Source organism: Bradyrhizobium cosmicum (genome assembly GCF_032290525.1).
GTDB classification, from domain to species: Bacteria; Pseudomonadota; Alphaproteobacteria; order Rhizobiales; family Xanthobacteraceae; genus Bradyrhizobium; species Bradyrhizobium cosmicum_A.
The window spans coordinates 1-230,686 of record NZ_JASXTA010000001.1 but is presented as its reverse complement, the minus strand read 5'-3'; the positions used below and the strand labels follow the sequence as shown (position 1 = coordinate 230,686).

The window sequence follows — 230,686 nt, the reverse complement described above, 5'->3', positions numbered from 1 at the left end:
CCTTCCTGAGCCTCGGCAACATCCTCAATGTGCTGAGACAGGCGAGCCTCACCTTCTTCATCGCGTCCGGCCTGACGCTGGTGGTGTTGACAGCGGGCCTCGATCTTTCCGTCGGCGCCAATGTCGCGCTGTCCGCCTGTATCGCCGGGACCGTGATCCACAAGACCGGCTCGCCGGCGCTCGGCATCCTCACCGGGCTTGCCTGCGGCGGTATCGTTGGCCTCCTCAACGGCGTGATGGTCACGGCGCTGCGCATCCCCTCCTTCATCGCCACCTACGGCATGCTCTGGGTCCTCAACGGCCTCACCTATTGGTACATGGCGGGCGAGACCCTTCACGGTTTCCCGGCAGGCTTCCGCCAGATCGGCAGCGGCTATCTCTTCGGCCTGCCGATCCCGGTCTATCTGCTGCTGGTGTTCCTCGGGATCGGAACGCTGTTCGCTCAGCGCACGATCTGGGGCCAGGAGATCTATGCGATCGGCGCCAATCCGGTCGCGGCGCGTCTCTCCGGCATTCCCGTCGCGCGGCGCTTGCTGCTGGTCTACGCCGTCTCCGGCACCATGGCGGGACTCGCCTCGATCATCTTCCTGTCGCGGCTCAATTCGGCCGAGGCCGACATCGGCGAAAGCCTGACACTGCCTGCGATCGCGGCCGTGCTGATCGGCGGCACCTCACTGTTCGGCGGCGTTGGCACCGTGTTCGGCACCTTCATCGGTGCGCTGATCCTGACGCTGGTGCTGAACGGCATGAACCTGTTGTCGGTCAGCGCCAACTGGCAGCCGCTCGTCACCGGCATCATCGTCATTCTTGCGGTCTGGCTCGACATGAAGACCCGCCGCCGAGCGCAATAGAAGTTCCAACAAGCAAAACGAGGGATGGAGGCAACATGAAACAGACAATGGGCTATTTGGCACTACCGCTTGTGATGGCGGCCGCGTTCACCACGCAAGCCCGCGCCGACGGCGAGACCATCGCCGTCTTCACCAAGAACCAGACCAATCCGTTCTTCCAGACGGTGCGGGTCGGCGCCGACAACATGGCCAAGACGCTGAACGCCAAGACGCTCCAGTATATCCCGACCAAGCCGGATTCGATCCCGGAGCAGCTCAGCCAGATCGAGGACGTCGTGGTGAAGAAGCCGAGCGCGATCGTGTTCACGCCGGTCGACTACAAGGCGATGGTGCCGGGCGTCGAGAAGATCAACGAGGCAAAAATCCCGGTCGTCAACATCACCGATCGCTCGGCCGGCGGAAAATTCCTCTCCTTCGTCGGCGCCGACGATTACAGCCTTGGGCTCGAGACCGCGCGCTTCCTGCTCAAGACGCTCGGCGGCAAGGGCAACATCGTCATCATCGAGGGCGTCAAGGGCTCGCTGACCAATGTCGACCGCGTTCGCGGCTTCAATGACGCGCTGAAGGAAAATTCGGGCGCCAAGCTGCTGGCCTCGCAGCCCGGCAATTACCAGCGGCTCCAGGCGCTCCAGGTGATGGAGAACCTGATGCAGTCGAACGCGCAGATCGACGGCGTGCTCGCCGCCAACGACGCCATGGCTGTCGGCGCGATCGAGGCGCTGGACGGTGCCAATCGCAAGGCGCAGGTGATCGGCATCAACGGCACCAAGGAGGCGATCGACGCGATCAAGTCCGGCAAGCTGCTGGCGAGCGGCGACTACAACGGATTTGCGCAAGGCTGCCTCGGCACCATGATGGCGATCCGCTCCTTGCGCAATCAACCCGTCATCGCCGAGATCGTGCTGAAACCGACCGTCATTACCAAGGACAATTACCAGCCGTTCGACGTGCCGCTGGAGCAGCGGACCTGCCCGACCTTCGAGGACGCCAGCAAGCTCGGCGCCAAGTAGGCAGGCCGATCACGTCGAGTCCGGACGGCCGCAGCTCGCGGCCGTCCCAAGAACGAAGCCAAGAAACGGAGACTATCATGCTGTTCGCCATTCATGCCTTGGACCGCACCGGCGCGCTGCCGACCCGGCTCGCCAATTACGACGCCCACAAGGCCTTCCTGAGCGACACCTCCCGCTTCGGCGTCAAGATCGTGATGTCGGGGCCGCTGGTCTCCGACGACGGTCAGACCATGATCGGCAGCCTGTTCCTGATCGAGGCGCCGGGCCGTAGCGAGGTCGAAGCCTTCAACCGCGCCGATCCGTTTGCCGCGGCCGGCATCTGGGAAAAGGTCACGGTCACGGGCTTCCTGCGCCGCCAGGGCTGAGCCTCACGCCCCCTCGTGCAGGTGACATGCCACCCACTGCTCGGGCCCGGCCGCGCGCAGCGTCGGCTCCTCGGTCCGGCAGCGGTCGAAGACGAGCGGACAACGGGTGTGGAAGCGGCATCCCCGCGGCGGATTGATCGGGCTCGGCACGTCGCCCTTGAGGATGATGGGATTGCGCGGGGCGCCGGGCTCGGGCACCGGGACCGCGGAGAGCAACGCCCTGGTATAGGGATGCTTCGGCGCCGCAAAGATCTCGCGGCGCGGCGCGACCTCGACGATCTTGCCGAGATACATCACCGCGACGCGGTGGGTCATGTGCTCGACGATCGCGAGGTCGTGACTGATGAACAGCAGGGCGAGGCCGAACTCGTTCTGGAGATCCTGGAGCAGGTTGACGATCTGCGCCTTGACCGAGACGTCGAGCGCGGAGACCGCCTCGTCGCAGACGATCAGCTCGGGCTCGGCGGCGAGCGCGCGCGCGATACCGATGCGCTGGCGCTGGCCGCCGGAGAATTCATGGGGCCGGCGGTTGAGCGCCTCGCGCGGCAGGCGCACTGTGTCCATCAGCGCCGTCACGCGGGTTTCGAGGTCCGCCGCCGACTTTGCGAGGCCGAAATTGCGGATCGGCTCGGCCAGGATATCGCGCACGCGCATGCGCGGATTGAGGCTCGAGAACGGATCCTGGAACACCACCTGCACGCGGCGGCGCATCTGGCGCATCGTGCTCGGATGTGCGTCGTCGATCCGCTGGCCGTCGAGGATGACCTGCCCTGCAGTGATGTCGAACAGTCGCAGGATGGCGCGGCCGACCGTCGACTTGCCGCAGCCGGACTCGCCGACCAGCGACAGCGTCTCGCCGCGCGCGACCTCGAACGAGACGCCGTCGACCGCATAGACCCATTCGGACTTGCGGCCGAACAGGCCCCTGTTGACCGGAAAATGCTTCTTGAGGTCGTTGACCTGAAGCAGCGGGGGACTCATGCCGCGACCGCTCCCTTGGCAGCGTAGTGACAGGCGGCGACGTGGCGCGGCCCCTTCTCTTCAAGGCCCGGCGCATACTGGCGACAGAGATCGGTCGCAAGCGCACAGCGGCCAGCAAAGACGCAGCCGATGATGGGCTTGCGCAGATCGGGCACCTGCCCGGGGATTTCGGCCAGACGCCGGGCGGTGCCCGTCAGTGACGAGCCGAGCCGCGGTACCGCGCCCAGGAGACCTTGCGTATAGGGATGCCGCGGCGAGCGGAACAGCTCGGCCACCGGCGCCTCCTCGACCTTGCGGCCGGCATACATCACCATGACGCGCTCGGCGATCTCGGCGACGACGCCGAGATCGTGGGTGATCAGGATGATGGCGGCGCCGACGCGGTGCTTCAGGTCCAGCATCAGCTTCAGGATCTGCGCCTGGATCGTCACGTCGAGCGCGGTCGTCGGCTCATCCGCGATCAGGAGTTTTGGGTTGCAGGCGAGCGCGATCGCGATCATCACGCGCTGGCGCATGCCGCCCGAGAGCTGGTGCGGATATTCGCGCACGCGCCGTGCCGGTTCGGGAATGCCGACGAGGGTCAGCATCTCGACCGCGTGCGCCTCAGCCGCCTGCTTGTCCAGGCCCTGATGGATCATCAGCGTCTCGCGGATCTGGCGGCCGACGGTCAGGACCGGGTTCAGGCTCGTCATCGGCTCCTGAAAGACCATCGAGATGTCGTTGCCCCGGATGGCGCGCATCTCGCGGTCGGAAAGTTGCAGAAGATCCCTGCCCGCGAAGCGGATCGCGCCCGCGATCTTGCCCGGCGGCTCCGGGATCAGCCGCATCAGCGACATCGAGGTCACCGACTTGCCGCAGCCGGACTCGCCGACGATGGCGAGCGTCTCGCCCTCGTTGACATGGAAGGACACGCCGTCGACCGCGCGGTTGATGCCGCTCGGCGTACGGAAGTGCGTCTGGAGGTTCTCGACTTCGAGCAGTGCCATCGCGATCAGCCTCGATACATCAAAGGCTCTTGGCCATGCGCGGGTCGAGCGCATCGCGAAGGCCGTCGCCGAGCAGGTTCACGGCGAGCACCGTGACGGAGAGGAACGCCGCCGGGAAGAACACGATGTAGGGCTTCACCTGCCACAGCGCGCGGCCCTCGGCCATGATGTTGCCCCAGGAGGGAATGGTCGGCGGCGTTCCGGCGCCGATGAAGGACAGGATCGCCTCCGTGATCATGGCGCTGGCGCAGATATAGGTCGCCTGCACCAGCATCGGCGCAAGCGTGTTGGGCAGGATATGGCGCAGGATGATCATCGGCGTGCGCGTGCCGCAGGCCACCGCCGCATCGACATAGGGCTGCTCGCGCAGCGAAAGCACGACGCTACGAACAAGGCGGGAAACCCGCGGGATTTCGGCAATGGTGATGGCGAGAATGACGTTGCCGACGCTGCCGCGCGTCAGAGCCATCAGCGCGATCGCCAGCAAAATCGGCGGGATCGACATCAAGCCGTCCATGAAGCGCATCAGAATGCCGTCGGCCCAGCGGATGAAGCCGGAGACGATGCCGATGGCAAGACCCACCGCGGACGCACATATCGCGACCGACAGCCCGACCGTGAGCGAGACCCGGGCGCCAAACAGCACGCGGGAATAGATGTCGCGGCCGAGCACGTCGGTGCCGAACCAGTAAAGCGCCGACGGCGCGCGGGTGCGCTTGGCCGGCGCGAGCGCGGTCGGATCGACCGTTCCGAGATAAGGCGCAAAGATCGCGATCAGGACCAGCATCAGCAACAGCGCTCCGCCGATCGAAACGGTGGGATGGCCGCGGAGCAGCCCGACGAAGCCCCGCCGGATCGTTACCGGCCGCAGGATCTCAGGCAGTTGCGGCGCCAGAACGAAGCCGGCCGGCAGCGCATGCGGGTTGACGGTCGTGTCGGTCAATAGCGGATCCTCGGGTCAACGAGCGTATAGATGACGTCGATCATCAGATTGACGAGGACGTAGACGAAGCTGAACAGCAGCACGATGCCCTGGATGACCGGATAGTCGCGGCGCAGGATCGCGTCGATCGTGAGCCGGCCGAGGCCGGGAATCGCGAACACGCTCTCCGTGACGACTGCGCCGCCGATCAGGAGCGCGATGCCGATCCCGATCACGGTGACGATCGGCACCGCCGCGTTCTTGAGCGCGTGGATGAACAGGATGCCGCCCTGCCCGAGGCCCTTGGCGCGCGCGGTGCGGATATAGTCCTGCTGCAAGACTTCAAGCATGGTGGCGCGGGTGATGCGCGCGATCAGCGCGATGTAGACGCAGCCGAGCGCGACCGCCGGCAGGATCAGGTTTTGCAGCCACGGCCAGAAGCCCTCCGTGAGCGGTGTATAGCCCTGCACGGGAAGCCATTCGAGCTCCAGCGCAAAGATGTAGGCGAGGACGTAGCCGACGACGAAGACGGGCAGCGAGAAGCCGAACACGGCGAACGCCATGATGGCGCGGTCGATGAAACTCCCCGCCTTCCATGCCGCCACCACGCCGAGCGGCACCGCAATCAGGATCGTGAGCAGAAGGGTGACGGTCATCAGCGACAGCGTCGGTCCGAGACGCTGTCCGATCATCGCCGAGACCGGCAGGTTGGTGAAGATTGAGGTGCCGAGATCGCCGTGCAGAATGCGCCAGACCCAGCTTCCAAACTGGATCAGGAAGGGCCGATCGAGGCCGAGACTCTGGCGAATGCGCTCCACATCCTCCGGGCTTGCCTGGTCGCCCGCAATCACCACGGCGGGATCACCCGGCGCGATGTAGAGCAGGCTGAACACGAACAGCGCGACGATCGCCATCACCGGCAAGGTCGAGACGATGCGACGGAGGATGTAGGAGAGCATCTTGGCTTCAGCGTACGATCATGCGGACTTGGACACGTTCCAGAACAAGGGGACCGGTCCCTTGGCAACGCCGGAGACGTTCTTGCGCCACGCGGTGTAGCCCAGGAAGAAACCGGTCGGGGCGTAGACGACGTCATTCATCGCCGCCGTGTTGAGACGACCGATGGCGGCCTTCTCCTCGTCGAGGTTCTTGGCTTCGAACCAGGACGTGACCTCCTTCTCGGTACCGGGGCTGGTGGGCCAGCCGAACCAGGCCTTGTCGCCATTGGCACGAATGGCGGTGTACGGCGCCGGATTGACGCAATCCGCGCCCGCATGCCAGGTGTGGAACATGTTCCAGCCGCCCTGTCCGGGCGGTGTCTTCTGCGCGCGGCGGGAGCCGACCGTGCCCCAATCCGTCGCCACGAAGTCGACGTTCATGCCGAGCCTCTTGAGGAGGTCCGCGGTCACGTCGCCCATCGACTTGGTGATCGGCTGATCCTGCGCGACAAGGCAGGTCACGGGCTGGCCGGAATAGCCGCTCTCGGCAAGCAGCTTCTTGGCCGCGTCGAGATCGCGCTTGCCCTTCAGGATATCGCCACCCACTTCGGTGTAAAGCGGCGTGTCCGGCGTAAAATAGCCCGGCAGCGGTTTCCATAGTGAATTGTCGTCGCCGACGATCGCACGCATGTAGTCTTCCTGGCTGAGCGCCATCAGCACCGCCCGCCGCGCCCGCACGTCGTTGAAGGGCGGATACAGGAAATTCATGCGGAACGAGCCAATATTGCCGAGGGGATCGCCGATATCGACACTGATATTCTTGTTCTTCTTCAGGACCGGGACCAGATCCGCGATCGGGTTCTCCCACCAGTCGATCTCGCCGTTCTGCAACGCGGCTGCCGCGGTTGCCGGATCGGGCATGATCACCCATTCGACGCGATCGATCATCACCTGCTTGCCGCCGGCGAGCCACGACGGTTTCTCCTGCCGCGGCACGTAGTCCGCGAATTTCTCGAACACGGCTTTTGCGCCGGGGACCCATTCGCCCTTGACGAACTTCAGCGGGCCGGAACCGATATAATCCGAGATCTGCTTGAACGGGTCGGTCTGCGCGATGCGCTCGGGCATGATGAAGGCGCATGGCGAGTTGTTCTTGCCCAGCGCGAACAGCATTTTCGGGAAGGGCTGCTTCAGCACCCATTTGAATGTACGGTCGTCGACGGCGGTGAGTTCCTGCTGGAGCGCCTTCAGCATCAGTCCCATCGGGTCGCGCGCCGACCAGCGCGTCAGACTCGCAACCACGTCCTTGCTCAGCACCGGCTCGCCGTCGTGGAATTTGAGTCCCGGCCGCAGCTTGAACGTCCAGGTCGTGCCGTCGTCACTGACTTGCTCGGATTCGACCATCTGCCGCTGCGGCTGGAACGAGGAATCGATGCCGTAGAGCGTGTCCCAGACCATCGCGGCCGCATTGCGCACGACGTATTGCGTACCCCAGATCGGGTCGAAATTGGCGAGGTTGGCTTGCGGCACGAAGCGCAGGGTGCGGGCCGAGGTGCCTTGCGACAGCGCAGGCGCCGAGAGGCCGCCCGACAATGCCAGGCCGCCCGCGCCGGCCAGTCCCTTCAATACGGTCCTGCGATCCATGAAATCCTCCCAGTAGTGCCGTGATGCCGGCCATCGTTGGCCAAGAGCAGGTGAAACCAGAGCCCATTAGCGTGCAAATGGTATGCCACTAACCGGGCCTTCGCCAGCGGGATCTCCGCACCATTTTGGGCCGGTCCACGCCTCAAAGCGCGACCGCCAACGCGGACCCGGTGTCGATATGGGGGACCGCCTCGACCAGCTTGCGCGTGTAGTCGGTCTTCGGATTGTCGAACAGCGCACGGCTTTCGCCCTGCTCCACGATGCCGCCATTGCGCAGCACGATGGTGCGGTCGCAGAGCATGCGCACCACATTGAGATCATGGCTGACGAACAGCAGCGCAATGTCGTTCTCGCGCCTGAGACGATCGAGCAGTTGCAGCACCACTGCCTGTACGGAGACGTCGAGCGCTGCGGTCGGCTCGTCCAACACTAAGAGCCGCGGCCGGCAGGCGATGGCGCGGGCGATGCCGACGCGGGCCTTCTGCCCGCCGGAGAGCTGGTGCGGAAAGCGCGGCAGCAGATCGAGCGGCAATCCCACCCGCTCCGCGCATTCCTCCACCCGCTTGCGCAGCGCGTCACCGGTACGCATGCCGTCGAGCCGCATCAGCGGATGGGCGATGCAGTCGAACGCGGTGAAGCGCGGGTTGAGGCTCTCGTTCGGGTCCTGGAACACCATCTGGATGTCTTTGCGAAAGCGCGAACGGTAAAAATCGCGCGATGCGACATGACCGATCGACTCGCCGTCGAACACGATGTCGCCTTCGCTGGGATCGATCAGGCGGCAGATCATCCGCGACGTCGTGCTCTTGCCGGAACCGGATTCGCCGACGAGCCCTACGCTCTCGCCGCCGGCCATTGTCATCGAGAAATCGGCGACCGCCGCCGAGCCCTGGTCGAAACGTTTTGCAAGTTTGCGCACCTCCAAAAGCGGCGGAGTACCGTGCGCAACCTCCAGCCTCGGTTTGCTGATGACGGCCGCGTAGCCCTCCCGCTCCTCCTCCGTCACGAGATCCTCGATCCGGGAGTTCGCCGTCGGCGATGCCGCGACCAGGCGTTTGGTGTAAGCATGCTGCGGTGCGCTGAAGAGCGTCTTGGGGCTGGCTTCCTCGACGATGCGGCCGCGCTCCATCACCGCGATGCGGCGGCAATAGCGCGCCGCCAGGCCGAGATCGTGCGTGATCAGGATCGTCGCCATGCCGCGTGCGGCGGCAATGTCCGCGAGCAGATCCATCACCACCTTCTGTGTGGTGACGTCGAGGCCGGTGGTCGGCTCATCCGCGATCAGAAGCGCAGGATTGCAGGAGATCGCGATCGCGATCATGACGCGCTGGCACATGCCGCCGGAAAGCTCGTGCGGATAGGCGTTCATCCGCGTCTCGGGGTCGCGGATCTGGACTGCGCGCAGCAGCTCCAGCGCCTCGGCACGCGCGGCGTCCTTCGATATCTTTTTATGCGTGAGGATCGCATCCGCGATCTGCAAGCCGATCGCGCGGATCGGGTTCAGCGCCGCCCGCGGATTCTGGAAGATCATCGACATCGCGGCGCCCTGGAGCTGACGGAGGTCATCGCCCCGGAGTTTCGTGACGTCCTGGCCGCGAAACAGGATTTTTCCGCCGGTCACGCGCCCGGCTGCATCCAGCAGCCGCGTCGTCGCAAAGCCTGTCACCGACTTGCCCGAGCCGCTCTCGCCGACGAGGCCGAGCATCTCGCCTTTTGCGGCCGAGAGCGTCACGCCGCGCACGGCCTCGACCATGCCGCGCCGCGTCGAGAATGCAACGTGAAGGTCGTCGATCTTGAGCAGGTCCTCGCTCATGTGCGCATGCGCGGATCGAGAATGTCCCGCATCCCGTCGCCGAGGAGATTGAAGCACAGCACGGCCATCATCAACGCCAGGCCGGGAAAGGCCACCAGCCACCAGCGTCCCGTGGAGATGAAGCGCGCGCCCTCCGCGACCATGATGCCCCATTCCGGCGTCGGCGGCTTGACCCCGAGGCCGATGAAGGACAGGCCGGCCGCATTGAGAATGGCCCAGCCGAGATTGAGCGAGATCTGCACCGCCATCGCCGGCAGGATGTTCGGCAGCAGGAAGCGCAGCACCACCGAGAAATGACTTTCGCCGCAGGCGCGCGCCGCCTCCACCCAACCGACATTGCGACGGACATTGACCTCGGCGCGCGCGAAGCGGATGTAGAACGGAAGATTGATGATCGCGGTTGCGATCACGATGTTCTCGATCCGGTTGCCGAGGGCGGCCACCATCGCCATTGCCAGCACGAACAGCGGAAAGGCCATCATGACGTCGACGAAGCGGCCGACGCCGCGATCGAGCTTGCCGCCGGCATAGCCGCAGAACGCGCCGACGACGGCGCCGATCACGAAGGAGATGCCGACCGCGGAGACGGCGATGGCAAGATCGAGCCGGGCCGCGATGACGAGGCGGCTGAAGACGTCGCGGCCGAGCTGATCCGTGCCCGCGAGATGCGCCGCGCTCGGCGGCTGCAAAGCCTCCGAAACGTTCGAGACCACGGGATCATAGGGCACGATCCAGGGGCCGAAGATCGCAACCAGGACGAACAGCGCGACACCGGCCGCGGCGACGGCGGTGAGCGGATTGCCGCGCAGGATCCAGACCGAATGACGGAGGGTTGCACTGGTCATCCGATCGACACCCTGGGATCGGCGATGCCGTAGCAGATATCGACCACGAGATTGACCAGCACGAAGATGCCAGCCATCAGCAGCACGAAACCCTGCACCGGCGCGTAGTCGGAGGAGAGCAGCGCATCGAGCGCGTAGGAGGCAACGCCCGGCCAGGAGAACACCTTCTCCACCAGCACATTGGCGCCCAGCATGGTCGAGAACACGATGCCGGCGATGGTGATGACGGGGAGGATCGCATTGCGCAGCGCATAGGTGACCACGACCTTGCGCCAGGACAATCCGACCGAACGCGCGGTACGCACGAAATCGCTGCCGAGCGAAACCAGCATCGAGGCCCGCGTGATCCGCGCCAGCGGTGCGATCACGAACAGCGCCATGCTCACCGCCGGCAGGATCAGCTGCTTGCAGGCGGTCCACCAGCCCTCGACATCGCCGGCGAGCAGGAAGTCGATCGACAGGAAGCCGGTGCGCTGCGGCGGCAGCGAGGTGAAGACATCGATCCGCCCCGTGGGATCTGGCGCAAGCCCGAGCAGATAGTAAAAGACGTAGATCAGCAGCAGGCCCGATACGAAGGTCGGCACGCAGACGCCGAGCGCGCAGAACAGCCGCACGCCGTGATCGACGAGAGACCCCGGCCTCAGCGCCGCCAACACGCCGAGCGGCACTGCCGCAATGAGCGCGATCAGCAGGGCGGTGAAGGTCAGCTCCAGCGAGGCCGGCAGCCGTTCGCGCAAGTCCTTCAGCACCGGCTGCCCGGTCATCATGGAGCGGCCGAGATTGCCGTGGCCGATGTCGGAGAGATAGAACACGAGCTGCTCCGGCACCGATTTGTTGAGCCCCATCTGCTTGCGGATCTGCTCGATCTCCTCCTTGCCGGCATTGGGCCCCGAGGCGAAGAACACCGCGGGGTCGCCGGGCAGGACACGCATCAGCAGAAAGGTGAAGACCAGCACACCGAACAGCGCCGGCAGCGACGACAGCAGCCGCTTGCCCGCCCGTACCAATGTTGCACCAAGACCGGTCGTCACCTTTCAGAGCCTCTCTCGTTCGCTTCGTTTGCCGCGATCACTTGCGGCTGACGTCGCGATAGTCGACCTGGCGGTGGAACTCGTAAGTGTAGCCCTCGATCGACGCCGCCATCACCGCGTCCTGGTTCGGCTGCCACAGCATGATCTGCGGCATCAGATCGAAATGCATCGCGTTGAGCTTGCGGCCGGCTTCCTCATACTTGGCCTTATCCGGCTCGAAGCGGGCCTCCTGCGCGATTGCGGCAAGGTCCGGGTTGTTGATCGAGCTGTAATTCCAGCGCTGACTGCCGGTGTAGAAATTGCGGTAGAAGTAATCCGTCGACGGCAGCCAGGCTACGATGCCCTCGGTGTAGAACGGAAGCTTCTTCTCGTTGATCTGCGTCGACATCTGCGCATCCGGGAGCTTCTGGATGTCGACCTTGATTCCGATCTTGCCGAGCGCCTCCTTCACCAGCGCCGCCATAGGCTCGGCGGTCGCGGCCTGACCGACGTTGAAGCTGAAGGTGGTAGAGAAGCCCTCGGAGAGCCCGGCGGCCTTGAGATATTCCCTGGCCTTGTCGAGATCGAGCTTCACCGGCTGCTGGAACGGATAGATGCCGCTCAGAGGCTTGCCGTCTGGCCAGCTCGCGCCGAACAGCGGCGAGCCGCGACCGAACAGAGCGGCCTTGAACATGTCATCATAGGGCAATGCGTAAGCGATGGCGCGGCGAACATTGACGTTGTCGAACGGCGGCATCTGGTTGTTCATCGAGACATAGGTGATCGCATTGTATTGCGGCGTCGAGACCACCTTGAGCTTGCCCTTGGCTTCGAGCGACTGCACGTCGCTGGCCTGGAGATCGACGACGAGGTCGGCATCGCCGCGCTCGACGAGGTTGGCGCGCGTCGCCGGCTCCGGCACCGACTGCACGATCACGCGCTTGAAGAACGCCGGCTTGTTGGCCGCGCCGCGATTCCAGGCCTCGTCGCGCTTGAGGATGACCTGCTCGCCGGGCTTGAAGGTCTCGACCACATAGGCGCCGCTGCCGGCGGTGTGCTCCTTCAACCATGCGGTCGCCCAAGGATCATCCGCGGTCGCGTGCTCCTTGGCGACCTTCGAATTGATGATCATGGGATAGACGGTCGCCAAATTCGGCAGCGCGAGCTTGTCGGGCTTGGGCAGCGTCACCTCGATGGTGAGGGGATCGATCACCTTGAACTGGTCGGCCGAGGTCAACGAGCCCGTCAGAAGTTGTGCCTTGCCGAGAATCGGCGCGGTGACGCAGCGATCGAGCGACCATTTCACGTCCTCGGCCGTCACCGGCGAGCCGTCCTGGAATTTGGCGTCCTTGCGCAGGTGGAAGGTCAGCTTCAGACCATCGGGGCTGACCTCGTAGGATTCGGCGAGCTCGCCGGTGATGGTGTCGAGATCGAACACCCATTTGCCGTTGAGCTGCTTGCGGCCGAACGCCACCAGCCGGTCGTACGTGCTCATGCTCAGCGCGAAGGATTCGCGCGTCGAGCCCGGGATGTTGGGATCGAGGGTGTTGACGGTCGAGCCGGTGACGTAGCGCAAGGTTTCCGCTCTCGTCTGCGCTTGCGAGGTCGCGGTAGCGATGAGCAATAGCGCAGTGGCGGCGAGGACCGAGGCCGCAGGCCTGAAAGACACAAAACGCATCGTTTTTTCCTTGAATTTCGACAAGAACGCCAGCAAAGGCAGGTTAAGAAAGAAGCAAGTTGCGCGCCAATCTCATGGGCAACTCCTGAGGGCACTTGGTCGCGGCGGCACATGGATGATCATCGCGCTTTCCCCACATTTCCCGCTGGCCGCGTGACCACGGCCTGAGGCACGTCGTAGGCGCTGAGCGAGGCCCAGTGCCGTTCGATATCGGCGCGGAACAGGCCGCGCGTCAGACCATTGACGAGCTTTGGCACAGCCGTCGTCATCGCGTTGATCGACGATCCCGACGGGCCAAAACTCATGGTGGAGGCGATGGCAAAGAGATGGATGTCGGAGATCCACGGCGTCGTCCCCGGCACACGCTCGGTGAACGCGTAGTCGTCGGCGAGATAGGGAAAGCGGCCGAGCCGCACGTTGCGCTCATCCTCCGGCGGCTGGTAGCGGTCGGCCCAGCTCGCGATATTGCCGGCGAATGCGCGCAGCTCGGAGCGGCCGGCGAAGTTCATGTCGATGCCGGTGCCGCAGATGACGAAATCCGCAATGACCGCCCCGCGCGGCGTTTGCAGTTGAATATCGCCATCGATCTGCCTGGCGCCCTCGACCGGCGCACCCTCGTGCAATATGAAATTGGCATGACGCGCGCAGCGGTCGTAGGTCGGCTGCGGAAAGCCTTCGCGCATTTCGAGGATGGTGCGCATGAAGCGCCAGCGCCAGGCATCGTCGAGATCGCTGAGATGGCGCAGAAAGCCGCGGAAGGTCAGCCAGCGATAGGGCTGGATCACCTGGATCTGCGCGCGGCGGCAAAGCAGATGCACCTGCGCCGCGCCCGCCTCCAGCGCGGTCGCCGCATTGTCGAACGCGGATGCGCCGGCGCCGATCACGGCGACGCGCTTGCCGCGGAGGCCTTCGAAGTCGATGTCGTCGGCGACGGTTGCGACCGCGCTCGCCGGCAGATCGCGCAACGGTTCCGGAATGATCCAGCCGCCCATGCCCTCCTGCCCCGTCGCCAGCACGATCTTGCGCGCATGGAGCGTCTCGATGCCACCGGCACGTTTCACGCGCGCCGCGAGCAGGCCGTCCGACGCAGGCGCGATCTCCAGGAGCTCGCAGCCGTTGCGCACCGGCAAGCCGATCGTGCGCCGCAGCCATAGCAGATATTCCGCCCAATGCTCTCTCAGGATCAGGTTCAGCGTCTGCCAGCTCTCCTTGCTGAAGCGGGCTTCGTGCCAGGACTGGTAGGTGAGACTCGGAATATCGAGGTCCGGGCCGGTATAGTCCTTCGGGCTGCGCAGCGTCGGCATGCGGGCATAGGTGAGCCACGGGCCCTCCTTCCCCTCCTCGGCCTTGTCGAGCAGCAGGATGTTGCTGACGCGGGAGCGCATCAGGCCGAAGCCGATGGCGATACCGGACTGGCCGGCGCCGACGATCAGCACGTCCAGCGCCAGCTTGCCGTCCGGCCCCCTCTTCGGTTCGAGCCATGCGGCGTGGGGATGCGCGATCCGGGCGAGATCGGCGCGAACGCTTGCTTCGAGCTCCGTCAGCGCGTCACTCATGCCGCGAGCCAGCCTCCATCGACCACCATCACGGTGCCGGTCGTGAACGAGGACGCATCGCTGGCGAGATGCAGCGCGGCCTGCGCGACTTCTTCCGCCTCGCCGAAGCGCTTCATGGCATGGCGGTTGCGCGAGGCATCGCGCACCTCGTCCGAATTGGCGTGACGGGCAAAGCTGCGGCGGAGCATCGGCGTATCGATCGCGCCCGGTGCGATCGCGTTGACGCGAATGCCGTCGGTGGCGAAATCCACCGCCATCGTCCGCGTCAGGCTGACGATCGCGCCCTTGGCGGCAATATAGGCGCTGTTGCCCTTGCCGCCGGCGATCGCAAGCTGCGATGCCAGCGTGATGATCGAGCCGCTGTTCTGCCGCTGCATGTGAGGCACGGCGGCCCGCGCCCACAGCCAGGTGCCGCCGACATTGGCGCGGAACACTGCGTCCCAGTCGTCCGGGCTGGTCGTCAGCACCGTGCCACCGCAGGAGAAGCCGGCGGCGGTCATCAGGATATCGAGCCGGCCGTGTCGCGTGATCGCCTCGCCGACAACGGTCTCGGCGAAACCGGCATCGCCGACGTCGCCGACATGCGTCGTTGCCTCCCCCACCAGGCTCAGCGTGTCCTGAAGGCCGGCGGCATCGCGGTCGACCAGAGCGAGATGTGCGCCTTCCTCAGCAAACAGCTTTGCGCTGGCTCGGCCGATGCCCGATGCTGCGCCCGTGATGATCGCCGTGCGTCCTTGCAGCCGCATGTCAGATCCACTCCTTGTGCTGGGCCAACCAGGCGCTCATGGCAGCCGCGGACTCGGCGCAGCCGAACCGGGCACGCCAGCCGAACTCATCCGCCATCCGCGCAACGGACAACGGCGCGCGATAGGGCCCATGCAGCTTGATGCCAGTCTTCTCTCCCGGCGCCGCGAGGCGGCACTCCAGGCCGGGATGCAACGCCGCAAAGGCCTCGCCCCATTGCAGCGCCGGCCATAGCGCACCACTGGAGATGTTGTAGAGTCGGTGGCGCGGCCGCTCGGCTTCAATCAGGATCGCCACGGCTTCCGCGGCATCCGGCGCGTAGATCCAGTCTCTCATACCCGTTTCAGGCATGATCGCCGGCTCGCCACGCGCGAATGCGGCCAGAACTTGGAACTGGAGACTTGGCGTGTCGCGTACTGAGCTGGGTCGCTCCCACGGACCAAACAAGGCGCTCAGCCGCACGTTCAGGAAGTCGCTGCTGAAGAGTTCGGCATGGCGCGCGACAGATCGCTCCGAGGTGAACTTGCTGATGGCGTAGAACGAGACGGGATCGCAAGGCGTGTCCTCGTGGAGAACATCGACCCGCGCGCCCGCGGCGCCATAGGCCGATGCCGACGACAAATTGACGACGCGGCGAACGCCATGACGGATCGCGGAGAGCAGGATCGGGATCTGCGCCATCACGTTGATTTCGAGAACGCGCGCGGTCGATGCTCGCTCCAGTTCTTCGCCGGCGGTGATCGCAGCGCCGAGCACGATCGCATCAACGCCGCCGGCGACGAGGACGTCGATGGCTTCTGCGTCGGTGATATCGCCCTGCACGGCCTTGAGCCGTGCGCCGTAGCTCGCAAGAGATCGCCGCGCCGATGGCGGCAACTCCGCGCGGTCAAACAGCGTCACGTCGTGGCCACGTGCGAGCAGCGCCTCCGCAACGTTAAGGCCGACAAACCCCATGCCGCCGAAGATGACGATCTTCATCGAGCGCGATCCACCGTCACAGCAGTTTTGCCCCGAAATTCCGTTCCGGATCCATATCGGCGACGAGCCGCCCCGTCGGCTTTGCCGCCTCGCCGCCGCTGCGCGCCAGGAATTTGCCGCTGCCGGCATCCGCGAGGCACTTGTTGCCGTCGATGATCACCCGGCCGCGCGACAGCACCGACACCGGCCAGCCCTTCAGCTTGCGGCCGGCGAACGGCGTGTAGCCGGCGAGATCGTGCATCATCTCGTCGGCGATTGTGACCTCGCGCTTGGGATCCCAGATCGCGATATCGGCATCGGCACCGACCGCGATCGAGCCCTTGCGCGGATGCAGGTTGTAGATTTTCGCCGGCGCGGTGGAGGTCAGGTCGACGAACTTTTCAAGGCCCAGCCGCCCCTTCGAGACCATCGCGTCGAACAGCAGCGGCAAGCGCAGCTCCAGTCCCGGCAGGCCGTTGGCGACCTGCTTGAAATTCGGGTTGGGGCCCGCGCGGAGCTTGCCGGTCTCGTCGTAGCGATACGGCGCGTGGTCCGACGAGATGGTCTGGAGATCGCCGAGCGACAGCGTCTGCCACAGCGCCTCCTGGTCGGAATGCGTGCGCGGCGGCGGGCTGCACATCCACTTGGCCCCCTCAGCGCCCGGTTTGTCGAGATCGTTGGCGGTGAGGAAGAGGTATTGCGGACAGGTCTCGGCAAACACCTTCAGCCCCTGCCCGCGCGAGTCGCGGATCACCTTGGCGCCCTCGGCGGTCGAGACATGGAAGATCATGATGGGCTGGTCGATCAGCGCCGCCATGCCGATCAGACGCGTGAAGGCCTCCGCCTCCGAGACGCGGGCGTGACTGACGGCATGATATTTCGGCATCGTGTAGCCGCGCGCGAGGAGGCGCTTCACCATCCAGGCGATGATGCCGTGATTTTCGGCATGGGCGCAGAGCATTGCACCGGACTGGCGCGCGGCGAGCAGGATGTCGAGCAGCGGCTCGTCGTCGACCTTGAGGCGGTCGTAGGTCATGAAGATCTTGATCGAGCCGTGCCCCTGCTTCACCAGCGCCGGAATGTGCTCCTCGACAGTCTCCTTGGTCGCGTCCGCGATGATCATGTGAAAGGCGTAGTCAATCACGGCGCCCTTCTTCGCGAGCGCGTGATAGTCCTCCACCACTTGCGGCAGCTTCATGCCGACATGCTGGGCGGCGAACGGAATCACCGTCGTGGTGCCGCCGAAAGCAGCAGAGACGGTCGCGCTCTCGAACGTGTCGGCGTTCATGATGCCGGCGGCGGACAGCTGCTCGATATGAGCGTGGCTGTCGACACCGCCCGGCAGCACCAGCTTGCCGCGTGCATCGATCTCGCGCTTTGCCGGCGGCAGCCCGCGGCCGATGGCTGCGATAGTCTCGCCGGCGATGGCGACATCGGCCTCGAACACATCGGTCGTGGTGGCGACGCGGCCGCCGCGGATGATCAGGTCGTATGTGGGTTCAGTCATGAGGCACTCCATGATAGCATAGAGCCAAGTGATCGCCATTTTTGGGGAAGACCACCATGGCTCGGCCGCGCATTCTCGTCATCAATCCGAACTCCAGTCCCGCGGTCACGCGAGGGCTGGAGGAAGCGTTGAAGCCGCTCGGTTTCGAGGGCGGCCCCGAGCTGGTCTGCCAGTCGCTGGCCGAAGGTCCGTTCGGCATTGAAAGCCAGGCCGACGTCGACGGCGTCGCGATGCCGCTGCGACGACTGGTCGAAGGCGACAACAGCTCGGCCGCCTTCGTCATCGCATGCTACAGCGATCCCGGGCTGCAGGTCTGCCGCGAAGGCACGGAACGGCCGGTGTTCGGCATCGCCGAGTGCGGCGTGCTGACGGCGCTCGCGCGGGCCGAGACGTTTGGTGTCATCGCGATCGCGCAGCGCTCGATCCCGCGCCACATGCGCTATCTCAGGCAGATGGGATTGACCGACCGCCTCGCCGGCGAGCGGCCGCTCAACATGAGCGTTGCGGAAACCGCCTCGGGCGAAGGCACGCTGGCAAAGATGATCGAGATCGGCCGCGCGCTGTGCGACGAGGACGGCGCCCGCGCCATCGTGATGGGCTGCGCCGGCATGGCACGGCACCGCCGTCCGCTCGAAGACGCGCTTCGTATTCCCGTGATCGACCCGACACAGGCGGCTGTCACCATGGCGCTGGGTACGGTGCAGTTCTCGGCTCACTAGGCGTCCTTCAGCTCTTTGTCATCCCGGCGTGCGCGCCATTGCGCGTGGCTCTCGCGGACAAGCGCAAACGTGTCCCGCTGCGTCGTGTAGAGATTGCCGAACATGCGGCCGATCGGCCGGTAGGCGTCGAGGTCGACATACATGTTGGCCTCGTCAACGAGGCCCTCGCGGGCATGCACCCGGAGCACCTCGCCGACCAATAGCTCGCGATCGGGCGAGAAGTTCAGCACGACATGGCGGCGGCATTCCAGCGCAAACGGCGCCGCGGCGAGGCGCGGCACCTTCACGTCCACGGAAGCTAGCGTCGCCAGCCCGGTCGCCGCGACCTCGCTGTCCCCGGAGGGGAAATCGACCGCGCAATCGTTCATCGCTCCTGATAAGGCCTCGTCGACCATGTGCACGACGAACTCACCATCGCGGTGGATGTTGCGGGTGGTGTCCTTCGGTGAGTGATCCGGCTTATGTTGCAGCCCGAGCACGATCAGCGCGGGACTCTCGGAAAACACGTTGAAGAAGCTGAAGGGCGCGGCGTTCACCGCGCCGTTCGCGTCCAGCGTCGTCACCAGTGCGATCGGACGCGGCACGACCACGCCGCAGAGCAGCTTATAGCGATCGCGCGGATCCAGCTCGCGCAGGGCTATACCCGATGTGCCCTTGCCAGCCATCGGCATCACTTCTCCGGCGGCGGCACGGCGCCGGTCTGGCTGGTGATCAGTCCGTAATGCTCGATGCGGCGATGCCGGGCGAAATCGAAGATCGTGGTCTTGCCGAAAATGGTGGCATCGAGATCGCAAGCGTGGACCAGAACCTCGTCGTCCTCCGTCTTGGCTTCGGCGACGATCTCGCCATTGGGATCGACGATGAGGCTGCCGCCAAACAGCGGATGGCCGTCCTCATTGCCGGCCTTGGCCACCGCGACCACCCAGGTCGAATTCTGGTAGGCGCCGGCCTGCACCGAGAGGCGATTGTGAAACAGCCGCTTCTCGACTCCCTCCTCGCTCTTCTCGGCGTTCACGGACGGCGTGTTGTAGCCGATCAGCACCATCTCGACGCCTTGCAAGCCCATGACGCGATAGGTCTCGGGCCAGCGGCGGTCGTTGCAGATCGCCATGCCGATGATGCCGCCGAGCTCGCGCCAGACCTTGAAGCCGAGATCGCCCGGCTCGAAATAGCGCTTCTCCAGATGCTGGTGCGAGCGCTTGGTGTCGTACTCCACATGGCCCGGCAAATGGACCTTGCGGTATTTGCCGACGATCTTGCCGGACCTGTCTGTCAGGATCGCGGTGTTGAAGTGGTGGCCGTCGGGCGTCAGCTCGGCATAGCCAAAGTTCATCGCCATCTGGTGCTGCGCCGCGCGCTCGAACAGCGGCTTGGTCGCGGCATTCGGCATCTCGCGCTCGAACCAGATGTCGAACTCGGCCCGGTCCTCCGCGTACCAGCGTGGAAAGAACGTCGTCAGCGCCAGCTCCGGATAGACGATCAGGTCGGCACCTTCTGCTTTCGCCTCGTCCATCAGCGCGATCATGCGCTTGACCACGGCCTCGCGGCTGTCGGCTTTCTGAATCGGACCCATCTGGGCGGCGGCAACATTGACGATACGCATCAGCGAGTTCCTGGTGATGTCCTGGTGATCTGTTTGGGGGAAGCCACAGCTTCAAGGATGTTCCGGCGTCCGCAGCATAACGCCACCTCGCGCCGTTTTTCCAGCCAAGCAGCTTTCATGCCGTCCGCCCCCATTCGGCATCCTGCAACAGCCGCCAGTTGATCTTGCTGCTCGCGGTGCGCGGCAGCTCATCGACAAAGACCACGGCGCGCGGCGCCTTGTAGCTCGCCATCGCGCCGCGCGCCCAACTTACGACGTCCTCCGGCGAGGTGGTTGCGCGCGCCGCCGCGTCCAGCACCACCAGGGCCTTTACGGTTTCGCCGCGGTAATCGTCCGGCGCCGACACGATGCAGCACTCGCGGATCGCGCGGTTCTGGTACATCGCCGCCTCGACCTCGGCCGGCCACACCTTGAAGCCGCTGACATTGATCATCCGCTTGAGGCGGTCGACCGCGAAGAAATAGCCGTCGGCATCGCGATAGCCGAGATCACCGGTGCGCAGAAATCGCTTGCCGGACAGCTCAATGAAGGACTCCGCGTTGGCCTGTGGCCTGTTCCAGTAGCCTTGCAGGACCTGCGGTCCGTGCACGACGATCTCGCCGACGATATTGTCGTCGAGTTCGATCAGGCTTTCCGGGTCGACGATCCTTGCATCGGTCTCGTGCACGGCAATGCCGAGGCACTGCCGCTTCGGCGCGGACATCGGATTGAGGTGGGTCGGCGACATCGTCTCGGTCATGCCGTAGCCCTCGACGAAATCGAGGCCGAAGCGCCCTTTCAGCCGCTCGGCCACGGCGGTCGGCATCGCCGCGCCGCCACCGGTCAGCACTTTCAGTTTCGCAAAGCAGCGGTCGCGGAATCTGGCGCTTGCGAGCACATCCACGATCATGGTCGGCGCCGCGTTCCAGAACGACACGCCATAGGTCTCGAACAAATCGGGCAGCAGGTCCTTGTCCCAGCGCGCCATCAACAACAAGGTCGCGCCGGTGACCAGCGCGGCGTTCATGGAGCCCTGCATGCCCGCGACATGGAACAGCGGCATGAAGCCCGTCATGACGTCACTGCCGTCGAGCCCGTACCAGCGTGCCTGCAGGACGGCGGTGAACAGCGCGCTGCGATGCGTATGCATGCAGGCCTTCGGCTTGCCCGTTGTCCCCGACGTGTAGGGCAGGATCATGAGATCGTCCGGCCCAGCTCTCATCGCATTGGGCCGCAGGCCCTGCGCGATCGCAGCCGACCAGGAATGCCAGGCGGGCGACGACGGCACCTCCGACGGCGCTTCGGTGATGCACGATGGCAGCGTATAGGGCGTGGCGGCCGGAACTTCGTCGCGATATCGCGCGACAATTGCGTGCACGATGGCCTCGCCGACCAGCGGAGCAAAGACCTCGATCAACTCGCTGCCGATGATCGCCACTCTGGCGCCGCTGTCCGCAGCGAGATATGCAATCTCAGCCGTCTTGTTCATGGGGTTGATTGGCACGATCACGGCATCCGCACGCATCACCGCATAATAGGCGACGACATATTGCGGCGAATTCTGAAGTGCGATCATGACGCGGTCGCCGCGCGCGACGCCGCACTCGCCTTGCAGGAAGCCGGCCATGGCATCGACGCGCTCGAGCAGCTCGGCATAGCTCAGGCTCGCCCCGTAAAAGACCGTTGCCGGATGCGACGGCCTATCATTCGCCGCCCGCACCAGCGCGTCGTAGAGCGTCCCCTCGGGCATCGCGAGATGCCAGGGCTCATCCGCCGGCCAGGCCGGCGATCGAGGGGACGCTGCGAGATCCGCGCTCACCCGTGCTCCTCGTCGGCGATATCGAGCCCGTGGTCGAGCGCATCCAGCAGCAATTCGGCCTCGCGCTCGGAGATGACGAGCGGAGGCGCCAGGAACAGCGAGGTCTGCTCACCGCTGGTGCCGATCACGGCACCGGCTTTCAGTGCGCGCTCCGCCACACGCGAGGCGATCGGCACTTCCGTTGTGTCGGCGCGCCAGGTCCGCCAATCCGGGCCGTGCAGCTCCACCGTCCAGTGCAACCCCTGCCCCGCCACGCGCTGCACGCTCGGATGCTTTTGCGCGATCGCAAGCAGGCGGCGGGTGAACAGCTTTTCGAGGCTCTTCACGTGCTCCAAAATCTTCTCTTCGCTGACGACCTTGAGGTAAGCGCTGACCGCGGCCATGCTGATCGGATGGCCACGCAACGTGCCGTAATTCTGCCAGCTCGTGCCCTTGAGCCGCTCAACGATGTCTTTCGACACCACGACGGCAGCAACCGCCGCCGCACCTCCGCCGAGCGACTTGCCGAGCGTTACGATGTCAGGACGGCTCGTCGCGCCCTGAAACGCGAACCAGCGTCCTGCACGACCTGCGCCGGTGACGACCTCGTCAGCGATCCAGTACGAGCCCGCCTGCCGTGCACACCGCGCAACTTCGTCCTGATAGGCGCCGTCGTAGTAGATGCCGCCCTGCGTGTAGTCGATGATTGTTGCTGCCGTGTCCGCGAGCAAACGTGGCGCATCCGCCAGATATTCGCTCGGCGGAGCATTGTTGGCCGGCGCCCCATAGATCGCACCATCAGGCGCGGGCAAAACGCGCACCGGCGCCATCGGCGCGGGCAGCTTCGAGCCGCCCGCGTGCATCATCCGTCGCTCTTCGCCGCAGCGCAATCCGGATTCTGCATTCTGCATACAATTTACGCGCTATGCCATTGTTTTCAGCGAGATACGTCGGTATTTTGGGCAAGCCAAAGGGCCTGAAACGGCTAAGATCAACACGAGAAGTGAGGCAAGCGTGCAGCCAAAATCGGAAGCGCCGAAGGGCCGAAAGTCGCCCAAACTCAAGCGGATGGGCTTGCATGAGCGTGCCGCTGCGCGGATGCGGACGATGATCATTCGCGGCGAGCTGCCGCCGGGCTCGCAGACCCAGGAGACCAGGCTGTCGAAGGAGCTCGGCGTGTCGCGCACGCCGCTGCGCGAGGCAATGAAGGTGCTCGCCGCCGAAGGATTGATCGAGCTCCGCCCCAACCGCAGCCCGCGCATCGCGGCCCTCGCGGTCGACGGCATCTCGGAATTGTTCGAGGCCCTGGCCGGCATCGAGCGGCTGGCCGCCGAACTCGCCGCCCAGCGCGCGACCGAACGCGATCTCGCCCGCCTGCGCACGCTGCAGACCCGCATGGAGGGCCATCATCGCAACGGCAAGCTCGACGATTACTTCGCCATCAATGGCGAGATCCACAACACCATCGTCCGCATGGCGCGCAACACGCCGCTACGCGAGGCGCACGAGACGCTGATCGCCCGCGCCGAACGCGCACGTTATCTCGCGCTCGGCGCCGACCGCCGCTGGAGCAATTCGGTCGACGAGCACGCCAATATCCTCGCGGCCCTGGAGGCGCGCGACGGCGAGGCCGCGGGCCGCCTGCTCGGGGCCCATGTCCGCCAGACCGGCACCGCGCTGCTCGAGACTCTCGCCCCCAAGCCCAAGCTGACGGCGGCGTGACCATGAAGCTGCTGCTGCTCAATCCCAACACCAGCATCGGGGTCACCCGGTTGATGACGGAGGTCGGGCAGCGTGCGGCTGCGCCCGGCACCGAGCTGATCCCCTGCACCGCGACCCGCGGCGTGCCCTATATCTCGACGCGGACCGAGGCACAGATCGGCGGCGCCATCGCGCTGGAGATGCTGGCCGAGCAACACAACAAGGTCGATGCCGCGATCATCGCCGCCTTCGGCGATCCCGGCCTGTTCGCCGCGCGCGAAACCTTCGACATTCCCGTGATTGGCCTTGCGGAAGCCGCGATGCTGACCGCCTGCATGGCCGGACGGCGCTTTGCCATCGTCACCTTCGCCCAGGCGCTGGGCCCCTGGTACGAGGAGTGCGTCCGCGCCCACGGACTGTGGGAGCGCTGCGCCGGCATCCGCATGCTCGATACGCCGTTCCAGGCGATCTCCGAGGTCGGCACCGAGAAGGAGGACATGCTCGTCGCGCTCGCCCAGCGCGCCATCGTCGAGGACGAGGCCGACGTGCTGATTTTTGCGGGTGCGCCGCTTTCGGGCTTGGCCGAGCGCGTCGCCGACCGCATCCCCGTTCCCGTGGTCGACCAGGTGGTCGCCGCCGTGAAGCAGGCGGAGGCGCTTCATGCACTACGCCTGCGCAAGGCGACGGCGGGCACGTTCCGCCGGCCCGCCGCCAAACCCACCCTTGGTCTTGCCGACGCGCTCGCCGCCCGGCTCGAGCATCGCGACAGCTGATCAGAGAGGCGGCCGGCGATGCGAAAAACCCAATTCGTTCTCGATCATACGGCCGAAGGCAAACAGGCGGGATTCGCATCCCGGTGGCGCGATGATCTGGATGCCGAACGGCAGTTCGCCGATCTCCTGGCGCGCCGGCACGGTCAGGACCGGAAAGCCGACAAGCGAGACAATGAACGTAACGGCGAGATAGTCGATCGGCGTCTTCAGCTGCACGCCGTCGATCGCAGTGACGTCGCTGATCTCATTCGGCCAGGAGAAGACGGACGCCGCCGGCGCAACCAGGAAATCAGCACGCGCGAACAGCTCGCGAAAGCTGCGGTAGATCGCGGTGCGGCGGCGCTCGGCGTTGAGGTAATCCTCGGCGGAGAGCTTTGCGCCCGCCTCGATGTTCCAGATCACGGTGGGTGTGAGCTCGGCACGACGCGTCCTGAGCAGCTCGCCATAGCTGTTGGCGATGTGCGCGGCGCGCAGCGTGCGGAAGGTTTCGATCGCGCCGCCGCAATCGGGCGCGGATGGTACGATATCGGCAACGCGCGCGAGTGCTTGGCAAGCCATCACAAAACGCGCACGCACATCGCGCGCAACCGGCGCCACGCCGAAATCGGGCGTGACTGCGATCCGCGCGCGTCCGATAAGGGGCCGATCGCCGCTAACGACGCTCAGCGACAACGGATCGCTCGCATCGCCTCCGGCACAGACCGACATCGCGAGTTCGAGGTCGTCAACGCTGCGGGCGAGGAAACCATGGGTGGCGAGCATGTCCCAGCCGAGCGGCCGGCGCGGCGACGGAATGCGGCCGGGCGTCGGCCGGATCGAGGCGACGTCGCAGAAGCTCGCGGGCATACGCACGGAGCCGCCGAAATCGGTGCCATGCGCCAGCGGCACCATGCCGGCCGCAACCGCAACGGCAGAGCCACCGGACGATCCGCCGGAGGTCAGCGCGGGATCGAACGGATTGCACGTCGGCCCGCACAATTTGTTGGTGCAGACCGCACCGAAGCCGAATTCAGGCGTGTTGGTCTTTCCCAGAACGATCGCGCCGGCGCGCCGCAATCGCGCGACCACGAGATCGTCCTCGGCCGGAACGTGATCGCGAAACAGAACCGAACCGTAAGTGGTCGCAAGCCCCGCGGTATCCGTGAGGTCCTTGATCCCAACGGGCACGCCATGCAGCGGGCCGATCGGCGCAGGCGCGGCATCGCAGATCTGCGCCGCACGGCGGGCGCCCTCGGCATCGACCGTCACGAACGCCGCCAATTGCGAATCCCGTTCCGCAATCCGCGCAAGATGCGCCTCGACGACGTCACGCGAGGACACTTCGCCCTTCGCGATGGCGCGCGCGAGGGACGTTGCGGTGAGATCGCAGATCGAAATCATCGCGCCACAATGCCAAACCTCGCATCGAAAGGCGAGCGCCGCGGGCACGAGACTTGCTTTCTTCCTCGGCAGAACGGGAGGCAACATCATGGCTGAAATGCAAGGCGGCCGTTCGCTCGTCGTCGACGCCGTCACCCACCGGTATCCGAGTGGCGCGCTTGCCGTCGAGAACATCAATCTCGACATCAAGGGCGGCGAGATCATCGCGCTGCTCGGCCCCTCCGGCTGCGGCAAGACCACGCTGCTGCGGATCATCGCCGGCTTCATCGCGCAGACGCAGGGGCGGATCATCATCGGCGACGACATCGTCGATGCGCTGCCCCCGAACCGCCGCGCCGTTGGCATCGTGTTCCAGAACTACGCGTTGTTTCCGCATCTGTCGATCAGCGAGAACGTCGGTTACGGTCTCGCCGCCCGCGGTATCGACAAGGCGACCCGCCGGCGCGAGGCGCAGCGCCTGCTTGAGCTGGTGCAATTGCCGGCGATGGCCGAACGGCTGCCGCGGCAGCTCTCCGGCGGCCAGCAGCAGCGCGTCGCGCTGGCCCGCGCGCTCGCGATCAAGCCGTCGATCCTTTTGCTCGACGAGCCCTTTGCCGCGCTCGACAAGAATTTGCGGCTCGACATGCAGATCGAGGTCAAGCGGCTGCAGCGCGTCTCCGGCATCACCACGGTGATCGTGACCCACGACCAGGAGGAGGCGCTGTCGATGGCCGACCGCGTCGCCGTGCTCAGCCACGGCAAGCTCGAGCAATTTGGATCGCCGTCCGACGTCTATGACCGGCCACAGACGCTGTTCGTGAACACGTTTGTCGGCTCCAGCAACCGCATGCCCGGCGTGGTCGTCTCGGCGGACCGTACCGCCGCCAAGGTTCGCCTTGATGCCGGCGCGGAGATCATCGCACGGCCCGCGAGCTCCCTCAGCGAAGGTGGCCGCGTCACCGTGTGCATTCGTCCCGAGCACCTGCAATTCGTCGGCGACGAGACCGGCTTTGCCGGCGTCGTCGGCATGTCGTTACCATTGGGGGCCACCGTCGTTCACGAGATCAAGACGGCCGATGGCTCCGGCGTCAAGGTTTCCCAGGCGCGCATCGGCGAGACGCGCGCGCTGGAGAGCGGCGCCGCGGTGCGTCTAGCCCCGCTCGCCCCATCGCTCGCCAACGCTTTTCCCGCAACGCTTTAGATCCAGTCCAGAGGGAGTTCGAACATGATCATGAACCGCCGCAGCCTGATGACGACGGCACTCACACTCGGCGCCATGAAGGCGTTTCCCGGACTGAGCTATGCCCAGGCCCGCCCGCTGGTGTTCGCGACTTTTACGGGAAGCTGGGAGGAGGCGCACAAGGCGGTGCTGGTGCCTGCATTCCGCAAGGCGAACGCCGATGCCGCGATGGTGCTCGACCCCATGCTCTCGGTCGACCAGATCGCAAAGGTCAATGCCGCCAAGGCCAATCCGCCGATCGACGTCATGCTGCACGATCCCGGCCCGGCCCTCGTCGCGATCGGCCAGGATCTCGTCGAGCCTTATCCTGTCGAGAAAAGCGCCTATTACAAGGACCTGATCGCCGAGGCGCAGGAGCCGATGGGCCCTGCCCCGTTCTTCCAGGTCGTCGGCCTCACCTACAATCCGGAAGCCGTCAAGACGCCCCCGACATCGTGGGCCGATCTGTGGAAGCCGGAGTTCAAGGGCCGCGTCGGCATCACCAACCTCAACTCGACGCTGGGCACCGGCTGGCTGGTCGAGATCGCCAAGATGCGCGGCGGCTCGGAAGCCAATGTCGATCCCGGCTTCAAGGCGATCGAGGAGCTGAAGCCCAACCTTGCAGCGGTCGCAGCCAATCCCGGCGCGCTCGCGACCCTGTTCCAGCAGGGCCAGATCGACATCTCGCCCGGCAATTTCAATGCCATCCAGATCCTGAAAGCCCGCGGCGTGCCGGTCGAATTCGTGGCGCCCAAGGAAGGCGCCATCGCCTTCAAGACCACGATCCACATCGTCAAGAACTCGCCGAACCGTGAGCTTGCCTTCAAGCTGATCGAGGCGGCGTTGACGCTGGAGGTGCAGACCACGCTGATGAACCCGCCCTATCTGATCGTGCCGACCAATTCCAAGGTGGTCATGGGTGGCGAGATCGCGCGCGTGCTCGCCAAGGATACCACTGAACTGAAGCAGAAATTCGTGTTCCAGGACTGGAAGAAGATCAACGAGCAGCGCTCGGCCTGGATCGAGCGTTTCAACCGCGAGATCAAGATCTAACGCTATGGGCGGAGCACCGGCCTCACGGGACGTCACCTCCTACGGGATGGGATTGGCAGCGCCGCTGGCGCTGTTCTTCCTGGTCTTCTTCGTCGCGCCGCTGCTGCAATTGCTCTGGCTCTCGCTGCACAACGACACGGCCGCGCTCCATTGGGGGCTCGGCCAGTACCTGCACTTCCTCACCGATCCCTTCAGCCTGAGCGTGCTCGGCTCGACGCTGCTGCTGGGGGCCAAGGTGACGGCCGTCTGCCTCGTGCTTGGTTTTCCCATCGCCTGGCTCTACCAGAGGGTCGGGCCGCGGCTTCAAACCGTCATCATCCTGATCGTGCTGCTGCCGCTCCTGACCAGCGTGGTGGTCCGCACCTTCGCCTGGATCGTCATCCTGGGACGCCAGGGCATCATCAATGCGACGCTGCAATCGCTCGGCATCATCGATACGCCGCTAAAGCTGCTCTACACCCAGTTCGGCGTCGTGCTCGCGCTGGCGCAAGTGCAGATGCCGCTGATGACGCTGCCGCTGATCACCGCGCTCGGCCGCATCGATCCCAATCTCGACGATGCCTCCTGCTCGCTCGGCGCGGGCAGCTGGCGCACCTTCTTCAGGATCGTGCTGCCGCTGTCGCTGCCCGGCGTGATTGCCGGCTGCACGCTGACCTATGCCGCCGCGATCACCGCCTTCATCACCCAGTCGCTGATCGGCGGCGGACAGATGCTGTTCATGCCGATGTATCTCTATCAGCAGGCCTCGACGCTCCAGAACTGGCCGTTTGCCTCCGCGATCTCGATCATCTTCCTGCTCGCCGTGCTCGCGGTCGTCTCCGTTTTCACCACGCTCGGCCGGCTGTCGCGCGGCTATGGAGGCGCATGATGAACGGTCGCAAGCGCACCCTGGAGGCCATCAGCTTCGAATTCGTCATGACGGCGATCGCGGTGATCGCGCTGGTCATCATCATCGCGCCCTCGCTGGTGGTGCTGATCGTCTCCTTCACCAGCGGCTTCTCGCTGCGCTTTCCCCCGCCGGGCTATTCGCTGCGCTGGTACGCCGAATTGTGGAATGCCTGGCAACTGCACTTCGCGGCCAAGAACAGCCTCATTGTCGCGTTCTGGGCGACCGGCCTGTCGGTCGTGCTCGGCGTCGCGGCCGCGCTGGCAATCTCGCGCTCGCCGCGGCTGTCCGCGCGGCTGCTCGATTCGCTCTTCATGTCGCCGCTGGTGCTGCCGGCGCTGGCCTTCGGCCTTGCCGCCTTGATGCTCTTCTCGCTGGTCGGCTTGCCGGTCTCGCCGCTGACGCTGGTGATCGGCCATACCGTGGTCTGCGTGCCCTATGTCGTGCGCAACACGGTCGCCGCGCTCGCCCAGCTCGAGCCGGCCCTGCTGGAAAGCTCGGCTGTGCTGGGCGCGAGCCGCCTCTACACGTTCCGCCGCATCGTGCTGCCGCTGATCCGGCCGGGCATCGTCGCGGGCGCCTTCATCGCCTTCATGTCGTCCTTCGACAACGTGCCGGTGTCCCTGTTCCTGCGCGATGCCGCGACCGATATGCTGCCGATCCGGATGTGGCAGGACCTCGAGGGAAAGCTCGACGTGACGATTGCCGCACTGTCGGGCGTGCTGATCATCGCCACCGTTGCGATGGTCGCGGTGATGGAGCGCGTTACCGGACTGTCACGACGGCTGACGAACTGATCAGGCGCCGCGAAACAGCGAATAACCCCAGCGCGTGAATTTCAGCGGCAGATGAAAATGCTCGTCGACGTTCTTGATACGGAAGCGGAACGGCGTCACGGTGAGGAAGCCGTCGCTGTCCGCAAAGAACTCGCCGAGATGAAACAGGACCTCGTACTCGCCTGCCGAGACGCCCTCGCCCTGCGCGATGGCATGATCGAGCACGCCATTGGCGCCGAGCCGCCCGTCGGCGATGCGCGAGGACTCCGGATCGATCCGCCAGATCTCGACGCGCAGCCCCTGCGCCGGCCGTCCGCTCGCCACATCGACCGCGTGAATGGAAATACCGCCTGCCACCATGTTCCTCCCGTGTGCGCGCCGCCATGGTAGACGCAAACACAGCCGTTCGGCCAGCGCCCGCGCTGCTGCCGGCCCTGGGCGCGATGACGTCGCTCCAGGCGCTGGTGGCGCTTGCCTTGTTCGCGCCCGGCGTCGTCGCGCCCCGCGCCCATATCGAGGTCTGGCAGCTCTCGCTGTTCTCGTGTGCGGTGTTCGCCGTCGGTATCCCCGCCTCGTTCTGGGGCGGCGGATTGATCACGCGTCTGGGCTCGCTCCGGATCGCGAGCCTCTGCGCAGCGGCCATCGCCGTCAGCATGGCGCTGGCCTCGTTCGGATCGACCACCGCGCTGTTCGCAGCGGGCCTCTGCCTCGGTCTTGCCATGGGGCCGGAGACGCCCGCAAGCGCAGCGCTGCTGGCACGGCTCGTCACCGCCGAGCGGCGCGCCTTCGTGTTCTCGGTGCGCCAGACCGGCAACCAGATCGGCGCCGTCTGCGGTTCGCTGGTCCTGCCCGCAATCGCAATCTCGCTCGGACCGGCCTGGTGCTATGGCGCCGTCGGCGCCTGCGCACTGCTGGCGATCGCGCTGTTCGAGCGGCTGCGGCCGGCCTATGCCGGCAAGGTCGTGCCGCCGCCGAAGCTCGACCTGCGCGCGCGGCTTGCGCTGGTGACGGCGGACCGGCGCATCGCGATGCTGGCGCTGGCCTCGATGCCGTTCAGCGCGATGCAGGTGTCGCTCAACACGGTCTTCGTCACGCTCGGCACGCGCGAGCTTGGCCTTAGCCATATCGAGGCCGGCCTGGCACTGGCCTGCGCGCAAGCCGGCGGCCTGATCGGCCGTCTCGGCTGGGGCTATGTCGCCATGCGCCTCGATGCCTCGCGCATGGTGCTCGTCGTCATCGGGATCGGCATGGCCTTCTGCGCAGCGCTGCTGGGCCTCGATGGCGCATCGCTCGGTCGCACCGGGCAGTTCGCGGTCGCAGCGCTGTTCGGCCTGACGGCATCAGGCTGGAACGGTGTCTTCATCGCCGAGATCGCGCGGCTCGCGCCGCAGGACAGGATCGGCGAGACCACCGGCGCGGTGCTGACGGCATCCTACGCCGGACTGCTGGCGGCGCCGGCGCTGGTGTCGATCATGGATGGAGCAGCCAGCCTCGGCGCAGCCTTCTTCGCCTTGGCGTGCCTCGCGCTCTGCGGCACATTGGCGCTGATCTGGGGAAGTCATGACAAAGCCGGTCAATAGTGCATGCCAGATCGCGGCCGACGTCACGGCCGGACGCACGAGCGCGGTGGAAACCGCCAGGGCCGCACTCGCGCGCATCGAGGCCGCCAGGGCGCTGAACGCGGTAGTGACGATCGATCCCACGCGCACGCTGGCCGGTGCCGCCGCTGTCGACGATCGCCGGCGCGCCGGCGAGATGATGCCGCTCGCCGGCGTCCCCATCATCGTCAAGGACAATATCTGGACCGGAGGCTGGCGCGTGACGCAGGGCTCGCGCCTGTTCGCCGATTTCATCGCGCCGCAGGATGCGATTGCGATCGAGCGGTTGCGCAGGGCCGGCGCGGTCGTCGTCGGCATCGGCGCGACGTCGGAATTCGCCAGCAAGGGCGTCACGACATCACCGCTGTACGGGCCCACGCTCCATCCGCTTGATCCCACGCTGACGCCGGGCGGCTCGTCGGGCGGACCTGCCACAGCGGTCGCAGCCGGCCTCGTGCCGCTCGCGATCGGCACCGATGCCGGCGGCTCCAGCCGCAGGCCGCCCGCCCATGTCGGCGTGACCGGCTTCAAGCCGTCCTACGGGGCGATCCCCTATGGGCCCGGCTTCGCCGAACCGTTCTTCGGCCTCTCCGTCATCGCGCCGATCGCCGACAATGTTGCCGATATCGCACTGGCATTCGAGGCCATGGCGGGCGTCGATCCGCGCGATCCGGACTCCGCCGTCATCGCGCCAGAGGCGGATGACATCGCCAGCTTGCGCATCGCATTTTCGCCGCGTCTCGGGCTCGACGTCGCAGTTGACGACGTCGTCGCCGATGGCATCACGTCTGCTGTCGAGCACCTCTCCGCCGCAGGCTTGCATATCGTGCAGCGCGATCCCGTCTGGCCGGCGGGCGCGACGGAAGAGGCTCTCATGCCGCTTCAGCATGCCGGCCTCGCCGCGCTGTATGGCGACACCTTCCGCATGGACCCGGCCGTTTTCGATCCCGATATCGCCAGGCAGATCGAGCGAGGGCTGTCCTGGTCGGGCACCGACGTCGCCGGCGCGCTGGTGGCGAGCGCCGCGATCGCCAATGCGTTCGCAGCCTTCTTCACCGATACCGATCTGCTGCTGGCGCCGACCGTGCCCTGCGTCGCCTGGCCATTCACGCAGCTTGGACCCGACATAATCGGCGGCCGCCCCGCCAGCCCGCGCGGGCATGCCGTGTTCACGCCCTTCGTCAATCACGCGCGCCTGCCCGCAATTTCAATTCCATGCGGAGTGGACGCGCACGGCCTTCCCTTCGGCCTCCAGATCATCGCCCGGCGCGGCCACGACCGTACGCTGCTGCGCGCCGCACGGCGTATCGAGGCGCAGCTTTGGCGGCGCGCGACGATTTCGGAATAGTAGCAATCTACCCCTGTTTTGCCCGACGGGTCAAATCGCGTTCACGCCTGCATAAGCCCTTGATTTCATTATCGCCGGCTACTGTGCATGGGGTTGTTTTCGCACTTTTTGTTTTGATCGGGTGTCCTAGCCGGCGAAAGACAGACGCAACCGCCGCCAGCCGATGACAGTTCCGGTGATCGAGAACACCAGCCCGAGCACGCAGAGGCCGACGATCAGGACATCGCGCCAGTGCGGGTGCGCCACCAGGAATGGAAAATCGAGCGTGTGCAGGGCGCCGTAGAGCCAGCGATAGGCCCGCCGTGAGGCATCAAGCCTCTGCACCACGCTGCCATCTGCGCTATCGATATCAAACCAGAGGTCGCCGCAACGGGAACGATAGACAGGTGCACCCGGGATGATGGACTGCGCGGGATAGTCATCATTGACCGCGACAACGGACGGCGCACCGCAGCCTTCCGCAAGGCGCCTCACCAAACTGGCGACCTCTTCCGCGCTGAGCGCTCCTGCCTCTCGGTCGTCCGGCCGAACCAGAATCTGCTTGTCGAAACCAGTCCGCTCGCGTCGATAGACCGCGCCGTTAAAGCCAAACCATTCGACTTCGCGGGCTGCGGACGATATCGGCGTCCGATCGAACGCGGCGGTTGACTTCCAATCCGGCGGGGCATTCATCACTCCAGCCTCCGCCGGGGTCAACTGCCCGCGCGAAAACAGCCGGCCATGGTCCATCGAGAGCCAGCCGCTGAAGATCCAGGTCAGCACGAACGTCGTCGCGATGAGACCAACGGCATGATGCAGGGCGTGCCAGCCGCGGTAGGGCGATGAGATTTGCCGTTCGCGAATTCTCAGCCCCACAACACCGAGCAATGCGCCCAGCACCGCCGCGACCAAGGCCAGCAGCGACAATGTCCAGACCACGCCGTCCCACAGCGCCCAGTTGCTTCTGAGAACCGTCGGATAGATCCAGTGCAAAACGCTGCCGGCGAGATTCCAGCCGCGTTCGCTTCGCGTCGTATCCAGCACGATCTCGCCGGTCAGGGACGAGACGTAAACCTCCGTTCCCGCGGCATCGCCAAGTGCGATACGGAAAAGCGGCCGGTGGCGATCAAACCCGTTCGGAACGCTCCATTGATCGTAGTCCGCATGTGCAACGACAGCCGCATGCGCAGCATCGAGTCCGCGCTGACGCACATGAGCCTGCGCGATGGCGAGTGCGATCTCGGGCGACGACACCGATGCGCTCTGGCCATCCGAAACGCGGACCGCACGAAGCCGCAATGGTCCCGACACGATGTAGACCGGTCCGTCGCTCCGCCGGATCAAGCGGACACGCGTGGCATCGGCAATGCCGCTCGCGGCCACCGCATCGGCAACCGCCGTGACCGTCTCTCCGCGATCCACCGGTGCAAGCCCGGCAAACCGCTCCGCTTCCGTCAACGACGGAAACGGAACGAAGTGCATCACGATCCCCGTCGCGAACCACATCGCGAACAGCAGGCAGAACGCGATCCCGAGCCAGCGATGCGAGAGGACGATCGCACTCATCATGTGGTCAACGCCCTACCATTTGAACGCCGCCGAGATCTCGTAGGTGCGCGGCGCGCCGAGCAGGATCTGATCCGGATAGAACGGATCGCCCCAGATCGCATAGCGCTTGTCGGCGATGTTGCGCACGCGGAAAGTCAGGCGGGCCTGGTCGACCGCATTGAACACGGTCTCTGGAATGTCGACGAAAGCGTAAACGTCGGCCACGGTATACGCCTTCATCGTCACCACATTGGCGTCGGTGTTGTAGCGATCACCGACATGGCGGCCGGTGATGCCGAGTTCCACCGGCCATGGCGTGAAGAACCGGTACGACGCACCGGCATTGGCGACAATGCGCGGCACGTTCGGCGGCGTATTGCCGGAGAAGGAGCCACCGACGAAATTGTAGTCGGCATAACGCGCATCGACATAGGCGATGTTGCCCCAGAGACGCAGCGGCTCGATCGGGCGGACGGATGCGGCCAGCTCAACGCCCTTGGACTCCTGCCGTCCGGCAATGTTGAGCGCCATGCCGCCGGCCGCCGCATAGACGTTCTTGCGCAGGATATCGTAAGCCGAGAACGACCACTCCGCCCGGTTGTCCCAGAACAGGTGCTTGACCCCGGTCTCATAGGTCCGCGCAGTGGTGAGATCGAGCGGCTGGGTCGGATTGAGCAGGAAGATGTTGTTGGCGGAGATATCCGCGCCGGTGGCGTATTGGCTGAAGAAGGTCAGGCCGGGAACGGCCTCCCAGGTATAGCCGATACGGCCCGTCACCGGCGCCCAGTCCTTCGTGAACGGAAAACCTGCGTTCACAAGCCCGGCGGAGTCGGTCGAATTGCGGTCGAGCCCGATATGCTCGACACGGAGACCACCGACCAGCGCGAAGCTGCGCGTCAGCTTCAGCCGGTCCTCGAACGACAGCGCCTCGTTGTCGATCCGCGCAGTCTGCTGCTTGGTCGTGAGCGTGCCGTAATAACCGCGCACGGGATCGACGAGCGGGACATTATCGAACGGGAAGTTAGCTGCGCCCGGCCTGACAAAATCGAGATAACTCGACGATAGCGTCGTGACCAGCCGGTTGTCGAAACCGGCGATATTCGTGTCCCAGATCAGGTCGGTGACGTTACCGACGAGGCGCTGACTGTGTGCGACATAGAAGCGCTCACGATCGACCAGATTGGTACCAGAGTTGAACGCCTCCACCTCGTTGTTGAACCAGGTGCGCTCTGCCCCATAGCCATAGGCCTGGCTCTTCAGCGTCAGGTCAGGCGCCAGCTTCAGCTCGAAGCCGCCGCGCAGCCACACCTCCTGTGCGACATTGCGGTTGTCCAAGACGTTGTAGTTGGTGTTGAAGGTGCGGTCGTCGATCGTGACCGCACCGAGATTCGTTTTGTTGTAGTTCGAGACGTAATTTCCTGAAACGATCCCCGTCGTGGCATGCGAGCCGCTGAAGGCGATCGGCACCAGCGGCGCGCCCCAATAGGCCTTCGAGCGGTCTTCGCGATACTCGATCGCGCCCCAGATCTTGAGACTGTCGGAGATGCGGTAGTTGAGCTGACCTGACAGGTCGAGCGTCTTGGTGTTGGTATCGTCGACAAAGCCGTTGAGGGAGGAACGGCCGACATCGAACCGGTAGTCGAGGCCCTGCACATTGGTGCTGCCGCCCGAGCCGTAATGGGCGCGGAACGAGTTCAGCGAGTCCCAGGAGAAATCCGCCTCGTTCCGGATCGGACCGGTGTGCGGCTGCTTGGTGACGAAGTTGATCGCGCCGCCGGCGGCGCCCTCACCCGACATCAGCGAGGCCGGACCCTTCAGGAATTCCACCGCCTCCAGATTGGCGGTGTCCGTGATCCGCGAGGTCATGTTCTGCGGACCGATCTTGATGCCGTTGTAGAGCGTGTTGATCTGGCTGTTGGTGAAGCCGCGCATCGAGAACGCCGCAGGCTCGGCCGGATTGTCGCCGGAGGTGACGCCGACCGCGCCCTGCGCGACCTCGGAGACGGTGCGATAGCCCTGCTCGCGCATGGTCTCGGCCGAGATCACCTCGACGGTCGCGGGCGTCTCCCGCACGGTCAGGCCGAGCCGCGAAGCGCTTTCGGCAACAGCGTTGCTGTTGAGCGGCGTCTGCGCCGTTGCCGCCGGCACGACGGGCTTGGGCGCGGCCGTTGCGGCCGCCGGCCGGCGCGCTGCCGCACGGCGTGGACCCTGCGCTTCCCGGCCCGCAGGCCTGGCCTGTTTGCGGGATTGCGGCGGCGAGACCTCGACGGGCGGCAGCGGTTCGCGGGCCTGCTGCGCGAGCGCGGCGGGCGGATCAAGAGCAGCAAAGGATGCGAGTGCGGCGGAGGCAAGCAGGAAGCGGCGCGGTGGTGCAATACGGATGGAAGACACGGTCTTGGACCTCGGTGTGACGTCAGTGGCACGTCACCGCGAACCAGGGTCCCATCGTCCGGCTTATAAGCCTTCCGATGAAGCCGAATGTCTGTACTCCCCGACCGACATCTTCGCGTGTGACCACGGCTGACGGCAGGTCTCCTGGCTCGCGGGTCGCTACCTTGCGTCGCCTTCCCGGGACCGAGATACCCAGTGGCTTGTGACGCAAGATTCGCCGCTTACAGTTGCGGGGGCAGCCACGGCATTGGGGACAATGTCCCCGCACCGCATTCCCTTTTCATCCCCTTTCGGGGAAACCGTCGAAGCCATCTAGGATTACGATCAAGACAGAGTCAATGTGGAAGCTGCGGCGTTATTGCCACAGCGACCAACTTCCTCGGAGACAAGCATGGAAGGCGAGACCTTCCTCTGGCTGGTACGGCATGCACCGGTCCACGGCGTCAAAGGGACGATCCATGCCGCCGACGCGCCGGCCGATCTCGGCGATCGTGCGCAACTGGAAGCGCTGCGGCGGCGTCTGCCGCGGGACGCCGCGACCTATGCCAGCCCGTCGCGCCGCACGGTCGAGACAGCGCGGGCGCTGCGGCTCGAGCCGATCGTGGTGGCTGAATTCAGCGAGCAGAATTTTGGCGACTGGACCGGCCGGAAGCACGACGAGATCGCCGCGACCGGTGGCGCGGCCTATGCGCAGTTCTGGAGCGATCCGGCAGGCGGACGGCCGCCGAGCGGCGAAAGCTTTCATGATCAGGTCGCGCGTGTGCGGCCCGGTCTGTCACAAATCGGCGCCGGCCCAGCAACGCTCGTCGTGCATTCCGGCACGATCCGCGCTGCGCTGTGCATCGCACTCGATCTGACGCCACAAGCGGCATTGCGCTTCGTGATCGACCCGCTGTCGCTGACCCGGATCGACCGGCTCGCCACAAGCTGGCGCGTTGTCTCTGTCAATCAGAGGATGACCTGAGCCGGATCAGCCAGGACGATCCGGCACATTGGCCTGCGCAAACGTCGCCATGCTGTTGTGGAGGCTGCAGGCGAGCCGCACCAGCGGCAGCGCGATCGCGGCGCCCGACCCCTCCCCGAGCCTGAGATCGAGACTGACCAGCGGCTGCACGTTCAGAGCGCGCAGCACCAGCCGGTGCCCCTGCTCCGCCGATTGATGCGACGGCAAGAGGAACGGCTGGCACGACGGATTGAGCCGCACCGCCGTCAGCGCCGCCACCGATACGATGAAGCCGTCGATCAGTACGGGAATGCGGCGATGTGCGGCCGCAATGATCGCGCCACAGATCGCCGCGATCTCAAGGCCGCCGACGGCGCACAGGATATTTTCGGGCGTCGCGCCCGCCGCGCCGTGACGCGCGATCGCGGCATCGATCACGCGCGCCTTGTGCGCTAGGCCGGCCGCGTCGACGCCAGTGCCATTGCCTGCGACTTCCTCGGCGCACATGCCAAGCAGGCTCGCCGCAATCGCAGCCGATGTCGTGGTGTTGCCGATGCCCATCTCGCCAAAGATCAGGAGATCGGGCTGCCGGGCTTCCACGCGCGCAACCGCGCGCCGGCCGGCTTCGAAAGCGAATGCCAACTCCGCGGGCGTGAGCGCAGCTTCGAGGCTGAAGTCGCGGGTCCCGCTGCGCGGCTTGTCGGTGACGACGCCCGCCATCCCCTCATCCGCCAGCGTACCGGCATCGACGACTTCGAGGTTTGAGCCAAGCTCGCGCGCCAGCACCGAGATCGCAGCGCCGCCGGACGCAAAGTTCGCCATCATCGCGATCGTCACGGCTTGCGGATAGGCCGAGACGCCCTGCGCGACGATGCCGTGGTCGCCGGCGAAAACAATGATCGGCACGCGCGTCGCGCGCGGCTGTTCGGTCGCTTGCAGGCCTGCAAGCTCGATCGCGAGCTGCTCGAGCCGGCCGAGCGCGCCGGCCGGCTTGGCAAGTTGCGCCTGTCGCGCGATCGCCGCCTTGCGGTGGACCGCGGAAACATCAGGGCATTTTTGATAGACCCATTCAGGGAGCATGCTGCCTCGCTTACGGCCTGCGCTTGAGAATGTAGCTGTCCATGATCCAGCCATGCCGCTCGCGCGCCTCCTGCCGCGCAGCAACGATGCGCGGGCCGATCTCGGCCAGAACGCCGGACATGATAATCTGATCGGGCATGCCGAGATAGGCGCCCCACCAGATCTGCAAACCTTCTGGATCGAGCGACTGGAATGCCGTGCCGTCGTCGAGCATCACGACTACGGTATCGACGCCTTGCGGCCAGCCACCCTCGCGCAAACGGCGTCCCGTCGTCACGAGAAAAGGCTCGCCGATGTCGTTGAGTGGGAGTGCGTGCGCCGCGCACAGCGCCTGCATCGAGGTGATGCCGGGCACGACCTCGATCTCAGGCAAGGGATTTAGTCGCCGCGCAATGCGCAGCGAAGAATCATAAAGCGACGGATCGCCCCAGATCAGCAGCGCGACCTTGCCTTCGCCCCCGAGGTTATCCGCAATGGTCTGCGACCAGGCCGCGGCCACAGCATCGTGCCAATCGTCGACGCCTTTGCGATAATCCGCCTCACCTGCGTCACGCACGGGGACGTCGAACTCGGCGATACGGGTCTTGTCGTTGGAGAGCACATCCGCACAGATCGTCCGCCTGAGATCGGCGAGATCGGACTTCGCCGTCCCCTTGCGCGGAATCAGGACCAGATCGGCGGCGTTGATGGCTTGAATGGCGGCACGCGTAAGCTGCTCGGGATCGCCGCAACCAATGCCTATCAGGGAGAGCGTGAGCATCTTGCCTGCGAAAGGGCGGCCGCTTCGGCCGCCCGCTCGCTTGTCTCTCAAGCCGCGTCGTGCAGACGCGGGGTGACCAAGCCAGGCGCCGTGACACCGCGCAGCGACTTCGCCAATGCCAGCACGGCGAGGTCGGCCAGCGGCTCAATCACGATGACGAGCGCGTAGGAGGCCGCAAACGTCGCGATGTTGACGAGGTTGGTCGCAGCAAATCCGGAGCCGTAGAGCGCCCAGAACGCCACCCAGGCGATGACGCCGGCCTGATACGTGGTCGAAAGCGCCAGCGCCTGACGATATTGCAGATCGACATAGGCGGTGGTGCGCGGAATGATCCGGGTGGCGATCGCCTGGATCGCGAACAGCGGCACCAGCAGCGTGGTGACATTCATGCCGTATTGCGGCAGATCCGGTGGCTCGAAGAACACGCCCTGGAATAGCAGTCCGAACGCAAGGCCGAAGGCCGCCGGCGCGGCGCCGAACAGCAGGAACAACGTCGAGCCGAGGATGAAGTGCACCTCGGACACGCCGACCGGGAAGTGCGGCAGGATCTCGAAGAAGACGAACACGAGGCCCGTGGTGGCGAGCGTCCGCGCCGCGAACGATGTAATGCCCTGCTCGCGCACGGTCTCGACCGCGAGCTTCAAGACAACGCCGCCGACGGCGATGCCTGTTGCGTAACTCAACACGAGCTTAGCGCCCGAGACGATACCGGGTTCGATATGCATGGTTCAGTTCCTTCCTGCCGTCACACCCGACGGCCTTGGCCTCAAAATACGCACGGCCGGTCTCCTGGCTCGCGGTTCGCTGGGTTCTCCGGCCTTCCCGAGCCTTGCGGCCAGTGGCTGATTGGAGTCCCTCACCGCTTACAGTCGCGGGGGCGGCTGGGGTTTTGGGCGCCGCCATTTGGTCCGCCCATCCCCATTCCCGATTGTGCTCCGGCGCTTTGCGCCGCGTCGAGCACCATGCCTCTCCTGTGTGCCCCTTTCGCCGGCCGAGCGTCAAGGGGCGACGAGCGGCCGGGGCGATCATGACCGATATTCTTCCGCCAGCGCGCCGAACAGGATGACGGCTGCCGTGGAAGCAGCGCCCCCGCGTCCAAGTTGCTCGGCGAGCTCGGCAATCGTGGTGCGCACCAGCCGTTCGTCGGACCGCCCGAGGGATTCGGCGAACAGCGCCGGGGTATCCGCGGCGAGGCCGTGCTCGGTCAATTTTGCGACGAGCGCCGGAAAGGTGCGCCGTCCCATATAGACCACGGTCGTCGCCTCAGGGTCGGCCAGCGCCGCCCAATTCAAATTCTGTGGCAACTCGCCGGTGACATCGGCCCCGGTCACGAACTGCACCCTGCGCGAGGTGTGGCGCCGGGTCAGGGGAATGCCGGCTTGCGCGGCGGCAACGCAGGCCGAGGTGACCCCTGGAATGATCTCGTAGCCGATGCCGGCTTGGCGCAGCGTCTCCAACTCCTCCTCGAGCCGGCCAAAGATGCCGGCATCGCCGGACTTCAGCCGCACCACGCGGGCGCCGGTGGCGGCGTAGTCGACCAGAAGGCGGTTGACGTGATGCTGCTTGGTCGAGGGCCGCCCTGCCCGCTTCCCGACTGCGACGAGATTGGCGCCGGGCTGGGCCAAGTCGAGGATCGCGCCGGAGGCAAGATCATCATAGAGCACGACGTCGGCCTCGCGCAGCCGCGCGGCGCCCTTGAGCGTGAGAAGCTCGGGGTCGCCGGGGCCGGCCGAGATGAAAGTGACGAAACCGCTCACCGGTCCTCCGCGATCAGATGGAAGAACGTGCCCGTGGCTTGTCCCCTCCGCGAGCCGGTCTCGGCAATGACCGCACCCGTTGCGTCATGCACGACCGCCAGCGCCGTATCGGGCTGCGCAAGGATGGTCGAATAGTGGAACTCGTGGCCGCGCAGGCGTGCACCGGGGCGATGTCCCGGCATTGGCGCTGCGAGTTCGGCGAGACGATAACCCAGATGCATGCGGCGTTTGGCAAAGCTGGTCTCCAGGCCGAGCAGGCCCATCATTCCATGGCGGACGCCGTCGGCGTCAGTCAACCCGGTTCCCAGCACCATATAGCCCCCGCATTCGCCGTGCACCGGCCGCGTCACGGCGAAGGCACGCAGGCCATCGCGGAAGCGCGCATTGGCCGCGATCTTCCCCGCGTGCAGCTCGGGATAACCGCCCGGCAGCCAGCACACATCGGCGCTCGCGTCAGGTGCTTCATCGGCGAGCGGCGAGAAGGACAAAATCTCGGCGCCCGCCGCGCGCCAGGCTTCCAGCATATGCGGATAGACGAAGGAGAACGCGGCATCGCGGGCAAGCGCAATGCGCTGGCCGGGCGGCGTCACGTTGAGCCTATTCACGGCAGGCTCCGGCGACCAGGCCGCGGCCGAGTGCAGCACCGTATCGAGATCGACATGCTCGGCGACGAAGCGCGCGGCCTCATCGATCAGCGCGCCGATCTCCGCCTGCTCCTCGGCCTGCACGAGGCCGAGATGCCGTTTCGGCAGGCTGATCTCGGCGTGGCGCGGCAGCGCACCGAACACGGCGATGCCGGCATCGTTCAGCGCACGCCGCACGAGATCTTCATGGCGCGGGCTGGCGACGCGATTGAGCACCACGCCCATGAGGCGCACGCCGGGGCGGTAGTCGCGTAAGCCGGCAGCAATCGCCGCCGCGGTCTGCGCCTGGCCAGAAGGATCTATCACCAGCAGCACCGGCCAGCCCAGCATCTCCGCAATATCGGCGGTCGCGCCGGTGCCGGAGACGCCGCGTGCGGCGACCCCGTCGAACAGGCCCATCGAGCCCTCGGCGAGCACGACATCGGCATCTACACCGCGGCTGACCAGATGTGCAATCGTCGCGCGATCCATCGCCCAGCTATCGACATTGACGGAGGCGCGCCCCGTCGCGGCGGCATGGAAGGCGGGGTCGATATAGTCAGGCCCGCTCTTGAAGCACTGCACATTCAAGCCGCGATGGCGCCAGGCACGCGCCAGCGCCAGCGTCAGCGTCGTCTTGCCGACACCGGATGCCGGCGCGGAGATGACGAGACCTGCCGCCATCACGTCGCCTCCGGAAAGCGCGGCTCGGCGCCGAACGGCCGATAGCGGCGGTCGTAGTCGGCGGCGTAGAGACGGCTCTCCTCAAAGTCCGCCGAGCCGAGCGTCTTGCCGACCAGGATCAGTGCGGTGCGTTCCATTTCGCTGCCGACGGCCGCATCGAGCGTTGCCAGCGTGGCGCGGACGATGCGCTGGTCCGGCCAGCTCGCGCGCCAGACGATCGCGACGGGGCAATCCGCGCCGTAATGCGGCGTGAGCTCGGCGATGACCTTGTCGAGCAGATGGATCGACAGATGGATTGCGAGCACCGCGCCGGTGGCGGCGAAGGCGGCAAGCTTCTCGCCTTCGGGCATCGCGCTGGCACGACCCGGGGTGCGCGTCAGCACCACCGTCTGGGCAAGGCCGGGCAGCGTCAGTTCGGCCTCCAGCGCAGCCGCCGCTGCCGAGAAAGATGGAACACCGGGCGTGACCGTATAGGGAATGCCGAGCGCGCGCAGGCGGCGGAGCTGCTCGCCCATCGCCGACCAGATCGACAGATCACCGGAATGCAGCCGAGCGACATCCTTGCCCTCAGCATGCGCAGCAGCGATCTCCGCGACGATCTCGTCGAGCGACAGCGGCGCGGTGTTGACGATGCGCGCGCCGGGCGGGCAATGCGCCAGCACGCCATCGGGCACCAGCGAGCCCGCATAGAGACAGACCGGACAGGCGGCGATCAAATCGCGGCCGCGCAACGTCAGCAAGTCTGGTGCGCCCGGCCCTGCGCCGATGAAATGCACCGTCATGCGCCGTCTCCTTCCGCAATCGCGGCCGTCGCGGTGCGATCCTGCGATACCGCCCGCGTCGCAATCAATCGCGCGCGAGGGCCGGCCGCTGCGAGAGCTGCGGCTTCGGCAACCGATCCGGTCCCGAACTTTTCCACGATGAGCTTCGATTGCGTCGGCGTCTCGATGCCGGCCAGCAAGTCCGCAGAAACGGCCTTGATCGGCACCCCGCATTCGCGCGCGAGCTGCTTCAGCGCCTCCGCGTCGGCCTTGTCGCTGACAGTTGCCACCGCCGCGAGGCCTTCGGCACCGCCGGCCGCCAGCAGCGCCTCGCGCAGCGAGGCGAGCGTCACGTCCCGCTTGAATCCGAGTCCAGCGACCTTCATCGGGCCGTACTCCACTGTACCACCGGCCGCGACGCCTCCCAGGATCGATAACGGCCGAGCGGGCCGGCATGCGCGATTTCGACCCGCATCAATTCGCCGTCGTGGCGCCGGTGCAGCTCGCCAAGCAGGGCTTCCGTTTCCAGCGTCACCGCATGCGCGACGAGCCGTGTGCCTGGCCCGATGCGCGACCAAATGGCGTCGAACATTGCGATGTCGAAACCGCCGCCGATGAAGACGGCGTCCGGCAGGTCCAGCGCAGCGAGAGCCTCGGGCGCCTTCCCCGTGATGATGGCGATCCGATGCGCCAATCCGAATGCTGCTGCGTTGCTGCGGATATTCGCGGCGCGGTCCTCGCGCGCCTCGATTGCGCTCGCCGTCCCGCCGCACAGCGCCCATTCGACCGAGATCGAGCCCGAGCCGGCGCCGATATCCCACAAATGCCCGCCAGGACACGGCCCGAGCGCCGATAGCGCCAAGGCGCGCACCGGCCGCTTGGTGATCTGGCCGTCGTGAGCGAACAGAGCATCCGGCAGCCCCGAACCGCGAGACAGGCCGTCCGCTCCCCTCGCCTCCAGCGCCACCGCAACCAGGTTTCCGGCTGAAGCGCGTGTATAGGTCTCCGCGCGATACTTACCGACGCGTTCATGTGGTCCACCGAGCGCAACGAGAGTCCAGAATGACGAGGCGCCCCATCCGCGCTCCGTCAGCCATCTCGCGAGATCGACGGCAGCTCTGCCGTCGCGCACGAGACAGACGATCCGCGCGCCAGCCGCGAGATGCGGCACGAGACGCTCGAACGGCGCGGCATGAAGTCCGAGGCAGGTGATAGATTCGAGCCGCCAGCCCAACCGCGCGGCGGCAAGCGAGAAGGTCGACGGCGCCGTATATGCAATCCACTCGTCGGCATTGAGCTTCTCGGCAAGACTTGCGCCGGCGCCGTACCAGAACGGATCGCCGGAGGCGAGCACTGCCGTCGGGCGGCCGCGGCAGCTCAGCACGATGCTCGCGTCGAACGGCACCGGCCACGGGCGGCCCCGACCACCAACATCAGCAAGCGCAAGATGACGCTCGCCGCCGAACACGGTTTCGGCGTTGCCAAGCGCCTTTCGGCTTGCTTCCGAGAGCCCGGCAAGGCCATCTTCGCCGATACCAATGATGGTCAGCCAGGGATCAGCCATGAACCGCGCCCTCATTCTGGGCGGAACTGCCGATGCGAGCCTGCTCGCAGCGGAGATCGCGCGCGCACACGTCGAGGCCGTCTATTCCTATGGCGGCCGCACCCGCGCGCCGTCCGATCAGCCGCTGCCGACCCGCATCGGCGGTTTTGGCGGCGTAAGCGGACTCGCAGACTACATCCGCCGTGAGGGCATCACGCATGTGATCGACGCGACCCATCCCTTCGCCGCCGAGATGAGCCGCAATGCGATTGAGGCGTGCGCCGAAGCCGGCACGCCACTGATTGCGCTGGAGCGCGCGCCCTGGACCAAAGCGCCCGGCGACAACTGGATTGAGGTCGCGGATGTCAACGCCGCCGTCGCGGCGCTGCCGGACGCCCCGGCAAAAGTATTCCTCGCGATCGGCCGCCAGCATATCGCGCCGTTCGCGAGCAAGCCGCAGCACACCTACACGCTGCGCTTCGTCGATCCGCCCGAGGCACCGCTGCCCTTCGCGGCGGAGGTGATCGTGTCGCGCGGACCGTTCACGCTCGAGGCTGAGCTCGATATGATGCGCATGCGCGGCATCGCGCGGATCGTCGCGCGCAATTCCGGTGGCGACGGCGCGCGCGCCAAGATCGATGCGGCCCGCGCGCTCAGCCTGCCCGTGATCATGATCTCGCGACCAAAATTGCCCGAACGGTTGCGGGTCGAGAGTGTGGCCGAGATCATGCAGTGGCTCGGTCATCGCACCTGCCTCGGTGCATAGACCCAGCGGCCCACGCGGCGCGTCTGCGAATTGCCGACGATCACGAGCGTTCGCATATCGGCCATCTCTGGCGTCGCTTCGTTCAGCGTCACCGTCCCGATCTTCTCGTCAGCCGCGCTGACCGCGCGCGCAAAGATCACGAGGCGGTCGCCGCAGCCGGCCTCTTTCAGCGCGGCAAGCGCGCGGCCAAATCCTTCCGGCCGGCTCACTGACCGGGGATTGTACATTGCAATGGCAAAATCGGCTTCCGCGGCCAGCCGCAGTCGCTTCTCGATCACCGCCCATGGCTTGAGATTGTCGGAGAGATTGATTGCGCAAAAATCATGGCCGAGCGGCGCACCGGCGCGCGCGGCTGCCGCCAGCATCGCGGTGATACCCGGCAGCACGCGGATGGGAAGCTCGTGCCATTGCGGCGCCTGTTCGAGTGCCTCGAACACCGCCGAAGCCATCGCGAACACACCGGGATCGCCGGAGGATACGACGACGACCTGCCCGCCTCCGGCTGCGAGCCGCAGGGCCTCGCTCGCCCGCTGCAGCTCCTCGCGATTGTCCGATGGATGCAGGTTGAGTCCCGGCCGCGGCACCACGCGCGCGACATAGGGCGCGTAGCCCAGAATGTCCGTCGCGGAGGCCAGCGCGGCGGAGACTTCGGGGGTCACAAGTGCATCGCTGCCCGGCCCAAGGCCCGCAATGGTCAGGGTGCCCGTCATTCGGCGGCGCCCGGATGCCGGCCCTTGCCGTGCACGAGCACGATCGCAAAGTAAGGACAATCGCCGGCATCGATCTCGCCGAGCCGCACCACGCGCTCGCCCGGCATGGTGCCGCGCTCGACCAGCCAGGCGTCGTCCAGCCTGCCGGCGGCAGCAAGCGCGCGGCGCACCTTCGCGAGGTTTCGGCCGGTCTTCATGATCACGAGCGCATCGGAATCGCGCATGCGCCGTTCGAGCTCGTCTTCAGTCAGCGTGCCCATCAGTACTGTCGTCACGTCGTCGCCGAGCGCGATCGGCCGGCCCACGCCATTCCAGCAGCCGACCATGCCGGGAATGCCCGCGATCACCTCGATCTCGACACGGCCTTGCAGACGCGCGTGCAGATGCATGAACGAGCCGTAGAAGTATGGATCGCCTTCGCAGAGCACGACGACATCGACGGCGCGCGCGAGCCGCGCCAGGCGCTCCGCCCATTCATCGTAGAAGGCGGCCAGCAACTTAATGTATTCCGGGCTGTCGAACGCGATCTCCGTGGTGACCGGATATTCCATTGCGTATTCGGTGACGTCGGCAGCCAGCATGCCCTCGACGATACGTCGCGCCTGGCCGGGCCGGCCCTTCTTGCGGAAGTAGGCGACATGCCTTGCGCCGCGCACCGTGCGGTCGGCGCGCACGCTCATCAGATCAGGGGCGCCGGGGCCGAGACCGCAGCAGATGATGCGTCCCATGGCTATTCGCTCCGGCTTGCCAGCGCATTGACGGCGGCGACCGTGATCGCGGAACCGCCGAGGCGTCCCTCGACCGTGAGCGCCGGCACCGGCGGATCCGCCATCAGCGCGGCCTTGGATTCGGCGGCGCCGACGAATCCGACCGGGCAGCCGATAATCGCCGCCGGCCGCGGGCAGCCGCGCCCCTCCAGCATGTTGAGGAGGTGAAACAGCGCGGTCGGCGCGTTGCCGATCGCGACGATTGCACCATCGAGATGCGGGCGCCACAGCTCCAGCGCCGCGGCGGAACGCGTGTTGCGCATGGACTGCGCCAGCGCGGGAACGGACTCGTCGCCGAGCGTGCAGATCACGGCATTGGCCGCGGGAAGCCGCGCGCGCGTAATCCCCTCGGAGACCATGCGCGCGTCGCACAGGATCGGCGCGCCGTTCTGCAGGGCTGCGCGCGCAGCGGCCGCCATGCCGGGCGTGAAGCGGATATGCGCTTCCAGGCCGACCATGCCGGCAGCATGGATCATCCGCACCACGACCTGCTCCTCATCGGGCGTGAAGCGGGCAAGATCCGCTTCAGCCCGGATGGTCGCGAAGGATTGCCGGTAGATCGCCGCGCCGTCGGTCTCGTAAGTGTGCGGCATCAGTGCCCTCCCATCAGGATGGAGGGATCACTGACGATGTCGTCGCGGTTCAGCCCGCGCAGGATCGGCTCATCGCGCGTGGACCCTCCGCGGACGAGATCGAAGCCTGCGCTGGTCGCGACCAGCGTGATGGCGGCCGCACCGGAATGGGCGCAGCCCTTGGCGCAGCCGGAAACATGAAGCCGCGAGGCCGCGCCGATGTTCGGAGCCAAGGCCGCAGCGAGGCCGCGGGTGTCGGCATGCGCCTCGCGACAGCGTGGCGCGCCGCTACAGGCGATGACGCGCAGCGCGGGATCGTAGGCCTCGGTGATCAAGCCGGTCGCGTTCGGCATCACGCGCTTGCCTTCGCTCAAAACCATCCGCCACGGCGTCATGCGCAGCGCATGTCCGCAACCGGCGAGCTGGCTGAGTGTCGCATGCGGCATCTGTCCGAAGGCCACCCCGACCATCGCACCTTGCGAATAAAGGCCGGGACGCGCAGCAGCCATGATCGGCGCCGGCTCGGCCTCGCCACGCAGTTCCGCCGGCAGGGCTGCTCCAGCGGCTAGGTACGCCGCCATCCGCCCTCGCCCGCCCCTTGCGCCGCCCGAGACAATGAACCAGCTGGCGAGCGCGAGCGCGGTGGCCACGGCCTCGCCGCGCGCGACCGGGCGGCCGAGCTTGTCGCCATCGGCCCGCACCAGCAATCCGCCGGAACGATCACGTTCGATCCGCACATCCGCCGAATCGCCCGCAAGCACGCGTGAGGTGCCGTCATCGACGGCGAAGCCGAACTTCGTCGGAAGCTCGAGTGCGCTATTCTCGAGCGCCTCCTCGAGTTCGGCGGCGATCGCCTGCGTCTCGTCGTCGGTGCGCCAGAACGGTGTCACGAGGATATTACGGCGGGATTCGGTGTCAGCGTCCGGGTCGAGCAACGCCAGTTGCGAAAGGCCGTCGAGCAGCAGCCGGTGGCTGGTGTCGCTGACACCCCTGATCTGGAGATTGGCTCGGCTGGTCACGTCAATCAGGCCGTTGCCATGGCGTTCGGCGAGGTGAGCCAGTCCGGAGATCTGTGCCGCATCGAGCCGCCCACCGAACGGCCGCACGCGAAGCACGAGGCCATCGCCCGATTGCATCGGGCGGAGCGCGCCGGGACACCAGCCCTTGACCCTCGCCGCGCTCATGACGCCTCCCGCAACGCAGCCGCAATCGAATTGCGGCGCGTTTGCCAGAGTGACGCCTCGTGCAGGCGCGCGAAGCAAGTTTCCATCGCGGCGAGCGCCGCCGGATTTTCGTGAGCCATGAAGCTGCGGACATCATCGTTACCAAGCGTCGCATCGAAATAAAGATCGAACAGATGCGGCGGCACGGCGTCGGCCAGATGCGCAAACGCCGCCATGTGCTCGAGCGTCGCGGTGATCTCGGCGGCACCACGAAAACCATGACGCATCATGCCGGAGATCCAGGCCGGATTGGCCGCGCGCGCCCGGACGACGCGGGAAATCTCCTCGGTCAGCGTGCGCGCATGCGGCTGCTCGGGGCGCGTCGTATCGAGATGATAGAGCGATGGTGCTGCCGCACCGAGCTGTGCCGCAGCCGCAGCAATGCCGGCTTCATGCGCGGCATAGTCGGCGGCGAGCAGAAGATCGGTCTCCGGCAGGTCCTGGACATGAACAAAGGCATCGGCCGATGCGAGCCGCTGCTCGATGCCGGCACGATCTTGCTTGATCTCGCCATCGGCGGAGAGCGCCCAGGACGACGCCGACAGCCAGGCCTCGCCGGCCGCCTCGCGCGTGAAGGCATCTGGAATCGCGGAAAGGCCAACGCCGTATTGCCCGGGTCGCGGCGCGAACACGCGGGACGCACGATGGCGATATGGATTTTCGTCGCCTTCTTCCTCGCGCGCCGCGAGCGCCTCGGACGCCGCCTCGAACAATTGCGCGAGACCGGAGAAGACATCGCGGAACAGGCCGGACACGCGTAGTGTGACGTCAACGCGGGGGCGGCCGAGCTCGGCCGGCGCGATGATGTCGTAACCGGTGACGCGGCCCGAGGCGTGATCCCAGCGCGGCGCAAGGCCGGCCAGATGCAGCGCCATGGCAAACTCTTCGCCGGCCGTGCGCATGGTCGCCGAGCCCCAGAGGTCGAGGACGAGACCCTTTGGCCAGTCGCCGTGATCCTGCAAGTGGCGGCGCAGCAGCTCTTCGGCGAGCTTGATGCCTTGCGCATGCGCCGACGGCGTCGGCACCGCGCGCGGATCGACGGCGAAGAGATTGCGCCCGGTCGGCAACACGTCCCGGCGCCCGCGATAGGGCGAGCCCGACGGGCCCGGCGCAATGCGTCGGCCCGCTAGCGCTGCACGCAGCGCATCCCGCTCCGCCTCGCCGCAAGTGCCGCGGCCGAACACGTGCAGGCCGGCGCCGTACTGGCTCTCCTTGAGATCGCAGACGAAACGATCGATCCGCGGAATGGCTTTCGCCGGTGCGGCCGACGCGTCGAGACCGAGATCGTCTTCGAGGCCGGCGGCCCGCGCCTCGTCGCGGATCGCGGCGATCAACCGCTGCCGGCGTGCGGGATCGAGGCCATCGGCGGTCGAATATTCGTCGAGGAGCCGTTCGAGCCGGCGGAGCCCTTCCGGCACCGTGGATTGCTCCAGCGGCGGCGGCAGATGGCCGATCGTGACGGCGCCGATGCGCCGCTTGGCCTGCGCGGCCTCGCCGGGGTCGTTGACGATGAAGGGATAGATCACGGGGAGATCGCCGATCAGAGCTTCCGGCCAGCAGGCTGGCGACAGCGCCACCGATTTCCCGGGCAGCCATTCCAGCGTGCCATGCGCGCCCATGTGCACGACAGCATCGCAGCCCTGCCCCCAGAGCCAGAGATAGAACGCGACGTAAGCGTGGCGCGGCGTGCGGGCGAGATCGTGATAGTCGGCGTCACGCGTGGGTGCATCGCCGCGCTCCGGCTGGACCGCGATGATCGAGCGGCCACATTGGATCGCGGCAAAATGGAACGCGCCGTCGCGGCAACTCGGATCGGTCTCCGGCACGCCCCAGGCTTGCGCGAGATCGTCCTGCAAGACTTGCGGAAGGCGCGAGAGCGCTGCGCGGTAATCGGCGATGTTCCAGGTCAGTCGCTGCCTCAGCAGCGTCTCGCCGAGCGCATGCACCGGCGCGACATCGAATCCGACCTCTGCTAGATCGGATACGACGGCCTCGACCGATGCCAGCGCATCGAGTCCAACCGCATGCGCGATCTGGTGCGGACGGCCCGGATAGTTCGAGAGCACGACCGCCAGCCGCTTCTGGGCGGCAGGCTTCTCCGCGAGAAGTCGCCATGCCGCGACGCGCGCCGCCACAGCCGTCACACGCTCTTCATAGGGCCTGTGCGCCAGATGCGAAAATTGCAGATCGGCATCGCGCATCGCGACTGACTTGAAACTCACCACCCCCGCGAACAGGCGGCCGTCGACCTCGGGCAGCACCACATGCATCGCGAGATCGCCGGGCGACAGGCCGCGCAGCGACTCGGTCCAGTCCTCGCGCCGCGCTGTGGAGAGTGCGACCTGGAACACCGGACAGGATGCGGCATCGAACGGCGTCGTGCCGTCATCGCCGATCGCCGAGAACGCCGTCGCGTTGACGATCGCGGCCGGAGGATTTTGTGCGAGATGCACCCGCAGCCAGTCCGCAACACCTGCAGCCTTCAGCGAGGTGACGAACACGCCATGCGCGTCAAATCCTCTCTCGCGCAGCGCGCCGATCAGGGCGTCGACCGGACCGGTGTCCGCTGCGGTGAGATAGGAACGATAGAACGTCACCAGCGCGCGCGGCCTGCCCCCGCCGTCCGCCGGCGCGGCAATGACACCGCGCGCGGGATCGTAAAAGCCCATCTCGGGAACGGTCATCTCGCCGACGACCGGGCCGGCATAGAGACCCGACGCCAGCGCGAGCTGCGCAATCGCCGCCTGCGCCGCGACCGGGCCGCCGGTGTCGCAGAGCACCTTGAGCCTGCGCAGCGTCGAGACCGGCAAGGTCGAGTATGCATCAAGCCGCTCATCATCGCGGCCATCGGCCGGCAGCACGGCGAGCACGATGCCGCGGTCCTTGGCGAGCTGCTGGAGAGCCGCGAGCCCATACGGCCAATAGGACTCGCCGCCGATCAGGCGCACCAGAATCCCGCGCGCCTGCAAGAGCGTGCGCTCGATATAGGTATCGACCGAAAGCGGATGGCGCAGTTCCGCAAGATTAGCGAGCCGCAGCGATGGCAGGCTGTTACGGCCACGCCGCCAGCCGGCCGCAAACGCGGCGAGATCGGAATCCGAATACGAGAGCACCACGAGATCGGCCGGGTCCTGGCCGATGTCCCTTGGTGTCGCGGTCTCCTCGAGACCGCGGCTCTCGCGGAAGACGACGTGCATCAGACACCAAGTCCCGCTTTGATCGCGGCCTCGTCGATATCGCCGTGCTCGCCGATGACGACGAGCTTCGACTGCCTGAGACCTGCGCCCCAGGGCTTGTCGAACTGGTGGCGCACGCGCTCGCCGACCCCCTGCAGCAAGAGACGCATCGGCTTGCCCGCGACCGCAATGTAACCCTTGACGCGCAGCACATTCTGCTCCCGCGAAAGACGCTGCACCGATGCGACCAGTGCATCGAGGTCGGTGACCTCCGGAAGATCAATCACGACGGAGGCGAAATCATCATGCTCGTGATCCTCCTCGCCGTCATGATGCGAGGGACGCGCGGCAAGATCATTCTCCGCGGCAGCGCCGAGGCCGAGAATCAAGCGGGCATCGATCGCGCCGTCGGTGACGGGAAGCATCGGCACGCGGCGCGTCATCTCGGCGGTGATCGCGGCCTTGGCGGCTTCGATGCCCGCGCTACCAGCAAGATCAGCCTTGGTCAGCAGGACGATATCAGCGCAGGCAATCTGGTCCTCGAACACTTCCGACAGTGGCGTCTCGTGATCGAGATTCTCGTCCGCCGCACGCTGCGCTTCCACCGCAGCCGGATCGGGCGCAAAACGGCCCGCGGCCACCGCTTCGGCATCGGCCAGCGCGATCACGCCGTCAACCGTGATGCGCGAGCGGATCTCCGGCCAGTCGAACGCCTTGAGCAGCGGCTTTGGCAGCGCCAGCCCTGACGTCTCGATCAGAATGTGGTCGGGCCTCACCGGCCGCGACAGCAGCTTCTCCATGGTCGGAATGAAATCGTCGGCCACTGTGCAGCAGATGCAGCCATTGGCGAGCTCGACGATGTTCTCTTCCGGGCAGTTGGCATCGGCGCAGGACTTCAGTATCTCGCCGTCGACGCCCTCGCTGCCGAACTCGTTGACGAGCACCGCGAGCTTCAGACCGTTGGGGTTTGCGAGCAAATGCTGGATCAGTGTGGTCTTGCCGGAACCAAGAAAGCCAGTGACCACCGTCACCGGGACTTTTGCGAGCGAGTTCATTCGGCGGCCTCCGGCAACGCGGCAATGGGTGGAATGCGCGCAAGCGACTGCTTGCGGAAGATCTCGGGCCGGCTGCGCCAGGGCACGAGGCCGTCGGGTGCGGCAGCATAGGCCGCGGCGCCCGCGACCACGTCCTGCGCGTTCGCATCCGACAGACGGCCATAGACATAGGACCAGCGGCCGGGTGCGCTGAGCGCGACCGAGCAGCCCTGGCTGCATGCAGAGAGGCATTCCACGGGAACCACCGCGACGCCATCTGGCACGCCCGCGTCGAGGATCGCACCATGCAAGCGCTTGCCCGGCGTGATCTCGCTATCGCCAGGCGTCTGGCCGGCACGGCAGGTAATGCAGACGTGAAGTGTAACGGTCATCGCCTCTTCCAGATAATCAGCGGGAGGCGAAGAGGCCCACGAACCGTTCTTGCGAGGGTCCGTTTCCCCGTCGCGGAACACCCCGTCCGCCGGTCCAAAATCGTCCGCGCTGGCAGGTCTCCCGGCTTGCGGAGCAGGGTTTCCCCTTCGATCCCCGCCTTCCCGATCCCGTGGGAATCAGTGGCTTCGGGCATCTCTCCGGTCACGGTCGCGGGGGCGGCTGCATTTTGGATCCAAATCTTGCCGATTCGGACCCTATCGCATTCCCTCTTCGCCTGTCATAGGACAGGAACCAACGCCGGGCCACCATTTGCCCCCGGCTGCCTCTTGTCAAGCCGAAGGACCAGGTACGATGACGCCTGAACCGGATACCCAGACGGGCGAGGAAACCGACGCCCGCCACGCCGCCAAAATGGCGAAGAAGAAGGCCGCCCGCGACAAGATCATGGCGACCAAGAGCGGTGAAAAGGGCCTCGTCATCGTCCACACCGGCGCCGGCAAGGGCAAGTCCTCCTCGGCCTTCGGCATGATCGTCCGCTGCGTCGCCCATGGCTTTCCCTGCGCCGTCGTGCAGTTCATCAAGGGCGCCTGGGATACCGGCGAACGTCGCCTGCTCACCGGCCATTTCGGCGACCTCTGCCAGTTCCACGCCATGGGCGAAGGCTTTACCTGGGAGACGCAGGACCGCGCCCGTGACATCGCCGCCGCACGCGCCGGCTGGGAGAAGGCCAAGGAGCTGATTCTCGATTCGAACCTGCGCATGGTCGTGCTCGACGAGATCAACATCGCGTTGCGCTACGACTATCTCGACATCGCCGAGGTCGTCGAGTTCCTGACGACGCAAAAGCCGCCGATGACGCATGTCGTGCTCACCGGACGCAATGCCAAGGACGAGCTGATCGAGATCGCCGATCTCGTCACCGAGATGACACTGGTCAAGCACCCCTTCCGCTCCGGCATCAAGGCGCAAGCCGGCGTCGAGTTCTAAAAGTCACGCGATGGCGCGCGCATTGATGATCCAGGGGGCCGGCTCGGACGTGGGCAAGTCGCTCATCGTCGCGGGCCTCGCGCGCGCCTTCACGCGCCGCGGCCTGCGCGTGCTCCCGTTCAAGCCGCAGAACATGTCCAACAACGCAGCCGTCACCGTCGACGGTGGAGAGATCGGCCGCGCCCAGGCGCTGCAAGCGCTCGCCGCCGGCGTCGAGCCGCACACCGACATGAACCCGGTGCTGCTCAAGCCTGAGACCGATGTCGGCGCACAGGTGATCGTCCACGGCAAACGAATCGCGACCGCGCGTGCGCGCGAGTATGCGGCGATGAAGCCGTCCCTGATGGGTGCGGTGCTCCAGAGCTTCGAGCGGCTGAAAGCGCGCGCCGATCTCGTTCTGGTGGAAGGCGCCGGCAGTCCGGCCGAGGTGAACCTGCGCAAGGCCGACATCGCCAATATGGGCTTTGCCCACAAGGCCGACGTGCCGGTCGTGCTGATCGGCGACATCGACCGTGGCGGCGTCATCGCCCAGCTCGTCGGCATCAAGACGGTGATCGACCCTGATGACGCCGCGATGATCCAGGGTTTTGTCGTCAACAAGTTCCGTGGCGACCCCACGCTATTCGACGACGGCTACAGGCTGATCGAGCAGAAAACGGCATGGCGCGGCCTTGGCGTGCTGCCCTGGTTCGCGCGCGCCGGCGAGCTGCCGGCCGAGGACGCGCTTGGCCTGAGTGATGCGCGCAAGCCCGGGCAATGCAAGATCGCGTGCCTCGCGCTGTCGCGGATCGCCAATTTCGACGATCTCGATCCGCTAAAACTGGAGCCCGGCGTCGATCTCGTCATGGTGCGTCCGGGCGACGCCATTCCGGGTGATGTCAGGCTCGTCATCATCCCGGGCTCGAAATCCACCCGCGGCGATCTCACCTTCCTGCGCGCGCAAGGCTGGGACATCGATCTCTTGGCACATCACCGCAGGGGCGGCCATGTGCTCGGCCTCTGCGGCGGCTATCAGATGCTGGGACACCGCGTCGCCGATCCTGACGGCATCGAAGGCTCTGGCGGCGACACGCCGGGCCTGGGGCTTCTGGACGTGGAGACAGTGATGAGCCCGCAGAAGACGCTGACGCGCGTTGCGGCCGTGCACGTCGCCACGGATCAATCGATCCAGGCTTACGAGATCCACATCGGCCGCACCGACGGGCCCGATCGCACGCGGCCGTTCGCAAGACTGAACGGCGAGCCGGAAGGCGCGATCTCCCGCGACGGCCGTGTGCAGGGCAGCTATCTGCACGGCCTGTTCGCCTCGGATGATTTCCGCAAGGCATTTTTGGCAAGGCTCGACATTCCCGCGGGCGGCGAGCCGTATCACGCGAGAGTCGAAGGCGCGCTCGATGCGCTCGCCGATCACATCGAAAAGCATCTCGATGTCGAAGGCCTGCTCGCGCTAGCGCGCTAGGACCTCGGCAAGGCGTGTCCATTCGGATTCACTGCCGGGAAGCCCGAGGCGAAGCCATCTCGGCCTTTGCGCGAACACGCGCGACCAGATCTGGCCGCACGCCAGCTTCTCCTGTGCGGCAAGCGCGTCAGGTGTTTCGTAGAGGCGAAACAACGGCGTGCCGCCGACAAGCGTCCAGCCTTGGGCTTGCGCCATGGCGTCCAGGCGAACACAGTCGCGGCCAAGTCGCGCTGACGTGGCCTCGGCCCAGGCATCGTCGCGTAATGCGCGGCAACCGACCGCGATCGCTGCTCCCGACACCGGCCATGGACCCGACATCGACGTGAGCTTGCCGATATCGGCCGCATTGCCGATCGCAAAGCCCAGCCGCAGGCCGGCAAGGCCATAGAATTTTCCGAACGAGCGCAGGATCAGCAGCGCCGGATGGTCCGCTTTCGGCGCAAGCGACAGCTGCGGAACAGCTTCGGCAAAACTCTCGTCCACGACGAGACGGCCGACGCGCGGCAGCAGCGCCAGCAAATCATTCGGCGCGAAACACCGGCCATCGGGGTTGTTGGGATTGACGACAATCGCGAGATCCGCGCCGGCCAGCTCGTCGATCTCGGCGACTTCCTGGAGATCCCAGCCAGCAGCCGACAGGACGCCGGCATATTCGTTGTAGGTCGGGGCGAGGATGCGCGCGCGGCCGCGCGGTGCCAGTTGCGGCAGCAATTGAATGGCGGCCTGCGCGCCGCCCATCGCGACGACCGCCGCGTTCGTGCGGTAGGCGTGCCGCGCCGCCTGATGCAAGCTCTCGATCTCGGCCCGCGACGGCAATGCGCCCCACGCGCGCGCGCTCACCTCACCCACGGGGTAAGGCAGCCGGTTGATCCCGGTCGACAGATCGATCCAGTCCTCCGCCCGTCCGCCAAAACGCTGCTGGGCGAGATCGAGATTTCCACCGTGCTCGCGCATGCCCCCTTCTTTCACGCGAAGGTCAGGACCGCAAGGATACCGGCGAGCAGCAGCATGGTACGGCGGTAGACTGTCAGTCCCTCGCCGATGTCGGCGGCGAGCGGATCGCGCGCGCCTTCGTTCAGCCAGGGCTCGTTGGTGGTGCTGCCGTGATAGATGCGGGGGCCGCTGAGCCGCACACCGAGTGCGCCGGCCATGGCTGCTTCCGGCCAGCCGGCGTTGGGCGATCGATGGCGGCGTGCATCCCGCGTCATGCACGACAGCGCCTCGAAGCGCCGCGGTGCGAGCAGCACGAACAAGACTCCGGTCAAGCGCGCTGGAATGAAGTTTGCGACATCGTCGATGCGCGCCGCGGCCCAGCCGAAGGCTTCGTGCCGTTCGGTGCGATGGCCGATCATGGAGTCCAGCGTGTTGATCGCCTTGTAGCCCAAAATTCCGGGCAGGCCGAACAGCGCGCCCCAGAACACCGGCGCCACGATGCCGTCGGAGGCATTTTCCGCCAGGCTCTCGATTGCCGCGCGCGCGATGCCGGCCTCGTCGAGCGCGGCCGGATCGCGGCCGACGATGCGCGAGACGGCGTGGCGCGCGGCGGCGACGTCGCCGCCCATCAAAGGGTGTGCGACGGCGGCGACATGATCATGCAGCGAGCGTAGTGCGAGCAGCGGCCAGGCCAGGACTCCCGCCAGCACGATCTGAACCCAGCCCGAGGCAAGCAGCGACTGAAGCGTCCAGCCGACCGTAACGGAGAGCGCGATCACCAGGAGCGCGCCGGCAAGACCAGCGGTGCGGCGAAATGCCGGCGACCCGGACGTGCGATTCCAGACGGTGTCGATGGCACCGATCAGCCGCCCGAGCCAGGTTACGGGATGGCCGATCCGGGCGAACAGCCATGACGGCCAGCCCAGCAGGGCATCCACCGCCATCGCTACTGCCATCGCACCCGCAAAACCCACACCCGCCTCCTGTCCCGCCCCTGTTGCGCAAAGCGAAGGCCGAACGCAAGCCCCGACCGCCTGATTTCGGCTTTGTCTTTGGCCGCGTTTGGTGATTAGTCAGACCCCACGGGAGACCCTTATGGCCATCATCTTGATCACGGGCGGAGCGCGATCGGGCAAGAGCGCCCATGCGGAAAAACGCGCACGCAGCTTTCCGGGCAGGCCCATCTACATCGCGACGGCCGAGGCGCTTGATGCCGAAATGGAGACGCGCATCGCCAAGCACCGCAACAAACGCAAGGCCGTCGACTGGATCGAACGGGAGGTGCCGCTCGATCTCCTGCAGGCTCTGATCGACACCGATGGCGGCGGCCCAAGGCTGGTGGACTGCCTGACCTTGTGGCTCTCCAACATGATGCATGCGGGGCGTGACTGGGAGCACGAGGTCATGAAACTCGCCACGTTCCTGCGCGGTTTCAAGAGCCCGATCGTCTTCGTCACCAACGAAGTCGGTCTCGGCATCGTGCCCGACAACGCGCTGGCGCGCAGCTATCGTGACGCCGCCGGAATCATGAACCAGATCATCGCGGCGGTCGCGAACGAGGTCGAGTTCATCGTCGCCGGCCTGCCGATGAAGCTGAAATGATGCCGAGCGCCGAGCTTCTCAAAGACGTCATCGCCGATCTGAGGATGGCGGCGACGTTCGTCACGATCCTCCCCCTGGCATCGTCGAAGCCGGCAGCCGACGGCGCTGTCACCCGTGCGACCTGGGCCCTGCCGGTCGCAGGACTGCTGGTCGGCCTTGCCGGCGCTCTGGTCTACAAGATTGCCAGCCGGTTCGGACTGACTGCGAACCTTGCCGCCCTGCTCGCACTGACCGCGACCGCCCTCATCACCGGCGCACTGCATGAGGACGGGCTTGCCGACACCGCCGACGGGCTCGGCGGCGGGCGGACGCGCGAGCGCAAGCTCGAGATCATGCGCGACAGCCGGATCGGCACTTACGGCGTCTGCGCGCTGATCCTGTCGTTCGGCCTGCGCTGGAGTGCGCTCACGGCGATCGCTGATCCGTGGCTGGTCGCACTTGCGCTGTGCGCTGCGCACACCGCGGCACGCGCGGGCGTCCCGGCCTTTATGTCTCTGGTGCCGCCGGCGCGACCCGACGGGCTTTCGGCCACCGCCGGATCGCCGCCAGGCCGCAGCGTCGCCATCGCCTTTGCACTTGGGACGCTCGCCCTCGCGCTCGCGCTCGGACCGGGCAAGGCGCTGGTCGGCCTGATCCTGCTATCGCTCGCCGGCTTGTTGCTGGCGCAGCTTGCCATCCGCCAGATCGGCGGACAGACGGGTGATATTCTCGGCGCGTTCGAGCAGACAGGTGAGATCCTGATCCTGCTGATTGCCGCCGCCTTCCAGATGGGACGCTGACCTCATGGTCGAGTTCGACGACACCTTTCGCCAGCACCTGCGCCAGCTGTTCGTGTGGCGCCGTGACGTGCGGCGCTTTCGCAGCGACCCGCTGCCGGAGGGCGCCATCGATCGCCTGATCGACACCGCCTGTCTCTCGCCCTCGGTCGGCCTCAGCCAGCCCTGGCGTTTCGTCACCGTCGATGATGCCGCACGCCGCCGCGCCGTGATCGACGACTTCAAGGCCTGCAACGCCGATGCGCTGAATGCTTATGCCGGCGAACGCGCGGCACGCTATGCCACGCTCAAACTGTCGGGTCTCGAACAGGCCCCTGGCCACCTCGCCGTATTCGCGGACAAGGCCAGCGACATCGGTCACGGCCTCGGCCGCGCCACCATGCCGGAGACGACGGAATATTCCGTGGTCGCGGCGATCACCGCGATGTGGCTGGCCGCACGCGCCGAAGGCATCGGGCTTGGCTGGGTATCGATCCTCCATCCGGATCGCATTCGCGCCAGTCTCGACGTGCCTGATACCTGGAAATTCATCGCCTATCTCTGCATCGGCTATCCCGAGATCGAATGCGAGCAGCCCGAGCTGGAGCAGGCGAAATGGGAACACCGGCGCAAGCCGGACGAGTTCACGCTGCGACGCTAGCCGTGCTGCGAAACCGCGACGACTTGCGCACGACCGCCGGCGCTGGCGCGGTGACCGGGCAACAATACGGTATCGGACTGCCGAATGCTGCGAATGAACATTCATAGGTGCAATTTTTCATCAATTGTGGACACCGCCCTTTCGCGTTAAGCATCCGGTTTGGGACGGACCATCGTGCAAAGAATTCCATGACCGAACGGCCTTCCGCGTTCACGGTCGATCGCCGCGGCTTCATTCGCCTCGCGGGTTCAACCGCCGCAGGATGGCTTGCGCTCGGCGCAACGTCGGATCGCATACGGATCGTTGCCTCGCTGACGGCACTGCCGCTCGACGACGAACTGACCAGGCGGAGCATGACGGACAGCCCGACGTCCCGCCTGGGCGGCCTCGTCGTCGGCTTGAGGCAGCGAGGCTGGGTCGAAGGCGTCAATTTCCGCCTCGAACTCCGCTCGACCTTCGGCGCACCGGACAGGCTGAAGACCGCGGTCCAGGAGTTGCTCGACCTCAAGCCGGACGTGATCCTGACCGGCTCGACGATCGAAACCGCGGCCGTCCTGGCAGCCACCCGGACCATCCCGATCGTGTTCGCGACCGCCAACGATCCCGTCGGCAACGGCTTCGTCGAAAGCCTTGCGCATCCCGGCGGCAACGTCACCGGCTTCACCAACAGCACCGCCGAGATGGGCGGCAAATGGCTGCAGCTGATCCGGGAAGCCGTGCCCGATATCGCCCGCGTCGGTGTCCTCTTCAACCCGGCGACCACCCCTCGCGGCGGTCGCTTCTTGCTCGACTCGATCGAGCAGGAGGCCGCGGCGGCCGGAGTGTCTGCGGTCCCCGCGCCCGTCAACGCGCCAACGGACATCGACGAAGCCATCAGGCGCTTTTCCGAGCCGCCCAAGGCGGCGATGGTTGCGCTGGTCGACAGCTTCCTCGTGGTCAACCGGCAGGCGGCCGTGGCGTCGGCGGCAAAATATCGCGTTCCCACGATTTATCCGTTCCACTATTTCATGGATGCGGGCGGGCTGATGAGCTACGGGCCGACGCTCGAAGTGCGTTCCGCCGACTATGTCGATCTCATCCTGCGCGGAACCAAGGCTGGCGATCTGCCGGTGCAGTCGCCGCGGAAATACGAGTTGCTGATCAATCGCACGGTCGCCCGCTCGCTTGGATTGACCATTCCCTTCACGCTCCTCGCGCGTGCCGACGAGATCCGCGAGTGAACGAGCAGGTCGACCAGGGACATTTGCGGACGCCTTCCGGCCGGCTGTTCAGAAAATATCTCTACTCGATCGTTGCGCTTGCCTTTGCCGCCCTCGCCATCAACACCGGATTCGACGTCTGGTTCTCCTATCGCGAGCAGAAGCAGCTTCTCGCAGCGACCCAACGCGAGCAGGCAGCAAGCGCGGCCATTCAGATCGGCCAGTTCATCGGCCAGATCGAAAACCAAATCAGATGGCTCTCGCGCCTGCCACCGGAGCTGTCGACGAACGAAGACGAGCGCCTGAACGCCATCCGTCTGCTGCGCCTTTCGCCCCCGATAGCGGAAATCGCCGAAATCGATGCGCAGGGCCGCGAGCAGGTGCGGGTGTCGCGCCGGGTCGCGGACAGGATGGGCAGCAACGCCGATCTCTCCGCTTCGCCCGCCTTCCGCGGCGCCAATGAAAGCCGGGCCTATTACGGTCCCGTCTACTTTTTCGGCGACACCGAGCCGTTCATGGCGCTTGCCACGCGCGCAACCGGCCGCGCTCCCAATGTGATCGTCGCCGAGGTCAATCTGCGTTTCATCTGGGATCTCGTTGCCGGGATCAGGGTCGGCAATACCGGCAAAGCCTATGTGGTCGACCGGATGGGGATATTGATCGCGCATCCCGATCTGTGGCGCGCGCTGCAACGCAGTGATCTCTCCGGGCAGCCCGACGTGCGTTCCGCGCTCGATGGTGTAGGCCCGCCCTCGGGCGGCCTGGTCAAGCAAGACCTGTCCGGTCAGCGCGTGCTGTCGACCTATGCGACGGTCCCCTCGCTCGGCTGGCTGGTCTTCGTCGAACTGCCGCTCAGCGAGGCCTACGCGCCGATCTATGCATCGGTCGGACGCTCGACGTTTCTGCTGGTCATTCTGCTGACCGGTGCGGTCCTGGTGTCTCTCTGGCTCAGCCGGCGCATGACCGTGCCGATCCAGATCCTGACGCAGGGCGCCCGGCGGATCGGCAGCGGCGATCTCGGCCTGCGGCTCGCGATCAGGACCGGCGACGAGCTGGAGGCGCTCGGCGACCAGTTCAACCGGATGGCCGCTCACTTGCGTGAATCCTACGCGACGCTCGAGCGCAAGGTCATCGAGCGGACTTCCGAGCTCGAGAAGACACGCGACCACGCCCTTGCCGAGCACGACGCGGCCGAGCGCGCGCGCAGCGCTGCGGTCGCCGCCAACGAGACCAAATCGCGCTTTCTCGCCGTGGTCAGCCACGAGCTGCGCACGCCGCTGAACGGCGTGATGGGCGTGCTGCAACTGCTCGACGACGGCAGCCTCAGCGAAGCGCAGCGGCGCCACCTTGCGACTGCGGCCGCGTCGGGGGAAATGCTGATCGCGCTGGTCGATGCGGTGCTCGAATATGCCCGCCTGGAGGCCAGCACCGAGACGCTGGAGACGCGCGACTTCCGTCTCGACCAGCTCATCGAGACGGCCACGGACCTGATGCGCCCGCAGGCCTTCGGCAAGGGCCTGACGTTCGACCTTGCCTGCGATCCGGCACTCAACACCTTCGTCCACGGCGATCCTGTCAGGCTCAATCGCATCCTGCTCAACCTGATCGGCAACGCGATCAAGTTCACCCCGCGCGGCGGGATCGGTTTGAATGCGACGGCTGCACAGGACGCGGAGCAGGTCCTGCTCCGCATCACGATTCGTGACACCGGCATCGGCATCGCGCCCGACATGCATGAGCGGATCTTCGAGGATTTCGTCCAGGCCGACGACAGCATCGCGCGGCGGTTCGGCGGCACCGGCCTTGGACTTGCGACCGCGCGGCGCCTCACCCGCCTGATGCGCGGCGAGCTGACGGTGGCGAGCACGCCGGGCGCTGGCAGCACGTTCACGCTTCAGGTGCCGCTCGGCTGCGCCGCGAGCGGTATCGCGCAGGGTGCGCCTCCGCCGCTGTCCCGGCAGCTGCGCGTGCTGCTGGTCGACGACGATCCCGTCAATTGCGAAGTCGGCGAAGCGATCCTGAACCGGCTCGGCCATCGCGCCACGATTGCCAGGAACGGCGCCTCGGCCGTCACTCTCGCCCGCGATCAGGCGTTCGACATCATTCTGATGGATCTGCACATGCCCGACATGGACGGCGTGGAGGCGGCCGCACACATTGGCAAGCTCGGTCTGCCGAAGATGCCGCGCATCATCGCGGTGACGGCCGACGTGTCCGGCCGTGCCCGCGAGCGGCTCGCCGGTGCCGGCATCGCCAAGATCGTCAGCAAGCCGATCCTGATCAATGCGCTGCGCGAGGCGATCGAGGATGATCCAGATGTCGAGCCCGCCGCAGCGCAGCTCGCGGCAGGCGCATTGATCGACCGGCATTTCCTCGACGACCAGAAAGGACTTTTGGGGCCGACGCGGATCGCAAAGCTGCATCATTTGCTGCAGGAGACCAGCGACAAACTGATCGCGGATATCACCAAAGCCGCCGCGGCCGGAGATCACATGCAGCTCGCCCGATCCGCGCACCAGCTCGGCAGCGCGGCAAGCGCGCTCGGCCTCGTCCGCCTGTCCGAGCGCTGCCGCGAGGTCGAGCTGACAGCGTCCTCGATGTCCCCGCCCGAATGCCAAAACGCCGCGCGCGAGCTCGTCGCGCTCCAGCAGGCCTCGATGAGCGCGCTGGACGAATTGCTCGCACCCGCCGAGCAGCGTCCGGTCAGTTAGCCGCAGCGGATTTGCGCGCGACGGCCCCGTCTTCGCGGCCAAACCGCTCGACCAGAAAATCGATGAACAGCCGCACCTTCACCGACAGATGCCGGGTCGGCGGATAGACGGCATAAAGCGCGAGCGGCGGGGCGGAATAATCGTCCAGCACGGTGCGCAGCTCGCCTTTCTTCAAGGCGTCGGCGGCGATGAACTCGGGTAGCAGCGCGAGCCCCCTGCCCTTGATCGCGACGTCGCGCAGCACCTCGGCGTTGTTGACGCAGAGCGACCAGGCCGGCTGGATCCAGTGATCGCCGTCGGCGCCTGTCAGCTTCCATTGATTGCCGGTGAGCAGGAAACCATAGGTCAGCGAAACATGCTCGCGTAGATCCTGCGGGTGCTTTGGCGTGCCGTGACGCGCCAGATAATCCGGCGAGGAGCAGATCATGCGCGCCACCGGCATGATTTTTCGCGCGATCAAGCTCGAGGACTCCAATTCCGCGATCCGCAGCGTCACGTCAAAACCGTCCTGGACGGGATCGAGCAGATCGTCGCTGAGCACGATCTGAAGCTGAAGCTCGCCATAGCGCGCCATGAAATCGGCTAGCACGGGTCCGAGCCGCATCGTTCCGAACGACATCGGCGCGTTGATGCGCAACAGTCCCCGCGGCGCCGACTGCGCCTGCGTCACGGCCTGGTCGGCCGCCTCGATCTCCGAGAGGATCACGACCGCGCGTTCGAAATAGCGCTGGCCGTTCTCGGTCGGGCTGGCGTGGCGGGTGGTCCGGTTCAGCAGCTGGACACCGAGGCTCTCCTCGAGGTCGGCGATGTATTTGCTGATCGCCGAGCGCGACAGCCGCAGCTGGCGGCCGGCTTCGGCAAAGCTGCCGCTCTCTACCACCTTCACGAAGGCCCGGAGGCTGGCGACCTTATCCAAGGCCCGCCCCGCCCGATTGGTTCCAAATCGTAGACATAGACGTCATATTTGCATGGATTGTCTCCAATCCAAAGCGGAACGATATTTCCAGCCAGAGAGCAAGACCGCTCAAATTCTGGAGGACGAAAATGTCTGGACTGCACCATGTCACCGCGATCGCCGGCGATCCCATCCGCAATTTCGGCTTTTATAGCCGCGATCTCGGCCTGCGCTTCGTCAAGAAGACGGTCAATTTCGACGATCCCGGCACCTATCACTTTTACTACGGCGACGAGACCGGTCGCCCCGGCACCATCCTGACTTTCTTCCCCTGGGCCGGCGTGCCGGCCGGGCGCCGCGGCGTCGGCGAGACCCATCAGACCGCGTTCCGCGTGCCGCAGCGCTCGCTCGGCTACTGGACCCAGCGCTTCACCGAGAAGGGCATCGCCTACGAGGCGCTGGAGAGGCGCTTCGGCGAATCCGTGCTGCCGTTCACCGATCCCGATGGCATGGCGCTGGCGCTGGTCGGGATATCAGGCGCCGAGAACGAGCCCGGCTGGAGCAATGGCGACGTCCCGCCAGAGCATGCGATCCGCGGCTTCCATGGCGTGACCTTGCTGCTCGACAGTGCGGCGAAGACGGCTGCCGTCCTCACCGACGTGTTCGGCTTCGAGGAGACGGCGCGCGAAGGCTCGGTGATCCGCTTCAAAGCGCCGGGCGACGCCGAAGGCAGCATCGTCGACATCTACGAGGCCAAGGGCTTTTTGCGCGGGCATCAGGGCGGCGGCTCCGTGCACCACATCGCCTTCCGCGCGGCCGACGACGCCGAGCAGGGCAAGATGGCCCAGAAGCTTGTCTCCAATCACGGCCTGCACCCGACCGAGCAGCGGGACCGCAATTACTTCCGCTCGATCTACTTCCGGGAGCCTGGCGGCGTGCTGTTCGAGATCGCGACAGACATCCCCGGCTTCGCTGTCGATGAACCCGTCGCGACGCTCGGACGTGACCTGAAGCTGCCGAGCTTCCTCGAGGCGCAGCGCAAGCAGATCGAGGGCGTGCTGCCGAACCTGGAAGAGAGCGTGTCATGACCGGGAGTGTATTCATCCATCGCTTCGAGCCCGCGACCAACGCGGGCTCCCCTCCGCTGCTGCTGCTGCACGGCACCGGCGGCGACGAGAACGATCTGCTCGGGCTCGGCAAGATGATCTCGCCCGGCGCTGCCCTGCTCTCGCCGCGCGGCCGCGTGCTGGAGCACGGCATGCCGCGCTTCTTCCGCCGCCTCGCCGAGGGCGTGTTCGACGAGGACGACGTGCGCCGTCGCGCGCTCGAACTCGGCGACTTCGTCGCTGAAGCGCAGCAGAAATATGGCATCGCCGCGCCGGTCGCGGTCGGCTTCTCCAACGGCGCCAACATCGCAGCCGCGCTGTTGCTGCTCAGGCCAGACGTGCTCGCAGGCGCGATCCTGCTGCGCGCCATGGTGCCGCTGTCGGATCCACCGAAGGCTCAGCTCGAAGGCAAGCCGATCCTGCTGTTGTCCGGACAGGCCGATCCGATCGTCCCGCCGAGCAATTCGGCACGGCTCGCATCGCTGCTTTCCGAGGCGGGCGCGCAGGTCGATCACAAGATCTTGCCGGCGGGCCATCAATTGTCGCAGGCCGACGTGACGCTGGCCCGCGACTGGATCGGCAACGTCGCCGCCGAAGTGGCCTGATTCCACAAGAAGCGGCGCAGCGCCGAACCGCGGTGCGCCGTCTTTGAAATTCCAACAAGCGACCTTCCGCCGCAGCTGCGCAATCGGGCGCCAGCCTGCGCGAAATTTCCGCTTGCCCGTTTCCGCGTCAGGCCTAGAATTTGGGACTAAGTTCCGAAATTTGGAACCTCTTGGACCAACCTGCATGAGCGCTCTCATCAACGCGATCGAGATCCTGCACTGCTTCTCCAGTGCGCGGCCCGATCTGTCGTTCGCGGACGTGATGACGTTGACCGGCAAGCCGAAGAGTTCGACCTCGCGATTGTTGCGGTCCTTGCGCGACTGCGGCCTGCTTGAGCAGGACCCGCACACGCGCCGCTACCGGCCGGGTCTGCTCACCTTCGAGCTCGGCCGGCTGCACCGCGCCCATGACGATCTCATCAGCATGGCCGAGCGCGAGCTGCGCGAGGTCTGCGCCCGCACCGGTCACACCGGCTACATCGCCGTGCTCGACGGCTACGAGCAGGTCGTGCTGAGAATCGTGCCGGGCTCCAATCCCCTGCGCGTCGTCAATCCGCCGGGCCAGCGCACGCTGGCGCTTACGACCTCGAACGGCCGCGCCATGCTGGCGCGCCTGTCGGACGAGGATATCCGCGCGCGGGTGCCCGCGACCTATCCAAAACTGCCGCGCAACTCTCCGCAGAACTTCAAGCAGCTGATGGCGCGCATGGACGAGATCCGCCGCACCGGCATTTCGGAAGCAGCGGACGAATCCATTGAGGGCGTCGGCTCACAAGGCTTTGCGCTGAAGAGCGGCGAAACCGGCGAGATGATCGGGATTGCGGTGTCCTATTCGGTGCAGGCGACCACCGTCGCCGAACGCGCCAATGTCCGCCGCGAGCTCGCGGCCATGGCCGCAAAGCTCAGGCGACTGACCGGTGATCCGCTCGATCAGGACACCGCACGCGTAAAGACGGGGACGCGATGAGCAGCATCGCCATCCAGCGCCCCAACGCCCTGGCGCTCTTCATTCTGCCGAGCGCGCTGCTGTTTGCCTTGTTCTTCTTCCTGCCGATCGGGCTGATGGCGACCATGAGCGTGCTCACCGGCAATCCGGTGGTGATGCCGAAGGTCGCCTTTACCACGCGTCACTACGCCCGCATGATCGGCGATCCCTTTTATCTCGAGGTGATCTGGACCACGATCCGGATCGGGCTCGTGACCACGCTGGTCGCGCTCACGATCGGCTATCCCCTGGCGCACTGGATGGCGCGCATCAGGAGCCGCACCGGGCACGCGCTGCTGATGATGGCGGTGCTGGCGCCGATGCTGACCGGCATCGTGGTGCGCACCTTCGCCTGGATGACGCTGCTGTCCGACAAGGGCGTGATCAACGAGACCCTGATCTCGTTCGGCCTGATCGGCCAGCCCCTGAAGCTGATGTACAGCGAGACAGGCATCGTGATCGGGCTCGTCCACATCTACGTCCCCTTCATGGTGCTGACGCTCACCGGCGTGATCGGCCGCATCGACGAGCGGCTGGAGCAGGCCGCGGAAAATCTCGGCGCCAGCCCCCTGCGCGCCTTCCTCGAGGTGACGCTGCCGCTCAGCCTGCCCGGCATCCTCGCCGGCTCGCTACTGGTGTTCGCGCTCGCGATCAGCGCCTACGTCACGCCGATCCTGCTCGGTGGCTTCCAGATCATGACGCTGCCGATCCTGATCTACCAGCAGATTTCCGCGAACTTCAACGTCGGCTTCGCCGCCGCGCTCGGCATTGTCCTGCTCGTGATCTCGCTCGGGCTCGTCATCGCCTACAACCGCGCGCTCGGTCTCGTCTCCGGCCAGCGCGAATTGCAGTGAGGCCGGCGATGAGCACCTCCACACCGCACAGCCCATCACTCGCGGCAGCCGAGCGAGCAGCGCGCCTGCGCACGGCCGCCGTCCCTCGGCATTACGGCCGCTATCTCTATCTCGCCGTCAACGCCGCCATCCTGGTCTTCCTGCTGGCACCGATCGCGATCGTCGTCGTGTTCGCCCTGAACCCGACGCCGTTCATCCAGTTTCCGCCGGTCGGCGTGTCCTTGCGCTGGTTCGAAAAGTTCTTCGCCTCACGCGACTTCATGCATGCGCTCTGGTTCAGCCTCGAAGTCGCGGCCCTCACCACGGTGTCTGCCACGATCCTCGGCGCCTCCGCGGCGCTGGCGCTCGCCCGCGGCAATCTGCCGGGCACGCGGCTGATCGTGGCGACCATGCTCTCGCCCTTGATGCTGCCGGCGATCCTGACCGGACTTGCACTGTTCCAGGCCTATGTGCTGCTCGACGTAGGACGGCCGACCTGGGGCCTCGTCGCCGGCCACACGCTGGTGACGCTGCCCTATGTGGTGCGCACGACCCTCGCAGTACTTCACAACTTCGACCTGCGCCTCGAGGAAGCCGCACAAAATCTCGGCGCCAGTCCCTTGCGTACCTTCTTCGAGGTGACGCTGCCGCTGATCAAGCCGGGCGTGCTGGCCGGCGCGATCTTCGCCTTCATCGTCTCGTTCGATCAGTTTCCGGTGTCGCTGTTCTTGGTCAGTCCGGGTAACGAGACGCTGCCGGTCACGCTGTTCAACTATCTCAAATTCGATCTCGACGGCACCATCGGCGCCGCCTCGGTGGTCTCGATCGTGCTCGCCTTTGTCGTCGTCATCGGGCTCGACCGCACGGTCGGCCTGCGCTCCTACGTCAAATTGTAACCGCTCATTGCCATAAGGAATCGAGACATGATGGAATCCTCACGGCTCAGCCGCCGCCGCTTTCTGACCGCGAGTGCTTCGCTCGGCATCGGCACGATCGCCGCGCCCTATGTCGCGCGCGCCGACGATCCGACGCTGCGCATCACCGGCTGGGGCGGCAAGTGGGGCGAGATCATGAAGGCCGAGATCGGCCCCGCCTTCGAGAGCGAGTTCAAGTGCAAGCTCCAGATCGATTCCGCCTTCCCGTACTTGCCGAAACTCCAGGCGAGCTCGCGCTCCGCGCCGATCTATGACGTGATGCACACCAATTCGAACGAGCAGTGGGCCGCGGCCGAAATGGGTCTGGTCGAGCCGAAGATCGATCCCAAGCTGGTGCCGAACCTCGCCGACGTCTATCCCTACGCGATCAGCGACAAGATCGTCGGCGTCTCGATCTTCACCAGCGCCATCGGCCTCGGCCTGCGGACCGACAAGGGCTATGGCTCCATCACCTCCTGGAAGGAATTGTGGGACGCGAAATACAACGGCGTGCGCGGCGGCTATGTCATCCCTGTCAACAGCCTCGGCCAGGCCTTCCTGATGATGTGCGGCACGCTGTTCGGCAAGGGCCAGCTCGATCTCGATGCGGCCTATGCGGCGCTGGAGAAGCTGAAGCCGATCAAGATCGTCGATTTCACCGGCGCGATGGAGAAGATGCTGCTGTCGGGCGAGGTCGGCCTCTGCGTCATCCACGATTCCGGCATCTACCGCTACGACGGACAGAACCAGCCGACCGACTTCGTCGCGCCGAGCGAAGGCGTCCTGTCGCTCGAGCAGGTGCTGACCATCACGCCCGGCAGCAAGATGAAGGAGCTCGCCAACGCCTACGTCAACTACATGCTCCGCCCCGAGGTACAGAAGCGGCTTGCGGAGACCGTGTGGTACTCGCCGGCCAACAGGAAGGTGAAGCTCGACGCCAAATACGACGCCAAGCTGCTCACCACGCCCGAGAAGGTCTCGAAGCTGATCCAGGTTGACTGGAAGTGGTACAACGAGCGCAAGGACGAGATCGACCAGCGCGTCAACCGGATCTTCCGCGCATGAGCGCATCGATCGAGATCGCCGGAGTCAGCAAGGTCTATGACGGCGGCGTGCGCGCGGTGGACGCGGTCGCGATGGACATCCGGCAGGGCGAATTCTTCTCCCTGCTCGGCCCGTCCGGCTGCGGCAAAACCACGACGCTGCGCATGATCGCCGGCTTCGAGACGCCGAGCGCGGGCGCGATCCGCGTCGACGGCGCCGACATCACCCACGTGCCCGCGCACAAGCGCGACATGGGTATGGTGTTCCAGAACTACGCCCTGTTCCCGCATCGCACCGTCGCCGAGAACGTCGCCTTCGGCCTGCGCATGCGCGGGCTGGACAAGGCAACCATTGCAGCCAAGGTGAAGGCGGCACTCGCCATGGTCGAGCTGTCCGGCCTCGAGGATCGCCGTCCCGCCCAGCTCTCCGGCGGCCAGCAGCAACGCGTCGCGCTTGCACGCGCCATCGTGATCGCGCCGCGCGTCCTGCTCTGCGACGAGCCGCTCGGCGCGCTCGACAAGAAGCTGCGCCAGCAAATGCAGTTCGAGCTCAAGCAGCTCCAGAAGAAGCTCGGCCTGACTCTGGTCTTCGTGACTCACGACCAGGAAGAGGCGCTGGCGATGTCCGACCGCATCGCCGTGATGAATGGCGGCCGGGTCGAGCAGGTCGGCACGCCGACGGAGATCTACAACAAGCCGACGACCCGCTTCGTCGCCGACTTCATCGGCGACACCAACATCTTTCGTGGCGAGCGCACGACGACGAGTACCACTGCCTCAGTGCTCGACGTCGGCAAGGGCCTGGTCCTGACGCTGCCGCCTGCCGAGGCGCAGGGCACCGGCGTTCTCTCGGTGGCGCTACGCCCGGAGAAGATTCGCCTCTCGCCACACAGCGACGTCACCGCAGCCGGCAGCTCCGCCCACGGCATCGTCGAGAACACCAACTTCCTCGGCGGCGCCGTGCTCTACCGCATCACGCTGGAGGGCGGCCATCGCGTCCTCGTGCAACAGCCCAACGCAGGCACGAGCCACCTGTTCGCTCCCGGCAATAGTGTCACGCTCGAATGGACGCCGGCCGATCTCGTCGTCTTGAAGGACTAGACATGAACATGCCACTGAAGCACCAGCGCATCGGGGTGGTCGTGATCGGCCAGAGCCCGCGCCCGACCGTCGCCTCCGAGATCGCCGCCGTGCTTTCGCCCGGTATTGAGATCGAGCTGCGCGGCGCGCTCGACGGCATGAGCCGCGCCGAGATCGACGCCATTCCGCCGATGGACGGCTACGACACGCTGTTCACGCTGCTGCCGAACGGCGACGGCGTCACCATCAGCAAGAAGGAGGTCGAGCGGCGCGCGAGCCAGCAGATCATTCGTTTCAAGCACGAGGGCGTCGGCGTGACGCTGATGGCGTGCACCGGCAAATTCCCCAATCTCGCGGCCGACGGCCTCGTCATCCTGCCCTCGGCCATCCTGCACAATCTCGTCGAGGCCGTGCTGCCGAAGGGCCGGCTCGGCGTGTTCTCGCCGCTTCCCGAGCAGACCGCGCTGATCGACAAGAAATGGCAGCGCGACGGCGTCGAGGTGGTCGGCATCACGTTGCGCCCCGGCTCGGACGATGCCGCGGTTGACGAAGCCGCGCGCACGATGGCCGACCTCGAGCCCGATCTCGTAGTGATGGACTGCATCAGCTACACCAGCGTCAACAAGGCGCGCGTGCGCACCGCCTATCCCGGTCCTGTCATCCTCGGCATCGCCGCCGCGGCCCGCATCGTCGAGGAGCTGGTGTCGTGAGCAAAATGGAATTGAAGACGATCAGCCTCGAGGAGATCGAGGCGCTCGCGGTCGGCGCCTGGATTCTCGGAACCGGCGGCGGCGGCAGCCCCTATCTCGGCCTGCTCAACCTGCGGCGGCTCTATGCCGAGGGCCATCGCGTACAACTGATGTCTCCGCTTGACCTCGGCGACGACGACTGGGTCGCCGTGGTCTCCAACATGGGTGCGCCGCTGGTCGGGCAGGAACGCCTCGCCGACAGCCGCAACATCGCGCGTGCGGTGCGGATGCAGGAAGAGATCAACGGCATCAAGTTCCGCGCCGTGATGTCGGTGGAGATCGGCGGCGGCAACGGCGTGCAGGCGCTGATGGCGGCCGCCCATCTCGGCATTCCCGTGGTGGACGCCGACTGCATGGGCCGCGCATTTCCCGAGGCGCAGATGACCTCGGTCGCGATCGGTGATTTGCGCCCCTATCCCTGCACGCTCTACGATCCCCGCGGTATCGAAGCCGTGGTCACGAAAGTGCCCACCTGGAAATGGATGGAGCGGGCGAGCCGCAAGATCTGCGTCGAGATGGGCTCGATCGCCTCCACCAGCAAGGCGCCGCGCACCGGGCGCGAGGTCAAGGACTGGGGCATCCACTTCACCACCAGCAAGGCGATCCGCATCGGCCGCGCCGTGCAGGAGGCGAACCGCCGTCACGAGGACCCGATCGCCGCGCTGCTTTCGACCGAAGGCGGCAAGAAACTATTCACCGGCAAGATCGTCGACGTCGCCCGGCGCACGACCGAAGGATTCTTGCGCGGAACCGCGATGGTCGACGGCAGCGATGCCGATCGCGGCACGAAGCTCAAGCTCTCATTCCAGAACGAATGGATCGTGGCCTGGCGCGACCAGCAGGCGATCGCGACGTCGCCGGACCTGATCTGCGTGCTCGACAGTGTCAACGGCCACGGCATCGGCACCGAAACTATTCGCTACGGTCAGCGGGTCACCGTCGTGGCGCTACCCGCGCCGCCGGTGCTGACGAGCCCCCGCGGCCTCGAATTCGTCGGCCCGCGCGCCTTCGGCTACGACCTCGATTTCCGTTCCCTCTTCTCGCCCGCTGCGGCCGGAGCTTAGGATCCCATGAAACGCATTGGCATCGACGTCGGCGGCACCAACACGGATGCGGTGCTGATCGTCGACGAGAAGGTCGTCCATTCCGTCAAGCGCCCGACCACGGCCGACGTGACCTCGGGCATCCTCGACGCGCTGAAAGCGCTGCGCGCCGAGCCGGCCGCCGCGTTGAAGGTCGACGCGGTCGTGATTGGCACCACGCATTTCATCAACGCGGTGGTGCAGCGCCGCCACGTCCAGAAGATCGCCGCGATCCGCATCGGCATGCCCGCGAGCGCCTCGCTGCCGCCGTTCTGCGATTGGCCGGCCGACCTCGCCTCGCTCGTCAACGGCGACATCTTCATGCTGGAGGGCGGCCACGACTACGACGGCCGCCCATTCATGCCGCTCGACACCGCCGGCCTCAAGGCCGCTGCGCGAAAAATCAAGGATGCGGGCCTGCGCTCGGTCGCGGTGTGCTCGAGCTTCTCCCCGCTCGATCCATCCTGCGAGACGACCGCCCGCGAAATCCTCGCCGAGATCTGTCCCGACGTCGCAGTCACGTTGTCGCACGATCTCGGCCGGATCGGCCTGCTCGAGCGCGAGAATGCCGCGCTGCTCAACGCCTCGCTGCATGATCTCGCCATCACCACGGTCGCCGCCTTCCGCAAGGCGATCGCCGACAGCGGCATCGATGCGCCGCTGTTCCTGACCCAGAACGACGGCACCGTGATGCAGGCCGAGATCGCCACCGCCTTCCCTGTGATGAGCTTTGCCTCGGGCGCGACCAATTCGATGCGCGGCGCCGCGCATCTGTCCGGCCTCGACGACGCCATGGTTGTCGATGTCGGCGGTACCACCTCCGACATCGGCCAGCTCAGGCACGGCTTTCCGCGCGAGGCCAATGCGGTGGTCGAAGTCGGCGGCGTCCGCACGCTGTTCCGGATGCCCGATCTCTTGTCGATCGGGCTCGGCGGCGGCAGTCATGTCGACGAGGACCCGGTCCGCGTCGGCCCGCTCAGCGTCGGCTACCGCCTGACGTCGGACGCACTGGTGTTCGGCGGTTCGCGCCTCACCGCCACCGACATCGCGGTGGCCGCAGACCTGATCGAGATCGGCGACCGCAGCCGCGTCGCCAATCTGCCGAAGCGCCTGATCGAGGCCGCGATGCGCGATGCCTGGCGCAAGCTGGAAGAAGACATCGACCGCATGAAGACCGAAGCCGGCGACGTGCCGCTGCTCGCGGTCGGCGGCGGCGCGTTCCTGGTGCCGGACCACCTGCCCGGCATTTCCGAGATCGTGCGCGTGCCGCACGGCGACTGCGCCAATGCCGTGGGTGCCGCGATCGCGCAGGTCAGCGGCGAGGCCGACCAGGTGTTCCGCGACCTCAGCCGCGACGACGCGATCGCGGCCGCCCGCGATATCGCGGCCGAGCGTGCCGTCCAGGCCGGCGCTGCCCGCGACAGTCTCAAGACCGTCGATGTCGAGGACATGCCGATCGCCTATTTGCCCGGGAACGCGCTACGCGTCCGCGTCCGCGTCGCAGGCGCCATCGCCGATCCGGATCTGCCTGCGGCGGCGTAACGGGCGTAGTTAAAACAAAAACTGCGAAAACAACCCCATGCACAGTAGCCGGGAATTGGAAAATCAAAGACTTACGCGGGCAGTGCGCGAGACGGAGACAGACCCTCACCCAAGTGCCCCCCGTGTCTACCGGCGTCGCTGCGCTCTCCAGCAAGGTCGAATGCGCGGCAACGGGCATCTCTGCTGTTTGACCCGTCGGGCAAAACAGGGGCATAGTGGCATTATCGGAAATTCCGTAACGTTGTGCACCCGGTCAACCTGAGGCGTGAGCCTTGCCATCGGCTCCGTGACTTCGGCTACCAATACCGTTTCGGTCGGTTCTGCCGGTAACGAGCGCCGCGTGACCAACGTCGCTGCCGGTGTATCTGGGGCGGTGGATGGGCAGTTTGATGCGGCCAATGCGCGTCGGCAACAACTTGGTAGCCATTGCCAACCGTCGGCGTCGGCTTGCGCGGGCTCAATCAACGGCCGCATCGGTGGCACGTTTGCTTGGTAAGCTCACCGCTGATGCAGGCTGTTCGGCGGGGCGGTTCGGGCGGATCTCTGCGCCAAGAACACTCCGAGCATCGCTTAAGTTTGGGTCCGAAGTCTCAATCGGCGTTTCGCTCGGCAACAACCAGCGAAAAACAACGATCGCGACAGCGGCGCCAAGGACCTCGGCCATGATAAAGCCGAGAATATCCTGCGGCCTTATGCCGGCGAAAGAATCGGTGAACGCGCGGGCGATGGTCACGGCTGGATTGGCAAAATCGGTGGCCGTGAACCAGAAGGCACCGCCGATATAAGCCGCGACAACGCCGGCGACCGACGCCGGCCGAAGCCGCGAACAGACCCATACCGCCCCAAGCAGCCCGAACGTTGAGACGAACTCACTCAACAGATTGGAAAACCCGCTTCGGTCATTCACGGATAAGGAAAAGACCGGCGCCGCAAACATCGCATTGGCCATGCCGACGCCCGCCACGGCACCGACGAGTTGAACAGGAACGTATGCAGCCCCCGTTCGAACGGACAAATCGCCCCTAATGACGAGCGCGGCCGTGACCAGGGGATTGAAATGAGCCCCGGACAAGGGGCCCAACCATTCAATCAAGGCATAGAGCGCCGCGGCCGTCGCGAGTGCGTTGGCAGTGAGCGCGACAGCCGTGTTGCCCTGCGCCAGTCGAACGCCGAGGATTCCGGAGCCCACCACGGCGATAAGCAGGAAGCATGTCCCGAGCCCCTCAGCCACGAGCCTGTGCGGCAACTTGAAATCGGGAAAACGAGCTGCCGAGCCCTCGCTTGCGATCACGTCAGACAATCTGAAAGATCCTGTAAGCGACGGCGCCCTCCACAAGATATCCGGTTCCAACGCACACGATGTCATTCATCCAGGCGTAAGCTGTTGAACCCGTCTCGAACAATGGTTGCGTACGGAAATAGTAACGGGAGGGATCGACTTTGTACCGCCTGACGGGGTCGGCCATGTCGGTCCTTGCCTCGGGTGGCGTTATCCAGCGCCCGCTATAGGTCATGTAAATCAGCTCATTGTCGTGCGTCCGCAACGTCAGGCGTACGTCCAGCGCCATATCCCCATTGGGCCGAAACAACGCCCAGTCGCCGCCGCCCGCAAGAACGTCACCGCGCACGCGTTCTCCAGTGAACGTTCCACCCGCGGCGCCGAAAAGCACCCGTCGGCCGACCGGCGTCTCGCCAAAGAAAAGACGCGGGTTGAGATCGACCACGATGTCGAACAATGGCACCGTCTTGATGTCGGCAACGGGTTTTATGCGAGGATCCATCGTAAATCATCCTTAAGGCGCGTAACAGGGACTGGCGGCTCAGGCGGCAGTGGCAGGAGCCCCGAAGAGCCGTCGGCGGACCTGATCCGTCGAGACCCCCGACTGCTCGCACAGGGCGGAGAGATCGAAGAAAAAATATTCGCTCGCAATCAGATTGTTGCGGAAGGTGAAGCGAATGAAGACCGGAAGCTCTGCGCGCTTTCCGTTGGGAGTGACGCCGAAACGATCCCCGGTCAGGGTCATCCGAACCTCGCCCCAGCAAACCAGCGTCTCGCTGTCATTGGCATGGCCAGAGAGTGTGACCTCGTAATCCGGAAAGGACTTGAAAAACCGGGTGAGCGCCGCCTCGTTTTCTGCGAGCCCTCTCGCACGAGTGCCGAACGCGGGTCCTTCAAGGAGCATATCCTTGTCGAGCAGCGCAAGTGCGGCCGCAACGTCCTGCCGGCTCTTTGCGACCGCCAGTTGCTGCGCCAGGTTGAACATTTGGTTCCCGTCCATTCAGCGCCTCCTCTCGCATACCCTCTATATTTCACATACTTTAAGTATTTCATATTCATTTTGTATATTACATGTCAAGCCGTATGTAGCCATCATGGATAAATCGTCGAATGATCCGCGAACGAGGCGCGAGGAATATGCGGAAGCCACCCGGCAGGCCCTGCTGGCTGCGGGCCGGGAAATTTTCGCGCGCGAGGGTTATCAAGCCGCGGGCATCGAGGCGATTTCCAGGGCCGCAAGAGTGACCCGTGGCGCCTTCTATCACCACTTCGAGGACAAGAAGGCCCTGTTCGATGCCGTTGTCGTTTCACTGCAATCCGAAGCCGCTGCACGGGTGCAAGAAATCTCCAAGGGAAAGGCGAAACTGTGGGACCGGCTCTACACCGGCGTCGATGCGTACCTTGATGTTTCGATCGAGCCTGCTTATTCGCGGATTGTGGTTCAGGAAGGCCCGGTCGTTCTAGGTAATGCCCGCTTCGCCGAGATCGAAGAAAAGTTTCCGATGGCGCTTCTGAAAGCGACCTTGAAGGTCCTCAAGCGCGAAGGCGAGCTTATCTTTGACGATATCGACCTGCTTGGACACATGCTTGACGCCGTAATTTGCGAGCTTTCGATCATGCTTCCGACATCGACCGATCAAAGAAGAACCCGCGCCCGCGGTCGCAAGATCATAGAGGCGATGCTGGACTCGTTTCGCCGAAAATAGGTGCGACCGAGCCAAGTCGGCGGCGGTGACGCTCCATTTACAGTCTGGCTCTCACCCGCAAACGTCCGGTCTGCGCCTGTCAACGAACATTTAGCTGGGTCGCATCAGGGTCAGCGATGGGCCGAGTGGACGAAGGTCTCTGCAGGTTGAAAGGCCATCATACTGTCCGGCGGCTCTCGCGACGGCAGGTTTTTTCCCGCCGCCGGTGGTTTCATTTGCACGGCGGAGTACGGGTATGCAGGGATCGCTGGGGGAAAGTCGGTGAAGGCGCCTTCTCCGAAGCCTACGCCTGGGCGCCCGGTCAGGTCGTGAAGCTGTTCAAGGCCGGCGTCTCTCATTTGCTCGTCCGACACGAGATACACATGATCCGCGCCGTGCGCGCCGCCGGCGTCCCGGTGCCCGCGGTGTTCGGCGAAGTGACGCTGGACGGGCGCTTCGATCGAGCGCCCCCTACTCCCAATACCACGTCGAGAAATCGTTCTCGTATTGCGGCACGTCCTTCCAGACGCCCTTCAGTTTCTTGTTGGTGATGGTGATTAACTGCGGCTGGTAGAGGTAGGCGGAGACGGCGTCGGTGGCCAGCATGCGCTGGGCGTCGCCGAGAAGCTTTGCGCGGGGCGCCTCGTCGGGCGTTGACACGATCTGCTTGTAGAGCGCGTTGAAGGCTTCGTTGTTGTAGCCGAGATAGTAGTCCGGCTCGGTGATCTTGACGAGGTCGAACGGCTCGACATGGCTGATGATGGTGAGGTCGAAATTGTGCGGACCGTTGCCGGCGAACACCTGCGACAGCCATTGTGCCCATTCGACGTTCTCGATCTTGGCGATGATGCCGACCTTGGCGAGCTGGGCTGCGACGATTTCGCCGCCCTGCCGCGCATAGGACGGCGGCGGCAGCTTGAGCGACAGTTCAAGCGGCGTGGTGACACCGGCTTCTGCGAGCAGCTTCTTGGCCTTCTCGGGATCGTAGGGATTGATGCCGGTGGTATCGACGAAACCGAGCGCGCCCGGCACGTAGAAGCTGCCGATCGGCGTACCGAAGCCGTCGACAGCGCCGTCGATCATGGCCTTGCGGTCGATCGCGGCGAGGATGGCGCGACGCACGCGGACGTCGTCGAGCGGCTTCTTGCGGTGGTTGATGGCGACGATGGTCTTGGCGCGGGAGCCGCCGACCAGGACGCTGAAGCGCGGATCGGCCTTGAACTGCGCAATGGTGCGCTGGGCCGAGACGCGCGGAAACGCATCGACGTCACCCGACAGCAGCGCTGCGGTCTGCGCGGACGGATCGGAGATGAAACGAATCGTCACCTTCGACAGCTTGATCGCGGCGGCGTTGCGGTAGTCGGCCCATTTGGTCAGAGTCATCGAGGAGCCCTTGGCCCAGGCACCGAGCTGATAGGGTCCGGTGCCGACCGGCTGCGTGACATTGGTCGGTGCACTCTTCGGCTCGACGATCGAGGCGCTCGCCTGTCCCATCTGGAACGGCAGGTTCGGCTCGGAATTCTTCAGGGCGATCACGACCGTGTCGGCATCGGGCGCGGCAACGGACTCGAAGCCCTGGAAAAGGCTCTTGTCCTTGTTGGTGCTGGTCGGCAGCCCATTGCGCTCGAACGAGAACTTCACCGCAGCGGAGTCGAACGGCTCGCCATTGTGGAATTTGACGCCCTTGCGCAGCTTGAACGTGTAGGTCTTCAGGTCCGGCGAAGCAGTCCAGCTCTCAGCCAGCAGGGAAGAGACGGTGCCGTCCTCGTTGACCTTGGTCAGGGTCTCGTAGACGTTGTAGAGCGTCACCTCGGCGATCGCGGCAGCGGCTGCATTGGTGGGATCGAGCCCCGGCGGCTCCAGCGCCATCGCCATGACGACGCTGTCCTTCTTGCTTTGTGCCAGCACCGGCAGCGGCGCCGCGACCAACGCGGCAGTGAGTGCGACGATGGATAGTTTCCTGAACATGCGTAACTCCCCTGCCTTCTCAAGTCCCAGTCTACGCCAATCCTGCGCCAGAGCCTAACCCCCCGCGGCCGCTTGCGGCAACGCCATTACGGCTTCCGCCTTGTGGCAGGCCGCAAGATGCGCTTCGCCCACCCTGCGTAGCTCAGGCAGGACTTCGCGGCAATGCTGGTCGGCGAGCGGACAGCGCGCGACATAGGGACACCCCGTTGCAGTCGCCGATTGCGAGGCGATCGCCTGGGCCCCGCGCCGGCGCCGGCCGCCGGCGGCGCGCGCCCGCGGCACGGCATCGAGCAGCGCCCGCGTATAGGGATGGGCGCAGTGCTCGAACAGATCCTCCGGTCGCCCCTGCTCGACGATGCGGCCGAGATACATCACTGCGACCTCGTCGCAGAGATAATCGACCACGGCGAGATCATGGCTGATCAGGACGTAGCTGAGGCCGAACTGCTCCTGGAGGTCCTGCATCAGGTTCAGCACCTGGGCCTGCACGGAGACATCGAGCGCCGAGACCGGCTCGTCCGCCACGATCAGCTTCGGCTGCGTGATCAGAGCGCGCGCGATGGCGATGCGCTGGCGCTGGCCTCCGGAGAATTCGTGCGGGTATTTGTCCATGTCGGCATCGCGCAAGCCGACCTGCCGCAGGACCGCGGCGACGCGTTCCCGGAACGTATTGCGGTCGGCGCCATCAAGCACGGTGAGCGGTTCGGCGACGATGCGCGCGATGGTCTGGCGCGGGTCGAGCGACCCATAGGGGTCCTGGAACACCATCTGGAAATCGCGGCGGGCGCGGCGCAGAGCATCCGCGGAGATGCGGTTGAGGTCTTGGCCGAGCAGCGCGACCTGGCCGGAGGTGGGCCGTTCCAGTGCCATCACAACGCGCGCAAAAGTTGATTTTCCAGAGCCGGACTCGCCGACGATACCGAGGCTCTTGCCGGCGGCCAGCTGTACGCTGACGCCGTTGAGGGCGCGAACCTGCCCCGGCGGCCGGAACAGGCTCTCGCGCGGCAGCGCGTAGCGCTGCTCCAGATCCTTCACGTCGAGAAGAGGCGCGGCGGTCATGCGGACAGTGCTCCGACATTTTCGGCCATGGAGACGTCCGTCCGGATACAGCGCACCAAGTGAGCGGGTCCGACCTCCACCATCGGTGGAAGCGTGAGCCGGCACTGCTCGACCACCAGCGGACACCGATCGGCGAAGGTGCAGCCGGACGGCAGATCCGCGAGCTCCGGCACCGTGCCCGAGATCGTCGTCAGCCGCGTCCCCTTGCGCGCGCCGAGCTTCGGGCGGGCGCGGAACAGGCCCTGCGTGTAGGGATGGCCCATGCGGCGGAATACCTCGTCGGTCGGACCGCTCTCGACGACCGTGCCGCCATACATCACCATCATGCGCTGCACGTTCTCGGCGATGACGCCGAGATCGTGCGAGATCAGGATCATCGACATGCCGCGCTCCTCGACGAGATCGGCGATAAGGTCTAGAATCTGGCCCTGGATGGTGACATCGAGCGCGGTGGTCGGCTCGTCCGCGATCAGAAGGTCCGGCTCGCAGGCGAGCGCCATCGCGATCGTAACGCGCTGACGCTGGCCTCCGGAAAACTGATGCGGATAGGCATCGACGCGCTTTGCAGGGTCCGGCAATCCGACGCGGTCGAGCAAGGCGATCGCCTCCCGCCGGGCCTGCGCCGCAGAATATTTCTTGTGGCGCCGCAGCGGCTCGGCCACCTGGTGCCCGATCGTGTGCATCGGGTTGAGCGCGGTCATCGGCTCCTGGAAGATCATGCTGATGCGGTTGCCGCGCAGCCGGCAATAATCCGCGTCGGCAAGCCGGGCGAGCTCCTCGCCCTCCAGCTTGATGCTGCCGCTGACGACGGCGCTGTCCGGCAAGAGCCCCATCAATGACAGCGCAGTCACGGACTTGCCGCAGCCGGACTCGCCGACAAGCCCCAGCGTCTCGCCGCGCTTCAGGGCGAAACTGACGCCACGCACGGCCTGCGCCGGCCCGCGGCTGGTGTTGAGACGGACGCCGAGATCGGCGACTTCGATCAGCGGCATGGTTGAACGCTCGCCCATCGTCACCGCTCCCGCGCCAATCGTGGATCGAGCAGATCGCGCAGTCCGTCGCCGAGCAGATTGAGCCCGAGCACCGCGATTGCGATCGCCGCGCCCGGATAGACCGCAAGCATCGGTGACTGGAACAGCAGCGTCTGCGCGTCGTTCAGCATCCGTCCCCAGGACGGCTGCGGGGGCTGCGTGCCGAGCCCGAGATAGGACAGCGCGGCCTCGGCGAGGATGGCGAGCGCGAACTGGATGGTGACCTGCACGATCAGGATCGACAGGATGTTGGGCAGCACGTGCTCGATGGTGATGCGGAATTTGCCTTTACCCGCGGCGCGCGCGGCCAGCACGAATTCGCGTGCCCAGATCGCGTTGGCGGAGCCGCGCGTCAGCCGCGTCAGCGTCGGGATCTGGAAGATGCCGATCGCGACGATCGAGGTCACCATGCCCGGCCCCACGACCGCGGCGAGCATGATCGCGGACAGCACCGCTGGAAACGCGAAAGTAAAGTCCGAGAAACGCATGATGATCTCTTCGGTCCAGCCGCGCTTCGCCGACGCGATCAAGCCAAGGCAGACGCCGAAGCTGAGACCTATGCTCACCGCGATAATGCCGACCATGATTGTGGAGCGGGCGCCCGCAAGCAGCAGCGAGACGATGTCGCGGCCGAAGGAGTCGGTGCCGAGCCAGTGCGCCGCCGACGGCGGCCGGAGTTTTGAGGCGATGTCGATCTCGTAGGGCGACCACGGCGTCCACACCAGCGACAGCAGCGCCGAGGCAAGCACCAGCAGCACCAACGCACCGCCCAGCACGAAGCTGCGATGCCGCGGCGCGCGGCGCCAAAAGCCCGTGGCGGGACGGCTCGGCGTGGGTGCCGTCGGCAGTCCGACTGCGGCGGCGAGCGGATCACTCACAGGTCGTGCACCTTGATGCGGGGATCGATGAAGGCATAGAGCACGTCGACCACGAAATTGACGGTGACGACCATCGTCGCCAGCAGCATCACGCAGTTGCGCACCACGATGAGGTCGCGGTTGGCGATCGACTGAAAGATCAGCCGGCCGAGGCCCGGCAGATAGAACACGTTCTCGATCACGATGGTGCCGGCGAGCAGATTGGCGAATTGCAGCCCCATCACCGTCATGACCGGGATCATGGCATTGCGCAGCACGTGGCGCCACAGCACCTCGCGCTTGCCGAGCCCTTTCGCGCGGGCGGTGCGGACGAAGTCTTCGCGCAGCACCTCAAGCACCGCCGAGCGCGTGACGCGCGCGAGGATCGCGGCCTGCACCACCGCGAGCGAGATCGCCGGCAGCAGCAGCGACTTGATGCCGAGCCAGATGCCGTCCTCCCAGCCGGCAAATCCACCGGCGGACAGCCATTGCAGCCGCACCGAGAACAAGAGCACCAGGAGAATTGCAAACCAGAAGTTCGGCAACGCGATGCCGATCTGCGTCAGCGACATCACGCCGACGTCGCCGAGCTTGTTGTGGTTGGCGGCGGTATAGATGCCGGCCGAGAGCGCCAGCGTCACCGTGATGCTCATGGCCATGATCGCGAGCGGAATGGTCAGCACCAGCCGCTCCGCGATCAGGCTGCCGACCGGCGTGCCGTAGACATAGGAGTTACCGAGATCGCCGACGAGCAGGCCCTTGATCCAATGCAGATAGCGAACCGCCAGCGGCTGGTCGAGCCCGAGCTTGACAGTGAGCGCGCGCACTGCGTCGGCGGAGGCGTCGGCGCCCATCAGCATCTGCGCGGCATTGCCCGGCAGCGCGTCCAGCACCAGGAAAATGATCACGGATGCGCCGACCAGCGTCGCCAGCAAGGTCAGGACACGTCGGAGGACAAATACGCTCATGCGCGCTCGGCTTCAGGGCTCACCGCCGGCACGATCAACATGTCCCGGCGGCGGAGGCAAGGGCTTTGCTGCACGCGCATATCGTCATTCCGGCCAGCGCGACAGGAGGTCGCTCGCGGCCTCGAACAGCGCGCTCACGCGCAGCAACTCGGCATCGCCACGGAAGCGGCCAACGAGTTGAAGCCCGATCGGCAGCCCGTCGCGGCCAAAGCCGCAGGGCAGACTGACAGCGGGGTGACCGGTCATGTTGAACGGCATGGTCCAGGGGAACCAGTGCGGCCGGACGCTGTCGAAATGCTGGCCGTCGATCTCGATGGTGCCGAACAAATCCTGGCCGATCGGAAGTGCGGTGCGCGTGAGCGTCGGCATCGCCAGGACGTGTCCGTGCGCAAGCAATGATTGTACCCGACGGAACAGTGCGGTACGCGCGAACATCGCCTCCTGATAATCGACGCCGCTGACTTCGGTTGCGAGCGCGAGCTGCTTGAGGAAAGCCTCGCTCAACTCGTCCTCGTGCTCGGCCGCGAGCCTGGCAAAACGTGTGCGCCAGAGCGTGTGGTTGATGGCGCGCCAGATCGGCTCAATGTCGAAACCGTCGCCGGAGAATTCCTCGAGTTCGGCGCCCAGGCTTGCCAACCGATCGAGGCTCGCCTTGAAGCTCGCTGCGACATCGGCGGACGCCGGGCGCCCGGGCAGGGTCAGACAGTACAGGATTTTCCGCCCACGCAGGTCACCGCGCGGCGTAGCGGTGTCGACGAAATCGGGCACGGGGACGCCGATCGACCAGGGATCGCAAGCGTCCTCGCCGGCCAACGCCTGCATCATCAGCGCGGTGTCGGCGACGGTACGCGTCGTCGGCGTGACATAGGTCTGGTTGCCGAACACATCCAGCGCCTGGCTGTGCGGAATGACGCCGTTGCTCTGCTTCAAGCCCACAACGCCGTTGCAGGCGGCGGGAATCCGGGTCGAGCCGCCACCATCGGTCGCGATCGCGAGCGGTGCGATGCCGCTGGCAACGGCGACCGCCGCGCCGCCACTGGATCCGCCGGAGGAGCGCTCCGCACTCCAAGCATTGCGGGTGCGGCCGAACAGCGGCGAGTCTGTCAGGCACTTGCTGCCGAATTCGGGCGTCGTGGTCTTGCCGATCAGGATCGCGCCTTGCGCCCGCAGCCGCGCAACCGCCACGGCATCCTCGTTCGGCACATTGTCCTTGTACGGCACGGCGCCGAAGGTGGTCTTCACGCCTTTGGTGTTGACGATGTCCTTGACGGTGACGGGGATGCCGTGCAGCAGGCCGAGCGGCTCGCCGGCCATCATCTTGCGCTCGGCCGCGCGCGCCTGTGCCATCGCCTCGTCGCCGCAGATCGTGATGAAGCAGTTGAGGTCGCCCTGGAGCGCCTCTGCGCGCGCCAGCATGGCACGGGTGATCTCGACGGGCGAAATCCGCTTTGCGGCGATCAGGCCGCGCAATTCGGTGGCGGACAAGAGACAGGGATCGCCGTTCATCGTCACATCGCGCTCCGAAGCCGGCCCTCGTTGGCCCAGGCATTGCATCGGCGGCGAGAATGACAGTTTTGTTAACTCGCCGTCCAATACGATTTTGGGCGCCAACCCATACGTTTTCGGTATGCCAATGGATCTTCGCAGACTTCGCTATTTCGTCGCGGTCGCCGAAGCGCGCAGCGTCGGCAAGGCCGCCGAGCGGCTGCGGATGGCGCAGCCGCCGCTCTCGGTCCAGATCCGCAAGTTGGAGGCCGAGGTCGGCGCGCCGCTGTTCCGCCGCGGCACCCGCGGCATGGACCTGACCGAGGCGGGCCAGGCCCTGCTGGCCCGCGCCGGCGAGGCGCTGGCGCTCGCGGCCGACGGCATCGAAGCCGCGCGTGCCGTCGCGGCCGGGAGCCGCGGACGGATCTCCGTCGGCTACATGTTCGTGCTGGCGAACGCCGTGCTGCCGCGCCTGATCCCCGAGCTGCGGCGCTCCATCCCCGGCGTCGACCTCGATTTCGCCGAGCTCAGCGCCTCGACCCGCGTGGCGCGTCTGCTCGACCGCAGCGTCACGGTCGCGTTGTGCATGCCGGCGATCCACCATCCCGAGGTCCAGGTGGCGCGGATCGGAGCGCAGCCGCTGGTGCTGGCGATGCCGATCCGGTCGCCGCTCGCCCGCCTGGCGTCGGTGCCCATGGCCCGATTGCAGGGCCGCCCGCTGATTGCATTGCCGCCGCCGGAGCAAGACCCGGCCTCCTCCGCAGTCGCCGCCTTGCTGCGGCGGCATCAAATCGTGATGCCGGTCGCCAGCCGAGTCGAGACGGTGCATTCGGCGATGAGCCTAGTTCTCGCCGGCGAAGGCCTTGCGATCGTGCCGGCCTGCGCCAAGCTCGGCGCGCCGCAGGGCATCGTGTTCCGGCCGCTGCGGGACGCCGCCGACTCCATCGATATCGCGGTGTGCTGGCGACGGGACTCGCAGAGCCCGCTGATCCGCACCTTCCTCAAATGCGCCGAGAAGGTCGTGGCGCGGCTGTGACGCGGCCTACCAGCTCCAGCTGATCTCGTGGCTCCAGGGCGGATCGGCGCCCGGTCGGGTGCAGGTCAGGCCCGCGCAATTGGCGGCAAAGGACAGCGCGCGGCGAAGCTCCCCGGCGCCGACCTTCCTCAGACTTTCGCGGGCGAGACGTCCCTGCTTGTGCAGGGCGAACAGCAGTGCGGCCTGAAAGCTGTCGCCGGCACCGATGGTGTCGGCGACCTCGACCTTCGGCGCGGCGACCTCGATCGACCCTGCCCCCGCATGCCATGCGATCGCACCATTGTTGCCGCGGGTGATGACGACGAGGCTCGTGCCCTGCCCCAGCAAGGCGCCGGCGCGTTGCTGATAAGGCTCCTCACCGTAGAGATAGGCGAAATCGACGTCCGACATCTTGATGAGATCGGCGCCAGCGGCGATCTCATCAATGCGCGCGAGATAGGCCGGCTTGTCCCTGACCAGATTGGGCCGGCAGTTCGGATCGAAGGAGATCGTCGATGTCCCCCGCGCGTCCGCGATCAGGGCTTTGGTCTCGGCCGCACTCTGGTCGTTGACCAGCGTGGTCGAGCCGACATGGAGCGCTTCGACCGTGTCGAAGGGAATGGACCCGCGCCGGTAGGTCCAGTTCCGCGTCGCCGTCTCGGCATCGTAAAAAGCATAATGTGACTCGCCCGCGACGATGCGGACGAAGGCGAGCGTGGTCTGGTGATCGCTGCGGGCAGCAAGACCGAGCTCGACATTCGACGCGGTCGCATGATCGGCGATCATCCGGCCGAACAGATCAGTCGAAATGCCGCCGACAAAGCCGGTCGGCGCGCCCAACCGTGCCATGCCGATCGCGACGTTGAGACAGGAGCCGCCGACGGCGGGCATCACCGCCTCGCGTCCCTCCGCGTTCCGCGTCGGCACGAAATCGATCAGCGCATCGCCGCAGGCAATCAGCATGTCCTTCAACCCTTGTCGCGCATCGCCGCCCGGCTGCCGCGATCGACCTCGCGCAGCAGCTTGTAGACCTCACGCTTGCGTTTGTGAAACGCGGCCATGTCGGGCGCGGTCGGCTCGCTCTTGCGTCCGAGCGCCGACATCTTGGCCATGGTCTCCCCGATCGAGGCATAGGCGCCGCCGGCCACCGCCCCCAGCATCGCCGCGCCCAGCAGCACCGGCTCTTTCGTCTGCGGCAGCGCCACCGTGAGGCCGGTCGTATCGGCCATGATCTGCCGTACCAAGGGACTACGGCTCGCGCCGCCGCCCATGATCATGATTCTGGAGCGGACGCCATACGCGGCGAAGGCCTCGATCACCTCGGCAAGTCCATAAGCGAGCCCGCAGAGGCCGGCGACGAACAACCGTTCCATCGAACTGACGTCCGTGTCGAGATCGAGGCCCGCGATCACCGCACGCGTATCGGGATCGGCGTAGGGCGAACGATTGCCGATGAATTCGGGAAGCACGTGCACATCGCGGGCGAGCAGCGCGGCGTGGCTGGCGTCACCTGAGCGCGCGATGATGCGGCGTTCCAGGTACTCGATGAGGTCGATGCCCTCGTTGCGGGCCGCCGCACTCGCCTCGCCGAAGCCGGGATGCGACTTGAGAAGATGATCGATCGCAGCGCCCGCGGCCGACTGGCCGCCTTCGTTGAGCCAGAACTCCGGCACCATGCCGGAGTAATAAGGACCCCACACGCCGGGAACGAAGCACGGCTCCCTGGTCGTCGCCATGATGCAGGCCGATGTTCCCATGATGTAGGCGAGACGATCGGAAACATCGGTTGCGCCGTCCGAGCCGTCGCGGCCGCCGATCGCACCGATGCCGCCGGCATGCGCATCGATCAGCGAGGCCCCGACCGGCGTGCCCGGCGACAGGCCGAGTTCGGCCGCCGCGGCACGCGCGAGGCCTTGGCCGAGCCGCGTGCCGGGCGCGACGATGTCGGTGCCGATGCGGGCGTAGCTCTCGGCGACGAAATCGGAGAGGCCGATGCGCTTGAAGAACGGCGCGCTCCAGCCGCCGCCATCATGAGCGAGATAGTTCCACTTGCAGGTGACGGTGCAGGTCGAGCGTTGCAGCGAGCCGGTCGCGCGCCAGGTCAGATAGTCTGCCAGATCGAAGAAGTGGCCGGCGGCGTCGAAGCTCGCGCGCAGATGGCGTTTCAGCCACAAGAGTTTCGGCATCTCCATCTCGGGCGAGATCGAGCCGCCGACATAGCGCAGCACGGCATCCTCGGTCTCGTTGATCAACCGCGCCTCGGCGATGGCGCGATGATCCATCCAGACGATGACGTTGCGCTGCGTGTTGCCGGAGGTGCTGACCGTGACCGGCTCGCCCCTGACATCGAGCACCACGAGAGAACAGGTAGCGTCAAAGCCGATACCGCCGACGCTGTCGGGCGCGATGGCAGCTTCCGCCATCGCGGCCCGCACCGACTTGACGCAGGCGTCCCAGATGTCCTGGGATGACTGCTCGACGATATCGCCGGCCTCATGCCAGATCCTGATCGGATGTTTGGCAGTCGCCAGCAGCGTGCCCGCCTCGTCAAACACCCCTGCCCGCGTGCTCGTGGTCCCTACGTCGACGCCGATATACGCTCGCGGCATTGTCGCCCCCGGTCGCTTTCCGCCAGTTTTGGCGCAAGCCTACCAGCAAGTGTAGCCGCCATCCACCAGCACGATGCTGCCGGTCATCAGGCTCGCAGCTTCCGAGGAGAGGAACAGCACGACGGAGGCGATCTCCTCGACCTGCCCCATCCGCGCCATCGGGGTTCCACCGATCCAGGCGTCGTACATCTTGGCGTTGCTCTTCACGAAGGCGTTGAGCGGCGTCTCGATATAGGTCGGCGCCACCGCATTGACGCGGATGCCGCGGGCGCCCCATTCGGCGGCCAGCGACCTGGTCAGGTGGTGCACACCGGCCTTGGAGGCATTGTAGAAGCACTGCTCCTGCGGCTTGTTGACGATGAAGCCGGACATCGAGCCGACATTGACGATGGCGCCATTCCCGGCCTTCAGCATGTGCTTGCCGAATTCGCGGCAGCACCAGAAGGTGCCGTTGAGATTGACGTCGATGACGTTGAGCCAGTGCTCGTCGGTGACGGTCTCCGCCGGCGTCTCGCTGCGCGCAATTCCGGCGTTGTTGACGAGGATGTCGACCTTGCCGTGGCGGGCGACGAGGTCATTCGCGACCTCAGCCACGCGCCTCGTGTCAGTGACGTCCATGATCGCGGTCTCGACGTCGTAGCCCTTCGCTTTCAGCTCGGCTTTCGCGCTGTCGGCGACCCTGCTGTCGCGGTCACCGATCACGACCCTGGCGCCGGCTTCGGCCAGAGCCTCGGCGCAGCCAAGGCCAATGCCCTGCCCGCCGCCGGTGATGAACGCGGTCTTGCCGTTCAGCTTGAATTTTTCCAGGTACATGTTGGTCTTTCCGTTTTCTTGCCGTTCTTGCCGTTTTTTGTCAGCCGCGAAGCGCGTTGCCACGCTCGTCGAAGCGGTGGATGCGCGCAGGGTCCGGCAGCAGCGACACGCGGTCGCCGGCATGCAGGCTCAATTCGCCGATGTAGCGGGCGGTCAGCATGCCGAGCGGGCCCGCATCGACATACAGGAACGTGTCGCTGCCGAGATGCTCGGCCACCGCGATCGTCCCCTGCCAGCCGCCACCGCCGTCGCGCTCGATCTTCAGGTGCTCCGGCCGCACGCCGATGGTGGCCGCGCCCTGCTGCTTCGCCAGCTCGCCGGTGACGAAATTCATCTTCGGCGAGCCGATGAAGCCGGCGACGAAGAGATTGGCGGGCCTTTCATAAAGCTCCAGGGGCGAACCATATTGCTCGATCTTGCCGCCGTTGAGCACGACGATCTTGTCGGCCATGGTCATGGCCTCGACCTGGTCGTGGGTGACGTAGATCGCGGTGGTGCCGAGCTGCTTCTGCAGCCGCGTCACCTCGATCCGCATCTGCACGCGGAGCGCGGCATCGAGGTTCGACAGCGGCTCGTCGAACAGGAATGCCTTGGGCTCGCGCACGATTGCGCGGCCGATCGCGACGCGCTGGCGCTGACCGCCGGAGAGCTCGCGCGGCTTGCGGTCGAGATAGGGCGTGAGGTTCAGCGTCGCCGCGGCGGCCTCGACCTTGCGATTGATCTCGTCTTTCGGCAGGCCCGCCATCTTCAGGCCGAAGCCGATATTGCCGCGCACGCTCATATGCGGATAGAGCGCGTAGGATTGGAACACCATCGACAGCCCGCGCTTGGCCGGCGGCGTGTCGACGACGTTCTTGCCGTCGATCAGGATCTTGCCGCCGCTGACATCTTCGAGGCCCGCGATCAGCCGCAGCAGCGTGGTCTTGCCGCAGCCGGAGGGACCGACGAACACCACGAAGGACCCGTCGGCGATGTCGAGGTCGGCACCCTTGATGATGTGCACGGGCCCGAAGGATTTCTGCACGTCCTGAAGTGTGATCTGACCCATGATCCGGCAGCCCCTCTACTTCACCGCGCCGAAGGTGAGCCCGCGCACGAGCTGCTTCTGGCTGAACCAACCAAGGACGAGAATGGGCGCGATCGCCAGCGTCGAGGCCGCCGACAATTTTGCCCAGAACAGCCCTTCCGGGCTGGAATAGGAGGCGATGAACGTGGTGAGCGGCGCGGCGTTCGAGGTCGACAGGTTCAGCGTCCAGAACGCCTCGTTCCAGGCGAGGATGAGATTGAGCAGCATGGTCGAGGCGAGACCGGGGATCGCCATCGGCGTCAGCACATAGACGATCTCGCGGCCTATTGTTGCGCCGTCCATGCGCGCGGCTTCCAGAATGTCGCGCGGGATCTCCTTGAAATAGGTGAACAGCATCCAGATCACGATCGGCAAATTGCCGAGGCACAGGATGAAGACGAGGCCGATGCGGGAATCGAGCAGTCCGAAGCTCTTGTAGATCAGGTAGATCGGCACCAGCACGCCGACCGGCGGCATCATCTTGGTCGAGAGCATCCAGAGCAGGATATCCTTGGTGCGCTTGGTCGGCGAGAACGCCATCGACCACGCCGCGGGGATCGCGATCAGGAGTGCGATCAAGGTCGAGCCGCCGGCGATGATGATCGAGTTCATGGCGTGGAGCAGATAGTCGCTGCGCTCCTGCACGGTCGCGTAGTTTTCCGTGGTCCAGTGGAAGAACACGAAGGATGGCGGAATCGCGAAGGCCTCCAACTCGGTCTTGAAGCTCGCCAGCACCATCCAGAGGATCGGGAAAAAGATCAGGAAGCCGAAGAACCACGCCCCGATCGTCGACACCACCACCCGCTGCGTCGTTGCCATCCGCGCCATTCTTCAGGTCTCCAAATTGCGGCCGACGATGCGGACGAGGAAGAAGGCGACGACGTTGGCGATCACCACCGCAACGAGACCGCCTGCGGAGGCGCTGCCGACGTCGAACTGGATCAGCGCCTGCGAATAGATCAGGAAGGCGATGTTGGTGGTCTGCAGGCCCGGCCCGCCGCCGGTAGTCACGAAGATCTCGGCGAACACCGTGAGCAGGAAGATGGTCTCGATCAGGATCACCACGGTGATGGGACGCGCCAGATGCGGCAGTGTGATGTAGATGAAGGTCGAGACAGCGCTGGCGCCGTCCATCTCGGCGGCCTCCTTCTGCTCCTCGTCGAGCGATTGCAGCGCAGTCAGCAAAATGAGCGTCGCGAACGGCAGCCATTGCCAGGCCACGATCAGGATCACCGCGAGCAGCGGCGCGTCGGTGAACCAGTCGATCGGCGTCACCCCGATCAGCCCGGCGAGCCAGGCGAACAGACCGGAGACCGGGTGCATCAACAGGTTCTTCCAGACCAGCGCGCTCACCGTCGGCATCACGAAGAACGGCGCGATCACCATCAGCCGCACGATGTTGCGGCCGATCACGGGCTGGTCCATCAGCAGCGCCAGGGGAATGCCGAGCAAAATGGTCAGCGCCAGCACCGAGCCGACCAGCACCAGCGTGTTCTGGAGCGAAGCGAGGAAGGCGGGATCGGTCAGGAAGTAGCGGAAGTTCTCCAGCCCGACGAATGATTCCGAGCCGGGATCGAGCAGGCTGTAATGCAGGGTCGAGAAATAGATCGTCAGCGCGAGCGGAACGATCATCCAGATGAACAGCAGCCCGACGGCCGGGGCCAGAAGCGACCGCGCAAGAATCTGCGTCTGCCGGGTAGCCATCCACACGTCTCCTCGGGGCGGGGGAAAAGGCGGCCATCCATCCGGGGCTGGTCGGTGGATGGCCGCCAGTTTGAGCTCAGGAGGGAGAGCTCGGGTTCACTTGATGTAGCCGGCGCGCTTCATCTCGCGCTCGGTGACCGATTGCGCCGCAGTCAGAGCGGCATCGACCGTCATCGATCCCGCAAGTGCGGCGGAGAACTGCTGGCCGACCTGCGTGCCGATGCCCTGGAATTCCGGGATCGCGGCATATTGCACGCCGACATAGGGCACCGGCTTCACGGTCGGCTTGTTCGGATCGGCGGCGTCGATCGAGGCCAGCGTCAGCTTGGCGAATGGCGCGACCTTCAGATACTCAGGATTCTGGTAGAGCGAGGTGCGGGTACCCGGCGGCACGTTGGCCCAGCCGTCCTTGGACGCCACGAGCTTGGTGTAGTCCTTGCTGGTCGCCCAGGCGATGAACTTCTCGGCGGCTTCGGCCTTCTTGGAGCCGGCTGGGATCGCGAGATTCCAGGCCCACAACCAGTTGGCATTCTTGCCGAGCCCGGTGTTGGGCGCGAGTGCGAAGCCGACCTTGTCGGCAACCTTGGAGTCCTTCGGGTTGGTGACGAAGGACGCCGCCACCGTGGCATCGATCCACATGCCGCACTTGCCGGCATTGAACAGCGCGAGGTTCTCGTTGAAGCCGTTCGAGCTCGCACCGGGAGGGCCGGCTTCCTTCATGAGGTTCACATAGGTCGTGAGCGTCGCCTTCCATTCCGGCGTGTTGAATTGCGGCTCCCACTTCTCGTCGAACCAGCGCGCGCCGTAGGAGTTGGCCATCGCCGAGAGGAACGCCATGTTCTCGCCCCAGCCGGCCTTGCCGCGCAGGCAGATGCCGTATGTGCCAGCGCTCTTGTCGGTCAGCTTCTTGGCGGCATCGATCACGAAATCCCAGGTCGGCTTTTCCGGCATCTTCAGGCCGGCCTTCTCGAACAGATCGGTCCGGTACATCACCATCGAGCTCTCGCCGTAGAACGGCGCGGCATAGAGCTTGCCGTCGGCGGAGACCGCGTCCTTGATCTTCGGCAGGAGGTCGGCGACGTCGTAGTCGGCGCCGAGATTGGCGAGCGGCACCAGCCAGCCCTTCTTGGCCCAGATCGGCACCTCGTAGGTGCCAATGGTGAGCACGTCGAACTGGCCGCCCTTGGTGGCGATGTCGGTGGTGACGCGCTGGCGCAGCACGTTCTCCTCCAGCGTCACCCATTTGACCGATATGTCGGGATTTTTCTTGGTGAATTCGGCCGTCAGCCCCTGCATGCGGATCATGTCGCCATTGTTGACGGTGGCGATCGTCAGGGTCGTTTCGGCCATCGCGGGGACGGCCAGCAGGACAGACGCGCCACAGACGGCGCCAATGACGTGTTTCACGGTGACCTCCCTAAGCTCGCGCTTTTGAGCATATGCCCACGCGTTGGGTGTATGTTCAACTGAGGGACAGCGGTTGTCAAGCAGGCGCGCGGGCCTCCGCGCAACTTATGGGTGCTGCGGTGCGGGAGAGCTAGTCCCGGGCATCCACGCCATTTGTGCTGCGCGAAAGACGTGGATGGCCGGGTCAAGCCCGGCCATGACGATGTGGAAGCACTCGGGCCACAAGCGATTGCGTCTTATCGCGCGCCCTACCGCTCCAGGATCGCCCTTGCCGTCGCCTCGTCCGTGATCAGGCCGTTGATCAGGCGCCCGTTCAACGCCGCCGCGATCGCCTGCACCTTGGCCGCGCCGACTGCGGCGGCGATGGTCGTAGTCTTCGCCGGCACCTCCGGCGGGATGCTGGTGAGGCGCCTGTTGGTGCCGGCCTTCAGCAGGCGGCCCTTGGAATCATACGCCCAGCCGGTGATCTCGCCGATGGCGCCGAGCCGCATCATCTCGAACAGTTCGTCGCGGGTGACGAAGCCGTCGATATGCACCTGCGCCTTCTGGTCCATCTGGCCGATCCCGACGAGGCGCAAATCCGCCTTGGCCGCGACCGCCTTCACCTTGGCGATCGGCTCGATGCGGACCATCTTGTTGCGCTCGTCCTCGGAGGACATCAGGAACGGCAGCGGCATCGGATAATGCCGCGCGCCGGTGCGGTCGGCGAGCCGGCCGACCGTGTCGTAGAAGCTCGCCGAGCCGTCGGCGGAGATGTTGCCGACCAGCGAGACGATCTGGTGGTTGGGCCGGTCGATCGGCGTGACGCGCTCGACCGCGGCGCGCACCGCCCGCCCGGTGCCGAGCGCGACGATGACGGGCGTCTCGGACCGCAGTGTCGCATCGAGCAGGTTGGCGCAGCGTTCGGCAATGCCGGCGGTTGCCTGCGGCGCCGCAGCATCGGCCGGCACCACCTCGCAATGGCGGAGTTCGAACCGCTCCTTCAGCCGCGCAGCCAGCTCCATGCAGGCTGCGATCGGGTGTTCGAGCCGGAAGGTGATGAGACGCTCGGCAAGGCACAGCGACACCAGCCGCTGCGCCGAGGCGCGCGAGACCTGAAGCATCTTTGCGATCTCGTCCTGGGTGTGGCCGGCGATGAAATAGAGCCAGCCGGCCCGCGCGGCATCATCGAGTCTCGACTTTTCGTTCTCGGCGGCCATGGCTGGCGTCACGTCTCCCAGAAATCGCTCATGCGCGCGAACACCCGATCGGCCCCGGCGGCGGACAATATAGCCTGCCCGTCGCGTGCGCGATAATGGCTGCCGCCGACAAATCCCCAGACGATCATGCCGGCCGCCTTGGCGGCCTGCACGCCGCTGACGCTGTCTTCAATCACGAGGGTGCATGAAGGATCGGCGCGCATCTTCTCGGCCGCGTAGAGAAAGAGGTCCGGTGCGGGCTTACCGTGCTTGACCATCTGTGCGGTGTAGAGCCGGTCCTCGAAATGCGATGAGAGACCGGTGACATCAAGCGACAATGAGACGCGGTCGATATCGCTCGACGAGGCCACGCAATGCGGCGAATTCAACGCGGACAAGACTGAGCCTATCCCGGGGATCGGCTGAAGCGCTCCCGCAAATGTCTCGAGCACGCGCGCCTTCAGGTGCGGCAGAAGGCGGTCAGGCAGGACCTGTCCGCGCTCGCGATAATAGTGTCCGATCGCAGCCGAACTGCGCCCAAGAAAGAGCTCAAGCGCCTGCTCCACGCAAAGTTCGAAACCGAACTCCGCGAGCACCTCGGACAAGCACCGGCAGCTCAACAGCTCGCTGTCGACGAGCACGCCGTCGCAATCGAAGATGACGAGATCGAACTTGCCGGGATCCATCGGCATATTCGATCATATACTCATGCGCTGGGCAATAGCTCAACGCGTCGTGCCCTTCGAGTAGCCCGCATGGAGCGCAGCGTAATGCGGGACGGTGGCCCCGGATTGCGCTTCCGCTCCATCCGGGCTACGCAGCGTCATCTGCGCTGGTTGTACACGTCGATGCACACCGCCCCCAGCAGCACCAGGCCCTTGATGACCTGCTGGTAGTCGATGCCGATGCCGAGGATGGACATGCCGTTGTTCATCACGCCCATGATCATGGCGCCAACCACGGCGCCGCCGACGCGCCCCACCCCGCCATAGGCCGAGGCGCCGCCGATGAAGCAGGCGGCGATGACGTCGAGCTCGAAGCCGAGGCCGGCTTTCGGGGTCGCGGTGTTGAGGCGCGCGGCGAAGACGAGGCCGGCGAGCGCGGCGAGCACGCCCATGTTGACGAAGGTGAAGAAAGTCAACCGCTCGGTCTTGATGCCCGACAGGCCCGCCGCCTTGGCGTTGCCGCCGACCGCATAGATCTGGCGGCCGATCACGGTACGGCGGGTGACGAAGCCGTAGAGCGCGATCAAGGCGCTCATGATCACCAGCACGTTCGGCAGGCCGCGATAGGTCGCGATCAGATAGGTGAAGTAAAGTACCGCGCAGGCCAGCACGATGCTCTTGCCGAGGAAGAACGCGTAAGGCTCGACCTCGATGCCGTGCGAGAGCTCGCGGGTGCGGCTCTTGGCGCTGGCATAGACCAGCCCCAGCGCCAGCACCGCGCCGATCAGCATCGATGTCGGATGCAGCGTACCGGCTTCGGGCAATAGTTCCGGAATGAAGCCGGAGGACAATTTCTGGAAGGTCGGCGGGAATGGCCCGAGCGACTGGCCCTGCAACACCGCAAGCGCGAGACCCTTGAACACCAGCATGCCGGCCAGCGTGACAATAAAGGACGGGATCTTGAAATAGGCCACCCAATAGCCCTGCGCCGCGCCGATGGCGGCGCCGACCAGCAGGCACGCGATGAAGGCGAGCGTGTAGTCGACCTTGTAGGTCACCATCAAAAGCGCAGCCACGGCACCGACGAAGCCCGCGACCGAGCCGACCGAGAGATCGATGTGCCCGGTCACGATCACCAGCAGCATGCCCAGCGCCATGATGACGATGTAACTATTCTGGAGCACCAGATTGGTGAGATTGAGCGGCTGCAGCAGCGTGCCGCCGGTCATGACCTGGAAGAACAGCATGATCGCGATCAGCGACATCAGCATGCCGTAGTTGCGCAAATTGTTCTTGATGAAGCTGCCGTGCCGGCGCTCCTCGGGCAGCGACACCGTCTTGTCGGTCATGGCTGCGATCCTCCCATCTCCGCGGCCTCAGGCTGGCCGCTCCCAAAATTTCTGTCGTTGCGCATGATGGCGCGCAAGATCTTTTCCTGCGTAGCCTCTGCACCAGAGAACTCGCCGACGAAGGCGCCGTCGTTCATGACACAGATGCGGTCGCAGATGCCGAGCAGCTCGGGCATTTCCGAGGAGATCACCACCACGCCACGGCCGGCTTCCGCGAGTTCGTTGATGATACAGTAAATCTCGTATTTGGCACCGACGTCGATGCCCCTTGTCGGCTCGTCCAGGATCAGCACCTTCGGATCGGTCATGAGCCATTTCGACAGCACCACCTTCTGCTGGTTGCCGCCGGAGAGCTGGCCAGTCTCCTGGTAGACGTCGGAGCAGCGGATCCGCATCCGGCTGCGATAATCGCTGGCGACCTTCAGCTCGGCGATGTCGTCGATCACACGGCCGGGCGCGACCTGGTCGAGGCTCGCCAGCGTGATGTTCTTGCGGACGTCGTCGGCGAGGATCAGGCCGAGCTGCTTGCGGTCCTCCGTGACGTAGGCAAGGCCGGCATCGATCGCGGCCGCGACGTTCGGCAGCATCATCTCGCTGCCCTCAAGCCGGATGCTGCCGCTGATGGTGGTGCCCCAGGAGCGGCCGAACAGGCTCATGGCGAATTCAGTGCGGCCCGCGCCCATCAGGCCGGCGATGCCCACGACCTCGCCTCGCTTGACACTGAAATTGACGTTCTTGATCACCTGCCGTTCGGGATGGATGGGGTGATGGACGGACCAGTTCTCGACGGTGAGGACGGGATCGCCGATCTTCGCGCTGCGCTCCGGGAAGCGATGGGCGAGATCGCGGTTGACCATGCTGCGGATGATGCGGTCTTCCTGGATCGGCTCGGCATGGCAATCGATGCTGTCGACGGTGCGGCCGTCGCGCAGCACGGTGATGTGATCGGCGACGCGGGCGACCTCGTTGAGCTTGTGCGAGATCAGGATCGAGCCGATGCCCTGCGCGCGGAATGCCATCAGCCGCTCCAGCAGCGCAGCGCTGTCGGCCTCGTTCAAGCTGGCGGTCGGCTCGTCCAGGATCAGCATCCGCACCCGCTTGGACAGCGCTTTCGCGATCTCCACGAGTTGCTGCTTGCCGACGCCGAGATCGGTGATCAGGGTGTCCGGGGATTCCTTGAGGCCGACCTGCGCCAGGAGATCCCGTGTGCGCCGGTAAACCTCGTCTCGGTCGATCACGCCGAGTTTTGACGGCGGATGCGACAGAAAAATGTTTTCGGCGATCGACATCAGCGGGATCAGCGCCAGCTCCTGGTGGATGATGATGATGCCGAGCGCCTCGGAATCGTTGATGTCGCGGAAGCGGCGCTCCTCGCCCTCGAAGACGATGGTGCCCTCGTAGCTGCCGGCCGGGTAGACACCGCTGAGCACCTTCATCAGCGTGGATTTTCCCGCGCCGTTCTCGCCCACGAGCGCGTGGATCTGCCCGGCGTGGACCGAGAAGTTCACGTCGCGCAGGGCCTGCACACCGGAAAAGCTCTTGCTGACGTTGCGCATTTCCAACATGGCGGTCATCGTCGTTGCGTCCTTGAATCGTACCACTTCAACCGTCGTTCCGGGGCGCCCGAAAGGGCGAACCCGGAACCTCGAGATTCTCAGGTGCGCAAGTGCGCACCGTAGTTCGATGCTTTGCATCGCCCCGGAATGACGGCGCTAGAACGTTCTACTGAAACTGCGACTTCTTGTAGTAGCCGCTCTCGACCAGAACCTTCTCCCAATTGTCCTTGTAGACCACGACCGGCTTGAGCAGATAGGACGGCACGGTCTTGACGCCGTTCTCGTAGGTCTTGGTGTCGTTGACTGTGACCTGCTTGCCGGCGAGCGCGGCGTCGACCATGTCGGCGGTCACCTTGGCGAGGTCGCGGGTGTCCTTGAAGATGGTCGAGTACTGATCGCCGCGCAGCATCGCCTTGATCGAGGGCACCTCGGCGTCCTGGCCGCTGATGACAGGCATCGGCTGGCCGGCGCTGCCGTAGCCGACGCCCTTCAGCGAGGAGATGATGCCGATCGAGATGCCGTCATAGGGCGACAGTACCGCGTCCAGCTTCTTGTTGCCGTAGTAGGCGCTGAGCAGATTGTCCATGCGGGCCTGCGCGGTGGCGCCGTCCCAGCGCAAGGTCGCGACCTTGTCCATGCCCATCTGGCCGGACACGATGACGAGCTTGCCGCTGTCGATGTAGGGCTTCAGCACGCTCATTGCGCCGTTGTAGAAGAAGTAGGCGTTGTTGTCGTCGGGCGAACCGCCGAACAGCTCGATGTTGAACGGACCCTTGCCGTCCTTCAGGCCGAGGCCCTGCTCAATCGACTGCGCCTGGAGCACGCCGACCTGGAAATTGTCGAAGGTGGCGTAATAATCGACGTTCGGCGTGCCGCGGATCAGGCGATCATAGGCGATGATGGTGATGCCTTTTGCCTTCGCCTGCTTGAGCACGTCGGACAGCGTGGTGCCGTCGATCGCGGCGATCACCAGCGCCTTGGCACCCTTGGTCACCATGTTCTCGACCTGCGAGAGCTGGTTCGGAATGTCGTCCTCGGCATATTGCAGGTCGGTGTTGTAGCCGCGCTCCTTCAGCACCTTGACCATGTTGTTGCCGTCGTCGATCCAGCGCGCGGAGGATTTGGTCGGCATGGCGATGCCGACGGTGGCTTTGTCCTGGGCGGTCGCAGGGCTACCCGCGATCATCGCAGCGGCGCCGGCGAGTGCGAGCGCGAGGAATGTCGTCTTCAGTTTCAGCATGGTTCACTCCCTTTGGGTATCGGACTGTTTCTTAGGTCGTCGAGAAGGCGATGGGCTGGATCTCCTATGCGAGCTTGACGTCGGGCTCCGCGCGACCGCGTGCGGAGGCCTCGAGCAGAAAGGTGCAGCCGCCTTGCGGATCGGCGGCGCGCGCCGCCTCGTCCATGTCCTGCCAGGCCGAGGTGACGAGGAGACGCGACAGATCGGGACCGACAAAAGCAGGGCAGCTCGCCTGCCTGGCCGGCACGCTGAGGGAGCGCAGGCGCTCGCCTTGCGGCGAGTAGACGTCGATACGGCCCGCGCCCCAGCAGGCATTCCAGATCTGCCCGTCGGCGTCGCACACCGAGCCATCGAGCCCGCCGATGCCGGTGTGGCGCAGCAGCACCTCCGGCTCGCCGCGCGGCAGGCCGGTCGCGGGATTGAGCGGCACGGAATAGAGCACGGCGCGGGCAGTGTCGGCGAAGTAGCCGATCGCGCCATCCGGCGAGAAACAGATCGAATTGGGAATGCTGGTGCCGGGAAACAGCGTCGAGATCTTGCCTCGATGAAGCGCGTAAATCGCCCCTGCCCCGTGTTCGGCCTTCTTCCCCATGGTGCCGATCCAGAACGTGCCGGATTGATGGACGCGGCAATCATTGGAGCGCGTGGCGGGATTGTCAGCTTCGAGCGAAAGGAACAGCGTCATCGCGCCGTCGGCGAGCGTGCGGATGTAAAGACCATCTTCCGCCACGATCAACTGCCGCTCGGCATCGATGCGCCCGAGCGCGCTCGCCATCCGGCCGAGCGCTTGGACGCGGATGCTGCCGCTGCCGAGATGCGCCTCGAACAGTTCGCCCTCGCGGATATCGAACCACCATGCGGTATCGGTGGTGACATCATAGGTCGGCCCTTCGCCGAGATGACACGGCTCGGCTGATAGCACCGAGGTCGGCACCTGCTCCATCATGGCGCCCTCACTGCAAAGCGATAGACGGTGTGATGCCGATAGACTTGGCCCGGATTGAGACGCGGGCTTGGAAATTCCGGCCGGTTCGGCGCATCGGGCCAGATGTGCGGTTCGAGACACATGGCGTCCGACTGCCGGATCAGCTTGCCGCCCTTGCCCGAGATCGTGCCGTCGAGATAATTGCCGGAATAGACCTGAAGGCCGGGTTGATTGGTGAAGAGCTCCATGCTCCGCCCCGAGCGCGGCGCCTCCAGCCGCGCCGCAAGCGCAAGCTTGCCATCGCGGCCGAGGCAGTAGGTGTGGTCGTAGCCCTTGCCATTGCGCAATTGCTCGTGGCTCTCGCGGATGCGCGCACCGACGGCATGGGCATCGCGGAAGTCGAACGGCGTGCCAGCCACCGCGCGCGGCGGCCCGGGCAGCGGGATCGCGGCGGGATCGATCGCGAGGAAATGGTCCGCGGCAACCATCAGCTTGTGATCGAGAATGGGCGTGCCTGAGGTCGCGCCTTCGAGGTTGAAGAAGCTGTGGTTGGTCAGGTTGACGATGGTCGACCGGTCTGTCCGCGCCTCCATGGTGAGCGACAGCTCGGTCGGGCCGGTGACGCGATAGGTCAGGCGCACATCGAGCCTGCCGGGATAGTTCTCCTCACCATGCGGGCTCGTATAGGTCAGCGTCACCGCGGGCTCGCCGCCGTCCTCAATTGCGGCGATCTCCCAGAGCTTGCGATCAAAACCGTCGAGCCCGCCATGCAGTGCGTTGGGGCCGTTGTTGACGGGCAGTTGCACCGTCTCGCCATCGAGCGAGAACTGTCCCCTGGCGATGCGGTTGGCATAGCGGCCGACGGTGGCGCCGAGAAACTTGCGTTCGGCGAGATAGCCGGAGAAGGCATCATGGCCGAGCACGACGTCGTCATAGCCGCCCGTTGCGTCCGGCGCGATCAGCGCCTGAAGCACCGCACCATGGGTGATGATGCGCGCCTCGAACCCGCCCTCCCCGCGCAGCACGATGCGCTCGACGTTGCGGCCGTCCGGCAGCGTTCCGAAGACGTCTTTTTCTGTTTTCGAGCCAGCCATGTTTTCTAATCCACAAACGGTTCGACGATCGTGCGCCTGCCAAGCAGGAAGGCATCGGCGACGAGACGCAGCGGCGCCAGATCGACGTCGCTTGCGCCTGTTGCGGCGAGATCGACGAAGCGCCGGTACAACTCCCGATATTCCTCATCGGGCGCCTCGGCAACGGTCTTGCCGTCGACCGCCATGCGCCTGCCGCCGCCGGATAGCGTCAAGCGGCCCCGGTCGGTTTCAACGAGGATATCCCAGCTCTGCGGCCCGGTCTGGCGGAAGTCGAACTCCGCGGCAATGGGCAGGCCGCTGATGTCAGTCAGCGTCAGGTTCGCGGCGATCGGCGCCTGGCGGTTGGCGGGAAAGGCCAGCTCGGCCGCTGTGACGAACACCTGATGCGGCAGGACCTTGGTCAGGATCGACAGTGCGTTGATGCCGGGGTCGAACACGCCAAGGCCGCCCGGTTCCCAGATCCAGTCCTGCCCGGGATGCCAGACACGGACATCTTCTTTCCAGTCGATGTGCACCGACTTGATGTGCCGCTCAGCGAGCCATTGCCGCGCCGGCTCGACTGCCGGTGCATGGCGCGAATGCCAGGTCGCAAACAGCGTACGCTTGGCCTGCCTCGCCATCGCTACAAGCGGATCGAGCTCGGCAACACCGGTGCCCGGCGGCTTCTCCAGCATGACATGCTTGCCGGCGGCGAGCGCCGCGGCCGCCTGAGCGCGGCGCACCTGCGGCGGCGTGCAGAGCGACACGGCGTCGATCGGCGGTCCCTTCTCCAGCAATTCTTCGATGGTGGCGAAATGCGGCAGTCCCGGCAGCGATGCATTGCGGCTGGCGACGGCCGCCAGCGTTGCGCCCGGTACCGCGGCGATCGCGCCGACATGCTGGTCCCGCGCGATCTTGCCGAAACCGACGATGGCAATGCGAAGTTCAGTCACGCTTGCTCTCCAGTGTCCGCGGATGGAGCGCCTCGGCCGGCGCGGTGCCCTCGTGGCGGCGCATGCCGTTGTGAATGACATAGACCATCGCCTCTGATGCTGCGTCCGCATTGCCTTCCACGATGGCATCGACGATCTTCTGATGCCAGAGCAGCACGGTGTCACGATCCTCAGGCTCGACCGGAGCGCTGAGCAGGAACGAGGCGCGCAGCGCGGCTTCGATGACATGGCCGATCGAGCGCATGAACAGATTGCCCGAGGCGCGCGCCACGGCAACATGAAGCGCGAGGTCGGCATCGGCGAAACTCACCGAGTCAGACGCTTCACGCCGCATGCGCTCCATGCTGCGACGGAGCTCGGCGACGTCGTCCTCCGACCGCTGCGCGGCCGCCAGCATGGCCGCGCGCGGCTCGACCGCCAGACGAATCTCGGCGAGGTCGTTGAGGAAGCGCTTGTCGATGCCGGCATCGAGATGCCAGGCCAGCACGTCAGCATCGAACATGTTCCAGGCGGTGCGCTCGCGCACGACGGTGCCGACGCGGGCCTTGGTGGTGAGGAGACCCTTGGCGACCAGCGTCTTCACGCTCTCGCGCAGCACCGGCCGCGACACGCCGAACATCGCGATCATCTCGGCATCGCCCGGCAGGCGCGTTCCCTCCGCGTAGCGGCCCGCGATGATGTCGACGCCGATCGACCGGGCGACCTCCGCATGGTTGGAGTGGGCCCGCCGGGTCGGGATGACGACGATGCGTGAGGTCATGTGGCAGCTCCCGGGCGTTTCGCCGCGGGCCGGCGCGCCAGCGCGACCAGCCCCTGCTGCAAGGCGATGAAGGCGAACAGCAGCACACCTGTCGCGATCTTGGTCCACCAGCTCGACAGCGTGCCGTCGAAATTGATGTAGGTCTGGATCATGCCCTGGATCAGCACGCCGAGGAAGGTGCCGATCACCGAGCCCTGCCCGCCCGTCAGCAGCGTGCCGCCGATCACGACCGCGGCGATGCTGTCGAGCTCGACGCCGACGGCCGAGAGCGAGTAGCCGGCGCTGGTGTAGAAGGAGAAGACGATGCCGGCGATGCCCGCGAGCAGGCTCGACAGCATGTAGATTTTGATCGTCATCTTGCCGACCGCGACGCCCATCAAGCTCGCCGTCGTCCGGCTGCCGCCGAGCGCATACACATTGGCGCCGAACCTCGTGAGCTGCAGCAGCAAGGCGCCGCCGATCACGATCACGAGCATGATGATCGCAATCGCCGTCAGCCGTCCGCCGCCGGGCATCCGCAATGCGAAGTCCGACACGGTCGAGTAGACCGGCGCGGTGATCGGCACCGATTCCGTCGAGAGCAGGAAGCTCGCGCCACGGGCGAGGAACATGCCGGCCAGTGTCACGATGAACGGTGGCAGATCGAAGACATGGATGACCGCGCCCATTGCAGCCCCGAAGGCCGCCGAGAGCGCGAGGATCGCGGCGAAGGCGACCGGCGGCGGCACGCCCCAGCGCTCGATCGCCAGCGCCACGAAGACGGTGGTGAAGCCGATCACCGAGCCGACCGACAGATCGATGCCGCCGGAGATGATGACGAAGGTCATCCCGGTGGCGACGATGCCGAGGAAGGCGCTGTCGGTGAGGAGATTGCCGACCACGCGTGTCGAGGCGATGTTGGGGAATTGCACGGCGCAGAGCGCAAAGCCTGCGACAAGAACGATGGCCGTGATCAGGACGGGCGGCAGCCCTTTCATGCTTTCGTCCTCCGCAGCCACGCCATCGCGCCGGCGATGCCGGACAGCTTCGGCGATTGCAGCAATAGCACAGCCAGCACCACCACCGCCTTGACCAGCAGGTTGAATTCGGGCGGATAGCCCGACAGCAAAATGCCGGTGTTCATGGTCTGGATGATCAGCGCGCCGAGCACGGCGAGCACGAGGCTGAAGCGGCCGCCGAACAGCGAGGTGCCGCCGATCACGACGGCGAGGATGGCGTCGAGCTCGAGCCAGAGGCCGGCATTGTTGGCATCCGCGCCCATGATGTCGGCCGCCGCGATCACGCCGGCGAGCGCGGCACAGATGCCGCACCAGACATAGACCGCCAGGATCATCGCACGCGTGCCGACGCCCGCGAGCTCGCTCGCCCGCGCATTGCCGCCAGTCGCCTCGATCAGCAGCCCGAGCGCCGAGCCGCGCACCACCGCGGCGGTGAGGATCAGCATCCCCAGTGCGATCGCCACCGGCACCGGCAGGCCAAGGATGGACCCATTGCCGAGCCAGACCAGATCTGGCGAAGAGAACGTCACGATGCGCCCTTCGGTGATGAGCTGGGCGATGCCGCGCCCTGCGACCATCAGGATCAGCGTCGCGACGATCGGCTGCATGCCGAGCACGGCGACGAGAAAGCCGTTCCACAATCCGCAGACGAGCCCGGCACCAAGTGCCGCCGCAAGAACGACAGGCAGGCCGTGGCTATCGGCGAGGCTCGCCGCGATCGCGCCGCAGATCGCCATCACCGCGCCGACCGACAGATCGATGCCGCGGGTCGCGATCACCAGCACCATGCCGAGCGAGAGCAGCGCCACCGGCGTGCCGCGGTTGAGCACGTCGATCAGGCTGCCGAACAGGCGGCCGTCCTGGAGGCGCAGATCGAAGAATTGCGGCGACACCACGCGGTCGACGGCGAGAATGACGATCAGAGCAAGGATCTGGGCGAGGCCGCGGCGCGGCAACAGCGCTGTCATGCCCGGCCCTCATGTGCTGCGGCGGCACCATCGGCGGCGATCGCCGCCAGAATGTTGCCGACGTCGATCGCCTCGCCCGCGAGCTCCTCGACATGGGCGCGGTCGCGCAGCACGATAACGCGGTCCGAATAGGTCACGATCTCATCCAGCTCGGAGGAAATCACGAGCAGCGCCAGCCCGTCGTCGCAGAGCTCGCGGATCAGGCGGATGATCTCGGCATGCGCGCCGACATCGATGCCGCGGGTCGGCTCGTCCAGCACCAGGAGCCGCGGCGAGGTCGCAAGCCAGCGCGCCAGCAGCACCTTCTGCTGATTGCCGCCGGACAACAGCCCGACGGGACGCTCCGGATCGGGCGGACGGATGTCGAGCATCTTGACGTAGCGGCGCACGATTTCGTCCTGCTCGCGGCGCGACAACGGCCTGTGCAGGCCGCGCTTGGCCTGGAGCGCCAGCACGATGTTCTCGCGCACGGTGAGCTCGGCGACGATGCCGTCGGTTTTGCGCTCCTCCGGACAATAGCCGAAGCCGTGACGCACGCCGTCGCGCGGCGACTGGAGCCGCACGGGCGCGCCCTCCACTTTCGCCTGCCCGCGATCGGCGCGCTCGGCGCCGAACACCAGCCGCGCCGTCTCGGTGCGGCCCGAGCCGAGCAGGCCGGCAAGGCCGACGACCTCGCCATGGCGCAATTCGAGATTGAACGGCGCGACATAGCCGATCTTGCCGTAATTCGCGAAGCTCGCGCAGACTTCGCGCGCCTGATGCTCGCGCGTTGCCGCGCGGACGCTCGTCGTCTCCGCAAGCTCACGGCCGAGCATCATCCGGATCAGCTCGAGGCGCGGCAGCGAGGCGGTCTCGCGCTCGCCGACCAGACGGCCGTTGCGCAGCACGGTGATGCGGTCGGAGATCTCGTAGACCTGGTCGAGGAAGTGGCTGACGAAGGCGATGCCGATGCCACGTTTCGCGAGCTGGCGCATGATGCCGAACAGGATTTCGACCTCGTGGCGATCGAGGCTCGCGGTCGGCTCGTCCAGGATCAGCACGCGCGCGGAGAGATCGACCGCGCGCGCGATCGCGGTGACGTGCTGGATGGCCACCGAATAATTGCCAAGCGGCGCGGCGACGTCGATGTCGAGGCCGAAATCCGCGAGCAGCATCTTGGCGCGGCGTCGCATCTCGCCTTGCCGCACGATGCCGAAGCGCATCGGCTGGCGGTCGAGAAACAGGTTCTGCGCCACCGAGAGGTTCGGCAGCAGATTGACCTCCTGGTAGACCGTCGCAATGCCGGCCTGAAGCGTGGCCTTGGCCGAGCGCGGCGCAACCGCTTCGCCGCCGAGCCTGACGATACCGGCATCGCGCGGGAACACGCCGGTGATCACCTTGATCAGCGTCGACTTGCCGGCGCCGTTCTCACCAAGCAGCGCATGGATCTCGCCGGCGCGAAGCGTGAAGTCGACCTCCTGCAACGCACGCACCGCGCCGAAGCTCTTGCTGATCCCGCGTATCTCCAGCAGGGGCGAAGCAGGATCCGGGCTGTTCTCCATTGAGACGTCACTCCCACCGGCGCCCGCGGACGATGCGGACGCCCAACATACTCGTTTATGCAGCGACCACGAAGGGAGCGCCGCCGGACAACCGCCGACGGCGCAAGTCCCTGCCTCAGTAACCGAGGCCCTTCTTGCTGTCGTAGATCTTCTGCGGATCGTCGGCGGCGGTGTAGAGCTTGGACTCCGTCTGGATCCATTTCGGCGGAACCGTGCCCTTGGCCTTGAAGGCCGCGATCGCGTCGAGCGCGGGTCCCGCCATGTTCGGCGTCAGCTCGACCGTGGCATTGGCTTCGCCGGCGGCCATCGCCTTGAAGATGTCGGGGACCGCGTCGATCGAGACGGTGAGGATATCCTTGCCCGGCTTGAGGCCGGCTTCCTTCATCGCCTGGATGGCGCCAACCATCATGTCGTCATTGTGCGCGTAGACCGCGCAGATCGACTTGCCGCCGCCTTCCGCCTTGATGAAGCTTTCCATCACTTCCTTGCCCTTGGCGCGGGTGAAGTCGCCGGTCTGGCTGCGCACCACCTTCAGGTTCGCATGCTTGGCGATGGCGGTGTCAAAGCCCTTCTTGCGGTTGGCGGCGACGCTGGCGCCGACCGTGCCCTGCAATTCGACGATGTTGCAGGCCTTGGCACCGACGGTCTTGGCCAGCCAGTCGCCGGCGACCGCGCCCTCGTGCACGCTGTCTGAGGTCACGGCTGTGAGATAGAGCTCCTTGCCGGAGGGATCGATGTCGCGGTCGAGCAGCACGACCGGGATCTTGGCCTCCTTGGCTTCCTTCAGCACCGAGTCCCAGCCGGTCGAGACGACGGGCGCGAGGAAGATCGCATCGACGTTCTGCGCGATGAAGGAGCGGATCGCCTTAATCTGGTTCTCCTGCTTCTGCTGGGCGTCGGCGATCTTGAGGTTGACCTTGCGCTTGGCGGCTTCCTGCTTGGAGACCGAAGTCTCGGCCGCGCGCCAGCCGGATTCCGATCCGATCTGCGAGAAGCCGATGGTGAGCTCGGCGGCACTGGCCGGCAGCGCGAGCAACAACGCGGCCGTGGCGCAGGCCGCAAAGAGGGCTTTAGGGGTCATCAGGCGTGTCTCCCAAGTGTTTATCTCGGGCGCCGTTGGTAGCATGGCACCCGAGAACGCCCTTTCCGGGCAGCGGGAGGGACTATTTCACGGAAGTTTGGTTCCGACTAGTCATATTATCTGACTATTCTGGGTTTGGGCGCGAAGGCAGGCAGGGGGCCATCGTATGACACGCCCAGCGCGATTTTGTTCCGCGGATGCAACGGGGAGATGAACGAGCATAGCCAGCGCCACATCGTCATGGCCGGGGCTTGTCCCGGCCATCCACGGCCTTGCCATGCGGGACAAAGAACGTGGATGCCCGGGACAAGCCCGGGCATGACGACGTTCTACTGATTTCGATTGTGCAATCGCCCGCTGTCGGCGAGGCAACGTGAGGAAAAGCCGGCTCTAGATCACCTTCCGCTGCGCCAGATTCTTCATCAGCGCGCCGATGCCGAAGGTCCAGGGTTCGCACTCGTCGCTGGTGCGCATACGGTTGACCAGCTTGCCGAGCTGGGGCGCGGCGATGGTGACGATGTCGTCGCGCTTGTGGGTGAAGCCCTGCCCCGGCGCATCGCGATCCTTGACGGGGGCGAACATCGTGCCGAGGAACAGCACGAAGCCGTCAGGATATTGATGCACCTTGCCGATGGTCTGCTCGACGAGGTCGGTCGGATCGCGGCTGATCTTGCTGATCGAGGAATGGCCGTCGAGGACAAAGCCATCCGCCCCTTTCACGTTCAGGCTGATGTCGAGCTTGCGCGCGTCGTCGAGCGTGAAGGTGTCGTCGAACAGGCGCAGCAGCGGGCCGATCGCGCAGGAGGCGTTGTTGTCCTTGGCCTTTGACAGCAGCAGCGCCGAACGGCCCTCGAAGTCGCGCAGATTGACGTCGTTGCCGAGCGCGCCGCCGACGATCTTGCCGCGGCTCGAGACGAACAGCACGAGCTCGGGCTCGGGGTTGTTCCAGGTCGATTTCGGATGCAGGCCGGCATCCATGCCGGTGCCGACCGAGGACAGGGTCGGCGCCTTGGTGAACACTTCGGCATCGGGACCGATGCCGACCTCGAGATACTGGCTCCAGGCGTTCTGATCGATCAGCACCTGCTTCAGGTGCATCGCCTGGTCCGAGCCCGGCTTGAGCTTCGACAGATCGTCGCCGATCAACCGCGTCACTTCCTTGCGGATTGCTTCGGCCGAAGCCGGATTGCCCTTGGCGCGCTCTTCGATCACGCGCTCCAGCATCGAGATGGCGAAGGTGACGCCGGCAGCCTTCAGCGTCTGGAGATCGACCGGTGCGAGCAGCCAGGGCTTCCTGGAGTCGCGCCCATCCGGGGCCGTATTGGCGACGATCGCTTCGAGATCACCGATGCGCTCGCCCCTGGTCGCGGCAAGCGCCTTGGCCGGATGGTCCTCTTCGCAAAGCGCACTGACGGTCGGGAATTTCGCGGTGACGTCGAAGACGCCGTCGGCGCGCACGGCGACCACGGCCGGGCCGTTCGCCTCCGGCAGCCAGACGCGGCCAACCAGCGTTCCCTTCGTTCCATCCTCGGGGAGAAGGTCCTTCACAGTCAATGTCGTCATGGCCGGCGTCCTCGCTGTTTTTCGGACCGGCCGCGTTCGCAAGCCGCCGATCCCATTGGCGAAGACCAATAAACGTCTGACAGTGGAAGTCCAGACCGGCAGCGAAGAGCCGCTATGCCCCTGCCCGCGCCTTGCGAGCCGCGATCTGCTGCAACGCCCAGCGCGCGTTCTTGCGCACCTCAGGATCGGGATCATCGGCGATGACGGCGAGGAACGCTTCGCCGTCGTGGTGGGCGATCTCGCCGAGCGCAGCAGCCGCCTCTTTCCGCAAATTGGCCTGGTCGTGATTGATGCAATTGCCGATCGGGCGCACCGCGCGTTCGATCTTCATCCGGCCAAGGCTGCGGATCGCCTTCAGCCGCACCTGCCAGAATTCGTCGCCGAGCGAAGCGATGAGCTGGTCGGCGGCGATCGACCCGTTGACGTTGAGGCCCAGCGTTTCCGCGGCCATCTCGCGCACCATCCAGTCCGAATCCTTCAACGCGCGCGTGATCATCTCGGCCGCGGGTTTCAAGTGCGAGAATGCCAGCGCGCTCACGGCGGCGCGGCGCACATGAGCATCGGGGTCGTTGATCAGCGCGGTGAGCGCTGGAATGGATTCTTCCAGCTTGAGAAAGCCGATCACACCGATCGCCTGCACGCGCACGGCGGCGTCCGAATCCTGGAGCGCCTCCAGCGCCGGCTTCAACGTGTCCTTGCAGCGCAGCTCCTTGAGCGCGCGCAATGCGCCCATGCGGACGAAGGCGTGGGCGTGCTTGACCAGCGGCAGGATGATCTCGGCACAGGCCGGATCCTTGAACTCCGCCATGCTGTCGGCCGCAGCGGACGCAACGATTCTCTCAGGATCGACCAGCAGCTTGACCAGCGCAGCCGCCGCCTCCGGCCCGTCGAACTCGCCGAGCGCCATCGCGACCTGCTGGCGCACGCCGGCGTCGGGATCGGCGACCAAATTGGCGAGATGGCCAATGGCTGCGGGATCGCCGGAATGGCCGAGCGCGATGATGGCAACGCGGCGCTCGCCCGGATCGGCGGCCTGCAGCCGTTCGTCGGCGTCGTCGAGATCGTCGTAGGATTCGAACGGGCTCGACATGACTACCTCAGCAGATAGGGAATGTTGACCGTGACGGCGCCGGTCGGACAATCGGCTTCGCAGGGCATGCAGTACCAGCATTCGTCATAGGCCATGTAGGCCTTGCCGGTCATGTCGCTGATGCGCAGCACGTCGAGCGGACAGACGTCGACACAGACGGTGCAGCCCTTGTCGGCAATGCATTTGGCGTCGTCGACGACCACCGGAACCGATGTCTGATAGGACGCGAGAGGCATCAAGAGTCTCCTGTTTGCTATATTCTGGTGGGTCAGGCGGTGGCGCGGATGCGCTGCTTGTCGTAGAGGTCCTTCTCGTCGTCCGCGATCGGCACGACATAGGGCTCCACCGCCCGCTTCTCGCTGGTCATCTTGCCGTTCTGCTGGCTCAGCAGCGTGTGGCAGAACCAGTTCTCGTTGTCCTTCTCCGGGAAATCCGTGCGCCAGTGGTAGAGGCCCCAGCGGCTCTCCTCGCGATACAGCGAGGCGTGCACCGCCATGTCGGCGCAGTCCATGATCGACTGCACTTCGAGGGCGCGGAGCAGCTCGTGCGCGTTGCGGGCGATCATATGCTCCTGCATGTCCTGCCGCGTCTCGGCGAGGCGGCGCATGCCGAGCTCGTATTTGCGCGTGACCTTCGGCGGCTGGAGATAGTCGTTGACGAGGCGGCGGGTCTTGTACTCGACCTGGTTCGGCGGAATGCCGTCCTCGCGCTTCGTTGGCGCCAGCACGCGGTCGCGCTCCTTGGCCACGTCCTGCGCATCGAACTCAGCAAAGTCGTGGTTGTCGGCGAACTCCATCGCGTCGATCCCGGCGACCGAGCCGTTGGTGAAGGCGCCGAGCATGTAGTTGTGCGGCACGCTCGCCATGTCGCCGGCGGCGTAGAGGCCAGGCACCGTGGTGCGGGCATTGTCGTCGACGAACACGCCGGAGGCGCTGTGGCCGGAGCAGAAGCCGATCTCGGAAATGTGCATCTCGATCGACTCGTTGCGGTAGTCCACGCCCCGCCCCTGCTGGAACAGGCCGCGCGTCGGACGCTCGACCTTATGGAGCGTGGATTCGATCTCGGAAATGGTGTCGGGATGGAGATGCTTGAGCTGGAGGAACACCGGGCCCTTGCCTGACAGCAGCTCGTTGTAGAATTCCAGCATCATCTGGCCCGACCAGTAGTCGCATTCGATGAAGCGCGAGCCCTCGTTGTTGGCGGTGAAGGCGCCGAACGGACCGGCGACATAGGCGCAGGCCGGGCCGTTATAGTCCTTGATCAGCGGGTTGATCTGGTAGCATTCGAGGTTCGCCAGCGCGGCGCCGGCGTGATAGGCCATGGCGTAGCCGTCGCCGGAATTGGCGGCGTTCTCGTAGGTGCCGAACATGTAGCCGGAGGTCGGCAGACCGAGCCGGCCGGCCGCGCCCATGCAGAGGATCACGGCCTTGGCCTTGATCACTAGGATCTCGGCGGTGCGGGTGTTGACGCTGATCGCGCCGGCGATGCGGCCGTCGGCAGATTTCAGCAGCCGCGTCGCCATGTAGCGATTGGAGATCAGGATGCGGGCGCGGCGGAGCTGACGGTACAGCGCCTTCTTCACGGTCTCGCCGTTCGGCATCGGCAGCACGTAGGTGCCGATGTGATGCACCTTCTTGACGGCGTAGTCGCCGTTCTCGTTCTTCAGGAAGCGGATGCCAAAACTGTCGAGCTCTTCGATGATCTTGTAGCAGTTCTGCGCGTATTTATAGACCGCCTTCTGATCGACGATGCCATCATTCGCAATGGTGATTTCCTTGGTGTACTGCTCCGGCGTCGCGTAGCCGGGGATGACGGCGTTGTTGAGCCCGTCCATGCCCATCGAGATCGCGCCGGAGCGCTTGACGTTGGCCTTCTCGAGCAGGACGACATTGGCCTTCGGGTTCTTCAGCTTCGCCTTGAGTGCTGCCATCGGGCCGGCAGTGCCGCCGCCGATCACCAGCACATCGCAGGAGACCTCCGAAAGTCCGTCGACGATCTGATCTAGTGCCATCGCTTGCTCCTGGTTCGCCGGCAGACCCGGCGCCTTTGCATCAGATTTGTTCAGGGGGCTTTCCGGCGATAGCAATTAGTTGTCGCCGGAGACCGATTTGTCCTCAGCGCTCGACGAAGGCCTTTTCGACGACGAAATGGCCGGGCTGGCTGTGATTGCCCTCGGCAAAACCGCGCGCGGAAAACATCGCCGGGAGCTCCTCCAGCATCGCCGGACTGCCGCACAGCATGATGCGGTCGGTCTCGATATCGAGGCCGGATTGCCCAATGTCGTCGAACATCTGGTTCGAAGCGATCAAATCGGTGATGCGGCCGCGGTTCCGGAACGGCTCGCGGGTGACGGTCGGGTAGTAGACCAGCTTGTCGCGGATCAAGGGTCCGAAGAATTCGTGGTTGCGCAGGCCTTCGACGAGGTGCTCGCCATAGGCAAGCTCGGAGACCTGGCGGCAACCATGGGCCAGCACGATGGCCTCGTAATTCTCGTAGACGTCGGGATCCTTGATCAAACTGGCGAATGGTGCGAGCCCCGTTCCGGTCGAGAGCAGCAGCAGGCGCTTGCCCGGAATGAGGTTGCCGGTGATCAGTGTGCCAGTCGCCTTGCGGCCGACCAGGATGATGTCGCCTTCCCGGATCTTCTGGAGCCGCGAGGTCAGCGGGCCGTCCTGCACCTTGATCGAGAAGAATTCGAGCGCCTCCTCGTGATTGGCGCTGGCCATGCTGTAGGCCCGCATCAACGGCTTGCCCTCGACCTCGAGTCCGATCATGGCGAACTGGCCGTTCTGGAAGCGGAAGCCGGGATCGCGCGTCGCGGTGAAGCTGAACAGGGAGTCGGTCCAGTGCCGGACCGACAGAACCGTTTCCTGCTGAAATGCGCTCATGGTCTCTCCTTCTCGATGGCGCACAAGGTTTCGGAGAGAGCAGAGTCCGGCAATTCGGAAGTGAAATTTCCGGTCGATTAGTTTCACATTTTGCAGGTGGTGGCTGAAGAGCAGGCACTGCCGCTGCCGAGACCGGCAATTAGTTGCTATTCGCGCGCGTCCGCGCCAACGTAGAAAGACGTCGGAGGCTCCTCACGACCATGACCCTGGTGGTACCAACAGTGAGAGACTACGAAGCAAGCGCCGATCTCGCGACGCTCCTCGTCCGCACCACGCAGGATGACGCGTTGAGCCTGCCTGCCGAAAAGCTCCGCCTCTCCTGCAAATGCGCCCACTGCACCCGCGCCCGCTTCGACGGCCGCTTCCCTGAAGCGTTTCCGGGCATTGCCATCGTCGAGATCGGTGACCTCGGTTATGGGCTGAACATCTCGTTTTCGGATGGGCACAACCGGGGGATTTACCCCAAGGCGTATTTGCTGAGCCTGGCGGGGCGATAGGACCAAATCGCTCCACCGTCTCCGCCGTCATTCCCCGAAGGCGGGGAATCCAGTACGCCGCGGCTTCTCCGTACCCCACTAACGTCTCTGGAATACTGGATCGCCCGCTTTCGCGGGCGATGACAGCGGAGTGGGTGGCCCCAACCCCGACTGGCACGGACATTGCTCCTCTTTAGAACGGTTTCAACGTTCCGGAGGCGCATGATGTTGCAGGCGGCCAATGTGGTTCGCGGGGCGGTTCCCCCGGCAGTCCGGCCTGCCGGTGGCTCCTCCCTGCTGCTCACCGAAAACCAGCAATGGATCGGCGGGCCGCCGCCGCTGATGGACAAGCTCAGCCAGCGCGAACGCGAGCTGGTGCTGAAGCAGGGCCGCCGCAAGGTGCTCAACCGCGGCCAGACGCTGTTCAGCCAGGGCGGCAAGCATGACGGCATCTGGCTGATCGAAAGCGGCCGTATCCGGGTGTTCTATACCTCGCCGCTCGGGCGCGAGATCACGCTGGCCTATTGGCATGTCGGCAATTTCGTCGGCGGGCCCGAAGTGTTCGAAGGCACCGTGCATCAATGGTCCGGAGTCGCATCCAGCAATTGCAGCGTCGTGCACCTGCCCGGAAAAGAGTTGCGGTCGCTTGCCGTCGAGATCCCCAATCTCGCGATCGGGCTCATCGAGGGCCTCACCTTCAAGGGCAAATGCTATTCGGCGCTGGCCCAGATGCTGGGAACACGTTCGATCACGCAGCGCCTCGCACACCTGCTGCTGCATCTCGTCGAGCTCTACGGCGTCGAGGATGCCGACGGGCGGGTGATCGCGGCCGCCTTCACCCATGCCGACATCGCCCACATGGTCGGTGCCACCCGACAATGGGTCACGATCAGCCTGAAGCGCATGCAGGAGAAGGGAATCGTCGTCACCAAGCGGTCGCAGATCGTGGTCTGCCGGCCCGACGTGCTGGAGGAGATGCGCGGCCAAGGGGCTGACTAGAGGAGGGCAGCGACCTGCGCCGGTGCACAGGCAAGCGGCTTTATAGTGCAGAACTGCCCAAGGAGTATGCAATCAGCTTTTCCCGGCAACTAATCGACTGCGCTCATCATTCCGGATTTGCCCTGCCGGTGCCCTCACCCGATCATGGCAACCACAGCACATCCAACGGAATGAGGATGAGAATGGTCCGCCATCTTCCCACGCTCTCGATCGCGATGTCGGTGACGTCGCTGGCGCTTCTCCTTGCGCAGCCGGCTTCGGCGGAAACAGTCACGCTCGGTATCGGAACGCAGGACACCACGACCAACACCGTGACCGCCGGCGTCGTCATCCGCCAATTGCACCTCCTCGAGAAATACCTGCCGAAGGAGGGCAAATACGCCAACATCAAATTCGAGCTCGAGTGGCAGAATTTCACCTCCGGCCCGCCCGTCACCAACGCGATGATGGCGAACAAGCTGCAGATCGGCATGATGGGCGACTATCCGCTGATCGTGAACGGCTTCACTTTCGACAGCAATCCGGAAAGCAAGAGCCGCCTGATCGGCATCGCCGCCTACAGCCTCTCCGGCTCCGGCAACGGCATGGTCGTCCACAAGGATTCGCCCTACTACGATCTCGCCGATCTCAAGGGCAAGCTGGTCAGCGTGCCCTTCGGCTCCGCCGCGCACGGTATGGTACTGAAGGCGATGCAGGACCGCGGCTACGCGTCCGACTTCTTTCAGTTGGTCAGCCAGAGCCCGGAGGTTGGCTCGACCAACCTCCAGGAGAAGAAGATCGACGCGCATGCCGACTTCGTTCCGTTCGCCGAGCTCTTGCCCTTCCGCGGCTTCGCGCGAAAGATCTTCGACGGCGTCGAGACCAATCTGCCGACCTTCCACGGCATCGTCGTCCGCACCGACTTCGCCGAGAAATATCCGGAAGTCGTCGTCGCATATTTCAAGGCCGTGATAGCCGCCAACCAGTGGCTGCGCGACGATCCCAAGCTCGCTGCCGAAAAGATCCAGGAATGGACCGGCATCAACAAGGAAGTCGTCTACATCTTCCTCGGCCCCAGCGGCAACATGACCACGGATCCCACGGTGAAGCCCGCGCTGATCGAAGCGGCCGCGACCGACGTCAAAGTGCTGCAGAATCTCGGCCGCATGAAGGAGTTCGATCCGAAAAAGTGGGTCGATGACAGCTACATCCGCAGAGCCTATGCCGAGATGAAGCTCGACTATGATGCCCAGCTTGCGAGCACCAAAAACTACGAAATTGCCGGAGAAGATGCGTTCTGCAAAAAGCCAATTGCCGATCCGCGCAAGGCTGGTGAGGTCTGGGTCGACGATGCCGGGATCCTGGCTTTCTCGTCGGCCAGCTGCACGTTAGGGGCTTATGCCGATTTCAAGGCCAAGGGCAAGAAGATCAACGTCGCCTATGTCTTCGATACCACCCGTGGCATCAAGCTGTTCGCCGACCAGGCCTTCTTCGCGGCCGGCAATGGCGAGGTCGTCCCGTTCCTGCTGAAGAAGGACGCCGAAGCCTACGCGGCCAAGATCAGCGGCAAGGTGCTCGGCTTCGATGACGCGGTGAAGGCGGCGGTCGGCGGAGGCAAGACGTGAGCAGCCCCGCCCTCGTCAGACATTCCGAGGACAGCATGTCGGCAATTGCGGAGGCGGACCCCCTGCCCGCCGTTACGACGCCCACGCCACCGCCCTCCTTCGCCACGCTTGCGCTACGCTGGTATCGGCTCAACCGAGGCGGCCTGCGCGCGACTGCGATCGGTATCATTTCCCTGCTCGTCTTCCTACTGCTCTGGCACCTGCTCACGACCTATCGCGTCGTGTTCTTCGTGCGCTTCACCAACGTGCCCTCGCCGCTCGCGGTCTATGCGAGTTTCACCAAGGCGATGCACGATCCCAAATTCCTGATGCACATTCTGCTGAGCTGCCGGCGTATCCTGGTCGGATTCTCGCTGGCCGCGATCGTCGGCGTGCCGCTCGGCTTGATCATGGGCCGCTTCAAGCTTGTCCATGAGATCATCTTCCCGGTCGCGGAAGTGCTGCGACCGATCCCGGCGATTGCCTGGGTGCCGATGGCGATCATGCTGTGGCCGACCAACGAGCAGAGCATCGTCTTCATCACCTTCCTCGGCTCGTTCTTCCCAATCCTGATCAACACGCTGCACGGCATGTCGCTGGTCGATCCCGTGCTGGTGCGCGCCGCGCAATGTCTCGGCGCGCGCGAACGCTCGATCTTCCGCGAGGTGTATTTTCCGGCCTCGCTGCCGCACATCTTCACCGGTCTCACCGTCGGCATGGGCGTCGCCTGGGTGTCGCTGATCGCGGCCGAGATGATTTCGGGGCAGTACGGCATCGGCTACTTCACCTGGGAGGCCTATTCGCTGGTCCAGTATGCCGACATCGCGCTCGGCATGATCGCGATCGGCGTGCTCGGATTGGGATCGAGCCTGCTCATCAGGGGCGCCGGGCAGTTGGTGATGCCGTGGAGGCTGAAATGAGCGACATCGTGACCAAGGCACCGCAGGGCCATATCGACGTCAGGAACTTCTCGCTGAGCTATGACAGCATCGAGGGACCGGTTCAGGCCGTCACGGATACCCAGATCCACGTCAAGCCCGGCGAGTTCGTCTCGATCGTCGGCCCCTCCGGCTGCGGAAAGTCGACGCTGCTCAACGCGGTCGCCGGCTTTCTCAAGCCGACCACGGGCGTCGTCACCGTCGACGGCGAAAGGGTCAACGGTCCCAGCGCCGAGCGCGGCATGGTGTTCCAGCAATATTCATTGTTTCCCTGGAAGACCGTGCGGGAGAACGTCGAGTTCGGCCTGAAGATGCGTGGTATGCCGCGTTCGCAGCGCGAGCGCGCGGCACGCACGCTGCTCGGGCTCGCAGGTCTGGAGGCGTTCGAGAAGCACTATCCGGAAAAGCTCTCCGGCGGAATGAAGCAGCGCGTCGGCATCGTGCGCGCACTCGCGACGGGACCGAAGGTGCTGCTGCTGGATGAGCCGTTCGGCGCACTCGACGCACAGACCCGCGTCATCATGCAGCAGATCCTCACCAACATGTGGCAGCGGCTGAAGATCTCGGTGCTGTTCGTCACCCACGACATCGACGAGGCGATCTTCCTGTCCGACCGCGTCTACTGCATGACCGCGCGCCCCGGCTCGATCAAGGCGGAGATCCCGATTCCGCTGGAGCGTCCGCGCCAGCAATCGATGATGATGTCGTCGGAGTTTCTGGCGCTGCGCCGCGGGCTGATGTCGCTGATCCGCGAGGAAAGCATCAAGGCGATGGGCGGCGAGATCACCGATATGGGCATGCAGGGGCTGAACATCGAGCTGCACGGGCACTCGCTCGCGGATGTGATTTAGTTTACCCAGCCCAGCTTACGCGGATGACGGTCTCGTAGGGTGGGCAAAGCGACTTGTCCGCCGTAGCTCGAAAAGCGAAGGCGGAAGCGTCCCCACCCTTTTCATCACGAATGCTGATACTTGGTGGGCACGGCGTTTTCGCGCCTTTGCCCACCCTACGGCAGCTTCGCTCTATTTACTTAAACCAGTGCACCAGTGCGATGCTGATGCCGAGCAGCAGCAGCAGCGACAGCGTCACGGCCGCCGTCACCCTGCCCCCGACATTGGCCAGCACCTTCACGTCAACGCCGAGGCCAAGAGCGGCCATTGACACGACGGTGAGGAAACCCGTGATCCGCGTTATCGGAGCCACTACGGATCCCGGCACGATCTCGAGCGAGCGCAGGGTCGCGAGCGCTAGGAAGCCGAGGATGAACCAGGGCACCAGGCGGAAGAAGCCGACATTGGTCTTCTTGGCGCCGGTCTGCCAACGCGAAGCGGCGAGCGAGAGGCCGACGACGACGGGCCCGAGCATCAGCACGCGCATCAGCTTCACCAGCGTGCCGATCTGCGTCGAGACGAGCCCGGCCGGGACCGTTGCCGCCAGCACCTGCGGCACCGCATAGACGGTGAGGCCCGCGAGGATGCCATATTGCGTGGCGGACAATTGCAGCAGCGGGATCAGCAGCGGCAGACCCAGCACCATCATCACGCCGAGGATCGCCGTGAACGAAATCGAGGATGCGATCTCGTCGTTGGTGGCGCCGATGATGGGTGCTACCGCGGCGATCGCGGAATTGCCGCAGATCGAGTTGCCGCAGGCGATCAGGATCGACAACCGCGTCGACAGGCCGAGCACGCGGCTGATGCCGAAGGAGATGGACAGTGCGATCACGACGACGGCCGCGATCGATGCCAGCAGCGCGATGCCCGAGGCCGCGATCGCGGCGAAGCTGATCGAGGCCCCCAGCAGCATCACCGCGACTTCAAGCAGTTGTTTGGCGCTGAAGGCGATGCCGGCCTGCCAGCGCGGCGCGGGTTTCCAGAAGCTGCGGAGCGCCATCCCGAGCAGGATGGCCATGACCAGCGCCTCGACGTAGGGATGCTCGAAAACGCCAAGTTCCGCCCGCTCAAGCAGGGCCGAAACGCCGGCGACCAGAACGCAGAGGAGAATGCCGGGGAGCAGCGCGACCATGCGGCCAATGGCGGTGGTCGGCTTGGAATCGGCCGGGCTGGATGCTTGATTCTGCGACACAAATCTCTCCCAGGGGAGAAAGATTTATACGCACGGCGATCTGATTGGGGAATAAGTTTTCGGCATATCAGGGCCGAGGGAAGTTCTATCCTCAGCCCGAAATAAACAGCTTTAGAAGATCAGGCTTTTGGCGAGCGAGGCCACTCGGCTGAAGCCGTCATAAATGCCCGGCTCGAAGAAGGCTGCGCGAGCCAGGACGATGCCGGCGACCAGGGACCAGAACACCGTGGTGCCGGCCCGCAGCAGCAGCTTTGAGGCGCGCGACTTCGGCTGGGTGTCCGTTGCGGACACCAGCTGCTCGCCGAAGGGTTCGAAACCAGTGCGTTCCATAGCTTGCGCCAATCCATCGAATCTTGAATGGAATGTCGTCGTTTCGGCCCCAAACGGCAATGGAAGCGATTGGCGTTTTTGACCCTCGACGGGGAAACTCCTTCCGCCTGGCATCCCCGAGGCAATGGTTTTGTTCTTTTGGCCGGTTTGGACGCCCCGGCGCCGGGCTACAGGGCCAGATATCGCCGCCGGATCGCCTCATTGGCCTTCAGCTCGTCGATTCCCGCGGCATAGACGATCTGGCCCTTGTCAATGACCGTGGCGTGGCTCGCCAGCCCCAGGCAGAAATGCATGTTCTGCTCGGCGATCAGCACGGTCGAACCGATGCTGCGGAGCTGGCGCAAGAGCTCGCCGATCCGCTGCACGATGATCGGCGCCAGTCCCTCGCTCGGCTCGTCCAAAAGCAGCAGCGCGGGATTGCCCATCAGGGTGCGCGCGATCGCCAGCATCTGCTGCTCGCCGCCTGAGAGCCGCCCCGCGATGCGGTGGCGCAGCGGCTCCAAGAGCGGGAATATCTCGTAGATGCGCGTGATGGACCATTCGTCCTGGCCGTCCGGACCCTTTTTCTTGCCAATGACGAGATTGTCCTCGACCGTGTGCTCCGGAAATATCTGCCGATCCTCCGGCACGAAGCCGAGGCCGGCGCGCGCGATCGTGTGCGGCTTCTGGCCCGAGATCACCTCACCGCGCAGGCTGATCCTGCCCCGCCGCGGCGGCGCAAGGCCCATGATCGCTTTCATCGTCGTCGATTTGCCGGCACCATTCCTGCCCAGTAGCGCCATGGTCTCGCCCTGCCGCACCGAGAGAGCAACGCCGAACAGGATCTGGCTCGTGCCGTAATAGACGTCGAGATCGGCAACTTCGATGACGACGGCGCTCATGCGGCGGCGCCCGCATGTTCGGTGCCTAGATAGGCCTCGATCACGGCGCTGTTGTTGCGAATCTCGTCCGGCGTGCCAGTCGCCAGAATGCGGCCATAGCAGAGCACGACGATTTTGGGCGCGATCTTGAACACGATATCCATGTCGTGCTCGATGAACACGACGGTGATCTTTTGCGTCTCCCAGAGCTCGCGCACCTTGTCGATCATGCGCCAGCGCTCTTCCGGCCCCATGCCCGCGGTCGGCTCGTCCAGCAGCAGCACCTTCGGTTCGAGCACCAAGGCAAGCGCGATATCGAGCAGCTTCTGGTCGCCATGCGACAGCGTGGCGGCGGTGCGGTTGCGCTTGCCGGCAAGGCCGAGCAGCTCCATCACATGCTCGGCGCGATCGCGCGTTTCGGGCAGCGGAAAGCGTTTGTGCAGAACCGCGGAGGTGCGCTGGTCGGCGCTGACGGCGGCGAGCATGGTCTCCTGCACCGTCAGCGATTTGAAGATGCTGGCGACCTGGAAGGCGCGGCCGATGCCGTGACGCACGATCTCCGGTGGCGAGCGCCCGGCGAGATCGACGCCGTCGAGCAGCACCTGGCCGGAATCCGGCCTCAGGGCGCCGGTGATCAGGTTGAAGAAGGTGCTCTTGCCCGCACCGTTCGGGCCGATCACCGCGGTGAGCGAACCGTCGGGGAAGTCGAGCGTGACGTCGTTGGTCGCCTTCACGCCGCCAAAGGATTTTGCGAGATTACGGATTGCCAGCATGTCTAGCGCCCCTCGCCTGTCTCATGCCGATGCGTAAACCAATCGGCGACGAAATCCAGAAGGCCTTTGCGCAGGCCGAGTGCAAAGAACAGGATGACAACGCCGAGCACGATGCCGTGGTATTCGGTGAAGCGCGTGACGGTGTCGTTGAGCAGCAGCAGGAGGACGGTGCCGACCATCGGCCCCAGGAAGGTCGAGACGCCGCCCAGCATGTTGATGAAGATGCCCTCGCCCGAGATGGTCCAATAGGCGAACTCCGGATAGGCGCCGGAGACGAACAGCGCCATCACCATGCCGCCCAACGACGCGAACAGCGCCGCCAGCACGAACACCGTCAGCTTGGCGCGCCAGACGTCGATACCGAGGAAGCTTGCGCGCGCGGCATTGTCGCGGATCATGCGCAGCGTGTAGCCGAACGGCGATTGCGCGATCTGGCGCATCGCGAGCAGGCCGAGGATCAGCAGCGCGCAGCTCGCGATGTAGAGATGGACGTGGTTGGCGAGATTGATCCCGAGGAATGCGGGACGCGGAATGCCGCCGCGCAGGCCCTGGTCGCCGCCGGTGAAGGACGCCCAGGACAGGATGGTCGAGTGGATCAGCATCTGGAACGCCAGCGTAACGAAGGCGAAGTAGATCTCCTTCAGCCGCACGCAGATCGCGCCGATCACGGCCGCGACGATCGCCGTGATCGCCAGCGTCGCGACGAAAGCCACGGGAATCGGCACGCCGAGCTTCTGCATGATCAGGCCAAAGCTGTAGGCGCCGAGGCCGAAGAACATGCCGTGGCCGAACGAGGTCAGGCCAGTGTAGCCGACCAGCAGATTGAGCGAGGTCGCGAACAGGCCGTAGGCCGAGCAGCGAATGACGAAATCGAGCAGCGCCTTGCTGCCGGTGAACAGCGGCAGGCTGGCCAGCACAGCAAAGGCGAGCAGCGCGATCAGCACGTCGCGATAGCGATGAAGCGCCGCGCTGCTGCGCACGGGCACCAGCGTCCGCGCGCGTCCGGCCTCCAGCTCGGTCATGCCGCCTCCTTGCCGAACAGGCCGGTGGGCTTTGAGACCAGCACGATCACCATGAACAGGTACATCAGGCCTTCGGTGAACAGGGGAAAGCCGAGCGAGCCGAACGAGCGGATCAGCCCGAGCAGCAGCGCACCGATCAGCGCCCCCAGGATCGAGCCCATGCCGCCGATCACGGTCACGATGAAGGACTCGATCAGTACCGAAAATCCCATCCCGGGGGTCAGCGACCGCACCGGCGCGGCCAGCGCACCGGCGAGCCCCGCCAGCATGCCGCCGAGCGCGAATACGCCGCCATAGATCAGCCCAGTGTTGATGCCGAGCGCGGAGACCATCCCGGGATTATGCGCGGCGGCGCGGATCACCTTGCCGATGCGGCTGCGCGACAATCCGATGCCGAGCACGATCGCCGCCACGAGCGCGACGCCGATCAGCAGCAGATAGTAAGGCGGCACCACGCCGCCGGCGATGAATAGCGGCATCACCTGGAACGCCGCCGGCATGCCCATCGACCTGAATTCCGGCCCCCAGATCAGCCGCACCACATCGTCGAAGATCAGCACGAAGGCGTAGCAGACGAGGAGCTGCATCAGCACGTCGGCGCCATAGACCCGGCTCATGAAGACGCGCTCGAAGACCAGGCCGAGAATGGCGGTGCCGGCTGCGCCCGCCAGCATCGCCAGCGCGAAGCTGCCGGTGAGCTGGTAGGCCGTCATCGCGAAATAGGCGCCGAACATGTAGAAGGCGCCGTGGCTGAAATTGACGATCTTGAGCACGCCGAAGATCAGGGTCAGCCCGACCGCGACCAGGAACAGCAGCATGCCGATGATGAGCCCGCTGGTGGTTTGCGTCACCAGGCAGGCGGAGCTGGAGAGGCAGCCGGCAAGCGCGTCGAGATCCACGGAAAGCACTTTCATTGCGGCGCGCCGATCATGCCGTCGCGCCTGAAGGCATCATGCAGTTGAAGCGGAGACGGCTTTCGCGGCCTCCGTTTCGTCGTCTCAGGTGTAGCCCTTGCTCTTCTTCCACTCGGCTTCGAGCTCGAGAATGGTCTTCCAGTCGCCCGCCTTGACTTCGGGCACATAGGGCTCCTGCGGGATCGTTGTCCCCCACCCGATCGCGTAGCCGATCAAGGTCTGGTCGTCGCCGCGCATGGTCACGGTGCCGTCGGCGCCGAACGGGCATTTGATGGTCAAGCCGCGCATCACCTCCGCGAGCTTCTTGCCGTCGGCCGAGTTGGCCTTTCGCGCAGCTTCCGCCATCAGCATCACCGCGGTCGCGTTCTCCCACGACCAGTTGGTCGGGTACTCGTTGTACTTGGCCTTGTAGGCATCGCCCCATGCCGCGTTCTCGGGCGTCGCCGGGAAGGTCTTGATGTAGCGGTTGCCGGAGTGGATGCCCTTCGGCAGGTTCTTCACCACGGTGAGTGCGGTGTAGTCGGCCATGTTGACCGCGAACACCTCCATCTGGCCGAACATCGCGTAGATGTTGGCCTGGTCGATATAGGAGGTGAGATCGCCGCCCCAGAGGCAGGAGTACAGCGCCTGCGGCTTGGCCTGGAGGATCTTGGTCACCACCTCGGTGTAGTCGGGCTGGAACAGCTTGGGCCAGGATTCGCTGATGATCTCGACATCGGGCGCAAAGCGCTTCAGATACAACGTGAACTCGCCCGTGGTGTCGCGGCCATAGGCATAGTCGGGCGAACAGGTCGCCCATTTCTTCAGACCCTTTGTCTTGGCGATCGCCGCCGCGTAGCTGCCGCCGATGATGGAGTCGTGCACGCCCTGCCGCGCGGTGCGGAAGGCGTTCGGAATGTGCTGCTTCGGATCGGCCGTCAGCGCCGAGGTTTCCGAATTGGTGTGGACGCAGAACACGCCGAGATCGCGCGCCACCTCGTGCACTGCGAAGGCCCCGGAGGAGGCCTCGGCGTCGATCAGCAGCTCGCAGCCATCCGTGTTGACGAGTTCGCGCGCGACGCGGGCCGCTTCCTGCGGCTGGCCTTTGGAGTCCCGGATCACCATCTCGATCTGGCGGCCCGCGAGACCGCCGGCCGCATTGATCTTGTCGACCTCCAGCATCACCGCATTGCGCGACGACGTGCCGAGCTGCGCGACGCGGCCCGACAAAATCGTCGGCATGCCGATCTTGACGGTCTTGGCTTGCGCGCGCGCCACCCATGGCGCGGCAACACTCATCGCACCGGCGCCCATCAGCGCCAGCGTTGAACGGCGGCTGATGCCCGGCGTGCGGGTTCTCGTCATTTTTCCCTCCCTCTGTCGGGTCGGCGTTTCCAAATTCCTGTCGGAGATCGTTTCGTCTCCCGTGTTCCCAACAATTTCAGAGGGTGGGGGTGACGTCAAGCCAAACATGAACTATGAGTCAGAATTCATCCAAGGGGAGACGGAGCCGGCAACCGGCTCGAAAGCCGCGCAATGATCAACCTGTCGAGCTTCATTGCCTTCCATGCCCGGCGCACGCCGGAGCGGCCTGCGCTGAAATATCGCGGCGAGGAGATTTCCTACGCGGTGTTCGATGCGCGCATCCGCAAGGTGGCGGGGTGGCTCGCCGCGCAGGGCATCGGCGCCGGCGACGTCGTGGCCGTGTTGATGAAGAACAGCGCGGCGTTCCTGGAGCTGGTGTTTGCCACCAGCCATCTCGGCGCAGTCTTCCTGCCGATCAATTTTCGTCTGTCCCGCGACGAGGTCGGCTACATCGCGGGGAATGCCGGCGCGCGGCTACTGATTGCGGACGAGGAATTGGCCGCGAATGCAGCGGGCGCGAAGATCGTCGTACTCGACGAGGCCGCGCAGCAAAGCGTCACGCGTCTCGCAGGCGACGCAGCGCCTGCGCCGATGGGTGTCCGCGCCCCGTCCGACCTGATGCGGCTGATGTACACCTCGGGCACCACCGACCGCCCCAAGGGCGTGATGCTCTCTTACGATAATTTCTACTGGAAGTCCGCCGACCAGACCATTGCGCTCGGCCTCAGCGCAGAAACACGGCTGCTCGTCGTCGGCCCGCTCTATCACGTCGGTGCGCTCGATTTGCCTGGCATCGCCGCGCTCTGGCACGGCGGCTTCATCCGCATCGAGCGCAGTTTCGAGCCGGAGACGGCGCTTAGCGCCATTGCCGAGGACAGACTCAACGCCGCCTGGTTCGCGCCTGTCATGACCACCGCGATGCTCACCTGCCCCACCCGCGACCGCTACGACGTCTCCAGCCTGCAATGGGCGATCGGCGGCGGCGAGAAGACGCCGGAGCTGCGCATTCGCGCCTTCTCCGAATATTTCCGCAACGCGCGCTACATCGACGCCTATGGCCTCACCGAGACCGTCGGCGGCGACACGTTCATGGAGCCCGGCCGCGAGATCGAGAAGATCGGCTCGACCGGACGCGCCATCGCCCATGTGGAGATCGAGATCCGCGATGAGGTCGGCAACAAGCTGCCGCCGAACGTCAATGGCGAGATCTGCCTGCGCGGGCCGAAAATTACGCGCGGCTACTGGAAGGATCCGGAGAAGACGGCATCCGCCTTCTTCGGCGACTGGTTCCGCAGCGGCGACGTCGGCTACCTCGACGACGAGGGCTTCCTGTACCTGACCGACCGCAAGAAGGACATGATCATCTCCGGCGGCGAGAACATCGCTTCCTCCGAGGTCGAGCGTGTCATCTACGATCTGCCTGAGGTGCGCGAGGTCGCGGTGATCGGCCTGCGCGATCCGCGCTGGGGTGAGCGGCCGGTCGCCATCGTCGTGCTGGCCGAAGGCGCCAGCCTCGCGCTTCCTGCCCTCACCGAGCACTGTCGCACGCGGCTGGCGAGCTTCAAGGTGCCGAAGCAGCTCATCATCCGCGACAGCCTGCCCCGCAATCCCTCAGGCAAGATTCTCAAGCGCGTGCTGCGCGCGGAGCTGGAGACGTCTGAATGACGCAAGCGAATGCCAAGGTCACAAAACTCAACCGCGTCGAACGCAACGCCTGGACCAAGCAGAAGATCTTCGACGCCGCGACAAAAGTCGTCGGCAAGCACGGCTATGCCGAAGCCTCGGTGGCCCGCATCACCGAGGAAGCCGGTGTCGCGCAGGGCACCTTCTACAATCATTTCGAGAACCGCCAGGAGCTGCTCGATCAGCTCCTGCCGAAGATCGGCCTCGACATGGTCGAGTTCATCCGGGTCCGCACCGGCACCGCGGATGCAGCGCGGCAGGAGATTGCGCGCTTCTCGGCCTTCTTCGACTTCATCCGCGAGGTGCCGGAGTTCTTGCGAATCCTCAACGAGGCCGAGTTCTTCGCACCGGCCGGCTACCAGAAACACCTCGACAACATCTCGGTCGCTTATGTCCGCATCTTGCGGCGCGCGCGAGGAGCGGGCGCGATTGAGGATTACAGCGATGAGGAATTCGAGGCGATCGTCCACATGTTGATGGGCTCGCGCGGTTATCTCAGCCGCCGCTATTCCTATTCGGCCGGCGGCGTCACCGCCGTGCCTGACCACGTCATCTCGGCCTATCGCAAGCTGATGACGCGCGGCCTCTTCAGTGCACCCGGAGATCAGGAAACGCCATGAACATCGCATCTCCCCACGGGCCGTTCGACATCGCCTCTGCAATCGCCGAAGGCGACATCCGCTGCCTCCTGATGGTGCTGGTGCACATGACCGGCGACGAGAAATGGCTGGCGCCGCCATACTTGCCCAAGCGTGACATCCGCCTCATCCCCGATCCCGAAGCCGGGGTGCCCCGCGAGATCCGGGACGAAATCCGCGCGGCGGTAGTGAGGCTGTTTGCTGACGGCACGCCGAAACCGGTCATCGCCGATCCCGGCGACGAATTGCTGCTGAGAATGATGCGCGCCTGCCTCGGTGAGAACGTCGCGCCGGAATATGCGCCCCTGATGCGGGAGGAGATGGGATTTGTGGCGCGTGCGCCGCAATGGACCAAGCCTCCCACCGCCGAAAAGCTTGCCGGCCAGCATGTCCTGATCGTCGGTGCGGGCGTCTGCGCCATCGCCCTCGGCGTCGCGCTCGGCGGTCTCGGCATCCCCTACACCATCGTCGAGAAGAACGACGAGCTCGGCGGCACCTGGTGGATCAATCGCTATCCAGGTTGCGGCGTCGATACGCCGAACCACTCCTATTCCTACTCGTTCGGCTCGGGCAATGCATGGACGCGCTATTTCTGCCAGCGCGAGGAGCTGCTCGGCTATTTGCTGAAGGTCGCGGACGAATACGGCATCCGAAAACATCTGCGCGTCAAGACCGAACTGACCTCATCGCGCTGGGATGAAGGCAAGCGGCGCTGGATCTCGACGCTGAAGACGAAGAGCGGCGAAGAGACGTTCGAATCGACCGCGCTGGTCTCGGCCATCGGCCAGCTCAACGATCCCTCGCGCGCTCACTTCAAGGGCGAGGAGAACTTCAAGGGCACGATCCTGCATTCGGCGCTATGGTCCGATGATATCAAATTCGACGGCAAGCATGTCGCCGTGATCGGCACCGGTGCGACGTCGATGCAGCTGGTGCCGTCGATCGCCGGCCGCGTTGCGTCGGTCACGGTGTACCAGCGCAGCGCGCAATGGGCGCGTCCGGTGAAGGGCTATTCCGACCCGATCAGCGAGGGCGCCCGCTGGCTGCTGGCGCATCTGCCGTTCTATATGCAGTGGTACCGCTTCAACATGTTCTGGCGTTACGGCGATGGCCTTCTGCCCTTCCTGCGCAAGGATCCGGCCTGGCCGCATCCCGAGCGCGCCGTCAACAAGGGCAATGACCGGCATCGCCAGGAATTGACCGACTTCATCCTCACCGAGCTGAAGGATCGGCCGGACCTGATCGAAAAGTGCGTGCCGACCTATCCGCCCTATGGCAAGCGCATACTGCTCGACAACAACTGGTTCAAGACCTTGAGGCGGGACAATGTCGAGCTCGTCACCGACGCGATCGACCATTTCGACCAGAACGGCATCGTCACCGCCGACGGCAAGCAACGCCCCGCCGACATCATTGTGGTCGCCACCGGCTTCAAGGTTACGGAGATGGCCGCACGCCTCAACATCAGCGGCCGTGACGGCAAGGATCTGCGGCAGGCTTGGGCCAACGACAATCCGACCGCGTTCCTCGGCCTCACTGTGCCTGGATTCCCCAACTTCTTCTGCATGCTCGGCCCCAACTCCGGCCCCGCGCATGGCGGCAGCGTCATCTTCCAGTCGGAATGCCAGAGTCGCTACATCTCGGCCTGCCTGGCCGACATGATCGAGTACGACGTCGCCGCCATCGACGTCCGCCAGGATGTGCTCGACGACTACGTCCGCAAGGTCGATGCCGAACACGCGACCATGATCTGGACTCATCCCGGCATGAGCACCTACTATCGCAATTCGAGCGGCCGCGTGTTTTCGGCGATGCCGTGGCGCTTTGTCGATTACTGGCGCATGACGCATGATCCGGATCTGAGGCAGTATCGGCTGACGAAAGCGTAAGCTCAAAAGAGAGAATTGCCATGCCGAAGCCACGCGTGCGCATCTACACCGATTACAAGAGTCCCTACGCCTTCGTCGCCAACAAGCGTCTGTTCGAGCTCGAGGAGGCCCACGGCGTCGAGCTCGAATGGCGACCCTACACGCTGCGCGTAGCCGAATTCATGGGTACCGTCGAGGAGCGCACACCGCATTTCTGGCGCAAAGTGCGATACGCCTATATGGACGCGCGGCGCTATGCCAATGCTCAGGGGCTCGTCATGAAGGGGCCACGGCGGATCTACGACGCGTTCTATTCCAGTGTCGGCATGTTGTTTGCCCAGCGGCACGGCTTCTTCCGCTCCTACCACAACACGGTGTTTCGCAAGTTCTGGAGCCACGAGCTGGAAATCGACGATCCCGCAGCCATCACGGATGTCGTCACGTCGTGCGGCGGTTCGGCGAGTGAGTTCGAAACTTATGTCAACGGCCCTGCCCGCGCCGAACACGACCGCATCATTGACGAGGCCGAAGCCCTCGGCGTGTTCGGCGTGCCGACCATGGTGTTCAACGGCGAGCTGTTCTGGGGCGGCGATCGCATCGACGTGCTGATCGAACGCATCGAGAAGCCCGAGACCATCGAAACCGCACTCGGCAGCCGCCACCGCAGGCCGGACTAAACGCTACGCGGCCAGCCCACTCCCGGCCGGCGCGAATTCCAGCCCGAGGCTCTCCGCCACAGCCTTGTTGGAGATGCGGCCGCGATGGACGTTGAGCCCGTTGCGCAAGTGAGGATTTTCCAGTACCGCGGCAAAGCCCTTGTTGGCCAACGACAGGCCGAACGGCAGCGTCGCATTGTTCAGCGCCTGGCTGGACGTCACCGGCACCGCGCCCGGCATGTTGGCGACGCAATAATGCACGACGCCATCAACTTCATAGGTCGGATCGGCGTGCGTGGTCGGATGCGAGGTCTCGAAACAGCCGCCCTGGTCGATCGCGACGTCGACCAGCACGGCGCCCGGCCGCATCGATGTCAGCATCGCGCGTGTGACGAGTTTTGGCGCGCTGGCGCCCGGCACCAGCACTGCACCGATCACGACGTCGGCGGCAAACACCTCCTCCTCGACCGACTCGATGGTCGAGAAACGGGTGCGCACGCGTCCGGCAAAGAGATCGTCAAGTTCCCGCAAGCGTGGAATCGAGCGGTCGATCACGGTGACCTCCGCGCCGAGGCCGGCGGCCATGCGCGCGGCTTGCGTCCCGACCACGCCGCCGCCGAGCAGGACGACGCGCGCCGGCTGCACACCGGGGACACCGCCGAGCAGCAGGCCGCGGCCGCCGGCCGACCGCTTGAGCGCGGCGCCGGCGGCCTCGATGGCGAGGCGGCCGGCGACTTCGCTCATCGGCGCGAGCAAGGGGAGGTGACCGGCCGCGTCGGTGACGGTTTCGTAGGCGATCGCGGTGCAGCCGGAGGCAAGCAGGCCCTTGGCCTGTTCGGGATCCGGCGCGAGGTGGAGATAGGTGAACAGGATCTGGCCTTCGCGGAGCTGGGCCCATTCGCTTCGCTGCGGCTCCTTCACCTTCACGATCATGTCGGAGGTCGCAAAGATCTCGCCAGCGTTCTCGGCAATGCTGGCTCCAGCCCGCCGATACACCTCGTCGGAAGCGCCGATGCCGTTGCCGGCCCCGGTCTCGACCGTCACCTGGTGCCCGGCCGCGATATATTCGCGAACCGCGCCGGGGGTGAGCCCGACGCGATATTCCTGCACCTTGATCTCCCTGGGCACACCGACTCGCATCTTGAACTCCTCCGCCAGCACCTTGATTCCGGTCCTATCGTAGCGATGGCGGCAGTTTGGTTTCGTGCAAATATCCGCTAGCTTCGACCTCCTCGCGCCGGTTTCCGGCGCCAAAATGCCCTTTCACGCTGGAAACGAAACCTTGGCCCTCGACCGGAAAGACCTCGCCATCCTCGCGGAACTCACCACCAATGCGCGGGCCAGCCACACCGAGCTCGCCAACAAGGTCGGGCTATCGAGCACCGCGCTGGCGCGGCGGCAGAAGGCGCTGGAGGACGATGGCTACATCCAGGGCTACCAGGCCGCGCTCGATCTCGCGCAATTCGGCCTCACCACGACGGTGCTGGTCCGTATCGCGCTGGAGAGCCAGAGTGACGAGGCGCTGAAGGCGTTCGAGGCGGAGGTGGTGAAATGCCCCTCCGTCGTGCGCTGCTTCCTGATGTCCGGGACCGACGACTACATCCTGATTGTGCTTGCCCGCGACATCCAGGATTTCGAGCGCATCCACCGCACCGAGCTGTCGCGCCTGCCGCGCGTGGCGCGGGTGCAATCGAGCTTCGCGCTCCGCGAGGTCGTCAATCGCGCGGTGCCGACGGTGGTGTTCGGCGAAGCGAAGCGCTGACCCGCTTTCCCCGGATAGTCCGCCTCTGGAACCAAGCCGCCGGTCGTCCGTTGGGCGCTATTGGCCAGCGGAGGCGGACGGGCCCTCGCGTCAGCATACCTGACTCCGGCTCGGCCTCCGTCGCAGGGAACAAGTGTCCTCGGGGAAAACGACATGGCCAATGCCACGCATCAGATCGCCGAACGCGTTCCGATCAATCTCGTCGTCAATGGCGTCGCGCGCACGCTCAACCTCGTCCCCTGGACCACGCTGCTGGATGCCTTGCGCGACCATCTCGCGCTGACCGGCACCAAGAAGGGCTGCGACCACGGTCAGTGCGGCGCCTGTACCGTGCTGGTGGACGGCCGGCGCGTCAATTCCTGCCTGACGCTTGCGGTCATGAAGGACGGCGCCGAGATCACCACCATCGAAGGACTCGCCAGCGACGGCACGCTGCATCCGCTGCAACAAGCCTTCGTCGACCACGACGCTTTCCAGTGCGGCTATTGCACGCCGGGACAGATTTGTTCGGCGGCCGGCCTCTTGGCCGAAGGCCGTGCCCGCGATGCCGACGATATCCGGGAGCTGATGAGCGGAAATCTCTGCCGCTGCGGCGCCTATCCGAACATCGTCGCCGCGATCCAGCAGGCAATGGGACGGCCATGAACAATTTTCAGTACTCCCGCGCCACCGATGTTGCTGACGCGATCCGCCTGCTGGCTGCTAATCCTGGCGCGAAGCTGATTGCCGGCGGCACCAACCTGATCGATCTGATGAAGGAGAATGTCGAGCGCCCCTCCCGGCTCGTCGACATCTCCCGCCTGCCGCTGCGCAAATTCGAGGAAACAGCCGACGGCGGCCTGCGCATCGGTGCCTTGGTGCCCAACTCGGATCTCGCCTACCATCCGGTGATCGAACAGCGCTATCCCCTGCTCGCCGGCGCGATCCTGGCCGGGGCCTCGGCGCAATTGCGCAACATGGCCTCCATCGGCGGTAATCTGATGCAGCGAACGCGCTGCGCCTATTTCTATGACACGGCGACGCCCTGCAACAAACGAAATCCCGGCAGCGGCTGCTCGGCGCTCGACGGCCTCAATCGCAACCATGCGATCCTCGGTACCAGCACCTCCTGCATCGCCACCAACCCGTCCGACATGAGCGTGGCGCTGGCCGCGCTTGGCGCGCTCGTGCACATCGCCGGGCCCGCCGGCGAGCGCACCATCGCCTTGACCGATTTCCATCGTCTGCCCGGCGACACGCCTCATGTCGACACCAATCTCGGCACCGGCGAGATCATCATTGCGATCGAACTGCCGCCGCTCGGCTTCGCCCGGAACTACAGCTATCTGAAGATCCGGGACCGGCTGTCTTATGCTTTTGCCCTGGTCTCGGTCGCGGCCGCGCTCGAACTCGAGGGTAACGCGATCAGTCAGGCTCGCATCGCGCTTGGCGGCGTGGCGCACAAGCCCTGGCGCAGCCTCGAAGCCGAAGCGGCGCTGCGCGGCCAGGCGGCAACAGTGGATCATTTTTCGCATGCTGCCGATCTGCTGCTGGCGGGCGCGACCGCACGTGCCCATAACGGCTTCAAGATCGAGCTGGCGCGCCGCGCCATCGTGCGAACGCTGACGCAGGCCGCGAGCGGCACACCCCAATCGCAGGCTCACAAGAAGATCGCATGAGGGACCGATGACCGCCTATGTCGGAACACCAACGTCCCGCGTCGACGGCCGGGCCAAGGTCACCGGGGCCGCCAAATATGCCGGCGAATTCGCGGCCGAGGGGCTCGTCCACGGCTTCGTGGTCGAAGCCACCATTCCACGCGGGCGCATTGTCCGCCTCGACACCAGCGCAGCGCTGAACGTGAGCGGCGTGCTGGACGTGCTGACGCATGCGAACCGTCCGCCGCTCGCGGATAACGACGAGGCCTGGAAGGACGAGGTCGCGCCCGAAAAAGGCTCCCCGTTGCGTCCGCTGTATGACGACACGATCAAGTTCAACGGTCAGCCGATCGCGCTGGTCGTCGCGGAGGATTGGGAGACCGCGAAATTCGCCGCCACGCTCGTACGGGTCGAATATGAGCCCGACGGTTTTGCGACCGATCTCGAAGGCGAGCGCAGCACCGCCGCCGAGATGGACAAACCGCCCAAGCCGCGAGGCGACGCCGCAGCGGCCCTTGCCCGAGCGGCCGTGCGCCACGAGGCCGATTACGTCATCCCGACCGAGCATCACAACCCGATGGAGCTGTTCGCGACCACGGCGGTCTGGGACGGCGGCGGCAAGCTCACGGTGCACGACAAGACGCAAGGCGTCCAGAACGTCCACAAATTTCTCTGCGCCGTGCTCGACAAGAGGCCGGATGATATCCGCGTGGTCTCGCCCTATGTCGGCGGCGCGTTCGGCTCAGGCCTGCGGCCGCAATACCAGGTGGTGCTGGCAACACTCGCCGCGATCGCGCTGCAGCGCTCCGTTCGCGTGGTGCTGACGCGGCAGCAGATGTATGGTCTCGGCTACCGGCCGATGACCATCGAGCACGTCGGACTCGGCGCAAACTCGGACGGTAGGCTCGACGCCGTCACGCACGAGGCCATTGCCGTGACCTCGCGCTACGAGGATTTTGCCCGCAACGACACCGGCTGGGCCGAACAGCTCTACAGCAGCCCGAACAGCCGTTTCTCCCATAAGCTCGTGCAACTCGATGTTCCCACGCCCTGTGACATGCGCGCACCGGGCGCCGCCTCCGGCGTCTGCGCGCTCGAATGCGCGATGGACGAGCTCGCCGTCGCACTCAAGCTCGACCCGGTCGAACTGCGGCTGAACTGCTATTCGGATCGCGACCAGAGCGAAAACCTGCCCTACACCAGCAAGCAGCTGCGCGAATGCTACGCCCGCGGCGCAGAGGCGTTCGGCTGGAGCCGGCGCAATCCCGTGCCGCGTTCGATGCGCGACGGCAACGAACTGGTCGGCTGGGGCATGGCGACAGGCGTGTGGGAAGCGCTGCAGATGCCGGTCGCGGTCCGCATCGTACTGACGTCGAACGGCCATGCCGAGGTGTCTTGCGCCGCATCGGACATCGGCACCGGCACCTATACCGTCGTGGCGCAGGTTGCCGCCGATGCGCTGGGGCTGCCGATCGAGAACATCAGCGTCAGGCTTGCCGACTCCACCCTGCCGCAGGCGCCGGTCGAAGGCGGCTCCTGGATGGCGGCCTCGAGCGCACATGCGGTGCTTGCCGCGGCCGAGGAGGTGCGCAAGGAACTGTTGAGCCTGGCCCGGAAAATGCCTGACTCGCCGCTCGCCGGCGCCGAGCTGGCCGATACGGTCCTGATCGACGGCAGCATTGCCCGGATCAGCGACCACAGCCGTGCAGTGCCTGTCGCCGACGCGATGCGCCACGGCAAGACCGAGCGCATCACGAAGGAAAAACTCAACCAGTTCGACGAAGACAAGAAGCACGCGCGCAATACCCATTCCGCGGTCTTTGCCGAGGTGAAGATCGATGAGCAGCTCGGCGTCATCCGCGTCACCCGGATCGTGAGTGCCGTTGCGGCGGGGCGGATCATCAACACCAAAACCGGCCGCAGCCAGATCATGGGCGGCGTGGTCTGGGGGATCGGGATGGCGTTGCACGAGGAGACGGTGATGGACCACCGTTTCGGCCGGATCATGAACGCGAATATCGCGGAGTACCACATTCCCGTGAATGCCGACGTTCACGACATCAACGTGATCTTCGTCGACGAGCCGGACGCCCATATCAACAAACTGGGCGTCAAAGGGCTGGGCGAGATCGGCATCGTCGGCGTCCCTGCTGCGATCGCAAACGCCGTCTACCACGCCACCGGCAAGCGCGTCCGCCACTTCCCGATCACGCTCGACAAGCTGCTTACATGAGGCATCGTAACCTACCCGACGGGGATCGAGTGCTGTCATCGAAATGTCATCGAATGTGCAGAGACCTGTCGGTCTCGCACATCGGGATATGACATGGACTATTTCAAGCGCTTCAACTTCCTGTTCGCCGCACCTGTGTTCGACGCCGACGACCTCGAGGGCGTCCGCTTCAACCAGATCATCGAGGAGATCCAGCGCTCCGGTTTCGAGGTGGTCCGGGCCCGCAAGTTGGAGGATGCCGAGATGGCGGTGCAGACCGATGCCGCGATCGGCTGCATGGTGGTGGATTGGGGCAAGAAGGGCCTGGAGGGCAAGACCTCGTCGCTGATCAACCTGATGCGGCGCCGCGGCCTCGACTTTCCGATCATCCTGCTGATCCGGCGCAAGCGTTTCGAGGATCTGCCGGTCGAGGTGCTCGACTTCATCGACGGCTATGTCTTTCTGTCCGAGGAAACCCCGACCTTCATCGCCAAGAATTTGATCAGCCGGCTCAAGCAATATGCCGAGACGCTGAAGACGCCGTTCTTCGGTGCGCTGGTCGACTATGCCGAGGAAGGCAACCAGCTCTGGACCTGTCCGGGCCACAATGGCGGCGTATTCTACAACCGCAGCCCGATCGGCCGGGTCTTCGTCGAGCATCTCGGCGAGTCCGTGTTCCGCGACGATCTCGACAATTCCGTGCTCGACCTCGGCGACCTCCTCACCCATGAGGGGCCCGCGCTGCGGGCGCAGAAGGAAGCCGCGCAGATTTTCGGCGCGGAGAAGACCTATTTCGTCCTCAACGGCACCTCGACCTCGAACAAGGTCGCGCTCGGCGCCCTCGTCACCGACGGCGACCTCGTGCTGTTCGACCGCAACAACCACAAGGCTGCCCATCACGGGGCGTTGATGATCAATGGCGGCATTCCGATCTACGTGCCGACCATCCGCAACGCCTGGGGCCTGATCGGCCCGATGCGCTGGGACCTGCTGGAGGAGAAGGCCCTGCGCGAGGCGATCCGCAATCATCCCCTGGTCACGGACAAGGACGCCTGGCGCAAGGAGCGGCCGTTCCGCGTCGCCGTGGTCGAGCAGTGCACCTATGACGGCACGATCCACAGCGCCGAGATGATCCTGAAGCGGATCGGCCATCTCTGCGAGTATATCCTGTTCGACGAGGCCTGGGCCGGCTTCATGAAATTCCACCCGCTCTATGCCGGCCGCTTCGCCATGGGACTGGCGAACCTTCCCCCGGAGGCACCGGGCATCATCGCGACGCAGTCGACCCACAAGCAGCTCGCGAGCTTCTCACAGGCCTCGCAGATCCACATCAAGGACCGCCATATCCGCGGCCAAAAGCGCCGTGTCGAGCACCGCCGCTTCAACGAAAGTTTCATGCAGCACGCTTCGACCTCGCCGTTCTATCCGCTGTTCGCCTCACTCGATGTCGGCGCGCAGATGATGAAGGGCCGCTCCGGCGAAGTGCTGTGGGACGACACGATCCGCCTCGGCATCGAGCTGCGCAAGAAGATCCGCGCGATGCGCCGGGAGTTCGAGGAGAAGGAGCAGAGCCCCGATCGGCGCTGGTTCTTCGAGCCCTTCGTGCCCGATCGTGTCTCGATCCCCGACGTCAGCCGCCCCGGCGCTGCGCACAATGTCGCGTGGGAAACCCTCTCCACCGACGAGCTCGCGACCAATCCCGCGCTCTGGCAACTCTCACCCGACACAAATTGGCACGGCTTTCCCGATCTCGCGGAAGGCTTTGCCATGACCGATCCGAACAAGCTGACGCTGCTCACTCCCGGCTTCGATCGCGCCAGCGGCGCCTATGCCGAGCACGGCATCCCCGCGCCGGTCGTCGCGCAATACTTACGTGAAAACCGCATCGTCCCCGAGAAGAACGATCTCAACTCCCTGCTCTTCCTGCTCACGCCCGGCGTCGAGGCGAGCAAGGCCGGCACGCTGATCTCCGGCCTCGTCGCATTCAAGAGACTGCACGACGACAATGCACTGCTGGCGGACGCGATTCCAGAATTCTATCAGCGGCGGCAGGCACGCTATGCCGGCGTGCGGCTGCGCGACCTCTGCGGCGAGATGCACCGCTTCTTCCGCGCTGCCGACGTAAGCGCGCTCCAGGCCCGGCAGTTCAAGCCCGAGCACATGCCTGAGATCGCGATGTCGCCCCGCGATGCCGCGCGCTATCTGTTCAAGAACGACGTCGACTATCTCCCAATCGAAGCGATCGCCGGCCGCATCGCCACCACGCCCTTCGTGGTCTACCCGCCGGGCATTGCCACCATCGTGCCCGGCGAGCGGCTGACGGAACGGGCCAAGCCCATGCTGGATTACCTCAAGATGTTCGAGACCTGCTTCAACACATTTCCGGGCTTCGAGGTGGAGATCCAGGGCATCTACAAAGAGATCGATGCACAGGGCCGTATCGGGCTCTATACCTATGTCGTTGCCGAGTAGGTGCCGATGAACGAAACTGCGATTGCGCGCCCGGACGACGAGCCTGTCCTGGTCCGCCCCTCACGCGAGACCGACGTCGAGGCGATGTTGGCGATCTACCGCCACCACGTCCGCAACGGCGTGCCGCGCGACGTCGAGGGAACCGGCGCGCCGGACCCGGACGATCTGCGCGACCGGCGCAAGAACCTGAAGCAGGCCCGCCTGCCGCACCTGGTCGCGACCTTGCGAGGCGAGGTCGTCGGCTATGCCTATGCGGTGCTGTTCCGCAAGCGTCCGGCCTATCGTTACACGGCCAAGCACTCGATCTACGTGCATCACGAGCACCTGGGCCGCGGCGTCGGACGGCTGCTGCTCCAGGGAATGATCGACGCTTGCGCTGCGGCCGGATTCCGCCAGATGATCGGCTATATCGATGCCGACAACACCCCTTCGCTGGCGCTGCACGAAAAATTCGGCTTCGCCCGCGCTGGCCTTCTGTGCGGTGTCGCCTATCGCCACGGCCGCTGGTCCGACACCGTGATGGTGCAGCGCTCGCTCGGCATCGGCACAACCGCGCCGCCGCCGGCTCCCGGCCGATAGGCTTCAGGACGGAAAATCGGCCGGTCTGATCTGGATGCGATCGGCATGCAGGGACCAGTGATGCAACGCCTGGTCCTTGCAGAACCTGGCCTTCGCCTGTTCCCTGGCCTCGTCCTCGTCGGCAGCGTCGATCTCGATCGCGCCCTGGCAGACTTCGCACTGCCGGCCGTACTGGCCGAGCACGTCCTTCATGAACTTGACGACATAAGTTGACATGGGACCTCCCTGCTGCCCCGGCGGCACTCTAATCCTATTTAGCCCGGATGCGGGAGGGAGATTTTGATGCGGATCAAGGTCGGGACGCGGTTTTCTTCGTTCCGTCATTCCGAGGCGGCTCGCAGGACCGAGCTACGGTGCGCAATTGCGCACCTGAGAATTCGAGATTCTCAGGTGCGCAATTGCGCACCATAGTTCGATGCTTCGCATCGCCCCGGAATGACGAGAAGAGAGACTAGCTGTCCCTACCCCGGCGTCACGCCGAATGCTTGCTTGAAACGCTCCGCGTAGCGGGGCCAGACTTCGGGATTGATGATGCGCGGCGGGCGCTTGCCGTCGAGCGTCGCCAAAACCTGCTCGGCGGCGATGCGGCCCATGTTCTGGCGGGCTTCGATCGTCACACCGGCGGTATGCGGGCTCGCCAGCACGTTGTCGAGCTGGAGCAGCGGATGCTCCGGCGGCGGCGGCTCCTTGGACCAGACGTCGAGGCCGGCGCCGGCAATGCGCTTGTCGCGCAGCGCCTGGAGCAGCGCGTCCTCGTCGTGGATGAAGCCGCGGGCCGTGGTGATGAAGTAGGCATGAGGCTGCATCAGCGCAAACTCGCGCACGCTGATCATGTTGCGGCTGCCCTTGTTGAGCGGACAGGAGATCGACACGAAATCGGCGCGGCGCAGCAGCTCGTCGAGCTCGACCTTCTCCCCGCCCCGCTCGGCCATGACTTCGGCCGTGAGGTACGGATCGTAGGCCAGCACCTTCATGCCGAGCAGGCCCTTGCACAGCGCGGCGATGCGGCGGCCGACATTGCCGAGGCCGATGATGCCGACGGTCTTGTGCTCGACCTCGTTGCCGACGAGCTCGTTGCGGTTGACGTCGCGCTCCCGGCGCAGGCGGCGGTCGGACTGGATGATGCGCTTGGACAGCGTCAGCATCATCGCCAGCGCATGCTCGGCGACCGAATGGGCGTTGCCGCCGGACTGGTTGACGACCAGCACGCCCGCCTCCGTGCAGGCCTCGGCGTCGACGGGATCGAAGCCGGCGCCGTTGCTGGAGACGAGCAGGAGGTTCGGCGTGCGCTTCAGGAAAGCGGCATCGACATGGAAATGCGGGGCGAGCTCGTCGCGGGCGGCGCCGATCTGGTAGACATGGGCCGCCGAGAGCAGCGGTGCATAGACATCTTCGGCGCTGCCATTCTCGATGCGGTCGAGCCGGACGTCGGGCCGCGCCTTCAGGATGTCGACATAGTTGGGATTGGCCAAATAATTGGAGTAGACGACGCGCTTGCTGTTGACGGACATCAGGACCCTTCCGGCTCTCCGGGAGATCAGCAAGGCCTGGCGCCGCGCGCGCTCCCTCCGTGCTTCCTCCCACTTTTTCGTTGCCCACATATGACATTGCGGTGCCGGCCATGGCAGGCCGCCTGGCGCAGATCACGGTGCCGGCCCGGACATGTTGACAATCCCGCTGCCTGCGTCAAGTTCGGCGGGCCGCCGCGACGGCCAAAACCAAGAAGCACGCGCGGCTCAAGGGAGAACGCAATGGCGATTGCGGAACAGCAGACTCAGGCAACGCAGGGGTCCGGCGACAACAGCTGGCACGGCATCGTCCTGCAAACCCTGAAGCGAAACGAGATCAGCCTGATCCCATACGTGCCTGACCGCGTGCTGACGCCGCTGATCAGGAATCTGCACGCCGATCCCTTCTTCACCACCTTTGCCACCGCGCGCGAGGAGGAGGCCGTCGGCATCGTCTCGGGCGCCTGGATGGGCGGCCGGCGCGGCGCGGTGCTGATGCAGACCTCCGGCTTTGCCACACTTGCCAATGTGCTCGCCTCGCTCGCCGTGCCCTACCAGATCCCGCTGATCATGTTCGTCTCCGAGCGCGGCACGCTCGGCGAGTTCAATTACGGCCAGTCGCTGGTCTGCCGCACCATGCGCCCGGTGCTGGACTCGCTGGCGCTGGAGCACCACACCATCACCCGGCTCGACGAGCTCGAATTCATCGCCGACCGCTCGATCAAGCAAGCCGTCACCACGCAGGCGCCGGTGGCGCTGATCCTGAGCCCGCTGCTCACCGGCGGCAAGGTTTTCGACAAGTGAGGCGGGCGATGAACACTGGCAATACCAAGGTGATGAACCGCTTCGACGTGACCTCACGCCTGATCGCCAGGCTCAAGGACGAGGAAGCAGTGATCGGCGGCATCGGCAACACCAACTTCGACCTCTGGGCCGCCGGCCACCGCCCGCAGAATTTCTACATGCTGGGCAGCATGGGCCTCGCCTTCCCGATCGCGCTCGGCGTCGCGCTGGCGCAGCCCGGCCGCCGCGTCTTCGCGCTCGAGGGCGATGGCTCGCTGCTGATGCAGCTTGGCGCGCTCTCGACCATCGCGGCGCTGAAGCCGAAGAATCTCGTCATGATCGTGATGGACAACGGCATCTACCAGATCACCGGTGCGCAGCCGACGCCAGCCGCTGGTAGCGCCGACCTCGTCGCCATCGCCGCCGGTTCCGGGCTCGACAACAGTGCCTGGGCCGCGGACGAGGAGGATTTCGAGCGGCTGGTCGACGAGGCGCTGTCCGCCTCCGGGCCGAGCCTGATCGCCGTGCGCATCGACGACAAGCCGGGTGTCGGCACCACCCGCAGGGATCCCGTCCAGATCCGGGAACGCTTCATGCACGGCCTCGGCGTGCGCGAGCCCCTTTAACGTTTGGTCATTAACTACACGGCGATCTGATCCGCAGCCCGCGGCAGGTCCCTGCAAATGCGTGCTAAGCGGTGCGGATGTCCATTTTGGTCCGCGCCTTTGCCTGGCTGCTCGCCGCCGCCGTTAGCTTCGCAACTCTCGGCCCGCCGGGCCTGCGGCCCCATTCCGACCTCGGCCAGGACGGCGAGCATGCACTCGCCTTCATCCTGGTCGGGTTGACTTTCGGCCTCGCCTACCGGCAGCGACGCCTGACAATGGCGGCGGTCTCGGTCATCCTGATCGGCCTGCTCGAGCTGATGCAGTTTTGGGCGCCGGGCCGGCATGCGCGACTGGAGGACTTTTTGGTCGATGCCGGCACCGCCTGCATCGGCTTTGCGCTCGCAAGCGCAGCCGATTGGGCCATGACGCGCCTTCGGACAAGAACGTCCGTCACAAGCGAAGGCCCCGCGGAGTAACGCCCCGCAGGGCCCGTCTCTCTCAAACCGACGCTTGCTCTGATCAGTCGATGATCTTGACGACGCGGCGCGTCCGCGGCTCGACGATCACACGGCGATCATTCACGACCGCATAGCGATACTCGGTGTAGTTCGGCACCGGGCGCAGCACCACAGTCGGCGGCAGCGGCTCGCCGACGACGACGCGTTCGTGAACCACAACGGAGTCACTACGCGGGATTCCACCCAGAATCGCATTCGGGATTTCCAGGCCGGCGCCCACGGCCGCGCCAACGGTGCCGCCGACCATCGCGCCGACCGGTCCGCCGATGTCGCCGCCCGCGCGCGCGCCGTCCCTGGCGCCTTGTTCGGTCGTCGACTGGGCAAAGGCTGCGCTCGATGCCAGCAGCGAGGCGGCAGCCAGCGAAATCGCAAGACGGTTTTTCATATGCTTATGTCTCCAATGATTGTCATGCCGTTTCAACCCGCGGGACCGGACCATTGTTCCGGTTCCCGCGCGACGAAAGGCCAGGCCAAATCTGGAGCCAAACCTGGAGTATGTTACCGCGTAACACTCACGCCGTGGCGATCTCGTGCCCCGCCATCAATTCCAGCGCGCGCACCATCGCCGAGTGATCCCAGCCCTTGCCGCCATGTGCGGTGCAGGACGAGAACAATTGCTGCGCCACGGCCGTGCTCGGCAGCGACAGGCCGAGCGCACGCGCACCTTCGAGTGCGAGGTTGAGATCTTTCTGGTGCAGCTCGATGCGGAAGCCCGGATCGAAATTGCGCTTCACCATGCGCTCGCCATGCACTTCGAGAATGCGCGAGGACGCAAACCCGCCCATCAGCGCCTTGCGCACCAGCGCGGGGTCCGCGCCGGCCTTGGATGCGAACAGCAGCGCTTCGCTCACCGCCTCGATGGTCAGCGCGACGATGATCTGGTTGGCGACCTTTGTCGTCTGGCCGTCGCCATTGGCGCCGACATGCGTGACGTTCTTGCCCATCCTGTCGAAGATCGGCTTCATGGTGCCGAAGGCCCGCTCCGGCCCGCCGACCATGATGGTGAGGCTCGCCGCCTTGGCGCCGACCTCACCGCCCGAGACCGGCGCGTCGAGATAATCCGCGCCCAGTGCCTCGATCTTCCTGGCGAACTCCTTCGTCGCCAGCGGCGAGATCGAGCTCATGTCGACGACGATCTTGCCTTTGGAGATGCCGCTCGCAACGCCCTCCGTGCCGAACAGCACGGCCTCCACATGCGGCGTATCCGGCACCATGATGATGACGGCATCCGCCTCCTCTGCGACCTCCTTGGCCGACTTGCAGGAGATGCCGCCCGCTGCGATCAGCTCCGGCGCGACCGGCACAACGTCATGCAGGAGAACGCGATGGCCCGCGCTAAGGAGATGGCCGGCCATCGGCCGTCCCATGGTGCCAAGTCCGATGAAGCCGATGTCGATCATGTCACTCATTCCTCAGGTCTCGAACGTCTGCGCTGCATGCCACGAAAGGCCTTCCAGCGTCGTGGTGCGCGGCTTGTATTCGCAGCCGACCCAGCCGCGATAACCGATCGCGTCGAGGTGACGGAACAGGAAGGGATAGTTGATCTCGCCGGTGCCGGGCTCGTTGCGGCCTGGATTGTCGGCGAGCTGGATATGCGCGATCTGGGGGAGATATTCCTGCATGGTGCGGGCGAGATCGCCCTCCATGATCTGCATGTGATAGATATCGTACTGGATGAACAGGTTGTTCGACCGCACCTCCGAGATCAGCTGCACCGCCTGCTCGGTGCCGTTGAGATGGAAGCCGGGAATGTCGAGCGTATTGATCGGCTCGACCAGCAGCTTGATGTTCTCCCGTGCCAGCGTCGAGGCGGCAAAGCGCAAGTTTCCGACCAGCGTCTCGTTCAGCTCGCGCGGATCGGCATCGGCCGGCGCGATGCCGACGAGGCAGTTGAGCTGTTCGCAATCGAGCGCCTTGGCATAGTCGATGGCACGGAACACGCCGTCGCGGAATTCGCTGACGCGATCGGGCAGGATCGCGATGCCGCGCTCGCCGGCGGCCCAGTTTCCGGCGGGCAGATTGTGCAGCACCTGCGTCAGTCCATGGTCATCGAGCTGCTCACGGAGCTGCGCCTTGTCGAAATCGTAGGGGAAGAGATACTCGACCCCGGCAAAGCCCGCGGCCTTCGCCGCGGCAAAGCGGTCGATGAACGGCATCTCGTTGAAGAGCATAGTGAGGTTGGCGGCAAATTTCGGCATGATGCTGTTCCCCTATTCCGCCGGCTGAAGCACGCCGGGCCGCGCGGTCGCGACCTCGTCGAGCGGCAGATCCAGCACCTCCTCGAACTCGACGATGTTGTCGATCTCGGTGCCCATCGCGATGTTGGTGACGCGTTCGAGGATGAACTCGACCACCACGGGCACGCGGTGCTTCGCCATCAATTCGCGCGCGGTCGCGAACGCGGCCTGCGCGTCCTTGGGATCGGTGACGCGGATCGCCTTGCAACCGAGGCCTTCGGCGACCGCGACGTGGTCGACGCCGTAGCCGCCGAGCTCCGGCGCGTTGATGTTCTCGAAAGAGAGCTGGACGTGATAGTCCATGTCGAAACCGCGCTGCGCCTGGCGGATCAGCCCGAGATAGGAATTGTTCACGACCACGTGGATGTAGGGCAGATTGAACTGCGCCCCGACCGCGAGCTCCTCGATCAGGAACTGGAAGTCGTAGTCGCCGGACAGCGCCACGATCTCGCGATCGGGACACGCCGCGCGTACGCCAAGCGCTGCTGGCAGCGTCCAGCCGAGCGGACCCGCCTGCCCCGCATTGATCCAGTTGCGTGGGCGATAGACGCCAAGAAACTGCGCGCCGGCGATCTGTGACAGGCCGATCACGGTGACATAGGTGGTGTCGCGACCGAACGCCTTGTTCATCTCCTCGTACACGCGCTGCGGCTTGATCGGGACGTTGTCGAAATGGCTCTTGCGCAGCATCGTCTTCTTGCGATCGCGGCAGGCGGCGGGCCACGCCTGACGCTCGCGGAGCCTGCCTGACCGGCGCCACTCCCTGGCGACAGCGACGAACAGCTCGAGCGCGGCCTTGGCGTCCGAGACGATGCCGAGATCGGGATTGAACACGCGTCCGATCTGGGTCGGCTCGATGTCGACATGCACGAAGGTGCGGCCCTTGGTGTAGGTCTCGACCGAGCCGGTGTGGCGGTTGGCCCAGCGGTTGCCGATCCCGAGCACGAAGTCCGACTCCAGCATCGTGGCGTTACCATAGCGGTGGCTGGTCTGAAGACCGACCATGCCGGCCATCAGCACGTGATCGTCCGGAATGGCGCCCCAGCCCATCAGGGTTGGCACGACGGGCACGTTGGCGATCTCGGCGAATTCGACCAGCAGGTCCGAGGCATCGGCGTTGATGACGCCGCCACCCGCCACGATCAGCGGCCGCTCGGCGGCGTTGAGCATCTCCAATGCCTTCTCGACCTGCTTGCGGGTCGCAGCCGGCTTGTAGACCGGCAGCGGCTCATAGGTCTCGTCGTCGAACTCGATCTCGGTGAGCTGCACGTCGAGCGGCATGTCGATCAGGACCGGACCCGGCCTGCCCGAACGCATCACGTGAAACGCCTGGCTGAACACGCGCGGCACCAGCGCCGGCTCGCGCACCGTCACCGCCCATTTGGTCACGGGCTTTGCGATCGACTCGATGTCGACCGCCTGGAAATCCTCCTTGTAGAGCCGCGCCCGCGGCGCTTGCCCGGTGATGCAGAGGATCGGAATGGAATCGGCGATCGCCGAATAGAGCCCGGTGATCATGTCGGTGCCGGCCGGCCCCGAGGTGCCGATACAGACGCCGATATTGCCCGCCTTCGCCCGCGTATAGCCCTCCGCCATGTGGGAAGCGCCCTCGACGTGGCGGGCGAGAATGTGGCGGATCGAGCCGCGCTTCTTCAGCGCCGAATAGAGCGGGTTGATCGCGGCCCCGGGCACGCCGAAGGCGGTGGAGATGCCTTCCTTCTCCAGAATACGCACGGCTGCATCGATAGCTCGCATCTTCGCCATATCGGACCTCGCTCAAGTTGCGTCAGCGAGCGAGATCATCAGGCGCGCAAGATGCGATCTCAACGAGATCGATTTTATTTTCCACGATGCGGCAGCCGTGGAAAAAACATGGGTGCCTCAAGCGGTTAGAGCGCGATATCCGTGAAAGCGATCACTCGAACAGCGGCGCCAGCTCCATCTGCGGCACCAGCACGAGGCCCTTGTCGGTGATGCGAATTTCCGGAATGACCGATAGCGGAATCAGATTGAAGCCCATGTAGGGGATGGTGCAGCCGGCTTCCGCCCATTCCGTCTTCAGCACCTTGACCTGTTCGGCGACCTCCGTGACGCGCTTGTCGGACAAGAGCCCCGCGATGGGCAGGGGCACCAGCGCCCTCACCTTGCCGTCGGCCACGACGCAGACCGCGCCCTGCTGTGCCTTGATGGCCGCGATCGCGACCTGCATGTCGGGTTCGTTGGTGCCGGCGACGATGATGTTGTGGCTGTCATGCCCAACGCTGGAGGCGACCGCGCCGCGCTTGAGGCCAAAATCCTTCAGCAGGCCATGAGCGACATTGCCGGCCGACTTTCCGTGGCGCTCGACCACCGTGACGAAGCACAGGCCGTAGCGTGCGAACAGGGACGGCCAATCCTTTGCCGGCTCGATCTGGACCTTCTCGTGGATCAGCGTGATGCCCGGCAGCGCGGTCTTGATCGCGTTGACGGTGCAGGCCTTCGCCGGCAGCTCAGGCGCAAACTTCACCTTTTCAGGCAGCTTCACCGTTGCGTATGCTGCCTTCGGGTACTGATAGCGCTGCGACAGCGCCTGATCTAGCCGTGGCGTGATCTTGCGGTTCTCGACCACCAGTTCGCCGCCATACCAGGTGCATTGCGGCTTGAGCTGATCGTCCATCAGCACCAGATCGGCGCGGCGGCCACCGCCGAGCCCGCCGATATCGCTGTCCATGCCGAAGCGCGTGGCGCCATGGAGCGAACCCATCGACCAGGCCTGCTCCGGCGACATTCCCGCCTTCACGGCTTCACGCACCACCCAGTCGAGGCCGAACAGCAGCAGATCGTCGGCGTCGCGATCGTCGGTGCACACGGCGGTACGCTTGTGCGAGGCGCCAAGCTCGGTGATCGTCCGGATCGCCTGCGGCAGCGAATGCCAGGGCGTCGTCGGCGGGCCGCCGCGCAAAAATACCCAGACGCCGGCGTCGAGCAGATCGTCGGCGATGTCGCGATCGATCGCCTCATGGGTGTCGGTGACGCCGCTCGCCGCATAGGCCGCGACGAATTCGCGGCCATAGACGTGACCGGACACCGGCCGCCCGCGCTTCAAGGCGGCGGCGAGGATGGCGTGGCTGCGCTCGTCGCCCATGGTGACCGGGACAAAATCCATCTTCTCGCCGAGCCCGACCGCTTCGGGCCAGCGATCGAACAGGCCCGCGATCTTGTCCGGCGTGAGATCGCCGCCCGCGGTTTCCAGTTCCGGCTTGGTTGCGGGCACCGTCGAGGGAACCGTCAGGAAGATCGACAGCGGCGCCTCGCGCGCATCTTCGAGCATCGCCTCGACGCCGGCGACATCCATGACGTTGCCGATCTCGTGGCTGTCGCAGAAGATCGTGGTGGTGCCGTTGAGCAGCGCGGCCTCGGCATAGGCGCAGGCCGTCACCATCGAGGATTCGATATGAATGTGCGGATCGACCAGCCCCGGCGCGATGATGCCTCCGGCGGCGTCATAGAGTTGCACGTTGGGCCAGACCTTCTTCGCCGTCCCGGCCGGCTTCACCGCAGCGATGCGGCCGCCGGTGATCCAGACCTCGCGTTTGTCGTGGATGCGCTCCGAATAGGTCGAGAGTACCCGCGCGCCCGTGACGACGAGGTCCGGCGCGACCCGCGCGGAGGCCACGTCAGCCAGACGCCGTGTCATTGAATGCAGGGGTGCGACGGCGAAGCGGGTAATTTTGGTCATCTGGACCCTCGCATGGCGTTATGGCCATGCGATGGTTACGCCCCGCGCCAGACCGGGCAAGCTCAAATATAGCGGCAGGCCCTGCTTACGCCTTAGGCGGCGAACCGCCCGCCGCCCCCGACCTTGCAGGTCTGCGCGAGTTCCGCCTCCTCGGGACCGGTGCGGCAGCGGGCTTGACCCGAATCCGCATCGACCTTCCGTTCTGCTCGTCGATTTCGAACGAATTCGTCTTGCGCACGAGGTCACTCAGCTTGCGGAAGCCAAACGTTCTCGGATCGAAATCGGAAGCGAGATTGGCAAGCTGGCGGCCGACTTCCCCAAGCGTCACCCAGCCGTCCTCGCTCTCCATCTGGGTAATGACCTTCTTGATAATTGGGGTGGCGGCATCAAGCGGCTGAAGCGACGCCGATCGCGAGGCGGCCTCCTGCGTATTCGCCGGAGCGGCCAGCAGGTTCTCGGTGTACACGAACCTTCGGCAGGCCTGCCTGAAACTTTCCGGCGTCTTCTGCTCGCCGAACCCGAAGACGTCGACGCCCTGCTCACGGATGCGGGCGGCCAGACGGGTGAAGTCGCTGTCGGAAGAGACCAGGCAAAAGCCGTCGAACCGGCCGCTGTGAAGCAGGTCCATCGCGTCGATCACCAGCGTGATGTCGGAGGCATTCTTCCCCGTCGTATAGGCGAACTGCTGCTGCGGGATGATGGCGTGCTTCGACAGGATGTCGGCCCACGCCCTGGATCGCGTATGGGAGAAGTCGCCATAGATGCGGCGAACGCTGGCCTCGCCGATCTTGGCGATCTCCTCGAACAGTCCATCGGCGATCTTCGCGGAGGCATTGTCGGCATCGATCAGGACGGCAAGACGAGGCGAACGGAGCTCAGACGGCATGACATTCCCCACGAGATCGGCGCAGCATCGGAAAGCAGGTGCGTCGGGATGGCTAGTCCTCGTTCGCCTTGAAGCGTCCCATCCCCTTGAGCACGAAAGGTGCCAGCAGCGCAATCAGCGCGAGGCCAAGCAGCGTCGCCGAGATCGGGCTCTGCAGCAGCGTCATGGGATCACCAAGGCTGATCGCGAGCGCGCGGCGCAATTGGCTCTCGGCGATCGGGCCGAGAATCAGGCCGACGACAACGGGCGCGATCGGAAAATCGAACCGGCGCATCAGGAAGCCGAGCACGCCGAAGCCGGCCAGCATCGACAATTCGACCACCGACGGCTTTGCGGCGATGGTGCCCATGGTCGCGAAGACGAGGATGCCGGCATAGAGCCAGGGCTGCGGGATCGCCAGCAGCCGCACCCACAGGCCGACCAGCGGCAGATTGAGCACCAGCAGCATGCAGTTGGCAATGAACAGGCTTGCGATCAGGCCCCACACCAGGTCCGGCCGCTCGGCAAACAGCAGTGGGCCAGGGTTGAGGCCGTATTGCTGGAAGCCGGCCAGCATCATCGCGGCGGTTGCCGACGTCGGCAAACCCAAAGTCAACAGTGGCACCAGCGTGCCGGCGGCGGACGCGTTGTTGGCGGCCTCGGGTCCCGCGACGCCTTCGATCGCGCCCTTGCCGAACTCTTCCGGATGTTTTGTGAGACGCTTCTCGGTCGAATAGGACAGGAAGGTCGGGATCTCCGCCCCACCTGCGGGCAACGCGCCGATGGGGAAACCAAACATCGTGCCGCGCAGCCACGGCTTCCAAGACCGCTTCCAGTCTTCTTTTGTCATCCATAGCGAGCCGCGCACCGGTTCGAGCTTCTCCTCGGCATGGTGACGGCGCGATGCGACATAGAGCGCTTCGCCCAGCGCGAACAGGCCGACCGCAAGCGTCGTCACCTCGACGCCGTCGAGCAATTCAGGGACGCCGAACGCAAGCCGCGCCTGTCCCGTCAGCTTGTCGATGCCGACGAGGCCGAGCGTCAGGCCGATGAACAGGCTGGTCAGGCCGCGGATCGGGGAATCGCCGAAAGTCGCCGACACCGTGACGAAGGCGACGCACATCAGCGCGAAATAATCCTCAGGGCCAAAGCGCACGGCGAAATCGACCAGCCACGGCGCGAGGAAGGCCAAGCCAATGGTGGCGATGGTGCCGGCGACGAAGGAGCCGATCGCGGAGGTCGCCAGCGCCGGTCCGCCGCGGCCGGCCTTGGCCATCTTGTTGCCTTCGAGCGCGGTCGCCATCGAGGCGCTCTCGCCGGGCGTGTTGATCAGGATCGCGGTGGTCGATCCGCCATACATGCCGCCATAATAGATGCCGGCGAACATGATCAGCGAGCCGCCCGGGTCGAGCTTGTAGGTGACCGGCAACAGCAGCGCGACCGTCAGCGCCGGCCCGATGCCGGGCAGCACGCCGACGGCGGTGCCGAGGAACACGCCGATCAGCGCATAGAGCAGGTTCATCGGCTGGACGGCGACCGCCATGCCATGGGCCAGCGCGGCAAAAGTGTCCATCACAGCAGTCGCTCCAGCGGGCCGGTCGGAAGGCTCAACGTCAACAGGCGGTCGAACGCGAGATAGATCAGGGTCGACATCACGAGGGCGATGATGCTGTCGACGAGGATGGCCCGGCGCCCGAACGCGGCCGACGTCGTCACGAACAGCGCCGACGTCGCCAGGATGAAGCCGCCGCCAAAGCCGATGATGGCGATCAGCAGCGCAAGGCCGAAGAGGATCAACGCCACGGGCACCGGGTCGGCGCTCTCGCGGGCCGGCAGATTGCCGCGTAGCGCATCGATGAAATTGCCGATCGCGAGCAGCGCGAGGCCACAGGCGATCACGACCGGCATCGCCTCCGGCCCCATCCCGTACATCGAGGTCGATTGGAGGCCGCGTGCGTCCCAGACCAGCACCGCGGCAAGACCCGCGAGCAGTGCAGCGATGATGATGCCTGCGCGATCGACGCGCCGCGGCGGCTGGGCGGGATCGCCTGACGTCATGACTTGACCAGGCCGACTGACCTCAGCACGTCGGTGACGCGCACCGTTTCCTTCTTCAGGAAGTCGGCAAAAGCGTCACCGCCGAGATAAGCATCCTCCCAGCCCTTCTGCTTCAGGATGTCCTTCCAGGCGTCCGACTTCACCATCTTCTCGACCGCATCGCTCAAGGTCTTGCGCTGCTCCGGCGTGATGCCGGGAGGCGCGACCACCGAACGCCAGTTGGCGATCACGAGGTCGATGCCCTGCTCCTTGAAGGTCGGGATGTCGCTGCCCGCAATACGCTTCTCCGAGGTCACGCCGATGGCGCGGAGCTTGCCGGACTTGATCTGCCCCTCATATTCGCTCAGCCCCGAAATGCCGGCGGTGACCTTGCCGCCGAGGATCGCGGCGAGCGATTCGCCGCCACCGGAGAACGGGATGTAGTTGATCTTCTTGGCGTCGGCGCCGACGGCACCGGCGAACAACGCCGCCATCACATGGTCGACGCCGCCGGCCGAGCCGCCGGCGAAGGTCACCTTGGCGATATCGGCCTTCACAGCGGCGGCCAGATCCTGCGCAGTCTTGATCGGCGAATTTGCGGGAACCACGATCACCTGGATTTCCTCGGTGAGGCGCGCGATCGGCGTCACCTGCTCGAGAGTGACAGGCGACTTGTTCATGGCGAGCGCGCCCACCATGACGAAGCCGTTGACCATCATCTGGTTGCCGTCGCCCTTGGCGCCGTTGACGAATTGGGCGATGCCGACGCTGCCGCCAGCGCCGGCAACGTTGGTGACCTGCACGCTGCGCGCGACGCCGGAAGCGACCAACGCCTGCTGCATCGAGCGCGCGGTCTGGTCCCAGCCCCCGCCCGGCGCCGCCGGCGCCATCAGCTTGAGCTCGAGCTGCTGGGCAACGGCCGGATCGGCTGCCGCGAGGGTCAGCGCAACGACTGCGCCGAAAAGGCGCGCGGGGAGTTGAAACATGGGGGCATCTCCAGGCTCATGCGGACGTTTGCCGCATTGTGTCGTTTGGTCGCATATCAGCCAAAACGGCCGACGCTGTCCAGTGACATCCCCCGGGTTTCCGGTCAGCGGGGCGCCGGAATTGCCCCGCCGAGCGCGGCCGTCAGCTCGGCAGCAACATCCCGGACGATCTGCCCGATTTCCGGCAACCTCTGATCGGTCAGCCGGCTGGTCATGCCGGAGACCGAAATCGCCCCGAGCGGCTCGGCGCAGTCGTTGTAGACGACGGCGGCAACACAGCGCAGGCCCATGCAGGCCTCTTCATCATCGAGCGCATAGCCCTGCTTGCGGATCTTTTCGAGCTCCTTGAACAGATCGCCCGGCCGGACGATCGACTTCTCGGTCAGGCGGGGCATGCCGTGATGGCGGATGACGGCGCCGACGTCCTCATCCGAATAGGTTGCGAGCACCGCCTTGCCGACGCCTGATGTCACCATGGGAACGCGGCCGCCGACCTGGGTCAGCGAGCGCATGATCTCGCGGCTCTCCATGCGGGTCAGCACGATGATGAACTCGTCGTCGACCACGGCGAGATTGGCGGTCTCGCGGGTGAGATCGCGCAGCTTGCGCAGGTAGGGAATCGCCTGCGCGGAGAAATTGCGCCGCCGCGCGAAGCTCGCGCCGACCGTGAAGCTGCGCACGCCGACATGCCATTTGGATTCGGCACGGTCGAACTGCACGAAGCGGCGGCTCTCCAGCGTGGCGAGCAGACGGTGGACGGTCGAGGCCGACAGGCCGGTGCGAACGGCAAGATCGCTGAGGCGATAGCCTTCGTCGTCCTCGGACAATGTCTCGAGGATCGAGAGTGCCCGGTCGACGGACTGCACGCCACCGTCGCGCGCGTCATGATCGGCCTCCGATGGCGACCGGGGCTCGAGAGATTTGCGCCGGATCACGTTCCTGCTCATCGCGACCTGCCGCTTTGGCTATCGTCATTCCGGGGCGCGCGTAAGCGCGAACCCGGAATCTCGAGATCCCGGGTTCGATGCTGCGCATCGCCCCGGGATGACAAGATAACGCTCAGAGCAGCCCTGCCCCGCGCGCCCATTTGTATTTGGCGCCGAGGACCTCGACCGGAAGCTCGGTCGAATAGGCGTAGGCCGGGATGCCGTTCTGGTAGAGATATTCGGCAGCCTCCTCGACCTCGACGTCGCCGGCGAGCGAGGCGACGATCGGCTTCACGAAGCCCTTGGCCTCCATCTCTTTCTTCACCTCGACCATGTTGCGGGCGAACACCATCGGCGGCGTGACGATGGTGTGCCAGTAGCCGAGGATCAGCGAGTGAATGCGCTCGTCCGACAGGCCGAGCTTCACCGTATTGACGTAGGTGATCGGCGGCTCGCCGCCGGTGATATCCACAGGATTTCCGGCCGCGCCGAACGGCGGGATGAATTTGCGGAAGGCCGCATCCAGATCCGGCGGCATCGACATCAGCGACAGGCCGTTGTCGACGCAGGAGTCCGACAGCAGCACGCCCGAGCCGCCCGCACCGGTGATGATCAGCACGTTCTCGCCCTTCGGCGTCGGCAGCACCGGCACGCCGCGGGCGAATTCGAGCAGCTGCCGCAGGGACCGGGCGCGGATCACGCCGGACTGCGCCAGGACGTCCTCGTAGATCTTGTCGTTACCGGCGAGCGCTCCGGTATGCGAGGACGCCGCCTTGGCGCCGGCCGAGGTGCGGCCGGCCTTGAGCACGACGACGGGCTTCTTCTTGGAGACGCGCTTGGCGGCTTCCGCGAAGGCGCGGCCGTCCTTGAGGTCCTCGCAATGCTGCGCGATGATCGCCGTGTTCGGATCCTGTTCGAAGAAGGCGAGCAGATCGTCCTCGTCGATATCAGACTTGTTGCCGAGGCCGACGATCGCCGAGACGCCCATTTTCGCCGAGCGTGAGAAGCCGATGATCGCCATGCCGATGCCGCCGGACTGCGACGATAGCGCCGCCGAGCCCTTGACGTCGTAGGCGGTACAGAAGGTCGCGCAGAGATTGGCGGGCGTATAGTAGAAGCCGTAGATGTTCGGCCCCATCAGGCGGATGTCGTACTTCTTGCCGACCTCGACGATCTCGGCCTGCAGCTCCGGCGCGCCGGCTTCCGCAAAACCCGACGGGATCAGCACCGCGCCGGGAATTTTCTTTTCGCCGCATTCGGTGAGCGCAGCTGCCACGAATTTCGCGGGGATCGCGAACACGGCCGTGTCGATCACACCCGGCACGTCCTTGACGCTCTTGTAGGCCTTGTAGCCGAGGATCTCAGCGGCCTTGGGATGGATCGGGTAGATGTCGCCCTTGTAGCCGCCGTTGATGAGGTTCTTCATCACGGAGTTACCGATCTTGCCGTCCTCGGCGGACGCGCCGACCACGGCGACGGCCTTCGGCTGCATGATGCGGCTCATGGCCGCGACGATCTCTTCGGTCGGGCGCGGCTTCGGCTTCGGAACATAGGCGAAATCGACGACGATGCGGACGTCGGCAGCAATCGCGTCCTTCGCCGTCGCGAACACCGGGTTGAGGTCGAGCTCGACGATCTCCGGGAAATCGGTGACGAGCTGCGAGACCTTGACGATGACGTCGGCCAGCGCGTTGCGGTTCACCGGCTCGCCGCCGCGAACGCCCTTCAGGATTTCGTGCGCCTGGATGCCGTCGAGCATCGAGAGCGCGTCTTGCTTGGTCGCGGGCGCGAGGCGGAAGGTAATGTCCTTCAACACTTCGACCAGCACCCCGCCGAGGCCGAAGGCAACCAGCTTGCCGAACGAGCCGTCGGTGATCGAGCCGACGATGACCTCGGTGCCGCCGGCTAGCATCTGCTGCACCTGCACGCCTTCGATCTTGGCATCGGACTTGTATTTCCTGGCATTGCCGAGAATGGTCTCGTAGGCCTTCTCGGCATCCTCGGCCGTCTTGAGACCGACGATGACGCCGCCGGCTTCGGTCTTGTGGAGAATGTCCGGCGAGACGATCTTCATCACCACCGGGAAGCCCATCGACGAGGCCATCTTGCCGGCCTCACCTGCCGACTTCGCCACGCCTTCCTTCGGCACGGGAATGCCGTAGGCGTCGCAGACCAGCTTGCCTTCCGGCGCCGTCAGGCTGGTGCGGTTGTCCGCCTTGACCTGGTCAAGCACCTTGCGGACGGCATCTTTGGAATTGGACATGTGGCTTCTCCCTTGACCTAGTTCGTTCTTTGCAAAGCGCGCACGTGTTGCGGCTGCCCGTGATGCTTGCCATTCGCCGCGCTCTGTTCCATGTCGCGGAACGGAGCGGCATAAAGCCGAGGCTACTCCGCCGCTGTGGATCAAAAATGGCTGACGATGGCATTTGGTATGCCAGAAGCCAATTTGTCAAGCGATCGCACTGCCCAGAATGCTGCAAAAAATAGGCAGCTTGACATTCTGGCATTTGGTATGCCAAAAACTTTCCCGTTATATTCCTGTAAAAGACGACTCCCACTGGAGGAGATTCGTCGTGTCACTGCGGAAACCAACCAAGGCGTTGCCGAACATGGCCGAGGCAGATATCGCAATCGTTCGTATTGCCCCGGAGAGCAGCTTCAAGAACAAGGCGTATGACGCCTTGAAGGAAGCCATCCTCAAGATGGACATCTACTCGACGCCCGAGCCGGTGATGCTCGACGAGCGCGCGCTGTCCGAACGTCTCGGCGTCAGCCGCACACCCATCCGCGAAGCCATCGCGATGCTCGAGCAGGACGGTTTCGTGAAGACCGTTCCGCGCCGCGGCATCATGGTGGTGCGCCGGACCAAGAGCGAGATCGTCGACATGATCCGCGCCTGGGCGGCGCTGGAGAGCATGGCGGCGCGTCTCATCACCACGACCGCACGCAAGAAGGACATCACGGCGCTGCGCGACTACTTCAAGGACTTCAACAAGGACCGGCTGCCCGAGGATCACGTCGAAGAGTATTCGCGCGCCAACATCGCCTTCCACCAGGCGCTGATCTCGCTGTCGGAATCTCCCGTGCTGGTCGATCTCACCAACGATCTGCTGTTGCATGTGCGCGGCTATCGCCAGCTGACCATCGGACGCAAGGATCGCACCGCGACCTCCCTGCCCGAGCATCTCGGCATGATCGAAGCACTCGAGGCGCGCGACACCGAGCTCGCCGAGAAGCGCGCCCGCGACCACACCCTTGGCCTTGCCGCTTACGTCGAAGCGCACGGTCAGGAACTGTTCTAGCAACGTTCACCAGAAGGGCGAAACATTCGCCCGCGAAGCCTAAACGGCATATTGAGACCAGGGAGACAAGGCCCATGCTGAACACCGCGACCAAGTCCGAGGCACCGGGCACCGAGCAGGAATTGACGGATGGTTTTCATCTCGTCATTGACGCGCTCAAGCTGAACGGCATCAACACCATCTATAATGTGCCGGGCATCCCGATCACGGATTTGGGCCGTATGGCGCAGGCCGCCGGCATTCGCGTGATCTCCTTCCGCCACGAGCAGAACGCCGGATACGCCGCGGGCATCGCCGGCTACCTCACCAAGAAGCCCGGCGTCTGCCTCACGGTCTCGGCGCCCGGCTTTCTCAACGGTCTCACCGCGCTCGCTCACGCCACCACCAACTGCTACCCGATGATCCTGGTCTCGGGCTCCTCGGAGCGCGAGATCGTCGACCTCCAGCAGGGCGACTATGAGGAAATGGACCAGCTCGCGATAGCCAAGCCGCTGTGCAAGGCGGCGTATCGCGTGCTGCACGCCCAGGACATCGGCATCGGCTTTGCCCGCGCCATCCGCGCCGCAGTCTCGGGTCGTCCCGGCGGCGTCTATCTCGACCTGCCGGCAAAGCTGTTCGGCCAGGTAATGAACGCCGAGGCCGGCCAAAAGTCGCTGGTCAAGGTGATCGATGCTGCGCCCGCGCAGATCCCCTCGCCCGCTTCGATCAAGCGCGCGCTCGACGTGCTCAAGAGCGCAAAACGTCCGCTCATCATCCTCGGCAAGGGCGCGGCCTATGCGCAGGCCGATGAGGAGATCAAGAGCTTCGTCGAGAAGAGCGGCGTGCCGTTCCTCCCCATGAGCATGGCCAAGGGCCTGCTGCCCGACACCCATCCGCAATGCGCCGGCGCAGCCCGCTCGACCGTGCTGAAGGACTCCGACGTCGTGCTGCTGATCGGCGCGCGGCTGAACTGGCTGCTCTCGCACGGCAAAGGCAAGAGCTGGGGCGAAACGCCCAAGAAATTCATCCAGGTCGACATCGAGCCACGGGAAATGGACTCCAACGTCGAGATCGTCGCGCCCGTGGTCGGCGATATCGGCTCGGTCGTCTCCGCCTTCAACCAGGCGATCAGCGCGGGCTGGACCGCGCCGCCCGCGGAATGGACCAAAGCCATCGTGTCGAAGCGCGACGAGAACGTCGCCAAGATGGCGCCGAAGCTCATGAACAACAAGTCGCCGATGGACTATCACGGCGCGCTCGGCGTGCTGAAGAACGTCATCAAGGAATATCCCGAGGCGATCCTCGTCAACGAAGGCGCCAACACGCTCGACCTCGCCCGCGGCGTGATCGACATGTACAAGCCGCGCAAGCGTCTCGACGTCGGCACCTGGGGCGTGATGGGCATCGGCATGGGCCAGGCGATCGCCGCCACGCTCGAGACCGGCCATCCCGTGCTGGCGGTGGAAGGCGACTCGGCTTTCGGTTTCTCCGGCATGGAGATCGAGACCATCTGCCGCTACAACCTTCCGATCTGCGTCGTCATCTTCAACAATGACGGCATCTATCGCGGCACCGACGTCAACAGCGTCAACGCCGACCCGGCGACCACCGTGTTCGTCAAGGGCGCCCGCTACGACAAGATGATGGAAGCCTTTGGCGGCGTCGGCGTGAACGCCACCTCGCCGGACGAGCTCAAGCGCGCCGTCAACGAAGCCATGGCGTCGGGCAAGCCGACGCTCATCAACGCGGTGATCGATCCGGCCGCGGGCTCGGAGAGCGGCCGCATCGGCAACCTCAATCCGCAGAGCGTCTTGCAGAAGAAGAAGTAAGTCCTCCCCTTCAACCCTTTATTCCCTGCCGGGTGCAGGGGCAGACAGAGTATACGGAGCAACACGATGACCAAAGCGCTCACGGGCGTTCGCATTCTCGACTTCACCCACGTCCAGTCCGGACCGACCTGCACGCAGCTGCTCGCCTGGTTCGGCGCCGACGTGATCAAGGTCGAGCGTCCGGGCGTGGGTGACATCACCCGCGGCCAGCTGCAGGACATCCCGAATGTGGACAGCCTGTATTTCACCATGCTCAACCACAACAAGCGCTCGATCACGCTCGACACCAAGAACCCCAAGGGCAAGGAAGTCCTCACCGAGCTGATCAAGAAGTGCGACGTGCTGGTGGAAAACTTCGGCCCCGGCGTGCTCGACCGCATGGGCTTCCCCTGGGAGAAGATCCAGGCGATCAATCCGAAGATGATCGTCGCCTCGATCAAGGGCTTCGGCCCCGGCCCCTATGAAGACTGCAAGGTCTATGAGAACGTCGCGCAATGCACCGGCGGCGCCGCCTCCACCACCGGCTTCCGCGACGGCCTGCCGCTCGTCACCGGCGCGCAGATCGGCGACAGCGGCACCGGCCTGCATCTGGCGCTCGGCATCGTCACCGCGCTCTACCAGCGTACGCATTCGGGCAAGGGCCAGCGCGTCACCGCCGCGATGCAGGACGGCGTGCTCAATCTCGCCCGCGTCAAGCTGCGCGACCAGCAGCGCCTCGCCCACGGCCCGCTCAAGGAGTACAGCCAGTTCGGTGAAGGCATTCCGTTCGGCGACGCCGTGCCGCGCGCCGGCAACGATTCCGGCGGCGGCCAGCCCGGCCGCATCCTGAAGTGCAAGGGCTGGGAGACCGATCCCAACGCCTACATCTACTTCATCACCCAGGCCCCGGTCTGGGAAAAGATCTGCGATGTGATCGGCGAGCCGACCTGGAAGACCGATCCCAACTACGCCAAGCCGGCGGCGCGCCTGCCGCGGCTCAACGAGATCTTCGGCCGCATCGAGCAGTGGACGATGACCAAGACCAAGTTCGAGGCGATGGAGATCCTGAACAAGGACGACATCCCCTGCGGCCCGATCCTGTCGATGAAGGAGATCGCCGAGGACCAGTCGCTGCGCGCGACCGGCACGGTGGTCGAGGTCGATCACCCCACCCGCGGCAAGTACATCTCGGTCGGCAACCCGATCAAGCTGTCGGATTCCCCGAGCGACGTCGAGCGTTCGCCGCTGCTCGGCGAGCACACCGACGAGATCCTGCGCTCGGTGCTCGGCTTCAGCGATCACCAGGTCGCCGAGATCCACAAGTCCGGCGCGCTCGATCCGCCGCAGAAGCAGGCCGCGGAGTAAGCGGCATTGATCTGAACACAAACGAAAGGGCCGCCCGAAGGGGCGGCCCTTTTTGCATGAGATGGCGCAGGCACAAAGCCAAAAACGGAAAAACAACCCCATGCACAGTAGCCAACCCTCTGGCGACAAACGAATTTCGTATTTTACGAAACTCCTTTGACGCGTCGGGCAAAACAGGGGTATTATGCCATCATCCAAAAAGCTGATGGCGTACCCAGCGAAGAGCACTTCGAAGCACCGCAACGCCGGGCGCAGGCAAGGTGCAGCAAAACAGGGAGGTCAGCATGTCACTGCTCGGCAAGGCCGCCGTCGCGATGTGGTGGAGCGTTCGCTCCGAGCAACGCAGCGAGTTCGGCGACTGGCATTCGCACGAGCACTTTCCGGAGCGGATGAGCATTCCCGGCTTCCGCCGCGGATCGCGCTGGACCAGCACGACGGACGCGGAAGGTTTCTTCGTGCTCTACGAGTTGGAGCAACACGAGACCCTGTCGTCGAAGGGATATCTCGATCGCCTCGACGCGCCGACGCCGTGGTCGACGAAGATGATGCCGCATCATCTCGGCATGGTCCGCAGCCAGTGCCGTGTCGCCGCGAGCTTTGGCGGTGGGATCGCATGCTCGCTCGCCACCATCAGGCTGTCGCCGGAAGTCGGACGCGCTGCGGAGCTGCAGGCACACCTCCTCGATACGCTCGGCGCCCTCGCATCGCAGCCGGGACTAACGGGCGCCCACCTCCTCCTGACCGATACGCCGCGAACGAGTTCGCCGACGACCGAACAGCAGATCCGGGGAAAGGACGGCGCCGCCGACTGGATCGTGCTGCTGTCAGGCTACGACCCCGAAATCATTGAGGCTGCGATCGCCAGCCCGCTTTCGCCGTCGTCGCTTGGCGCTCTGGGTGCGCAAGACAATCCCATGATCGGCCGCTATCGGCTCGGCTTCACGATGACGCCGCAGGATGTGGGGACGAGTTGATCGATCGTCATAGCGCTCACCTCGGATCTCGGTGCGAATGATCGCAATCGGTGCCGAGGCCATTTGATCAATTGAGTTTATCGCGATCAGAGAAGCATTTCGTCACGAACAACGTCCTGATTCACCACGCCTCCACTGAACTCGTGGCGAAAGCATATCCGATCAAGCTGCGTGGGAACATCAACGTCACAGATCCGGTCTGCTCGTTGGACTACCCGAGACAATACAGTTTATTCGGCAGATCAAGGCTGTCGATCATCGTTTTCGCGGCCTCATATCCGAGATAGCGATATGCATCGAATTGGTCAGGATCGAAGAATTGATCGACGGTCGACTCGTGCGGAAAGGCCGGGTTGGTGGCGAGATAGCCCGCCGTAGTAAAGTCGATCGTCTTAATCAGCGTCGACTTCAAATAGATAAGCACCCCCTTTTGCCCCCCATCATATCGGATCTGCCCAACAATGAACGGGGCCTCCGCGTAGCGAACTCCGCTCGGGTAGCCCTTCGAAGGTTCCATCATGAGGCTTTCAGGTCCCCGCCCCTTGAAAAAGGTGAGCGTGGCCTTGAAGTCCTGTTCGATGCGGCGAGCCGCAGACACCAGGGAGGCCAGGCTGATGCTCGGGTCAGCCTCTCCATCGACGATTAGGATAACCGGAAGCTTTCTCCGGACGAGTTCGTACAATCCAAGGTTTTCGAAATGCCCCCCGTCCGTCAATTCAAGAAATCGACTTTGGTGAGTGTGCCTCCTCGAGAGGACGCCCGAGACAAGGCCAGGATAAAAGAAGGTTGGAATGAGACTGAACGGCCCAATCCTCTGACGACCGGGATTTGGCACCCATAGTCCCAGTCGAATGTTCAAAAGCGACATTACAGCGGCCACTAGGGGATTCATCGTTATTCCAGTGCCAATATAACCTGCACTAGCGGTAGCTGCCGCTCCGGACGCAGCCACAGACGACGCCAAGGTGAGCGGGCCCTTCTGAGAGATGTAAGCATCGGTGTCCTGCCATAGCGTGGCTGAGCTGCCCACGAAGAGGGGCGAGATGACGAAGTTGTCGCCTCCACGGACCGCGTATTTGTGCTGCCGATCGTTTAACAGGATCAGGTTTGTGTTGATCAGCGGATACGGAACCGGACGTAACTTGCCGTCGGCTTTGAGAGCTGAGACTAGAAGATTGTCCGCCAAGGGGGAGCTAAGGCTGGTCGAAGTGCAGACGGCCTCGTCGGTCGGCATGAACGCTTCCATCAGACGATCTCTGTAGAAGCGATGAAGGCCCACGTAGTTTATATTAGCGTAGAATCCGAGCACCAACGCAACGAGCAACAGCGCTTGCAAGAGCGGGGGCACATAATTGAAATCGCCTGTGGCAACTCCTCCCTCCAATACGATCGCCAGGAAGTAAGCGATCATAAGCGTGGCATAGAGGTAAAGCGCCGATCCAACCGTGGCCGCAATCTGGGCGGCCATGCTCGGGATGATGTTTCGTATGAACGTGTAATATCCGTATAGTGCGGAGGCGATACCACTCAACAAGCCAAACGTGCCCGCTGCAGTGATCTTGGAGCCCTGCAATTGCCCGGAGAGCCAATGAGGAACCAGAGGAACGAGGGCGAACGCCAAGAGAGCTAGGGAGGGTACAAGTGTTGCTCCAAGAACTATTTCAAGTGACCGACGGAGCCAGTAGCTGGCATTCAGAGACCGCGGGGTAAGCAATTCGGCAAGCACGATAGCCAACGAAACCAGCGCAATCAGCACCGCAATTGCGACGGCCGGAATAATGCTATCGTCAAACGTATGAAATCTTCGACCAACATCCACAAGAAATGCTACAGACGCCAGCAGTACGATCGTGAATGTCGGAATGGTCCAACGCGCGCTGCTGCCCTGCGGCGCCCTGCTGACCAGAGCAAAAACGATCGCTGCTGTGCAGAACAGGCCGATCATTCCGAAGTAAAGCCAGAGGGCGATCGCATAGATCGCCCTATACTGGAATGCGCGCTCCTCCACCGTGCCCAAACTGTCCCACCGCGAGGGCACGAGCGGCCCGAGAGGAGAGACCATCCTGGGGACCCAGCCTTCGACCGTTTCGTTCAGATAGTGCAAAAAGACAAAACAGGCCGTCAGGACTAGCAGCCAGGTAAACAGACTAATGACGATGGTCCGAAGCAGCACCGTGACCATCGACCAGCTCGTCAGCCCATTACCAGGGATCAGATAAGAGCTGTGTGAACGGAGGAACGCAAGATTGCGTCTCCCCTGAAGCAACGACTGTCCCGTTTCGGGTCCCACAGCAATTCGCGCCGGGCCATACGGGAAGTCTCTTGGTCCTAATCCAAACTCGATAGACGGTTTCTTGCTGTCGTCTCGTGGTCCGTGGTGCCACCACCATTGTAGAGCGCCGGCGACATATCCACCGCCCGAGACGCTGGAAATGTAGTCGAACCGTTTCAACAAATCCTTTTCAGCCAATGCTTGCAGCACTCCGAGCGAAAGCGACGCCGAGCGAATTCCGCCGCCCGAAAGCCCAATGCCAGCCCAGGGGATATGTTCTGCGGTCCGCTCATCAACGCCAAGACGCTCCGCCCGTGTGGCTTGGATCTCGCCGCGTTCAATCGCTAAATATGTTGCCTCATCGACGGTCGGATTGCGGGCCTTCTGCTCAGCCGGGTCTCTCAAGATTCCGTCCCCCATTTCGCAACATTCAGCGAGCCAATTCCCACTCGACCTCGTCCGATCTCACGTAGTAACGCTCGTCCCTTTGCAGGCCTTCCAGATCATTGATCCTGAGGAATACTGCGCCTGGGGGAATTGCCAATGTGAAACGCAGGCAACTCGGCAGGCCGGCCTTGACACGATAGGCCTGCATCTCGACGCGCCTGTTGTCGAAGCGACCTGGCGTAGCCGCAACCGCACGGTTCAGGCTGAAGTAAGACTCAAGTTCGGTGTTCGACAGTCCACGCACGACGGCAGCGTCGAAGGAGAATTGCATCCGGTTGCTCCGTCTCGAGCGTGCATCGCGAAGAGCGGAATCTGTCTTCTTGCAGCTGCCATAACTCCGCGCGCCATTGTAGCGAAATCCGGCATACTTGTAGTGAAACGAGTCGAGTGCAGACTGATCAGGAACGCTCAGTCCGCGATCGTGATAATCGTCATATGATTTGGCGGATACCTTTGTCGACATCGATGGCGGCACCACGCATTCTGCCGGGTCGGCATTTTCAGTATTTCGTTTGAGCTCGAGTGGCTGCTCTGGCGGGTCGCTTGGGGACCGCAGGCGACCTGATTTCAATATGGCCACTCCGGATCTGCTCTGACTGATCTTTTCTTGGATCACATAGGCGAAGTCGAACGTCTGATTGGCAAGTTGGCCTAGCCCAGAGGTGAACTCGGACCATTCTCGGGCTCCGGGCGGACGATAGAGGAGTTGCCCGTCGCGCAAGGAGAGCGGATCCCTGTTTAGGAAAGCGCAATCGCCGGCCGGGGCTATCGTGGGCCCGACGACCATGAGCACGAAAAATGCGACTGGACACAGAAGGCGGCGCGAGTTCAAACGCATATGATCTCTCCTTCTTGGCAAGCGCGATCAGCAACTGTCTCGTGCAGCGCCCTTCTCCCGGCGGGAGCGCCCACGGCACAATCAAGTCCAGGCAGGAACGAAGAATGCTGGAATTGGCGACTCGTCGCTCGTCGGCGAACCGATCAGCTTATGTGAAACCTTGCTGCCACGAACTCGTGGCGGCACGTCTCAAACTCTCATCTCGAAAACAATTTCAGCAATACTGCAATCGACCGAATCGCAATCGGATTGCCCGCCATGGAAACCGACTAAAAGCTACCATAAGTTGATTGCCGGTCAAGGACTCGTACGACCGGGCGGTCGCGATGACGCCCGCGGGATCGGGCGGAGGCCTGACTGACCAAAGCTGTGGTGCCGAGCGGGGTCCGGCGTGTAACGATCCATTGCACTCCTCCCGAACAGCAAAAAATTCAAGAGCGCATGTCGGATCGGCAGCTTCCCGGTCGTCCTCGTGACATGAATGGGCCATACACGCCAAGGTCGGCCCATCGGTTCAAGAGGATGAAGGAACATGCCCAGCACTATCCGCCTGCACCGCGTTCTCGCCACCAGCCCGGAGAAGGTCTATCGCGCCTTCCTGGAGGCTGACGCGATGGCGAAATGGCTGCCGCCGAACGGCTTTACCTGCACCGTGCATCACCTCGAGCCCAAGGTCGGGGGCACGTTCAAGATGTCGTTCCGGAATTTCACGACGGGCAACAGCCATTCGTTTGGCGGGGAATATCTCGAGCTCGTGCCCGGCGAACGCCTGCGCTACACCGACAAGTTCGACGACCCCAATCTTCCCGGCGAGATCCAGGTGATCGTGATCCTGAAGAAAGTCTCGGTCGGCACCGAAGTCGATATCACGCAGGCCGGCATCCCCGACGTCATCCCGCCGGAAGCCTGCTATCTCGGCTGGCAGGAATCCCTGCGCAACCTGGCACGGCTCGTGGAGCCCGAGATCAACCAGTAGCGCCACAGCAGAATAGCCTTCGCCTGAATCGAGGCGGACCCTAGCAGGGTTCGTCATTGCGAGCGCAGCGAAGCAATTGCGCTCGCAATGACGGCTGTTGCTGCGCGATCATCGCGCCCTACGCGCCCTTCGGCGCGATCCCGCCGTCAGCGGTCCAGCGGTCTGGGTCGGGACTGTGTCCGATCAGCGCGAGGCCGTAGGCGATCGACTCGAACTGGTCGCCCGACATCAGCCGTTCATTGCCGAACCGATCGGCGAACAATTTTCGGACGGCGGGCACGAACGAGGTGCCGCCGGTCAGGAACACCTTTTCCACTTCGCGCGCGGTGACGCCGGCTTCGCCCAGCACCTTGTCGACGGTGGCCCCCAACCGGGCGATGTCGTCGGCAATCCAGGATTCGAAATTCTTTCGCGTGATGGTCGAGCCGATGTCGACTCCTCCGCCCTTGAAGCGGAAGTCCACCTGATCCTGCGCCGACAGCGCGACCTTGGCGTCGGACACCGCGCGGTACAGCGAGAAGCCGAGGTCGAGATCGACGACGGTGATGAAATCCTCAAGCAGCTCCGGTTTCAGCGCGCTGCGCGCAAGCTCCCGAAGCTCGCGCAGATCGCCGTTGCTCTTCATCATCGCGAGCTGATGCCAGCGTGCGAGGTTGGTGTAGTGGCCGGTGGGGACCGGCAGCACCTTGTCGAACGAGCGGAAGCTCGAGCCCTTGCCGAGCCGCGGCGAGACGACGTGGTCGACGATGCGATAATCGAACGTGTCGCCGGCAATGCCGATGCCGGCGTGGCCGAGCGGCTCGGCGCGCAAGGCACCTCCCGCGCGCGAGAAACGCATCACCGAGAAATCGCTGGTGCCGCCGCCGAAATCCGCAACCAGCACGGTGGCATCGCGTTCGAGCCTTCGGGCGAAGGAGAACGCCGCGCCGACGGGCTCGTAGACATAGCGCGCGTGGCCGGCGCCGAGACGTTCGAACGCGGTCCGGTAGCGCTGCATCGCCAGCGCCTCGTCGGGATTGCCGCCGGCAAAGCGCACGGGACGGCCGACCGTGATGGTCGACGTCTCGAAGCCGAATTTTTCCCCGCCATGGCGCGCCAGCGTCCGCAGGAACGCCGCCAGGATGTCCTCGAACTTATAGCGCTGCCGGAACACCTGGGTGGTGTTGAAGCTGCTGCTCGCCGCAAAGGTCTTGAACGACTGGAGGAAGCGATAGACGTGGCGTCCTTCGAGGAACTGCTCGATTGCCCACGGGCCACCCTCGGCCTGGGCGCCGGCTCCCGGCCGGTCCTCCCAGAAGCACAGGGCGGACACGTAAACGCTGTGGCGCTGGCCGCCATGGTCGAAGCGGATGGCCTCGACCCGGCGGTCGTCCGCCGCAAGGGCGACGACCGTGTTGCTGGTCCCAAAATCGATGCCGATCGAGACGGCGGGCGAGGCGCTCGACATGAACCACTCTGACAGATGATTGGAAGGGGGCAGACCACTAACGGCTTTGTAAGGGCCTGCCAAGACCCGGATTCCCCGTGATTCCGTCCAAATTCGCGCCAATGGGCCGTTTCGGGGGCCAGCTTTGCCATTTCGAGCCCGGAGCGGTCCCTTTAACGCATCATTATGCTGCAATGCGGGATCGCGTATGCTGCTATGCAATGACATGCATAGACAGTGGCATCTGGTATACATAGATTGCCTTTCGAAATGAGGCAGCAATGCTGACCGTCTCAAGAAAGGAATTCCGATGTCCAAGACCGCTTCCGTCGCTCTCGCCCCCTCCGCCTCGCTGTTCAGCCGCTTCATGGCCGCGGTCGACCGCTTCCTGATGGCGAGCGCCGAGATCTCGACCCACAACGGCGACCTGCCGCGTTTCGGCCTCTAAGAAGTATCTGCCCGCGCAGCCGAAACGGCGCGCCGGTCGGCACATCCTCATAGACGCTTCGTTTGATTAAATGGCCTCGCACCGCGGGGCCATTTTCATTTTGAGTCTTCGCCTCGCTCGCGAACACAACTGCGACGTTTGGTCCCCGACCTAACCCGTTGGTCCAATTGTCTGTCTGTTGGCATCTCGCATACCATCGGGGAACCAAGAACAATTGCACAACCAACACGTGCAGGACGGGGACTGCAATGGGAGATCGACCGCAAAAGGTCGACCACAGGGCGTGTGAATTGAGATGGGCTGACGCAAGCCGACAAAGAGCGGCTGCGTTCGAGGTTCGACAGGGAGAGAAACATGAAGCCATTCGTTCTGAATGTCGCTTTGGCGGCAATTGCGATGTCTTGCGCCAACAGCACTGCAAGTCTTGCGGCCTGGGAGCCGGTCCGTCCGGTCGAGTTCATCGTACCCGCCGGCACCGGCGGTGGCGCCGACCAGATGGCACGCACCATCCAGGGCATCGTCACCAAGCACAATCTCATGAAGCAGCCGCTGGTCGTCATCAACAAGGCCGGCGGCGCAGGCGGCGAAGGCTTCCTCGACGTAAAGACGTCGTCAGGCAATCCTCACAAGATCATCATCACGCTGTCGAACCTGTTCACGACACCGCTGGCAACGGGGATTCCGTTCAACTGGAAGGACCTGACGCCGGTCGCAATGCTGGCGCTCGACGAGTTCGTGCTCTGGGTGAACGCCGAGAAGCCGTACAACAGCGTCAAGGACTACGTCGACGCCACGAAAAAGGCCCCGAGCGGCTCGCTCAAGATGGGCGGCACCGGCTCGAAGCAGGAAGACCAGATCATTACGGTCGGCATCGAGAAGGCGATCGACGCGAAGTTCACCTACATCCCCTACAAAGGCGGCGGCGAAGTCGCCGTTCAACTCGTCGGCAATCACGTCGATTCGACGGTCAACAATCCGATCGAGGCGGTCGCGCAATGGCGCGGCGGCAAGTTGCGCCCGCTCTGCGTATTCGACGCCCAGCCGATGGCTTATGACGAACCGATCGCCGACGGCAAGGCCTGGAAGGATATCCCGACCTGCAAGTCGCAGGGCCTCGCGATGGAATATCTGATGCTGCGCGGCATCTTCATGTCGCCGAAGGCCACGAAGGATCAGATCGACTACTACGTCGAGCTGTTCAAGAAGGTCCGCGCCACGCCGGAATGGCAGGACTTCATGAAGAGCGGCGCCTTCAATACGACCTTCCTGACTGGAGCCGACTACGCCAAGTGGGTCGAAGCGGAGGAGAAGCGGCACGAGGGCCTGATGAAGGAAGCCGGCTTCCTCGCGCAATGAAATTGATCCGGGAGCGGACCCGCGACAGCGATGCCGACTGAGGACGCCGGTCGTCCTCAATCGGCCCCCGACCGAAAAACTGCGACTCTGCCTGGAGGTCAAATGACGGAACAACCCGGATCCGAATCCGGCCCGGCGCACAAGACGGTGGAAATCGGCATGGCGCTGTTGATCGGCGCCTTCGGCCTGGTCGTGATCTTCGGCAGCATGAAGGCCGGAATCAACTGGGGCGCGGAGGGCCCCCGTGCCGGCTTCTTCCCCTTTTACGTCGGCGCCGCCATCGTCGGCGCAAGCGCCATCAATCTCTGGAGCGCGCATCGCGACGGCGACGGCCGGCTGTTCGCAGCATGGGGACAGCTTCGCCAGGTCATGAGCGTGGTCGTGCCCACCGCGATTTATGTCGGCGCGATGCCGTTCATCGGCCTCTACGTCGCCTCGATGATTTTCATCGCCTGGTTCATGCGCTGGCTCGGCGGCTATCGCTGGCTGACGGTCGTCGCGGTCGCGGTCGGCATGCCGATCGTGACCTATCTGGTTTTCGAACGCTGGTTCCTGGTTCCGCTTCCCAAGGGTCCGCTTGAGGAATGGCTCGGTCTTTAACAGCCGCGCATTTATTCAATTACTGCTGCAGGACGTATCGATATGGAAGAGTTGGCCAATTTGTTTCACGGCTTCGCGGTCGCCTTGCAGCCCTACAACATCATGCTGATGATCATCGGCATCACGCTCGGGGTCATCATCGGCGTGCTGCCGGGGCTGGGCGGCGCCAACGGCGTGGCGATCCTGCTTCCCCTGACCTTCAGCATGCCGCCGACATCCGCGATCATCATGCTGTCCTGCATCTATTGGGGCGCCCTGTTCGGCGGCGCCATCACCTCGATCCTGTTCAACATACCCGGCGAGCCCTGGTCCGTGGCGACCACCTTCGACGGCTATCCGATGGCGCAACAGGGCAAGCCCGGCGAAGCCCTGACCGCCGCCTTCACCTCCTCCTTCGTAGGCGCGCTGTTTGCGGTCATCATGATCACGCTGGTTGCGCCCCTGGTCGCAGGCTTCGCGCTGAGATTTGGGCCGGCGGAGAAGTTCGCGGTGTATTTCCTCGCCTTCTGCAGCTTCGTCGGCCTCAGCAAGGAGCCGCCGTTCAAGACCATTGCGGCGATGATGATGGGCTTTGCGCTCGCGGCGGTCGGACTGGATTCGATCACGGGACAGTTGCGGCTGACCTTCGGCGTCACCGAGCTGCTCAACGGATTCGACTTCCTGATCGCCGTGATCGGCCTGTTCGGCATCGGCGAGATCCTCCTGACCATGGAGGAAGGGCTGGCTTTCCGCGGCGGCAACGCGAGCATCAATCTTCGGGTCGTGCTTCAGACCTGGCGGGAGCTGCCCGCCTACTGGATGACCTCGCTGCGCTCCTGCCTGATCGGGTGCTGGATGGGCGTCACGCCCGCCGGCGCAACGCCGGCGTCCTTCATGAGCTACGGCATCGCCAAGCGGCTGTCGCGGCGCGGCAACAATTTCGGCAAGGGCGAGATCGAAGGCGTGATCGCGCCGGAAACCGCAGCACATGCTGCCGGCACCGCGGCGCTGCTCCCGATGCTGTCGCTTGGGGTGCCCGGCTCGCCGACGGCCGCCGTTCTGCTCGGCGGATTATTGATCTGGGGCCTCCAGCCCGGTCCGATGCTGTTCGTCGAGCAGAAGGAATTCGTCTGGGGCCTGATCGCGTCGATGTATCTCGGCAATCTTGCCGGCCTCATCGTCGTGCTCACCTGCGTGCCGATCTTCGCCGCGATCCTGCGTGTTCCGTTCGGCATCATCGCGCCGCTCATCCTGGTGCTCTGTGCGATCGGCGCCTACTCGGTGCACAACAGCACCTTCGACGTGATGCTGATGCTGGTGTTCGGCGTGCTCGGCTATCTTCTGAAGAAGTGCAACTACCCCCTCGCGCCGCTCGTGCTCGCCATCGTGCTCGGCGACAAGGCGGAGGAGGCCTTCCGCCAGTCGCTGCTGGGATCGCAGGGCTCGCTCGGCGTGTTCTTCTCCAACGGCCTCGTCAGCACGATCATGGCGCTCGGCCTGGTCGCCCTGTTCTGGTCGGCGATCCAGGAAGGCTACAGCCGGCTGCGCACGTCGATGGCGTGAAGCGCGTAAGCGGCGCAATCCCCGCCGCCGGCATCCCCCAAATTGCCGCAGACCGGACTTCTGGAATATAGAATTCCAAGGAATCGCGCGATCTTCCACCGACCGCGCGTCGGCGGTCGCAAACAGCGCAGGGCTGGAAATTCCCAAGCGCGCGGCCCTCTCGCAGCGTGCTTGCGGCGTCGCCGGCGTACGAAAAACATCCGTTAAATCAATAATTTGGGTGGGTGCAGGCGACCGTTGCCGCCGATACGCCGGCAGCGATTTGGGCTTTACAATCCCGCGCCCATGACGCATGTGAACAGGCCCGCGTTATTTCGCCGCACCTCCCCGTCCTTCGGTTGAATCTTGGCATAATGCATACCAGTATGCCCGCCAGCGCATGCATAAAAATGATCGGCGCGTTCGGGAGGGTTTTTAATGACGGACATGGTGCAGTCGGGAGCGGCCCCAGGTGTCGCACGTGTAAGCGATGCTTATCGCTGGGCGCAGTTGGCGGTGGGCGTCGCCGCAATGGTGATGATCGCCAATTATCAATACGGCTGGACGTTCTTCGTCCCCGACATCCAGAAAAAGTTCGGCTGGGATCGCGCGTCGATCCAGTGGGCCTTTACCCTCTTCGTCCTGTTCGAGACCTGGCTCGTGCCGGTCGAAGGCTGGTTCGTTGACAAATACGGTCCGCGCATCGTCGTGCTGGTCGGCGGCGTGCTCTGCGCAGTCGGCTGGGCGATCAACGCGCAGGCCACCACGCTCAACGGCTACTATCTCGGCATGATCATCGCGGGCATCGGCGCCGGTGGCGTCTACGGCACCTGCGTCGGCAATGCGTTGAAGTGGTTTCCGGATAAGCGCGGTCTTGCTGCGGGCATCACCGCCGCAGGTTTCGGCGCAGGCTCGGCGCTGACCGTCGCGCCGATCCAGGCCATGATCAAGGACAGTGGCTTCCAGACCACATTCCTTTATTTCGGCCTCGGACAAGGCATCATCATCTGCATCCTCGCCTTCTTCCTGCTGGCGCCGAAAGCAGGCCAAGTGCCGGTCGTGGTAGCGAACGCCGCGCTGGTGCAGACGCGCCGCAACTACCAGCCGACCGAGGTGCTGCGTCAGCCGATCTTCTGGCTGATGTACTTCATGTTCGTGATCGTCGGCGCCGGCGGCCTGATGGTGACGGCCAATTTGAAGCCAATCGCAGTTGACTGGAAGGTCGACAGCGTTCCGGTGACGCTGATGGCGGTGACGATGACCGCAGTGACCTTCGCGGCGACCATCGACCGCGTGCTCAACGGCCTGACGCGTCCGTTCTTCGGCTGGATCTCCGACATGATCGGCCGCGAGAACACGATGTTCATCGCCTTCGGCATGGAAGGCTTCGGCATCTGGATGCTCTATCTCTGGGGCCATGACCCGATCTGGTTCGTGCTGCTCTCGGGCTTCGTGTTCTTCGCCTGGGGCGAGATCTACTCGCTGTTCCCCTCGACCTGCACCGACACGTTCGGATCGAAGTTCGCGACCACCAATGCGGGCCTGCTCTACACCGCAAAGGGCACCGCCGCGCTGCTGGTCCCGATCGCCAACTACATGCAGCAATCGTCGGGCACCTGGGACAGCGTGTTCATCATCGCGGCCGGCGCCAACATCCTCGCCTCGGCGCTGGCGATCGGGGTGCTGAAACCCTGGCGCAAGATCGTGGTCGCGAAATCGACCGCCGCCTGACGCGCTCCACCACAACTGCCTCAAGCATGACGCCCGGCCTCACGGCCGGGCGTTTTCGTTTTGTGCGAAGTCTTTGCGACCTCCCATCGTCCGGATGGAACCGCAAATTCTGTGACGATCGGTCCGAGTTAGGGCTTGCCTTCTGGAATATCGTATACCAATCTCCGCGCCGCGCCTGCGACGATAAACCACAACATTTGCGACACTGGGTCACCTTGCAATCCCGGGCCGCGGCAAATCAGGCGCGTTGGGAGGTTCTCGATGATTTCCAGCACGGATGGCGCCGTCACGGCCGCGCCTCTTCGCACCGGCTTCCGCTGGCTCCAGCTCGGCATGGGCATCGTCTGCATGGCGATGATCGCCAATCTGCAATATGGCTGGACGCTGTTCGTCGATCCGATCGATGCCGCCCATCATTGGGGACGGGCCGCGATCCAGCTCGCCTTCACCGTCTTCGTCGTCACCGAGACCTGGCTGGTGCCGGTCGAGGCCTGGTTCGTCGACAAATACGGCCCGCGCATCGTCGTCATGTTCGGCGGCGTCATGATCGCGCTGTCCTGGGTGCTCAACTCCTATGCCGACAGCCTCACCCTGCTCTACACGGCGGCGATCATCGGCGGCATGGGCGCGGGCGCGGTTTATGGCACCTGCGTCGGCAACGCGCTGAAGTGGTTTCCGGATCGCCGCGGCCTCGCGGCCGGCGCGACCGCGGCCGGCTTCGGTGCGGGCGCGGCGCTCACCATCGTGCCGATCGCGACCATGATCGTATCGAGCGGCTACCAGCACGCGTTTCTCACCTTCGGCATCGGCCAGGGCCTGATCGTGTTCGTGCTCGCCTTCTTCATCCAGCCGCCGCGGATCTCGATCCCGCCGAAGAAGAAGCAGCTCAATTTGCCGCAGACCAAGATCGACTTCACCCCGCCGCAGGTGCTGCGCACCCCGGTTTTCTGGGTGATGTATCTCGTCTTCGTCATGGTCGCCTCCGGCGGCCTGATGACCGCGGCGCAGATCGCCCCGATCGCGCACGACTTCAAGATCGCCGACACGCCGGTCACGCTCGCCGGATTCCAGATGGCGGCACTGACTTTCGCGATCTCGCTCGACCGCATCTTCGACGGTTTCGGACGCCCCTTCTTCGGCTGGGTCTCCGACACGATCGGCCGCGAGCACACCATGTTCATCGCCTTCGGCACCGCCGCGGTGATGCTGCTGGCGCTCTCCGCCTATGGCCATGTCCCCGTCGTCTTCGTGCTCGCGACCGCGATCTATTTCGGCGTGTTCGGTGAGATCTACTCGCTGTTCCCCGCCACCTGCGGCGATACGTTCGGCTCGAAATTCGCGACCACCAACAACGGCATGCTCTACACCGCGAAGGGCACCGCATCCCTGCTCGTCCCGCTCGCGAGCGTGATTTCGACCGCCTATGGCTGGAAGGCCGTGTTCGTGGTCGCCGTAGCCCTGAACGCAACGGCGGCGCTGATGGCGCTGCTCGTGATCAAGCCGCTGCGCCGCTCCTTCATCCTCGGCAAGGAAGCCGAAAGCGCGAGCACCGCGACGGGCAGCGCCAAGACCAATGCAAGGACCGAGACGGCGTAGCGACCGCACGCCTTCCCGATCGATCAAAGGGGCGCAGCAACGCGCCCCTTTCTTTTTGGCGCGATGACAAACGTCAGCACTCCTGCCGCAAGATTTTTCGGATCAGCCAAATCGAGCGCTTGACGATTGGCATTATGTATACCACACTTCGGCAGCCATTTCACCCAAGGAGGTTGCAATGCTGGTCGGAGACATTCTGCGCAAGAAGACGCCGCGCGTTGTCACGGTGCGAATGAACGAAACAGTGGGTATCGCCGCCAAGCTGATGCGCGCCAACAATATCAGCGCGCTGGTGGTCAAGGACGTGGTCCGCTCGGAAGGCAACACCGCGGTCGGCATGTTCACCGAGCGCGACGTGGTGCGCGCCGTCGCCGAGCATGGGGCGAACGCCGTCAACGTGAAGGTCTCGCAGCTCGTCTCGGTGCAGCAACTTGTCTCGTGCAGCTCGAACGATACGATCGAGCACGTCCGGCACCTGATGAACCGCAATCACATCCGGCACCTGCCGGTGATCGACGATTACAGCCTCGTCTCGGTCATCAGCATGCGCGACATCGCCGCTGCCGTCGACGAAGCGCTCAACGGCACGCCGCAAGCAGCCTAAAGGCGTCACACTTCCCCTGCGACTGCCGGCCCCGGCTCGGATGCTTCCGAGCCGGACCGGATCTTTCGTCCCAAATCCGGTCTCTGCTCGCGAGGATTTCATGAAGATCTGCATCTATGGCGCCGGCGCGATCGGCGGATATCTCGGGGTTCAGCTCGCACGCGCGGGCGCCGATGTCGGCCTGATCGCACGCGGTGCCCACCTTGCCGCGATGCGCGAGCGCGGCCTGACGCTGCTCGCGGGCGAGGAGAAGCACACCGTGCATCCGCGCTGCACCGACGATCCCGCCGAGCTCGGCGTGCAGGACTACATCATCATCACGCTGAAGGCGCATTCGATCACCGGCGTGATCGAGAAGATGCAGCCGCTCCTGGGCCCGCACACCCGCATCGTCACCGCCGTCAACGGCATCCCCTATTGGTACTTCTACAAACACGGCGGACAATTCGAGAATTCGACGCTGGAGAGCATCGACCCCGGCGGACGGCAGTGGCGCGAGATCGGCGCCGAGCGCGCCATCGGCTGCATCGTCTATCCCGCCACCGAGATCGAGGCGCCCGGCGTGATCCGCCACGTCTACGGCAACAATTTTCCGCTCGGCGAGCCCTCCGGCGAAATCACCTCGGACGTAGCGCGCCTCGCCGATCTCTTCGTCGCGGCGGGCCTGAAAGCGCCGGTGCTCGACCGCATTCGCGACGAGATCTGGCTCAAGCTGTGGGGCAATGTCTGCTTCAACCCGATCAGCGCGCTGACCCATGCGACGCTCGACGTGATCTGCACCGATCCGTCCACGCGTGCGCTGTCACGCGCGATCATGGTCGAGACGCAGGCGATCGCCGAGACGTTCGGGGTCAAGTTCCGCGTCGATGTCGAGCGTCGCATCGAGGGCGCCCGCAAGGTCGGTGCGCACAAGACCTCGATGCTCCAGGATCTCGAGCGCGGCCGTCCGATGGAGATCGACCCGCTCGTCACCGTCGTGCAGGAGATGGGCCGTCTCACCGGCATCGCCACACCCGCGCTCGATTCGGTGCTGGCGATGGTGACCCAGCGCGCCCGTATCGCCGGCCTCTATGACGGCGTCTCCGCGCCGGCGCTTCCCCACGCACTGGCGGTGGCGTGATGGCGGGCGAGATGAAACAGTGGCTGCGCTTCCGCCATGGCGGTGCGACCGGATTCGGCACGCTGACCTCATCGGGCATCAGCGTGCATGAAGGCGAGATGTTCGGCCGCCATGCGGCCACCGGCAAGACGCTGGCGCTGTCGGAGGTCGAGCTGCTCGCACCCTGCGCGCCCAGCAAGATCGTCGCGCTCTGGAATAATTTTCACGCGCTCGCCGCCAAGCTGAACCAGCCCGAGCCGCCGGAGCCGCTCTATTTGCTGAAGGCCACCACCAGCATCACGACATCAGGCGCCGTGATCCGCCGCCCCTCTTATTACGACGGCAAGACCACCTACGAGGGCGAGCTCGGCATCGTCATCGGCAAGACCTGCGCCCGCGTCTCGCCGGCGGAGGCCGACGGCTTCATCTTCGGCTACACCTGCGTCAACGACATCACCGCCAACGACATCCTGACCGGCGATCCCACCTTTCCTCAATGGGCCCGCGCCAAGGGCATCGATGATTACGGTCCGTTCGGTCCTGTGATCGCGACCGGCCTCGATCCGGCCAAGCTGGTGGTCCGCACCATCCTCAACGGCGCGGAGCGGCAGAACTATCCGATCGCGGACATGATCTTCAGCGCGCAGGAATTGGTCAGCAAGATCTCGCACGACATGACCCTGCTCCCCGGCGACCTCATCGCGGTCGGCACCTCGGTCGGCGTCGGCGTGATGAAGGAGCCGGTGAACATTGTGACCGTCGCGATCGACGGCATCGGTGAGCTCACCAACGAGTTTCGGCTGTAGCTCTCGCCGTCATTCCGGGGCGCGACGAAGTCGCGAGCTATGATGCGCAATTGCGCATCTGAGAATCCATAACCACGACTGCCAATCGCGTTAGAATCGCGCGCCACGCCGATCTCGCTTCACAATTGCTGCCTGTGGCTATGGATTCCGGGCTCGGCGCTTTGCGCCACCCCGGAATGACGAGTGAGGGCTGAGGCCGGCCCGCCCTCACTTCGGGAAAACCCGGCACACCCGCATCGCCCTCCACCGATCGGCTGACGCTGACGGCTGTGGATCGCGCTAGCTGAAACGTCCAGCACCCCGCCCGCCCCTTGATCTCGGTTCCGCTCTCCAATAGCAACTATGGCGATAATGTGTGCCGGCGTGAGGAAGTCACGATGTGGCTGTTGTTCCTGGTTGCCTGGTTTGCCCTGCTCGCCGCCATTGCGGTCTTTGCCCAGCAGGCGTTTGGTTATGACGTCGCTCACCTGCCTGCCTGGTTCGCGAGCCTGCCCATGCCGCAGCGCATCGCGACCGGCGCGATCCTCGCGCTGGGGCTGGCCCTGATCGGCGCCTCCGCATGGCGGTTCTCGCGCCAGGACCGGCGCCTCAACACCCTGCGTGACCGCCTCAGGAAGACCCGGGGGGACGTTGTCGTCGCTCACGCCCTGCAAAACCATCTCGACGCCACTGTCCAGCACCTTATCGAGAGCGATCCCCGGGAGGCCGTCTCCGCCCTCCACGAAAAACTGGGCGAGACCGAGCAGCGCGCCCTGCTCCAGCAGGGCCGCAACGAATCCACCAACATGCACGACCAGCTTGCCGAAATCCGCCGCCGGCAGCAGAGCCTGCGCGAGATGGTCGGCAAGGTCGCCGATCAACGCCGCGCGGTCGAGCCCGTCTTCACCGAGATCCGCGACCGCCAGAATCAGCTCGAACGCTCCCTGCACGACCTCGAGACCGACGACCGCAAGAACAATCTCGCCGACCGGCTCAAGGACATCACGCGCGACATGTCGACGCTGCTGGCGCGGGTGAACACGGTCCAGGAGACGTTTGCCACCCTCAACCAGTACAAGGAAGATCTGGCGAAATCCCATGCCGAGCTGGTGCCGCTGCGCTCGACGGACGCCGGCATCAACGCCCTGATCGGCGAGCTCGGCCTCAGCCATGACCAGCTCGCCAAGAACATCGAGGAGCTCGAGACCGGCGGCGAAGCGCCGCTCGGCAGCCGCGTCGAGGCGCTGTCGAAGAACAAGATTGAGATCGAGCAGCGCCTCGCCCGCATCGACGACAGCTTCCACATTCTCAAGGCTGTCAGGCTCGACTTCGAAGAGCTCGGCCAGCGCCAGGCCCGGCTGGAAGGTGCGATTGCGGAGGTCGAGACCGACCCGGACGGCAAGACCCTCACCGACCGCCAGAACGCGCTGAACGATTTCGTCCTTCAGTTGCGCCAGCGCCTCGGCGCGTTGCAGGAGACCCGGGCGACGCTGAACGCCTTCAAGGCGGAGCTGTCGAAGTCGCAGGCCGACCTCGTCCCGCTGAAGGCGCCGGTGTTCGGCATCGAGGCGCTAATCGCGGAGGTCGGCACCACGCGTGATCTCCTCGCCAAAACCGTCGGCGAGATCGAGGCGAGCGGCGATGTCACCCTCACCTCGCGCGTCGACGCGCTGACCAGGAGCAAGCGCGAGGTCGAGGAGCGCCTCGCCCGCATCTTCGACAATTTCACGCGCTCGACGCGCTACGAAAAGACATCGGCGGCGTCTTCTCGACGATCAGAAACAGCCTGAACCGCATCGGGTGATCCTGTTGTGGGACGGGTTTCGCTTCACTCTACTCAACCTACGGCGACGCCCTCCGAAACATCCAGACACATCACATCTCCGCGGGTCCGAGATATGCCGCCAACATGTCCCGCGCGCGCCGCAACTTGGACGCATTCGGCCGCCCTTCTGTGAGGCGTGTCTGGGGGCACGGCATGGCCGTGTTTGGACCAAACCTTCTAGGGGTATCACTGTGAAGAAGATTGTAATTGTTCTGGGTGCGACGCTTGCTCTGGTGACGGCTGCGAACGCCGCGGATCTGCCGCGCCGCCAGCCCGTGCCGGTCTATGGAGAGCAGGCGCCGATCGGCAAGATGCCGATTGGCAAGAGCCCGGTTGGAAAGGCCCCGATCGGCAAGGCGCCCGGCCCGGTCGCGGCGCGGTACTGACGCGCAGCGAAAATACGCGCAACGAATCTGCGGACAAGAAATCTGCGTAAGCAGCCGGCAGTCGAGGGCACAGCGTGACGAACAGACCTGCTCGATCGGGATCCTGCATCCTCGCGGGGCTCGCCCTCGCGGCGATGATCGCGTGCCTGATGCCCTCGGCCTCGGCCCATGAAGCGAACAAGCGCGCTGCCGACGCAAATGCGCTTGCCACGACCGACACCGCATCGCGACCGGCGCCGCAATCGACGCGGCGCCCCGTCGCACGCGCGGAGAAGGGTCCCTATTACGTCGACTTCCGCGCCCGCACGGCGGCGAGCTGGGGCCACGCCTTCGTCTGGTACGGCAAGACCAGCGAGAAGGCCGTCGAGGTCGCGGGCCTCACGCCCGCCGGTGACACGCTTGCCTACGTGCTCGGCCACCTCACCTTTGTGCCGTCCGAGACCGGCGCAAGCTACGGCGATCTCGATCCGGAATATCTGACCGCGAGCTACCGCGTCTATCTGAACGAAGCCGACGCCAAGCGCGTGTTCGCCTACATCAAGAAGTTGCAGGCAAGCTCGCCGGTCTGGAATGCCGAGACCACCAACTGCACCGGCTTCATCGGCGACATCGCCGAGTTCATGGGCTTGCAGGTGCCCAGCCGCTGGCAGCGTCCGGAAAACTTCGTCAACCGCCTCAAGGAAATCAACGGCGGCCGCCAGATGGTGCGACTGTCGGCGGAGTAGCCGAAGCCTTGTAGCCCGGATGCAGCGCAGCGAAATCCGGGACCAGCGTCGCTTGTTGCACGAGCCGCCCGGATCGCTGCGCTCAACCATGAGCACCAATCTATGACCGTCACGCTGAGGTGCGCGCTCTGCGGCGCATCGCGCCGCTGAGCGAGCCTCGAAGGGCGACAGCCCGGCTCTCGCAGCGTGGCCGCTCATCCTTCGAGGCTCCCCATGGGACGCGTTGCGTCCCATGCCTCGCACCTCAGGATGACGGAGTAAGACCCCAATTGTCCGCCGCGCGGAATCACCCCCGCCCGTCGCATGATCGCCCCGCCCTCACCGCACGGCCCCGCAATAGACATTTCCCGACCCCGGCGGCATCCTGCCGCCATCAATTGATAACAGAGCTTGCGCGCCACGCAGGCGGGGGAAACAGATCATGCTGCAGACACGGTTCACGAAGCTCGTTGGTGTCGAGCATCCGATCGTCCAGGGCGGCATGCAATGGGTCGGACGCGCCGAACTCGTTGCGGCAGTGGCCAATGCCGGCGCGCTCGGCTTCATCACCGCGCTGACCCAGCCGACGCCGGAGGACCTCACCAAGGAGATCGCGCGCTGCCGCGACCTCACCGACAAGCCGTTCGGCGTCAACCTCACCATCCTGCCCGCGATCAACCCGCCGCCTTACGCCGAATACCGCGCCGCCATCATCGAGAGCGGCATCACGGTGGTCGAGACCGCCGGCAACAAGCCGCAGGAGCATGTCGACGAGTTCAAAAAGCACGGCGTCAAGGTCGTGCACAAATGCACCAGCGTCCGCCACGCGCTCTCGGCTGAGCGGATGGGCGCCGATGCGATCTCGATCGACGGTTTCGAATGCGCCGGCCACCCTGGCGAGGACGACACCCCCGGCCTGATCCTGATCCCGGCCGCCGCCAACAAGATCAAGATTCCGATGATCGCCTCGGGCGGCTTTGCCGACGCCCGCGGCCTCGTCGCCGCCCTGGCGCTCGGTGCCGAGGGCATCAACATGGGCACCCGCTTCATGGCGACCAAGGAAAGCCCGATCCATCAGCTCATCAAGGAGAAGATCGTCGCCAACGACGAGCGCGAGACCGAGCTGATCTTCCGCACCATGCGCAACACCTCGCGCGTCGCCAAAAACGAGATCTCGACCAAGGTCGTCGCGATGGAGAAGGAAGGGGCGAAGTTCGAGGACATTCGCGAACTCGTTGCGGGTGCCCGCGGCAAGATGGTCTATGCGACCGGCAACTCCGACGAAGGCATCTGGTCGGCCGGCCAGGTGCAGGGCCTGATCCAGGACATCCCGAGCTGCGGCGAGCTGATCTCCCGCATCGTGCGCGAAGCGGAGGCCATCATTCGCGGCCGGCTGGAAGGGATGATCGTTCATCCGAGCGCACAAGCCGCGGAATAATCACTGCAAGAAGCGAGAGCAATTCATGAAGGCTTATGTCTACGGCCCTGGCGGCGCTCAAATTTCCGACGTCGCTCAACCAAAGCCTGAAGGCACGCAGGTGCTGGTCCGCGTCCGCGCCTGCGCCCTGAACCGCGCCGACACCGGCATGCGCAGGGGCCACGCCCATGGCGCGGCCGGCGGTGTCGGCACCGTGCTCGGCATGGAATGGGCAGGCGAGGTCGCCGACCTCGGACCGGATGCGAAAGGCGTCAAGGTCGGCGATCGCATCATGGGCTCGGGCGGTGCGGCGTTTGCCGAGTACACGCTGGCCGATCACGGCCGGCTATTCCGCGCGCCCTCGAACATGAACTTCGAGGACGCCGCCACCCTGCCCGTCGCGCTTGCCACCATGTACAATGCCGTCGTCATGGTCGGTGGCGTGCAGCCCGGCCAGAGCGTGCTGATCCAGGGCGCAAGCTCCGGCGTCGGCCTGATGGCAATGCAGATCGCCAAGCTCAAGGGCGCCAAGCTGGTTATCGGCTCCTCGACCGATGCCTATCGCCGCGGCCGGCTGAAGGAGTACGGCGCCGACCTCGCGGTCGACTCCTCCGATCCCAAATGGGTGGACGAAGTGCTCAAGGCGACCGGCGGCGAAGGCGTCGACCTCATTGTCGACCAGGTCTCCGGCCAGCTTGCCAACCAGAATCTCGCGGCGACCAGGATCAAGGGCCGCATCGTCAATGTCGGCCGGCTCGGCGGCACCCATGCCGACTTCAACTTCGACCTGCACGCCGCCCGCCGTATCGATTACGTCGGCGTCACCTTCCGCACCCGCACCATCGAGGAGGTCCGCGAGATCTTCGAGGAGGTCCGGAAGGACATCTGGGGCGCGGTCGAGTCGCGAAAACTGCAACTGCCGATCGACAAGGTGTTTGCGTTCGACGACATCGACAAGGCGTTCGAGCACATGGAGGCGAACAAGCATCTGGGCAAGATCGTCGTGACGGTGTGAGCCATGCGGCAGCGGAGCGAGAGCGGCATGGCCCTCTCCCTCCGCTCGTCATGGCCGGGCTTGACCCGGCCATCCACGTCTTTGCCGCGCGGTACGAAGAACGTGGATGCCCGGGCCTTCGCCTCGCCGAAGCGGCTTCGGCCGCGCAGGCGGGACAAGCCCGGGCATGACGGAGTTGGTGGATCCGCTCCTGCAACTCACTAGCGACTACTCCTGTGGATCATGGCTTGATGTCCGGCGCTAGGCTGCTAAATCCCCGCCATGACCTCCCAGCACAACAAGACCTCGGTCGCGGCGATCTCGATCTTCGCCAGCGGCGGCATGGCGGCGGCCAAGTTCGCGGTCGGGATCGCGATCGGCTCGCTCGCGCTGATCTCGGAAGCCCTGCATTCCTCGATCGACCTGGTCGCGACCATCATCACCTGGGCGGTGGTGCGGGTGTCCGACAAGCCGGCTGACGAGGAGCACCATTACGGCCACGGCAAGCTGGAGAGCGTTTCCGCGCTCGGCGTCACCGCCCTGCTCTACGTGCTCGCCGGCGGCATCCTGGTCGAAGCCTATAGCCGGCTGCGCGAGGGAACCCCGCCGCCGACCATTTCGGCCGTACCCTTCGTGGTGTTGGTGATCGATATCGCCGTCAATCTCTGGCGCGCCCGCGCGCTGCACCGCGCCGCCCGGGAAACCCGGAGCGAGGCGCTCGCCGCCGACGCGCTGCACTTTGCATCGGATGTCATGGGCTCGTGCGCCGTGATCGCGGGCCTTATTCTCGCGGCCTTCGGCTTCTGGTGGGGTGACGCTGCGGCCGCCGTCGCCGTGGCCGTGATGATCGCCCTGCTCGGCCTGCGGATGGCAAGCTCCACGGTGCACACGCTGGTCGACCGCGCGCCGGAAGGCGCCCAGGAGAAGGCCACGGCCGCGATCCGCAGCGTGCCCGGCGTGATCGACGTCGAGCGCCTGCGCGTGCGCATGGTCGGGGCGACCACGTTCATCGACACCATCGCGAAGGTACCGCGGACCTATCCGATCGACCGCGTCGAAAGCATCAAGCGCAACGCGGAAGCCGCCGTCAGCAAGGCATTCGGCGATGCCGACCTCACCTTCACCGCCGTTCCCGTCGCGCGCGACAACGAGACTGTGCGAGACCGCATCATGGTGATCGCGCGCAATTCGGGCCTCGCCATCCATCACGTCACGGTGCACGACCTCGGTGGCAGGCTGATCGTCGGCATCGATCTCGAGGTCGACGCCGAGATGCCGCTCGAGGCCGCTCACGACATCGCCAACACGCTGGAGCGCAACATCCAGGAGGAGTTCGGCGCGGACGTCGAGGTCGACGTCCATATCGAGCCGCTGGAACCGGAACTGCCGTTCGGCGCCGATGCCGCGCCGGACAGGGTGCAGACCATCGCCGCTGCCCTGACGGAATATGCCGCCGGCGGCGAGATCCACGACATCCACAACGTTCGCGTCCGCAACACCGATGCCGGCGAGATCGTCAACTTCCATTGCCGCGCCACGCCGTCGATGAGCGTGATCAAGGTTCACGAACAGGTCGATGCGATCGAGCGCGCGCTGCGCCGTGCGTTCCCGAGCGTGAAGCGCGTGATCAGTCACGCCGAGCCGCCGCGCGCGTGATGGAGTCACGTGTTCTCGTTTCGGACTCATCACGCACATCGATTGACGGACGCAGATCGCGCAAACTCTGCTTTGGATAAGAATAAATCCGCATTAACGATTCGTTGACTCTCGACAGCCTGCGAAAACTGGATTCAAATCGGGCCTGATTCGGAAGCGATGTGGGGCTGCTTCCGAACATCGTCGCAAGCTGGTTTTCAGGGGGCCGAAGGCATGGCGCGTGCAGACGCCGCGAACGCGTGCGTCCAATCCGATTCGATCAAGGGATTGGCGCAATCGATCGCGAAACCTGCCTATCATCGGCTCCTGATCGCGGAGCCGGCGCTGCGACGCGCCGTGCCGACGCTCATCATCGCGTTCCTGATCACGATCTGCCTCGGCGCGTTCGTGCAGGTCGTCGACCAGACGCGCCAGAAGCGGCTGGTGATCCAGAACGACATTTCATTCCTCGCCGAATTTCTCGCCGAGCGCATCGACCGCGTCACCTCCATGCGCGCGGAGCGGCTGAAGACGATCGAGAACCTGCCGACGCTGCTGCCCGACATGATCCCGTCCCGGGCCAGAGTTTCGGGCCGCCACGTCGTCGTCACCTCGGCCGGCGCCGACCGCCGCATCCTCGCCCGCATTCCCATCGACAACGACCCGGCCGGCAACGACCGCCTGCTCGATGCGATCACGACCGCGCAGTTGATCGCGGCTCCGCCGCGCGATGGCAACATCGCCGACATGACACTGCCGAACGGCAACGCCGCGATGGCGACCTCGCGGCCGATCAAGTCGCTGCCGGGCCTGGTCACCGTGATCCAGGAGCGCAACGAGCCGATCTGGGGCTCGGACGCCGCGCTCTCGGTGACGCTGTCGGCGACCACCGGCTTCGTCGTCCTGATCCTCGGCTTCGCCTTCCACTGGCAGTCGACCCGTGCCCGCGAGGGCGACCTGATCAACGACGCCGTGCGCGGCCGGATCGATACCGCGCTCAACCGCGGCCGCTGCGGATTGTGGGACTGGGACCTGTCGCGCGGCCGGATCTTCTGGTCGCAGTCAATGTTCTCGATGCTCGGCCTCGACGGCCGCAACGAGCTCCTCACCTTCGGCGAGGTCAATGCGCTGGTGAAGTCCGACGACATCGACCTGTTCGAGATCGCCAACCAGCTCATCTCCGAGAAGATCGACCACATCGACCAGACCTTCCGAATGCAGCATGTCGACGGTCACTGGATCTGGCTCCGCGTCCGCTGCGAAAAGACGCGCGGCGCGACCGATTCCGCCGTTCATCTGATCGGGATCGCCGTCGACATCACCGAGCAGAAGAGCCTCGCCGAGAGGACCGTGGAAGCCGATTTGCGGCTGCGCGACGCGATCGAGACGATTCCCGAAGCCTTCGTGCTGTGGGACGCGAGCGACCGCCTCGTGCTCTGCAATTCCCACTTCCAGCGCCTGCACAAGCTGCCCGACAGCGCCGTCATCCCCGGCACCTCCTACGAGACCGTGCTGGAGGTCGGCCGCATGCCGGAGGTCCGCACCCGCCACAACGAGACGGCCAGCCAGGGGCCGGGCGCGCGCACCTTCGAGGCGCAGCTCGACGACAGCAGCTGGCTGCACATCAGCGAGCGCCGCACCAAGGACGGCGGCTACGTCTCGGTCGGCACCGACATCACCCGCATCAAGGAGCACGAGCAGAAGCTCGTCGACAACGATCTGCGCCTGCGCGCCACCGTCATCGACCTGAAGCGCTCGCAGGCCGCGCTCGAACGCCAGGCGGGCGAGCTCGCCGACCTCGCCGAGAAATACCAGCGCGAGAAGACCCGTGCCGAGGAGGCCAACCAGACCAAGTCGAAATTCCTCGCCAATATGAGCCACGAGCTGCGGACGCCGCTCAATGCGATCATCGGCTTCTCCGAGATCATGGGCTCGGGCATGTTCGGCGAGCTCGGAAGCGAAAAGTACCAGGAATACTGCCACGACATCCTGACCAGCGGCCATTACCTCCTCGAAGTCATCAACGACATCCTCGACATGTCCAAGATCGAGGCCGGCCGCATGAAGCTCGATATGGAAGAGCTCGACCTGTCGCAGACGCTTGCCGAGTCCCTGCGCGTCGTCACCGGCCGGGCGCAGGACAAGAATCTGATGCTTGATGCCGATATCGCAAAGTCCATCTCCGTCGTCGCCGACCGCCGCGCGACCAAGCAGATCATCGTCAACCTGCTCTCGAATGCGGTGAAGTTCACGCCGGACGGCGGGCGCATCGTGGTGCGCAGCCGCCAGCTCGACGACAGGATCGTGCTGATGATCGCCGACACCGGCATCGGCATCGCGCCGCATTCGCTGGCGCGGCTCGGCCGCCCCTTCGAGCAGGTCGAGAGCCAGCTCACCAAGACCTATCACGGCTCGGGCCTGGGCCTCGCAATCGCTCGCTCCCTGACGCAGCTCCACGGCGGCTCGATGCGGCTGCGCTCCAAGCTTGAAGTCGGCACCGTCGTGCGCGTGACCCTGCCGCGCAACGCGATCAAGGCGGCGTCCGGGATATCGGCCGCGGCCTAGAGCTTCGATCATGATTGCATTAGAATCGAAACTCTAGATTCCTGCTTTGACGCGTTTTCTTCACGCGAACCGGCATCCACTTCGCTTGAAAACGCTCTGTCCCTACGATTGCAGCGACGGCGCGACTTCACGCGCGACATTGACCAGCGCCGCGATCAGGGGCGTCATCGGATCGCGCTGCGGGATCACCATGCCGATGCTGTAATTGACCTCGGGATCGACGATCGGGATCGAACGCACCGTATCGGACAGGCCAAGCGTTTCGGCGAGCTTGGCCGGCATCACGCTGGCCCAGCGCCCCGTCTTCACGTGCGTGAACAGCACGAGCAGTGAGTTCGAGGTCAAGGTCGGCACCGCCTCCGCACCGACCGAGCGGAGCGCGCGGTCGATGATGCGGCGGTTCTGCATGTCGGGCGTGAGCAGGCACAGCGGCACCTGCCCGACCTCCTTCCACGTCACGGTCTCGCGATCGCCGAACATTCCGTCGGGCGCCGTGAGCAGACGATAGCTCTCGTTGTAGAGCGGAATGGTGCGCACCTTGCCGATCGGCTCGTTCTCGATATAGGTCAGCCCCGCATCCACCTCGAGATTCTCGAGCAGTCCCAGCACTTCGGACGATGTGGTGGACTGGATGCGGAACCGCACCTCGGGATGCCTGGCGCGGAACGGCGTCGTCAGCTGGGCGACCATGCCGAGCACGGTCGGGATGGCCGCAATGCGGATTTCGCCGGAGAGCTGGTGCTTCAGCCCGTTGATCTCTTCACGCATGGCGCGGGCATCGCCCACGATCCGACGCGCCCAGTCCAACGCCCGCTCGCCTTCGGGGGTGAAGCCCTGGAAACGCGATCCGCGCTGGACCAGCATCACGCCGAGAATCTCCTCGAGCTGCTTCAGCCCGGTCGACATGGTCGGCTGGGTGACCCCGCAGGCCTCCGCCGCGCGTCCAAAATGTCGCTCCTTCGCCAGCGCCAGCAGCAGTTCAAGCTTGTCGAGCAAACGCGCGTCCCCTTGGATTTCGTCGTGGCATGCAAAGTAGCACGCCCTCCCTCGGCGCCATAGCAATCACGTAGCGGACGCTCGGTTGATCCCGGCATCAATCCAGGCCCGTGTCTGTTCCAGCACCTCATCCGAAAGCGCGGGATCGTCGATCGCCCGGGCGAGGATCACCGCGCCCACCATCGCCGCCCAGCTTCCGATCGCCACGCGGCGTTTGTCCGCCGCATCCACCTTCGGGAGCGCCGCGCCGATACGGTCGATCTGCGATCGCAGGGCTTGCGTCATGGCCGCGCGTGCAGCCGGGCCCTGATGGCGAATGGCGGCCGCAAGGCCCGCGGTCGGGCAACCGCCGGCGGCGTTGTCGCGATGACGGGGCGCAAGATAGTCCTCCACATAAGCGCGAAAATCGCCCCCTCCGCCCGCGTCAAGGGCGAGAGCGTGGGCAAGGGTCTGCGCGATCAGGTCGTCCTTTGAGGCGAAATGGCCATAGAAGCCGCCGTGGGTGAGCCCGGCGGCTTTCATCACCTCCGCCACGCTGATCGCATCGAAACCCTTGTCGCGAAACAGTCGGCTGGCAACCTCCAGAATCCGGCGACGATTCTCCGACATCTGCTCTCGACTGACCTTCATTTCAAAATTCTCCGCCGGCCCGGTTGACATTTACATGATGACCATCATATTTAACTCTAATCATGATGATCATCATGAATATATTGTCATTCGAGAAAAGAGCAATGCCATGACCGTCGTTCCGTCCGTTCTCGTCACCGGCGCCTCCACCGGCATCGGAGCCGCCTATGCCGAGCGCTTCGCGCGCCGCGGGCATGACCTCGTGCTGGTTGCCCGTGACAGGCCACGCATGGAAGCTCTGGCGGCGCGTCTGCGTCAGGAAAATGGCGTGGCGATCGACATCATCCAGGCCGATCTGACCCAGCCCGCCGAGCTCGCCACGGTCGAGGCGAGGCTGCGCAACGACGCCCGCATCGGGATCCTCATCAACAATGCCGGAACGGCGATCGGCGGAAGCTTCATCGAACAGAGCACGGATGACGTGACGCGGCTCGTTGCGCTCAACACGACCGCACTTCTGCGGCTTGCCAGCGCCATGGCCCCGCGTCTTGCGAAGGCAGGCGAAGGAGCGATCGTCAACATCGGCTCCGTGGTCGGCCTGGCGCCGGAGTTCGGCATGACGGTCTACGGCGCTACCAAAGCCTTCGTGCTGTTTCTGTCGCAGGGGCTGAGCCTCGAGCTCGCGCCGAAGGGTGTGTACGTCCAGGCCGTACTTCCCGCCACGACGCGGACCGAGATCTGGGGCCACGTCGGCGCCGACGTCAACACGCTTTCCAACGTGATGGAGGTGAACGATCTGGTCGATGCGGCGCTGGTCGGCTTCGACCGCCGCGAAGCGGTGACGATCCCGCCGCTTCCCGATGCCGGGCAGTGGGACGCGCTTCAGGCCGCGCGCCAGGCAATGCTTCCGAACTATCGGAACGAACGTCCCGCCGAGCGGTACCGCACGCTCGCCTGAGCACCAGCGAAACATTTCGATAACAACTCCGCCGCGGCGGCAACAAACGAAGGTGATCGATGACGAGCAAAACGCTATTTGAGCCTTATCTTCTCGGCTCGCTGACCCTTTCCAATCGGATCGTCATGGCGCCGCTGACGCGCAATCGCGCCGGGCCGGGCTTCGTTCCGGGCGCTCTCGCCGCCGAGTATTACGGCCAGCGCGCGTCGGCGGGCCTGCTGATTTCCGAGGCCACGCAGGTGTCGCAACAGGGACAGGGTTACCAGGACACGCCCGGCATCTACTCCCAGGCTCAGATCGACGGCTGGCGCAACGTCACGACCGCCGTTCACGCCAACGGCGGGCGGATTTTCCTCCAGCTCTGGCATGTCGGCCGCGTATCGCATGTCGACCTGCAAGACAACGGCGCCGCGCCCGTGGCCCCCTCGCCGATCCGCGCTCGCACCAAGACGTTCGTCCACAACGCCTTCGTCGAAGTGTCAGAGCCCCGTGCGCTGACGCTCGACGAGCTTCCAGGAGTCGTGAGCGATTTCCGGCAAGCGGCAGCGAACGCCATTGCGGCCGGCTTCGACGGCGTCGAAATTCACGGCGCCAATGGCTATTTGCTCGACCAATTCGCCAAGGACGGCGCCAATGTCCGCACCGATGCCTACGGCGGATCGGTCGAGAACCGCGCCCGGCTGATGCTGGAGGTTACGGCTGCGGTGGTCGAGGAGATCGGCGCCGGACGCACCGGAATCCGGATCTCGCCGGTATCGCCGGCCAACGGCGTTTCGAGCAGTGATCCTCAGGCACAGTTCGACTACATCGTCGATCAACTCGACGCCTTGGGCCTCGTCTACATCCATGTCGTCGAGGGCGCCACGGGCGGACCGCGCGATGTCGCACCATTCGACTTCGGATCGCTGCGTCGGCGGTTCAAGAACGCGTATATTGCAAACAACGGCTACAACCTCGAACTCGCAGCCTCGCGCCTCTCCGAGGGCATGGCGGACCTGTTCGCCTTCGGCCGACCCTTCATCGCCAATCCCGACCTCGTGGACAGACTGAAGACCAGCGCGACGCTGGCGGAATTCAATCCGGCGACGCTCTATGGCGGTGGCTCCGCCGGCTATACCGACTATCCCACCATCGCAGCCGCAAGCCGGCCCTGAGCCATCATGAGGGCCTTCATCCTCGACAAATACAAGAAGCACGGTGCGCTGCGCTTCGGCGACATGCCGGAGCCGACGTTGCGGGACGACGACGTTCTGATCGAGATCCACGCGGCCGGGCTCAACGTTCTGGATGCCAAGATCCGGGATGGGGAGTTCAAGCTCATCCTGCCCTATCGGCCGCCTTTCGTCCTGGGACACGATTTGGCCGGAACGGTGGTTCGGGTCGGATCGAAAGTCCGGCGCTTCAAGCCGGGTGACGAGGTCTATGCCCGGCCGCGCGATGGCCGGGTCGGGACGTTCGCGGAGTACATCGCCGTCAATGAAATCGATGCGGCTCTGAAACCCAGAAACCTCAGCATGGAGGAAGCGGCTTCCATCCCCCTGGTCGGTCTGACCGCCTGGCAGGCGCTGGTCGAGCGAGCCGAATTGAAGAAGGGGCAGAAGGTCCTGATCCATGCTGGCTCGGGCGGCGTAGGCACCCTCGCCATCCAGCTGGCCAAGCATCTCGGCGCGACCGTCGCGACGACGACGAGCACGGCGAACCTCGAACTGGTCAGGAGCCTCGGTGCCGACGTCGTCATCGACTACAAGAAGCAGGATTTCGAGAAGGTCCTGTCCGGCTACGACGTGGTGTTGAACAGCCTGGGCGGCGACACGCTGCAAAAATCACTGGGCGTGTTGAAGCCCGGCGGCAAACTGATTTCCATCTCCGGCCCGCCGGACCCCGTTTTCGCGAGAGAACAAGGACTGAACTGGCTGCTGCGTCAGGTTGTGCGCCTTCTGAGCTTCGGCGCCCGAAGGAAGGCCACGCGCCATCGGGTCAGCTATTCGTTCTTGTTCATGCGCGCGAACGGCGATCAACTGGGCCAGATCGCATCGCTGATCGAAGCCGGGATCATTCGCCCGGTCATGGACCGGACCTTCCCGTTCGAAGCCACCAACGACGCGTTGGCTTACATCGAGACCGGACGCTCCAGAGGCAAGGTCGTCGTCAAGATCCGATAGGCGAGGAGTATGACCATGCTGCAATCCGCCAAGATAACCAAGTGGATCGACACGCCGACCAGGACTGTCGATGTTGCAGGGACAAGGTTCGTCTACCGGCAGCTCGGACCCGCGGCCGGTGTCCCGGTGGTCCTGCTCAATCACTGGGGCGCGGTATTGGATAATTTCGATCCACGCATCGTCGACGGCCTCGCCACGGCCCGGCCCGTGATCGCCGTCAACTACCGGGGCGTCGGCGCATCTGGCGGCAAGGCGCCGCTCACGGTGGCAGATATGGCCGAGGACGCGATCGCCTTCATCCGTGCGCTCGGCTTCAGCCAAGTCGATCTTCTCGGCTTCTCGCTCGGCGGCTTTGTGGCTCAGGAGATCGTGCTGAGACAGCCCGACCTGGTTCGCAAGCTCATCCTGACGGGTACCGGCCCGGCAGGGGGCGAAGGCATCTCGAAAGTCGGGGCTGTGTCCTGGCCGCTCATCATCAAGGGCATGCTGACGTTCCGCGATCCCAAATTCTACCTCTTCTTCACCTCGACCGCGAATGGCCGCCGCGCCGCGAAAGCCTTCCTGGAGCGACTGAAGGAACGCAAGGCGGACCGCGATAGACCGATCACGATCGCTGCGTTCCTGAGGCAACTCAAGGCGATCAAGGCCTGGGGTACGCAGGCGCAACAGGATCTCGGTGCGATCCGGAACCCCGTTCTGGTCGCAAACGGTGACTGCGACAAGATGGTGCCCAGCAGCAACTCGACCGATTTGGCGCGCCGCCTGCCCAATGCCGAACTCGTGCTCTACGGGGACGCCGGCCACGGTGGCATTTTCCAGTATCACGAAGCCTTCGTGAGCAAAGCGCTGGAGTTCCTCGCGCGCTGATGCAGGTTAAGGCCTGGTTGCTTCCAGCAGCGCCCTGAACACGCGCCGCACCTCGCCCTGCGTCTCCTTCACGCGCGCCTCCAGCGAGGAGAAGTCCGGCGCATCGCCGGCGCGTGCCATCACGCGCAACAGATCGGTGCCTGCGCTTTCCGGCTTGAAGCGGTCGTTGACGCAGAGCCGCAGGATCTGGGTCAGGTCGTGATAGAGCCGCGCTGCGGTCCGCAATATCTCGGTTTCCGATGGGGCGAGCACGCCGAGCCTGCATGCATTTTCCAGCACCTGCATGGTGCTGACGTCGAGGATGTCAGGCTTGTGGTGGGCGTGGACGAGCTGGAGATATTGCGCGATGAAGTCGATGTCGATCATGCCGCCGGCGGCATGTTTGAGATCCCAGCAATCGCTCTCGCCCTTCTCCTGGGCGATCGCGCGCCGCATGTCGGCGACGTCGTTGGCGATGATCGCCGGATCGCGGCGGCGGGTCAGGACGTCTCGGATGACGCGCTCGATCCGTTCCCGGAATTCGGGCGATGCCGACACCACGCGCGCACGCGACAGTGCCATGTGCTCCCAGGTCCAGGCCTCGTTGGCCTGATAGTCCGCGAATGAGACGAGGCTCGATGCCACGGGGCCAGCGCGCCCCGAGGGACGCAAACGCATGTCGATCTCGTAGAGCACGCCGTAATTGGTGCGCGTCGTGAAGGCGCTGATCAGGCGCTGGGTCAGCCGCGCGAAATAGTGTGCCCCTTGGAGCGATTTCGGCCCGTCCGAGTCCGGATTATCGCTGTCGAAATCGTACAGCAGGATCAGGTCGAGATCGGACGAGGCCGTCATCTCGCGGCTGCCGAGCCGGCCCATTGCGATGATCGCGGTCTCCTGATCCTTGATCCGGCCGTGCTGGGCGGCGAAGCGTTCGGCGACCAGATCATGAACGGTGTGGACGGTGCCTTCGGCGACGTCGGCAAACGCCGTGCTCGCCTGCTGCGCCGAGACCGTGCCGGACAGGATGCGCGTGCCGATCAGGAACAGGCTCTCCTGCCCGAACAGGCGGAGGCGGTCGAGGAATTCCTCGTAGGAATCCGCGTCGCGCACGGTCGCGGCCAATCGCGCCGACAATTCCTGCTGGTCCGGCATTGCGCCGAAGAAGCGCGGGTCGATCAGGCCGTCCATGAGCTGCGGCTTCCGCGCCAGCATCTCGCCGAGCCGCGGGGCGGCGCCCAGCACCAGAGCCACGAGCGCGACGAGATCGCGGTTCTGGCCGAGCAGCGTGATCAGCCGGCCGCCGCGCTGGAGAGCCCCAAGGAAATGGTCGAATGCCACGACGGCGCGATCCGGTTCCTCGGCATGCGCGAGACCGTCAATCAGGGCCGGCACGAAATCGACGAAGGCGGCTCGCGTCGCCTCGAGACGGAATACACGGTAGTCGCCGGTGATCCAGTCGCGCACGGTCTGCGCGACCGCGGCGGGCTTCTTGAAGCCAAGCGTCGTCAGGTGTTGCAACAGACGCGGATCGTCAGGGCCTGCGCTGTAATCGAGCCCCGGCAGCCTTGCCGTGCCGGTCGGATCGTCGCCCTCGAACAGCTTTTCGTAGTGCCCCTGGACGATTTCGAGCTGCCGCAGCAGGTCCCACGCAAAGGCTTCGCGATCCGGATAGCCGAAGAAGCGCGCAAAGCGCTCGACCGCCTCCTTGTCCTCGGGCAACGTGTGGGTCTGCTCGTCGGCGATCATCTGGAGGCGATGCTCGACCCGGCGCAGGAATTCATAGGCCGTGGTCAGCTCGTCGCGCGCCGCGAAGGTGATCCAGTTGCTCGAAGCAAGCACATTGAGCGCGGCAAGCGTCGGCCGCACCCGCAATTGGGGATGGCGGCCGCCGGCGATCAGCTGCTGGGTTTGCGCGAAGAACTCGATCTCGCGGATGCCGCCGCGGCCGACCTTGACGTTGTGGCCCTCGACCGCGACTTCGCTCTGGCCACGATAGGTCTGCATCTGCCGCTTCATGTCGTGAACGTCGGCGAGCGCGGCGAAGTCGAGATGCTTGCGCCAGACGAACGGCGCGATCTCGGCGAGCAGCGCATCGCCCGCCCGGGCGTCGCCGGCGCAGGCGCGCGCCTTGATCATCGCGGCGCGTTCCCAGGTGCGCCCTTCCCGCTCGTAGTAATGCAGCGCGGCGTCCCGCGAGATCGCCACCTGCGTCGAGGACGGGTCGGGGCGCAGGCGCAGATCGACGCGGAAGACGTAGCCGTCATAGGTGCGCTGCTGGAGGATGCGCGCCATTGCTTGCGTCACCCGGACGAAGAACGGCTGCGGCTCGATGTCAGGCGCGAGCGTCGTCGCATCGGGATCGAAGAACACGATAAGGTCGATGTCGCTCGAGTAATTCAGCTCACCCGCGCCCATCTTGCCCATCGCGAGCACGATCAGACCGCAGCCCTCTTCCGGCGCCTCGGGATTGGGCGGCTGGATTTTTCCACGTGCGGCCTCCTGCCGCAGTTGGTACTGAAGCGCCGCCTGCACCGAGGACACCGCAACATCGGTCAGCGCCGCCGTCACCCGCATGACCGGCCAGACGCCGCCGATGTCGCACAGCGCGGTCAGCAGCGCCGCCTCCGCCTTCATGCGGCGAAGCAGCCGCATCACCTCTGCCTCGTCTGGCGCGGCCAGCACCGCGTCCCTCGCCTCCGCGATCAGTGCGGTGAGATGCGCGTCCGGATCGCATTCGAGCAATCGGATCAGGCGCAGTGCATCGGCACGCACCAGATCGAACAGATAGGGCGAGAATTCCGCGATGCCGGCCAGAATATCCCGCACGAACGGATGGACCAGCAGCGCTTCGAGACGGGCCGATTGTGCCGGCTCGAGCTCGGCCAGCCAATTTTCAAAGCGAGGTTCGTCGGTTGCGGAAGCGGCAATATGGGGAGCCTCCGCGAAGCGCGCGGCGAGCCTCTCACCATTCTTGTCCGCGTTTCCCGGCGCGGATTGGTTCATGCCACCTTCTGTGGCACATCCTGCATTGGAGGAGCAACCCTGTCGCCTGCGCGCGCCGGCAGCACCAGCGTGGCGACAAGACCGGGCTGGGCATCACCCAGCCGCAATTCTCCGCCATGCAAGGTGGCAACTGCGGAAGCGAGGCTGAGGCCGAGGCCGGAGCCCGGCAACGTGCGGCTGGCTTCAAGCCGCACGAATCGCTCAACGACGTGCTTGCGGTCGGCTTCGGGGATGCCGGGGCCGCGATCGGTCACGCTGAGCAGCACCCGATCGCCGTCGCGCCTTGCCTCGATCGTGACCTGCCTGGAGTCCATGCTGACCACGGTTCCGCCGGTCTGCGCGACCGGCTTGCCGTATTTGATCGCGTTCTCGACGAGATTGGCGAGCGCCTGGCTGACCAGTTCGCGGTTGGCGTGAACCGGCGCCGGCTCGCATTTGACCTTCAGGGTCATGCCGTCGTCTTCGGCCAGCGGCTCGTAGAGCTCGTGGATTCCGGCCGCGACCTCGGCGGCGTCGAAATCGTCCATATTGCCGCGCGCCTGCCCGGATTCGGCGCGCGCGATCATCAGCAGCGCGTTGAAGGTGCGGATGAGGCCGTCGGATTCCTCGATGGTCCTTTCCAGCGCGGCGCGATAATCGGCTTCGCAGCCCGACTTCGCCAGCGCTTCCTCGGCGCGGTTGCGCAGGCGCGTCAGCGGCGTCTTGAGGTCGTGGGCGATGTTGTCGGAAACCTCCTTCAGCCCCGCCATCAGCGCCTCGATACGCTCCAGCATGGCGTTGAGATTTTCGGCGAGGCGGTCGAGCTCGTCGCCGCTGCGCCCTACCGGCAGCCGCCCGCTGAGATCGCCTGTCATGATGCGCTGCGCCGTGCCGGTCATGGCGTCGATACGCCGGAGCACCCTGCGCGCGACGAAGATGCCGCCGCCCAGACCGAGCACCACGACGATCAGGATCGACCATTGCGCCGCCTTGGCGACGATCCCGAACAGCCGCCGCCGCTCGGCGAGATCGCGGCCGATCAGAAGCCGAAAGCCGTTTTCCAATTCAGTGACGCGCACCAGCGCGCGATGGTCGCGGTCGTCCGCGTCCTCGATGCGCCGGTATGCGGTTTCCGACCAGCCGCGCGTCGCCATCACACCAGGCGCCAGCGAGCCGACATTGCCGGCAATCGCCTGCCCCGTCGGCGTGGTCACGAGATAAAGGTTGGCGCCGGGCCGCAGCGCCCGATACTCGATAGCGCGCACGAGACCGACAAGGCCGCGGCGTCCGTAGATCTCGTTGATCTCCGAGGTCTCGGCATTCACGGTCTGCGTGATCTCTTCGGTGATCAGCCGCCGCGTATTCCAGGCGAAATAGCCAAGCAGCGAGGCCGCGAACATCGCGAACAACAGCAGATAGACCAGCGTCAGCCGGAACGCCGTGGTACGGACGAGTTTACCGAATGCCGTCACGGATCACACCTTGTCTATCGCGAGAGAAAGCAACCGACCGCATCGCCATCGACGCCAAAACTAATTAAGTCGCTGCTGAGCGCACTCGGCACGACAAGCATGAATTTCTGAGTTTCAGGCTCAAAAACTAACAGGTAACTCCTTTTGTCATCCGCGATCACCACGCAGGATTTTCTTTGTTTATCGCCGTCTACGACATCGACCCAATAGGGTTCAACAAGAGCCTCTTTAAACACGCGAAGCTCGCGCTCAACCTTTTCAGGAGGCCACGGATTGCCAACCGAGCCTTCTGGGACTTGATACACGTAGTCGTCGATCTCACGCTCGACGGTCCGTTTTAACTCCCGAAGGTCCAGTAAGCGGGCCATCTAAGTCGGAGCCCCTGTTTACCGAATGCCGTCACGGATCATGTACCCGGCGCCGCGGATGGTGTGCAGCAGCGGGCGCTCAAAACCCTTGTCAATCTTGGAGCGCAGCCGCGAGATGTGCACGTCGATCACGTTGGTCTGCGGATCGAAATGATAGTCCCAGACGTTCTCCAGGAGCATGGTCCGCGTCACCACCTGGCCGGCATGCTTCATGAGGTATTCGAGCAGGCGAAATTCGCGCGGCTGCAGCGTCAGCTCGTCCTTGCCGCGGGCGACGCGATGCGAAAGCCGGTCGAGCTCGAGATCGCCGACCCGGTAGAGCGTATCCTCGGCAGGTCCCCCGCGGCGGCGCGAGAGCACCTCGACCCGGGCCAGCAGCTCGGCGAAGGAATAGGGCTTTGGCAGATAGTCGTCGCCGCCGGCGCGCAGGCCCTTGATGCGGTCGTCGACCTGGCCGAGCGCGGAGAGGATCAGCACCGGCGCCGTGTTACCCTTGTCGCGTAGCGCGCCAATCAGCGACAGGCCGTCGCGCTTGGGCAGCATGCGATCGACCACCAGCACGTCGTACTCGCCGTTCTCGGCCATGGCGAGACCTTCCTCGCCGTCGGCGGCGTGATCGGCAATGTGTCCGACCTCGCGAAACGCCTTCACGAGATAGTCGGCGGATTCGCGGTCGTCTTCGATGATGAGGAGGCGCATCGTGCGTTCGGCGGCGGTCAAGGGGGGCAACCTTCTATGAACATGGCGCGAGCGGCATTCGCATGCAAGCCAAAGAGAGCTGGCTCGAGAAAAGGCGGGCGGTGAAGCTGGGGGGACTTCACCGCCCTAGGCCTTCCGACGGAGGGGGGCGTAATTCCACCGGAAGGTAGACTGGGGAAGCAAACGTTGCGCTGCTTCCCAGAAGGGCGTCGGCGGCGGGGGCGACTGATGCCGGCGACACCCCTCATCTCGTAAGCTCCTGGCGCGTTAACCCTTGGCGAGGGGGATCGCGACGAAGCGCGATTGGCCGCCGCTCTTCACGCGCATCAGGACGCTGTTCTTGTTGTCGGTCCGCGCCGTGTTGATGGCGTCGCGGACTTCGCCGGCGGTGCTCACGCTCTTGCCGCCGACCTCGAGGATCACGTCGCCTTCCTTGAAGCCGCGTTCGGCCGCAGCGCTCTTCGGATCGACTTCGGTGACCACGACGCCTTCCTTGCCGGCGCCGGCGACGGAATCAGCAGGCGCGACGGTCATGCCGAGCTTGGGCACGTCGGTGCCGCGGGTCGCACCCTTGCCGCTGTCCTTGTCGGTGTCGGCCTTGGCTTCCACCGTGTTCGGGAGCTGGCCCAGGGTGAGGTTCACGACCTTGTCCTGGCCCTTGTGCAGCACGTTCAGCTTCACGGTCGCGCCGGGCGCCAAGCCGCCGATGGTGCGGGCGAGCTCGCGGGCATCCTTGACGGGTTCGCCGTTGACCGAGGTGATCACATCGCCGGACTCGATGCCGGCCTTGGCCGCCGGACCGTTCGCCTGCGGCTCCGCCACCAGCGCGCCTTCGGCCTTCTTCATGCCGAGGCTGTCGGCGATGTCGGATGTCACCGGCTGAATCTGCACGCCGATCCAGCCGCGGCTGACCGAGCCCTTGTCCCTGAGCTGGGCCACCACGCTCTTCACCGTGCTCGCGGGAATCGAGAACGCGATGCCGACGCTGCCGCCGGAGGGCGAGTAAATCGCCGTGTTCACACCCATCACTTCACCGTTGGTGTCGAAAGCGGGACCGCCGGAATTGCCCTTGTTCACGGGCGCGTCGATCTGGATGAAATCGTCATACGGACCGTTGCCGATGTCGCGGCCGCTGGCCGAGACGATGCCCGCGGTCACGGTGCCGCCGAGACCGAAGGGATTGCCGACCGCGAGCACCCAGTCGCCGATCCGCGGCTTGCTGTCGGCGAGCTTGGCGAACGGGAAGTTCGAGCTGCCCTCGACCTTGATGAGGGCAAGGTCGGTGCGCTGGTCGGTGCCGATCACCTTGGCGGTGTAGGTCTTGCCGTCATCGGTCGTGACCTCGACCTTGTCGGCGCCGTCAACCACGTGGTTGTTGGTCACGGCGTAGCCGTCAGCCGAGATGAAGAAACCGGAGCCCTGGCCCTGCACGACGCGGCCGCGACCGCCCTTCAGGCCCGGAACACCATCCGGACCGCCAAAGCGGCGGAAGAAGCGCTCCATCGGCGAACCCGGCTGGAACGGCGAGGAGGAATCATCGCCATCATCGTTGCTCGCGGTCTTTTCCTTCATGTTGACCTTCACCGAGATCACCGACGGTTTCACGCGCTCGACGACATCGGCGAAGCCGACCGGACGCTCGACCTTCCGGACCTCGTTGTTGACCTGCGCATGCGCCGGGCTGGAGAACAGCTCGCTCGGCGAGGTCGAGGGACTGAAGCCGTGGATCGCAATCCCGAGGCCGGCGACGACCGAGGCCATCAACGCGATCCTGCGCGCGGAGAACACCCGGCGGGGCTGCCGGTAGGACGGAAGATTGGTGAGGTCGATACGGTCGGTCATGCAGGAATCTCCAGGGCGTTGAATTCTTTTGGTGCCGGTTTGCAGCACCTTACGGACCTGAAGATGGGGTCTCCCGCCTTACAGCGCGCTGGCGGCGGGGTTAAACTTTTGTAATGAAGGGGCGCACGGATGCGGCGGTTCATCGCAGGCCGAAAGTCGTGATTTGACAGGAACTTAATAGGGTTCCCACAACTGCGCTCCGTTGCCGTTAGCGCGACTTGGCTTCGTCCGACATCAATGCGGCGAGCCGCGCCTCTTCCTCGGGCGTGAGCGGCGGAGCCGGTACGTCTGCACCGCGTCGCGCGCGCCGGCGGATTTGCAGCCACAGCGCCAGGCCGCCACCAACCAGCAGCAACGGGGCGAGCAGCCACAGCAGCATGGTCTGCCGCTCGAAACGTGGCCTCAGCAGCACGAACTCGCCATAGCGAGCCACCAGGAAATCGAGCACCTGCGAATTGCTGTCGCCAGCCGCGATGCGTTCGCGCACCAGCAGCCGCAAATCGCGCGCCAGCGGCGCGTCGGAATCGTCGATCGACTGGTTCTGGCAGACCATGCAGCGCAGCTCGCGCGACAGGTCGCGCGCGCGCGCCTCCTTCACCGGATCAGACATGATCTCGTCTGGCTGCACGGCGTGCGCCGCCGGCAAGGCCAGCAGCATCAGCGCGACGATCGTGGCCATCATTCGCCGCATCGGGTCATTCCGCCGGCTGGAGGCGCTGCTTGGCCCGCGCCGGCTTTGGTGCGCCGACCCGCAAGCGCCGGTCGGACAGCGACAGCATGCCGCCGAACGCCATCAGCACCGGTCCCCACCAGATCATGAGCACCAGCGGCTTGTGATAGATGCGGACTGCAATGGCGCCCTCCGTGGTGGCGTCGCCGAGCGAGACGTAGAGCTGGCTCGCGCCGCGCGTCAGCAGCGCAGCCTCGGTCGTCGAAGACCCGCGCGTCGTGAAACTGCGCTTCGACGGCGTCATGACGCTGATGGTCTCGCCATCGCGACTGACATTGAACTCGGCGATCATCTCGCGGAAGTTCGGACCCTGACGCTGGAACAGGCCGTCGAGCTTCAGATCATAGCCGGCAACATGAGCGACGTCGTTCTGCTTCATGGTCGCGATGTATTCGCTGTTCCAGGTGGTCTCGCAGACGATTCCGATCAGCGCGACGCCGAGCCCGGCATGCGCGAACACCGAGCCCCAGGCCGAGCGCGGCAGACCGCGGGCCCGGTGCAGCACCGTCACGAACGGCAGGCGAAACAAGCCGGTTCGTTCGGCCAGATCCGTCGCGGCGCCCGCGATGACGAAGACGCCAAGCCCGATCGCGAGCGGCGCGAGCGTGCTGCCGCCGCTTGCCCAACCCCAGATGATGGCCACGACAACGAGCCCTGCAACGCCGGCCGCGAGCAGGCGCTGCGTGACGCCGAGCAGATCGCCGCGCTTCCACGCCAGCAACGGCCCGAACGGCACCGCGAGCAACAGCAGCGTGAACAGCGGCACGAAGGTGAGATTGTAGAAGGGTGCACCGACCGACATCTTGAAGTCGGCCAGCATTTCCATCGCCAGCGGATAGAGCGTGCCGAACAGCACGACGGCGCAGGCCACGGTGAGCAGCAGGTTGTTCAGCACCAGCGCGCCTTCGCGCGAGATCGGCGCGAACAGGCCGCCCTGCTTCAGCGAGGTCGCGCGACCTGCGAACAGCGACAGGCTGCCGCCGATGAACAGGCAGAGGATCAGCAGAATGAAGACACCGCGGGTCGGATCGGTGGCAAAGGCGTGCACCGAGGTGATGACGCCCGAGCGCACCAGGAAGGTGCCGAGCAGCGACAGCGAGAAGGTCAGGATCGATAGCAGGATGGTCCAGACCTTCAACGCATTGCGCTTCTCCATCACCAGCGCCGAGTGCAGCAGCGCCGTGCCGGCGAGCCACGGCATCAGCGAGGCGTTCTCGACCGGGTCCCAGAACCACCAGCCGCCCCAGCCGAGCTCGTAATAGGCCCAGTAGGACCCCATCGCGATGCCGAGCGTGAGGAAGATCCAGGCGACCAGCGTCCACGGCCGCACCCAGCGGGCCCAGGCTGCGTCGATCCGGCCCTCCATCAGCGCCGCGATCGCGAACGAGAACGAGATCGAGAATCCGACATAGCCGAGATAGAGCATTGGCGGGTGCACGGCGAGACCGATGTCCTGCAGCACCGGATTGAGATCGCGTCCCTCGATCGGCGGATTGGCGATGCGCAGGAACGGATTCGAGGTCATCAGGATGAAGAGATAGAAGGCGCTGGCGATCCAGGCCTGCACCGCCAGCACGTGCGCGCGCAGCGACAGCGGCAGATTGTTGCCGAAGGCCGCGACGAGCCCGCCGAACAGCGCCAGGATCGACACCCAGAGCAGCATCGAGCCTTCATGGTTTCCCCACACGCCGGTGATCTTGTAGAGCAGCGGCTTCATCGAGTGGGAATTCTCGTAGACGTTGGCGACGGAGAAATCCGAGTCCACATGAAGCATCACGAGCGCGATGAACGACGCGCCGACGAACAGGAGCTGCGCCAGCGCGGTCGAGCGCGCCACATTCATCAGCGCGTCATCGCGCAAGCGCGCGCCGATCAGCGGCACGATCGACTGGATCAGCGCCAGGGCGAGCGCCAGCACCAGTGCGTAATGTCCGGATTCGGCGATCACCGCACTGCTCCCTGTTGATTGCCCTGCGCGGTCGTCGCCGCAGGCTTGCCGCCGCCAGGCGCTTTGGCCTCGTAGTCGTCTTTCCAATGCCCCTGTTTCTTCAGGGCATCGGCGACGTCCTTGGGCATATAGGTCTCGTCGTGCTTGGCGAGCACGGTGTCGGCCTTGAACACGCCGTTGGCGTCGAGCGCACCCTCGGCGACGACGCCCTGCCCTTCACGGAACAGGTCGGGCAGAATGCCCTTGAAGGCGACGGGCAGCTTGGCGTTGCCGTCGGCGACCTCGAAGGTCACCGCGAGATTGTCGCCGCGCTGGAGCGAGCCGGGCTGCACCAGGCCGCCGAGGCGAAACCGCTTGCCGGGCGCAACGTGCTTCTCGGCAACCATGGTCGGAGTCGAGAAGAACACGATGGAGTCGCGGAGCGCATTGAGCACCAGCGCGGCCGCGAGCGCGAGCACGGCGAGCGAGCCGCCGATGATGGTCATACGTCGCTGCTTGCGCGTCATGGCGTATCCGTTGTTTGCGCGTCTCGCGTAGAAATCGTCATCCGTCGAGCCCAAGCGTCTTGAGGCCTTCGTTGAGCAGGCGCAGCCGCTCGGCATCGTTGGCGACCGCCTGGCGGGCATCTGTCGATGCGACCATCGCCTTGTCGCGATCGCCCATCACGAGATAGGCGCGCACCAGGCGCAGCCAGCCCTCGACGTCGTCGCCGTTCTGCTTGAGGCGCGTGGCGAGCCGCTCGACCATGCCGCGGACCATCGCGTTGCGATCCCCCTCGTTCATGTCCTTGGAAGCGGCGATCGTCTCGTCCGAGAGCGCCGGCATCGTGCCGCCGCCGACTCGCGCCAGCGAAGACTGTACCAGGGGACGCCACGGCGCGTCCGCAGGCGCTTTCGCCAACAGCGCGCGCCAGATGTTGGCGGCCTCGTCCTTGCGGCCGTCCTGCTCGGCGGCGAGACCGAGGAAATAGTTCGCCTTGGGATCGTCGGCGTCGAGCGCGCGTGCGCGCTCGAATTCGCCCTTCGCCTCCGCGGTCACAACGCCGTTGGCGGCAGCCGCGATCGCCTCGCCGAGATTGGACCTGCGCTGCGCAGTCTCGCCATTGTAGGTCAGCGCGTTGCGATGGGCGCGCACCGCGTCGTCAAAGCGGCCGAGCCGCTCCAGGACCGGCGCAAGCACGTTCCAGCCCCGCCCGTCGGTCGGATTCTTTTCCAGATGTTGCTCGACCTGCACCACGAGGTTTTCGAGCGACTGCATGCCCGACCCGGACCCGCGCGCCCGCTGCGCCAGAGGAAAATCCTCAAGCCTGGGTGAGCCGAGCGGCATGTAGACGCCGATCGCCACGAGCGGCAGACCGACCAGCCCCAGCACGGCCGCCGCGCGGCGCCATTGGAGGCTCGATTTCGGCGCCATTGCGGGCTCGCTAGCGGCCGCGGCGAGTAGTCTGCGGCTGATCTCGATGCGCGCGGCCTCGGCTTCGGGTGCGGCGATCAATCCCGCGGCGAGATCACGTTCGACCTCGGCCAATTGGTCCTTGTAGACCGCGACGTCGCTACCCTGATTTTGGCTGCCCTGATTTTGCGTGCGTCCGCTGCGGCCGAGCGGCAGAAGCACGGCGAAAATCGCCGCGACCGTCATCAGCGCGAACACGAACCACAGCGTCATCTGGCAAGCTTCCGGCGGCGCGCGAACTGCGGCCATAGGTGGCTTTACACCACGGCCGGACGATGCGGCAATTGGCAATTGTCAATTCGGCGCGACCGCACGCGGTCCGAAACGGTGACAATCCAACGACTTAGCCGATCTCGAAGTCCGCGCTTTGAGCAGCGTCCTCGCCGTGCCCGTTGAAGGCCCTCAGGAAATATGTTCCCGGCTCGATCGCGTCTGGCAATCTGATGCGCAACGCCCCCACGGGAACACGGGATGCAACCATGGTGACCGTTTCAGGCAGCTGCCGACCGCTGGACTTGGCGACCAGCACCACCTTCGCGCCGACCATCAGCCTTCGATATTTGGCAACAATGACGCGGTTCTCAATTTCGATGGAGCTGATAATGGATTTCATGCGCCCACAGGCCGAACTTCCGAAAGCTTGCACGGGGACCGTAAGGCCGGCCGCGCACACCGTCAACCTAAAATGGCAATAACGAAAGTATACGCCTGCATCAGCTCGCGCGCGACGATTTGCGCTCGCCTGTTGCCGCGTTCTCCGCAGCACGGCTCATCAGCGAGGCGTAATCGTCGCCGAACAGCACCTGGCAGAACCGGATCGCGGCCTGCACCTGCTGCTGCCGATAGGTGCGGACCTTGTGATCGGCGGCGCGCAGCGACTGCACCAACTGCTCGGTCGACCGTTCGACATATTGCTGGAGGTCGGAATAGGTGCGGAGCGTCACTTCGTTAATCGCAAGCTCGCTCGCATAGTTGCGGCAAGTCGCGACGAAATCGATCAGCGCCACGGTTTCCTCGACCTCTGTGCTGTCGACCCGCGCGCCCGGCGGAATGTCCTTCTCGGCGCGCTGGCGCAGGATGCGGCGGACGCGGCCGGGAACGCTGTCGATCTCCGATTGGAGCGCATTGGAGATGTCGGCCCGGATCGAGGTCAGCTGCTTGCCCCAGGCGGAATCGTTACGCAGGTCGAGCTCGGTACGCAGGCCGCGCACACCGTCGTGCAGCGCCTTGAGATTGCCGGCGACGTTGTCGAAATGGCCGCGCTTGATGTCCATGCGCAGGATCGCGGCCACGCAGGACAAATCGTGCAGCGCGATCGTGACGGCGATACCATAGGGCGTTGCCGCCACGCGGATTTCATCGTCGGACGCGGCAATCTTGATGGCGAGGCGGATGATCTGCCACGGCGCCGTCATCCGCTGCACGACGACCGACAGCGCGAAGGGCAGCATCTGCGGCGTCTGGAGGACGGGAATGTTGAGCGCCGACATCACCGAGGCGATCTGGGAATCGCCGAAGGCTCGCAGGAAGCGCGGCAGCTTCTCGTTCAGCGTAGCGATGGCGTCGCGGACCTGAAGCACCGCGCCGACCGAATAGAGGTCCTCGATCACGCTGGGCGGACCGACCCGGGCGAGCGCGCGCGACTTGTCGCCGCCGCCGGGTCCCGTCAGCGCGAAGATGGCATCCGCGGCAACCGCCTGGAGTTTTTGCGCGAGGGCCTCGACCTGGCCGGCACTGTCGGCCACCGGCATGCGCGCCAGCGCCGCCTCGAATTCGTTCACCTCGTCCGGGGCACCGTCGCGGCCGAGCCACTGCCAGATCGGATGCAGCGAGGAGCGGCGGATCTGGCCGACCCGGACCGGGGCGCCCGCCTCGACCAGAAAGGGTTCCAGCACCTGGAACAGCAACCGCGACAGATCGCCCGTCCGCGGCGGCGGGGCTTCGTCGGCTTCCGTTTTGCGCACGATCTTGCGCAGCTGCTCGAGCACGAGGGTCGCCACAGCCGTGTCCTGGCCGCGCTCGAGCGCGCGCTCGAACTCCCGCATCAGCAGTGCCTGCGACTGCGGCGGGAGCTGCGCGAGATATTCCCTCAGCCGCTCGATCGATGTCTGGCTCATGCGCCTGGGCAATGCAGGGTAAAATGGCGGACCTGGGATGCGTCCGACGTGATCATAGGTGGGTCCACTTAAGAAGCCGTTTAGGAAGTCGCTTCCGAAACACCTCCGGTTTCATCCGCATCGGTGTCGCGCAGCCGAAATAGTCGCGTCGGAACAATGGATTATATCCCGGGGAGGACGAGCTCGGCGCGCAGGCCGCCGGTCGGCGCGCCGCCCAGCGACAGGCTGCCGCCGTAGAGGGCGGCAAGGTCGGTTACGATCGACAGCCCCAGCCCCGAGCCGGGCTTGGACTCGTCGAGCCGCTGGCCGCGGCGCGAGACCTGGGTCCGCTCGGCCTCCGACAGGCCGCGGCCGTCGTCGTCGACGATGATCCGCAGGCGCGGCCCGGCGCCCGCCCCGAGCGGCGCTTCCACCAAAACCTCGACGAAGACCCTGGAGGCCGCCCATTTGCAGGCATTGTCGACGAGATTGCCGACCATCTCCTCCAGATCCTGCCGCTCGCCGCGGAATTTCGCCGAAGGATCGGCCTTGGCCTCGACCAGAATGCCGCGGTCGCGATGGATCTTCTCCATGGTCCGCCGCAGCGCCTCGATGACCGGCGCGACCTCGGTCACGGTGGCAACGACCGAGACGCGCGCCGCGATGCGCGCGCGCTCCAGATGATGGGCGACCTGGTCGCGCATCACGTCCGCCTGCTCCATCACCTTGGCCGCGAAGGGGTCGGCGACATGGGCACCGGCCTCGTTCACGATCACCGAGAGCGGCGTCTTGATCGCATGGGCGAGATTACCGACATGGGTCCGCGCGCGTTCGACGATCTCGCGATTGGCCTCGATCAGCGCGTTGGTCTCGCGCGCCAGTGGCGCGATCTCGACCGGGAATTCGCCTTCCAGCCGCTCTGCCCGCCCGGAGCGGATGTCGGCAATCGATTCCGAGATGCGCTTGAGCGGTGCGAGACCGAAGCGGACCTGGAACACCGTGGTCAGCAGCAGCACGATTCCGAGCGCGGTAAAGGTGCCGCCGAGATAGTAATCGAAGCTGCGCGTCTCGTCGAAAATCTCGGTGTCGTCGCCGGCGACGCTGACCAGATATTTGCCGTCCGCACCGAGATCGACAGGACGCTCGACCATGCGCAGGTTCTGTCCCTCGGGCCCGTCGACATAGGCGAGGCGAATGCCGGCGGCGGTGAGGTCGGCGCCCTGCTCCTCGAGCTTCGGCAGCTTCTTGTCCCAGAGCGAGCGCGAGGAGCGCACCTCCGGCTTCTCGGTGTCGGTGCGCGTGATCTGCCAGTACCAGCCGGACAGCGGCAGTTCGAACAAGGGCTCGCCGAGCGACTGGAACTGGCGGTCCGGCGGCTCGTCGGGGGTCGCGACCTCCGCGATGAGGGTGCGCAGATAGAGATTGAGCCGGCGGTCGAAGGCGCGCTCGGTGGCGTTCTTGTAGACCGACGACAGCACGACGCCGGTGATGGCCAGGATCACCACGAGCCAGGCGGTCGCCGACAGGAACAGGCGGTTCGCAAGTGAGCTAGCGGCCATCGGCGGAGTCCCGGCAGGCGCAGGATGGCAGGGCGTCGGAGGTCATGCCCGACCAAGGCCCCTTGCTGCACCACCCGTCAAGTCCGAAAGCCTCAGGCGCCCGGGGCAGACGGCGGGGTCAGGAGATAGCCGAGGCCACGAACTGTCTGGATGATGTCGACGTCGAGCTTCTTGCGGATTCGGCCGACGAAGACTTCAATGGTGTTGGAGTCCCGGTCAAAATCCTGGTCGTAGAGATGCTCGACCAGTTCGGTGCGGGACACCACCCGCCCGGAATGGTGCATCAGGTACGCCAGAAGCCGATATTCGTGCGAGGTCATCTTGACGGGATTGCCTGACACGCTGACCCGGCCGGTCCTGGTGTCGAGCGTGACGGGGCCGCAGCTCAGCTCGCTCTGGGCATGGCCGGTGGAGCGGCGCAGCAGGGCGCGGATGCGTGCCAGCACCTCCTCCAGATGGAACGGCTTGGCGACGTAATCGTCGGCGCCGGCATCAAACCCCTGGACCTTGTCGCTCCAGCGGTCGCGCGCGGTGAGGATCAGGACCGGCATGGTGCGGCCGTTGCGGCGCCAGGCCTCCAGCACCGAAATGCCGTCCTTCTTCGGCAGGCCGATGTCGAGCACGACGGCATCGTACGGCTCGTTGTCGCCAAGATAGTGCCCCTCCTCTCCGTCGAAGGCGCGGTCGACGACGTAACCGGCGTCGGTCAGCGCCTTGGTGAGCTGACGATTGAGATCGGGGTCGTCCTCAACGACGAGCAGGCGCACGCTTCTCTCCAGAAATAGACTGCAGGATCGACCGCCAGAGATGAGCAATTCCGGCGTGAACTGAATATGAACGCGGGGAACCGGACAGGTTACTTTTTGGTCATATACGATCTGTTCGCGGCGGAAGCGACTGCGCCCGCCACGCCGCCGGACGAGCCGGCGGCGTGGCGGGCGCAATGTGCAACGTTACGCGGCGAGTCGGAAGGACCAAACCGCGCTGGGTCGAGCCGTCAGGTCCGGAAGAACACGAACCAGACGACGGCGAGGATCAGGATCGCAAGCCCGGTCGAGATGGCGAGCAGCGCCGCCACCGAGGGCCCGGGTTCGCCCTGGCGCGCTTCGGTCGGAGTTTCCACGATCCGGTTCTGCTCTCGCGTGGTTGCCATGGTAACCTCAATCTCTGGCTGTCGCGATTGGATGGCCGCGACATCCTCGCGGCGTGATGTCCGGTGGCAACGCGTGATCGGATACGATGTTCCGACGTTTCGCCATTGGCCTGGCCCGCAACCACGCGCCCGGCAGCCGGTTAACGCAGTTGCAAGATTCCGCACCCCGCCTTGCTATGATTCGCTGTTCCCTGATGGTATCTTCGTCAGTCTGTCCCCGTTGCGTTTGGAGTAGCCCATGGCCCCCCGCGCCAATTGGAAGGGTTTTCTGCGTCTGTCGCTCGTGACCTGCCCGGTCGCGCTGTATCCGGCCACTTCGGATACCGAGAAGGTCTCGTTCAACCAGATCAACCGCAAGACCGGCCACCGGATCAAGTACCTCAAGGTCGACGCCGAGACCGGTGACGAGGTCACCTCCGACGATATCGTCAAGGGCTACAAGGTCGACACCGACACTTACATCGAAGTCACCAAGGACGAGCTCGACGACATCGCGCTCGACTCCACCCACACGATCGAGATCGACGAGTTCGTGCCCAAGGCCGACATCGACAACCGCTATCTGATCCGCCCCTATTACCTCGTCCCTGACGGCAAGGTCGGCCACGACGCCTACGCGGTGATCCGCGAGACCATCCGCAGCATGGACAAGGTCGCGATCGGCCGCGTGGTGCTGACCAACCGCGAGCACATCATCGCGCTGGAGCCGCTGGAGAGCGGCCTGATGGGCACGCTGCTGCGCTACCCTTACGAAGTGCGGAGCGAGCAGGAATATTTCGACGACATCCAGGACGTGAAGCTCACCAGCGACATGCTCGACCTCGCCAAGCACATCGTCGAGAAGAAGTCCGGCGCGTTCGAGCCCGAATTGTTCGAGGACCATTACGAAACCGCCCTGATCGATCTCATCAACAAGAAGCGCAGCGGCGCGCCGATCGCGGCCAGGGCAACGCCGAAGACGGGCGGCAACGTCATCAACCTGATGGACGCGTTGAAGAAGAGCATCGCGAACGAGAAGGACGCACCCGCGGCGAAGGTCGCCAAGGAAAACGTCAAGGAGACCGCCAAGGGCAAGAAGACGAAGAAGCGCGTCGAGGGTCAGCGCGAGATGCTGCTGCCGATATCGGGCAAGGGCGGCAAGGACGCTACTGCGAAGACAGCGCCCAAGGAAGCTTCGAAAAAGACTGCCGACAAGCCGGTGCGGGCACCGGCGCGGACGAAAAAGGCTGGATAGACGCATCAAAGCTGCCATCGCGCCGTGATGTCTCCCCTCGCCGGTCGGCCGGCCTGACATGCCCTGGTCGACGGCATTCGACGATCCCGTTCGCATAGGTCGCAAGCGCCAGCTGCTGACGCTGCAGGAAGCGGCGGACTACATCATGGGGCTGCCCGAGGACGCGCAGCACGAAGCGCACTGGCAGACCGCGATCGAGACCTTGATCAACGCAGCCGAGGCCGGCGGCGGCTGGGTGCTGTTTGCCCGCATCGCGATGTTGCGGGCACTGAACACGGACGGCCGACACGGATGAAACGCCCATGGCCGGCATCCTTGCTGCCCGTGGCGAACAGGCTCAACAAACAGTTAAGCGGCGCGCTCGCGACCAGCCGCATTGGGTATTCCTGCGGAAGACAAAATTAACCGTCGGTGCCCACGGCGTACAGCATGGTTCGGGCTCCGATCACCAGGGTTCACGTGCCCCGTGCAGCAGGACTCGGTCAGCCGCCTCGCAGCCGTTCTGAAGCACCGCCTTTGCGACGCGCCGGGATCGACCATCACGTCCTGACGAACGCCGCGCCTGCCGTGCACCCTTGCGAGGGGCTGTCGATTTGAATCCATTTGGATGGATCGAGGGAACCTTAATTTAATGGATGCCGTCGTATGTGACGAAGACGCGACCGCCCTGGCTTCATTATTTCTGTCGCGCAGACAAATCTATTCGATCGATTTACGAGTCCGAAAACCACGCGGCCATACATTGGATCGGACGAACAGGAGTTGGCAATGAGTTTGCTTAGGTCCTTCCTTGCCGATGAGACTGGCGCCACCGCCATCGAATACGGTCTGATCGCCGCCGGCATCGCGCTGGCCATCGTGACCGTCGTGAACAACACGGGCAGCCAGCTCCTCAACAACAAGTTCAACTCGATCAGCTCGTCGTTGAAGTAAAGGTCCGTTCCGGCTTGAGGCGACGTATGGGCACGCGCTGACATCGGCGCAGCTTCAAGCTGCGCTATGGGCCGTGCTCTCCACCCGTCATTGCGAGCGCAGCGACTTGTCCGCCGAAGCTTTAGCGAAGGCGGAAGCAATCCAGAATCCCTCCGCAGAGGGACTCTGGATTGCTTCGTTGTTTCGCTTCTCGCAGCGACGGATGTGCGGCAACGGCGCTCGTCTTCCATTCACACTTCAAACAGCGGACACGCCTTCCCGTTCTCGCGCGGGATTGCGCCCTGCAACCACTCCACGCGCCGGCGCCGTCGCGGCCACCGCATCCCTGCCCGCCTCCCGCGGCCGCCTTGTTCGGCAAAACGTAACTTCTGTAAATACGAATATTTTGCGCGCGGTGCTGGACCCAGCGCTGGCGTGTTTTGCCCGTCGGGCAACACGAGGGATCGTGGCCCGCGGATAGGGTGCAGCGCAATCCGGGCGGCGGCGACGGCGGCAGATTTGCCTTCGCCTCAAGCAATTCTCAGGACAGCCTCAGGAACAAATCAAGATGTTCACAAAGCCTTCTTTCGCATGCGTGACATGATGACGCCCAATCGGGTTCGTTGACGCAGAAGGCAGTCGGGATGAGCGGATATCGCGCTTGGTTCACCACAGGGGCCGCAGCTCTCATGCTCGCGCTCGTCATGGGGACGCTGGTGAACGGCCTCACGGCCTTTTTTGTCCCGATCGAGGCCACCGAAGGCTGGTGCCGATCCGCCATTGCCGCGATCAACAGCTTTGGACTTCTTGGCCTTGCCACGGGAAGCGTTGCCATGGGCTTCGTTGCAGATCGTCTCGGCATCAGAACCGTCTGCCTGATCGCCGTGAGCGTCATGGGTGTTTGCCTTCTCTTGACAGCCCACGCGCATTCGCTCTGGCAGCTCTACGCGATCTTTTTCATCGCCGGTGCGCTCAGCGGAGGCGCGCTGTTTGCGCCCGTTTTTGCGGCGGTCGGAAACTGGTTGCCCGCCTCGGCAGGCCTCGCCATCGGCATCGCCGCTGCGGGGCAAGCCGTAGGACAAGGTGGCGTGCCCTTGCTGTCCGCCTATCTCATCGAGCGCTTTGGTTGGCGCGGCGCGATGATGGTGCTGGGGACCGTGATCCTCGTGGTGCTCTTGCCCTTGGCCACCTTCATGCGCGATGCGCCCGCGCCACCCTCGGGCGGGCGCGCAGAGCAGGCGCCGCCCATCCGTCCCTCGTTAGCCGTTCCGATCTTCAGCGCAGCCGTGTTCTTTTGCTGCGCTTGTATGGCTGTGCCTCTCATGCACCTGATGCCGATGATCCAGGGCTATTGCATACCCGCGACCGAGGCGGGCGGCGTGATGTTCGCCATGCTGCTCGCCGCGATTGCCGGCCGCATCGCCTATGGAAAGCTTTGCGACTTGGTCGGCCCGCTTTCGTCGTGGGCGGTCGCTTCGACGCTCCAGACAGCCGGAGTCCTGGCTTTTACCCAGTTCGCGTCTCTTAGCGGCTTCTTGATCTTCGCAATTGTCTACGGGTTCGCCTACGCCGGCGTCATGACGAGCGTGCTGGTATCCGCGCGCGCCTTCACACCGGCAGCGCGGCGAGGAGCGCTGATGGGAACAATCCTCGCGTTTGCCTGGCTAGGTCACGCCTTTGGCGGATACCAAGGCGCTGCCACATACGATCTCACGGGAAACTATATGGGCGCTTTCGCCATTGGCTCGGCGGCGGGTGTTTTGAACCTGGCTCTCGTGGCAACGCTGTTGATTCTCGCCCGTCCCCGGCTTACGGCTGCGCGTATGTCGGCCTGAATCAATCCGCAGGATGCGATAGCAGCGAACCCGATCACCGCGGCCCGTGAACCGCTCGGCCTGCCCCCATTTTCGTCAACTTTGACGGCCATTTGAACGCTGATATTCTTCAACGCAGCCTGGCGCGAAGAGCTATGCTGAACATCATCGAAACGAATTCATTTGAAGGATGCGGATGAGACGCGCGGCGCTTCTGGTTCTCAGCCTTTTGTTTGTCGGCGCCTGGTCGCATGACAGCGCGAGAGGACAGAGTTCGGCCGCGCCGCCGGTCTCACTTGCGCCGCCCGATGCATCGCCGCCACGCGGGAGTGCCAGGAATTCCAGAATTCCGCCGTCGGCGTCCGGCAAAGAGGCTTCGCCACCCGTGATCGGCGGGCCTCCGCCCTTGCCGAACCCGGCCGCCGACTACGATGGCTTCAGCGCCGTCGACGACGATGACGCTGCTGGTCGGGTGCCGCCGCCTGCGCGGTCCCGCGCGGCAAAGGGCCCCAACTCCCGTCCGGATACGAGCGGCCTCGCCGGGCAATCATCGATCGACCAGGAAGACGATGCATTGAAACGCAAGCTGACGATATGCCGGAACTGCAAATAGGAATTTGTCAGCCGCCAGCGAGCGCTGACCTGCGGCTACGGCGATGGGCGTTCTGTTTGAATGCAATCAAGGCGCGTACCCAACCAGGCAGATGTAGCCCGATATTTTTGTGACGAAAGCGATTTTCTGGACGGGCGTTTTGTCCGCACCCGGGCGCGGCGACAGATAGCTGACTTCGGACACAACCCCTTCCTGGGCCCTGGCCAATTCCTCGCCGTAGGGCTTGCCTGAGGCGTCCTTGCTATCCTTTTGAACGATGCCGAGGCGCGCCGGATTCGGGTTTGCAACCATCTCGCCGTCCGGGCCGGCACATGTGGGGTACAGATCCCTGTCGCTGAACTTCGGGTCGCCCTTGTTGATCTGGGAGATCGTCTCGCCGGGATCTGACTTGATGCCGGCGACAACCCGTTCCAGCATTGCGCGAGCCTCGACCGCATTGCCGTATTGCTGACCGATCGCTGCCGGCGTGAATGCGAGCGCAACCGCGCCCGCAACAAAGAACTTGCTCATCATGACCTGGCTCCAAATGGTCGAATTAGCTGCAATCAATCACGACAATATCCGGTAGAAAAACATCATCGGCGCGCTTCCGAAGACGCCGACCGGACCGGAGCCTTTCAATCACGCAATCGACGCGTGGGATGCACGTTCCCATCTTAGAACACGCCTTCGCGCGCGTCTGAAGCCTAAAGTTTTTGCGATCGTCGCATGATGCCGCAACCCAGGAGCGCTACCAATCGGACTCCCGATCGGTCATGATCGAATAACAGAAAAATGGATTTCAGCCCTGAGCCCCGCGATGCCGGACCGCGCTGCGACCCGTCTGGGCCACAGCATGGAAGCGGCGATGCAACGGACCCGCTTGACCGGCTGCACGCCCGCGCTGCATGGCTGACCTACCACGCGCGCGTCGCGCCGCGCTTTACCCTTCCCCCATTTCCTGATCCTCTTCTCCCCAACCAGCCGGACCAACCGGCCCGCCCAGGGAGAGAGACGCCATGAAGCTCGGCACCGCCATTGCGGAAATCATGAAGCGCGAGGGGATCGAAATCCTCTGCGGCTATCCCGTCAACCATCTGATCGAGCACGCGGCGAAGGCCGAGATCCGTCCCGTCATGGTGCGGCAGGAGCGCGTCGGCATCCACATGGCGGATGCGATCTCGCGCGTGACGTCGGGGCGCACGATCGGTGCGTTCTGCATGCAGCATGGCCCCGGCGCGGAGAACGCGATGGGCGGCGTCGCGCAATGTTTTGGCGAATCCGTGCCCGTGCTGGTGCTGCCGATGGGCTATCAGCGCAGGCTTGCGCATATCGAGCCGAACTTCAATTCCAGCGAGGTGATGAAGCCATTCTCGAAATCGTCCGAGCCGATCATTCTGGCGGCGGAAGTCTGCAACATCTTTCGCCGCGCCTTCACGAAGCTGAAGAACGGCCGCGGCGGGCCTGTCATCGTCGAGATCCCCGCGGACATGTGGAACGAGGAGGTGCCGGAGCCGCTGACCTACACGCCGGTGCTGCGCACCCGCTACGGCGCCGACCCTGTTCATGTCAAGGAGGCCGCCGCCCTGCTCGTCAACGCGAAGCGGCCGGTGATCTATGCCGGCCAGGGCGTGCATTACGCGCAGGCCTGGCCACAGCTGAAGCGGCTGGCCGAGCGGCTCGCGATTCCCGTCACCACCAGCCTCGGCGGCAAATCGTCGTTTCCGGAAACACATCCGCTCTCGCTCGGCTCCGGCGGCCTCGCCGTGCCGCGCGCGGTGCCGAAATTCCTCGCTGAGGCTGACGTCATCTTCGGCATCGGCTGTTCCTTTACCGAGACCAGTTTCGGCGTCGCGATGCCGAAGGGCAAGACCATCATCCATTCGACGCTCGACCCCAATCATCTCAACAAGGACGTGGAAGCGAGAATCGGCCTCGTCGGCGATGCCGGCCTCGTGCTCGATGCGCTGCTGGAGGAGGTCGGCAAGACAATTCCCAGGGATCGCGACGCCGCCGCGGTCGCGGCCGAGATCGCTGCCTCGCACAAGGAGTGGCTGGCGAAATGGATGCCGAAGCTCACCAGCAACGACGCGCCGCTCAATCCCTACCGCGTGCTGTGGGACTTGCAGCACACCGTCGACATCAACAACACCATCATCACGCATGACGCCGGCAGCCCACGCGACCAGCTCTCGCCGTTCTGGAAATCGGTCGAGCCGCTCACCTATCTCGGCTGGGGCAAGACGACGCAGCTCGGCTATGGCCTCGGGCTTGCGATGGGCGCCAAGCTCGCGAAGCCCGACAAGCTCTGCATCAATGTCTGGGGCGATGCGGCGATCGGCTTCACCGGCATGGATTTCGAGACCGCGGTGCGCGAGCGCATCCCGATCATGTCGATCCTGCTCAACAATTTCTCGATGGCGATCGAGCTGAAGGTGATGCCGATCTCGACCGAGAAATATCGTTCGACCGACATCTCCGGCGACTATGCCGCGATGGCGCGCGCCTTCGGCGGCTATGGCGAACGGGTGACCAAGCCGGAGGATATCATCCCCGCGATCAAGCGCGGCATCCAGAAGACCAAAGAGGGCACCCCTGTGCTGCTGGAGTTCATCACCAGCAAGGAAACCGAGGTGTCGCGGCCGGGCACGTGAGACAGGTCGGTTTCGGCGGCAACGCTTGCTGCCGCGGGCGCTGGCTCCGGCCACAGGAGATGTGATAATCCGGCCCGGTGCCGCGCAGGTCGCGGCATCAAGCTGGATCAGGAATGACCTCCCCCTCCAACGACATCGACGAGCTCAAGCGGCAAATGCAGTCGGCCGCGGTCGAGAACGCGCGGCTGCGCGAGCGCCAGAGCGCCAGCACCGAGATCCTGCGCACCATCGCGGCCTCTCCGTCGGATGCCCGGCCGGTATTCGCTGCGATCGCGTCGAGTTCCAGGCGTTTGCTCGGCGGCTTCTCCGCCACCGTGCTTCAGTTCATCGGCGACGAGCTGCACCTCGTGGCGTTCACGCCGACCAGTCCGGAGGCGGACGAAGGGCTGAAGGCCTCGTTCCCGCGACGGATCGAGGACTTTCCGACCTTTGCTCTCGTGCGTGGCGGCGAGACGATCCAGTTTCCCGACAGCGAGGCCGACGACGTTCCGGAGCTGAACCGGAATCTGGCGCGGCTGCGCGGCTTTCGCAGCGTGCTGTTCATGCCGCTGATGAACCGGGGCACCCCGGTCGGCATGATCAGCGTGACGCGCGCCCAGCCCGGCGCGTTCGCGCCCGATCTCGTGGAGCTGCTCCAGACCTTCGCGGACCAGGCCGTGATCGCGATCGAGAATGCGCGACTGTTCAACGAAACGCGCGAGACACTGGAGCGCCAGACCGCCACCGCCGACATTCTCAAGGTGATGGCGGCATCGCCGTCCGACGTCCAGCCGGTTTTCGATGCCATCGCGGCCAGCGCCAACCGGCTGATCGGCGGCTTCTCCACCGCGGTGCTGCGCTATGTCGACGGCGCCGCACACCTTGCGGCGTTCACGCCGACCGATCCCGCCGGCGATCGCGTATTGCTATCTTCGTTCCCGGTGCCCTTCGCGCAATTTCCGCCTTACCGGTTGGTTGCCAATGGTGCCGAAGCGCAATTGCCCGACACCGAGCTCGAGCCGGCTGCGCGCGACATCGCCCGCGCCCGCGGCTATCGCAGCATGCTGTTCACGCCGCTGATGAGCGAGGGCGAAGCGATCGGTGTCATCATCGCCACGCGCCGCGCGACCGGCCATTTCGGCGAACATCATGTGCGGCTGCTGCAGACCTTCGCCGACCAGGCGGTCATCGCGATCAAGAACGTCAGCCTGTTCAACGCGACAAGGGAGGCGCTGGAACGGCAGACCGCGACCGCCGACATCCTCAAGGTGATCGCGGCCTCGCCCGCAGACATCACGCCTGTATTCCAGGCGATCTCCGACAGCGCCAAGGCGCTGGTCGGGGGACATTCCTCCACCGTTACCCGCGTCGTCAACGGCATGCTGCATCTGGCCGCCTTCACCACCGACGTCGAGGCCGGCAACGCGGAGCTGCTCAGCTCGTTCCCGGCGCCGCTTGCGGCATCGGGCATTCACAGCCGGGTGGCGACGAGCGGAGAGTTCGCTTTCCGCAGCGACATGCAGAATGAGCCTGATCTTACGGAGGCCATGCGGGAGCTGGCGCGGACGCGAGGCTATCGCAGCATCCTCGTGATCCCGATGCTGCGCGACGGCGTTGCGATCGGCACCATCGGCGTGACGCGCCACGAGGCCGGCCCTTTCCCGGAGAAGGCGATCAGCCTGCTCAAGACCTTTGCCGACCAGGCCGTGATCGCGATCGAGAACACGCGGCTGTTCAACGAGGTGCAGGACCGCACGCGGGAGCTTGCCAAATCGCTCGACGATTTGCGCGCGGCCCAGGACCGCCTGGTCCAGACCGAGAAGCTGGCCTCGCTCGGCCAGCTCACCGCCGGCATCGCGCATGAGATCAAGAACCCGCTCAACTTCGTCAATAATTTTGCCTCGCTCTCCGCAGAGCTGACGGACGAGCTGAACGGGGTGCTGGCACCTGTCCCGCTGGCGGATAATATCCGCGGCGAAGTCGACGAACTGACGGGACTGCTGAAGGACAATCTGCAAAAGATCGTGCAGCACGGCGGGCGCGCCGATTCCATCGTCAAGAACATGCTGCTGCATTCGCGCGAGGGTGGCGGCGAGCACCGGCTGAGCGACGTCAACGCGCTGCTCGAGGAGAGCCTCAACCTCGCCTATCACGGCGCGCGCGCCGAGAAGCCGCAATTCGACGTGACGCTGAAGCGCGAGCTCGATCCGGCGGCAGGATCCGCCGAATTGTTTCCGCAGGAGATCACGCGGGTGCTTCTGAACCTGATCTCGAACGGCTTTTACGCGGTGACCAGGCGCAAGGCCGATGACGGCGCCGGTGACTACGAACCGGTCGTGACCGCCGCGACCCGCGACCGCGGCGACAATGTCGAGATCCGCATCCGCGACAACGGCACCGGCATTCCGGACGAGGTGAAGGCAAAAATGTTCAACCCGTTCTTCACCACCAAGCCGGCCGGTGAAGGCACCGGCCTCGGACTGTCGATGAGCCACGACATCATCGTGAAGCAGCACGGCGGCACGATCGACGTCGCGACGGAGCCAGGCGCGTTCACCGAATTCACCATTCTGCTGCCGCGAAAGAGCAGCTTCCCGGGAGACGGCGGCTAGGCCCTACTCCGCCATCTCCACCTGCTGCGTGACGGTCGGACCAGCCAGCGGCCGCTCCTCCATCATGACCAGGCAGAGCGCGGCGGTGGTCATCAGCGCGGTGGCGGCGCCGAAGACGTAGCGGAAGGCGTGCCGCATGTCGTCGGAAGGAATTGCGACCGCACCCGCCGCGTGATGCTCGCCGGCAAGCGGAACGTCGGCGCCGAGCGCGATCAGCAGGATCGCGGCGAAGGCCGCGACCGTGAACGAGGACATCAGCGAGCGGAAGAAGTTCATCGCGCCGGTGATGGTGCCGACTTGCGGCCGGGCAACCGAGTTCTGCAGCGAGACCACGCAGACCGGGAATGTCGTGCCGAGGCCGAGCGCAAAGGCGGCCATCAAGGTCAGCAGGCCCCACAGCGGCAAGGTGGTGACCGTGAGGGCCAGTCCGCACAGCGCGGCCCAGGACGTGCCGATGATGGCAACGCGCTTGTAGTGTTTTGCACGCGCCATGGTGCGGCCGGCGACGGCCGCGCCGACGGTCGAAACCGCCGCGAGCGGGATCAGCGCAAGGCCGGCCTCGCTGGCGCTGAGGCGATAAACCGACTCGTAATAGAGCGGGAGCTGCACGGTGAGGCCGGTGATCGCACCGAGCCCGCAGCCGCCGGCCGTCAGCGCGAACGGAGCCACCGATCCGGTCAGCAGCTTCAGCGGCAGGAACGGCTCGTCGGCGCGCCGTGCGTGCCAGACGAAGGTGACCGCGAGCGCAACGGCGCCGCCCACCATCGCAATCACGGTCGGCGAGAGCCACGCATAGCGCGTGCCGCCCCAGGTCAGCACCAGCATGAAGACGACGGCCGAGGCCATCAGCAGGACGCCGCCGAGCCAGTCGACCTTGCGCTTGCGGTGGAACACCGGGATCTTCTTCATCTTCGGCAGCAGCAGCGCGAGCGCCGCGGCCGTGAGCGGCAAGTTGATCCAGAAGATCATCGACCAGTGCAGATGCTCGGCGAACACGCCGCCGATGACGGGGCCCAAGATGCCGCCGACCATCCAGACGCTGGAGAAATAGGCCTGATATTGCCCGCGCTCGCGCGGCGAGACGACGTCGGAGATCACGGTCTGCACCACCGGCATGATGCCGCCGCCACCGAGGCCCTGGAGGCCGCGCGCGAGAATCAGCATCGGCATGTTCGGGGCGATCGCGCACAGCACCGAGCCGGCGACGAACAGGCTGAGCGAGATGATGAGCATGACGCGGCGGCCGTAGATGTCGCTGAGCGTGCCGAACACCGGCGCCACCGCGGTCGAGGCGAGCAGATAGGCGGTGATGACCCAGGAGAGGTTGGAGACGTCGTGGAACTGGCGCCCGATGGTCGGCAGCGCCGTCGCCACGATGGTCTGGTCGAGGGCGGCCAGGAACATCGTCAGCATCAGGCTGATTACGATGGTCCGGACCTCGTCCTGCGACAGCGGCGCCGGCGGCGCAAGCGAGGGCGCGTCGTCGACGCTCAAAACCTCGCTCGGAAGCCGCGACAGCTCTTCGGCGATATCGTCGGGCAACGCCTGGATGTCGGCAGAACTGCTCTGCCGGTCGAACTTGTTCATCTCGATCGGAAGCCGTGAAGCGGCGCAACGCCGCGAAGGATTCGTTCTATGCAGGCAATGTAGCGAGGAAAGTTCTTCTCGGGCAGGCACCGCGGCGCATGGGTGCATCCCATCATGGGGTCATCCCGCAGACGTGATCCGACATCACGGGCGGATCAGTCCTTCGGGCGTCGCTTCAGGCGGGCCCGTTTCGGCAGCACGGCCGGCCATTGCACGATGTGGTTCTCGAGATCCTCGTCGGGGATCTGCTCCTCACTGCCCTCGACCCGGCCGCGCACGGAGACGCCAGCTTCATGCACGGTGTTGGGATCGCCGGAGACCAGCGGATGCCACCAATAGAGGTCGCGGCCCTCCGCGACGAGCCGATAGCCGCAGCTCGGTGGCAGCCAGTTCAGGGTGCGGACATTGGCAGGGGTCAGGCGGACGCAGTCCGGAACCTTGTGGGAACGATTCGGGTAGTCCTTGCAGCCACAGGTTCCGGCATCGAGCAGCTTGCAGCCGACATGGGTGAAATAGATCTCCCCGGTGTCCTCCTCCTCGAGCTTGTTCAGGCAGCAGCGGCCGCAGCCGTCGCACAGGCTCTCCCATTCATCCCCAGACATCTCTTCCAACGTCTTGGTTTTCCAGAAGAATCCTTCCTGGCCTGAAGGTCGTTTGGGAGCTGCGGTCATGCGCCTCAACAAGGGTTCGAAAGAGCTACGGCTGATACCATCTAGGGCGTGCGGCCATGTTGCCGCAAGCAACGCCGCCGCGAGGCCCGTAATGAACCGGGGTCAATTAGGCCTGTTGTTCAAAATCGCGAGCCTGACCATTGGTTTATAGGCCCTGCTCGGCTAGAAGGAACAGCAAGTCCCCTCGGACGCGAAACCGCCGCCTTGGGTTTGCCGTAACAATCCCGCAAGACGTCTCGGTGCCGCCCCGGCCGGGTGCTTGAACGCTGTCGAAGCGAGCCTCAAGGGTTCCAGGTGGTCCAGAACATACCATCCAACTGGAAGAGCCGTGTCCGGAATTTCTTTCTGGACCTCGACGCGCGCATCGATTCTTCGCTGTTCTTCTCCGCCAAGGGCATCCGCGAGCTCTACGAGCGCTACTCGACCTTCATGGACCGGTTCTATGTCGGGCACTGGAAGCGCTGGGTGTTCATCGAGCCGCTGTCGGAAGCCGCGACGCTCGGGCTCGGCGGCCTCGTCGTGATGCTGACGCTCGCCATCCCCGCCTTCCGCGAGACCGCGGACGAGGACTGGCTGAAGAAGTCCGATCTCGCGGTGTCGTTCCTCGACCGCTACGGCAATCCGCTCGGCAGCCGCGGCATCAAGCACAATGACTCCATCCCGCTGGAAGACTTTCCGGACGTGCTGATCAAGGCGACGCTGGCGACCGAAGACCGCCGCTTCTACGAGCATTTCGGCATCGACATCGCCGGCACCGCGCGCGCGCTCGTCACCAACGCGCAAGCCGGCGGCGTCCGCCAGGGCGGCTCCTCGATCACCCAGCAGCTCGCCAAGAACCTGTTCCTGAGCAACGAGCGCACCATTGAGCGCAAGGTCAACGAAGCCTTCCTCGCGGTCTGGCTGGAATGGCGCCTGACCAAGAACGAGATCCTCAAGCTGTATCTGGACCGCGCTTACATGGGTGGCGGCACCTTCGGCGTCGACGGCGCCGCGCATTTCTACTTCAACAAGTCGGCGCGCGACGTGACGCTTGCCGAAGCCGCGATGCTCGCCGGCCTGTTCAAGGCCCCGACCAAATACGCCCCGCACATCAACCTGCCCGCCGCCCGCGCCCGCGCCAACGTCGTGCTCGACAACCTCGTCGACGCCGGCTTCATGACCGAGGGCCAGGTGTTCGGCGCCCGCCGCAATCCGGCCTTCGCCGTCGACCGCCGCTACGAGGCCTCGCCGAACTACTATCTCGACTACGCCTTCGACGAGATGCGCAAGCTGGTCGACACCTTCCCGAAGTCGTACACCGAGCGCGTCTTCGTGGTGCGCCTTGCGATCGACGCCAACGTGCAGAAGGCGGCGGAAGACGCGGTCGAAAACCAGCTCCGCCAGTTCGGCCGCGACTATCACGCGACCCAGGCCGCGACCGTCGTCTCCGATCTCGACGGCGGCATCCGCGCCATGGTGGGCGGCCGCGACTACGGCGCCAGCCAGTTCAACCGCGCCACCGACGCCTATCGCCAGCCCGGCTCCTCGTTCAAGCCCTACGTCTACACCACCGCGCTCCTGAACGGTTTTACGCCGAACTCGATCGTGGTCGACGGCCCGGTCTGCATCGGCAATTGGTGTCCGCAGAACTATGGCCATTCCTATTCCGGCGCGGTGACGCTGACGCAGGCGATCACGCGTTCGATCAACGTGGTCCCGGTCAAGCTGTCGATCGCGATCGGCCAGAAGGAGCAGCCGAAGGCGCCGAACCCGGCCAAGATCGGCCGCGCCAAGATCGTCGAGGTCGCGCGCCGCTTCGGCCTCAAGGCGCCGCTGCCTGACACACCCTCGCTGCCGATCGGCTCCGACGAAGTCACCGTGCTCGAACACGCCGTCGCCTACGCGACCTTCCCCAACCGCGGCAAAGCGGTGACGCCGCATGCGGTGCTGGAGGTGCGCACCGGCGCGGGCGACCTGGTCTGGCGCTGGGACCGCGACGGCCCGAAGCCGCGGCAGGCGATCCCGGCTTCCGTTGCCGCCGACATGGCGGGCATGATGAGCCACGTCGTCAGCGAAGGCACCGCGCGCCGCGCCGCGCTCGACGGCATTCCGACGGCGGGCAAGACCGGCACGACCAACGCATATCGCGACGCCTGGTTCGTCGGCTACACCGGCAATTTCAGCTGCGCGGTCTGGTACGGCAACGACGACTATTCGCCGACCAACCGCATGACCGGCGGCTCGCTGCCGGCGCAGACCTGGCACGACATCATGCTGGCCGCGCATCAGGGCGTCGAGGTCAGGGAAATCCCCGGCGTCGGCATGGGCCAGAAGCTGCCGCGCGAGCCCGTCGCCAACGCGCAGGCCAATGCGGCGCCGAAGGTGCTGGAGACCAAGCCCGGCCCACCGCCCGTGCTGACCAAGCGCGGCGCCGACATTCTGGTGCGCGTCGAGAAGCTGCTGGATGACGCCGCCAAGACCGCGACCAAATCGACTGCCAACGACGCGGGGCCTGCCAAGCCGTCGTCGACAAGCGCGCTCGCCTTCCCGCAGAATTATGCGGAGGAGAACGTGAACGCCCCCGCCCCGCGCAAGAACTGATCGAAACCCGTGCGGCTGATCCTGATCACATTGTCGGCCCTTCTGCTCGCGACCGTCGTGGGCGTCGGCGCGACCTGGATGACGACGACGCGCGGCACCGAGATCGGCACCTTGACCATCGGCCCCTGGACCGCACGTCCGCGCACCGGCACCGCCGACGTCGATCCCTATTCGCGCGCCACCATCGTGCGCAACGGCGAGCTGCCGATCGGCACCGGCGACGGCGTCGCCTTCACCGCAACCGCGGACGACAGGAAGAAGGCGCTCGACGGCCGCTGCGACGTCGTCGTCTCCGGCGTGACGCCGCCGGCGCGGTTCTGGACGCTGACGCTGTACGACCGCAAGGGCCACCTCGTCGCCAACTCGCTTCAGCGCTACGGCTTCACCAGCCAGGAGATCGTGCGGCAGTCCGACGGCTCGTTCGAGATCCGCATCGCCTCGCGCTCGCGCGCCGGCAACTGGCTGCCGACCGGCGGTATCGAGCGCTACGCCCTGATGCTGCGCCTCTACGACACGCCGGTCGGCGTTGCCACCCGCACCCAGCGCGATGCACCGATGCCTACCATCAAGACGGTGGGCTGCTCATGATCCGCCTGTTGTTCACCATCGTCGCCGGCGTGGTGCTGGGCCTCGTGGTCCACCTCGTCAGCGTGCTGGCGCTGCCGCGGATCGCGACGCAGGACGCCTATTCGCGGCTGACGCCGATGACCAAGCTCAACGGCGTCACCCAGCTTCCGCTGGCCGATCCGCAGACCTCACCGATGCCGTTCATGGATCCGGCCTTTGCGCTCGCGATCTGCCGCTATGACCTCACAAGCGGACCGATCAAGCTCACGGTGCCGGTCAGCCAGGCCTACACCTCGGTGTCGTTCTACACCCGTAACGAGATCGCCTATTACGCGATCAACGACCGCTCCGCGGGCCGGAAGGTGATCGAGCTCGACCTGATGACGGAAGCGCAGCACAACGAGCTGCCCGAGGACGAAGAGGTCACCGCGGCCGACCGCCTGATCATCGACTCGCCGAGTACCACTGGCCTGATCGTGATGAAGGCGCTCGCCCCCGAGCCGGGCCTGATGCCGCAGGCGCAAGGCTCGCTGGCGGCCGCCAGTTGCGGACCGCAGACCGAGCAACCGGCGAAGGCCGAGGCGCCGCGCGGACGGCGGTGAGTGCGGCGGTTTCGACCAGCGTAAAACAAAAATGCGAAAACAACCCCATGCACAGTAGCGGGGGTATTGAAATCATTTGTTGTTTCAAGTTCGTGCCAAACACGCTTCCTGGACGGGCGCATCGGCGCCGGAGCACGGCGATGTTGCGCTTTGACACGTCGGGCAAAACACTGGCATAGTGGCATCATCGAAAGTTCGTAACACCCGCGCGGAGCAATCCGGCGCGGGTTTTTCATGCTGGAGCGACGCGCCATGATCGACGGATGGTGGTCGCTGCCATTGACATGTTAAACCGCGCCGTAGAAATGGCGGTACTGCCATGCAGCGTCTCTTTGGAGCTGTTCCTCGGACCAGTTCTTGTTGCTGAATCTCGCTGGCGACATTGGCGAAAGGTCGATCGGCGGCTGTCCGTTGAGGATCCATGCCGCTAGTGCTTCGCCGAAGGTCGGCGAAATCGAGAGACCGGCAACGTTGCAGCCGCTGGCAAAGAAGAAACCCTTCACGGCTGGTGCAGGGCCCAGGATATGATGGCCATCGGCTGTCATCGTTGGTATGCCGCCGCGAAACTCACGCGTTTTCGCCGTCTGCAGAAAAAGCAACTGCGCCTTGACCTCCTCTGCGGCACGCCACAGTACCTCGACGTCAAGCGGCATATCCTTGACGTCAAAGGCCGGACCGAGAACCTTCATATCGAAGAAGCGGGGACCTTCCTCATAGACGCCCCACAAGAAACCTCCCTGACAGGGCCGGATGTAGACCGCTGCATCCATTATTCTCACCATCGGCAGGTCCGACCTCGCGCCCTCCAAAGGCTCCGTCACGATAAGCTGCTGACGGGTGGGCACGAGTGGGACTGAGATATCGCTCGCTTCGGCCACCTGCCGCGTCCAGGCGCCAGCGGCATCAACAACGACAGGTGTTCGAATCTGGCCCCCGGTGGTTTGGACGGCAGTAACCTTCCCTGCTTCAATGATGATTTCAGTCACATTGGTCCTTGGCAGCAAGATGGCGCCTTTGGTTTGGGCTCCGCGCGCAAACCCAACTGCCACTTGGGCAGGGTCGAAGTATCGATCATCACCGATGCGCAGCGCCGCCACGACGCCGGCTGGCTTTAGAAACGGATTTAGGTGGCAAGCGGCGCCCGGCGAAATCTCTTCGACATCGAGACCCATGCGCTTCCCGCGTTGCAGATCGGCCGCGATGACGTCGGCATCTTGGGGCCGTCGAGCGATTTTCAAACTGCCCGAGTGAACCCAATCCAGCGGTTGCTCCGTTTCCTCGGTGAAGCTCTCGATCTTTCGGCAGGCGTCCTTCATGAGAGTGATCATCAGGTCGCCCTTGCGAACGCAACTCACCATTCCTGCCGCGCGGGGTGACGTCTGCGAACCAATGTCGTGCTTGTCGAGCAAGGCAACGGTGAGACCGCCGCGCTTGGCAAGATAATAAGCGGTCGCCGCTCCAAGGCCGCCCGAACCAATAACAACAACATCCGCTTTGCTGATCATCGCAATGAACCTCAACAATCAGAGAGAGATTGTAGCACGCCCGAAATGGAGATCTTGACGTCATCGCAAGTATGCGACACCCGCTCGACGCAAACCTTCGGCGAGGTGATCGCGGTACTTCAAGTCGAGATAGGGCGTTGTAACTTCAAACTGCCGCTGCGGGTCTTTCGGTTGTCGCGAGATGAATTCCTGCAATAACGGCCGTGCTTCCTCCAGGCGTCCAAGTTGGCCGAGGCTGGCGAGGAGAACTCTCAGGGCGAGATAGGGGCGTCGTGCACGGACCGCTAATTCGCCGTAATGCACAGCCTCCTCGTAATTCTCCTGATGGTAATGAGCCAACGCAACGAAGCTCAGGAAGCTTCCCGCCTGCGGATCGTTGGGATTCAGGCGGAGGCTGCGAAGCAAGGAGTCGAGAGCTTCGTTGAAGTGCCCTATATGGACGCGAACCAACCCGAGTGAGAAAAAGCCCAATGCGAAATTCGGATTAAGGTCAATCGAACGTTGCGCTTCCGCAAGCGCCTGCGTGTGCATTTTCCTTAACAAGCTGGCCCAACAAAAAGCGTAGTGGCAGTAGGGGTCGCGGTCATCGAGCGAGACTGAACGCGCCGCCGCGGCATAGATCTCCGACACATCGTTCACGGGATCGCCGCTCCAGCCATACCAAATGCGGGCGTTCAGGGTGCGGGCAAGCGTCATGTGCGCTTGTGCAAGGTTTGGATCAACCGTCAGTGCCTGTCTGATGAGGGTTACGGCCTGATTGTGATCCTCAGATGCGAGCTGCGAAAAATGCCACATCGCACGCATGCAGCAATCGAACGCATCGAGATTTCCGACGTTTTTGCGAAAGGCACGTTTTCCTTCGATCAGCAGCATCTCAGGCTCGATGGCACCGACTACGCTCTGTGTGATCTCGTCCTGAATGGCGAATATATCCGCCAAATCGCGGTCGAATCGCTCGGCCCAGAGGTGATTGCCTGTTTCTGCTTCGATTAGCTGTCCCGTGATCCGCACGCGCTGCCCAGCCCGCCGTACACTGCCTTCAAGAATGTATCGCACGCCCAATTCGCGAGCGACCTGTTTCACGTCAACGGCTCGCCCCTTGTAGACAAACGTCGAATTCCGAGCGATGACGAAGAACCATCGGTGATGAGAGAGAGCAGTAATGATGTCCTCCGTGATCCCCTCCGCGAAATACTCCTGCTCTGGATCTCCGCTCATGTTCGAGAATGGCAGTACGGCAATTGAGGGCTTGTCGGGAAGTGCGAGCGCGCCGCCCAATACCCCGGCAGCGACCGGATGCTCAGGTTGCCAATCCACAGAGTAGACCGAGACCGGACGGCTAATATTCTTCAGTGCGCGCTGTCCAATCGGCGTGAGTGCAAATTTCAGCTTGCCTTCGATCTGATCGCGCACTGCACCTGAGATGCAAATTCCGCCCGGTTCAGCCACCCCTTCGAGGCGCGCAGCTACATTCACTCCATCGCCGAGCAGGTTGTCGCCATCCGCCATCACGTCGCCGACGTTGATGCCAATCCGAAAGTCCATCCGGCGGTCCTGAGGAAGATCGGCATTGTGGCGATCGAGCGAGCGCTGGATTGCAACGGCGGCGCGTACGGCCTGCACTGCGCTACTGAACTCCGCAATTACGCTATCTCCGGCGGTCCCAAAAACCCTGCCCGCATGCTCGGATATCAGATCTGACATCGTGCGACGATAGGCGCCTAAGGTCCGAAGGGTCGCTTCCTCATCCGTCGACATCAAGCGACTGTAGCCGGCAACGTCCGCTGCCAAAATTGCAGCCAAACGTCGTGTGATAGATGGGTCGTTCATGGTCTACGCCCAATATCTGGCTGCCAGTTTAGCACATGTGGACGTAAATCGCATCCTGACTGCGACCCAAATCTTCTGCGCGCGTGCCATGATCTAGGGTCGCGCCGTCCAGCCGTTACTCGCCAATGGCGATCAAGCGAACCCGAATAACTTGATGTCCGATCAGGCTGGTACTGACATGTCCAGGACGCTTCCCGCTTCCATATCGGCGTGTCGCGCGGCTGGCGGATCGCATAGCGGCAGGCTCTCGCGGAGCAATCCGGCGCGGGTTTTTTCATGCCGGAGCAGATTGCCATGATCGACGGATCCCTGTCGTTCCCCACAGGTTGGATCAGGCTGCTTGATCAGCGTCCGGCCGCTTTCGGCCGGAGCGGACATCGTCGCGCTCCAAGCTGATGTCAGCTTTTGGACCCCCGTCCGGACATTCGTGAGCCACGGCGCGGATTTTGTTCGTCCACTTCGATTTTTGACGGGAACCTCTTCGCTTCAAAGCCATCCAAGGAGACAGCAAGGAGAGCGCCGATCAGACGAGGTCTGAACGCCAACAATGGCGGCGCACCCGTTGGCATCGGAGGACGCCGAGCTACGACACACCGTGCTCAAGGCGGTGAGGCCTTTCGAGCCATCCCCAAGGAGGTGCCAATGACAAAGGCTCGTTCGACTTCTATCACGCGACGAAGCATCGTCGCCGGATTGGCAATGATTGCTGTCCCAATGGCTTTGGCGAGTGCGAACAACGCGCAAGCACAGAATAAGCAAACCACGCCTGAGAAAAGCCTCTATGAGCGGCTGGGCGGCGTTTTCGCCATCGCGGCTCTAGTGGATCACTTCAGTGATGCCGTCGTGAAGAATCCCATCGTCGGCCAGAAGTCCAAGAATGCGCAGCTCCGAGAATGGCACACCAAGAGCCTGGAAAGGCTCCCCGGCCTCAAATTTATGCGCACGTTGTGGGTCTGCGACGTTTCGGGTGGCCCCTACAAATTTGCAGCAACCAAACCCGGCGCAAGCCCGCTTGGCCTTGAGGAGGCCCATCGCAACCTCCGGATCTCACCCGCAGAGTTCGACGAGGTCGCAGCCGAACTCGGACGGAGCCTGGATCACTTCAAAATCCCGAAGCGCGAGAAGACCGAAGTTCTGGAAGCATTCGCTGCCCACAAAGACGAGGTCACCGCGGGCGCTAAGCGCGGCTGAACCACCATATGTCCCATTAATCGCCCCGGCCGTGGCGGAATTGATTGCTGCGCGCTGACGCGGGCGATCGGAGGTTGCGAACTGCTACGTTCGCGATGCGTCCGCATGTGGGCCCACTGCTCCAGTTTGCGCGCTACAGCGAAGTGTCCGAAGCGGGGAGTAGACCGGAAGTCGTCGAGCTACCGGCGAACCGACGCGAATGACCCAAACCGGACTTGCCGCCCCCTATCGGGCAAGCGCCTTTAGAGGTACCGTTGTCGTGTCCTGCCAAGGGGGCGTAGATGAGACGACGGGATTTCGTTGCGGTCGTCGGAGGTGCCGCGGCTGCTTTGCCGCTCGCCGCGTTGGCGCAGCGGCAGATGCCATCGGTTGGCTTCCTGAACAGCGCGTCGCCGGATACTTACCGTTTCAATGCTGACTCTTTTCGAGAAGGTCTGGCGAAGGCGGGCTTCGTCGAGGGCCGCAATGTTCGAATTGAGGAACGGTGGGCTCGCGGTGATTATAGCGTACTGCCGACGCTTGCGGCCGAACTTGTGGCTATGGGCGTGGCCGCAATTGCCGCCACAGGAGATGTCGCCTCGGCCCGGGCGGCGCAGCTTGCGAGCGATACGGTGCCCGTTGTGTTTACTATTGGCGGAGATCCGGTCCGCCATGGATTGGTCGAAAGCATAAACCGCCCCGGCAGGCATGTGACTGGCATCCTTTTCAATCCAAATGTGCTTGGCGCAAAGAGAGTCGAGTTGCTCAGGGAAATTGCCCCGGATGTTTCCCGCATTGCATTGCTAATGAATCCGACCAACCCGAACTTCAAGATCGAAGAAGGGGATGCCGAAGCAGGGGCAAAGAAACTTGGCCTGGAGACGGTCACACTCATCGCAAGAAACGCAAGCGAAATGGAAACCGCTTTACAACAGTTGCTGAGTGCCAAGGCCGAAGCATTGATTACCGCAAGTGATCCGATCTTGCTGGACCGGCGCGAGCAGATCGCTTCGTTCGCACTACGGCATAAAGTGCTGGCTATGGGCTTTGTGCAACAGATTGCCTCGGCCGGCGGCCTGTTGAGCTATGGTCCGAGCATCAGCTGGATGTACAGACAAGCAGGAGACTACGTCGGGCAAATCCTGAAAGGCGCAAATCCGGCGGGAATGCCCGTCTTGCAGCCGACACACTATGAGTTGGTGATCAACTTGAAGACGGCGAAGGCACTCGGCCTAACGGTTCCACCATCGCTGCTCGCCCGCGCCGACGAAGTAATCGAATAAAGACGACGCTTCCGTTGTTGGCCTATCGGCGAAGTGCTGGCAGTCCTCCACGAGGTCCGCTCACCAAGGCATGGCGGACCGGATTTGCTCACGTTGAGATCTTCGCATTCTGACCCAGGCTGTGTGAAAACGCGAAAGATCGAAGCTCAGCTAGAATTACATTCTTCAGTTCGCTCTCTAAATTCAATACACTTGCGAGTTTGACCGCGAAGACGGTCTTGAGCGAATAACTTGTTCTATCGCCGCCAGCGTCCTGGCGTTTTCACACAGCCAAGACCCGGAACGGACATTGGGTCGCAGCGTCTGAGGTCGATTGGCTGCCCCGCCCCAATCAGGGGATGAGCGTCGCCGGCATGGGTCCCGTTGGCAGCAAGATAAACTGATGCTGCTGCTCCCTTACCATCACCAGGAGCCCCAGTATGATTGCAATGACTGCCAAGAGTCTGGCCATCTAATTCTGATCAAAACATGCATGCTGAGGAGATCAGTACTGTGAACATGTCGACGTCAAACTCTTTCTCCAAGCTCATTCCGAAACGCCCAAGCCACTCGTCCTGAGCCAGATAGGCCGACTTCTCTCGCGCCCTCGGGCAGTCAAACCTGAGCTTGCCGAGATTCTGGAGGTGATGGACCATTTCGTGGACCAGGATCGATTGGTCGGCTGGTGAGGTTCCAGTCCAGTCATCCGGGAGCAGGATCGTTTTTGACTTGTCGTTGTAGAGGGCTACAACCTGACGCTGCCCTGGTTGATTTAGATCATCATGCTTTGTGAGCCCCTCCGAAAGGGCACCATCTCCGGCCCGCATCGTCGCAAGCTTCATCCGCGACGCAAATTCGATGGCTGGACGTTCTTTGATGGCGGGCAGATCGAAATTCGAGGAGAGCCAAGTCACAATTTCATCCAACAAGTCGTCCGCAGTTCGCGTTGCGTCGGCACGCAGCAGAACCGAACGCGACCCGGTAACCGCGCTGGGCTCTAAACCACCATCACGACAATAGGCTTTGGATGAAAATGCTAACGTTAGAGAGGCTATGACCGCGAGCAAAAGAAATCGGTTGAACATGAAAACCTCCTCAGAGGTTGTTCGAAACAGAAATTCTCTTTGAAAAAATCAGCCAGCAAGGGAATTGCTGGGAGCATAGCATTACCTTCAGGAGACCTTTTTGAGCGGCCTCTCGCTTAGCGCTTTTTCGAATAGATCACTGATTGGTCATCGAATTCATCAGTCGGAAGCTTGCCGGCACCGGCTGTGAGTTCTCCGATTGATATCGCGTTGGCCGACGCTGCGGGACGATCGGCAGAGGACGAGTATGGCTTAATGGCGACTGCGGTGGTGGTGGCAGCAAGGAGGGCGACGGCCACGAATCCGGAAATCCTTCGATGCTTCGTCATGGAAACCTCCGTTCCCAACCCCATAGAGTTTGGGTCCCGGAAATCCCGAAAAGGTTCAACTGGAACGAGTCGGTAAGGGTCAGAGGTGCTGCACTTCCGGCGCAAGGCAGGAAGCATGGTCCGCATTTGGCAGCTCGCGTCCAAATCATTGTCGGATCGGTTGCAATCGCAGCGTGTAAACCATCGTATGTAGTTCTTTAGTCGGATTTAAAGTGCACCGAGGAACCCAACCCGATAAGCATGCGCTCGGGACATGTGAGCGGGTGCGGGATGATCACGGCAGCACGGGAAGCAGTCGACCTGCTTCAGCAAGCGGCAAACAGTTGGCATTTCGATGGTACTCGGCACGGGATGCGTGATCGAGAATGGATGGCGCTGCGATTTCTTGCTCGTGCAAATAGGTTCTCGCGAACCCCCTCCGCATTGGCAAAATTCGTCGGCACCACTCGGGCCACGGTTTCCCAGATGGTCAAGCAGCTTGAGGTGAAGGGCTACTTGGAGCGCAAGGGCTCCGACAAAGACAAGCGCTCAGTTGTTCTTTGTGTTACGCCGCAAGGAGAAAAGATCCTGACACGCGATCCCATCGCGCCGCTTGTCACTGCAATTACCACGGTTGAGTTTGGCGCTCACAACTTCCGAGACGCGCTTCGTCATCTCTTGGATCGGCTCGGCACCGCCGAGCATGCTGCCCATGCGGATAGTTGCAGACAGTGCATCTTTCTGACGGAAACGGGCTCCAAGACCAGGAGCAAGGTACAGGCCGAACACACTTGCCGAATTTTTCGGACTGCTATCAGCAGGGAAGAGATGGACCTTCTGTGCTTTAGCTCTGAGCGACGGGAGGCAGCAGGCTAGCTGCTTCTTCGTCCAGGTCCGGTTTTGATGCTGTGGACGGCTCCTCCACGGGCACGAGAGTGCCAAAGACTGGGCGCCGTTTAAGGCTCCCACGATTCGGAG

Annotated in this window: 206 protein-coding genes, 3 pseudogenes and 3 riboswitches (1 of these 212 cut by a window edge); of the genes and pseudogenes, 88 read left to right on the top strand and 121 right to left on the bottom strand. The window is 64.7% G+C overall.

Annotated features, from left to right (window positions below):
* The 3 genes from QSV46_RS01045 to QSV46_RS01035 all read left to right on the top strand — a co-directional run.
* Positions 1-851, top strand: the 3' portion of a protein-coding gene (locus QSV46_RS01045) for an ABC transporter permease (protein ID WP_314945132.1). The gene continues 127 nt to the left of window position 1, outside the view; 851 of the gene's 978 nt are visible here — the last part of the coding sequence; its start codon lies beyond the left edge, outside the window; the stop codon is at positions 849-851.
* A gap of 35 nt (positions 852-886) precedes the next feature.
* A complete protein-coding gene (locus QSV46_RS01040) occupies positions 887-1,861 on the top strand; it encodes a sugar ABC transporter substrate-binding protein (RefSeq protein ID WP_314945131.1) in 975 nt (324 codons plus the stop codon).
* Positions 1,862-1,938: 77 nt separating this feature from the next.
* Positions 1,939-2,226: a YciI family protein gene (locus tag QSV46_RS01035; RefSeq protein WP_314945130.1), complete on the top strand. Its 288-nt coding sequence runs from the start codon at positions 1,939-1,941 to the stop codon at positions 2,224-2,226.
* A gap of 3 nt (positions 2,227-2,229) precedes the next feature.
* Here QSV46_RS01035 and QSV46_RS01030 read toward each other — a convergent pair whose 3' ends face one another.
* The 13 genes from QSV46_RS01030 to hydA form a co-directional block, all read right to left on the bottom strand.
* Positions 2,230-3,207: an oligopeptide/dipeptide ABC transporter ATP-binding protein gene (locus QSV46_RS01030; protein WP_314945127.1), complete on the bottom strand. Its 978-nt coding sequence runs from the start codon at positions 3,205-3,207 to the stop codon at positions 2,230-2,232.
* Positions 3,204-4,193, bottom strand: coding sequence for an ABC transporter ATP-binding protein (locus QSV46_RS01025; RefSeq protein ID WP_314945125.1), 990 nt, complete (start codon positions 4,191-4,193; stop codon positions 3,204-3,206). Before QSV46_RS01025 ends, QSV46_RS01030 begins: the two co-directional genes overlap by 4 nt.
* 19 nt (positions 4,194-4,212) lie before the next feature.
* Positions 4,213-5,136, bottom strand: coding sequence for an ABC transporter permease (locus tag QSV46_RS01020; protein WP_314945123.1), 924 nt, complete (start codon positions 5,134-5,136; stop codon positions 4,213-4,215).
* Entirely contained in the window at positions 5,133-6,074 is a 942-nt protein-coding gene (locus QSV46_RS01015; protein WP_314945121.1) for an ABC transporter permease, read from the bottom strand. The genes QSV46_RS01020 and QSV46_RS01015 overlap by 4 nt, the downstream gene beginning before the upstream one ends.
* 18 nt (positions 6,075-6,092) lie before the next feature.
* Positions 6,093-7,697, bottom strand: coding sequence for an ABC transporter substrate-binding protein (locus tag QSV46_RS01010; RefSeq protein ID WP_314945120.1), 1,605 nt, complete (start codon positions 7,695-7,697; stop codon positions 6,093-6,095).
* A 142-nt stretch (positions 7,698-7,839) separates the two neighbouring features.
* Entirely contained in the window at positions 7,840-9,510 is a 1,671-nt protein-coding gene (gene nikE, locus QSV46_RS01005; RefSeq protein ID WP_314945117.1) for an ABC transporter ATP-binding protein, read from the bottom strand.
* Positions 9,507-10,355 (bottom strand): ABC transporter permease, encoded by an 849-nt coding sequence (locus QSV46_RS01000; protein ID WP_314945115.1) that lies wholly within the window; start codon positions 10,353-10,355, stop codon positions 9,507-9,509. The genes nikE and QSV46_RS01000 overlap by 4 nt, the downstream gene beginning before the upstream one ends.
* Positions 10,352-11,386 carry an ABC transporter permease gene (locus QSV46_RS00995; RefSeq protein WP_314945112.1) on the bottom strand — a complete coding sequence of 345 codons (1,035 nt, stop codon included), beginning with the start codon at positions 11,384-11,386 and terminating at the stop codon, positions 10,352-10,354. The genes QSV46_RS01000 and QSV46_RS00995 overlap by 4 nt, the downstream gene beginning before the upstream one ends.
* A 37-nt stretch (positions 11,387-11,423) precedes the next feature.
* On the bottom strand, positions 11,424-13,043 hold the full coding sequence (locus QSV46_RS00990; RefSeq protein WP_314945110.1) for an ABC transporter substrate-binding protein: 1,620 nt from the start codon (positions 13,041-13,043) through the stop codon (positions 11,424-11,426).
* A 119-nt stretch (positions 13,044-13,162) separates the two neighbouring features.
* Positions 13,163-14,599 carry an NAD(P)/FAD-dependent oxidoreductase gene (locus QSV46_RS00985; protein WP_314945108.1) on the bottom strand — a complete coding sequence of 479 codons (1,437 nt, stop codon included), beginning with the start codon at positions 14,597-14,599 and terminating at the stop codon, positions 13,163-13,165.
* Entirely contained in the window at positions 14,596-15,345 is a 750-nt protein-coding gene (locus tag QSV46_RS00980; protein WP_314945106.1) for an SDR family oxidoreductase, read from the bottom strand. Before QSV46_RS00980 ends, QSV46_RS00985 begins: the two co-directional genes overlap by 4 nt.
* A gap of 1 nt (position 15,346) precedes the next feature.
* Positions 15,347-16,321, bottom strand: a complete 975-nt coding sequence (locus QSV46_RS00975; protein ID WP_314945105.1) for an NAD(P)-dependent oxidoreductase — start codon at positions 16,319-16,321, stop codon at positions 15,347-15,349.
* Between the two features lie 16 nt (positions 16,322-16,337).
* Positions 16,338-17,807 carry a dihydropyrimidinase gene (gene hydA, locus QSV46_RS00970; protein WP_314945103.1) on the bottom strand — a complete coding sequence of 490 codons (1,470 nt, stop codon included), beginning with the start codon at positions 17,805-17,807 and terminating at the stop codon, positions 16,338-16,340.
* Positions 17,808-17,863: 56 nt separating this feature from the next.
* On the opposite strand from hydA, the gene QSV46_RS00965 reads away from it, so the two are divergent.
* The gene (locus tag QSV46_RS00965) at positions 17,864-18,526 is read left to right on the top strand and encodes an aspartate/glutamate racemase family protein (protein ID WP_314945102.1); all 663 of its coding nucleotides are present in this window, start codon (positions 17,864-17,866) and stop codon (positions 18,524-18,526) included.
* Here the strand turns inward: QSV46_RS00965 and QSV46_RS00960 are convergent.
* The 4 genes and pseudogenes from QSV46_RS00960 to QSV46_RS00945 all read right to left on the bottom strand — a co-directional run.
* Complete coding sequence (locus tag QSV46_RS00960) at positions 18,523-19,191, bottom strand: flavin reductase family protein (protein WP_314946440.1); 669 nt, start codon at positions 19,189-19,191, stop codon at positions 18,523-18,525. The genes QSV46_RS00965 and QSV46_RS00960 overlap by 4 nt on opposite strands.
* A 5-nt stretch (positions 19,192-19,196) precedes the next feature.
* Complete coding sequence (locus tag QSV46_RS00955) at positions 19,197-20,129, bottom strand: N-carbamoyl-D-amino-acid hydrolase (protein WP_314945100.1); 933 nt, start codon at positions 20,127-20,129, stop codon at positions 19,197-19,199.
* Between the two features lie 115 nt (positions 20,130-20,244).
* Positions 20,245-21,927: a long-chain-fatty-acid--CoA ligase gene (locus QSV46_RS00950; protein WP_314945096.1), complete on the bottom strand. Its 1,683-nt coding sequence runs from the start codon at positions 21,925-21,927 to the stop codon at positions 20,245-20,247.
* A pseudogene (locus QSV46_RS00945) lies at positions 21,924-22,769 on the bottom strand (aminotransferase class III-fold pyridoxal phosphate-dependent enzyme); the annotation flags it as partial. The pseudogene QSV46_RS00945 and the gene QSV46_RS00950, both read right to left, overlap by 4 nt.
* Positions 22,770-22,920: 151 nt before the next feature.
* On the opposite strand from QSV46_RS00945, the gene QSV46_RS00940 reads away from it, so the two are divergent.
* Together QSV46_RS00940 and QSV46_RS00935 are read left to right on the top strand one after the other, a co-directional pair.
* On the top strand, positions 22,921-23,628 hold the full coding sequence (locus QSV46_RS00940) for a GntR family transcriptional regulator (protein WP_314945093.1): 708 nt from the start codon (positions 22,921-22,923) through the stop codon (positions 23,626-23,628).
* Between the two features lie 2 nt (positions 23,629-23,630).
* Positions 23,631-24,380: an aspartate/glutamate racemase family protein gene (locus QSV46_RS00935; RefSeq protein WP_314946439.1), complete on the top strand. Its 750-nt coding sequence runs from the start codon at positions 23,631-23,633 to the stop codon at positions 24,378-24,380.
* On the opposite strand, the gene QSV46_RS00930 is transcribed toward QSV46_RS00935, so the two are convergent.
* Positions 24,381-25,760: an amidase gene (locus QSV46_RS00930; protein ID WP_314945090.1), complete on the bottom strand. Its 1,380-nt coding sequence runs from the start codon at positions 25,758-25,760 to the stop codon at positions 24,381-24,383. It lies immediately after the preceding gene.
* Between the two features lie 88 nt (positions 25,761-25,848).
* Between QSV46_RS00930 and QSV46_RS00925 the strand changes: the two genes are divergently transcribed.
* From QSV46_RS00925 to QSV46_RS00910, 4 genes are read left to right on the top strand one after another with little or no spacing between them, the layout of a single operon-like run.
* A complete protein-coding gene (locus QSV46_RS00925) occupies positions 25,849-26,940 on the top strand; it encodes an ABC transporter ATP-binding protein (protein ID WP_314945087.1) in 1,092 nt (363 codons plus the stop codon).
* A 24-nt stretch (positions 26,941-26,964) separates the two neighbouring features.
* Positions 26,965-28,011 (top strand): ABC transporter substrate-binding protein, encoded by a 1,047-nt coding sequence (locus QSV46_RS00920; RefSeq protein ID WP_314945084.1) that lies wholly within the window; start codon positions 26,965-26,967, stop codon positions 28,009-28,011.
* A gap of 4 nt (positions 28,012-28,015) precedes the next feature.
* A complete protein-coding gene (locus QSV46_RS00915; protein ID WP_314945082.1) occupies positions 28,016-28,879 on the top strand; it encodes an ABC transporter permease in 864 nt (287 codons plus the stop codon).
* The gene (locus QSV46_RS00910; RefSeq protein WP_314946438.1) at positions 28,879-29,694 is read left to right on the top strand and encodes an ABC transporter permease; all 816 of its coding nucleotides are present in this window, start codon (positions 28,879-28,881) and stop codon (positions 29,692-29,694) included. The genes QSV46_RS00915 and QSV46_RS00910 overlap by 1 nt, the downstream gene beginning before the upstream one ends.
* Here the strand turns inward: QSV46_RS00910 and QSV46_RS00905 are convergent, their stop codons facing one another.
* The gene (locus QSV46_RS00905; RefSeq protein WP_314946437.1) at positions 29,695-30,030 is read right to left on the bottom strand and encodes a hydroxyisourate hydrolase; all 336 of its coding nucleotides are present in this window, start codon (positions 30,028-30,030) and stop codon (positions 29,695-29,697) included. It lies immediately after the preceding gene.
* A 26-nt stretch (positions 30,031-30,056) separates the two neighbouring features.
* On the opposite strand from QSV46_RS00905, the gene QSV46_RS00900 reads away from it, so the two are divergent.
* Positions 30,057-31,253 (top strand): MFS transporter, encoded by a 1,197-nt coding sequence (locus QSV46_RS00900; RefSeq protein ID WP_314945079.1) that lies wholly within the window; start codon positions 30,057-30,059, stop codon positions 31,251-31,253.
* Positions 31,234-32,619, top strand: a complete 1,386-nt coding sequence (locus QSV46_RS00895) for an amidase (protein ID WP_314945076.1) — start codon at positions 31,234-31,236, stop codon at positions 32,617-32,619. The genes QSV46_RS00900 and QSV46_RS00895 overlap by 20 nt, the downstream gene beginning before the upstream one ends.
* Before the next feature lie 126 nt (positions 32,620-32,745).
* Here QSV46_RS00895 and QSV46_RS00890 read toward each other — a convergent pair whose 3' ends face one another.
* Positions 32,746-34,167, bottom strand: coding sequence for a PepSY domain-containing protein (locus tag QSV46_RS00890; protein ID WP_314945074.1), 1,422 nt, complete (start codon positions 34,165-34,167; stop codon positions 32,746-32,748).
* A gap of 12 nt (positions 34,168-34,179) precedes the next feature.
* Positions 34,180-36,537, bottom strand: coding sequence for a TonB-dependent receptor (locus QSV46_RS00885; RefSeq protein WP_314945072.1), 2,358 nt, complete (start codon positions 36,535-36,537; stop codon positions 34,180-34,182).
* A gap of 116 nt (positions 36,538-36,653) precedes the next feature.
* Positions 36,654-36,856: riboswitch (cobalamin riboswitch) on the bottom strand.
* A 72-nt stretch (positions 36,857-36,928) separates the two neighbouring features.
* On the opposite strand from QSV46_RS00885, the gene QSV46_RS00880 reads away from it, so the two are divergent.
* Positions 36,929-37,501, top strand: coding sequence for a histidine phosphatase family protein (locus QSV46_RS00880; RefSeq protein WP_314945071.1), 573 nt, complete (start codon positions 36,929-36,931; stop codon positions 37,499-37,501).
* Between the two features lie 6 nt (positions 37,502-37,507).
* Here QSV46_RS00880 and cobT read toward each other — a convergent pair whose 3' ends face one another.
* The 8 genes from cobT to cbiE form a co-directional block, all read right to left on the bottom strand.
* The gene (gene cobT / locus QSV46_RS00875; protein ID WP_314945068.1) at positions 37,508-38,560 is read right to left on the bottom strand and encodes a nicotinate-nucleotide--dimethylbenzimidazole phosphoribosyltransferase; all 1,053 of its coding nucleotides are present in this window, start codon (positions 38,558-38,560) and stop codon (positions 37,508-37,510) included.
* A 10-nt stretch (positions 38,561-38,570) separates the two neighbouring features.
* Positions 38,571-39,320, bottom strand: a complete 750-nt coding sequence (cobF, locus tag QSV46_RS00870; protein ID WP_314945065.1) for a precorrin-6A synthase (deacetylating) — start codon at positions 39,318-39,320, stop codon at positions 38,571-38,573.
* A 47-nt stretch (positions 39,321-39,367) separates the two neighbouring features.
* Positions 39,368-40,045, bottom strand: coding sequence for an energy-coupling factor ABC transporter permease (locus tag QSV46_RS00865; RefSeq protein WP_314945062.1), 678 nt, complete (start codon positions 40,043-40,045; stop codon positions 39,368-39,370).
* Positions 40,046-40,081: 36 nt separating this feature from the next.
* A riboswitch (cobalamin riboswitch) is annotated at positions 40,082-40,300 on the bottom strand.
* 45 nt (positions 40,301-40,345) lie between these two features.
* The gene (gene cobA, locus QSV46_RS00860) at positions 40,346-41,077 is read right to left on the bottom strand and encodes a uroporphyrinogen-III C-methyltransferase (RefSeq protein ID WP_314945060.1); all 732 of its coding nucleotides are present in this window, start codon (positions 41,075-41,077) and stop codon (positions 40,346-40,348) included.
* The gene (locus QSV46_RS00855) at positions 41,074-42,384 is read right to left on the bottom strand and encodes a cobyrinate a,c-diamide synthase (protein WP_314945057.1); all 1,311 of its coding nucleotides are present in this window, start codon (positions 42,382-42,384) and stop codon (positions 41,074-41,076) included. Before QSV46_RS00855 ends, cobA begins: the two co-directional genes overlap by 4 nt.
* Positions 42,384-43,166 carry a precorrin-4 C(11)-methyltransferase gene (gene cobM / locus QSV46_RS00850; RefSeq protein WP_314945056.1) on the bottom strand — a complete coding sequence of 261 codons (783 nt, stop codon included), beginning with the start codon at positions 43,164-43,166 and terminating at the stop codon, positions 42,384-42,386. Before cobM ends, QSV46_RS00855 begins: the two co-directional genes overlap by 1 nt.
* Positions 43,163-43,531 (bottom strand): cobalamin biosynthesis protein, encoded by a 369-nt coding sequence (locus QSV46_RS00845; RefSeq protein ID WP_314945054.1) that lies wholly within the window; start codon positions 43,529-43,531, stop codon positions 43,163-43,165. Before QSV46_RS00845 ends, cobM begins: the two co-directional genes overlap by 4 nt.
* Entirely contained in the window at positions 43,528-44,709 is a 1,182-nt protein-coding gene (gene cbiE / locus QSV46_RS00840) for a precorrin-6y C5,15-methyltransferase (decarboxylating) subunit CbiE (RefSeq protein ID WP_314945053.1), read from the bottom strand. The genes QSV46_RS00845 and cbiE overlap by 4 nt, the downstream gene beginning before the upstream one ends.
* Between cbiE and QSV46_RS00835 the strand changes: the two genes are divergently transcribed.
* Positions 44,708-45,454 carry a cobalt-precorrin-6A reductase gene (locus tag QSV46_RS00835; protein ID WP_314945051.1) on the top strand — a complete coding sequence of 249 codons (747 nt, stop codon included), beginning with the start codon at positions 44,708-44,710 and terminating at the stop codon, positions 45,452-45,454. The genes cbiE and QSV46_RS00835 overlap by 2 nt on opposite strands.
* Here the strand turns inward: QSV46_RS00835 and cobJ are convergent.
* Genes cobJ through QSV46_RS00800 form a run of 7 tightly spaced genes read right to left on the bottom strand, consistent with a single transcriptional unit; the run spans position 45,430 to position 53,328 of the window.
* Entirely contained in the window at positions 45,430-46,164 is a 735-nt protein-coding gene (gene cobJ / locus QSV46_RS00830; protein WP_314945050.1) for a precorrin-3B C(17)-methyltransferase, read from the bottom strand. The two genes, QSV46_RS00835 and cobJ, sit on opposite strands and share 25 nt — an antisense overlap.
* Positions 46,161-46,892, bottom strand: a complete 732-nt coding sequence (locus tag QSV46_RS00825) for a precorrin-2 C(20)-methyltransferase (protein WP_314945047.1) — start codon at positions 46,890-46,892, stop codon at positions 46,161-46,163. The genes cobJ and QSV46_RS00825 overlap by 4 nt, the downstream gene beginning before the upstream one ends.
* A 2-nt stretch (positions 46,893-46,894) precedes the next feature.
* On the bottom strand, positions 46,895-47,524 hold the full coding sequence (locus QSV46_RS00820) for a precorrin-8X methylmutase (protein ID WP_314945045.1): 630 nt from the start codon (positions 47,522-47,524) through the stop codon (positions 46,895-46,897).
* Positions 47,524-48,687 (bottom strand): precorrin-3B synthase, encoded by a 1,164-nt coding sequence (gene cobG, locus QSV46_RS00815; protein WP_314945043.1) that lies wholly within the window; start codon positions 48,685-48,687, stop codon positions 47,524-47,526. Before cobG ends, QSV46_RS00820 begins: the two co-directional genes overlap by 1 nt.
* A complete protein-coding gene (gene cobN, locus QSV46_RS00810; RefSeq protein ID WP_314945041.1) occupies positions 48,684-51,923 on the bottom strand; it encodes a cobaltochelatase subunit CobN in 3,240 nt (1,079 codons plus the stop codon). Before cobN ends, cobG begins: the two co-directional genes overlap by 4 nt.
* The gene (gene cobW / locus QSV46_RS00805; RefSeq protein ID WP_314945039.1) at positions 51,923-52,957 is read right to left on the bottom strand and encodes a cobalamin biosynthesis protein CobW; all 1,035 of its coding nucleotides are present in this window, start codon (positions 52,955-52,957) and stop codon (positions 51,923-51,925) included. The genes cobN and cobW overlap by 1 nt, the downstream gene beginning before the upstream one ends.
* Complete coding sequence (locus tag QSV46_RS00800) at positions 52,954-53,328, bottom strand: DUF1636 domain-containing protein (RefSeq protein ID WP_314945037.1); 375 nt, start codon at positions 53,326-53,328, stop codon at positions 52,954-52,956. The genes cobW and QSV46_RS00800 overlap by 4 nt, the downstream gene beginning before the upstream one ends.
* Positions 53,329-53,421: 93 nt before the next feature.
* A riboswitch (cobalamin riboswitch) is annotated at positions 53,422-53,640 on the bottom strand.
* A gap of 40 nt (positions 53,641-53,680) precedes the next feature.
* Between QSV46_RS00800 and cobO the strand changes: the two genes are divergently transcribed.
* Both cobO and QSV46_RS00790 read left to right on the top strand, forming a co-directional pair.
* Complete coding sequence (gene cobO / locus QSV46_RS00795) at positions 53,681-54,316, top strand: cob(I)yrinic acid a,c-diamide adenosyltransferase (RefSeq protein WP_314945034.1); 636 nt, start codon at positions 53,681-53,683, stop codon at positions 54,314-54,316.
* Between the two features lie 10 nt (positions 54,317-54,326).
* Positions 54,327-55,775 (top strand): cobyric acid synthase, encoded by a 1,449-nt coding sequence (locus QSV46_RS00790; RefSeq protein WP_314945032.1) that lies wholly within the window; start codon positions 54,327-54,329, stop codon positions 55,773-55,775.
* Here the strand turns inward: QSV46_RS00790 and cobD are convergent.
* Both cobD and cbiB read right to left on the bottom strand, forming a co-directional pair.
* A complete protein-coding gene (cobD, locus tag QSV46_RS00785) occupies positions 55,764-56,729 on the bottom strand; it encodes a threonine-phosphate decarboxylase CobD (protein ID WP_314945029.1) in 966 nt (321 codons plus the stop codon). The genes QSV46_RS00790 and cobD overlap by 12 nt on opposite strands.
* Positions 56,730-56,740: 11 nt before the next feature.
* On the bottom strand, positions 56,741-57,682 hold the full coding sequence (gene cbiB, locus QSV46_RS00780; RefSeq protein ID WP_314945027.1) for an adenosylcobinamide-phosphate synthase CbiB: 942 nt from the start codon (positions 57,680-57,682) through the stop codon (positions 56,741-56,743).
* A gap of 121 nt (positions 57,683-57,803) precedes the next feature.
* Between cbiB and cobU the strand changes: the two genes are divergently transcribed.
* The 5 genes from cobU (at position 57,804) to QSV46_RS00755 (ending at position 63,636) form a co-directional block, all read left to right on the top strand.
* Entirely contained in the window at positions 57,804-58,310 is a 507-nt protein-coding gene (gene cobU / locus QSV46_RS00775; protein ID WP_314945025.1) for a bifunctional adenosylcobinamide kinase/adenosylcobinamide-phosphate guanylyltransferase, read from the top strand.
* The gene (gene cobS, locus QSV46_RS00770; RefSeq protein WP_314945023.1) at positions 58,307-59,089 is read left to right on the top strand and encodes an adenosylcobinamide-GDP ribazoletransferase; all 783 of its coding nucleotides are present in this window, start codon (positions 58,307-58,309) and stop codon (positions 59,087-59,089) included. The genes cobU and cobS overlap by 4 nt, the downstream gene beginning before the upstream one ends.
* A 4-nt stretch (positions 59,090-59,093) precedes the next feature.
* Positions 59,094-59,726, top strand: coding sequence for a 5,6-dimethylbenzimidazole synthase (gene bluB, locus QSV46_RS00765; protein ID WP_314945020.1), 633 nt, complete (start codon positions 59,094-59,096; stop codon positions 59,724-59,726).
* A gap of 188 nt (positions 59,727-59,914) precedes the next feature.
* The gene (locus QSV46_RS00760) at positions 59,915-60,946 is read left to right on the top strand and encodes an ABC transporter substrate-binding protein (protein WP_314945018.1); all 1,032 of its coding nucleotides are present in this window, start codon (positions 59,915-59,917) and stop codon (positions 60,944-60,946) included.
* Positions 60,943-63,636 carry a hybrid sensor histidine kinase/response regulator gene (locus tag QSV46_RS00755; RefSeq protein WP_314945016.1) on the top strand — a complete coding sequence of 898 codons (2,694 nt, stop codon included), beginning with the start codon at positions 60,943-60,945 and terminating at the stop codon, positions 63,634-63,636. Before QSV46_RS00760 ends, QSV46_RS00755 begins: the two co-directional genes overlap by 4 nt.
* Here the strand turns inward: QSV46_RS00755 and QSV46_RS00750 are convergent.
* A complete protein-coding gene (locus QSV46_RS00750; protein WP_314945013.1) occupies positions 63,629-64,552 on the bottom strand; it encodes a LysR family transcriptional regulator in 924 nt (307 codons plus the stop codon). The genes QSV46_RS00755 and QSV46_RS00750 overlap by 8 nt on opposite strands.
* Positions 64,553-64,680: 128 nt before the next feature.
* Between QSV46_RS00750 and QSV46_RS00745 the strand changes: the two genes are divergently transcribed.
* The 10 genes from QSV46_RS00745 (at position 64,681) to QSV46_RS00700 (ending at position 74,470) form a co-directional block, all read left to right on the top strand.
* On the top strand, positions 64,681-65,619 hold the full coding sequence (locus QSV46_RS00745) for a ring-cleaving dioxygenase (protein WP_314945011.1): 939 nt from the start codon (positions 64,681-64,683) through the stop codon (positions 65,617-65,619).
* Complete coding sequence (locus QSV46_RS00740; protein WP_314945009.1) at positions 65,616-66,242, top strand: alpha/beta hydrolase; 627 nt, start codon at positions 65,616-65,618, stop codon at positions 66,240-66,242. The genes QSV46_RS00745 and QSV46_RS00740 overlap by 4 nt, the downstream gene beginning before the upstream one ends.
* 184 nt (positions 66,243-66,426) lie before the next feature.
* The gene (locus tag QSV46_RS00735) at positions 66,427-67,209 is read left to right on the top strand and encodes an IclR family transcriptional regulator (protein ID WP_314945008.1); all 783 of its coding nucleotides are present in this window, start codon (positions 66,427-66,429) and stop codon (positions 67,207-67,209) included.
* A complete protein-coding gene (locus QSV46_RS00730) occupies positions 67,206-68,081 on the top strand; it encodes an ABC transporter permease (protein ID WP_314945006.1) in 876 nt (291 codons plus the stop codon). Before QSV46_RS00735 ends, QSV46_RS00730 begins: the two co-directional genes overlap by 4 nt.
* Positions 68,082-68,089: 8 nt before the next feature.
* On the top strand, positions 68,090-68,956 hold the full coding sequence (locus tag QSV46_RS00725; protein WP_314945002.1) for an ABC transporter permease: 867 nt from the start codon (positions 68,090-68,092) through the stop codon (positions 68,954-68,956).
* A gap of 27 nt (positions 68,957-68,983) precedes the next feature.
* Positions 68,984-70,039 (top strand): ABC transporter substrate-binding protein, encoded by a 1,056-nt coding sequence (locus QSV46_RS00720; protein ID WP_314945000.1) that lies wholly within the window; start codon positions 68,984-68,986, stop codon positions 70,037-70,039.
* Positions 70,036-71,118 carry an ABC transporter ATP-binding protein gene (locus QSV46_RS00715; protein WP_314944997.1) on the top strand — a complete coding sequence of 361 codons (1,083 nt, stop codon included), beginning with the start codon at positions 70,036-70,038 and terminating at the stop codon, positions 71,116-71,118. The genes QSV46_RS00720 and QSV46_RS00715 overlap by 4 nt, the downstream gene beginning before the upstream one ends.
* Before the next feature lie 2 nt (positions 71,119-71,120).
* A complete protein-coding gene (locus tag QSV46_RS00710; protein ID WP_314944995.1) occupies positions 71,121-71,807 on the top strand; it encodes an AroM family protein in 687 nt (228 codons plus the stop codon).
* Positions 71,804-72,910: a DUF917 domain-containing protein gene (locus tag QSV46_RS00705; RefSeq protein ID WP_314944993.1), complete on the top strand. Its 1,107-nt coding sequence runs from the start codon at positions 71,804-71,806 to the stop codon at positions 72,908-72,910. Before QSV46_RS00710 ends, QSV46_RS00705 begins: the two co-directional genes overlap by 4 nt.
* Positions 72,911-72,916: 6 nt before the next feature.
* Positions 72,917-74,470, top strand: coding sequence for a hydantoinase/oxoprolinase family protein (locus tag QSV46_RS00700; RefSeq protein ID WP_314944991.1), 1,554 nt, complete (start codon positions 72,917-72,919; stop codon positions 74,468-74,470).
* Positions 74,471-74,927: 457 nt separating this feature from the next.
* Here the strand turns inward: QSV46_RS00700 and QSV46_RS00695 are convergent, their stop codons facing one another.
* From QSV46_RS00695 to QSV46_RS00685, 3 genes are read right to left on the bottom strand one after another with little or no spacing between them, the layout of a single operon-like run.
* On the bottom strand, positions 74,928-75,761 hold the full coding sequence (locus QSV46_RS00695) for an MIP/aquaporin family protein (protein WP_314946436.1): 834 nt from the start codon (positions 75,759-75,761) through the stop codon (positions 74,928-74,930).
* 1 nt (position 75,762) lies between these two features.
* Positions 75,763-76,251 carry a DUF3237 domain-containing protein gene (locus QSV46_RS00690; protein WP_314944989.1) on the bottom strand — a complete coding sequence of 163 codons (489 nt, stop codon included), beginning with the start codon at positions 76,249-76,251 and terminating at the stop codon, positions 75,763-75,765.
* A 39-nt stretch (positions 76,252-76,290) separates the two neighbouring features.
* Positions 76,291-76,749: an ester cyclase gene (locus tag QSV46_RS00685; RefSeq protein WP_314944987.1), complete on the bottom strand. Its 459-nt coding sequence runs from the start codon at positions 76,747-76,749 to the stop codon at positions 76,291-76,293.
* Positions 76,750-76,843: 94 nt separating this feature from the next.
* On the opposite strand from QSV46_RS00685, the gene QSV46_RS00680 reads away from it, so the two are divergent.
* Positions 76,844-77,455: a TetR/AcrR family transcriptional regulator gene (locus QSV46_RS00680; RefSeq protein WP_314944986.1), complete on the top strand. Its 612-nt coding sequence runs from the start codon at positions 76,844-76,846 to the stop codon at positions 77,453-77,455.
* Positions 77,456-77,905: 450 nt separating this feature from the next.
* Here QSV46_RS00680 and QSV46_RS00675 read toward each other — a convergent pair whose 3' ends face one another.
* The 6 genes from QSV46_RS00675 to QSV46_RS00650 all read right to left on the bottom strand — a co-directional run bounded on the left by QSV46_RS00675 (position 77,906) and on the right by QSV46_RS00650 (position 84,823).
* A complete protein-coding gene (locus QSV46_RS00675; RefSeq protein WP_314944985.1) occupies positions 77,906-79,402 on the bottom strand; it encodes an ABC transporter substrate-binding protein in 1,497 nt (498 codons plus the stop codon).
* A 54-nt stretch (positions 79,403-79,456) separates the two neighbouring features.
* Complete coding sequence (locus tag QSV46_RS00670; protein ID WP_314944984.1) at positions 79,457-80,461, bottom strand: oligopeptide/dipeptide ABC transporter ATP-binding protein; 1,005 nt, start codon at positions 80,459-80,461, stop codon at positions 79,457-79,459.
* Complete coding sequence (locus tag QSV46_RS00665; protein ID WP_314944981.1) at positions 80,458-81,471, bottom strand: ABC transporter ATP-binding protein; 1,014 nt, start codon at positions 81,469-81,471, stop codon at positions 80,458-80,460. The genes QSV46_RS00670 and QSV46_RS00665 overlap by 4 nt, the downstream gene beginning before the upstream one ends.
* Positions 81,472-81,473: 2 nt before the next feature.
* Entirely contained in the window at positions 81,474-82,370 is an 897-nt protein-coding gene (locus tag QSV46_RS00660; protein ID WP_409997131.1) for an ABC transporter permease, read from the bottom strand.
* A complete protein-coding gene (locus tag QSV46_RS00655) occupies positions 82,367-83,317 on the bottom strand; it encodes an ABC transporter permease (RefSeq protein ID WP_314944978.1) in 951 nt (316 codons plus the stop codon). Before QSV46_RS00655 ends, QSV46_RS00660 begins: the two co-directional genes overlap by 4 nt.
* Before the next feature lie 84 nt (positions 83,318-83,401).
* Positions 83,402-84,823, bottom strand: a complete 1,422-nt coding sequence (locus QSV46_RS00650) for an amidase (RefSeq protein ID WP_314946432.1) — start codon at positions 84,821-84,823, stop codon at positions 83,402-83,404.
* Positions 84,824-84,950: 127 nt separating this feature from the next.
* On the opposite strand from QSV46_RS00650, the gene QSV46_RS00645 reads away from it, so the two are divergent.
* Positions 84,951-85,838, top strand: a complete 888-nt coding sequence (locus QSV46_RS00645; protein WP_314944976.1) for a LysR family transcriptional regulator — start codon at positions 84,951-84,953, stop codon at positions 85,836-85,838.
* Positions 85,839-85,844: 6 nt separating this feature from the next.
* Here QSV46_RS00645 and QSV46_RS00640 read toward each other — a convergent pair whose 3' ends face one another.
* The 25 genes and pseudogenes from QSV46_RS00640 to QSV46_RS00520 all read right to left on the bottom strand — a co-directional run bounded on the left by QSV46_RS00640 (position 85,845) and on the right by QSV46_RS00520 (position 113,244).
* Positions 85,845-86,780, bottom strand: coding sequence for a carbohydrate kinase (locus tag QSV46_RS00640; RefSeq protein ID WP_314944974.1), 936 nt, complete (start codon positions 86,778-86,780; stop codon positions 85,845-85,847).
* A gap of 5 nt (positions 86,781-86,785) precedes the next feature.
* Positions 86,786-88,426 carry an FGGY-family carbohydrate kinase gene (locus QSV46_RS00635; RefSeq protein ID WP_314944973.1) on the bottom strand — a complete coding sequence of 547 codons (1,641 nt, stop codon included), beginning with the start codon at positions 88,424-88,426 and terminating at the stop codon, positions 86,786-86,788.
* Positions 88,427-88,465: 39 nt separating this feature from the next.
* A complete protein-coding gene (locus QSV46_RS00630) occupies positions 88,466-89,239 on the bottom strand; it encodes an SDR family NAD(P)-dependent oxidoreductase (RefSeq protein ID WP_314944970.1) in 774 nt (257 codons plus the stop codon).
* Positions 89,240-89,279: 40 nt separating this feature from the next.
* Complete coding sequence (locus QSV46_RS00625; RefSeq protein WP_314944967.1) at positions 89,280-90,287, bottom strand: ABC transporter ATP-binding protein; 1,008 nt, start codon at positions 90,285-90,287, stop codon at positions 89,280-89,282.
* A 15-nt stretch (positions 90,288-90,302) separates the two neighbouring features.
* Positions 90,303-91,133, bottom strand: coding sequence for a carbohydrate ABC transporter permease (locus QSV46_RS00620; protein ID WP_314944965.1), 831 nt, complete (start codon positions 91,131-91,133; stop codon positions 90,303-90,305).
* Positions 91,134-91,136: 3 nt separating this feature from the next.
* The gene (locus tag QSV46_RS00615; RefSeq protein ID WP_314944964.1) at positions 91,137-92,009 is read right to left on the bottom strand and encodes a sugar ABC transporter permease; all 873 of its coding nucleotides are present in this window, start codon (positions 92,007-92,009) and stop codon (positions 91,137-91,139) included.
* 96 nt (positions 92,010-92,105) lie between these two features.
* Positions 92,106-93,416 carry a sugar ABC transporter substrate-binding protein gene (locus tag QSV46_RS00610; RefSeq protein ID WP_314944962.1) on the bottom strand — a complete coding sequence of 437 codons (1,311 nt, stop codon included), beginning with the start codon at positions 93,414-93,416 and terminating at the stop codon, positions 92,106-92,108.
* A 248-nt stretch (positions 93,417-93,664) separates the two neighbouring features.
* Positions 93,665-94,615, bottom strand: a complete 951-nt coding sequence (locus QSV46_RS00605; RefSeq protein ID WP_314944960.1) for a sugar-binding transcriptional regulator — start codon at positions 94,613-94,615, stop codon at positions 93,665-93,667.
* Positions 94,616-94,623: 8 nt separating this feature from the next.
* Positions 94,624-95,280, bottom strand: coding sequence for an HAD family hydrolase (locus tag QSV46_RS00600; RefSeq protein ID WP_314946430.1), 657 nt, complete (start codon positions 95,278-95,280; stop codon positions 94,624-94,626).
* A gap of 137 nt (positions 95,281-95,417) precedes the next feature.
* Positions 95,418-96,608 (bottom strand): multiple monosaccharide ABC transporter permease, encoded by a 1,191-nt coding sequence (mmsB, locus tag QSV46_RS00595; protein ID WP_314944958.1) that lies wholly within the window; start codon positions 96,606-96,608, stop codon positions 95,418-95,420.
* Positions 96,605-98,182, bottom strand: coding sequence for a multiple monosaccharide ABC transporter ATP-binding protein (gene mmsA / locus QSV46_RS00590; protein ID WP_314944955.1), 1,578 nt, complete (start codon positions 98,180-98,182; stop codon positions 96,605-96,607). Before mmsA ends, mmsB begins: the two co-directional genes overlap by 4 nt.
* A gap of 148 nt (positions 98,183-98,330) precedes the next feature.
* Complete coding sequence (gene chvE / locus QSV46_RS00585) at positions 98,331-99,404, bottom strand: multiple monosaccharide ABC transporter substrate-binding protein (protein ID WP_314944953.1); 1,074 nt, start codon at positions 99,402-99,404, stop codon at positions 98,331-98,333.
* A gap of 64 nt (positions 99,405-99,468) precedes the next feature.
* Positions 99,469-100,347, bottom strand: coding sequence for an SMP-30/gluconolactonase/LRE family protein (locus tag QSV46_RS00580; RefSeq protein ID WP_314946429.1), 879 nt, complete (start codon positions 100,345-100,347; stop codon positions 99,469-99,471).
* Positions 100,347-101,423, bottom strand: coding sequence for an aldose epimerase family protein (locus QSV46_RS00575; protein WP_314944950.1), 1,077 nt, complete (start codon positions 101,421-101,423; stop codon positions 100,347-100,349). Before QSV46_RS00575 ends, QSV46_RS00580 begins: the two co-directional genes overlap by 1 nt.
* Before the next feature lie 5 nt (positions 101,424-101,428).
* On the bottom strand, positions 101,429-102,355 hold the full coding sequence (locus tag QSV46_RS00570; RefSeq protein WP_314944948.1) for a Gfo/Idh/MocA family oxidoreductase: 927 nt from the start codon (positions 102,353-102,355) through the stop codon (positions 101,429-101,431).
* Positions 102,352-103,115 (bottom strand): annotated as a pseudogene (locus QSV46_RS00565) (FadR/GntR family transcriptional regulator). The gene QSV46_RS00570 and the pseudogene QSV46_RS00565 overlap by 4 nt, the downstream one beginning before the upstream one ends.
* A complete protein-coding gene (gene yjfF, locus QSV46_RS00560) occupies positions 103,112-104,092 on the bottom strand; it encodes a galactofuranose ABC transporter, permease protein YjfF (RefSeq protein ID WP_314944942.1) in 981 nt (326 codons plus the stop codon). Before yjfF ends, QSV46_RS00565 begins: the two are co-directional and overlap by 4 nt.
* A complete protein-coding gene (locus tag QSV46_RS00555; RefSeq protein ID WP_314944940.1) occupies positions 104,089-105,081 on the bottom strand; it encodes an ABC transporter permease in 993 nt (330 codons plus the stop codon). Before QSV46_RS00555 ends, yjfF begins: the two co-directional genes overlap by 4 nt.
* Positions 105,078-106,622, bottom strand: coding sequence for a sugar ABC transporter ATP-binding protein (locus QSV46_RS00550; RefSeq protein ID WP_314944937.1), 1,545 nt, complete (start codon positions 106,620-106,622; stop codon positions 105,078-105,080). The genes QSV46_RS00555 and QSV46_RS00550 overlap by 4 nt, the downstream gene beginning before the upstream one ends.
* 115 nt (positions 106,623-106,737) lie before the next feature.
* On the bottom strand, positions 106,738-107,703 hold the full coding sequence (ytfQ, locus tag QSV46_RS00545; protein ID WP_314944934.1) for a galactofuranose ABC transporter, galactofuranose-binding protein YtfQ: 966 nt from the start codon (positions 107,701-107,703) through the stop codon (positions 106,738-106,740).
* 390 nt (positions 107,704-108,093) lie between these two features.
* Positions 108,094-109,266 (bottom strand): fumarylacetoacetate hydrolase family protein, encoded by a 1,173-nt coding sequence (locus QSV46_RS00540; protein WP_314944931.1) that lies wholly within the window; start codon positions 109,264-109,266, stop codon positions 108,094-108,096.
* A 112-nt stretch (positions 109,267-109,378) separates the two neighbouring features.
* The gene (locus tag QSV46_RS00535; RefSeq protein WP_314944928.1) at positions 109,379-110,356 is read right to left on the bottom strand and encodes a HEAT repeat domain-containing protein; all 978 of its coding nucleotides are present in this window, start codon (positions 110,354-110,356) and stop codon (positions 109,379-109,381) included.
* A 2-nt stretch (positions 110,357-110,358) separates the two neighbouring features.
* A complete protein-coding gene (locus tag QSV46_RS00530; RefSeq protein WP_008141081.1) occupies positions 110,359-110,592 on the bottom strand; it encodes a ferredoxin family protein in 234 nt (77 codons plus the stop codon).
* Between the two features lie 32 nt (positions 110,593-110,624).
* Positions 110,625-112,367 carry a fumarate reductase/succinate dehydrogenase flavoprotein subunit gene (locus QSV46_RS00525; protein WP_314944868.1) on the bottom strand — a complete coding sequence of 581 codons (1,743 nt, stop codon included), beginning with the start codon at positions 112,365-112,367 and terminating at the stop codon, positions 110,625-110,627.
* Positions 112,368-112,470: 103 nt separating this feature from the next.
* The gene (locus QSV46_RS00520; RefSeq protein ID WP_314944866.1) at positions 112,471-113,244 is read right to left on the bottom strand and encodes a ferredoxin--NADP reductase; all 774 of its coding nucleotides are present in this window, start codon (positions 113,242-113,244) and stop codon (positions 112,471-112,473) included.
* A 200-nt stretch (positions 113,245-113,444) separates the two neighbouring features.
* Between QSV46_RS00520 and QSV46_RS00515 the strand changes: the two genes are divergently transcribed.
* The 5 genes from QSV46_RS00515 (at position 113,445) to QSV46_RS00495 (ending at position 118,091) form a co-directional block, all read left to right on the top strand.
* On the top strand, positions 113,445-113,741 hold the full coding sequence (locus QSV46_RS00515; RefSeq protein ID WP_314944864.1) for a gamma-butyrobetaine hydroxylase-like domain-containing protein: 297 nt from the start codon (positions 113,445-113,447) through the stop codon (positions 113,739-113,741).
* A 201-nt stretch (positions 113,742-113,942) separates the two neighbouring features.
* Positions 113,943-114,719, top strand: coding sequence for a Crp/Fnr family transcriptional regulator (locus QSV46_RS00510; protein WP_314944861.1), 777 nt, complete (start codon positions 113,943-113,945; stop codon positions 114,717-114,719).
* A 182-nt stretch (positions 114,720-114,901) separates the two neighbouring features.
* Entirely contained in the window at positions 114,902-116,323 is a 1,422-nt protein-coding gene (locus QSV46_RS00505) for an ABC transporter substrate-binding protein (RefSeq protein WP_314944858.1), read from the top strand.
* Positions 116,320-117,222 carry an ABC transporter permease gene (locus tag QSV46_RS00500; protein ID WP_409997130.1) on the top strand — a complete coding sequence of 301 codons (903 nt, stop codon included), beginning with the start codon at positions 116,320-116,322 and terminating at the stop codon, positions 117,220-117,222. The genes QSV46_RS00505 and QSV46_RS00500 overlap by 4 nt, the downstream gene beginning before the upstream one ends.
* Positions 117,219-118,091 (top strand): ABC transporter ATP-binding protein, encoded by an 873-nt coding sequence (locus QSV46_RS00495; RefSeq protein ID WP_314944854.1) that lies wholly within the window; start codon positions 117,219-117,221, stop codon positions 118,089-118,091. The genes QSV46_RS00500 and QSV46_RS00495 overlap by 4 nt, the downstream gene beginning before the upstream one ends.
* A 175-nt stretch (positions 118,092-118,266) precedes the next feature.
* Here the strand turns inward: QSV46_RS00495 and QSV46_RS00490 are convergent, their stop codons facing one another.
* The 7 genes from QSV46_RS00490 to QSV46_RS00460 all read right to left on the bottom strand — a co-directional run bounded on the left by QSV46_RS00490 (position 118,267) and on the right by QSV46_RS00460 (position 124,568).
* Positions 118,267-119,325 carry a YeiH family protein gene (locus tag QSV46_RS00490; RefSeq protein ID WP_314944852.1) on the bottom strand — a complete coding sequence of 353 codons (1,059 nt, stop codon included), beginning with the start codon at positions 119,323-119,325 and terminating at the stop codon, positions 118,267-118,269.
* A 111-nt stretch (positions 119,326-119,436) separates the two neighbouring features.
* Positions 119,437-119,655 carry a hypothetical protein gene (locus QSV46_RS00485; protein WP_092023917.1) on the bottom strand — a complete coding sequence of 73 codons (219 nt, stop codon included), beginning with the start codon at positions 119,653-119,655 and terminating at the stop codon, positions 119,437-119,439.
* Positions 119,656-119,822: 167 nt separating this feature from the next.
* A complete protein-coding gene (locus tag QSV46_RS00480) occupies positions 119,823-120,536 on the bottom strand; it encodes an ABC transporter ATP-binding protein (RefSeq protein ID WP_314944847.1) in 714 nt (237 codons plus the stop codon).
* Positions 120,533-121,288, bottom strand: a complete 756-nt coding sequence (locus tag QSV46_RS00475) for an ABC transporter ATP-binding protein (protein WP_314944844.1) — start codon at positions 121,286-121,288, stop codon at positions 120,533-120,535. Before QSV46_RS00475 ends, QSV46_RS00480 begins: the two co-directional genes overlap by 4 nt.
* A gap of 2 nt (positions 121,289-121,290) precedes the next feature.
* The gene (locus QSV46_RS00470; RefSeq protein WP_314944842.1) at positions 121,291-122,310 is read right to left on the bottom strand and encodes a branched-chain amino acid ABC transporter permease; all 1,020 of its coding nucleotides are present in this window, start codon (positions 122,308-122,310) and stop codon (positions 121,291-121,293) included.
* Positions 122,307-123,209 carry a branched-chain amino acid ABC transporter permease gene (locus QSV46_RS00465; RefSeq protein ID WP_314946427.1) on the bottom strand — a complete coding sequence of 301 codons (903 nt, stop codon included), beginning with the start codon at positions 123,207-123,209 and terminating at the stop codon, positions 122,307-122,309. Before QSV46_RS00465 ends, QSV46_RS00470 begins: the two co-directional genes overlap by 4 nt.
* A gap of 99 nt (positions 123,210-123,308) precedes the next feature.
* Positions 123,309-124,568, bottom strand: coding sequence for an ABC transporter substrate-binding protein (locus QSV46_RS00460; RefSeq protein ID WP_314944840.1), 1,260 nt, complete (start codon positions 124,566-124,568; stop codon positions 123,309-123,311).
* A 171-nt stretch (positions 124,569-124,739) separates the two neighbouring features.
* On the opposite strand from QSV46_RS00460, the gene QSV46_RS00455 reads away from it, so the two are divergent.
* Genes QSV46_RS00455 through QSV46_RS00440 form a run of 4 tightly spaced genes read left to right on the top strand, consistent with a single transcriptional unit; the run spans position 124,740 to position 129,434 of the window.
* Positions 124,740-126,233 carry an AMP-binding protein gene (locus QSV46_RS00455; RefSeq protein WP_314944837.1) on the top strand — a complete coding sequence of 498 codons (1,494 nt, stop codon included), beginning with the start codon at positions 124,740-124,742 and terminating at the stop codon, positions 126,231-126,233.
* Complete coding sequence (locus QSV46_RS00450) at positions 126,230-126,871, top strand: TetR/AcrR family transcriptional regulator (protein WP_314944834.1); 642 nt, start codon at positions 126,230-126,232, stop codon at positions 126,869-126,871. Before QSV46_RS00455 ends, QSV46_RS00450 begins: the two co-directional genes overlap by 4 nt.
* Positions 126,868-128,778 carry an NAD(P)/FAD-dependent oxidoreductase gene (locus tag QSV46_RS00445; RefSeq protein ID WP_314944831.1) on the top strand — a complete coding sequence of 637 codons (1,911 nt, stop codon included), beginning with the start codon at positions 126,868-126,870 and terminating at the stop codon, positions 128,776-128,778. The genes QSV46_RS00450 and QSV46_RS00445 overlap by 4 nt, the downstream gene beginning before the upstream one ends.
* A 20-nt stretch (positions 128,779-128,798) precedes the next feature.
* Positions 128,799-129,434: a 2-hydroxychromene-2-carboxylate isomerase gene (locus tag QSV46_RS00440; RefSeq protein WP_314944829.1), complete on the top strand. Its 636-nt coding sequence runs from the start codon at positions 128,799-128,801 to the stop codon at positions 129,432-129,434.
* A gap of 3 nt (positions 129,435-129,437) precedes the next feature.
* Here QSV46_RS00440 and ald read toward each other — a convergent pair whose 3' ends face one another.
* Positions 129,438-130,553 carry an alanine dehydrogenase gene (gene ald, locus QSV46_RS00435; protein WP_314944827.1) on the bottom strand — a complete coding sequence of 372 codons (1,116 nt, stop codon included), beginning with the start codon at positions 130,551-130,553 and terminating at the stop codon, positions 129,438-129,440.
* Positions 130,554-130,695: 142 nt separating this feature from the next.
* On the opposite strand from ald, the gene QSV46_RS00430 reads away from it, so the two are divergent.
* The 6 genes from QSV46_RS00430 (at position 130,696) to QSV46_RS00405 (ending at position 138,075) form a co-directional block, all read left to right on the top strand.
* Positions 130,696-131,175, top strand: coding sequence for an Lrp/AsnC family transcriptional regulator (locus QSV46_RS00430; protein WP_314944824.1), 480 nt, complete (start codon positions 130,696-130,698; stop codon positions 131,173-131,175).
* A 153-nt stretch (positions 131,176-131,328) separates the two neighbouring features.
* Positions 131,329-131,820, top strand: coding sequence for a (2Fe-2S)-binding protein (locus tag QSV46_RS00425; RefSeq protein WP_314944823.1), 492 nt, complete (start codon positions 131,329-131,331; stop codon positions 131,818-131,820).
* Positions 131,817-132,833 (top strand): xanthine dehydrogenase family protein subunit M, encoded by a 1,017-nt coding sequence (locus QSV46_RS00420; protein ID WP_314944820.1) that lies wholly within the window; start codon positions 131,817-131,819, stop codon positions 132,831-132,833. Before QSV46_RS00425 ends, QSV46_RS00420 begins: the two co-directional genes overlap by 4 nt.
* 7 nt (positions 132,834-132,840) lie before the next feature.
* Complete coding sequence (locus tag QSV46_RS00415; RefSeq protein WP_314944817.1) at positions 132,841-135,045, top strand: xanthine dehydrogenase family protein molybdopterin-binding subunit; 2,205 nt, start codon at positions 132,841-132,843, stop codon at positions 135,043-135,045.
* Between the two features lie 93 nt (positions 135,046-135,138).
* Positions 135,139-137,496 (top strand): Orn/Lys/Arg decarboxylase N-terminal domain-containing protein, encoded by a 2,358-nt coding sequence (locus QSV46_RS00410; protein WP_314944814.1) that lies wholly within the window; start codon positions 135,139-135,141, stop codon positions 137,494-137,496.
* 6 nt (positions 137,497-137,502) lie between these two features.
* Positions 137,503-138,075, top strand: coding sequence for a GNAT family N-acetyltransferase (locus QSV46_RS00405; RefSeq protein ID WP_314944812.1), 573 nt, complete (start codon positions 137,503-137,505; stop codon positions 138,073-138,075).
* A 3-nt stretch (positions 138,076-138,078) separates the two neighbouring features.
* Here the strand turns inward: QSV46_RS00405 and QSV46_RS00400 are convergent, their stop codons facing one another.
* Both QSV46_RS00400 and QSV46_RS00395 read right to left on the bottom strand, forming a co-directional pair.
* Positions 138,079-138,291 carry a hypothetical protein gene (locus tag QSV46_RS00400; RefSeq protein WP_314944810.1) on the bottom strand — a complete coding sequence of 71 codons (213 nt, stop codon included), beginning with the start codon at positions 138,289-138,291 and terminating at the stop codon, positions 138,079-138,081.
* A 245-nt stretch (positions 138,292-138,536) separates the two neighbouring features.
* On the bottom strand, positions 138,537-139,586 hold the full coding sequence (locus QSV46_RS00395; protein ID WP_314944807.1) for a hydroxyacid dehydrogenase: 1,050 nt from the start codon (positions 139,584-139,586) through the stop codon (positions 138,537-138,539).
* Between the two features lie 240 nt (positions 139,587-139,826).
* Between QSV46_RS00395 and QSV46_RS00390 the strand changes: the two genes are divergently transcribed.
* The 3 genes from QSV46_RS00390 (at position 139,827) to QSV46_RS00380 (ending at position 141,447) form a co-directional block, all read left to right on the top strand.
* Positions 139,827-140,387: a thiamine pyrophosphate-binding protein gene (locus QSV46_RS00390; RefSeq protein ID WP_314944804.1), complete on the top strand. Its 561-nt coding sequence runs from the start codon at positions 139,827-139,829 to the stop codon at positions 140,385-140,387.
* A gap of 8 nt (positions 140,388-140,395) precedes the next feature.
* Positions 140,396-140,992 (top strand): thiamine pyrophosphate-dependent enzyme, encoded by a 597-nt coding sequence (locus tag QSV46_RS00385; RefSeq protein WP_314944801.1) that lies wholly within the window; start codon positions 140,396-140,398, stop codon positions 140,990-140,992.
* A gap of 77 nt (positions 140,993-141,069) precedes the next feature.
* Positions 141,070-141,447 carry a VanZ family protein gene (locus QSV46_RS00380; protein WP_314944798.1) on the top strand — a complete coding sequence of 126 codons (378 nt, stop codon included), beginning with the start codon at positions 141,070-141,072 and terminating at the stop codon, positions 141,445-141,447.
* Positions 141,448-141,490: 43 nt separating this feature from the next.
* Here the strand turns inward: QSV46_RS00380 and QSV46_RS00375 are convergent, their stop codons facing one another.
* The 11 genes from QSV46_RS00375 to QSV46_RS00325 all read right to left on the bottom strand — a co-directional run bounded on the left by QSV46_RS00375 (position 141,491) and on the right by QSV46_RS00325 (position 154,521).
* Positions 141,491-141,874, bottom strand: a complete 384-nt coding sequence (locus QSV46_RS00375) for a DUF1236 domain-containing protein (protein WP_314944795.1) — start codon at positions 141,872-141,874, stop codon at positions 141,491-141,493.
* A 127-nt stretch (positions 141,875-142,001) separates the two neighbouring features.
* Positions 142,002-142,889: a 2-hydroxy-3-oxopropionate reductase gene (locus QSV46_RS00370; protein ID WP_314946426.1), complete on the bottom strand. Its 888-nt coding sequence runs from the start codon at positions 142,887-142,889 to the stop codon at positions 142,002-142,004.
* Positions 142,890-142,901: 12 nt separating this feature from the next.
* Positions 142,902-143,687, bottom strand: coding sequence for a hydroxypyruvate isomerase (gene hyi / locus QSV46_RS00365; RefSeq protein WP_314944792.1), 786 nt, complete (start codon positions 143,685-143,687; stop codon positions 142,902-142,904).
* A 12-nt stretch (positions 143,688-143,699) separates the two neighbouring features.
* A complete protein-coding gene (gene gcl, locus QSV46_RS00360) occupies positions 143,700-145,490 on the bottom strand; it encodes a glyoxylate carboligase (protein ID WP_314944790.1) in 1,791 nt (596 codons plus the stop codon).
* Positions 145,491-145,641: 151 nt separating this feature from the next.
* Complete coding sequence (locus tag QSV46_RS00355; protein ID WP_314944788.1) at positions 145,642-147,444, bottom strand: adenine deaminase; 1,803 nt, start codon at positions 147,442-147,444, stop codon at positions 145,642-145,644.
* Between the two features lie 85 nt (positions 147,445-147,529).
* Complete coding sequence (locus QSV46_RS00350; RefSeq protein ID WP_314944785.1) at positions 147,530-148,330, bottom strand: NYN domain-containing protein; 801 nt, start codon at positions 148,328-148,330, stop codon at positions 147,530-147,532.
* Between the two features lie 52 nt (positions 148,331-148,382).
* Entirely contained in the window at positions 148,383-149,882 is a 1,500-nt protein-coding gene (locus QSV46_RS00345; RefSeq protein WP_314944783.1) for a tripartite tricarboxylate transporter permease, read from the bottom strand.
* Positions 149,882-150,367 (bottom strand): tripartite tricarboxylate transporter TctB family protein, encoded by a 486-nt coding sequence (locus tag QSV46_RS00340; RefSeq protein ID WP_314944781.1) that lies wholly within the window; start codon positions 150,365-150,367, stop codon positions 149,882-149,884. Before QSV46_RS00340 ends, QSV46_RS00345 begins: the two co-directional genes overlap by 1 nt.
* Positions 150,364-151,332 carry a tripartite tricarboxylate transporter substrate binding protein gene (locus tag QSV46_RS00335; protein ID WP_314944778.1) on the bottom strand — a complete coding sequence of 323 codons (969 nt, stop codon included), beginning with the start codon at positions 151,330-151,332 and terminating at the stop codon, positions 150,364-150,366. Before QSV46_RS00335 ends, QSV46_RS00340 begins: the two co-directional genes overlap by 4 nt.
* A gap of 104 nt (positions 151,333-151,436) precedes the next feature.
* Positions 151,437-152,279: an IclR family transcriptional regulator gene (locus QSV46_RS00330; RefSeq protein ID WP_314944775.1), complete on the bottom strand. Its 843-nt coding sequence runs from the start codon at positions 152,277-152,279 to the stop codon at positions 151,437-151,439.
* A gap of 112 nt (positions 152,280-152,391) precedes the next feature.
* Positions 152,392-154,521 carry an acetate--CoA ligase family protein gene (locus QSV46_RS00325; protein WP_314944774.1) on the bottom strand — a complete coding sequence of 710 codons (2,130 nt, stop codon included), beginning with the start codon at positions 154,519-154,521 and terminating at the stop codon, positions 152,392-152,394.
* A gap of 346 nt (positions 154,522-154,867) precedes the next feature.
* Between QSV46_RS00325 and QSV46_RS00320 the strand changes: the two genes are divergently transcribed.
* The 4 genes from QSV46_RS00320 (at position 154,868) to QSV46_RS00305 (ending at position 159,686) form a co-directional block, all read left to right on the top strand.
* On the top strand, positions 154,868-155,560 hold the full coding sequence (locus QSV46_RS00320) for a GntR family transcriptional regulator (RefSeq protein ID WP_314946425.1): 693 nt from the start codon (positions 154,868-154,870) through the stop codon (positions 155,558-155,560).
* 74 nt (positions 155,561-155,634) lie between these two features.
* Positions 155,635-157,368: an oxalyl-CoA decarboxylase gene (gene oxc, locus QSV46_RS00315; RefSeq protein WP_314944772.1), complete on the top strand. Its 1,734-nt coding sequence runs from the start codon at positions 155,635-155,637 to the stop codon at positions 157,366-157,368.
* Positions 157,369-157,434: 66 nt separating this feature from the next.
* Positions 157,435-158,712 carry a formyl-CoA transferase gene (frc, locus tag QSV46_RS00310; RefSeq protein ID WP_314944770.1) on the top strand — a complete coding sequence of 426 codons (1,278 nt, stop codon included), beginning with the start codon at positions 157,435-157,437 and terminating at the stop codon, positions 158,710-158,712.
* Between the two features lie 284 nt (positions 158,713-158,996).
* The gene (locus tag QSV46_RS00305) at positions 158,997-159,686 is read left to right on the top strand and encodes a hypothetical protein (protein WP_314944768.1); all 690 of its coding nucleotides are present in this window, start codon (positions 158,997-158,999) and stop codon (positions 159,684-159,686) included.
* A 211-nt stretch (positions 159,687-159,897) separates the two neighbouring features.
* Here the strand turns inward: QSV46_RS00305 and QSV46_RS00300 are convergent, their stop codons facing one another.
* Both QSV46_RS00300 and QSV46_RS00295 read right to left on the bottom strand, forming a co-directional pair.
* Positions 159,898-162,363: a patatin-like phospholipase family protein gene (locus QSV46_RS00300; RefSeq protein WP_314944766.1), complete on the bottom strand. Its 2,466-nt coding sequence runs from the start codon at positions 162,361-162,363 to the stop codon at positions 159,898-159,900.
* Positions 162,364-162,388: 25 nt separating this feature from the next.
* Positions 162,389-163,243 carry a hypothetical protein gene (locus QSV46_RS00295; protein ID WP_314944763.1) on the bottom strand — a complete coding sequence of 285 codons (855 nt, stop codon included), beginning with the start codon at positions 163,241-163,243 and terminating at the stop codon, positions 162,389-162,391.
* 532 nt (positions 163,244-163,775) lie between these two features.
* Between QSV46_RS00295 and QSV46_RS00290 the strand changes: the two genes are divergently transcribed.
* Positions 163,776-164,219 carry an SRPBCC family protein gene (locus QSV46_RS00290; RefSeq protein ID WP_314944761.1) on the top strand — a complete coding sequence of 148 codons (444 nt, stop codon included), beginning with the start codon at positions 163,776-163,778 and terminating at the stop codon, positions 164,217-164,219.
* Between the two features lie 118 nt (positions 164,220-164,337).
* On the opposite strand, the gene QSV46_RS00285 is transcribed toward QSV46_RS00290, so the two are convergent.
* Positions 164,338-165,666, bottom strand: coding sequence for an Hsp70 family protein (locus QSV46_RS00285; protein WP_314944758.1), 1,329 nt, complete (start codon positions 165,664-165,666; stop codon positions 164,338-164,340).
* 289 nt (positions 165,667-165,955) lie between these two features.
* On the opposite strand from QSV46_RS00285, the gene QSV46_RS00280 reads away from it, so the two are divergent.
* The 16 genes from QSV46_RS00280 (at position 165,956) to QSV46_RS00205 (ending at position 184,911) form a co-directional block, all read left to right on the top strand.
* A complete protein-coding gene (locus QSV46_RS00280; RefSeq protein WP_314944756.1) occupies positions 165,956-166,093 on the top strand; it encodes a hypothetical protein in 138 nt (45 codons plus the stop codon).
* Positions 166,094-166,447: 354 nt separating this feature from the next.
* Positions 166,448-167,449, top strand: a complete 1,002-nt coding sequence (locus QSV46_RS00275; RefSeq protein WP_314944754.1) for a Bug family tripartite tricarboxylate transporter substrate binding protein — start codon at positions 166,448-166,450, stop codon at positions 167,447-167,449.
* A 102-nt stretch (positions 167,450-167,551) separates the two neighbouring features.
* Positions 167,552-168,049 carry a tripartite tricarboxylate transporter TctB family protein gene (locus tag QSV46_RS00270; RefSeq protein WP_314944752.1) on the top strand — a complete coding sequence of 166 codons (498 nt, stop codon included), beginning with the start codon at positions 167,552-167,554 and terminating at the stop codon, positions 168,047-168,049.
* Between the two features lie 42 nt (positions 168,050-168,091).
* Positions 168,092-169,591: a tripartite tricarboxylate transporter permease gene (locus tag QSV46_RS00265; RefSeq protein ID WP_314944750.1), complete on the top strand. Its 1,500-nt coding sequence runs from the start codon at positions 168,092-168,094 to the stop codon at positions 169,589-169,591.
* Positions 169,592-170,008: 417 nt separating this feature from the next.
* The gene (gene oxlT, locus QSV46_RS00260) at positions 170,009-171,301 is read left to right on the top strand and encodes an oxalate/formate MFS antiporter (protein ID WP_314944747.1); all 1,293 of its coding nucleotides are present in this window, start codon (positions 170,009-170,011) and stop codon (positions 171,299-171,301) included.
* A 261-nt stretch (positions 171,302-171,562) separates the two neighbouring features.
* Positions 171,563-172,897 carry an oxalate/formate MFS antiporter gene (gene oxlT, locus QSV46_RS00255; RefSeq protein ID WP_314944744.1) on the top strand — a complete coding sequence of 445 codons (1,335 nt, stop codon included), beginning with the start codon at positions 171,563-171,565 and terminating at the stop codon, positions 172,895-172,897.
* Between the two features lie 178 nt (positions 172,898-173,075).
* Entirely contained in the window at positions 173,076-173,501 is a 426-nt protein-coding gene (locus tag QSV46_RS00250; RefSeq protein WP_314944741.1) for a CBS domain-containing protein, read from the top strand.
* Between the two features lie 100 nt (positions 173,502-173,601).
* Positions 173,602-174,621: a 2-dehydropantoate 2-reductase gene (locus QSV46_RS00245; RefSeq protein ID WP_314944738.1), complete on the top strand. Its 1,020-nt coding sequence runs from the start codon at positions 173,602-173,604 to the stop codon at positions 174,619-174,621.
* 11 nt (positions 174,622-174,632) lie between these two features.
* A complete protein-coding gene (locus tag QSV46_RS00240; protein WP_314944736.1) occupies positions 174,633-175,406 on the top strand; it encodes a fumarylacetoacetate hydrolase family protein in 774 nt (257 codons plus the stop codon).
* Positions 175,407-175,783: 377 nt separating this feature from the next.
* Positions 175,784-177,175, top strand: coding sequence for a hypothetical protein (locus QSV46_RS00235; RefSeq protein WP_314944734.1), 1,392 nt, complete (start codon positions 175,784-175,786; stop codon positions 177,173-177,175).
* A 220-nt stretch (positions 177,176-177,395) separates the two neighbouring features.
* Positions 177,396-177,596: a hypothetical protein gene (locus tag QSV46_RS00230; RefSeq protein ID WP_314946423.1), complete on the top strand. Its 201-nt coding sequence runs from the start codon at positions 177,396-177,398 to the stop codon at positions 177,594-177,596.
* Positions 177,597-177,670: 74 nt separating this feature from the next.
* A complete protein-coding gene (locus QSV46_RS00225) occupies positions 177,671-178,321 on the top strand; it encodes a hypothetical protein (protein WP_314944732.1) in 651 nt (216 codons plus the stop codon).
* 421 nt (positions 178,322-178,742) lie between these two features.
* Positions 178,743-179,738: a nitronate monooxygenase family protein gene (locus tag QSV46_RS00220; protein WP_314944731.1), complete on the top strand. Its 996-nt coding sequence runs from the start codon at positions 178,743-178,745 to the stop codon at positions 179,736-179,738.
* A gap of 25 nt (positions 179,739-179,763) precedes the next feature.
* The gene (locus QSV46_RS00215) at positions 179,764-180,732 is read left to right on the top strand and encodes a zinc-binding dehydrogenase (protein ID WP_314944729.1); all 969 of its coding nucleotides are present in this window, start codon (positions 179,764-179,766) and stop codon (positions 180,730-180,732) included.
* A 261-nt stretch (positions 180,733-180,993) separates the two neighbouring features.
* Positions 180,994-182,367, top strand: a complete 1,374-nt coding sequence (locus QSV46_RS00210; RefSeq protein WP_314944727.1) for a cation-efflux pump — start codon at positions 180,994-180,996, stop codon at positions 182,365-182,367.
* Between the two features lie 213 nt (positions 182,368-182,580).
* Complete coding sequence (locus QSV46_RS00205; RefSeq protein ID WP_314944724.1) at positions 182,581-184,911, top strand: PAS domain-containing sensor histidine kinase; 2,331 nt, start codon at positions 182,581-182,583, stop codon at positions 184,909-184,911.
* Positions 184,912-185,013: 102 nt separating this feature from the next.
* Here the strand turns inward: QSV46_RS00205 and QSV46_RS00200 are convergent, their stop codons facing one another.
* Both QSV46_RS00200 and QSV46_RS00195 read right to left on the bottom strand, forming a co-directional pair.
* Entirely contained in the window at positions 185,014-185,907 is an 894-nt protein-coding gene (locus tag QSV46_RS00200; protein WP_314944721.1) for a LysR family transcriptional regulator, read from the bottom strand.
* Between the two features lie 66 nt (positions 185,908-185,973).
* Positions 185,974-186,537 carry a helix-turn-helix domain-containing protein gene (locus QSV46_RS00195; RefSeq protein WP_314946421.1) on the bottom strand — a complete coding sequence of 188 codons (564 nt, stop codon included), beginning with the start codon at positions 186,535-186,537 and terminating at the stop codon, positions 185,974-185,976.
* A gap of 109 nt (positions 186,538-186,646) precedes the next feature.
* On the opposite strand from QSV46_RS00195, the gene QSV46_RS00190 reads away from it, so the two are divergent.
* From QSV46_RS00190 to QSV46_RS00175, 4 genes are read left to right on the top strand one after another with little or no spacing between them, the layout of a single operon-like run.
* Positions 186,647-187,435, top strand: coding sequence for an SDR family oxidoreductase (locus QSV46_RS00190; RefSeq protein ID WP_314944719.1), 789 nt, complete (start codon positions 186,647-186,649; stop codon positions 187,433-187,435).
* 59 nt (positions 187,436-187,494) lie between these two features.
* Positions 187,495-188,589: an alkene reductase gene (locus tag QSV46_RS00185; protein ID WP_314944716.1), complete on the top strand. Its 1,095-nt coding sequence runs from the start codon at positions 187,495-187,497 to the stop codon at positions 188,587-188,589.
* A 6-nt stretch (positions 188,590-188,595) separates the two neighbouring features.
* Complete coding sequence (locus QSV46_RS00180) at positions 188,596-189,597, top strand: NADP-dependent oxidoreductase (protein WP_314944713.1); 1,002 nt, start codon at positions 188,596-188,598, stop codon at positions 189,595-189,597.
* Positions 189,598-189,612: 15 nt separating this feature from the next.
* The gene (locus QSV46_RS00175) at positions 189,613-190,464 is read left to right on the top strand and encodes an alpha/beta hydrolase (RefSeq protein WP_314944711.1); all 852 of its coding nucleotides are present in this window, start codon (positions 189,613-189,615) and stop codon (positions 190,462-190,464) included.
* A gap of 6 nt (positions 190,465-190,470) precedes the next feature.
* On the opposite strand, the gene QSV46_RS00170 is transcribed toward QSV46_RS00175, so the two are convergent.
* From QSV46_RS00170 to QSV46_RS00105, 14 genes are all read right to left on the bottom strand, one after another.
* Positions 190,471-193,446, bottom strand: a complete 2,976-nt coding sequence (locus tag QSV46_RS00170; protein WP_314944709.1) for a bifunctional [glutamine synthetase] adenylyltransferase/[glutamine synthetase]-adenylyl-L-tyrosine phosphorylase — start codon at positions 193,444-193,446, stop codon at positions 190,471-190,473.
* On the bottom strand, positions 193,443-194,897 hold the full coding sequence (locus tag QSV46_RS00165) for an ATP-binding protein (RefSeq protein WP_314944707.1): 1,455 nt from the start codon (positions 194,895-194,897) through the stop codon (positions 193,443-193,445). The genes QSV46_RS00170 and QSV46_RS00165 overlap by 4 nt, the downstream gene beginning before the upstream one ends.
* A 14-nt stretch (positions 194,898-194,911) precedes the next feature.
* The gene (locus QSV46_RS00160) at positions 194,912-195,265 is read right to left on the bottom strand and encodes a hypothetical protein (protein ID WP_314944706.1); all 354 of its coding nucleotides are present in this window, start codon (positions 195,263-195,265) and stop codon (positions 194,912-194,914) included.
* An 18-nt stretch (positions 195,266-195,283) separates the two neighbouring features.
* Complete coding sequence (locus tag QSV46_RS00155; RefSeq protein WP_314944704.1) at positions 195,284-195,964, bottom strand: response regulator transcription factor; 681 nt, start codon at positions 195,962-195,964, stop codon at positions 195,284-195,286.
* 267 nt (positions 195,965-196,231) lie between these two features.
* Positions 196,232-197,806 carry a Do family serine endopeptidase gene (locus QSV46_RS00150; RefSeq protein ID WP_314944701.1) on the bottom strand — a complete coding sequence of 525 codons (1,575 nt, stop codon included), beginning with the start codon at positions 197,804-197,806 and terminating at the stop codon, positions 196,232-196,234.
* Between the two features lie 208 nt (positions 197,807-198,014).
* Entirely contained in the window at positions 198,015-198,497 is a 483-nt protein-coding gene (locus QSV46_RS00145) for a cytochrome c-type biogenesis protein (protein WP_314944697.1), read from the bottom strand.
* 4 nt (positions 198,498-198,501) lie between these two features.
* Positions 198,502-200,484: a heme lyase CcmF/NrfE family subunit gene (locus QSV46_RS00140; RefSeq protein WP_314944694.1), complete on the bottom strand. Its 1,983-nt coding sequence runs from the start codon at positions 200,482-200,484 to the stop codon at positions 198,502-198,504.
* Positions 200,481-200,990, bottom strand: a complete 510-nt coding sequence (ccmE, locus tag QSV46_RS00135; RefSeq protein ID WP_314944692.1) for a cytochrome c maturation protein CcmE — start codon at positions 200,988-200,990, stop codon at positions 200,481-200,483. The genes QSV46_RS00140 and ccmE overlap by 4 nt, the downstream gene beginning before the upstream one ends.
* 37 nt (positions 200,991-201,027) lie before the next feature.
* Positions 201,028-202,149, bottom strand: coding sequence for a c-type cytochrome biogenesis protein CcmI (ccmI, locus tag QSV46_RS00130; protein ID WP_314944690.1), 1,122 nt, complete (start codon positions 202,147-202,149; stop codon positions 201,028-201,030).
* A 130-nt stretch (positions 202,150-202,279) separates the two neighbouring features.
* Positions 202,280-202,549, bottom strand: coding sequence for a hypothetical protein (locus tag QSV46_RS00125; RefSeq protein WP_314944688.1), 270 nt, complete (start codon positions 202,547-202,549; stop codon positions 202,280-202,282).
* 100 nt (positions 202,550-202,649) lie between these two features.
* Positions 202,650-204,053, bottom strand: coding sequence for a hypothetical protein (locus QSV46_RS00120; protein WP_314944685.1), 1,404 nt, complete (start codon positions 204,051-204,053; stop codon positions 202,650-202,652).
* Positions 204,054-204,214: 161 nt separating this feature from the next.
* Entirely contained in the window at positions 204,215-205,591 is a 1,377-nt protein-coding gene (locus tag QSV46_RS00115; RefSeq protein ID WP_314944681.1) for a sensor histidine kinase, read from the bottom strand.
* A 92-nt stretch (positions 205,592-205,683) separates the two neighbouring features.
* Entirely contained in the window at positions 205,684-206,358 is a 675-nt protein-coding gene (locus QSV46_RS00110) for a response regulator transcription factor (protein WP_314944677.1), read from the bottom strand.
* A 230-nt stretch (positions 206,359-206,588) separates the two neighbouring features.
* Positions 206,589-206,744 carry a hypothetical protein gene (locus QSV46_RS00105; protein ID WP_162832009.1) on the bottom strand — a complete coding sequence of 52 codons (156 nt, stop codon included), beginning with the start codon at positions 206,742-206,744 and terminating at the stop codon, positions 206,589-206,591.
* Between the two features lie 238 nt (positions 206,745-206,982).
* On the opposite strand from QSV46_RS00105, the gene QSV46_RS00100 reads away from it, so the two are divergent.
* The 4 genes from QSV46_RS00100 to QSV46_RS00085 all read left to right on the top strand — a co-directional run bounded on the left by QSV46_RS00100 (position 206,983) and on the right by QSV46_RS00085 (position 210,725).
* Positions 206,983-207,978: a Ku protein gene (locus tag QSV46_RS00100; RefSeq protein ID WP_314944666.1), complete on the top strand. Its 996-nt coding sequence runs from the start codon at positions 206,983-206,985 to the stop codon at positions 207,976-207,978.
* 58 nt (positions 207,979-208,036) lie between these two features.
* A complete protein-coding gene (locus QSV46_RS00095) occupies positions 208,037-208,273 on the top strand; it encodes a hypothetical protein (RefSeq protein ID WP_314944664.1) in 237 nt (78 codons plus the stop codon).
* Between the two features lie 473 nt (positions 208,274-208,746).
* A complete protein-coding gene (locus QSV46_RS00090; protein ID WP_091890949.1) occupies positions 208,747-208,911 on the top strand; it encodes a Flp family type IVb pilin in 165 nt (54 codons plus the stop codon).
* A gap of 668 nt (positions 208,912-209,579) precedes the next feature.
* Positions 209,580-210,725, top strand: coding sequence for an MFS transporter (locus tag QSV46_RS00085; protein ID WP_314944654.1), 1,146 nt, complete (start codon positions 209,580-209,582; stop codon positions 210,723-210,725).
* A 658-nt stretch (positions 210,726-211,383) separates the two neighbouring features.
* Here the strand turns inward: QSV46_RS00085 and QSV46_RS00080 are convergent.
* Positions 211,384-211,830 carry a cache domain-containing protein gene (locus QSV46_RS00080; RefSeq protein WP_314944652.1) on the bottom strand — a complete coding sequence of 149 codons (447 nt, stop codon included), beginning with the start codon at positions 211,828-211,830 and terminating at the stop codon, positions 211,384-211,386.
* A gap of 476 nt (positions 211,831-212,306) precedes the next feature.
* On the opposite strand from QSV46_RS00080, the pseudogene QSV46_RS00075 reads away from it, so the two are divergent.
* Positions 212,307-213,950, top strand: a pseudogene (locus tag QSV46_RS00075) (thiamine pyrophosphate-requiring protein); the annotation flags it as partial.
* A gap of 113 nt (positions 213,951-214,063) precedes the next feature.
* Entirely contained in the window at positions 214,064-216,541 is a 2,478-nt protein-coding gene (locus QSV46_RS00070; protein WP_314944650.1) for a GAF domain-containing protein, read from the top strand.
* A 3-nt stretch (positions 216,542-216,544) separates the two neighbouring features.
* Here the strand turns inward: QSV46_RS00070 and QSV46_RS00065 are convergent, their stop codons facing one another.
* Together QSV46_RS00065 and QSV46_RS00060 are read right to left on the bottom strand one after the other, a co-directional pair.
* A complete protein-coding gene (locus QSV46_RS00065; RefSeq protein ID WP_314944648.1) occupies positions 216,545-218,128 on the bottom strand; it encodes an MDR family MFS transporter in 1,584 nt (527 codons plus the stop codon).
* Positions 218,129-218,283: 155 nt separating this feature from the next.
* Positions 218,284-218,799, bottom strand: coding sequence for a YcgN family cysteine cluster protein (locus QSV46_RS00060; RefSeq protein ID WP_314944646.1), 516 nt, complete (start codon positions 218,797-218,799; stop codon positions 218,284-218,286).
* Positions 218,800-219,093: 294 nt separating this feature from the next.
* Between QSV46_RS00060 and QSV46_RS00055 the strand changes: the two genes are divergently transcribed.
* Genes QSV46_RS00055 through QSV46_RS00045 form a run of 3 tightly spaced genes read left to right on the top strand, consistent with a single transcriptional unit; the run spans position 219,094 to position 222,548 of the window.
* A complete protein-coding gene (locus QSV46_RS00055; protein WP_314944644.1) occupies positions 219,094-221,379 on the top strand; it encodes a PBP1A family penicillin-binding protein in 2,286 nt (761 codons plus the stop codon).
* A 9-nt stretch (positions 221,380-221,388) separates the two neighbouring features.
* Positions 221,389-221,967 carry a DUF1214 domain-containing protein gene (locus tag QSV46_RS00050; RefSeq protein WP_314944641.1) on the top strand — a complete coding sequence of 193 codons (579 nt, stop codon included), beginning with the start codon at positions 221,389-221,391 and terminating at the stop codon, positions 221,965-221,967.
* Positions 221,964-222,548 (top strand): DUF1254 domain-containing protein, encoded by a 585-nt coding sequence (locus QSV46_RS00045; RefSeq protein ID WP_314944640.1) that lies wholly within the window; start codon positions 221,964-221,966, stop codon positions 222,546-222,548. Before QSV46_RS00050 ends, QSV46_RS00045 begins: the two co-directional genes overlap by 4 nt.
* A 287-nt stretch (positions 222,549-222,835) precedes the next feature.
* On the opposite strand, the gene QSV46_RS00040 is transcribed toward QSV46_RS00045, so the two are convergent.
* The 3 genes from QSV46_RS00040 to QSV46_RS00030 form a co-directional block, all read right to left on the bottom strand.
* Positions 222,836-224,053, bottom strand: a complete 1,218-nt coding sequence (locus QSV46_RS00040; RefSeq protein WP_314944639.1) for an FAD-binding oxidoreductase — start codon at positions 224,051-224,053, stop codon at positions 222,836-222,838.
* Positions 224,054-224,113: 60 nt separating this feature from the next.
* On the bottom strand, positions 224,114-225,883 hold the full coding sequence (locus QSV46_RS00035; protein WP_314944637.1) for an adenylate/guanylate cyclase domain-containing protein: 1,770 nt from the start codon (positions 225,881-225,883) through the stop codon (positions 224,114-224,116).
* Between the two features lie 162 nt (positions 225,884-226,045).
* A complete protein-coding gene (locus QSV46_RS00030) occupies positions 226,046-226,261 on the bottom strand; it encodes a hypothetical protein (RefSeq protein WP_314944635.1) in 216 nt (71 codons plus the stop codon).
* 264 nt (positions 226,262-226,525) lie between these two features.
* Between QSV46_RS00030 and QSV46_RS00025 the strand changes: the two genes are divergently transcribed.
* The gene (locus tag QSV46_RS00025) at positions 226,526-227,074 is read left to right on the top strand and encodes a group 1 truncated hemoglobin (RefSeq protein ID WP_314944633.1); all 549 of its coding nucleotides are present in this window, start codon (positions 226,526-226,528) and stop codon (positions 227,072-227,074) included.
* A gap of 281 nt (positions 227,075-227,355) precedes the next feature.
* Positions 227,356-228,336 carry an ABC transporter substrate-binding protein gene (locus QSV46_RS00020; protein WP_314944631.1) on the top strand — a complete coding sequence of 327 codons (981 nt, stop codon included), beginning with the start codon at positions 227,356-227,358 and terminating at the stop codon, positions 228,334-228,336.
* 461 nt (positions 228,337-228,797) lie between these two features.
* Here QSV46_RS00020 and QSV46_RS00015 read toward each other — a convergent pair whose 3' ends face one another.
* Together QSV46_RS00015 and QSV46_RS00010 are read right to left on the bottom strand one after the other, a co-directional pair.
* Entirely contained in the window at positions 228,798-229,400 is a 603-nt protein-coding gene (locus tag QSV46_RS00015; protein ID WP_314944628.1) for a DUF6647 family protein, read from the bottom strand.
* Between the two features lie 116 nt (positions 229,401-229,516).
* Complete coding sequence (locus QSV46_RS00010; RefSeq protein ID WP_314944627.1) at positions 229,517-229,729, bottom strand: hypothetical protein; 213 nt, start codon at positions 229,727-229,729, stop codon at positions 229,517-229,519.
* A 270-nt stretch (positions 229,730-229,999) separates the two neighbouring features.
* On the opposite strand from QSV46_RS00010, the gene QSV46_RS00005 reads away from it, so the two are divergent.
* Positions 230,000-230,584, top strand: a complete 585-nt coding sequence (locus QSV46_RS00005) for a MarR family winged helix-turn-helix transcriptional regulator (protein WP_314944624.1) — start codon at positions 230,000-230,002, stop codon at positions 230,582-230,584.
* Positions 230,585-230,686: the final 102 nt, after the last annotated feature.

Bases quoted from the DNA above. Each gene is read 5' to 3' on its own strand.
- QSV46_RS01040 (WP_314945131.1), top strand. From the start codon at position 887: ATGAAACAGACAATGGGCTATTTGGCACTACCGCTTGTGATGGCGGCC.
- QSV46_RS01035 (WP_314945130.1), top strand. From the start codon at position 1,939: ATGCTGTTCGCCATTCATGCCTTGGACCGCACCGGCGCGCTGCCGACC.
- QSV46_RS01030 (WP_314945127.1), bottom strand. From the start codon at position 3,207: ATGAGTCCCCCGCTGCTTCAGGTCAACGACCTCAAGAAGCATTTTCCG.
- QSV46_RS01025 (WP_314945125.1), bottom strand. From the start codon at position 4,193: ATGGCACTGCTCGAAGTCGAGAACCTCCAGACGCACTTCCGTACGCCG.
- QSV46_RS01015 (WP_314945121.1), bottom strand. From the start codon at position 6,074: ATGCTCTCCTACATCCTCCGTCGCATCGTCTCGACCTTGCCGGTGATG.
- QSV46_RS01010 (WP_314945120.1), bottom strand. From the start codon at position 7,697: ATGGATCGCAGGACCGTATTGAAGGGACTGGCCGGCGCGGGCGGCCTG.
- nikE (WP_314945117.1), bottom strand. From the start codon at position 9,510: ATGAGCGAGGACCTGCTCAAGATCGACGACCTTCACGTTGCATTCTCG.
- QSV46_RS01000 (WP_314945115.1), bottom strand. From the start codon at position 10,355: ATGACCAGTGCAACCCTCCGTCATTCGGTCTGGATCCTGCGCGGCAAT.
- QSV46_RS00990 (WP_314945110.1), bottom strand. From the start codon at position 13,043: ATGCGTTTTGTGTCTTTCAGGCCTGCGGCCTCGGTCCTCGCCGCCACT.
- QSV46_RS00985 (WP_314945108.1), bottom strand. From the start codon at position 14,599: ATGAGTGACGCGCTGACGGAGCTCGAAGCAAGCGTTCGCGCCGATCTC.
- QSV46_RS00980 (WP_314945106.1), bottom strand. From the start codon at position 15,345: ATGCGGCTGCAAGGACGCACGGCGATCATCACGGGCGCAGCATCGGGC.
- QSV46_RS00975 (WP_314945105.1), bottom strand. From the start codon at position 16,321: ATGAAGATCGTCATCTTCGGCGGCATGGGGTTTGTCGGCCTTAACGTT.
- hydA (WP_314945103.1), bottom strand. From the start codon at position 17,807: ATGACTGAACCCACATACGACCTGATCATCCGCGGCGGCCGCGTCGCC.
- QSV46_RS00965 (WP_314945102.1), top strand. From the start codon at position 17,864: ATGGCTCGGCCGCGCATTCTCGTCATCAATCCGAACTCCAGTCCCGCG.
- QSV46_RS00960 (WP_314946440.1), bottom strand. From the start codon at position 19,191: ATGGCTGGCAAGGGCACATCGGGTATAGCCCTGCGCGAGCTGGATCCG.
- QSV46_RS00955 (WP_314945100.1), bottom strand. From the start codon at position 20,129: ATGCGTATCGTCAATGTTGCCGCCGCCCAGATGGGTCCGATTCAGAAA.
- QSV46_RS00935 (WP_314946439.1), top strand. From the start codon at position 23,631: ATGAAGCTGCTGCTGCTCAATCCCAACACCAGCATCGGGGTCACCCGG.
- QSV46_RS00930 (WP_314945090.1), bottom strand. From the start codon at position 25,760: ATGATTTCGATCTGCGATCTCACCGCAACGTCCCTCGCGCGCGCCATC.
- QSV46_RS00925 (WP_314945087.1), top strand. From the start codon at position 25,849: ATGGCTGAAATGCAAGGCGGCCGTTCGCTCGTCGTCGACGCCGTCACC.
- QSV46_RS00920 (WP_314945084.1), top strand. From the start codon at position 26,965: ATGATCATGAACCGCCGCAGCCTGATGACGACGGCACTCACACTCGGC.
- QSV46_RS00915 (WP_314945082.1), top strand. From the start codon at position 28,016: ATGGGCGGAGCACCGGCCTCACGGGACGTCACCTCCTACGGGATGGGA.
- QSV46_RS00910 (WP_314946438.1), top strand. From the start codon at position 28,879: ATGAACGGTCGCAAGCGCACCCTGGAGGCCATCAGCTTCGAATTCGTC.
- QSV46_RS00900 (WP_314945079.1), top strand. From the start codon at position 30,057: ATGGTAGACGCAAACACAGCCGTTCGGCCAGCGCCCGCGCTGCTGCCG.
- QSV46_RS00895 (WP_314945076.1), top strand. From the start codon at position 31,234: ATGACAAAGCCGGTCAATAGTGCATGCCAGATCGCGGCCGACGTCACG.
- QSV46_RS00890 (WP_314945074.1), bottom strand. From the start codon at position 34,167: ATGATGAGTGCGATCGTCCTCTCGCATCGCTGGCTCGGGATCGCGTTC.
- QSV46_RS00880 (WP_314945071.1), top strand. From the start codon at position 36,929: ATGGAAGGCGAGACCTTCCTCTGGCTGGTACGGCATGCACCGGTCCAC.
- cobT (WP_314945068.1), bottom strand. From the start codon at position 38,560: ATGCTCCCTGAATGGGTCTATCAAAAATGCCCTGATGTTTCCGCGGTC.
- cobF (WP_314945065.1), bottom strand. From the start codon at position 39,320: ATGCTCACGCTCTCCCTGATAGGCATTGGTTGCGGCGATCCCGAGCAG.
- QSV46_RS00865 (WP_314945062.1), bottom strand. From the start codon at position 40,045: ATGCATATCGAACCCGGTATCGTCTCGGGCGCTAAGCTCGTGTTGAGT.
- QSV46_RS00855 (WP_314945057.1), bottom strand. From the start codon at position 42,384: ATGGCGGCAGGTCTCGTCATCTCCGCGCCGGCATCCGGTGTCGGCAAG.
- cobM (WP_314945056.1), bottom strand. From the start codon at position 43,166: ATGACGGTGCATTTCATCGGCGCAGGGCCGGGCGCACCAGACTTGCTG.
- QSV46_RS00845 (WP_314945054.1), bottom strand. From the start codon at position 43,531: ATGAAGGTCGCTGGACTCGGATTCAAGCGGGACGTGACGCTCGCCTCG.
- QSV46_RS00835 (WP_314945051.1), top strand. From the start codon at position 44,708: ATGAACCGCGCCCTCATTCTGGGCGGAACTGCCGATGCGAGCCTGCTC.
- cbiE (WP_314945053.1), bottom strand. From the start codon at position 44,709: ATGGCTGATCCCTGGCTGACCATCATTGGTATCGGCGAAGATGGCCTT.
- cobJ (WP_314945050.1), bottom strand. From the start codon at position 46,164: ATGACGGGCACCCTGACCATTGCGGGCCTTGGGCCGGGCAGCGATGCA.
- QSV46_RS00825 (WP_314945047.1), bottom strand. From the start codon at position 46,892: ATGGGACGCATCATCTGCTGCGGTCTCGGCCCCGGCGCCCCTGATCTG.
- QSV46_RS00820 (WP_314945045.1), bottom strand. From the start codon at position 47,524: ATGCCGCACACTTACGAGACCGACGGCGCGGCGATCTACCGGCAATCC.
- cobG (WP_314945043.1), bottom strand. From the start codon at position 48,687: ATGAGCGCGGCGAGGGTCAAGGGCTGGTGTCCCGGCGCGCTCCGCCCG.
- cobN (WP_314945041.1), bottom strand. From the start codon at position 51,923: ATGCACGTCGTCTTCCGCGAGAGCCGCGGTCTCGAGGAGACCGCGACA.
- cobW (WP_314945039.1), bottom strand. From the start codon at position 52,957: ATGAACTCGCTCGCAAAAGTCCCGGTGACGGTGGTCACTGGCTTTCTT.
- QSV46_RS00800 (WP_314945037.1), bottom strand. From the start codon at position 53,328: ATGACCGTTACACTTCACGTCTGCATTACCTGCCGTGCCGGCCAGACG.
- cobO (WP_314945034.1), top strand. From the start codon at position 53,681: ATGACGCCTGAACCGGATACCCAGACGGGCGAGGAAACCGACGCCCGC.
- QSV46_RS00790 (WP_314945032.1), top strand. From the start codon at position 54,327: ATGGCGCGCGCATTGATGATCCAGGGGGCCGGCTCGGACGTGGGCAAG.
- cobD (WP_314945029.1), bottom strand. From the start codon at position 56,729: ATGCGCGAGCACGGTGGAAATCTCGATCTCGCCCAGCAGCGTTTTGGC.
- cobU (WP_314945025.1), top strand. From the start codon at position 57,804: ATGGCCATCATCTTGATCACGGGCGGAGCGCGATCGGGCAAGAGCGCC.
- cobS (WP_314945023.1), top strand. From the start codon at position 58,307: ATGATGCCGAGCGCCGAGCTTCTCAAAGACGTCATCGCCGATCTGAGG.
- bluB (WP_314945020.1), top strand. From the start codon at position 59,094: ATGGTCGAGTTCGACGACACCTTTCGCCAGCACCTGCGCCAGCTGTTC.
- QSV46_RS00760 (WP_314945018.1), top strand. From the start codon at position 59,915: ATGACCGAACGGCCTTCCGCGTTCACGGTCGATCGCCGCGGCTTCATT.
- QSV46_RS00745 (WP_314945011.1), top strand. From the start codon at position 64,681: ATGTCTGGACTGCACCATGTCACCGCGATCGCCGGCGATCCCATCCGC.
- QSV46_RS00740 (WP_314945009.1), top strand. From the start codon at position 65,616: ATGACCGGGAGTGTATTCATCCATCGCTTCGAGCCCGCGACCAACGCG.
- QSV46_RS00735 (WP_314945008.1), top strand. From the start codon at position 66,427: ATGAGCGCTCTCATCAACGCGATCGAGATCCTGCACTGCTTCTCCAGT.
- QSV46_RS00730 (WP_314945006.1), top strand. From the start codon at position 67,206: ATGAGCAGCATCGCCATCCAGCGCCCCAACGCCCTGGCGCTCTTCATT.
- QSV46_RS00725 (WP_314945002.1), top strand. From the start codon at position 68,090: ATGAGCACCTCCACACCGCACAGCCCATCACTCGCGGCAGCCGAGCGA.
- QSV46_RS00720 (WP_314945000.1), top strand. From the start codon at position 68,984: ATGATGGAATCCTCACGGCTCAGCCGCCGCCGCTTTCTGACCGCGAGT.
- QSV46_RS00715 (WP_314944997.1), top strand. From the start codon at position 70,036: ATGAGCGCATCGATCGAGATCGCCGGAGTCAGCAAGGTCTATGACGGC.
- QSV46_RS00710 (WP_314944995.1), top strand. From the start codon at position 71,121: ATGAACATGCCACTGAAGCACCAGCGCATCGGGGTGGTCGTGATCGGC.
- QSV46_RS00700 (WP_314944991.1), top strand. From the start codon at position 72,917: ATGAAACGCATTGGCATCGACGTCGGCGGCACCAACACGGATGCGGTG.
- QSV46_RS00690 (WP_314944989.1), bottom strand. From the start codon at position 76,251: ATGGATCCTCGCATAAAACCCGTTGCCGACATCAAGACGGTGCCATTG.
- QSV46_RS00685 (WP_314944987.1), bottom strand. From the start codon at position 76,749: ATGGACGGGAACCAAATGTTCAACCTGGCGCAGCAACTGGCGGTCGCA.
- QSV46_RS00680 (WP_314944986.1), top strand. From the start codon at position 76,844: ATGGATAAATCGTCGAATGATCCGCGAACGAGGCGCGAGGAATATGCG.
- QSV46_RS00675 (WP_314944985.1), bottom strand. From the start codon at position 79,402: ATGTTCAGGAAACTATCCATCGTCGCACTCACTGCCGCGTTGGTCGCG.
- QSV46_RS00670 (WP_314944984.1), bottom strand. From the start codon at position 80,461: ATGACCGCCGCGCCTCTTCTCGACGTGAAGGATCTGGAGCAGCGCTAC.
- QSV46_RS00665 (WP_314944981.1), bottom strand. From the start codon at position 81,471: ATGGGCGAGCGTTCAACCATGCCGCTGATCGAAGTCGCCGATCTCGGC.
- QSV46_RS00655 (WP_314944978.1), bottom strand. From the start codon at position 83,317: ATGAGCGTATTTGTCCTCCGACGTGTCCTGACCTTGCTGGCGACGCTG.
- QSV46_RS00650 (WP_314946432.1), bottom strand. From the start codon at position 84,823: ATGAACGGCGATCCCTGTCTCTTGTCCGCCACCGAATTGCGCGGCCTG.
- QSV46_RS00645 (WP_314944976.1), top strand. From the start codon at position 84,951: ATGGATCTTCGCAGACTTCGCTATTTCGTCGCGGTCGCCGAAGCGCGC.
- QSV46_RS00640 (WP_314944974.1), bottom strand. From the start codon at position 86,780: ATGCTGATTGCCTGCGGCGATGCGCTGATCGATTTCGTGCCGACGCGG.
- QSV46_RS00635 (WP_314944973.1), bottom strand. From the start codon at position 88,426: ATGCCGCGAGCGTATATCGGCGTCGACGTAGGGACCACGAGCACGCGG.
- QSV46_RS00630 (WP_314944970.1), bottom strand. From the start codon at position 89,239: ATGTACCTGGAAAAATTCAAGCTGAACGGCAAGACCGCGTTCATCACC.
- QSV46_RS00625 (WP_314944967.1), bottom strand. From the start codon at position 90,287: ATGGGTCAGATCACACTTCAGGACGTGCAGAAATCCTTCGGGCCCGTG.
- QSV46_RS00620 (WP_314944965.1), bottom strand. From the start codon at position 91,133: ATGGCGCGGATGGCAACGACGCAGCGGGTGGTGGTGTCGACGATCGGG.
- QSV46_RS00615 (WP_314944964.1), bottom strand. From the start codon at position 92,009: ATGGCTACCCGGCAGACGCAGATTCTTGCGCGGTCGCTTCTGGCCCCG.
- QSV46_RS00605 (WP_314944960.1), bottom strand. From the start codon at position 94,615: ATGGCCGCCGAGAACGAAAAGTCGAGACTCGATGATGCCGCGCGGGCC.
- QSV46_RS00600 (WP_314946430.1), bottom strand. From the start codon at position 95,280: ATGGATCCCGGCAAGTTCGATCTCGTCATCTTCGATTGCGACGGCGTG.
- mmsB (WP_314944958.1), bottom strand. From the start codon at position 96,608: ATGACCGACAAGACGGTGTCGCTGCCCGAGGAGCGCCGGCACGGCAGC.
- mmsA (WP_314944955.1), bottom strand. From the start codon at position 98,182: ATGACCGCCATGTTGGAAATGCGCAACGTCAGCAAGAGCTTTTCCGGT.
- chvE (WP_314944953.1), bottom strand. From the start codon at position 99,404: ATGCTGAAACTGAAGACGACATTCCTCGCGCTCGCACTCGCCGGCGCC.
- QSV46_RS00580 (WP_314946429.1), bottom strand. From the start codon at position 100,347: ATGGAGCAGGTGCCGACCTCGGTGCTATCAGCCGAGCCGTGTCATCTC.
- QSV46_RS00575 (WP_314944950.1), bottom strand. From the start codon at position 101,423: ATGGCTGGCTCGAAAACAGAAAAAGACGTCTTCGGAACGCTGCCGGAC.
- yjfF (WP_314944942.1), bottom strand. From the start codon at position 104,092: ATGAAAGGGCTGCCGCCCGTCCTGATCACGGCCATCGTTCTTGTCGCA.
- QSV46_RS00555 (WP_314944940.1), bottom strand. From the start codon at position 105,081: ATGACAGCGCTGTTGCCGCGCCGCGGCCTCGCCCAGATCCTTGCTCTG.
- QSV46_RS00550 (WP_314944937.1), bottom strand. From the start codon at position 106,622: ATGGAGAACAGCCCGGATCCTGCTTCGCCCCTGCTGGAGATACGCGGG.
- ytfQ (WP_314944934.1), bottom strand. From the start codon at position 107,703: ATGACCCCTAAAGCCCTCTTTGCGGCCTGCGCCACGGCCGCGTTGTTG.
- QSV46_RS00540 (WP_314944931.1), bottom strand. From the start codon at position 109,266: ATGACGACATTGACTGTGAAGGACCTTCTCCCCGAGGATGGAACGAAG.
- QSV46_RS00535 (WP_314944928.1), bottom strand. From the start codon at position 110,356: ATGTCGAGCCCGTTCGAATCCTACGACGATCTCGACGACGCCGACGAA.
- QSV46_RS00530 (WP_008141081.1), bottom strand. From the start codon at position 110,592: ATGCCTCTCGCGTCCTATCAGACATCGGTTCCGGTGGTCGTCGACGAC.
- QSV46_RS00525 (WP_314944868.1), bottom strand. From the start codon at position 112,367: ATGGCACTAGATCAGATCGTCGACGGACTTTCGGAGGTCTCCTGCGAT.
- QSV46_RS00520 (WP_314944866.1), bottom strand. From the start codon at position 113,244: ATGAGCGCATTTCAGCAGGAAACGGTTCTGTCGGTCCGGCACTGGACC.
- QSV46_RS00515 (WP_314944864.1), top strand. From the start codon at position 113,445: ATGACCCTGGTGGTACCAACAGTGAGAGACTACGAAGCAAGCGCCGAT.
- QSV46_RS00510 (WP_314944861.1), top strand. From the start codon at position 113,943: ATGATGTTGCAGGCGGCCAATGTGGTTCGCGGGGCGGTTCCCCCGGCA.
- QSV46_RS00505 (WP_314944858.1), top strand. From the start codon at position 114,902: ATGGTCCGCCATCTTCCCACGCTCTCGATCGCGATGTCGGTGACGTCG.
- QSV46_RS00495 (WP_314944854.1), top strand. From the start codon at position 117,219: ATGAGCGACATCGTGACCAAGGCACCGCAGGGCCATATCGACGTCAGG.
- QSV46_RS00485 (WP_092023917.1), bottom strand. From the start codon at position 119,655: ATGGAACGCACTGGTTTCGAACCCTTCGGCGAGCAGCTGGTGTCCGCA.
- QSV46_RS00480 (WP_314944847.1), bottom strand. From the start codon at position 120,536: ATGAGCGCCGTCGTCATCGAAGTTGCCGATCTCGACGTCTATTACGGC.
- QSV46_RS00475 (WP_314944844.1), bottom strand. From the start codon at position 121,288: ATGCTGGCAATCCGTAATCTCGCAAAATCCTTTGGCGGCGTGAAGGCG.
- QSV46_RS00470 (WP_314944842.1), bottom strand. From the start codon at position 122,310: ATGACCGAGCTGGAGGCCGGACGCGCGCGGACGCTGGTGCCCGTGCGC.
- QSV46_RS00460 (WP_314944840.1), bottom strand. From the start codon at position 124,568: ATGACGAGAACCCGCACGCCGGGCATCAGCCGCCGTTCAACGCTGGCG.
- QSV46_RS00455 (WP_314944837.1), top strand. From the start codon at position 124,740: ATGATCAACCTGTCGAGCTTCATTGCCTTCCATGCCCGGCGCACGCCG.
- QSV46_RS00450 (WP_314944834.1), top strand. From the start codon at position 126,230: ATGACGCAAGCGAATGCCAAGGTCACAAAACTCAACCGCGTCGAACGC.
- QSV46_RS00445 (WP_314944831.1), top strand. From the start codon at position 126,868: ATGAACATCGCATCTCCCCACGGGCCGTTCGACATCGCCTCTGCAATC.
- QSV46_RS00440 (WP_314944829.1), top strand. From the start codon at position 128,799: ATGCCGAAGCCACGCGTGCGCATCTACACCGATTACAAGAGTCCCTAC.
- ald (WP_314944827.1), bottom strand. From the start codon at position 130,553: ATGCGAGTCGGTGTGCCCAGGGAGATCAAGGTGCAGGAATATCGCGTC.
- QSV46_RS00425 (WP_314944823.1), top strand. From the start codon at position 131,329: ATGGCCAATGCCACGCATCAGATCGCCGAACGCGTTCCGATCAATCTC.
- QSV46_RS00420 (WP_314944820.1), top strand. From the start codon at position 131,817: ATGAACAATTTTCAGTACTCCCGCGCCACCGATGTTGCTGACGCGATC.
- QSV46_RS00415 (WP_314944817.1), top strand. From the start codon at position 132,841: ATGACCGCCTATGTCGGAACACCAACGTCCCGCGTCGACGGCCGGGCC.
- QSV46_RS00410 (WP_314944814.1), top strand. From the start codon at position 135,139: ATGGACTATTTCAAGCGCTTCAACTTCCTGTTCGCCGCACCTGTGTTC.
- QSV46_RS00405 (WP_314944812.1), top strand. From the start codon at position 137,503: ATGAACGAAACTGCGATTGCGCGCCCGGACGACGAGCCTGTCCTGGTC.
- QSV46_RS00400 (WP_314944810.1), bottom strand. From the start codon at position 138,291: ATGTCAACTTATGTCGTCAAGTTCATGAAGGACGTGCTCGGCCAGTAC.
- QSV46_RS00395 (WP_314944807.1), bottom strand. From the start codon at position 139,586: ATGTCCGTCAACAGCAAGCGCGTCGTCTACTCCAATTATTTGGCCAAT.
- QSV46_RS00390 (WP_314944804.1), top strand. From the start codon at position 139,827: ATGGCGATTGCGGAACAGCAGACTCAGGCAACGCAGGGGTCCGGCGAC.
- QSV46_RS00385 (WP_314944801.1), top strand. From the start codon at position 140,396: ATGAACACTGGCAATACCAAGGTGATGAACCGCTTCGACGTGACCTCA.
- QSV46_RS00380 (WP_314944798.1), top strand. From the start codon at position 141,070: ATGTCCATTTTGGTCCGCGCCTTTGCCTGGCTGCTCGCCGCCGCCGTT.
- QSV46_RS00375 (WP_314944795.1), bottom strand. From the start codon at position 141,874: ATGAAAAACCGTCTTGCGATTTCGCTGGCTGCCGCCTCGCTGCTGGCA.
- QSV46_RS00370 (WP_314946426.1), bottom strand. From the start codon at position 142,889: ATGATCGACATCGGCTTCATCGGACTTGGCACCATGGGACGGCCGATG.
- hyi (WP_314944792.1), bottom strand. From the start codon at position 143,687: ATGCCGAAATTTGCCGCCAACCTCACTATGCTCTTCAACGAGATGCCG.
- gcl (WP_314944790.1), bottom strand. From the start codon at position 145,490: ATGGCGAAGATGCGAGCTATCGATGCAGCCGTGCGTATTCTGGAGAAG.
- QSV46_RS00355 (WP_314944788.1), bottom strand. From the start codon at position 147,444: ATGACCAAAATTACCCGCTTCGCCGTCGCACCCCTGCATTCAATGACA.
- QSV46_RS00350 (WP_314944785.1), bottom strand. From the start codon at position 148,330: ATGCCGTCTGAGCTCCGTTCGCCTCGTCTTGCCGTCCTGATCGATGCC.
- QSV46_RS00345 (WP_314944783.1), bottom strand. From the start codon at position 149,882: ATGGACACTTTTGCCGCGCTGGCCCATGGCATGGCGGTCGCCGTCCAG.
- QSV46_RS00340 (WP_314944781.1), bottom strand. From the start codon at position 150,367: ATGACGTCAGGCGATCCCGCCCAGCCGCCGCGGCGCGTCGATCGCGCA.
- QSV46_RS00335 (WP_314944778.1), bottom strand. From the start codon at position 151,332: ATGTTTCAACTCCCCGCGCGCCTTTTCGGCGCAGTCGTTGCGCTGACC.
- QSV46_RS00330 (WP_314944775.1), bottom strand. From the start codon at position 152,279: ATGAGCAGGAACGTGATCCGGCGCAAATCTCTCGAGCCCCGGTCGCCA.
- QSV46_RS00325 (WP_314944774.1), bottom strand. From the start codon at position 154,521: ATGTCCAATTCCAAAGATGCCGTCCGCAAGGTGCTTGACCAGGTCAAG.
- QSV46_RS00320 (WP_314946425.1), top strand. From the start codon at position 154,868: ATGGCCGAGGCAGATATCGCAATCGTTCGTATTGCCCCGGAGAGCAGC.
- oxc (WP_314944772.1), top strand. From the start codon at position 155,635: ATGCTGAACACCGCGACCAAGTCCGAGGCACCGGGCACCGAGCAGGAA.
- frc (WP_314944770.1), top strand. From the start codon at position 157,435: ATGACCAAAGCGCTCACGGGCGTTCGCATTCTCGACTTCACCCACGTC.
- QSV46_RS00305 (WP_314944768.1), top strand. From the start codon at position 158,997: ATGTCACTGCTCGGCAAGGCCGCCGTCGCGATGTGGTGGAGCGTTCGC.
- QSV46_RS00295 (WP_314944763.1), bottom strand. From the start codon at position 163,243: ATGCGTTTGAACTCGCGCCGCCTTCTGTGTCCAGTCGCATTTTTCGTG.
- QSV46_RS00290 (WP_314944761.1), top strand. From the start codon at position 163,776: ATGCCCAGCACTATCCGCCTGCACCGCGTTCTCGCCACCAGCCCGGAG.
- QSV46_RS00285 (WP_314944758.1), bottom strand. From the start codon at position 165,666: ATGTCGAGCGCCTCGCCCGCCGTCTCGATCGGCATCGATTTTGGGACC.
- QSV46_RS00280 (WP_314944756.1), top strand. From the start codon at position 165,956: ATGTCCAAGACCGCTTCCGTCGCTCTCGCCCCCTCCGCCTCGCTGTTC.
- QSV46_RS00275 (WP_314944754.1), top strand. From the start codon at position 166,448: ATGAAGCCATTCGTTCTGAATGTCGCTTTGGCGGCAATTGCGATGTCT.
- QSV46_RS00270 (WP_314944752.1), top strand. From the start codon at position 167,552: ATGACGGAACAACCCGGATCCGAATCCGGCCCGGCGCACAAGACGGTG.
- QSV46_RS00265 (WP_314944750.1), top strand. From the start codon at position 168,092: ATGGAAGAGTTGGCCAATTTGTTTCACGGCTTCGCGGTCGCCTTGCAG.
- oxlT (WP_314944747.1), top strand. From the start codon at position 170,009: ATGACGGACATGGTGCAGTCGGGAGCGGCCCCAGGTGTCGCACGTGTA.
- oxlT (WP_314944744.1), top strand. From the start codon at position 171,563: ATGATTTCCAGCACGGATGGCGCCGTCACGGCCGCGCCTCTTCGCACC.
- QSV46_RS00250 (WP_314944741.1), top strand. From the start codon at position 173,076: ATGCTGGTCGGAGACATTCTGCGCAAGAAGACGCCGCGCGTTGTCACG.
- QSV46_RS00245 (WP_314944738.1), top strand. From the start codon at position 173,602: ATGAAGATCTGCATCTATGGCGCCGGCGCGATCGGCGGATATCTCGGG.
- QSV46_RS00240 (WP_314944736.1), top strand. From the start codon at position 174,633: ATGAAACAGTGGCTGCGCTTCCGCCATGGCGGTGCGACCGGATTCGGC.
- QSV46_RS00235 (WP_314944734.1), top strand. From the start codon at position 175,784: ATGTGGCTGTTGTTCCTGGTTGCCTGGTTTGCCCTGCTCGCCGCCATT.
- QSV46_RS00220 (WP_314944731.1), top strand. From the start codon at position 178,743: ATGCTGCAGACACGGTTCACGAAGCTCGTTGGTGTCGAGCATCCGATC.
- QSV46_RS00215 (WP_314944729.1), top strand. From the start codon at position 179,764: ATGAAGGCTTATGTCTACGGCCCTGGCGGCGCTCAAATTTCCGACGTC.
- QSV46_RS00210 (WP_314944727.1), top strand. From the start codon at position 180,994: ATGACCTCCCAGCACAACAAGACCTCGGTCGCGGCGATCTCGATCTTC.
- QSV46_RS00205 (WP_314944724.1), top strand. From the start codon at position 182,581: ATGGCGCGTGCAGACGCCGCGAACGCGTGCGTCCAATCCGATTCGATC.
- QSV46_RS00195 (WP_314946421.1), bottom strand. From the start codon at position 186,537: ATGAAGGTCAGTCGAGAGCAGATGTCGGAGAATCGTCGCCGGATTCTG.
- QSV46_RS00190 (WP_314944719.1), top strand. From the start codon at position 186,647: ATGACCGTCGTTCCGTCCGTTCTCGTCACCGGCGCCTCCACCGGCATC.
- QSV46_RS00185 (WP_314944716.1), top strand. From the start codon at position 187,495: ATGACGAGCAAAACGCTATTTGAGCCTTATCTTCTCGGCTCGCTGACC.
- QSV46_RS00180 (WP_314944713.1), top strand. From the start codon at position 188,596: ATGAGGGCCTTCATCCTCGACAAATACAAGAAGCACGGTGCGCTGCGC.
- QSV46_RS00175 (WP_314944711.1), top strand. From the start codon at position 189,613: ATGCTGCAATCCGCCAAGATAACCAAGTGGATCGACACGCCGACCAGG.
- QSV46_RS00170 (WP_314944709.1), bottom strand. From the start codon at position 193,446: ATGAACCAATCCGCGCCGGGAAACGCGGACAAGAATGGTGAGAGGCTC.
- QSV46_RS00160 (WP_314944706.1), bottom strand. From the start codon at position 195,265: ATGGCCCGCTTACTGGACCTTCGGGAGTTAAAACGGACCGTCGAGCGT.
- QSV46_RS00155 (WP_314944704.1), bottom strand. From the start codon at position 195,964: ATGCGCCTCCTCATCATCGAAGACGACCGCGAATCCGCCGACTATCTC.
- QSV46_RS00150 (WP_314944701.1), bottom strand. From the start codon at position 197,806: ATGACCGACCGTATCGACCTCACCAATCTTCCGTCCTACCGGCAGCCC.
- QSV46_RS00145 (WP_314944697.1), bottom strand. From the start codon at position 198,497: ATGCGGCGAATGATGGCCACGATCGTCGCGCTGATGCTGCTGGCCTTG.
- ccmE (WP_314944692.1), bottom strand. From the start codon at position 200,990: ATGACGCGCAAGCAGCGACGTATGACCATCATCGGCGGCTCGCTCGCC.
- ccmI (WP_314944690.1), bottom strand. From the start codon at position 202,149: ATGACGCTGTGGTTCGTGTTCGCGCTGATGACGGTCGCGGCGATTTTC.
- QSV46_RS00125 (WP_314944688.1), bottom strand. From the start codon at position 202,549: ATGAAATCCATTATCAGCTCCATCGAAATTGAGAACCGCGTCATTGTT.
- QSV46_RS00120 (WP_314944685.1), bottom strand. From the start codon at position 204,053: ATGAGCCAGACATCGATCGAGCGGCTGAGGGAATATCTCGCGCAGCTC.
- QSV46_RS00115 (WP_314944681.1), bottom strand. From the start codon at position 205,591: ATGGCCGCTAGCTCACTTGCGAACCGCCTGTTCCTGTCGGCGACCGCC.
- QSV46_RS00105 (WP_162832009.1), bottom strand. From the start codon at position 206,744: ATGGCAACCACGCGAGAGCAGAACCGGATCGTGGAAACTCCGACCGAA.
- QSV46_RS00100 (WP_314944666.1), top strand. From the start codon at position 206,983: ATGGCCCCCCGCGCCAATTGGAAGGGTTTTCTGCGTCTGTCGCTCGTG.
- QSV46_RS00095 (WP_314944664.1), top strand. From the start codon at position 208,037: ATGCCCTGGTCGACGGCATTCGACGATCCCGTTCGCATAGGTCGCAAG.
- QSV46_RS00090 (WP_091890949.1), top strand. From the start codon at position 208,747: ATGAGTTTGCTTAGGTCCTTCCTTGCCGATGAGACTGGCGCCACCGCC.
- QSV46_RS00085 (WP_314944654.1), top strand. From the start codon at position 209,580: ATGCTCGCGCTCGTCATGGGGACGCTGGTGAACGGCCTCACGGCCTTT.
- QSV46_RS00080 (WP_314944652.1), bottom strand. From the start codon at position 211,830: ATGATGAGCAAGTTCTTTGTTGCGGGCGCGGTTGCGCTCGCATTCACG.
- QSV46_RS00070 (WP_314944650.1), top strand. From the start codon at position 214,064: ATGACCTCCCCCTCCAACGACATCGACGAGCTCAAGCGGCAAATGCAG.
- QSV46_RS00065 (WP_314944648.1), bottom strand. From the start codon at position 218,128: ATGAACAAGTTCGACCGGCAGAGCAGTTCTGCCGACATCCAGGCGTTG.
- QSV46_RS00060 (WP_314944646.1), bottom strand. From the start codon at position 218,799: ATGACCGCAGCTCCCAAACGACCTTCAGGCCAGGAAGGATTCTTCTGG.
- QSV46_RS00045 (WP_314944640.1), top strand. From the start codon at position 221,964: ATGATCCGCCTGTTGTTCACCATCGTCGCCGGCGTGGTGCTGGGCCTC.
- QSV46_RS00040 (WP_314944639.1), bottom strand. From the start codon at position 224,053: ATGATCAGCAAAGCGGATGTTGTTGTTATTGGTTCGGGCGGCCTTGGA.
- QSV46_RS00035 (WP_314944637.1), bottom strand. From the start codon at position 225,883: ATGAACGACCCATCTATCACACGACGTTTGGCTGCAATTTTGGCAGCG.
- QSV46_RS00030 (WP_314944635.1), bottom strand. From the start codon at position 226,261: ATGTCCGCTCCGGCCGAAAGCGGCCGGACGCTGATCAAGCAGCCTGAT.
- QSV46_RS00025 (WP_314944633.1), top strand. From the start codon at position 226,526: ATGACAAAGGCTCGTTCGACTTCTATCACGCGACGAAGCATCGTCGCC.
- QSV46_RS00020 (WP_314944631.1), top strand. From the start codon at position 227,356: ATGAGACGACGGGATTTCGTTGCGGTCGTCGGAGGTGCCGCGGCTGCT.
- QSV46_RS00015 (WP_314944628.1), bottom strand. From the start codon at position 229,400: ATGTTCAACCGATTTCTTTTGCTCGCGGTCATAGCCTCTCTAACGTTA.
- QSV46_RS00010 (WP_314944627.1), bottom strand. From the start codon at position 229,729: ATGACGAAGCATCGAAGGATTTCCGGATTCGTGGCCGTCGCCCTCCTT.
- QSV46_RS00005 (WP_314944624.1), top strand. From the start codon at position 230,000: ATGATCACGGCAGCACGGGAAGCAGTCGACCTGCTTCAGCAAGCGGCA.